This window comes from Geothrix limicola (genome assembly GCF_030268085.1).
In the GTDB taxonomy this organism is placed as follows: domain Bacteria; phylum Acidobacteriota; class Holophagae; order Holophagales; family Holophagaceae; genus Geothrix; species Geothrix limicola.
Genome location: NZ_BSDE01000001.1, coordinates 969,893 through 1,194,240, shown reverse-complemented (window position 1 = coordinate 1,194,240; position 224,348 = coordinate 969,893). Strand labels below are relative to the sequence as shown.

The window sequence follows — 224,348 nt, the reverse complement described above, 5'->3', positions numbered from 1 at the left end:
CGTCACCAACCGGCCCGGCAGCGCCCTGGAGCCCGTGCTGGTGGAGCTGGAAAAGGCCGGAGCCCGGGGCGTGAAGATCCGGTTCCTGCTGTCATCCAAGATGCTGGATCAGGACCCCGCCTCGGTGGCGCGCATCAAGCGAATCCCCGGCACCGAAGTTCGAAGCTTCGATCTGGCGGGCGTCTCCAAGGGCATCCTCCACGCCAAGTATTTCGTGGTGGACGGGAAGGAGGCCTACGTCGGCAGCCAGAACTTCGATTGGCGGGCCCTTGAACACATCCACGAACTGGGTGTGCGCACGACCGAACCGGTCATCACCTCGCGGCTTGAACGGCTCTTCGCCATCGACTGGGCCTTCGCCGAAGGGCGCAAGCTGCCGGACCTGCCCGCGCAGCCGCCCATGTCCGCCCGGTCGCAGGTGGAGCTGGTGGCGAGCCCGCCCTTCCTCACGCCCAAAGACATCCGCCCCGCCATCGAGGCCCTGGTGGATCTGCTGGACCAGGCCAAGCAGAGCGTACGCGTGCAGCTGCTGACCTATTCGCCCGTGGCGGGCCAGGACCGCTTCTGGCCCAGGCTGGACAACGCCCTGCGTGCCGCCGCCGTGCGGGGCGTGAAGGTGCGGCTGATGGTCTCGGACTGGACCCTGGGCAGCCGAGCGCTGCCCCACCTGAAATCCCTCACCCTGATCCCGAACCTCGAAGTGAAGGTGGTCTCCATCCCCGAGGCGAAGGAGGGCCACATCCCCTTCTCGCGCACGGTCCACAGCAAGTACCTGGTGGTGGACGGCACCCACCTGTCCGTGGGCACGAGCAACTGGGAGGAGAGCTACTTCGACGACTCCCGCAACGTCGAACTCCTGTTCAGGGATTCGCCCCTGGCCGCCCAGGCCACGGGCATCTTCGACCGCCTCTGGGGCAGCCGCTACGCGTTCGCGCTGGATCCGGCGAAAACCTACGAGAAACGGAAGGTCGACTAGACAGCCGCGTAGGTGTTGTAGAGATTGTCGCGTTCCAGGGCCTCGAAACCGGCGTCCTGGATGAGGCGCATCAGCTCGCCCTGCTGCAGCCCCTGGGGGCTCTTGGCGCCGGCGAGGTGGGCGATCTCTTCGGCGATGACCGTGCCGTCCAGATCGTCGGCGCCGTAGCTGAGGCCCGCCTGGGCGAGGCCCGGAGAGATCATCACCCAGTAGGCCTTGATGTGCGGGATGTTGTCGAGCAGCAGCCGGGCCACGGCGATCTCGCGCAGATCCTGGGTGCCCGTGGTCTCGTGGATCACGTGAGTGGCGCTCAGCTCGTTGTCCTCGTTCTGGTAGGCCAGCGGGATGAAGGCGAGGAAGCCCGTATAGCCCGCCGCCAGGGAGCGGTCCTGCAGGTCGCGCAGGCGCAGCAGGTGGTCCACCCGGTGCTTCGGTTCTTCGATGTGGCCGTAGAGCATCGTGCAGTTGGTGGGCAGGCCCTTGCGGTGGCAGAGTTCGGCCGTGTCGAGCCAGACCTGGGCGTCCTTCTTGCCGATGCAGATCTTTTCGCGGAGCTCCTCGTCAAAGATCTCGGCGCCGCCGCCGGGGCAGCTCTCCAGGCCCGCGGCCATGCAGCGGTCCAGGAAGGCATCCGTCGACAGGCCCGAGATCCGCGCGTAGTAGTCCATCTCGATCATGGTGAAGACCTTGAGGTGGATGGACGGGAAGCGCGCCTTGATCTTGGTGAACAGATCCTCGAAGTAGTCGATCTTCAGCTTGGGGTTGTGGCCCGAGGTCATGTGCAGCTCGCGGACGCCCGCGTTCTCGGGCTTCTCCAGCTCGGCGATGATCTGCTCGGCGGAGAGCGCGTAGGCCCGGGGATCGCCGGGCTTGGCCTGGAAGGCGCAGAACTGGCAGTGGGTGTAGCAGACATTGGTGTAGGAGAGGCGGCGGCTCACCACGTAGTAGGCCGCCCGGCCGTGCTTCGAAAGCCGCACATGGTGGGCCATGGCGCCCACGCCTGTGAGATCGGGCGTCTCGTAGAGCAGCAGACCGTCTTCGAAGCTCAGGCGTTCTCCGCGCAGCACCTTCTCTGCCAGGGGCAGCAGGCGGGGGTCGCGGATCCTCGATTGCAGTGACAACATCGATACCTCGGCCCTCCAGTGTAACGCCGCCGCCGAGGGGCTCCGAGGCGCGATTCGGAGGAGGCCGCTCAGGAGACGGGCAGGGCCGCCGGAACCTGATCCGGAGCCTCGATGGCCCCCTCTGACTCGTTGGGCGGGCCGGGCAGGCGGATCTGAAACACGGTGCCCTTGCCGACCTGGGTGGTGAAATCAATGGATCCCCCGGCCGCCACCAGCAGGGATCTCACCGAGGCGAGGCCGAGACCGGTCCCCGTGCCCGAGGACTTGGTGGTGAAGAAGGGCTGGAAGATCTGGCCCAGCAGGTGTTCCGGGATACCGGTGCCCGTGTCCTCGATTTCGAGCAGGGGCCCCGACGCCTCGGCGCCCTTCGGGGCCCGGGCGCGGAGGCGGATGGTGCCTCCCGCGGGCATGGCGTCGCGGGCATTGCCCACCAGATTCACGAGAATCTGCTCCAGCATGCCCCGGGTTCCGAGGAAGGGCATGGGCCCGTCGACGGGATCCATGCGGAGGGTCTGGTTCTTCCGCACCAGCACCTGGAGCAGCGGGAGGATGGCCTTGAGCTCCACCCCCAGGTCCATGGCGCGGGGCGGCTCGGAATCCTGGCGGCCCAGGGTCATGAGTCGACTGCTGAGGGCGCCGGCGCGCTGCGTGGCCTCCTGGACGCGCAGGATGTCCGCCCGGTTGGGCACCTTGCCTTCGTCCAGATCCATGATCACGAGCTCGGCGCGGTTCTGGATCGCGCCCAGCAGGTTGTTCATGTCGTGGGCGAGGCCAGCTCCCAGGGTGGCCATCGAGTTCATGCGCTCGATCCGCAGCAGGATGCTCTGGGCGTCTTCGAGGGCCTGGGTGCGCTCCGCCACCCGGGATTCGAGCTGCTGGGAGAGCACGGAAAAATCGCGGAGCGCGAGGTACTGCCGGATCAGCAGCAGGACGACGAGGCCGAGGGCCAGCCAGACGAGGATGATGCGGTGGCCGGTGCCGGGATCCGTCGCCAGCAGCCAGACGCCCAGCCCCGTGGCGCCCAGGACGGGAACGTAGGGCAGCAGGTGGAGGGCGCGCGTCGGTTCATCGGGAAGGGCCGTGGGCCCGACGGGACGCCGGGACAGGGCCGCTCCCAGGTAGGCCAGCGGAATGGCGTAGACCAGGGGCCCGGCGGGGAAGTGGAAGACCGGGTTGCCGGAAAGCACGTCCAGCAGCCATTTGAAATTGTGCAGGCCCGCCAGCAGGAAAGCCGCCGCCAGCCAGCCCAGGGGTCCCCGCAGGCGGATGGTCCTGGTGACGCCGAAGAAGACCGTCAATCCCAGTAGGAGGTCATAGACCAGGAAGGTGGCCAGCCAGATGAGGCGTTCGAGGAGGGGGAAGTGCGGGTTGAGGAAGAACGGCCCCAGCACGAGGCCCCAGAGGATGAAGAAGGTGGCGAGGGCGAAGAGGAGTCCGTCCAGTCCGTGGCGGATGCGGTCGGAGCCCGTGGCCGGTGCCAGGCGCCAGCTGAGCAGCGGCCCGGCGAGAAGCAGCGAGCCGAGCACCTGCAGGACGATGGAGCCGTTCAGGAGGATATTCGACAGCGAATGTCCAAGAAATACGGGAATCCGCGCCGCCTGGATCAGGATGTTGATGAACAGCGACAGCGAGAGGATCCTCCACCCCAGGGTCTCGGATCCACCGCGCCTGGCGCGCCGGAGGGAAGCCGCCATCGCCAGGCAGGAGAGCGTCAGGAGACCCACGAGGAGGACGAGGTTCCGGGTAGTCCCGGCAAGTCCGTACTGGGCGCCCAGGCCCATGGCGCACGCGAGGCCGACCGCGGCCGCCAGGGCCACGCGCGGATGTTCGAGGATGGAGCCTCTCGTCTGCCCTGGGTTCATGAGAGGTCTCGCATGGCCGTCACGGGGCTAATGGGAGGATGGGTTGGAAGCCAGGCCCCGGTGGATGCGGTCCACCAGGTTGGGGCCTTCGAAGATCAGGGCGCTGTAGATCTGGGCCAGGGCCGCGCCGTCCTCCAGCGCGCCTTGCACGTCCTGGGCGGAACCCAGCCCCCCGCAGGCGACCAGGGGCAGGCGGCCGCGAAGCGCGGTGAGGATGCGCTGGCGCACCTGGCGGGCCTTGGCCTTGAGCGGCGCGCCGCTGAGACCGCCCGCGCCCTTGGATTCGACCAGGGCGCGCAGGGGCTCGTCCACGACGCTGCGGTCGAGGGTGGTGTTGGTGGCGATGAGGCCGGAGATGCCCGCGGCCACGGCCACGTCCACGATGGCGTCGAGATCCTCCTCCGCCAGATCCGGCGCGAGCTTCAGCAGGAGAGGCTGGCGCTCCAGGCCCATCTCTTTTCGGAGCTCCAGCATGCCCGCCAGCAGGGGCTTCAGGGCCTCGGGAGCCTGGAGGTTGCGCAGTCCCGGCGTGTTGGGGCTGCTCACGTTCAGGGCGATGTAGTCCACCTCGGGTGCGATGAGGCGGTAGGCCGCGCGGTAGTCATCCAGGGCCTGGGCCTCGGGGGTCTCCTTGTTCTTGCCCAGGTTGCCGCCCACGACGAGGCCGGTGGGACGATGACGCAGTCGGGCCGCCACGACTTCGGCGCCTTCGCTGTTGAAGCCCATGCGGTTGAGGATCAGGCCCGCTTCGGGAAACCGGAAGAGGCGCGGTTTGGGATTGCCGGGTTGGGGCCGGGGCGTGACGGTGCCGATCTCCACGTGGCCGAAGCCCAGGTATTTCCACACCGGCAGCAGGGTGGCGCCCTTGTCCAGGCCCGCGGCGAGGCCCAGCGGGCTGGGGAAGTCCAGGCCCAACGCACTCCGGCGCAGCGCGGACGGATGCTCGGGCTCAGGCCACCTGGGCCAAGCGCAGGCGCGCGCACCCAGCCAGAAGGCCAGGTTGTGGGCGGTTTCGGGATCGAGGCGGAAGAGGAGCGGGCGAAGGGCGCCGTAGAGATCCATCACTTCACCACGACCGTGGCCAGGGCCGTGACCTCAGGGAAATCGTCGCGACGCACCTGCACGTGGTAGGTGCCGGGCGTATCAGGCGCCGTGTAGAGGCCCGCGGCGGTGATGGTGCCGCCTCCGGTTTCCATCACGCGCCAGGCCACGGGTTGCCGGAGGTAGCGCACGCCTTCCAGGTAGTTGATCTCGGCCTGGAAGGCCTGGGTGGCGCCCCTGCCCAGCTTGACGGCCACGGGGCGGAGGCTCAGGACGGGCACGAAGGGCTCGGGTTTGGCGGGGGCGGTGATCATATCCTTGCACCCCAGGATCAGAAGCAGAGAAGACGCGAACAGCAGGCGGATCGGCATCACGGTTTCAAAGCCCCGTCATCTCGATCACCCGGTCCATCACGAGAGGCGGCTCCGTCTTGGCCTGCACCTCCTCGCGGCTCACGCCCGGGGCCACTTCCACCAGGCGCAGGCCTTCGCGGCCCGGCACGACGTCGATCACGGCCAGATCCGTGATGATGCGGTGCACGCATCGTTGGCCCGTGAGAGGCAGGTCGCACTTGCGCAGGATCTTGAACTCGCCGTTCTTGTTGGTGTGCTCCATGACCACCACCACGCGCTTCGCGGCGGCGACGAGGTCCATGGCGCCGCCCATGCCCTTGACCATCTTGCCGGGGATCATCCAGTTCGCGAGGTTGCCCTCCATGTCCACCTGCATGGCGCCGAGGATGGAGAGATCGATCTTGCCGCCGCGGATCATGCCGAAGCTGTCGGCGCTGCTGAAGAAGCTGGCGCCGGGGGCGGTGGTGACGGTCTGCTTGCCGGCATTGATGAGGTCGGCGTCGACCTCCTCGGCCGTGGGGAAGGGGCCGATGCCCAGCAGGCCATTCTCGCTCTGCAGGATGACTTCCATCCCCGCGGGGATCTCGTTGGCGATGAGGGTCGGGATGCCGATACCCAGGTTCACGTAGTAGCCGTCGCGCAGTTCCTGCGCGGCACGGCGGACGAGTTGATCACGGGACAGCGCCATTCGGACCTCGTGTGGGGCCTTCAGGATAGCGCAGGCGGAGCCTTCGGTTCAGAACACCCGGAAAGCCTGGAACACGCCGAAGCTCCAGCCCCAGCGGGCGGGGGCCCCGGACGCGGAAGAAAGGGGAAACTCCTGGCGCAGGGAGGCGAGCGAGGCGCCGAATCGTCCCGTGGGGGTGCGCCACTGGGCCTCGGCCTGGAGGCACCAGAAGGCTGGGCCCAGAGGTGAATCCTGAGCGGCGGTGCCGCGCACGGCCTTGAATCGCCCGCGGCCCTCGAGGAAGAGGGGCAGCCCCAGCTCCACCGTGCGGGTGAGCACCTCGCGCCCGAAGGCCGGTCCAAGGGCGTCGCCGCGGCTCGAGAAGCCCGCGAGGCAGGCGGGCTGGAGGAAGGTCTTGGGCCCCGTTTGAGCCGCGCCGCCCGCGTATTCCAATCCGAGGTCCCAGCCCTCCCAGACCAGATGCAAGCCACCCAGGTCGCGGGCAGGGGCCAGGGTGATGGAGCGGTCCTCCGGCGCAGCGCTTCGGCTGATGTACACGGAGGCTCCGCGGGCCTGCAGCCATCGCGCCAGCGGGGGAATGCGCACCCGCAGTTCGGCCAGGGATTCCGTGCGCGCATTGGTCTCGGGAGCCGCGTGGCCCAGGGCGTCCTGGCCTCCGCGCATCGACACCACGCCGACGTTGGCCTGCACCAGGGCCCCAAACGCTGCACGCAGGAGGCCGCCCCACAGGACGGGGTGCTGGAGACCGAGCCCCTGGGACTCGGCCTCCAGCCTCGAGGGTCGATCGGAGATCCATTCGGGGATCGGCGGGTTGCGCTCCAGCCGGCCCGCGAAGGCTACGGCCTGCCAGCGTCCCAGAGGAAGCTCGGCTTCCGGGGTCGAGAGAGAGATCCGAGGGAAGGCTCGTGCCGAGTCCCCCATCAGGTCCCCGCCGTTGAGGCCCGCGCCCCAGGCGAAGGGCGCCTGCTCCAGGGCCGCGCGCCAGCCCGATTCGGTCTGGTAGGCGAGGGCGGCCCGCTGCAGGATCCCCGTGGTCCGCCCCTGATCGCGCAGGGCCAGGAAGGTCGTGGAGAAGGACCAGCCCTCGCGGACATAGCGGCCCTGTAGGCCCAGGCCCCAACCCCGCGTGCCATGGCCCAGCCCCTCGGCGTTCATCAACGGCGCGTAGGGGCCCTCGGCACCGGCGCCGCCCCATCCAACTTCGAAGGAAGGCATGGAGGAGGGGCCGAGTGGCGTCTGCCCCAGTGTCCAATCAAGGCGGGCCTGGCGCAGGGTCGTGGCCCCGTCCTGCAGCATGGGCGCCTGGGCAAAGGCCGAAGCGCCCAGCAGGAAGAAAAGTAATGGAAACCGCGAAAGGCGCGAATGAGCGCGAAACAAGACTGGTCTCGATCCGGCTGCGATCGAGGTCTCTCGTCTCTCCTTCATTTCGCGCGCCCGAAGGGCGTTTCGCGTCTTTCGCGGTTCCATCACGGTTCGATGACCTGGATCGACTGGATCCTGGCGCCGAGTTCGATCTCATCGAGGACCCTGAGAGCTTGGTCGGGGTTCTCCACCTCGCCCATGCGCGTGTACTTGCCCGTGAGGTGGGGCGAGGCGTTGGTGAGGATGAAGAACTGAGAACCGCCCGTATCCTTGCCGGCCAGGGCCATGCCCACGCTGCCGGGCCCGTACCAGGTCAGCGAATTCTCGCAGCGCACGGTGTAGCCGGGTCCGCCATCCATGGTGTCGCAGGGCGATCCCATCTGCACCGTGAAGTCCGGCACCACGCGGGGCACCAGGCGCCCGTTGAAGTAGCCCTTGCGCGCCAGCAGCACCAGGTTGGCCACGTTCATGGGGGCCACGGTGGGATCGAGGCGTAGCGTCACGGCGCGCGCACCGCTGAAGGTGATGCGAAGGCGGATGGGACGGCCGCGCTCGGCGAGACGGGTGGCTTCCTTCAGGATGGCCCGATCGATGGCCGTGGGTTTCGGCGCGCCGGGCCAGGGTGTCGCGGGGTCCAGCTTCTGCAGGGCCAGGTAGGCCTCGTAGCGGCAGGTCCAATCCGGGTGCTGGAGCCAGGGACGCAGCTGGGCCTTTTGTTCGTCGGGCGTCATCTTCCAACGTGCGTAGCTCTGGATGAGGGTCTGCTGGGATTCGAACTGGGTGTCCTTCCAGGTGCGTTGCGTGAGCGCGTCGAGATCCGTTGGCGGGGCGGGCAGATCCTCGATGGCCGCGGCGCGGGCAAGGGCATCGGAACCGGAAAGCAGGCGTGACCTCAGCTCGTCCGCCTGTTTGGGAGCCTGCTGCCGCAGCGCGGGAAGCAGGTTGCCAAGCATCATGGGGCTCGTGGCGCCGAAGAACGGTTGCTGCTGAAGCGCGGCCTGGAGGGCGGGCAGCGGCGCCTGGAATTTCGCCAGGGCCTGGAATCCGTACCACTGGGCGAGGGGCTGAGAAGCGCTGGACCAGGGATCACTGCCGATCTGAAAGGCTTCCGCAGGCGCCGAGGTGGGCACGCCTTCCGCCAGCCGGGACAGGACGCCCGCGCGGGCCTGATCGAGGGTGGCTGAGGTGGGCGGGCGGAGGCCCAGGCGGGGCCAGGCTTCCGAGTCCGGCGAGAGTGTGCGGAAGGCTCCGAGGGCCAGGTCCCGCCGTTGGGCCCAGGGGCTCCGGTTCCAGGCGTCCATCATGGCCAGCAGGCTTCCGGGCGTCGCTTCCACCGGCGACAGCAGCTCTTTCTCCTTCCCCGCCATCACGAGGCGCAGCCGCGCGGCCTGGGCACGGACGGGATCGACTTTGCCGGCCTTCTGTCGCGCCTCGAGAAAGGCTTGCAGGGCAGGGGAGATCTCGCCGCCATTCAAGCGCGCGGTGGCGAGGGCGGCTTCGAGGTGCAGATGTCTGGGCCAGGTGGCCGCATCCTCTGGCCTAAGCCCATCGAGCGCCATGAGGGCCTTGGGGCTTTTCATGCGATTCAGGAAGAACAGCGCCGTGAAGCGTTCCTGGGGCGTACGGGCTTCCTTGGCCTTGGCCTCCCAGATCTCCGCCGTCGGCTTCTCCAGCTCCGCGGGCAGCAGGACCGGTGCGCCCGGCGCGCCGATGCGCCGGAGGGTCAGGTCCAGACGGGCCCGGTCGCGCTCGGAGAGGGCCTGTTTTTGGGCTTCGGTGAAGGTCGGCGGCTGCCGCGACCATTCGGCCTGGATGGCTTCGCGGACCGTGAAATGAACCGCCTGGGCGGACAGGGGCAGGGTCAGAAGGCAGAGCAGGCGGCGCATGGAACCTCCGGAAGGTCCATGCTAGCGGCTCGTGTCCGTGTTGAAACGGCGCTTCGGGCACAATGACCTTTGGAGGTGGTGGAGTGAGTGAGGTCAAGCCGAGGTGCGCCCCGTGATGATTCCTGAAGGTGCACTTTGGATCCGCATGCCTCGCTTCATCGGGGATGGCCTCATGATCCATCAAGCGGTGGCGCCCCTTCTGGAGAAGGGGAAGCCCCTGGTGGCCTGGGGCCCGCCCCAGTTGATGGATCTGTTCGAGGGCAGCAACGCCGTGACGGCCACGGTACCGGACGGTGCCAAGCCCGGGGCTTTTGAGATGGCGGGCTTGCTTCGAAGGCATCGGGCCGGGGGGCTCATCAATCTGCCTCGCAGCACGCGGGGGCTGCTGGCGGGTGCCCTGGCGCGCACGCCCATCCGGGTGGGGTGGAGCGAGAGCGGGGGGCGTTTTCTGGCGACGCATTCGGTCCCTTTCAAGGGGCGGGAGGATCACCAGATCGAGCGATACAAGGATGCGGTCGGCCTCGCCTTCCCCAACCTCGACTACGGGAACGCCAGGCCCTTCGTACCGCGGGAAGAGGCCATGGCTGAGGCTTTCCGGCTGCGTCAGGGCCTCGGATTGGAGGGAGCCTACGTCGGCATTGGTCTGAGCTCCGCCGCGGCCGTGAAGCGCCTGGGGACCCATATCTGGTTGGAGGTCATGGCCTGGCTGAGGGCCGAGGGGATTCCGCACGTGCTGCTGGGAGGGAACGCCGCCGAGGATATGGCGCAGGCCGAAGCGATCCGCGCCGTTTTCCCCGACACCCCTGACCTCTGCGGGAAGACGAGTCTGGCCGTGTCCTCGGCCCTCGTCTCCCAGGCGGCTGTGCTGGTGGGCAACGATTCAGGCCTGTCCCACCTCGCCGCGGCGAGCCACACCTCGTTGATCGTCGTGTTCGGCCCCACGCGCCCCAGCCTCACGGCGCCCAGGGGTCCCCGGGTCCAGATCCTTCAACACGAGCCTCTGGATTGCCTGGGCTGCCTTCGCCTGGGATGCCCGGTTCCCGGGCATCCGTGCATGGAGTCCATCGACCCCGCGCTGCTCATCAAGGCCCTGGAGGCCTTTCTGCCCAAGGCGGCGAACACCTAGGGTGCACTCAACTACTGGTTGAGCGCGCCGCGCATCCAGGTCACGGTTTGCGCGAGCCCTTCCCGGAGGGACAGACGGGCCTCCCAGCCGAACCGATCCTTGGCCCTGGAGGTGTCCAGCTGACGCCGGGGCTGTCCATCGGGATAGGCGGGATTGAACCGCAGCTCGCCCGTGTATCCGACCAGATCCTGGATCAATGTTGCCAGATCCCGGATCGTGATCTCTTCGCCGGTGCCGAGGTTGACCGGGTCCACGCCTTCGTATTTCTCCATGCCGTCGCAGATGCCGCGGGCCGCGTCTTCGACGTGGAGGAATTCCCGACTGGGGCTGCCCGTGCCCCAGAGTTCGACGGAGGGCAGGCTCTGGGCCTTGGCTTCGAGGAATTTCCGGATAAGCGCCGGGATCACGTGGTTGGTCTCAAGGTCCAGGTGATCGCCCGGGCCGTAGAGGTTCACGGGGATGAGGAAGATGCCCCGAGTGCCGTATTCCTGTTTGTAGGCCTGCATCTGGACGAGCAGGGCCTTCTTCGCCACCCCGTAGGGCGCGTTGGTCTCTTCGGGGTAGCCGTTCCAGAGGTCGTCCTCGTGGAAGGGAACGGGGCAGAACTTGGGATAGGCGCAGACCGTTCCCAGGACGGCGAGTTTTTCGATCTGCTCCAGCCGGCAAGCCTCGATGAGGTGGATGCCCATGACGGCGTTGGCGAAAAAGAAGGAGCCCGGATGGGCGCGATTGGCGCCGATGCCGCCCACCCGCGCGGCGAGGTGGATCACCCCGTTGGGTCGCTGCTCCCGGATGAATCGTTGCGCGGCGCTCGGATCCATCAGGTCCACCTCGGAGCTGCGGGTCGCGAGCACGTGCGCCCCGCGGCGCTCGAGTTCGGTCACGACCTGCCTGCCCAGGAACCCGTGTCCGCCGGTGACCCAGATGCGCTTGTCCGCGAGAGAAAAGGAGATGGGATGCATGGTGTTCATGTCCGTTCAAAAATGGCGTACCCGTGGCGAATGCCCCAGTCTTCTTCCACGAGCCTATAGCTCGGGTCCCCGCTCAGTCGGCGGTGGTTCATGAAATTCTTGTGGGCATTGACATCGTCGAGAAGAATCCAGCGGGCCCCGTAGACAAGGTCCAGTTCCGGTTCCCCCGTGAATTCGGAGCCGTCGATCAGCACGACATCAAAATGATCCACCCCTGTTTCCGCCAGGATGTGCCGGATGCCGTCCGGAAGGGGCGAGGCGCCCATGTACGTCCGATCAGCCTCCAGCCAGGAGAGCACCTGCTCGAGGGGGTACTCGTTCAATTTCGTCGGGTGGGTTCGGTAGAAGTCGGACACCTGTTCGGCCGTCGGCAGTTCAGAGGCGGGCACGGAGGAGGCGTTGTAGACGAAGACCTGGGGATTGCCGGCGTAGTGCGCCTTCAAGGCCGCGAAGCGCGTCTTGGAGATCTCCATGCAATGCAGGTGCGGTCGACTCGGATTGCGCGCGATGCCCAGGGCGAAAGCCTCCGTGCTGCCGCGTCCCGAAGACGATCCGATTTCCAGGATGTGTCGGGCTTCGACCTTGGAAGCGAGATCGAGGATGGCCGTGTAGAAGGCATCGTCCTTGATTTCGGGCGGGATGATGGCCTCGATGGAGGACGAACCCTTGGTCTTGGAAGACCAGCGCCGGAATAGCTTTCTGAGCATAGGCGTGTCCTCAGCGGTAGCCGCCCCGGGGTGCATCCTCATGGCCGGCGTGTTTGAGCACCAGCTCCTTTTCCGCCAGGCGCAGGTCGGAATCCACCATCATCTTGGCCAGCTCGGTGATGGAGGTTTTCGGCTGCCAGCCCATGAGGCGCGAGGCTTTGCTCGGGTCGCCCTCGAGATGATCCACCTCGGCGGGGCGGAAGTAGCGGGGATCGATCTCCACGTGCTTCTCCCAGTCCAGGTCCAGTTGCTCGAACACCAGCTTGAGAAAGTCGCGGATGGAGATGCTCGTGCCCGTGGCGATGACGTAGTCATCCGGCTGGTCCTGCTGGAGCATCAGCCACATGGCTTCGACGTAGTCCCCGGCAAAGCCCCAATCCCGCTTGGCATCCAGGTTTCCGAGGTAGACCTTGTCCTGCAGCCCCATCTTGATGCGGGTGGCGGCGCGGGTGATCTTGCGCGTCACGAAGGTCTCGCCCCGGCGGGGACTCTCATGATTGAAGAGGATGCCATTGGTGGCAAAGAGCCCGTAGCTTTCGCGGTGGTTCACGACCTGATAGTGGGCGTAGGCCTTGGCGCAGGCATAGGGGCTGCGGGGCTCGAAGCGGGTCAGCTCATGTTGGCGCGGCTTGGCCGAGCCGAACATTTCGGAACTGCCGGCCTGGTAGAGCCTGATCTGGCGGTCGTTGTGCTTCTGGTGGCCCCGCACGGCCTCAAGCAGCCGGATGACGCCCATGCCCACGACATCCACCGTGTACTCGGGCTGATCGAAGCTCACGCGGACATGGCTCTGGGCGCCGAGGTTGTAGATCTCCGTCGGGCGGACTTCCTCAAGCATGTTTCTGAGGGCACCGGAGTCGGTCAGGTCGCCGTAATGAAGGTGGAGGCAGCCCTTCTGATGGGGGTCGACATAGATGTGATCGATGCGTTCTGTGTTGAAATTGGAGGCACGGCGAACCACTCCGTGCACGTCGTAGCCTTTGCTGAGCAGGAATTCTGCCAGATAGCTACCGTCCTGGCCCGTGATGCCAGTGATCAGTGCGACCTGCTGTGACAAGAAGCCTCCTCGGGGATTCCTGTCAGGATATCATCAATTAAGAACCTTCCTGTTGCCTGGTACGGGTGGCTTGTTGCGGGCCGGGATGCTCCTTCTCTGCGACAACCCTCTCCTGAATTCACGGGATGCCTCCGTGCCACGTGGGGACCATGCCTAGACTGAAACGCCTGATTTTCAACTTCATTTCCATGGACCCGGCACGAGTCGGGGGCGCGGCCCGTCTGGCTCAGTGTTTGGCCGAGCATGTGCCGGAAGGCGCCGATCCTTCACTTCGCACGCTGGTGGCCACCGCCCATGACACCTGGGAACAGCACTTCCCTTTGAAAGGCGATTTCGAAACCTTGGACGCCTCCGGTTGCAGCAAGTGGGGCGCCGGGTGGGCCATCGAACAGGCCTTTGAGGTGCCGAGTGCCCGGCGAACATTCCTGGTACAGGCCGCTCGCCCCTTTCAGAAAGCCTTCAGGTTTCCGGCCTCGTGGCGTGAAGGCACCATCGTTCACGTGCCCACCCAGGTGATCCATCCGCGGCCGCCGAAACACTGGAACTTGCCCTACGTGATGAATCTGGCTGATATCCAGCACGAGCACTTTCCGGAATTTTTCTCGCCGCAGGAACTGGCCAAACGACGCCGCCGGTTTCTCGAATCCGCTCATGCCGCCGCGGCCGTTTGCGTGGCCGACGAGTGGACTCGGCGGGATATTTTGGCGCACCTTCCGATCTCTCCCGACAAGGTGCACGCCATCCCGCTGGCGCCCACCTGGGACCTTGGCCAGGCCCCCAGCCCCGTGATGGCATCCGAGTGCGCCAGAGGTCTTGGCCTGCCGGAACGGTTCGCCTTCTATCCCGCCCAAACCTGGGCGCACAAGAACCATGCGCGGCTCTTCGAGGCGCTCGCTCACCTGAAATCGAAGGGCGTGATCCTTCCCCTGGCGTGCTGTGGCCATCAGAACGAACACCACGCGGAGCTCTTGAAGCGGGCGGCTGAGCTGGGCCTGGGGGATCAGATCCATTGGCTTGGGCTTCGCACGGAAGCCGAAGTGCGCGCGCTCTACGTGGCCTCCACGCTGGTGGTGGTGCCGACCTTGTTCGAGGGGGGTCCCGGCATCCCCGTGCTGGAGGCCATGGCCTTCCAGAAACCCCTGGCTGCGGCCAGCATCTGCGGCATTCCGGAAGCGGTGGGGGACACCGGGCTCCTGTTCGATCCTTTGGATCCGGCCGATATGGCGACGGCACTCCAGAAGCTCTGGCAGGATGGGGCTTTCGCCGCGGAACTGGCCGCCCGAGCCTACCTGAGAATCTCGCAACGCACCTGGGCGAAAACATCTGAGGCCTATCGCGCACTTTATGAAGACGTGCTCGACCGGGTTTCCGGACATCGATAGGAATGATGATGCCCTTTCTTCTGCTTATGCCCTCCTACAACCAGGCGCATTTCATCAAGGAGGCGGTGGACTCGGTCCTGGCCCAGGATGATCCCGACTGGGAACTGTGGATCCTCGACAACAGTTCCGATACCACACCGCAAGTCATGGCGGAGTACACGGATCCACGCATTCACTTCATTCATGAACCCAAGCGGATGGATCCGGGAACCTGTCTGAACGAGATGCTTCGGATGGCCGTGGGGGAACACTTCAGCTACATCCATACGGACAACCGGTTGCTGCCCAACTATGTTTCGGCTTTCCGGGAGGCCCTCAACCGGCACCCAATGGCCCTGGCCTACTGCGATCAGTTCGGCATCGACGATCAGGGCGGGGGCCGCAAGTACCGCAAGCGTCCACCGGTCTTTTCCCTGCCCCGGCTTTTTTCGTGGGATTCCCTCGGTGCGCCCTTCGCCGCCACGACCAAACTGGCCGGAGCGGTGGGAGGGTTCAGCGCGGATGACCTGGCCGACGACGTCTACTTCGCCCTGAAGGCTGACGGTCTGGGCCCCCGCATTCACGTGGCCAAGGCCCTGGTGGAGTACCGATGCCACGGCGGTTCCCGGGCGGAATCCCTGGGGATGCAGGCCGTCGCCCAGGCCATTTACAGCAGTGTGGTCAAGGTCTACCGGGCCAGGAACCCCCAGCTGCCGGATCCTTTCGAAGGCACGCTTCCGGGTATTCATCGGCATGTGAAACGCGCCTTTGCCCAGGCTCGCATGCTCGCCTCGACCCTCTTGGCATCCACCGCCGCAGATGCGCCCATCTGGATCGATGGCACCGGCCCCGCATCGTTCTGGCTGGCGCTCGCCTGCGAGTCCCTCGGGCGCCGTCCGCGGGGATTCCGGGCCAAGCGGCCGGGCATGCTCCTGGGTCTCCCGGTTCGAGAGCTTTCGGAACCCCTTGAATCCCACGAAAGATCCCTTCGACCCCGTTCCGAAGCCGGGGACGCGTCCAGTCTCAGCCAGGATTGGACACAGTCCCTGCGCTGGGTCCTGCGCGGGCTCCCGCCGACGGACCAGGCCCTCAAGCGCTACCCGGCCACGATCATGTGCAGCCTGTTGGCCCCCTTCCACCGGCAGCATCCCGGCGGCCCGGTCGCCGTCGTAGGGCAGGGGCCGCTGGCGGCCTACCTGGCCTACGGCATCGAAACCATCGCGACCTTGCCGGTCGCGGGCCTTCTGAATGGCCCTGGGATTCTGGGCCTTCCGGGGCTGGCTGAGGCTGATGCGACGTCCTGGGTTGTTCCGGGAAACGAATCCGCAGCCAGTGGTATCACCTGGCGGACAAAAAACCCTCTTTAGAATGGGCCGTCCCACACGCTTGGAGCAGGCATGTCAAAACGCATTTTGGTCACCGGCGGCGCAGGTTTCCTGGGCTCACATCTCTGTGAGCGACTGTTGTCCAAGGGGCACGAAGTCATGTGCCTGGATAACTTCTTCACCGGGTCGAAGGAAAATGTCCTGCCTCTGATGAAGAGCCCCTACTTCGAGGTCATCCGTCACGACGTCATGGTGCCGATCCACCTGGAGGCTGACGAGGTCTACAACCTGGCCTGCCCCGCCTCGCCGGTGCACTATCAGAAGGATCCGGTCGAGACCATCAAGACCTGCGTGCATGGCTCCATCAACATGCTCGGATTGGCCAGGCGCACGGGCGCCCGGATCCTGCAGACGTCCACCTCGGAGGTCTACGGGGATCCCAAAATCCAGCCCCAGACCGAAGACTACTGGGGCAATGTGAATCCCCTGGGCATCCGCAGCTGCTACGACGAAGGCAAGCGCTGCGCGGAGAGTCTGTTCTTCAGCTACCACCGCCAGTACGCCACGGACATCCGGGTCATCCGGATCTTCAACACCTACGGCCCGCGCATGCATCCCAACGATGGCCGGGTGGTGAGCAATTTCATCGTCCAGGCGCTCCGGGGCGAGGACGTCACCATCTACGGCGAGGGGCAGCAGACCCGTTCCTTCTGCTACGTCGATGACCTCATCACCGGCATGATCGCCTTCATGGAGCAGAACGTGACGACGGGTCCCGTGAACATCGGCAACCCGGGCGAATTCACCATGCTCGAACTGGCGGAGGCCGTGATCCGCCTTTCGGGAAGCAAGTCGAAGCTGATCTTCCAGCCCCTTCCTCCGGATGATCCCAAGCAGCGCTGCCCCGACATCTCCAAGGCCAAGGCCCTGCTGGGATGGGAACCCAAGGTCAGCCTCGAAGACGGCCTGAAGGAGACCATCGCCTACTTCCGGAAGCGCCTCGCATGAGTGGCCTGCCCATCCACTTCTTCACCATCGTGCTCAACGGCGAGCCCTTCATCCGCTACCACCTCGACCTGTTCAAGAGTCTTCCCTTTGCCTGGCACTGGCATGTGGTGGAAGGGGTGGCGGAACTCAAGCACGACACGGCCTGGAGTGTGGCCGCCGGGGGCCGCATCGAAGCGTCCTTCCATGACCAGGGACGCAGCAACGACGGCACCAGCGCTTACCTGGATGAGATTGCCGCGGCCTATCCTGACCGTGTGACGGTCTACCGCCGGCCATTGGGAACCTTCTGGGACGGCAAGCTGGCCATGGTCCGGGCGCCCCTCGCGAACATCCGAGAAGAATGCCTCCTCTGGCAGGTGGACGCCGATGAACTCTGGACCGCCGAGCAGGTCGTCCGGTGCCGGGAGCTTTTCCAGGCACATCCTGAAAAACGGGCCGCCTACTACTGGTGCCATTTTTTCGTGGGGCCTGATCACGTGCTGACCACCCGGGACGCCTACGGGAACAACAGCTCCTTCGAGTGGCTCCGCACCTGGCGGTTCAAGCCGGGGGACCGCTGGGAATCCCACGAACCCCCCGGGCTGTTCCACCGCTTCGAAAGGTGGCGCCAGTGGCCGCGCATCCTTCAGGGAAAGCGGTTGCGACCTCCGTTCAGCGCGAGCGATGCGACGGTCTTCTCCCACCGGGAAACGGAAGCAGCCGGCCTCGTCTTCCAGCATCTGGCCTACGTCATCGAAGCCCAGTTGAGGTTCAAGGAGATCTACTACGGGTACCAGGGCGCTCCGGAACGGTGGCGGACCATGCTGGCCCAGGACCAGTTCCCCATCGCCCTCAAAGACTATTTCCCCTGGGTGAAGGACGGCGCTCAGGTGGGCCTTGCCTCCACACGGGGGCTCTACCCGATCCTCAAAACCGGCGACTGATCGCCAACACGGCATTGGTTCCGTGGAGGGTCGACCCCGGTTCGAAATGATGGTTGCGTTCCCGCTGGACGGCGAAGCTCCCGCCAACCCTCCAGCCCTGGCCAAAGCCGCAGGTTCCTTGAAGCTCGAGGTGCTGGAAGCGCCCATCCGCGGGTTCTTCACCGGGGTGGGCCAGACGCCAGGCGGCGATGTCGTCCTTGAAGGCGCGGAGGCCGTCCGTGAAGATGAGCCGTCCGGACCATTGGTCCTGATGCCATCCGTAGGAGAGCGTCTGGCTGATGATGTTCCCTCCAAACGCATCGCCCATGGGGTCTCCGCCATTGGAGTGCCCCGCGAGGAAGAACCAGTGCGAATAGGTCTGGTAACCCGTGCCGGGCCGCTCTCCCGTCCGGTTATCGAGATACTCGAGCCCAAGGTCGGCGTGCTCCCAGGTGAACTGCAGGCCCACCGCTTCATTCGGCCACTGCAGGTTGGGTGAGGCTTCCCGCCGGTCGCGGGCCCAGACCGTGCGGGGTGAGGTGGTCGCGTCTGTCTTCACGTCGCGCCAGATCGCCTCGAGGGGATGATGGATGAAATCCCGCCACTGCCAGTCCACGTTTTCGGCCCCGCGGCTGATGTAGGCGAAGGCGCCCTTCGCGTGGGTCCATTCCGCCAACCAGGTGGGGCGAAACCGGATCTCGACGTTGGCGATGCCATTGCTCTGACCGGTGGTGGCGCGGCCACTGGGATGGGCCGGGTCGCCCGCGGCCTCGGTGATGGCAATGTTTTGAGCCCCCAGGAAGGCGCCCAGGTAGGTTCGGAACCGGTACCCCCTGGTGAGGTCATGGCCATCGGCGGCGATGCCACCCCATTGGGAGGAGATCGCGAAATTCATGTCCACGCTGGAACCGAACTGGGCCTTGAGGCGATAGCCCCCCTGGAAGGCCTGCTGGACAATGCCCCCCTGAGCTCGGGCTGAGGCCAGGAGTTGCTCACGGTCCGCGGCCCAATCCGGCACACGCTGATCGGCGCCCAGCTTGCCAAGGAAAGCCTCGAAGCCCCAGCGGCCCAAGGGCACGCTGAACAAGGACAGGTCCGCCATGGGCGTTTCAAGCACGGCCCTCGGGAAGGGTTGGGCCGACGTGCCATAGAGGTAACCCCCCGTGATGCCATAGCCCCATTGGAACGGCATGCGTTCGAAGGAGACCTTCCATCCGCCTTCGGTGCGATAGGCCAGCCGACCCGTGTGCAGGCGAAGGCGATCCACCTGGTCTCCGCCTCCGTGGATGGCCAGGAAGGTTCCCTCCACCGTCCACCGTTCGTTGGACCAGCCGAGGCGCCACGCGAGCCCCGTGCCTCGCAGCGCGGTGCCGAGCCCACTGCCATCGAGCAGGGGGGTGCGGGCGGCGCCGCCCGGCGTGATGCTGACGGCGGCCGCCTCGAAGATGCCTTGAGCCGGGCTTGGTGCAGGCGTGTCGATCCCGCCTTCGCCCCAGTGGTTGAAGGTCTGGCGCAGCCGGTTTGCTTCGTCCTGAAGCAGGGGGGCCTGCGCCGCGAGGGGGCCGCCGAGGAGCGCGCAGCAGAGCAGGCGGCCCGGAATACCGCGTCGAATCATCTGAGGCATCGAAATCATCCAAAACCCTAAGCCTAACAGCGGGACGGAGCGGGCGATGCCTCTCAGCCCGGGGCGGACACCTCCCCGTGACGAAGCCGCCCGTCAACGGCACAATGGGGGGATGCTCTTCGATTCCCCCTCCACCTTTGGCCGAGCTTTCCGCATCGTCACCTTCGGCGAAAGCCATGGGGCGGCTGTGGGTGTGGTGATGGATGGGGTGAAACCCGGGCTGCCCTTCGATCTGGAGGCGATCCAGCGTGAGATGGATCGCCGCCGGCCGGGCCAGTCGAACCTGGTGACGCCGCGTAGCGAGGCGGACTCGGTGAAGGTGCTGAGCGGCGTCTTCGAGGGCAAGACGACGGGGCATCCCATCGCCATGGTGGTCTTCAACGAGAACCAGAAGAGCGGCGACTACAAGGCCATTTCCGAATTGTTCCGGCCCGGTCATGCGGATCTCACCTATGACCGCAAATACGGCATCCGCGATCCGCGTGGGGGCGGCCGCAGCAGTGGTCGCGAGACCCTGGCCCGAGTGGCCGCGGGCGCCTGGGCGAAGCAGCAGCTGGCGGCCCTGGGTGTATCGGTTCGCGGCTTCAACCGCGAGATCGCCGGGATTCCGGGCACGGCGGTGGATTGGGCCTTCGTGGAAAAGAACCCCCTTCGCGTGGCGGATCCTTCGACCTTCGAGAGCCAGAAGGCCGCGGTGGAAGCCGCGCGCGCCGAAGGCGACAGCGTGGGCGGCGTGTGCGAGGTGTGGATCGAGGGGCTGCCCATCGGCCTGGGCGATCCGGCCTTCGGCAAGCTGGACGGGCTGCTGGCCCTGGCCTGCATGTCCATCGGCGCCGTGAAGGGCGTGGAGCTGGGTTCGGGTTTCGAAAGCGCCCGCCGGCGCGGCAGCGAGAACAATGATCCCCTGGGTCCCGAGGGGCCCGAGAAGAACGACGCGGGCGGCACGCTCGGCGGCATCAGCACCGGCGCGCCCGTGGTGGTGCGGATGGCGGTGAAGCCCACCAGCTCCATCACCAAGACGCAGCGGACCATCGACCGGGCGGGTCAGGCGGCGGACATCGCCACGCACGGCCGCCACGATCCCTGCATCGCGCCGCGCATCGTGCCCGTGGCCGAGGCCATGTGTGCCCTCGTCGTCTACGATGCCTGGCTCACCCAACAGGAGCTTCGCGAAGGCGGTCTGCCGCGGCAGATCGAGTGGGATTGGGACGCCATCGAGGCCCTGATGCCGCACCCTGAGGGTCAGCAATTGTGATGGTGGCCACTTTCGTCATGGCATGACGAAGCGGTGACTGAGCTGAACAGCGATCTAAAGATCATTGGATCCGATATGGAACCTGTCCTCATCAGCTTTCACGCCCCCGTCCACGACCTGGACCTCGTGGCGCAGCACGTTGTCCGTGATGGGCTTCCGGCCCATCTGCGGGAATGGCAGCGTCAAGCGGGCGCCCGTGAACTGGTCTACCTCGCCACCTGCCAGCGCGTGCTGTGGATGGTCTGGGGGGGCGAAGCCGATGCCATCGATCCCGGACCGGGTGTCTGCCGCTACGAAGGCGAGGAAGCCTGGGCGCACCTGCTGGCGATGTCCGCGGGGCTGGAATCCGCCAACCTGGGCGACCGCGAAATTCCGGGCCAGCTGAAGGATGCCCTCGTGCAGGCCCGCCAGGTGGGCGTGGCTTCGGACGAGGCCCAGACGGCCATCGAGGATGTGATCCGCGAAGGCCAGCGGCTGCGGGCCCGGCTGGGGCTGGCGGACGGCAATGTCAGCGTCGCCACCGTGGCGCTCAAGCACCTGTCCGAGGGGTTGCCAAAGGGAGCTTCCGTGGCTCTCGTAGGCGTCGGTCCCATGACCCAGTACCTGGCAGAGCGCCTGCCCGAGCGGGGTTTCAAGGTCTCCATCGCGAATCGCACCCGTAGCAAGGCCCACGACCTGGCGGATCCCCTGGGGCTCACCATCGTCGACCTGGCCCAACTGCAGCACGATCCCGCGGGCTTCGACGCCATCGTCACCGCCACGGCCGCGCCCGAGCCGATCTTCACGCTGGATGCCTGGCAGTCGCTCAAGCGCCCCATCCTGCGCATCCTCGACCTGGCCCTGCCGCCGGATTCCGAACCAGGCCTGGAGCAGCTGCCCTGGGTGCACCGCATCGATCTGAACGCCTTCCTGGCCCAGACGACGACAGCGCGCGCCCAGCGGGCCGAGGCCGCTCTCAAGGCCGAACCTTTCCTCATCGGCGCCGCGGGCCGCCTACGGCACCGGGCCATGGCGCGGGCCCGCAAGCGGCACCTGGCCTCGGCTCAGGAGCGGTTGGATGCGGCCTGGGGCGCCTTGGAAGAAGAGGCCAAGACCTTGGAGGATTCCATGTCATGCCTGGACGACGCCCAGCGGGAAGCCCTCAAAGAGATCCTGTCCCGAGGCCGGACCCTGGCCTTCCGGGCCCTGATCCAGACCCAACCCAAGCCCAACGCAGACGGAGAGGCGGTCAACCCATGAGAACGGAGCAGGAGCGAAGTTCCACTTTGGCGAAGCCGAAGCCCGTAGGGTGCGGCACAGGAGGTGCCGCATGAGCAGGAAGCACGTCACGGTCGCGACCCGGGGATCCGCACTGGCCGTGGGCCAGGCCGAGCCCATGGTGAGGTTTCTCGAATCCAGGGGCTACGAGGTGTCCTGGCGCAAGTTCTCCACCTCGGGTGATCAGTGGCTGCAGGGCCCCCTCGACAAGCAGGTGGGCGGCGGCTTCTTCACGAAGGAGCTGGAGGACGCCATGGCCGCGGGCGCCGCGGACCTGCTCATCCACAGCCTCAAGGACGTGTCGCTGGAGCGCCCCGCGGGCATCGTGTCGGCATGCATCCCGCACCGCGAGGACCCCGCGGACTGGCTGGTGATGCGCGAAGACGCTCCCGAGGACCTGGTCATCGGCACCAGCGCCGTGCGGCGCGAGCGGGTGCTCAGCCAGCTCTTCCCCAAGGCGCGCTTCACCTGGATCCGCGGCAACGTGCAGACGCGCCTGCAGCGCGTGCGGGATGGGGTCCTGCGGGATGAGCCGATCCACGCCACCATGCTGGCCGCGGCGGGCCTGAAGCGGCTGGGCCTCGACCTCTCGGGGCTGAAGGTCCGGGCCCTCACGCCCGAGGAGCTGCCTTCGGCTCCGGGGCAGGGGGCGCTGCTGGCCGAGGCCCGGGCCGACCGCCCCGATCTCATCGACGTGCTCTCCGAGATCCACGATCCCATGACCGCCCGCTGCGTGCGGTTGGAGCGGCAGGTGCTGGCCGGCATCGGCGGAGGCTGCCAGCAGCCCCTGGGCGCCCTGGCGACGCCCCAGGCCGATGGCACTCTCCTGCTGCAGGCGGCCTATGCGCCCGATGGCGAGCTGCGCCGGGCCGAGGCCCGTGGCACCGACGACCAGGCTCTGCTGGCGGCCATCCTGAAGGGCATCGGCCTGTCATGACGCCCTCGGTCATCCATCCCCGCCTGGCCCTCGCCCGGCCCGCGCACCACCCGCTCGCGGACATCGTGCGCAAGGCGGGCTGGCGGCCCGTGCCCTATTCCTTCACCTCGCTGAAGGTGACGGGCGCCGCGCCACCCCTGCTGCTGCAGCGGGTGCAGGCCCTGCTCATCCTCAGCCCTTCGGGAGCCAAGGTGGCGGCTCCGGCGCTGCTGCCCGGGATGACGGTGCTCGTGCAGGGGGCGGGAACCGCCGACGCGTTGGGTCGCGAGGATCTGGACCTCCACCTGCCTTCCGAGGCCCGGGCCGAGGCCCTGTGGGATCTGCTTCAGGCGCGCTTTCCTGGCGGCGGGGACTTCGTGCTGGTGCGGGGCGAGCGCAGCCGCGAATTTCTGGAGGTCGCGGCCCGCGGTTCCTCCTGGCGCATCCACCCCTGGGTCACCCATCGCGAGGCGGCTCGGGATCCGTTCCCGCCCCTGCCCAAGGTGGAGGGTGTCCTGGCCCTGAGCCCCATGCAGGCCGAGATCCTCGCGCCGCTGACGGGCGGCCTGCTGCGCTTCGCCTGGGGCGAGGCCACCGCCGAAGCCTTCGCCCGGGCCGGCGCGCCCGCCGAGGCCCACTGCGAACCCAAACCCAGCCTGCTGTGGGCCATGCTCGCCCAGCACCTGGCATCCGAAGACCCGTCGAAGGAGGAGTCCCCATGCTGAACCGCTCCCGCCGCCTCCGCACCAGCGCCGCCATGCGCAACCTGGTGGCCGAGACCGACCTCAGGCCCCGGCACCTCATTCAGCCCCACTTCGTGATGCCCCAGGCGGGCAGCACCGAGATCTCCAGCATGCCGGGCATCGTGAACGCTGGCGTGGAAGAGACGCTGCGGCAGGTGGAGAAGGACCTGAAGAAGGGGCTTTCCAGCGTGCTGCTCTTCGGCGTGCCCGATGACGCATCCAAGACGCCGGATGCCCGCTACGCCTGCGATCACAACGGCGTGGTGCCCGTGGCGGTGAAGGCGCTGAAGAAGGCCTTCGGATCCGACCTGATCGTCATGACGGATGTGTGTCTATGCGGCTGCACGAGCCATGGCCACTGCGGGATCGTGGACGAGGAGGGCGTGGTTCGCAATGACGAGTCCGTTGCGATCCTGGCGGAAATGGCGCTGCGCCACGCCGAAGCTGGCGCCGATGTGGCCTCTCCCAGCGACATGATGGACGGCCGGGCGGGCGCCATCCGCGCCAAGCTCGACGAGCACGGCTTCACGCAGACGAGCATCCTCTGCTACGCCATCAAGCACTCCGGCGCCTACTACGGCCCCTTCCGCGAGGCCGCCCACAGCAGCCCCAAGTTCGGCGACCGCAAGACCTATCAGATGGATCCTCGCAACGCCCGGGAAGGATTGCGCGATGCCCTGCTCGACATCGAGGAGGGTGCCGACATGCTCATGGTCAAGCCGGCCCTGCCGAACCTCGACCTCATCTGGCGCCTGCGCGAACGCACCCTGGCGCCCATCTGTGCCTACCACGTGTCCAGCGAGTTCAGCAGCGTGAAGGCCGCCGACCGTCTGGGCTGGGTGAATGGCGACCAGCTGATGTACGAGCACCTCATCGCCATCCGCCGCGCCGGCGCCGACATGATCGTCACCTACGCCGGCCGCGAGGCCGTGGAAAAAGGGTGGATCTCCTAAGTCGAAGGATGACCGTCAACCGCAGAGGTTCTTCATTTAAGAGGCATTCATGAGCAACGACACCCTGTTCCAGGAAGCACTCACCCATTTCCCCGGTGGCGTCTCCAGCCCCGTGCGCGCGTTCCGCGCCGTGGGCGGCACGCCCAAGTTCTTCAAGAAGGCCAGCGGCGCCTGGTTTGAGGATGAGGACGGGCAGCGCTTCCTCGACCTCTGCATGTCCTGGGGCCCGCTGATCCTGGGCCACGCCCAGCCCGAGATCCTCGCCGCCGTGAACGAGGCCATGCACGAGGGGCTCACCTTCGGCGCGCCCAGCCGCCGCGAGCTCAGCCTCGCCCGCAAGATCAAGGAGATGGTGCCCTTCATCGAGAAGATGCGCTTCGTCTCTTCGGGCACGGAGGCCGTCATGTCGGCCCTGCGCGCGGCACGCGGCTTCACGGGCCGCGAGCGCATCCTGAAGTTCGAGGGCTGCTACCACGGCCACAGCGACGGCCTGCTGGTGAAGGCCGGATCGGGTCTCGCCACCTTCGGCGCCCCCACCAGCGCCGGCGTGCCCAAGGGCATCGCCGAGCTGACCTCCGTCGTCACGCTCGATGACATGGAGACCCTGGAGCGCACCTTCGCTGAAGTAGGCGGCGAGCTGGCCGCGGCCATCATCGAGCCCATCCCCGCCAACAACGGCCTGCTGCTTCAGCGTCCCGAGTTCCTCAAGCGGTTGCGGGAACTCTGCACGAAGCACGGCGTGGTCCTCATCTTCGACGAAGTCATCAGCGGCTTCCGCGTGGCCCCCGGCGGCGCGGCGGAGCGCCTCGGCATCACGCCGGACATGGGCACCTACGGCAAGATCATCGGAGGCGGCATGCCCGTGGGCCTCTACGGCGGCCGCAAGGACATCATGGGCGTCGTGGCGCCGGACGGCCCGGTCTACCAGGCTGGCACCCTGTCGGGCAATCCCGTGGCCATGGCCGCGGGCCTCGCCACCATGGAGAAGCTGACGCCCGCCTTCTACGCCGGCCTGGAAGCCAATGCGGCGAAGTGGGCCGAGGCCTTCGAGGCCATCCCCGGCCTCCACTGCCCGCGCTACGGTAGCCTGCTATGGCCCCTCTTCCAGGATGGCGTGCGCCGCAGCGACGCGGTGAAGGGCGAGGCCATCAGCGTCTTTAACCGCCTCCACAAGGCCCTGCTGGGCCAGGGCGTCTACCTGCCGCCCAGCGGCTACGAAGTGGCCTTCCTCAGCGCCGCCCACGGCGAGGCCGAGCTGGCCCACTTCAAGCAGGCCGTGGCCGCGGTGGCCAAGGATTTCGCCTGACTTTCCTGGACGGGAGCGCATGCTAGCTCCCGTCCACCATCGTTCTCTGTGATGACAAATTCCTGGTGATGTGATGACCCAGCCCCTCCTCCGCGTTCTCAACGGCGAAACCCTCGACAAGCCCCCGGTCTGGTTCATGCGCCAGGCGGGGCGCTTCCTGCCGGAATACCGCGAGGTGCGGGCCAAGGTCACCTTCGAGCAGTTGCTGAATGATTCGGATCTGGCGGCGGAAGTGACCCTGCAGCCCATCCGTCGCTTCTCGCAGATCGATGGCGCCATCATCTTCAGCGATATCCTCGTCATCCTCGACGCGCTGGGCTGCGAAGTCACCATCCCCGAAGGCGGGCCGCGCATCGGCAAGACGCTCGATCAGATCGACATCAACCGTCCGCTGGATGAGAAGGTCTTCGAGCCCGTCTGCAACGCCATCCGCAAGGTGAAGGCAGCCCTGCCGCCCAAGGTGACCATGCTGGGCTTCGCGGGCGCGCCCTGGACGCTGCTGGCCTACGGCATCGAAGGGAAGGGCAGCAAGAGCTGGGCGAAGGCCAAGGCCTTCATCCACCAGAACCCCGTGCTCGCCCAGAAGTGGATGGACAAGCTGGCGGATGCCGCCGCCCGCCTGCTGAACCTGCACATCGAGGCCGGCGCCCAGGGCGTGCAGCTCTTCGACACCTGGGCCGGCGAGCTGGATGCCGACGATTACGCGACCTTCGCGCTGCCCGCCGTCGAGCGCACCCTGTCCCAGGTGACCGCGGCCCCGAGCCTCTTCTTTGCCCGCACGGGCTACCTGCCGGATTCCCTGAACAACCTGCCCTGCAAGGGGCTGGCGGTGCCCTGGCAGGTGCCGATTTCCGAGGCCCGGCGGCGCTTCCCGAAGATGGTGCTGCAGGGCAACCTGGATCCCGTCGCGCTGCTGGCCGGCAAGGAAACCGCCACGCGGAAGGCCCGGGCCATCGTGGATGCCATGAAGGGCCACCCCCACATCTTCAACCTCGGCCACGGGCTCACCCCCGAGACCGATCCCGCCGTGGTTGGGGCCGTGCTTGACGAGGTGAAGGCATGAACCAGCTCGCCGATCTGATCCGCCGCTATGATCGCCCCGGCCCGCGCTACACGGGCTACCCCATGCCGCCGGCCTGGTCGGATGATTTCCCCGAGCCCGAAGTCCTCGCGGCCCTGGATCGCGCCAACGCCCGGCCTGACGAGGCGCTCTCGCTCTACCTGCACATCCCCTTCTGCCCGCGCCGTTGCGCCTACTGCGGCTGCAACGTGGTGGTGAGCCCCCAGTACGATCCCGTCGAAGCCTACCTGGCGGCGGTGACGAAGGAGCTCGACCTCGTCTGCTCCCATCTGAAGGATCGTCGCAAGGCCCTGCAGCTGCACTGGGGCGGCGGTACGCCCACCTACCTGAACGCGGCGGACCTCAAGCGCACCTTCCAGCTCTTCAAGGACCGCTTCGAATTCCTGCCGGGCGCCGAAATCGCCATCGAGGTGGATCCCACCTTCCTTGAGCCCGATCAGCTGCCCGCGCTGCGCGCCATGGGCTTCAACCGCGTATCGTTCGGCGTGCAGGATCTGGACGAGAACGTGCAGGCCCTCATCACCCGCGGCCAGACCTGGGACCACACCCTCACGGCCATGCGCCAGTGCCGGGACCTGGGCTTCGAAGGCGTGAACCTGGACCTGGTCTACGGCCTGCCGGGCCAGACCATGGACACCTTCAAGCGCACGCTGGAATCCACGCTGGAGCTGTCGCCGGACCGCATGGCCATCTACGGCTTCGCCTACCTGCCGAGCATCATGCCCTTCCAGCGCAGCATCCCGGCCGAAACGCTGCCCACGCCGGAACTGCGCCTGGATCTGCTGCTGATGGCCTCGGACATCCTGGAGAAGGCGGGCTACGTCGCCATCGGCATGGACCACTTCGCCCATCCCAACGATCCCATGGCCAAGGCCGTGCAGGAGGGCCGCCTCATCCGCAACTTCATGGGCTATGCCGTGTCGGCGGGTTCGGACCTGCTGGGCTTCGGCCCCAGCGCCATCTCCAACGTGGCGGGCGTCTATTCCCAGAACGAGAAGATCCTCGCCAAGTGGGAGCGCGACATCACGGACGGCCATCTGGCGGTCCACAAGGGCCATCGTCTGTCCGAAGACGACGAGCTGCGCCGCTGGGTGATCCACCACCTCATGGGGCATTTCGAGCTGCGCTGGGAGGATCTGAATTCCCGCTTCGGCGTGGACGGCCCCGTGCTCTTCGCCGACGCCGTGACCCAGCTGCAGGAGGAAGTTCCGCAGGGCACCGTCGACGTCCGTCCCGAGGGCATCTTCATCACCCAGCTGGGTCGGCGCTTCGTACGCAACCTCGTGCAGCCCTTTGACGCCTACCTCGCCAAGCTCAGCGCCAAGACGCCTTTCTCGCGCACAGTCTGAGCCCTGGCGCGGCCTCTGGAGCCGCTCCCACCTTTCATCCGGGCACGTTGCAGGGGAGCTTCCGCTTCGCTGCAACGTGCCTGAGTTCTATCTCTTATATTGCAAATGCCAATGAATCGATTTGTTGCATAGCTGACCTATCGACCTACATTGGGGATGTGGAGACCCGCCCGCTGGGGCTTGGCTACGTGGCCCCTTCCCGAAGCGCGTCACCCCTCCGGTGGTCTTCGCGAACCTGCCCGGCGCGCCGGGCCATGTCGCGGAGGGTTCCATGTCACGCGCCCTGTTTCTCCTTCTTCCAGCCCTGGTGATTCCAGCGCAGGCGGCCGTTCCAGGCGCTGTAGAGGTGCGCCCGGGGATCTTCGTCCTGCGCGGGGTTCCCACCGAAGAGACCTGCGTGGCCATCGGCCGCCAGCACATCACCCACGTGATCGATCTGCGTCGGGATGGCGAGCCGAATCTGGACAGCGAGTGGGAATCCCACCGCCTGCAGGAGCTGAAGGTCCAATATCTCCGCTACGCCATCGGAGTTCGGCCGCTGGCTTCGGACTTCGATTTCCTCCGGGGTTTCATCCGTGACCTGCCAACCGGATCCAAGGTCCTGCTCCATTGCGGCGATGGCAACCGCGCCTCTGCGGTGGCCTGCGTGTGGCTGGTGATGGACAAGGCCATGCCCATCGAAGAGGCCTTGCGGCTCACGAAGGATTCGGGCCTGCAGCTGTCTGAGACCGAGCAGGCCGTTCGCCGCTACGTGGCCAAGAAGACCTAGGCTCAGTCCTTGGTCTCGCTGTACATCGCCTCGATCTGAGCCGCGTACATCTGGTTCACGACCCGGCGCTTCACCTTGAGTGAGGGCGTCAGCTGGCCGCCCTCCAGGGTCATCTCCTGGTCCAGGAGCACCATCTTCTTGATGCGCTCGTAGTTCGACAGCTGCTCGTTGGCGCGCTCCACACGGCTGCCGACCTTGGCGTAGATCAGCGGGTTCTGGATGAGATCGGCGTGGTTGCGGAAGGTGATCTTCTTGTAGCCCGCCCAGCGCGCCAGGCTGTCGAAGTTGGGGACGATGAGGGCCGTGATGTAGTTGCGCTGATCGCCGATGAGCACGGCCTGGGAGATGTACTTGTCCTCCTTCAGCAGGTTCTCGATGGGCTGGGGGGCGATCTTCTTACCGCCGCTCGTGACGATGAGTTCCTTCTTCCGGTCCGTGATGTAGAGGCGGCCCTGGTCGTCCAGGTGGCCGATGTCGCCGGTGTGGAAGTAGCCGTCGGCGTCGATGGCCTCCTGGGTGGCCTGCTCGTTGTTCCAGTAGCCCACCATGATGTTCGGGCCCTGGCAGAGGATCTCGCCGTCCGGGGCAATCTTCACGAAGGGGCGGCCGTTCCACTCCTTGTAGAGAGGGCGTCCCACGCAGCCGGGCACCACCTCCCCGAAGCGGTTCACGGTGATGATCGGGCTGGTTTCCGTCAGGCCGTAACCTTCGAGGATGGGGATGCCGAGGATCCAGAAGAACTCCATGATCTTGCCGCTGAGCGGGGCGCCGCCGCTGACGGCCACCTTCAGCCGCCCGCCGGTGCGCTGGCGGATCTTCTCGAAGACGACCTTGCGGGCGGCACGGTACCAGGCGCCCTTCCAGGAAGGCGGCTCCTGGCCCTTCAGAAGGTAGGGCACCGCCTGGCGACCCGCCTGCATGGCCCAGTGGAAGATCAGGCGCTTGATGAAGGGACCTGACGAGACGGTGTCGTAGATCTTGGCGTAGATCTTTTCGTAGATGCGGGGCACGGAGGCCATGACGGTCGGGCGGACCTCCAGGAGGTCGGCCGCCACGGTGTTCACGCTTTCGGCGTAGTAGATGGAGGCGCCGATGTGGAACCAGAGGAACTGGCCGGCCATGCGCTCAAAGATGTGCGTGAGGGGCAGGAAGCTGAGGGCCCGCTCCTGTTCGATGAAATCCACGGTGGATTCCGCGGCGAGCACGTTGGTCACCAGGTTGCCGTGGGTGAGCATGGCGCCCTTGGGATCCGCCGTGGTGCCCGACGTGTAGATGAGGGTGAGGATGTCCGAGGGTTTCCGCTGCTCGCCCCAGGCGCGCACCTCGGGGCGGCGAGCCTCCATGGCCTGACCCTCCTCCTGGAGGGTGTTCCAGTGGATGAGGCTGCGCCCGGTGCCTTCGGGAAGCTCGCCGTCCATGAGCACGGCCGCTTCCAGGCTGGGCAGGAGGTCCCAGTGCGTGAGCACCTTGTCGAGCTGACCCCGGTCGGAGCACACGACCCAGCGGGCCTGGCTGTCCTTGAGGATGAAGGCGGCCTGCGGGGCGTTCAGGGTGCAGTAGATGGTGACGTCGGGCAGGCCCTGGATGGCGCAGGCGAAATCGAGGATGGCCCATTCGGGTCGGTTCTCGGACATGATCGCGACGCGGTCGCCGACCTTGAGCCCCCGGGCGGCCATGGCCAGGGCCAGGCGCTCCACCTGGGCCACCATCTCCGCGTGGGAGATTGGCACGTAGACCCCATTGCGCCTCGCTGCCAGGGCGTCGGGAAGGTTGCGTTCCGCCGCCGCATAGAAAAGCTGGGCAATGGTTTCGATGGGCTGCGCCACAATGACTCCGGACACTCGGGGATGTGACGGTATGGTAGCAGGGAAGGGCGCAGGGCCGCTGGGTGAGGGGATTCAGGCCTTCCACCTCGAGCAGCGCGCGCGGGGTGTTTCACCCCACACGGCCCGTGCGCAAACGGGGGATCTTGGGAAACTCCTGGATCATGCGGTGCGTTCTCGATGGGACTCCTGGGAGGTCAGTCCCCGCACCCTGCGGGGCTTTGCACTGGAACTCGGCGATCGCGGACTGGATCCCGCCAGCCAGGCACGCGTGCTCTCCACGGTGCGCGGCTTCTTCAAGTGGATGTGGGAAACCCGGCGCATCGACAGGAATCCGGCCTCGGGTCTGCGGAACCCCAAACAGCCCAAGCGCCTGCCGGCCTTCCTGACCGAGGGCGAGAGCCAGGCCCTGCTGCAGCTTCCGCCCGCGGTGGACTTCCCCTCGTCGCGGCTGGCCTGCCTGCTGGAGCTGCTCTACGCTTCGGGGCTGCGCGTCTCCGAATTGACGGGCCTGGACCTTCAGGACCTGCTCACCGATCAGCGGACCCTGCGGGTGCTGGGCAAGGGGCGGAAGGAACGCCTGGTGCCCTACCACGCCCAGGCGGCGGAGGTTCTCGAAGCCTACCTCGCCTTCCGTTCGGCCTTCCTGGCGGCCAAGGAGCTGCCGCCCAACGCGGCGCTCTTCCTCAATCAACGGGGGGGCCGCCTCACGCCCACCAGCGTGCGGGCCCTGCTGCGGTCGGCCCTGGAGGCGGCGGCGGTCCGCTCGCGGGTGAGCCCCCACGCGCTGCGGCACAGCTTCGCCACCCACCTGTTGAACCGCGGCATGGACCTGCGCGCCATCCAGGAACTGCTGGGTCACGCCAGCCTCAGCACGACGCAGCGCTACACTCACCTGGGGCTGGAGGAACTGGCCCGCACCTACGAAAAGGCCCACCCGCGCGCCAAGGGTTGAGCCCTGATCTTCCGGAGCATCCATGGAATCGGTCATCCCCCTCCCGGCCATGCCAAGCCTTTCCGTGCAGGGCACCTCGGCGGTCTTTCCCGTGCGGCGGATCTACTGTGTGGGGCGCAACTATGCGGATCACGCCCGGGAGATGGGCGCCGATCCCCACCGGGAGCCGCCATTCTTCTTCGGGAAACCCCATGACACGGTGGTTCCCGGCGGCGGCGAGGTGGCCTATCCACCCGCCACGTCGAACCTTCACCACGAGGTGGAACTGGTGGTGGCCCTCTCGAAGGGAGGGCGGGACATCCCCGCTTCCGAGGCGCAGGCCTGCATCTTCGGATACGCCGTGGGCATCGATCTGACCCGCCGCGATCTCCAGGCGGCGTCGAAGGAGAAGGGTCAGCCCTGGGACACGGCCAAGGGTTTCGACCAGTCCGCCCCGGTCGCGGCGCTGTCGCCGGCGGCCAAGGTCGGGCACCCCGAATCCGGGGCCATCTGGCTCACGGTGAACGGCGTGGAGAAGCAGCGCGGCGACCTCTCCCAGATGATCTGGAGCGTGCCCGAGGTGATCGCCCACTTGTCTGGTTTCGTCACACTGGCGCCGGGCGACCTCATCTTCACGGGCACGCCGGCCGGGGTGGGACCCCTGCTGCGGGGTGACCGAGTCCGCTGCGGCATCGAGGGTCTGGAAGCCCTCGAAATCGTGGTGATCTGAGGCGCCTCAGTTCCCGCCGGTCTTCTTGAACTGGGCGATGATGTCGTCGACGCTGTCCTTGCGGCTGTCGGCCTCGAGGCTCGTGTCGAAGATCCGGTCCTGGGTGGCCACCTTCCGGTCCGAAAATCCTTCACCGGCGAGGGCGCCCGTGTGGATGTTGAAGATGACGAGGAGGCGGTTCAGGCCGCCCTGGAACTGCTTGAGGAGGATGACGACCTTCTCGATCTTCTGCCGCGTGATGTCCTGGAACTGAAGGATGTTCAGGATCTCGAAGGCCTCGTCGCTGACCCGCTGCAGCTGGTCCGTGGCGGGCTTCAGATCGATGGGAGCGGCCTGCTCGGCCATCTGGTGGGCGAAGAGGTATTCGATGACCTCCTGGGCCAGGGCGTTCTGGTTCTCGCCGCCGGCGGCGCGGTCGAGAAAGCCCGTGATGGCTGCATGCAGGTCGGCCTGCTTGGCGTTCTGCGCCTCGATCCCCTTGCGGCAGGCCTGCACGGCCTTGGTGGCGTCATCGGAGGCCGCCATCAGGGTGTCAAGGCGGTTCATGACGCTTTGCGTCGCCTCTTCGGTGTCGGAGGTGATGGCGTCCAGCTGGGCCGCAAGCTCGGGCACCTGGGTGCTCTGGTGCTTCACCGAGGCGTCCAGCTGCTGCAGGTTCAGCAGGGTCTGGTTGATGCTTGAGACGAGGGCACCGAGCTCACCCTTGGCTTCGATATCGATCTTCTGGTAGACCCGGCCATTGGCCATATCCTGGGCCGCCGCGGCAAGCCGGTGGATGCTCGCCTGGGAATCCCCCTGGAGCTCGTTCCGGAGGTCGGCGATGAGTTCCTCGAGGCTGACGAGACGCTGGTCGAGGCGGTTGCGCCGGGCCTGGAATTCCGCGATCAGGCTGTCGGGCGTATCGTTCTGGGGCTGGGCTTCGGAAACGTCGGTCATGGGGACTCCAGAGGTGCCCTCAGGGCGCGGGCCTCACCTTTACATGGGTTCCTTCGGCCAGCCCCCAGGCCTGCATGAGTTCCCGCGGGATGGCCACTTGGTTGTCCGTCAGGCCCGTCACGAATTCGACGCGTTCGACCGCCGGGCCCTTGGGCCAGATGATCCGCAGGTTCCGGATGGGCGGATGGTAGGGGCCGAGCTGGCTCCACCGCGTTTCCAGGGACTTGGGCAGCTCCAGATGGTCGCCCTTCTTGAAAAGCCCGGTCTTCAGGAGGCCGACGGTCACCTGGATGTCGGGTTCGAGCACTTCGAGGCGGCCGGCGTCCTTGAGGATGGCCGCGGCCTGGAGGACCGCCACATCGTGCTGCCCCGAGGCGGCCATGACGTCCTTGAAGTCCCGGAACCCGTCAAAAAAGGGCAGGATGCGCCGTTCCTCCACGAAAAGCTTGAGGCCCTCCAGGAGCTGAGGCGCCGGAAGGGTGGGCCAGGGCACGGAGGTCAGGCTGGGGAAGATCTGGTTGAGGCGCTTCCGGCTGTCCTGCAGCCGCGCCGAATCCATGAGCAGGTCCGGCACGGTGCGGCGGATCGAGGCGGGCGTTTGCACCTGGGTGGTGAGGAATTCGAAACGGCCCGTGGTCCATTCCAGGATCTCGAAGGCCGCGACTTCACCCTTGGCGGACAAGGTCTCCGCATGGATCACTTCGCCGCTCGACAGGTAGAGCACGCCGCTGACCTTGCCGGAGCTCACCTGGAGCATGCCGGTCTTGCGGTTCACGTGCAGCAGCTGGACCACGTCCGTGAGGGAGATGCTCTCCAGGGTGCCTTGCAGGTTGCTCATGCCTGGCCCTCGGGGGAGAGGAGCTCATCGAGCAGGACCTTGATCCGCTCCCGGTTCACGGGCTTGACGAGGAAGATGTCCGCGCCGCACCGGAGCCCCTGCTGCCAGGACCGTTCGCCGTCAAAGCCGGTGAGGAGTACCACCTTGATGTCGCGGCATTCGGGATCGTCCTTGAGGGAATGGCAGAGGGCCGTTCCGCTCTCTCCGGGCATGAGCACGTCGAGGAACATCAGGTCCACCTGCTCCTGGGCCAGGGCCCGGCGGGCGAAGCTGGCATCGGCCGCCTCGAGCACCCGGTGGCCCTCCAGTTCGATGAAAGCCTTCAGGACCTGGCGCACGCCAGGATCGTCATCCACCACCAGGATGGTGCTCATGGCCGCGCCTCGCCCATGGCGGTGAGCATCTCCTCGACCGCGCGCTCGAGGCCCACGAGCACGGCCCTTCCGATGAGGCTGTGGCCGATGTTCAGCTCTTCGATTTCGGGGATGGCGGCCACGGGGCCCACATTCTGCAGGTTCAGGCCGTGTCCGGCGAGCACGCGCATGCCCAGGCGGCTGGCCAGGCGCGACGCGTCGCGCAGGCGGCCCAGCTCCGTGGTGGCGTCGGAATCCATGGGCAGGTCGCTGTAGAGCCCGGTGTTCAGTTCGACCGCGTCGGCCTCCAGCTTGGCGGCCATCTTCACCTGGTCGAGCACGGGATCCACAAAGAGGCTCACGTGCACGCCCACGCCGCGCAGCTCGCGGATCACGGGCTTCAGCATGCCCTGGAGGAAGATCACGTCGAGGCCGCCCTGGGTGGTGAGTTCCTCTCGGCTTTCGGGCACCAGGGTCACCCAGAAGGGTTTCACGGGGATCACGGCTTCCAGCGCTTCGGGCGTCGCGGCGCATTCCACGTTCAAGGGCACGGCGAGGACTTCCTTCAGCACCCGCAGATCCCGCTCCTGGATGTGCCGGCGGTCGCCCCGGATGTGAACGGTAATCCCATGGGCGCCGGCGCTCTGGGCCAGCAGGGCCGCGGCCACCGGTTCCGGTTCGTGTCCTCCGCGGGCTTGCCGCAGGGTGGCCACATGGTCGACGTTCACACCAAGCCTGAGGTTCAAAGCGGGCTCCAAAAATTGACCTAAGCTTAACCCCTAGCAAGATCTATGTCGGCAGGAAGGTTCTGGGCCGACAAAAGTCGAAAAAAGAGTTGAAACATGTAATTGCCGAACCGATGATGGGGCCATGACCGGTCGAGCCGCCCTCCCGTCCCTTTTCCTCGCGCACGGATCGCCCATGCTGGCGCTGGACGGCGGGGCCTGGGGCGAGGCGATTTCGGCTCTGGGCCGGAGCCTTCCACCTGTTCGCGCCATCCTGGTGTGCTCGGCGCACTGGGAGGCGCCGGGGCCGTTCCGGGTCTCCTCGGCGGAGCGCCCGGGCGTGATGCACGATTTCGGTGGTTTTCCCGAAAGCCTCTACGCCTTGGACTATCCGGCCCCGGGATCTCCCGAGCTGGCCGCCGAGGTGGTCACCCTTTTGACGGATGCCGGATGGGAGGCGGTGCTGGATCCGCGGCGCCCCCTCGATCACGGGGCCTGGGTGCCCCTGCGCTACCTGGCGCCGGAGGCCCGGATCCCCGTGGTGCAGTTGTCGTTGCCCGTGCCCCGTTCGCCGGAGCAGCTGCTGGCGGCGGGCCGGGCCCTGGCGCCCCTTCGCGAACGCGGTGTGCTGATCCTCGGCAGCGGCGGCATCGTGCACAACCTGCGGCGCCTGGACTGGGCGGAAGGCTCGGGCCCCCAGCCCTGGGCGGCCGCTTTCGAGGGCTGGATCCGCGAACGTCTGGCGCAGCGGGACGAGGCCGCCCTCGCGGACTGGCGGCAGGCCCCCGGCGCGGCGGAATCCGTGCCGACCTCCGAGCATCTGGATCCGCTGTTCGTGGCCCTGGGCGCCACCGGCGGCCCGCCGAGCCCGCTCTTCGAGAGGTGGCAGCTGGGGAGCCTCAGTCTCACGAGCTACCGCTTTCCTTGAACCTGACTCAGGCGGCCTCAGACCATGGTCTTGCGGAAGCGTCCGGCGGCGAGGATCAGCATGCCGCTTCCTAGCCCGGCCAGGGCCAGCATCTGGGGCCAGAGCACGGAGGGGCCCAGGCCCTTCAGGAAGACGCCACGAATGATCACGAGGTAGTGGCGCAGGGGGTTCAGGAGGGTGAGCCACTGCACCGCCTCGGGCATGTTGGCGATGGGGTAGACGAAGCCCGACAGCATGAAGACCGGCAGCAGGAAGAAGAAGGCCGTCATCATGGCCTGCTGTTGGGTGGAGCTCACGGTGGAGATGAAGAGCCCCGCGCCCAGGGTGCTCATGAGGTACAGCCCCGTGCCCAGGAACAGGAACAGGGGATTGCCGGCCAAAGGGATCTGGAACCAGAACACCGCGAGCAGGGCGATGAGGGCCACGTCCACGAGGCCGATGACGGCGAAGGGAGTGGTCTTGCCCAGGATGAATTCCAGCCGCCCGATGGGCGTGACCATGATCTGTTCCATGGTGCCGATCTCGCGTTCGCGGACGATGGACATGCTGGAGAGGATCACCGTGAGGATGGCCACCAGCATGGCCAGCACGCCTGGCACGAAGAAATTCCGGCTATCCAGGTTGGTGTTGAACCAGGCCCGCGAAACGAGGGCGATGGGTTCGGCTTCCAGGCGCAGGCCCGCCGTGCGCGAGAAGCGCTGTTCCATGATGGCGCGGTTGTAGTCGGCGGAGAGTCGGGAGGCGTAGCTCATGACCACGCTGGCCGTGTTCGAATCCGAACCGTCCAGCAGGAGCTGGGCGCGGGCGCCGCGGCCGCCGGACAGGTCTTCCGCGAAGCCCCGGTTGAGCCGCAGCACCGCCTTGGCCTCTCCCGAATCCAGCACGTCCTGGATCTCCGCTTCGGAACCGATGCGCTTCACGATGTCGAAGCAACCCGAGCCTTCGAATCGGGCCAGCAGGTCGCGGGTGGCGGGGGTGCGATCCAGATCGTAGACGGCCAGGGCCACATGACGCACATCCGTGCTCACCGCGTAGCCGATGACGAGCACCTGCACCAGGGGCATGCCGAAGAGGACGGCCCGCATCCTCGGGTTCCGGAGCACCTGGATGAATTCCTTGACGAGCATCCGGTAGAGGCGTTCAAGCATGGGTACCTCTCAGGCCAGTCGTTTCTTGAAGCTCTGGATGGCGAGCAGCAGCATGAGGGCGCCGAAGGCCACCAACAGCAGGCATTCGGGCCAGAGCTGGGTGAGGCCGGTCCCCTTGAGGTAGAGGCCCCGCAGGAAGGTCACGAAGTAGCGTGCCGGGATGAGGTAGGTCACGACCTGCAGCACCCTGGGCATGTTCCCGATGTCGAACATGAAGCCTGAAAGCAGGAAGGCCGGCAGGAACGTGGCGACGAAGGCGGCCTGGCTGGCCAGGAGCTGCGTCTTGGCCTTGGCGCTGATGAAGATGCCCAGAGACAGGGCGCCCACGAGGTAGATGGCCGAGACGGTGAACAGGAGCAGGAGGCTGCCCCGGATGGGCACGTCGAACAGGAAGCGCCCGGCCAGTACGGACAGCAGCATGTCCACCATGCCGATGACGAAGTAGGGCGCGAGCTTGCCCAGGATCAGCTCGCTGCTGCGGAGGGGCGTGGAGATGAGCTGCTCCATGGTGCCCGTCTCCCATTCGCGGGCCACGGTGAGCGAGGTCAGCAGCGCCGTGATGAGCATCATGATCACGGCGATGAGGCCGGGCACGATGAAGATCCGGGATTCCAGGTCCGTGTTGAACCAGGCCCGCAGCCTCAGTTCCAGGGGTAGGGTGAGGGGATGGCCCGTGAGACGCCGGGCCTTCTCCCCGAGGATCTCCATGGAGTGGGTCCGCACGATGGATTCGGCATAGGAGAGCGCCAGGGTCGTGGTGTTGGCATCGCTGCCATCGGCCACCACCTGCACCTGGGCGGTCCGCCCGGAGCCCACGCGCCTTCCGAAATCGACGGGGATCACCAATGCCATCAGGGTCTGCCGCGCGTTGATGGAGGCCGAAACCTCCTCGTAGTTGCCCGACATCGCCATGACGTTGAAGTACCGCGACCCTTCGAAGCGGCTCACCAGTTCGCGGCTCTGCGGGGTGCGGCTCTGATCCCACACGGCCAGGGGCACCCGGTCCAGATCGAGGGTCAGGGCGTAGCCGAAGATCATCAACAGGATGATGGGCAGCACGATGGCGATGCCGAGGGCCCGGGGATCCCGCAGGACGTGGATGAACTCCTTGCGCGCCACGGCGGCGAGACGGCGGGGATTGAGGGCCCAGGGCGTTCTCATGCGGAGAACTCCTTTTGCGCGCCGTCGGCGCGGTCCCGGGCCTCGATGAGCGAGACGAACACGTCCTCAAGGGAGGGGGTGATGCGCTCGACGGTGCCCACCTCGAATCCGGCTTCCGTGAGCGTCCGGCGCAGGCGGGGCGCGAGGGCTACGGCGTCCTCGGTCATCAGGTGGATGTCGCGACCGAACAGGGCTGCGTCCCGAACCCCCTCCACGGCCGCGGCCAGGCCCATGGCTTCGTGGGAGCGGTCGCAGGTGACGCAGAGCACCTGGTCCGTCATGAGGCGTTCCTTCATCTCGCCCGGGGTGCCCAGGGCCACCAGTTCGCCCCGGTAGATGAGCGCGAGGCGATCACAGTACTCGGCCTCCTCCATGTAGTGGGTGGTGACGAAGACCGTGACGCCCTGACCGGCCATTTCGTAGATGAGATCCCAGAAGGCGCGGCGGCTCAGGGGATCCACGCCCGAGGTGGGCTCGTCGAGGAAGAGCACCTGGGGTTCGTGGAGCAGGGCGCAGCCCAGGGAGAGGCGCTGCTTCCAGCCGCCCGGCAGTTGACCCGTGCGGGTGTGGCGATGCGCCTGCAGGTGGGCCATGTCCAGCACCCAGGCCTTGCGCGCGGCCTTCTTGGCTTTGGGAATCCGGTAGATGCCACTGTAGAAGTCGATGTTCTCTTCCACCGTGAGGTCGTCGTAGAGGCTGAACTTCTGGCTCATGTAGCCGATGCAGCGCTTGATCGCTTCGCGCTGGGTGCGGATGTCGTGCCCCGCCACCGTGCCATGGCCGCCCGAGGGTTCGAGGAGCCCGCACAGCATCCGGATGGTCGTGGATTTGCCGGCGCCGTTGGGGCCCAGGAATCCGAAGATCTCACCGCGGCGCACATCCAGGTTGATGCGGTTGACGGCCACGAAGGCCCCGAAGCGCCGCTCCAGATCCCGCAGGGTGACGGCGAAATCAGACATGTGTCACCGCGGGAATGGCCGAGGTGAAGACATCTTCCAGGCTGGGTTCGATCACCTGCAGACCGTGACAGGGGATGCCCTCGGCCCGCAGCACCGCCTCGATGGAAAGCCGGCCCTGGTCGATATCCGGGACGAGGACGTGGATGCGATCCCCGAAGAGGGCCACGCCGCCCAGATCTGTGGCACGCAGGAGGATGGCCGCCCGCCGGGGTGAATCGCAGCGCACTTCGAGGAGCGCGCCCTGGAGCAGTCCCTTCACGCCATCCACCGTGTCGCAGGCCATGAGCCGCCCCCGGTGGAGCAGGCCGATGCGGTTGCAGCGCTCGGCCTCGTCCAGGTAGGCGGTGGAGACGAAGATGGTCACGCGCTCCTGCTGAAGCTGGTAGAGGATGCGCCAGAAGTCGCGGCGGGACACGGGATCGACGCCATTGGTAGGTTCGTCCAGGAAGAGCACCCGGGGCGTGTGGACGAGGGCGCAGGCGAGGCCGAGCTTCTGCTTCATGCCCCCGGAGAGGTTGCCCGCCAGCCGGCGCTTGAAGGGGGTGAGGTTGCTGAAGGCCAGGAGCCGTTCGATGCGTTCGTTCCGACCCGCCTTCGGAACCTCATAGAGGTCGGCGTAGAAGTCGATGTTCTCGATCACCGTGAGATCGGGATACAGGCCGAAGCGCTGGGACATGTAGCCGATGCGGTCCTTGATGGCCTCGGCCTCGCGAACGGCGTGGAGCCCATCCACCCAGGCCTCGCCGGAACTGGGTTCGAGGATCCCCGTCAGCAGGCGCATGGTCGTGGTCTTGCCCGCGCCGTCCGGCCCGACGAGTCCGAAGATCTCGCCCTCCTCCACGGCCAGGTTCAGCTGGTCGAGGGCGACGAGATCCCCGAATCGGCGCGTGAGCGCCCGGGTCCGGACGGTCTCCATCAGCGGCCGTCCAGGGCGATTTCCGCAACCGCCGGCATGCCGGGCTTGAGTTCCTGGGAAGGATTGGGGATGTCGATCCGGATGCGGTAGACGAGCTTCGTGCGCTCCTTGCGGGTCTGCACGGTCTTGGGGGTGAACTCCGCTTCGGAGGCCACGAAGGCCACGCGCCCTTCGTAGCGCTTGCCCGGGAAGGTATCGGTGCTGATGAAGGCCTTCTGCCCCAGCTTCACGCGGCCCAGATCCGGTTCTTCGATGAAGGCGCGCAGCCAGACTTGGCCGAGATCCGCCAACGTCACGACGGCGGTGCCCGGCGCGACATACTCCATGGGTTCGATGTTCTTGGAGAGGATCACGCCATCGCTGGGGGCGGTCAGGGTGGCGAAACCCAGTTGGGTCTGGGCCAGAGCCAGGGCCTGCTGGGCCTGCTCGAAGCGGGCGCGGGCCTGGTCGATGTCTTCTTTCCTGGGGCCTTTTTTTACGAGGGTGTACTGCTGGTCCGCCTGCCGCACCTTGCCGCGGGCGGATTCCAGGGCGGCGCGGCTGGCCTCGTAGTCGCGCACCGAGAGAATGCCCTTCTGGTAGAGGTCGCGGAGGCGCGCTTCGTCGGGTTCGAGACGACGGAGATCCGCGCTGGCCTGCTCCAGGGCGGCCTTGGACGCTTCGATCTCCTCCTGCCGCGATCCGGCGAGCATCGCATCGAGGGCGGCCTTGGCCGTGGCCGAGTCGGCTGCGCGCATGGCCGCCTGCTGCTCGAGATCCTTGGCGTCGAGGCGTGCCAGTAGCTGTCCGGCCTTGACCGACTGGCCTTCGTCCACGGGGCGCTCAAGCACCTTGCCGGGCACGCGGAAGCTCACCTCGACCTGGATCACTTCGATGTTGCCGGAGAGCCGGAGCCGGTTCCCGGGCTGGGTCCGGCAGGCGGTGGCCAGCAGCAGGGCGCCAGCCAGGAGGGGAAGGGGCCAGGCCCGGATGCAGGCGGAAACTCGGTGAGAAGGCTGGGAAGCGGGGTGGGGGCGCATCGGCATCCTCATCAGGCGGTGGGATCGGGCAGGGGCGGCAGCGGGGAGGCGGGGTGCAGGGCCACGCCGCGCCAATAGAGGTCGAACCAGCTGCGCATGCCGGTGAGCAGGACCTCCTGGGGTGGCAGGTTCGTGAAGTGCGGCAGGACGGCAGGTAGCACATCGAGGATTTCCAGCTGCATCTTCACGAGGAAGAAGGTGGTCAGCAGGGGGGGGAGGTCCGGACGCAGGTCCCCGCGGGCCATGCCCTGTTCGATGATCCGGCTCACGTGGACGACGATGGGCCGGACCCGTTTTTCGATGAGGTGGGTGAGCCCTTCGGCGCCTCGTACGATCTCGCCGCGGATCATGGCGCGGATGCCCGGATCGTCCTTCAGGTGACGGTGGTAGATGAGCAGGACCTCCCACAGGCGCAGGGCCGTGGGACGGACGTCTGCCGGATCCGCCAGGCGCTCCACATCGTGGAGGACGGCGGGGAAGCGGCGGTCCAGCAGGGCCTTGAAGAGGGTCTCCTTGCTGTCGAAGTGGTAGTAGATCAGGGCCGGATCGCAGCCCGCCTGGCGGGCGATGGCCCGGAGACTGGCGGCGCGCAGACCCTCCTCGGCGAACACGGCCTGGGCCGCGTCCAGGATCTGATCGGGGTCGACCTTGGTGGGTTTGGGACCGCGGGATTTGATGGGTGGGGTGGTCATGGAGATCCAATTCAACAAGTGTTGAATAATGTGATCCGATCCGCCTTCGCGCAAGACCCTATTTCATTGAGCGTGGAAATTTCGTCGGCACAGCAAAAAGCCCCCGGATGCGGGGGCTTTTCGGGAAGACAGCGGAGATTACTCGCCGGAGATGGGAACCACCGTGGTGTCTTCGATGGTGAGGATTTCGGCTTCTTCGAAGGCGATGCGGTTTTCCTCGACCTCGGCCACCGCCACCTGGCCCCAGAAGGAGGCGAGCTTGGGGGCGTCCTGGGCCTGACCGTGCTTGTTCACGGGCACGACCACCTCGACCTTGGGGAAGGCGCCGCGCTGAAGCTGCTCGCAGCGCTTGCCGGCGACGACGACGAAGCGGTACTTGTTGGCGATTTCTTCCGGGACTCGAACAATGGTGCGCTGGGTCATGGGGCACTCCGAACCTGGAAGCATAGCATCTGAAAGCGCTTCCGGCAATGCTCCCGGCGAGGGTTGGGGGTAGGATTGGATCCTCGTGGAGGGAGCATGGAACGGGGCAAGCTCTGGCGCACCGCCTTCGGCAACAATGTGCGGATGCTGGACCTTAACAGCGCGGGGCTGACGCCGGACATGGCCACTCAGCGAGCGGCCGACGGGGTGTCCTCGGCGGCCTGGATCCTGGGTCATCTGGTGACGGTCCGGTATCGCCTCAGACGCATGATGGGTGGCGGCGTGCTTGAAGACCATCCCGTGTGGGAGCAGCACTATGCGCGTGGAGGGGCGGGAGAATCCGCCCACCTGGACTGGGAAGCCCTCCGGGAATGCTTCCGGGTCTCGGACCAGGCCCTCAAGGAGACCTTCCTCCAGTTCGAGGAATGGGATCGCCCCACGATGAACCCGGCCCTGGGGGCAGAGCAGCCCCTGGAGCAGGTGCTGGCCTTCCTCTACATGCATGAGTGCTACCACCTGGGCCAGATCGGAATCATCCGCAAACTGCACGGACTGCCGGGAGCCATCTGATGCGTATCATCCTCGGCATCACCGGCGGTATCGCCGCCTACAAATCCGCTGAATTGGCCCGGATGCTGGCGAATCAAGGCCACCAGGTGCGGTGCATCCTGACGGAGGCCGGGGCGCGGTTCATCACGCCGCTCACCCTGACCAGCCTCACGGGCGAGCCCTGCTATGGCGCCAATCCGGATCAGGGGGAATGGCGCGCCAACCCCGGCATCGAGCACATCGAGCTGGCCCGCTGGGCGGACCTGGTGACGGTGGTGCCCGCCACGGCCAACATCATCGGCAAGGCGGCCAACGGCCTGGCCTCGGACCTGCTCAGCACGGTGCTGCTGGCTACCCGGGCGCCCGTGTTGTGGGCACCGGCCATGAACACGGGCATGTGGGAGCACCCGGCCGTGCAGGCCAACCTTGACCGGCTCCGGTCCTTCGGCCATGCGGTGGTCGACCCCGGCCAAGGCATCCTGGCCTGCGGAGAGGAAGGCGCGGGCAAGCTGGCTGACATCAACATCATCGCCGAGGCCATCCAGGTTCACGGCACGCCGAAACAGCCCAGCCTCAACGGGCGGCGGGTGCTCATCACCTCGGGCCCCACCCGGGAGGACCTGGACCCGGTCCGCACCCTCACCAACCGGAGCACGGGGGCCATGGGTATCGAGCTGGCCCGGGCCTTCCGCGACGTGGGAGCCAGGGTCCACCTGGTGCTGGGCGGGGATCTGGCGGCGCCCTGGGGCGTGGACACGACCCGCGTCCGCAGCGCCCAGCAGATGCTGGAAGCCTGCGAGGCCCGTTGGGCCGAGGCCGATGGACTGGTGGCCGCGGCGGCCGTCGCCGATCAGCGCCCCGAGACCTCGTCGCCCGAAAAGGTGAAGAAGGGCGAGGGTATCGAAACCCTGAACCTCGTGCGGACGCCGGACATCCTGGCTCGGCTTTCCTCGGCGCGTCGCCCCGGTCAGTGGGTGATCGGCTTCGCCGCCGAAAGCGAGAAGCACCTGGAGCACGCCAGCGCCAAATTGCAGAAGAAGCAGCTGGACGCGGTGCTGGTCAACGATGTGCAGGACGGCAAGGCCTTCGGGGCCCAGGCCAATACGCTGACCCCGGTCACGGCCGAAGGACCTCAGGCGCCCCTCGGGCCCTTGGCGAAGGATCAGTTGGCTCGGGCCGTGGTGCAGTGGTGGGCCCAGCGTTTGGAGGCCAGGTCGATCTAGATCCGGTGGGCTACAGCGCCGGGGCCATCCAGGGGAGCACCTCGCTGGGGCGCCCCGGCACGTTGCCCAGGCGCACGGCCACGATCACGATCCAGCCCTGGGGGCGCTGGAGCGATTTCAGATCCAGCAGGAGCGTTCCACCGGGGCCGGGCAGGTCCGGGCGCCGGCGCTCCAGCACGACCTCACCGTGGCTGAAGACCTCTTCCGGCGTGGGCTTGACGAGGCCCAGGGGAAGGTAGAGCACCCGCACGATCTCCACGCCCACCAGGGCCTCATCCTTCGTATCCAGGCGGGGCAGGACCAGGCGGATCGAGCGGAGGCCTTCCAGGCGCGCCTCCACGGGTTGGGCCGCCGCGCGGGGGCGAGGAATGGGATCGCCCTTCCGTCCGCAACCGATTGTGAGGAGGCCAAGGATGATGGCAAGCAGTGGGTTTGCTAGGCTGAAGGAACGCATCGTCCTCCATCATGCCCGATTCCGAGATTCCAGCCCTGCGAAGGAAGCCCCATGTCCGTGACCAAGATCCTGATGGCGAATTGCGGGGACGATGACCCCTCTGCGATCGAGCAGGGCGAGGGAGCAGGAGCGAAGCGATCGGGGTCAGGTCCCCGCGCAGGCCAGCGATGCACGACCAGCAAGCGAGGATGAGCCCATGCCCGTGACCAAGATCCTGATTGCAAACCGCGGGGAAATTGCGATCCGCGTGATCCGCACCTGCCGCGAGATGGGCATTCCCACCGTGGCTGTCTATTCCGAAGCCGATCGCGGCGCCCTGCACGTGCGCATGGCCGACGAGGCCTACTGCATCGGCCCCGCCGCGGCCCGGGAAAGCTACCTGGTGCTGGAGAAGATCCTCGACGTCTGCAAGCGCAGCGGCGCCGACGCGGTGCATCCGGGCTATGGATTCCTCTCGGAGAACGCCGAGGCCGCGCGCGCCTTCCAGGCTGCGGGCATCACCTTCATCGGGCCGCGCCCCGAGTGCATCGTGAGCATGGGGTCGAAGACCGCCGCCCGCGAGGTCGCCATCGCCGCGGGCTGCCCCGTGGTGCCGGGCATCCAGGAGACCATGGCCGACGAGGCGCTGCTGGAAGCCTCCCTCAAGATCGGTTTCCCGGTGATGCTCAAGGCCGCCATGGGCGGAGGCGGCAAGGGCATGCGCCTGGTGCACAAGCCCGAGGAGTTCACCTCCTCGCTCGCGCGGGCGCGCGGCGAGGCACTGTCATCTTTCGGCGACGACAGCGTGTACGTGGAAAAGGCCATCGTCCAGCCGCGTCACATCGAGATCCAGATCTTTTCGGATACGCATGGCAACCACGTCTACCTGCATGAGCGGGAATGCTCCGTGCAGCGGCGCCACCAGAAGGTCATCGAGGAGGCTCCGAGCCCCCATGTGACGCCGGAGATGCGCAAGGCCATGGGCGAGGCGGCGCTGAAGGTGGCCCGGGCGGTGAACTACGTCGGCGCCGGCACCGTGGAATTCCTGGCGGATGCGGACCGCAACTTCTACTTCCTGGAGATGAACACACGCCTTCAGGTGGAGCATCCCGTCACCGAATGGATCACGGGGCTCGACCTCGTGAAGTGGCAGATCCTCGTCGCCCGTGGCGAGAAACTGCCCATGACCCAGGAGGAGATCCCCCTCAACGGCTGGGCCATGGAATGCCGCGTCTACGCCGAGGATCCGGACAAGAACTTCATGCCGAGCCCCGGGAAGATCACCTTCCTCCGCACGCCCAGCGGGCGCAATGTCCGAGACGACAGCGGCGTCTACGAAGGCGCCGACGTGCCCATGTTCTACGATCCGATGATCAGCAAGCTGAGCACCTGGGGGCCCACGCGCCTGGAGGCCATCGAACGCATGCGCGCGGCCCTGGGCGAGTACCGCATCGGCGGCATCCGGCACAACATCGCCTTCCACGAGGCCCTGATGGAACACGGACCCTTCCGGGAAGGGGCTCTCCACACGGGCATGCTGGACAAGCCCTTCTGGAAGCGGAAGGAGCAGGGGCCCGATCTGAAGTTCGCCGTGGCCGCGGCCCTGCTGCACGAACTGGAAAACGAGCAACGCCGCGCCACCCAGCCCGCCGCCGCCGTCGATGGAAAGCCCGATGCCTGGAAGCATTGGGGCCGGTTCAACCGTCTTTAGCCGAGGAATTCATAGATGAAACGCACCCTTCTGCTCGGCAAGGAATCCCATGATGTGGAACTGCTCCATCAGGACGGCGTGACCACGCTGATCTGGGAGGGACAGAGCCAGCCCGTCGACATCCTCGAACTCGAACCCGGCTGCTATTCCATCCTGCTGGATGGCCGCTCGGTGGAGGTCCGCCTGGACGCCGCCAAGTCGCCAGATCCCGAAACCCACGCCTACCGGGCCATGCTCTATGACGGCGCCTACGAGTTCGCCCTGGTGGATCCACGCCGCGCCCTGCTTTCAGCATCCGGTGGCGCTGGAGCGGGGGGCGGTATCCTCGCCTCGCCCATGCCCGGCAAGATCGTGAAGCTGCTCGTGAAGGCCGGCGATGCCGTGCAGGAAGGCCAGACCCTCCTCGTCATGGAGGCGATGAAGATGCAGAATGAGCTCAAGACCAACACGACTGGAACCGTGGCGACCGTGCACGTCCAGGAGGGCGCCACCGTGGAGACGGGAGCGGCGCTGATCACGGTGGTGGCGCCCGAGGTCTGAAAGAGAGGTCTCGCGTATCGCCCCAGGCGATACCGAGAGGATGCAGAACGAGCTCAAGACCAACACCACCGGAACCGTCGGGATCGTGCATGTCCAGGAGGGCGCCACCGTAGAGACCGGGGCGGCGCTGATCACGGTGGTGGCGCCCGAGGCTTGACGGGAGGGGGCTCTGACTGGATACGTCCCGGATTCAGGGTGGTTGAAATCCCCGGGCCCCTGTCTGAATTGACTGTCTCGACGGTCGAAAAAACACCGGTAATTGCAAGGTGGTTCAACGGAATTATACGGGTCAGTGATTTTTAAAATCCGTGTTTCCAATTGATCATGTCGGCCCCTTCTGGATAGCGTGGAGCAGAGGTTCCACCTCGACACGGAGGTCTTCATGAAGAAAAGAACCCTGATGTTCCTGCTCGCAGGAACGGCTCTGACGCTGTCCGCCCAGCAGGGGACGGCCTGGGTCACCGCCCAGGTGGGCCAGACCATCTTCGAGTCCAAGACCAACCTGAAGGATCAGATGCACTACGGTCTTGGCGTCGGCCACTGGTACACCGACCGCTGGGGCCTCGACCTGCGCGCCCTGCGCAGCGACCTCGAGCTGGACAAGAATCCCTTCAACATCGCCTCGGGGAACGAAACCCACCTGCTGGCGTCGGCCCTCTTCAACTTCCGCCCCGGCGCAGAGAACTGGTACCCCTACGCCGCTGCTGGTCTGGGCGGCACCAACGTGGGCTCTCCCTATTCGGGCAAGTCCGAAAGCACGACCCGCCTCAACTACCACGCCGGTCTCGGCATCATGGGCAAGCCCGCCGAAAGCTTCCTGATGGATTTCGGCGTCAAGGCGGTTCGCGTGGAACTGCCCCAGGCCCGCACCGAATACCTGGCGACCCTCGGCCTGGGCTACACCTGGGGCGGCGGCAAGAAGGCCGCTCCTGCGCCTGCGCCGGCCCCCGAGCCGGCACCCGCACCCGCGCCTGCGCCTGAGCCGGCCCCCGCGCCCGTGGCGCCGCCGCCTCCCCCGCCGCCGCCGGCTCCCGAGCCGGTGAAGGAAGTCGCCAAGCCCGTGCCGCCGCCGCCCGCCAAGATCGTGCTGGACGAGGCCGTGCTGCACTTCGCCAACGGCAAGGCCGATCTGGGCGCCGATGCCACCGCAGCCATCCAGAAGGTGGCAGACAGCCTGAAGGCCTACCCCGGCGAGTACACCCTGGAAGTCAGCGGCCACACGTCTTCCACTGGCAGCAAGGCCGTGAACAAGGCGCTCTCCAAGAAGCGCGCCGATGCGGTCGCCAAGGTGCTGGTGGACGCCGGCATTCCCGCCGCCAAGGTCACCACCGTGGGTGTCGGTCCCGACAAGCCCCTCGCCGATAACAAGACCAAGGAAGGCCAGGCCAAGAACCGCCGCGTCGAGATCGACGTGAAGGTGAAGGAAGGCAAGGCCGAAGTCCGCAAGATCACGACGGAGACCGTCGAATCCACTCCGAACAAGTAACATCCCGCGGGCGGGGGCCTTCGCGGGTCCCCGCCCGCCTGACATGAACGAGGGGGACCGCCCGGACGCTTCGCCTCCTCTGCGTCCCCCTCATGCACCCCCACGTGGTGTCCGGACCAAGTCCGGCCACCACGTCTGATCCGGAGGAAGCCATGTCCCTGAAAGACGAGTTCAAGGCCTTCATCATGAAGGGCAACGTGGTCGACCTGGCGGTGGCCGTGGTCGTCGGCGGCGCCTTCGGCAAGATCGTCACCGCCTTCGTCGATGGCGTCGTCATGCCGATGGTGACCTACGTCCTGCCCGCCAACATCAAGTGGGAGGAGTGGGTGCTCGGCAAGTTCCGGATTGGCGCCGTGCTCGGGGCCACCCTGAACTTCCTGATCATTGCGCTGGTCATTTTCCTCGTGCTGATCAAGTTCCTGGGCCGCTTCATCAAGAAGGAGGCGCCTCCGGCCGAGCCCACCACGAAAGAATGCCCAGCCTGCCTGGAGCAGGTGCCCCTCAAGGCGACCCGCTGCAAGCACTGCACCAGCCAGCTCTGAGAGTTCTCCATCTGACGAGGGGCCCGGGTTTCCGGGCCCTTTCTCTTGTGAGAACACGCCTTCCCATGCTGAACTGGAGGATCAACCCCGGGGCGCTTGGGTGCGCCCCCCGACGCACGAGGGCGCCGATGAGCGAGCAAGCTCCGGTTAAAAAGTACTCCGTTTTCCTGCCGAAGACCGACTTCCCCATGAAGGCGGACCTGCCGCAGCGCGAGCCCAAGCGGCTGGAACGCTGGAAGGCCGAGCATCTCTACCGCCGCATCGAAGCCAAGCGCCAGGCGGACAACGCCGCGGGCAAGGGCAAGGGCCGCGAGGTGCTGCACGACGGCCCGCCCTATGCGAACGGCGCCATCCACATGGGCCACGCGCTCAACAAGATCCTCAAGGACGTCGTCGTGAAGTCCCGCTGGATGGAGGGCTACGAATCGCCCTACGTGCCCGGCTGGGACTGCCACGGCCTCCCCATCGAGCATGCGGTCGAAAAGGACCTCGGGCCCAAGCGTCGGGAGATGAGCCGCGCCGACTTCCTGCAGCGCTGCCGCGCCTACGCGCAGAAGTGGATCGACACGCAGCGCACGGCCTTCCAGCGCCTCGGCGTGCTGGGCGCCTGGGAACAGCCCTACGTGACCATGGATCCCGCCTACGAGGCCGAGACCGTGCGCCACCTGGCCAAGCTCTTTGAAAGCGGCAGCGTCACCCGCAAGCTGAAGGTCGTCCACTGGAGCTACGGCGCGCGCACGGCCCTGGCCGAAGCCGAGGTCGAGTACGCCGACAAGACCAGCCCGGCGATCACGGTGGCCTTCCCCGTGACCGATGCCGAGGCCAAGCGTCTGGAACTGCCCACGCCGCTCTTCGTGCCCATCTGGACCACCACGCCCTGGACCCTGCCCAGCAACAAGGCCGTGGCCATGCACCCGGATCTGGAATACGCGGTGGTCCGTGCTGGCGACAAGCATTACGTCGTGGCCGTGACCCTGCGCGAGGACTTCGCCAAGAAGCTGGGCACGGAGCTGCACACCGTCGAGATCCGCAAGGGCAAGGAGTTCCAGACCCTGGTGGCCCGCCATCCCTGGATCGACCGTGAAAGCCCTGTGCTGCTGGGCGATCACGTGACCGCCGACACGGGCACGGGCCTCGTGCACACGGCGCCCGATCATGGCGTGGACGACTTCAACCTCGCACACCACCTGGGTCTGCTCCAGCTCGTGGGGCCCGACGGCAAGTTCCTGCCCGCTGTCAACGATCCCGAGTTCGAGGGCAAGAACATCTTCGACTGCAATCCCCTCGTGGTGGATCGTCTGCGAAGGGAAGGGCGGCTGCTCCACGAGGAGAGCCTGAACCACAGCTATCCCCACTGCTGGCGCACCAAGACGCCCATCCTCTTCCGCGCTACCGAGCAGTGGTTCATCACCATGGATTCGGAACTGGCGGGCAAGGGCCGCAGCCTGCGCGAGCTGGGCATCGAAGGCGTCGAGCAGACGCAATGGATCCCCGCCCAGGGCCAGAATCGCATCCACGCCATGATCGCGGGCCGTCCCGACTGGTGCATCAGCCGCCAGCGCGCCTGGGGCACGCCCATCACCGTGCTGCGCTGCGAAGCCTGCGGCGAACCCCTGGTGGCCGATTCCATCTTCAAGGCGGCCGCCGCGGCCATCGAGAAGGGTGGCATCGAAGCCTGGGCCGAGCTGCCCGTCGAGGGCCTGGTGCCCGCAGGGGCCCGCTGCAAGTGCGGTTCCACGGCCTTCCAGAAGGAAACGGACATCCTCGACGTGTGGATCGATTCCGGCGTGAGTGCCTCCGTCGTGTGCGAGTCCCATCCAGAACTGAGCCGCAACGACTACAGCCAGTTCATCTACCTGGAAGGTTCGGATCAGCACCGCGGCTGGTTCCACAGTTCGCTGCTCTTCAACCTCGCCGCCACGGGCACCAAGCCCTACAAGCAGGTGGTCACCCACGGCTTCGTGCTGGACGGCAAGGGACAGAAGATGTCCAAGAGCCTGGGCAACGTCATCACGCCCGAAGAGATCCTGAAGACGCTGGGCGCCGACATCCTGCGCTGGTGGGCCGCCTCCTGCGACTACAGCGAGGACATCCGCATCTCCAAGGAGATCCTCGACCGCAGCGCCGACGCCTACCGCAAGATCCGCAATACCCTGCGCTTCCTGCTCGGCGCCCTGGCGGATTTCGATCCCGCGAAGGATGCCGTCGCGGCCGCGGACCTGGCGCCCCTGGACCGCTGGGTGCTCGATGCCTTCGCCCGCACCACCGTTGAAGCTCGAGACGCCTATACGCGCTTCGAATTCCACCGCGCGACCCAGGCCCTCCACGGCTTCTGCCAGCTGGAGCTCTCGGGCCGCTACTTCGAGATCATCAAGGACCGCCTCTACTGCGACGCGCTGGATTCGGCCCGCCGCCGTAGCTGCCGCCACGCCTGCTGGGAACTGGCCAAGGGTCTCTGCACCCTGCTGGCGCCCGTCATGAGCTTCACCGCAGACGAAGCCTGGGAGCAGATTCCGGGTGTCGAAGGCAGCGTCCACGAGCAGCGCTTCCCCGAGCTCAGCGGCGCGGCCGTCGAGCCCAAATGGGAAAAGCTTTGGGAGGTCCGCGAGGCGGTGCAGGCCGCCATGGAGCCGCACCGCGCGGCCAAGACCATCGGCACGAGCCTGGATGCGGCGGTGGAGATCACCCTGGGCAGCCCGAAGGATTGGGAGCTGCTGGATGCCCTCGGCGAGTCACTCGATGATCTGTTCGTCGTCTCCTCCCTGACCCGCAAGGTCGAGGCGAGCGCCGCCACGCCCATGGTTGCTGTCTCCGCCCATCAGGGCGAGAAGTGCCCCCGCTGCTGGAATCACAAGGGTGGCCACGGCAAGGGCGAAGATGCAGCCCTGTGTGTTCGCTGCGCGTCGGTGGTGGGCTAGTGCGCCGCCTGCTCTGGCTGCTGCTTCCCATCGGCGCCCTGGTGGCGGACCTGGGCTCCAAGGCCTGGATCTTGAAAAACCTCGGCGAAAGCGAATCCCTGACGGTCATCAAGGGCTTCTTCTACCTCACGCTGGGATTCAACCGGGGCGCCATTTTCGGCAGCCTCACCTGGATGCCGCCGACGGTGCGCTTCATCGTATTCGCCTTGGCGGGCGTGGCGGCCCTGGTCTACTTCGGCCGCCTCTTCCTGGCCCGGGACACGTCGACCTGGGAGCGCGTGGCCATGGGCCTCATCCTCGGCGGCGCCCTCGGCAATGGCATCGACCGCATCCTGCGCGGCGCCGTGGTGGACTTCCTGGATTTCGTGTTCGGAAGCTGGCACTACTGGACCTTCAACCTGGCGGACAGCTTCATCCTGGTGGGCGCCATCCTCTACGGCCTGCGGATGCTCCTGGTGGCGCGGGCCGAGCCCAAGACCAAGGAGAACTGAGCGTCAGCCACGGATAAACACAGATAAACACGGATGGAACCGCGCTTTCATCTGCGTTCATCCGTGGTTGGTTTTTGCATTACTGGGCTTCGATGGCTTTCAGCAAAGCCGGGTCCTTGGGCAGCTGGTCCACGTCGGCGAGGCGCGGGACGAGGCGTTTCCAGAAGGGTTCGGCGGCGAAGACCTGCTTGAAGAGGGGCAAGGCCTCATTCAGCTTGCCGCTGGAAGCCAGGGCCACGGCCTGCCAGAAGGGCATCTCCCAGATGCCGGGCGCCAGCTTGGCGGCGGCCGCGTAGGCGGCCTTGGCCTCGGGCCACTTGGCGGCAGTGACGAAACCATCGCCCTCGTCCATCAGGCGGTAGGCGCGGCGCAGTTGGATGAGGCGGCCCAGCTCCTTCAGCGGATCGGGGCTGTCCTCCACCCGCAGGTCGAAGAGGCGGTCGTTCCAGGGCTGGCCCGACGGCCTGCCCTTCACGATGAGGATGGCCGCGCTCTGCTGGCCGCGGATGTCGCCACCCTCGGCCTGGGCCGCGCGCAGGGCCGCCAGCAGCCGGTCCGCGAGGTCGCCCTTGGCGCCGCGGAAGGCCTTGGCCATGGCGGGCCAGACGCTGGCCTTGTCCATGAGGTTGGCTTCCACCGTGAATGCTTCTCCCACCTCGTGGCCCGCGGCCTGGATGCATTTCGCGCCCGTGTGCGCGGCGGCATGGCCCTGGGCATCCACCATGGCCACCTGGCGCACCTCACGATCGGGATCCGCCGCGAGCAACGCCTTCAGGGCTTCTGGCGCGGACTTGCCGGCCTTCATGAGGGCCAGGCCCAGGGCGCCGTAACTGGGATCCGTGAAGCTTTGCGTGGCCACCACGCCCACGCCGGGTTCGGCCCAGGGCACGGAGGCGCCCACGGAGAACCAGTGGCTTTGCACGGCCACGCCGAGATCTCCCGTGGCCGCATCCCGAGCCACGATGGAATAGGTGTGGACGGGGCGGCGGGGCACCTCGCCCGCGCCGAGGGAAAGGGCCGACAGAAGGAGAAGGAAGCAGCGGCGCATGGGGGCTCCGGAGTGGGGGGATGACCCCATCCTAGATCGTTCTGCGCCGGGTCCGTCGCGCTGGTACGATGGTGCCCATGAAACGCGCCTTCGCCCCCGCCATCCTGTCGCTCATCTGCCTGGCCGCCCCTGCCCAGGACGCCTATCGGAAATCCGTGGACGACTGGCACGCGGCCCGCGAAGCCCGGCTGGCCGCCGAAGATGGCTGGCTGAGCCTGATCGGGCGGGACTGGCTGAATCCCGGCGAGAACACGCTGGGCACCGCGCCCGGATCCACGGTGCTGCTGCCCGAAGGCGTCGCGCCCGCAAAGGCGGGCCTGTTCATTCTGGAAGGCACCACGGTCCGCTTCCGAACTCTGCCGGGCAGCGGCATCCTCTTGAACGGAAAACCCGCGGTCGAGGCCGTCCTCAAATCCGATGCCGACGAGCATCCGGACCAGCTGCAGGCCGGCCGGGTGCGCTTCTACGTGATCCGCCGCGGCGACCGCTTCGGCATCCGCCTGAAGGATCCGGAAACCCCCGCCCGCAAGGCCTTCCACGGCGTGCCGCGCTATCCGGTGGATCCCGCCTGGCGCATCGAAGCCGACTTCATCCCCTACAACCCGCCCCAGACGCGGCCCATCGGCACGGTGATCGGCACCACCGAATCCATGACGACGCCGGGCCTGCTGCGCTTCAAGGTGGGCGGTCGCGAGGTCACGCTGGAACCCATGATCGAGGATCCCGAGCATCCCGAACTGTTCATCATCTTCAAGGACACCACGAGCACCCACGGCACCTACCCGGCGGGGCGTTTCCTCTACGCCGAGATGCCGAAGAACGGCAAGGTGATCCTGGATTTCAACCGGGCCATCAATCCGCCCTGCGCCTTCTCGATGTTTGCGACCTGCCCGCTGCCGCCCAAGCAGAATCATCTCGCGGTGGATGTGCCCGCGGGTGAGAAGAACCCCGGCCTGCACTGAGGGGCGTGGCGGTTATTCGGCCTGCTTGAAAGCCGCCAGGGCCTTCCAGGCTGCTTCGGAGCTCCAGCGCGCATCCTTGCCGTCGCCGAGGATGGAGGGAATGTCCCACACGGCGCAGCCCGCGCCCGTCTTGGCCAGGTCCTGGAGATGTCCGGGCAGGGCGGAACCGCCCCATTCGTACTGCCAGCCGGGTACGCCCAGCAGCACCTGGGCGGGTCGGTAGCCCTTGCTCTTGGCCCAGTCCACCTGCCAGCTGAACCGGAAGATGGCGGCGCCGCCGGCGCAGGGCTGGCCGCCCTCCGGCGTGAAATCGGAGGCGTTGGCTTCGTAGAGGTCGCCATAGCCCATGGAATGGATGGCGTCCACCTGGCCCTTCCAGTCGCCCCACCAGGCCATGTTGGGGGCGTTGAAGCAGGGGCTGTGGAAGCTGTCGATGGTGAGCAGCTTGCCCTTGGCGTGCACGGCCGCAGAGAGCGCCGCCACGAAGGCGCCGTAGGCTGCGCGGTCCCCATCCAGGTTGCCTTCGCCTTCCAGATCGAGATCGATGCCGTCCAGGCAGAGGCGCAGCATCTCATCCACGAGGGACTTCACGAGTGTGTCGCGGTGCAGCGTGAAGGCCGTGCGGGCTCGCTGCCAGTCCCAGATCTTGCCGTCGTGGTTGTAGACCGTGAGAAGCACCATGACGCCGCGGGTCTGCGCCCACTGGCGGAAGTGGGACACGTCGACGTCGGTGATCCGCTCGCCACGCTCGGCGTAGGCCAGGCGGCCTTCGGAGTTGAGGATCCAGAACTGGAGACCCAGGCGGCTCAGCCACTGATCGGCCGTCACCGGGCCTGCCTTGTGGCGCAGGGCCTTCCGGCTGATCTCCAGGCGATAGGGCGGAATCCATCCCATCACGTCGTGGGCGAGCAGGGATCCGGCGAGGGCGCCGAGGGTGATCAGGCGTTTCATGGGGACTCCAGTCCGCGTTGACCGGCGGGCAGGGATCAGGCTTCCTGGGCAGCCCCGTCGGAATCCTGACCGTCCACGCCGGTTTCCTCGGGATGCGAGCTGCATGTCCGCGTGGGCATTTCGAGCACGAAGGCGCTTCCGCGGGGGGGATTCTCCTCCACCCAGATCCGGCCTTCGTGAGCCTCGGCCACCAACTGGCAGAAGGCGAGCCCGAGGCCCGAACCGAAATGGGCGTCATCGGCGGCGCCGCCCTGCACGCGGATGAATTTCCCGAACACCTGGTCGCGCATGTGCTCGGGGATGCCGTGACCCTGGTCTCGCACCTCCACGCGCACACCGTTTTCCGTGGGTCTGGCTTCGATGCGCGTGCTGCTGCCCGAAGGCGAATACTTCAGCGCGTTGTCGAGGAGGTTCAGCAGGAGACGGCGGAGGAACTCCTGATCGGCCTCCACCTCCAGATCCGCCGCGCAGTCCCAGCTCAGCGAGTGATGGCGGGACTGGGCCTGCGATTCCATCTCCTTGAGCAGAGCGGGAATCCACGTGTTCAGCGAGATGCGGGTCTTGTGGAGATCGAGTCCCACCTGTTCGGCGCGGCCGATGTCAAGGATGTTCTGGATCATCCGCCCCATGGTGTGGGCCGTGTCGCGGAGGCGGCGCACCTGGTTGCGCGAGCTGGAATCCTGGCCGGTCTTGTCGTCCAGCAGTTCCAGGCCCACCTGGATGGCTGAAAGGGGGTTTTTCAGGTCATGGACGATGAATTCGAAGAGCTGTTCCCGCTGCTTCTGCAGGTCGAGCAGGTTGTCGCGCTCGGCCTGGATCTCCGCCTGGAGGCGCTTGAGCCGCATGAGGCTGCGGATGCGCACGATCAGTTCGGGGGACAGGACGGGCTTGCGCAGGAAATCATCGCCTTTGGCGCGCAGGGCCTGGGCGTGGATGTCGGGGCGTTCATCCCCGGTCAGGAAGATGATGGGCAGAAGTTCTCCATTGGGACGCTCGCGGATGCGCCGACAGACCTCCAGTCCATCCATCTCCGGCATCTGGATATCGAGGAGCACCAGTTCCGGCTTGTAGGTGTCGAGTAGCTCCAGGGCCTTTTCGCCGCTCTCGGCGGCTTCCACCTGGTAATACCCCCGTTCCAGCATGGCCCGAAGGCTGCGGCGAGCGAGCGCGTCATCATCCACCACCAGGACCCGGGCCCCGTGGTCCGCACGGCGATAGAAGATGGGCCCTTCATTCATACTTGACCTCAAAAGACTCTTATCGAATCGGATCGAGGTTAACAAAATTTTCTGAGGCAAATGTGAAAAATCAGGCAAAAACGCAAAATTTGCTTCATTCGATGACACAAATAATTGCCTAGTGCCCGGAAAGCCTAGGCTTTCACCACGCCATCCACATAGACCCATTTGCCGTTTTCGCGGGCAAAGTTGCTGGTTTCGATGTGCAGGCTGCGCCGCCCATTGGCCTGGAGACTTGCATGGAAGGTGACGATGCCGGTGTCATCGGTCTTCCCACCCTTTTCCTTGCCGACGATCTTGAGTCCCACGCAGCTGACGGATTTGCAGTACTGCAGCAGTTCGTCGCGGTTCTCCTCGCCGCGCTTGGCTTCGGGCCGCGTGGCGATCAGGTAGTCCACCTTGGCCATGGCGTAGGCGGAAAAGCGCGAACGCATCAACTGCTCGGCAGTCTCGGGTGCGGCGGCCCCGGTGTGGAAGGGACCGCAGCAGCGGTCGTAGGGCTTCTTGGAGGTGCAGGGGCACAGGCGGGACATGAAAACCTCGGAACAACAGGGCCATCAGGATCGCACGGCGATCCTGTGATGTGGCTCAGGGACGCGCGCGGAAGCGCAGCGCGATGTACCAGACCACGGAAGCGACGGCGAGGGTGCTCATCCAGATCCACCAAGGGAACCTCCCCGCGCCCGCCGTCCAGGCTGCGAAGGAAGAGAGCAGGGGCACCAGGGTGCAGACGAGCAGCACCAGGTGGAAGGCGAGCTTTGTGGCGCGCCCCAGGCGACCCGCGGCCCGCGCGAGACGCACGGTGATGAGGGCACAGGCCAGCGAGGGCAGGCCGAGGAAGGCCCAGAGAAGGAAGAGCGGAATGGCGGGACTCGTCCAGCCCTGGCTGAACCAGCGGAAATAGCTCGGGAAGGTGACGGCGAACCAGACCAGGTCGCCCAGCGACAGGCAGACCGTCAGCGCGCTGAGCAGGCGCAGCACGAGGGTGGATGGAGGCTGAGGAACGGTCGAGGCAGGCGCGGGCTCACTCATGGGACCTCGGGGGATGGCCCATGCTATCGACGGTTCTGTCGGAAAGACAGACCTACTGGGCCTTCATGGGGACGTGCAGGCCGATGGCGTCGGCATGTTCCTGGGCGATTTCGTAGCCCGCGTCGGCGTGGCGGAAGACGCCCATGGCGGGATCATTCCAGAGCACGCGGCTGATGCAGCGGCTGGCGCGCTCGGTGCCGTCGGCCACGATCACGACGCCGCTGTGCTGGCTGTAGCCCATGCCCACGCCACCGCCGTGATGGAGGCTCACCCAGGACGCACCGCCGCCGACGGCCGTCATGGCGTTGAGCAGCGGCCAGTCGCTGACGGCGTCCGAGCCGTCCTTCATGGCCTCGGTCTCGCGGTTGGGGCTCGCCACGCTGCCGCTGTCCAGGTGGTCGCGGCCGATGACGATGGGCGCCTTCACGCGGCCGGACTTCACCAGTTCGTTGAACATCAGGCCGGCCTTGTGGCGCTCGCCGGCGCCGATCCAGCAGATGCGCGCGGGCAGGCCCTGGAAGGCGATCTTCTCCTTGGCGGCCTTGAGCCAGCGGATCATGCCCTCGTTCTCGGGGAACAGCTCCATCATGGCGGCGTCGGTGACGGCGATGTCTTCGGGATCGCCCGACAGCGCCGCCCAGCGGAAGGGGCCGATGCCCTTGCAGAAGAGCGGGCGTATGAAGGCGGGCACGAAGCCCGGGAAGGCGAAGGCGTTCTCGCAGCCCGCGCGCTGGGCCTGGGCGCGGATGTTGTTGCCATAGTCGAAGGTCACCGAGCCGCGGCGCTGGAATTCGATCATCGCTTCGACGTGCGTGCGCATGGAGCTGAGCGCCCGCTGCACGTAGGCCTCGGGTTCGGCCTTGCGCATGACGGCGGCCTGATCGAGGGACAGCCCGGCGGGGATGTAGCCGTTGTATTCGTCGTGGGCCGAGGTCTGGTCCGTGACGAGGTCCGGCAGGAGGCCGCGCTTGAGGATTTCGGGCAGGATCTCCGCGGCGTTGCCCAACAGGCCGATGCTGCGGGCCTCGTGGGCGTCCACGTACTGCTGCACGAGGGCGAGGGCCGTGTCGAGGTTGTCGGTCCACTCGTCCAGGTAGCGGGTATCGAGGCGCTTCTGGATGCGGGTCTGGTCCACGTCGATGGCGAGGCAGACGCCGCCGTTCATGGTGACCGCCAGGGGCTGGGCGCCGCCCATGCCGCCGAGGCCGGCGGTCAGCGTCCAGGTGCCGGCCAGCGTGCCCTTGAAGTGCTGGCGCGCGGCTTCGGCGAAGGTTTCGTACGTGCCCTGCACGATGCCCTGGCTGCCGATGTAGATCCAGCTGCCGGCGGTCATCTGGCCGTACATCATCAGGCCCTTCTGATCGAGCTCGCGGAAGACCTCCCAGGTGGCCCACTTGGGCACCAGGTTGGAATTGGCGATGAGCACGCGGGGCGCGTCGGGGTGGGTCTTCACCACTCCCACGGGCTTGCCGCTCTGCACCAGCAGGGTCTCGTCATCGTTCAGATGCTTCAGCTCCTTGACGATGGCGTGGAAGCAGTCCCAGTTGCGGGCCGCCTTGCCCAGGCCGCCGTAGACCACCAGATCCTCGGGCCGCTCGGCCACCTCGGGATCCAGGTTGTTCATGAGCATGCGCAGCGCGGCCTCCTGCACCCAGCCCTTGCAGTGCAGGTGGGTGCCGCGGGGGGCGGTGATGACGGGGGATTCAGAAGCGGTGGACATGGGAGCTCCAACTGAACGCCCTAGTTTCCCACGGACCGGACGAGACGGCGATCAAGAGGCCCGGAGCGCCCGGATGGCCCGCTCCAAATCGGCTCTCATGGCCTCGGGGCTTTGCGCTTTGTGAAGATATCCGTGGCCGGGCAGCACCCGGCTGAAGTCGTAGGCCAGCAGTTTCTCCAGGCTGGCCAGCTGCTGCTCCCAGGAATGCCAGTTGTAGGTGCGGGAGGCGGAAAGGCGCCGCTTCTCCGGGTTCCACCACAGGTGATCCCCCGTGAAGAGGCAGTCCCGGTACAACAGACAGACACTCCCCGCCGTGTGCCCGGGGGTGGGGATCAGCAGCAGGTCCTCATCTAGCGCGATGGGTTCGTCGCCGTCCACCAGGCGTTCGAGGCCCGTGAGGCCGTCCCCCCGGTGCATGACGCGCTCGCAGCCGAAGCGCTGGCGAAAGGCCGCGTGATCGGCCACGTCGTCCTGGTGGCTGAGCACCAGCATGGACACGCCGCCCAGGGCCTCCAGGTTCTTCATGAGCGGTTCCGCCGCCCGTGGGGAATCCATCAGCACGTTGCCCCGGGGGCGGCGGATGAAATAGCTCCAGGCCCCGTAGCTCTTCTCGCTGGTGTAGCCGCTGAAATAGACGTCCTCGGTCAGCGGATGGGGGAAGGCCCGGGCTGCGGCCTGGAGGTGTCCCTTCTCATCGGAGCCGATGGAGCCGACGGGGCAGGCCACCAGGGCCATGGCGGCGCGCAGGCCCCTGGCCTCGTCCATGGGCTGGGTGTGGACGTAGGCGTGGGCGCCCCCGTCGGCGAAGGTGTCAGGCGCGAACTGGTAGCAGGTGCCGCAGTCGATGCAGGTCCGGTCCACGAAGAAGGGGCCGGGAGCATTGTTGGGATAGGCCTCCGTTCGACGCGCCACGGTCCCTCCTGGCTCGGCAGCCTAGCGGTTCACCAGGGCCATCATGGCGGCAGGATAGCGGGTGCCGGCGGCGGCTCCGGGCGGGAAGAGGCCGCCCAGCTCGTCGAGTTCGCCGGGGCACAGCACGTGATCGAGGGCGCCGAGGTTCTCGTCCAGGCGGTCCCGGCGCTTGGTGCCGGGGATGGGCACCACGTCGCCCCCCTGGGCCAGCACCCAGGCGAGGGCCAGCTGGGAAGGTGTGCAGCCGCGCGCGGCGGCCATGTCCTGCAGTTTGGCCACGAGATCCAGGTTCTTCTGGAAGTTCTCACCCTGGAATCGGGGCGAGTTGCGGCGGTAATCGTCGGGTTCGAAATCCTCGAAGCTCCGGATCTGGCCCGTGAGGAAGCCGCGGCCCAGGGGGCTGTAGGGCACGAGCCCCACGCCGAGCTCGCGGCAGGCCTGGAGGAGGCCCTCCTCGGGATCCCGGGTCCACAGCGAGTACTCGGACTGCACGGCGCTGATGGGATGCACGGCGAAGGCCCGGCGAAGGGTGGAGGGACCCACTTCGGAAAGGCCCAGGAACCGCACCTTGCCGGCCTTCACCAGGTCCGCCATGGCGCCCACGGTCTCCTCGATGGGCACCTGGGGATCCACGCGGTGCAGGTAATAGAGGTCGATGGTCTCGACTCCCAGGCGCTTCAGGCTCGCGTCGCAGGAACTCCGGACGTAGTCGGGGCGCCCGCAGATTCTCCGCAGGGTCGGATCGTTCGGATCGCGGACGATGCCGAACTTGGTGGCGATCACCACGCGCTGGCGCACTTCCGCCAGGACCTTGCCCACCAGCACTTCGTTGGCATGGGGGCCGTAGGCGTCGGCGGTATCGAAGAACGTGACGCCCCGGTCCACCGCGTGGAGGAGGGTGGCCGTGGATTCCGCGTCGTCCCGGTGTCCATAGAACTCGGACATGCCCATGCAGCCGAGGCCGATGGCCGATACGGTGAGGCCCTGGGTTCCGAGGTGACGGGTCAGCATGGGGATCTCCTTCGCGTGGGGAGGCTTTAGATGAAAAACACTCGCAGAGAATGCCGAGAAAACCGGAGGACGCGGAGAAAAAAATTCCTCTACATTCTCGGCCTGCTCAGCGTATCTCTGCGAGTGTCTAGAACCTTATTGCTTCGCCAGACCGGCTCAGCGGTGGTCGACGATGTCCTTGGCCTCGAAGCGGACCTTCGCGACGGTGGCGTATTTGTCATCGGCCGCGCGGTAGCCCACGGGGCAGGCGGAGACGGTGGCGTAACCCGTGCCCTTGAGGCCGAGGATCTCGTCGTATTTGGCGGGATCGATGCCTTCGAAGGGGCAGGCGTCGATGCCGAGCAGGGCGGCGGAGGTCAGCAGGTTGCCCATGGCGATGTAGGTCTGGCGGGCGGCCCACTCCTGGATGATGGCGTGGCGGGGGCCGTTCACGAGATCGCCCATCATGAAGCCCTTGTAGCCGGCCAGGCTTTCCACGGAGGCGCCGCGCACCTCGGCGATGCGGGAGATGAAGCGGTCCACATCGCCTTCGGTGACGTCTTCCTTGGCGGCAAAGACCACGAGGTGGCTGCAATCCTCGACCTGGGACTGGTTCCAGGAGGCGGGGCGCAGCTTGGCCTTGAGGGCGGGGTCGGTGACGATGATGAACTTCCAGGGCTGCAGACCGTAGCTGGAGGCGGTGAGGATCAGGGCCTCTTCGAGCACGGCCCAGTCTGCGGCGGAAATCTTCTTCGTGGCGTCGAACTTCTTGGTGGCGTAGCGCCAGTTCAGCTGTTGGAGCAGGCTCTCGCCCGAGATGGTGTTCATGGGTTCCTCTGATGCAGATGGGAGATGGGTTACAGGGCCTGCTCGATGCGGGCCCGCAGCTCGTCGATGGGCAGCGCGCCCACGATGCGGTCGATGGCCTCGCCGTCCTTGAAGATCACGAGGGTCGGCATGCTCAGCACGTCGTACTGCTCGGACAGGGGTGTGAAGTCGTCCACGTTCAGCTTGGCGAAGGCGATCTTGCCGGTGAATTCGGCGGCGAGGGTTTCGGTGATGGGAGCCAGTTCACGGCAGGGAGCGCACCAGGGAGCCCAGAAATCCACGACGGTGACGCCGCGGGCCACGGCCCCGGTGAAGGTCGTATCGGTCAGGTGCTGGATGAGGTCAGACATGCCTTGACTCCTGGTTCGGCCCCCAGAATAACGGATTTGGAGGCATTCTCAGTCATGACAATATCCGCGGCTCAGGAGACTTTGGCCCAGCGCGCCGTGGCGGTGGCGAGGCGGTGGCCCAGCCGCTCCGCGCTCTTGCGGTCGGCGGCGTTGGGTTCGACCTCGGGCGCCACCTGGCCGGCCTGGGCCATGACACCGGAGAAGCTGCCAAGGCGGTTGATGCCTTCCTCGTTGTAGGGCATTTCGGCGTTGCCCACCCAGACCATGCCGTGCTGCATGGCGAAGATCATGAGGGACTGCAGGGTGTTCAGCTTGTCGCCGCTGGGGCTGCCGCTGATGGTGAAGCCGGCCGCCAGCTTGTCCTTCCACTTCTGCTCGAACCAGGCCTTGGAGCTGGCGTCCATGAAGGTCTTGAAGGGGCCACTCACGTTGCCCATGTAGGTGGGGCTGCCGAAGACGATGGCATCCGCGGCCTCCAGATCCGCCCAATGGGCATCGACTTCTTCGACGGAAATGAGGCGGGCCTTGGTGCCGGGCACGGATTCCGCGCCGGCCTTCACCTGCTCGGCCACGACCTTGGTATGGCCAAAGCCGCTGTGGTACACGATGGCGATCTGGGACATGTTCGCTCCTGTGCGGGCGCTTGCATTCGGATGGCCCGTGACCCAAACTTTAGGTGCTTACAATCGAAAAGAAAGTAGGCACTATTTTGGAAGGTAGGCACCCAATGGTTAGTAAGGCATGCACCCTCGCTCCCAACGTCCTCAGCGCCCAGTGCCCCACGCGGCAGGCCCTGGATCTCATCGCAGACAAGTGGACCACGCTGCTGATCTACCTGCTGTCGAAGGGGAAGCAGCGCTACGGCGACCTCCACCGGCAGGTGGGCGGCATCAGCCAGAAGATGCTCACCCAGACCCTGCGCAAGCTGGAGCGCGACGGCCTGGTCACGCGCCACGTCTACCCCGAAGTGCCCCCGCGCACGGAATACGAATTGACCAAGCTGGGCCACACCCTCATCGGCCCCCTGGGCGCGCTCTGCGAGTGGGCGGGCGCGCACCTGGCGGAGCTGGAGCAGGCCCGCAAGCGCTACGACCACCTGCAGAAGAAGCCCAGCCTCAGCGCCTGATGTCGTCCGGGGGGGAGGCTCCGCCTCTGCGAGCCGCGCAGCGGAAGCAGGAGCCTCGCGGGAGCGAGGCGCTAGGCGGAGGCCTGCTCGCTTTGCTCGCGATGTCCCCCCGAGCCCTCGCGCTTCGGCCGGGCAAAGCCCGCCCTCAGCGCCTGATGTTCTCCGAGGGGACCGCCTGCTCGCTCTGCTCGCGATGTCCCCCCGGGCCCCCGCGCTTCGGCCGGGCAAAGCCCGCCCTCAGCGCCTGAGTCGCTCCAGATCCTCGGGGGTGTCCAGATCCGTTCCGCCGCCGGGGAAAGGCAGGGTGGCGGCGCCTTCGCGCAGGAGGATGACCTTGGCTCCCCGGTCGCCTTCCAGCGCAAGTAGGGCCGGGAACAGCCGCCGGGGAAAGAGGGCGGGGATGCCGAGGGTTCCCGCGTAGGCGCAGGCCGCGGGACGTGATGGGTCCTTCTGGAACAGGGCCTGGAGATCGCGCAGCAGCGCCGCATCCACCAGGGGCTGGTCCACCGTGAGCAGCAGGACCGCCTCTACTCCGGCCTCGAGGGCAGTGATACCGATTCGGATGGAGCTGGCCATGCCGGTGGCCGCGTCGGGGTTGGGAAGGCACCGCGCCTCCAAGCCCAGCTGGCCCGAATCCTCAGGATTCGTTACGGCGATCACCGGTGAACATCCCGAGGCCAACGCGACCTTCACGGCGCGCCGCAGCAGGGTTTCCCCTTCGAATTCGAGCTGGGCCTTGGGGCGACCCATGCGGCGGCCCGCGCCGGCGGCGAGGATCACGGCCGCCGTCATATCGCGGAGACAGGCGTGCGGGCAGCCTTGAGAGGACCGCCGATGCGTCCCTGGAAGCAGGCCTGAATTTCAGCCAGCACCGCGAGGGCGATGGTTTCGGGATCCTCAGCGCCGAGGTCCAACCCCACGGGGCTGTGCAGGCGGGGGCCGCAGTCGACGCCCTCCGCGGCCAGGTCCGCCATCATCTTCGCGCTCCGGGCGCGGCTGCCCATGAGGCCGAGATAGCCCGCGTCGGAGCGGCCCAGCAGACGCAGGGCTTCGAGATCCTTCAGGTAGTTGTGGGTCATGAGCACCACGGCGCTCCGGGAATCCAGCACCAGCTCGGGAACCCGCTGGGCGGGGTGGCCCGAAAGCACCTGGTCGGCCTCGGGGAAGCGCTCCGCGCGGGCGAAGGCGGGGCGGTGATCCAGCAGCCCTACCTCCCATCCGAGTTCCTTGGCCAGCCGCAGGAGGGGCCGGCTGTCATCACTGGCCCCCAGGATCCAGAGCGAGACCGGCGGCTGGATGGTCTCCTGCGTTTCATCCGCACGGGGCTTCTCTCCGGGCTCAAGACGACGGCGCGAGAAGCCGCTTTCCAGGGAGGTGGCCAGCCGGAGGGGATGGCGATGTCGGATCACCGCTTCGAGCCAGCCGATCCATTCGGGAGGAGCGCCGGGATCGATGCGTTCCACCAGGATGTCCAGGACGCCTTCACAGCCGCTGCCGCTGCCCCAAACCAGGTCGATCTCGCCGCGAAGGTCGTAGCGCAGCAGGCGCGGCAGACCATCGGCGAGGATTTCGTTGGACCGGGCCAGCACCTCGCCTTCGAGGCAGCCTCCACTGAGGGATCCGCGCAACACCTGGTCGCCGTCCGTGAGTAGGCGCGAACCTGGCCTGCGATAGCTGGATCCTTCGACGCGCAGCAGGGTGGCGAGGGCCAGAGGCCGGTTGCTGTCCCGGATCAAGACCAGGATGTCCTGGAGTTCTTTGTGCATGAGGGGATTATGCCCTCCGGAGCGGCTTGGGGAGCAGGGGCAGGCTGCGCAGCCGCTTTCCCGTGGCGGCGAACACGGCATTGCCCACGGCGGGCGCGAGGGGCGGCAGACCAGGTTCCCCCACGCCGCCCGGAGGCAGGTCGCTCGGAACAATGTGGACTTCGATCTTCGGCATGTTGGGCATCAGCAGCATGGGCTGGTCTAGGAAGCTCGTGGCGGTCACGCGGCCGGCCTTGATGGCGATCTCGCCGTAGAGGGCGGCGCTGAGGCCGAAGGCGATGCCGCTTTCCATCTGGGCTTTCACGTTGCGGGGGTTCAGCACCATGCCGCAGTCCACGGCGCAGACCACGTGGCGCACGTGGATGGGGCCATCCGCCTCCGCTTCCACTTCGGCCACCTGGGCCACGTAGGTGCCGCAGTCGAGGTAGGCGTGGGCGGCGATCCCGCGGCCCCAGCCCTTGGGCAGCTTGCGGGTCCGCCATTCGGATTTCGCCGCGGCCAGCTCCAGCACCGCGCGGTAGCGTGCCGGATCGAAGGTGTCCCGGCCCAATTGGCGCGGGGCTTTCGGGAGGTGGTCGAGGCGGAAGTCCAGCGGATCCTTCCCGGCCGCGTGGGCCAGTTCATCCCAGAAGCACTCGGTGACGAAGGGGTTGAAGCTGGCGGGCACCGCGCGCCAGAACCAGAGGGGCACGGGCGTGTCGCTCTGTCCCCACTCCACCTGCAGGTTCGGGATGTCGTAGGCCAGGTCCGACGCGCCGGAGAGCTCGGCGGCTTCCGGGGGCCAGGGGAAGTGGTTCGAGGCGGCGATGGAACCTCCGACGAACCGGTGGAGCCAGGCCAGCGGCCGGCTCTGGCCATCCAACCCCGCTTCCAGTTCATGCAAGGTGGCGGGGCGGTATCCGTCGTGCTGAAAATCATCGGGCCGCGTCCACTGCACCTTCACGGGCGCGCCCGCGGCCTTGGAACAGGCCACGGCGTCGGCGATAAAATCCGACATGGCACGACGGCCGAAACCTCCGCCCGCCAGCGTCACCTGGATCTCGATCTGCTCGGCCTTCAGGCCCGTGATCGCCTGGACGGAGGGCAGGGCCATGCCCGGCGCCTGGGTGGGAGCCCAAACCTTGCAGCGATCCGCCTTCACGTCGGCCACGGCCACCATGGGCTCCATGGTGGCGTGGGCCAGGAAGGGCGCGTCGTAGGTGGCCTTGATGCGCTTGGCCGCCGCGGGCAGCGCCTGGGCCGGGTCACCCTCCTTCCGCACCACCTTGCCCGCGCTTTTCAGGCGGGCTTCGAACTGTCGGCGGATGGAGGCGCTGTCCACCTGGGCGGCCGGGCCTTCCTCCCATTGCACCTTGAGGGCCTGGCGCCCCTGGAAGGCGGACCAGGTGTCTTCGGCGAAGACCGCCACGCCGCTGGGCACCTGCAGCACCTGCTTCACGCCGGGCACCTTGAGGGCCGTCGAGGCGTCGAAGGATTTCACCTTTCCGCCAAATACCGGGCAGCGCTCGATGCTGGCCACCAGCATGCCCGGCAGGTGGATGTCCGTGGCGAACTGGGCACGCCCGGTGACGATATCGGGCCCGTCCAGACGCGGGATGTTCTTGCCGAGGATCCGGAAATCCTTGGTGGCCTTCAGGGGCGGATCCGCGGGCGGCGTGAGGGCGGCAGCCTTGGCCACCAGGTCGCCGAAGCCCAGGTCGCGGTGACTGGGCGGATGCTGGATGCGGCCCGACCGGGCGAGGCACTCGGCCTTGGGGACGCCCCAGCTGTCGGCGGCGGCTTGCAGGAGCATCTCCCGGGCCTGGGCGCCGACCTTGCGCAGGGCCTGGGTGGTGCTGCGGGTGGTCTGGCTGCCGCCCGTGACGCCGAGATCCCCGAACTTCGGATCCGTGGAGGCCTGCAGGACCTTGACCTTGGACCAGTCGGCTTCGAGTTCTTCGGCGATGGCCATGGCCATGCTGGTGCGGACGCCCTGTCCGATTTCCGCCCGGGTGGCCCAGACCGTGACCGAGCCGTCCCCATCGATGCGGAGCATGCCGTTGGGTTCGAAGGATCCAACGGCAGGAGGGGCCGCCGCAGGGGCGTGCTTGGCGTCCAGGGGCAGGTAGAAGGCCAGGGACAGGCTTCCAACGGTCTTGATGAAATCGCGGCGGGTGGTGCTCATGGGATCACCTCCCTGCGTTGGCCCGCGGCCGCATGGACGGCCTCCCGAATTCTCAGGTAGGTGCCGCAGCGACAGGCGTTCCGGCCCAGCGCGTGGTCGATGTCCGCGTCCGAGGGGTGGGGATTTTTCGCCAGCAGGGCGGCGGCGGTCATGATCTGGCCCGTCTGGCAGTACCCGCATTGGGCCACGTCCAGCTCGACCCAGGCCTTCTGCAGGGGATGGGCGCCGTGGGGATCCAACCCTTCGATGGTGGTGATGTGTCTGCTGCCGACATCGCCCAGGCGCGTCTTGCAGGACCGGACGGGCGCGTCCCCCAGGTGGACCGTGCAGGCGCCGCAGAGTCCCTGCCCGCATCCGAACTTGGTGCCGGTCAAGCCCAGGCGGTCGCGCAGCACCCAGAGCAGGGGCATCTCCGGCGAGGCTTCCACGCGATGGGATTGACCGTTGACCGTCAGGGTGAACGCCGCCATGGGGCACCTCCGGTTGTAGGATCGGCCCACATCCTACGCCGGAAGCCAGACCCGCGGCAGCGGAATGTCAGATGGCCGAAAGATCCACGGGCACTTTGCGGATGCGCTTGCCGGTGGCGGCGAAGACGGCGTTGAGGACGGCGGGGATGGCGAGCGGCACGGGGGGTTCGCCGATGCCCGAGGGCGCTTCGGCGCTTTGCACCACGTGGGTTTCGACCTCGGGCATGTCGCCCAGGCGGAGCAGGGGGAACTCCTGGTAGCCGGTCTGGACCGTGTGGCCCTTCTCCCAGGTGATCTGGGTGAACAGGGCCGAGAGCCCGAAGGCGATGCCGCCTTCCACCTGGGCTTCAAGCCCTGCGGGATTCACGACGAATCCGCAGTCCACGGCGCAGGTGACCTTGTGGATGCGAAGCTGACCCTTTTCCACCGAAACCTCGGCCACCTCGGCGGCATAGGTGCGGCCGTCGTAGGCGTGGCAGGCCAGGCCCAGGCCGCGTCCCGCGGGCAGCTTGCGGCCCCAGCCCGCCTTTTCGGCAGCGACCTGCAGCACCTTCTTCAGGCGGCGGATGTCGGCCTCGTCGCGGCCGAACTTCACGAGACCTTGGTTTCCCAACAGGTCGAGGCGCAGTTGAAGGGGGTCTTTGCCCACGGCGTGGGCCACCTCGTCGAAGAAGCATTCCCGGGCGAAGACGTTGGGCACGATCTCGATGCCGCGCCACCAACCCAGCGGCGTGGGAGCCGCGACTTCGGCGTAGTCCACGCGGATGGCCGGAATGGCGTAGGGGATGTCGAGGGCGCCGTTGGCCTCGGCCAGGACCTGGGAGGGCGTCTTCTGGCCGACCCAGGAATGGAGGATGGAGGGTCCGGCGATGCGGTGGGCCCAGGCCGTGAGGGCGCCGCTGGCATCCAGGCCCGCCCGCAGGCGGTGCAGAGTGGCCGGATGGTGGAGGTCGTGGCGGAAATCATCCTCGCGGTCCCACACCACCTGGATGGGGCCGCCGCCGGCGGCCTTGGCCACCTGGGCGGCCTCGGTGCTGAAGTCGGTGCCGAGGCGCCGGCCGAAGCCACCGCCGATGAGGGCCACGTTCACCTTCACCTGTTCGGGCTTGAGGCCCAGGGCCGCGGCGGCGGTGGCTTGGGCCTTGTTGGGCGATTGGCTGCCGGTCCACATCTCTGCACCCTCGGGCCGGATCTGCACGGTGGCGTTCATGGGCTCGACGGTGGCGTGGGCCTGGTACGGGAAGCTGTACTCCGCTTCGAGCACCTTGGCCGCTGCCACTAGGGCTTTCTCGGCGTCGCCCTGCTTCCGGGCCTCCTCGCCGGGACCCGTGAGGGCCTCGCGCATGAAGGTCTCCAGGTCGGCGGAATTGAAGTCCTGGGCCGAGCCCAGCTCCCAGGTGGTGTCGGCCGCGAGGCGCTCGCGCCCCTTGAGCGCGGCCCAGGTATTCGTTGCGATCACGGCGATCCCCGTGGGCACCTTCACTACGTCGACCACGCCCGGGACCTCCAGGGCCTTGCCGGCATCCCAGGCCATGGGCCGTCCTGTGCAGACCGTGGACCGCAGCACGGCGGCGAAGCGCTGGCCGGGCCGGCGCACGTCGAGGCCGAAGATGGCCTTGCCCGTGACGATGTCGGGACCATCGAAGCGCGGCGTGCGCTTGCCCAGCAGGCGGTAGTCCCTGGGGGATTTCAGGGACGGATCCTTGGGCACGGGCAGCTTGGCGGCGGCTTCGACGAGGGCGCCATAGCCCAGCTTCTGGTTGCCGGGGCCCAGCACGAATCCCTTCTCGGTGCGGCAGGACTTGAGGTCGACGTTCCACCGGGCCGCGGCGGCGGCCTTCAGCATCTCGCGGGCGGTGGCGCCGGCCTTTCTCAGGGTGCCCCAGGTGCTGCTCACGCTCGTGCTGCCGCCGGTCTGCATGGACTTGAAATCAGGTCCGGGATTGGCGTTGATCACCTCGACCTTCGCCCAGTCGAGATCCATCTCCTCGGCCACAACCAGGGGCAGGGCCGTACGCACGCCCTGGCCCATCTCCGTCTTGGGCACGGTGATGCGCACGGTGCCGTCGGGCCGGACGGCGAGGAAGGCGTTGGGCGCGAATTCGGGCGCGGCGGCCGCGCCGGGCCGGGTCTTGGCGTCCAGGCGCAGGCCGAGCACGAGCCCCGCCCCCGCGACGCCGGCGATCTTGAGGAAGTCGCGGCGGTCCGTCATTTCACACCTCCCGCGGCCCGCTTCACGGCTTTCCGCACGCGCGGGTAGGTGCCGCAGCGGCAGACGTGATCGGCGAAGGCCTCGTCGATGTCGCCGTCGCTGGGATGGGCCTTGCGCTTGAGCAGGGCGGCGGCGCTCATGATCATGCCGGGCTGGCAGTAGCCGCACTGGGCCACGTCCTCGGTTATCCAGGCCTTCTGCACGGGATGGGAGCCATCCTTGGAGAGGCCCTCGATGGTGACGATGCTGTGCCCGGCGGCCTCCTTCAGGCTGGTCTGGCAGGATTTCTGGGCCTTGCCATCCACGTGGACGGTGCAGGATCCGCAGACCCCCTGTCCGCATCCGAACTTGGTGCCCGTGAGGCCGAGGGTGTCCCGGAGAATCCACAGGAGGGGGGTGTCGGCCTCGGCATCCACGGTGCGGGTGCGGCCGTTCACGGTGAGCTGGTACGAAGGCATGGCAGCTCCATAACATCGTGAGGTGAGGGTTACACCCTACGCCCCTGGGGGGCCAGGCGCAACGGTGGGCCGGGTTCCGGCCCTGGCATCCCTCTCGCCCCTCTCCCCTGCTGTGTCGGGAGTTTGTCGTGCTGCGACGGATGGTGCTTTCCCTTGGATTGACGGTGGGCCTGGGTCTTGGGGCCCAGGCGGCCGATCGCCCGGCGCCCCCGCCGACGGCGGCGGAGAAGGAATTGCAGGCTCCCTTGACGCTGGAGGACGGAAAACCGACGCAGGGCCAGGCCGTGAGTGCCCCGCCCTCGGGCCTGCGGGCCTTCGGCTCGCTGGTGCTGGTGCTCGGCCTTGCCGGCCTCAGCCTCTGGGCCCTGAAGAAGTATGGTCGCGGACGCCTGCCCGGCAGTGGCGGCGGCAAGCTGCGGGTCGAAGAAACCCTGGCCCTGGGGGACCGTCGCTTTGTTTCCATTCTGGACGTGGAAGGCGAGCGCTTCCTCATCGCCATGACCCCTCAGGGCATCAACCTCGTATCGCGCCTGGATCCCACGGAGCGGGGCGAAACCGGAACCTTCGACGAAGCCTTGAATCGCCAAGTGGACCTGGGGCGTCCGGTGCCCGTGAGGGAGATGGAGGCCATGCTCAAGCAGGGCGGGGGTGCCCAGTGAACCGGCCCGGCTGCCGCTCGTTTAGCCGCTGGATTCCCATGGTTCTGCTGCTGCTGGCGGGCCTGAGCCTCTGCGCCCAGCAGGCGGCGCCGCTGCCTTCGGTGACCGTGGATTTCGGCAAGACGCCCTCGGGCCCGGCGCTCAGTTCCAGCCTGCAGGCCATGCTGCTGCTGACGGTGCTGACCCTGGCGCCCACCATCCTCATGACGGCCACCAGCTTCACCCGCATCACGGTGGTGCTTCATTTTCTGCGGCAGGGCCTGGGCCAGCAGCAGACGCCTTCGAACCAGGTGCTCATCAGCCTGTCGCTGGTGCTCACCTTCTTCATCATGGCCCCCACCGCGCGGGAGATTAACAGCACGGTGATCCAGCCCCTGCAGCGCAACGAGCTGACCACCGAACAGGCGCTGGACCGCACGTCGGCCCCGCTGAAGGTGTTCATGCTGCGCTACACGCGGAAGAAGGACCTGTCGCTCTTCCTGGGCATCGCCAAGGCTCCGGCCCCGAAAACCAAGGCCGATGTGCCCATGGAATGCCTGCTGCCGGCCTTCCTCATCAGCGAGCTGAAGACCGCCTTCGAGATCGGCTTCATGATCTTCCTGCCCTTCCTCATCGTCGACATGGTGGTGGCCAGCATCCTGCTCAGCATGGGCATGATGATGCTGCCACCCGTGACCATTTCGCTGCCTTTCAAGGTGCTGCTGTTCGTGCTCGTCGACGGCTGGTACCTCATCGTCGGGTCGCTCGTGAAGGGATACACGGGATGAACGAACTGCTGATCGCTCAAATCGGAAAAGACGCCCTCAGGACCGCGTTGATGGTGGCCGGGCCGGCCCTCGTCGTCTCGCTGGTGGTGGGCATCATGATCTCGGTGTTCCAGGTGGTGACGAGCCTCCAGGATCAGACCATCGCCTTCGTGCCCAAGGTCATCGCCGTGATGCTGGTGGTCGCCATCAGCTTCCCCTGGATGATGCAGGTGATGTCCCAATTCACCACGCGCATGTTCACCGAATTCAATGCCGTCGTGCGCCAGATGACCTGAGCCCGCCGTGACGCCGACTCTGTCGAACCCCGGGATCTGGGCCTTCACGGGCGCCAAGGCGGCCCTCTGGGTGCTGCTGCTGACGCGCATCACGGGGCTGCTGGCGACGTTGCCGATCCTCGGTTCCGAGCAGATGCCCATGCAACTGCGCGCGGCCCTGGCCGCCCTGCTGGCGACGGTGCTTCTGCCCGTGATCCATCTGCCGGCCTCGATGCCCACGGGTCTGGTGGACCTGGTGGGGCTGATGGCCTCTGAGCTGGCCATCGGACTTCTCCTGGGCACGGTGGTGGCCTGGATCCTCGAAGCGGTGGCCTTCGCGGGCTCCATCATGGATACCCAGATGGGCTTTTCCTTTGTCCAGATCCTCGATCCGGCCACCTCGCAGAGCACTTCCATTTCAGGCTCGCTGATGATGCAGATGGCGACCCTGATGGTCTTCGTCACGGGCCTCCACCACCAGATGATCCTGGCGCTGGTGGACAGCTACCGCGTGGCGCCCATGGGGCAGGGGATCCCCTTCCAGGCCGTGGGTTTCGTCGTCCTCATCGGACAGCTTCTGGCCAAAGGCTTCCAGCTCGCCTTCCCGGTGGTGGCCGTGCTGTTCATGCTGGACCTGACCCTCGGTATCTCCGGCAAGTTCATGCCCCAGCTCCAGCTCCTGCAGCTGAGCTTTCCGCTGAAGATCGCCTTCGGCACGATCATCCTCGGCTTCGTGCTGCGGGAGCTCGGCCCCTGGCTGACACCCCTGCTGGAGGCCGCCCCGCGGCTCAGCCTGAAGCTGCTCGGAGGCTAGGGTGGCCCAGGATCCCGGCAAGACCGAGAAAGCCACCCCCAAACGGCGCCAAAAGGCGCGCGAGGAGGGATCGGTCCCCCGCAGCTCCGACTTCGACGGGGCCGTCCTGCTCTGGGGGAACTTCTTCCTCTTCCTGTCCCTGGGTGGGGCCACGCTGGCCCTGATGACCAAGCAGGTGGCCCATTTCCTCCAGCTGGCCCAGCCGGGCGCGCTGGAGGAGGCGGGTCGCGTCACCCTGCTCACGGATGTGCTCACGATCCTCGGACGGCTGCTGCTGCCCTTCCTGGCCCTCAACCTGCTGGTGGCGCTGGCCTCGGGCTTTGCGCAGCGGGGGTTCAGCTTCAGCGCCAAGCCGCTGCAGCCCAAGTTCGACCGGCTGAACCCGGCCCAGGGGTTTCGCCGCATCTTCTCGGCCCGGGCCTTCGTGGAGCTGATCAAGAGCCTGGCCAAATTCGGGCTTCTCGCCTGGGTCGCCTACCTGGTGCTGACGCCCCGGCTGCCGCTGCTTCTGGCCACGCTGAAGCTCCCGCTGGGCCAGTCCCTGGACATCTTCCAGAGCGCCGTGTTCGCCCTCTACCGGAACGTGATGCTGGCCATGCTGGTGATCGCCGTGTCGGATTTCGCCTGGCAGCGCTTTTCCTGGGAGAAGAGCATCCGCATGACCAAGCAGGAGGTGAAGGACGAAGTGAAGGACGCGGACGGAAGCCCGGAAATCAAGCAGAAGCAGAAGGCCATCATGATGGCCGCGGCCCGCCGCCGCATGCTGGCCGAGGTGCCGAAGGCGACGGTGGTGGTGACGAACCCCACCCACGTGGCGGTGGCCTTGAAATACGACGAGAAGACCGCGGCGCCCGTCTGCGTGGCCAAGGGGCTGGACCACCTGGCGCTCAAGATCCGCGAGAAGGCCAAGGAATCCGGCGTGCCCATCCTGGAGCGCCCCGAACTGGCCCGCGCCCTCTACCGCACCGTGGAGGTGGAGAAGCCCATTCCCCGCGACCTCTACCAGGCCGTGGCCCAGGTGCTCGCCTTCGTCTACCGCCTGAGGGGGGCCGCATGAATCCCGGGCTCCTGCTCCCAAAAATATCTGCCGAAAGGGTATTGTTAGGCCAGCCCGAGGAACGCCCTTGACCCGCCCCATCGTCCCGCCCCACCTCCCAGCTCCCAGCCTGCTGCTGGTCGATGACGATCCCATGCCCCGGGAGACCCTCTCGACCCTGTTGTCGGCCGAGGGATTCCAGGTGGTGACGGCCTCCACGGGCGAAGAAGCTGAACGCAAGCTCAAGGCTGAACAGCCGCCCTTCGACCTGGTCATCACGGATCTGGTCATGCCCGGAAAGACGGGCATGGACGTGCTGAAGTGCGCCTTGAATCGGAATCCCAGTTGCACGGTGCTCGTGCTCACGGGCTTCGGCAGCGTGCGGGAAGCCACCGAGGCCATGGAACTGGGCGCCTTCGATTTCGTCACGAAGCCGATGCAGATCGATCAGTTCCGCAACACGCTGCGGCGGCTCATGGAGCGCCGCACCCTCACCCACGAGCGGGACGAACTGAGAGAGAAGGTGAAGGCCCTGTCCGAACGGGCCGAACGCCTGGAGACCACTCTCGGCCGGATGGAGATCCTCGCCAATTCGATGGCGCCGACCAATGTTCCCAGCAGCAATGATGCACTGGCGGATCTGGAACGGCTGGCGGCCCTCAAGGGCAAGGGCCTGCTCTCGGATGAGGAGTTCGCCCAGGGGAAGAAGAACCTGCTGGCCCGGTGGCTTTCATGAACCTGGTGCGGCACTGCGCGGCCTGGTCCTGGCTGCTGGTGGTGCCCTTGGCGGCCCAGTCCGGAACGGCGCCGCAGCCCGCCCGGGCCGCGAGCGGGCGGATGACCGACGCTCAGGCCGCGGAGCTGGCCAAGGGGGCTCTCGGCGCGGGTGATCCGGCCTCCATCCGGGCTGCGCTCACCCGGCTGCGGGGACACACCTTCAAGAACAGCCGGGTTCCCGAGCGGGAGCTGGTGCTCTACGCCCAGGGCATCCTCGAGGCGCGTCTCGGCAACCTGTCCGCGGCCACCGTGGCCTTGAAGAAACTCGAAAAGCAGTGGCCCAAATCCCCCTTCATGGGCGAGGCGCAGGTCATCCTCGCGGAAGACGCCGTGGCCAACCGGCGCTACAAGGAAGCGGAAGGGCGCCTGCATCAGGCCCTGGCCTCGGACATCCCCTCCGAACAGAAGCGCAAGCCGCAGGAGTTGCTGATCTGGACGCTGGCGGAACAGGAACGCCACCAGGAGGCGCTGCCCATCGTGCAGTCCCTGCGTCCGCTCGAAGGCAATGAGCGGCCCAGCGAGCGGGGCTTGGCCGCCATAGTCGAGGTGCTCTCCACCGCGGGTGAGAAGGAACAGGCCCAGGGCAGCCTGAAGGATTTCCAGAATCTCTTTCCCAACAGCGCCCTGATGCCCAGGGTCGATCTGGCCTGGGCCCGCCTGCTGGGCCGCTCGGGCAACGCGGCCGAGGCGGCGCAGATCTTCCGCAAACTCATCCAGGATCATCCGGAATCCAGTCAGGCCGACGATGCCCGGCTGGCCCTGGCGAACCTGCTGACAGACGGTAGCCTGCCGGACACCAAGGGGCTTCCCAGCGCGGAATCGCTGCTGGCCGAGGTCCGCAGAGGCGGAAAGGGCCTGCCCAAAGGCACGGCCCAGATCGTGGAGCTGCGTCTGTTCGTCGAGAAGACGCTGTGGGAGGAGGCCCTCAACCTCGTGGACCGCATGGACAACACCCTGCGCGAAGGGCAGCCCGAAGTGAAGAAGCTCTGGACCCAGGCCTGGCGATCCTGGGTGGGGCAGCGCCTGGAGAAGGGGTTTCCCGGCGAACTGCTCACGCGCCTGAAAGCCGGCACCTTCGGGGCGCTGGATGCCAAGCTGCGCACGGGCGTCGTCGAACTCCTCGCCGAACGCGGCCTGCTGGACCTGCTGCCCCGCCTGTTGCCGGAGGCCCCCGCCGCCGAACGCGCCGGCCTGCGCAAGGCCGCCCTGGCCAAGGTGCAGCCCGAGGCCCAGCCGCAGGCCCTGCTTCGGATGCTGCCCGCGAAAGGGGACACCGCTGACGAGGCCCTGCAGCGGGCGCGGGCCGAGGCCGCCCAGGAACACTGGGCGCCGCTGCGGGCCGCGCTGCCCCGCGCGAAGGCCGGGCCCGAACGCATCCAGGCCGTGCTGCGCCTCCTTCAGCGTCCCATCCAGCCTCCGGACACCACGGCCAAGCGGCTCGCCGAGGCCGAAGGCTTTCTTTCGCGCGCCCCGGAAAAGGGCGAGGTTCGCGAACCTCTGATGATCCTCGTGGCGGACCTCCGGCTGCAGCTGGGCGACGCCAAGGGCGCCCTGGCGATGTATCCCGCGAAGGCGGCGGCGTCGGAGCAGCGGGGCTGGGTGGCCCTCATGCGGGCCCAGGCCCTGATGAAGCTGGGGCAGCGGGAGCAGGCCAAGGCGCTCATCAAGGATGCCCGCGACGAGCAAGGCTTCAAGGGACAGCGGGACGCCCTCGCCAAGAGCCTGGGCGCCTACTGAGCGATCAGACGTGGTGGCCGGGCTTGGCCGGACACCGCGTGGGAGCACGCAGAGGGCAAAGCGTCCCGGGTGGTGTCCCTCGTTCATGTCAGTCCGGGTATCCTGGGGCATCCCCCGGAGATCCTGATGCGCCACCTGATCGCCGTCTTTCTGTTCGCTGCCGCGCTCGGCCTCTGCGCCGCGCCCAAGCCGAAGGTGAAACTGACCACCTCCATGGGCGTGATCGTGATGGAGCTGGAGCCCGACGCCGCGCCGAAGACCGTGGAGAACTTCCTGAAGTACGTGAGGAAGGGCCAGTACAAGGGCACCATCTTCCACCGCGTCATCAACGGCTTCATGATCCAGGGCGGCGGCTACGTGGAGTATCTCGGAAAGAAGCGGACCGACAATTCGATCCTCAACGAGGCCGACCGCGCCACGGCCGCCGGCCTCAAGAACAAGCGCGGCACGGTGGCCATGGCGCGCACGCCGGATCCCCACAGCGCCGCCGCGGAGTTCTTCATCAACGTCGTGGATAATCCGGCCCTGGACTTCAAGGCCAAGACCAACGACAAGACCTGGGGCTACTGCGTGTTCGGAAAGGTCATCCAGGGCATGGACGTGGTCGACCGCATCAAGGCCGTGAAGACGAGCAACAAGCGCAGCGACTTCCTGAACCTGCCGGTGAAGCCCGTGGTCATCAAGGACGCCGTCGAAATCAAATGATCCCGAAGGCTTCGGGCGGCGCGCCGAGCTTGCGCAGGCTGCGCTCCAGACGGGCGCGGTAGCGCGTCCGGAGATCCGCACTCCGCGACTCGCTCGGAGGCTCGAAGCGGGCCCGGTCCCAGTCCAGGAACAGCGCACCGCCGTCGGGCGGCAGCATCACGTTGGTGGCATTGAGGTCCGGCGACCACAGGCCCCAGTCGCAAAGCGAACCGATGGCGCGACCAATAGCTTCAGCCCGGGGGATGCTGAGGTCCCAGCGCCGGGGCCAGGCTTCACCTTCCGCCATGCGGGTGATGAGCACGCCCTCGACGCCGAGGCCGCTGGGCCGCCAGGCGTAGCCGAGCGGTTCCACCGTGGGGAATCCGGCTTCCCACAAGCCGCGGTGCACGGCGTGCTCGGCAGCGAAGCGGAGGTGCGAGCGGTAGGTCTTTTCATTGAGATGGCGTAATAAACCGCCCCGCCGGTAGGGCCTCAGCACCAGGTCGCCCACGCGGAAGATGCCTCCGCGTCCGAACACGCCCGAGAGCGCAACGGGATCACCCGACGGGACGATGCCTCCGGGCGTGCAGACGCGCCAACCGCCGCCGAGTCCAGGCAGGTCGAGGTTCAGGCGGCAACCGAGCGGATGCAGCGGCACACCGGGCTCGAAGGGCCAAGCAGGTGGCAGGGGAGGAACGATGTAGGGGGAATGGATCATGGTGTGGGTTGTAGCTTGACGCTTCTTTGCGAAGAAGGCAAAGGAAGGGTGGTGGAACGAACCCGCGATGGTTTGTCAACCCGGAGATGATCCGCACACCTGCCACCAAAAATGGGCACGGACCCAAGTGGCTTGTGCTGAAAGGAATTTCTCGGATTCGACCTCCGGCTTCCCACAGAGGATGTGGAAATCGCCCCTCGATCGGGTTGTTCAGAAGGTTTTTTTTACCGCTTTCTGCAGGGCGGAGTCGGTTCCTTTCCGCACCGGGTCTTTCGCGAATCACTATGCTGAAGAAGTGAGCGCCCGAACGTCCCATCCCTCCATTCCCGCCGAGGCCCTGGCCCGCCAGGCTCGGCTCGGCGCCGCGCTCCATGCGATGGAAACGGTCGGGCCCAGTCTTGAACCGGCCTGTCTGCAAGTGCTTCGATCCGGGATCGCCACGGGCGCTTTACCGGATCAAGAAATCTGGATCCAGACCCTCCAGCGGGAAGACCTAGTGGAAGAGGCCGCCGAGCTGCTTCGCGCTTCGCGGCGAGGGGCGGAAGATCTGGCGCTGATCCAATCGCTGGGCTCCAGGTTGGTGCCGCTGGCGGCCAAGGCCCAGCAGCGGCGCACGGCGCTCTGGCAGCTCGATACCCGCCGCACGCGCGTTCGCCTGGAATACGCGAAAGAAAACAGTGTCGTGGGCTTTGATGACGGAGACCTGCACGCCCTCTTCATCCAGGCATTCCGATTGGAAGGCCTGCCATTGGCGCTGGATCTCGGCAAGCGGCCCCGTCCCCTCCTGAGCATGGGGTGTCCCCTTCCTGCGGGTGTCGGCGGCCAGGCGGAATACATGGACGCGGCGCTGAAGCAGGAGCCGGCGGAGGATCCGGCGCAGGTGATGGCGCGCCTGAACCGTCGCCTGCCGGATGGGTTGAGGATCCATGCGTGGAATGTGCTCCCAGGATTCGCTTCCGAGATCGGCGACCTGGCCTTGCGCTCGCTGTGGCGCTGGGAGGTGCCGGCAGATCAGCGCGCCGCGGCCGAAGCGAAAACCGCCGCCTTCCTCGCGGCCGAAAGCTGGCCCTGGGACCGGGGAACCGCCAAGGCTGATGCGTCCCTCGACCTTCGCAGCCTCATCACCTCGATGCATTGGGAAAGCGACGCGCTCTGCTTCGCCACGCGCATGGGCGCCTTCCAGGCGATCAACCCGCTCAAGATGCTGGGCGCCCTGCTGGGCCTCGATCCCGCCAGCCTCACGGGCCTGGTGCGCCAGTCTGTGGAACTCAAGCCGGATGCCCGGATGGGCCAGGCCGAACGCTTCGAACCCAAGCTGAAGAACATGTACGAGGACGCCGTGCTGCTGGGTGGCGGGTCGAACATCGTGCTCGTGGATGACGATGACGACGAGCCGATCCGGCTAGGCTGAGGCGTCCTTGCTGATGGACAGCAGTAGGCCCAGGCAGATGAGGCTGGCGATGAGGCTGTTGGGACCGAAGGAGATGAAGGGCAGGGGGATGCCCTTGTTCGGCGCCAGCGAGAGCACCACGCTCATGTTCATCATGGCCTGCACCACCAGCAGCAGCACGAAGCCCATGGCGCACAGCTTCAGGTAGCCGTCGCCCACGCGGCGCGCGATGCGGTAGCCGCGCCAGAGGATGGCGACGAAGAGCACGAGGATGGCGATGGTGCCGATCATGCCGGATTCCTCGGCGATCACCGCGTAGATGAAATCCGTGTGGGCTTCGGGCAGGTAGAACAGCTTCTGCTTGCCACCGCCGAGGCCGACGCCCATGAAGCCGCCGTTGCCGACGGCCACGAGGCTCTGGATGGCCTGGTGCCCCTTGCCGAGCGGATCCGCCTCGGGATTGAGGAAGCTGGTGACGCGGGCCAGGCGGTAGGGCGACAGCACGACGAAGGCCGTGCCGAGGGCGCCGAGAATGGGAATCGCCACGGCGAAGATCCACTTCGGCGCGCCGCCGAGGAACACCACCATGAGGGCCACGAAGACGATGAGGAAGGTGGTGCCGAAATCGGGTTCGCGCAGGATCAGCGCCAGGGGCACGAGCAGGATGCCGGCGAGGCCCAGCAGCTTCGGCAGGGCGTCGCGGCGATTCGTCCAGGCCTCGCGGTGGCGGATCATCCATGCGGCGGAGAGCAGCACGGAGAGCGGCTTGAACAGCTCCGAAGGCTGGATGCTCATGGGACCGAGCCGGAGCCAGCGGTGGGCACCGTTCACCTTGGGCCCGATGACCAGCACGGCAAGCAGCAGTCCGATGAGGATGAAGTAGGCCGCCATGAGGGGGCGCTGGTGATCCTGCAGGATGGCCAGGTCCACCTGGGACAGGGCCAGCATGAAGGCAATGCCGATGGCGCCGCCCATGAGCTGGCGGGTCAGGAAGGCGGTGGCGGCTGCGTGGTTCTGCGAGGCCTTGATGGCCGAGGCCGAGTAGATCCAGACCATGCCGATCGCCACCAGGGCCAGCGCGAAGAGCACCAGCCAGCGATCCACGGGACGGCGGACGTCGGCGGCCACGCTAGGTCAGCGAGAGGTCGCGGCGGGCCGCGGCATCGAGTTCGGTGAGGGCCTGCTCGACCCAGGAGGATTCGCGGGCTTCCACCATGAGGCGCAGCTTGGGCTCAGTGCCGGACCAGCGCACCACCTGGCGCACGCCGTCGCCCCAGCGGGCTTCGATGGCGGCCATCGCCGACACGAGATCGACGCAGGCATCCACGGCCTTGCGGTCACGGGCCATCACATTGACGAGCTTCTGCGGCCAGGGCCGGAAGGTCCAGGCCCAGCGCTGATCCGCGGGGCGGTGCAGCAGCGCGCGCAGGATGGAGAGCGCCGCCGCGAGCCCGTCACCGCTGGGGCCCACGCGCTTCTGGATGAGGTGGCCGGAGGCCTCGGCCGCCAGATCCCAACCCCGCTTGGCCATTTCCCGAAGCAGGTACTTGTCGCCGACGGGGGTGCGCACGAAGGGGATGCCGAGCTGGCCCAGGGCCTGGGGCAGGCCGCCGTTGGTCATGAGGGTGCCCACGACGCCGGGAGGGGCATCCTGGCAGGCGACGCGGTCCTGGGACAGGAGCCACACCATCTGATCGCCGTCCACCACCTCACCCCGGCTGTCCACGAGCAGGCAGCGGTCGCCATCGCCGTCGAAGGCGATGCCCATCTGGGCGCCGCGGGCCACCACCATGGCCGACAGGGATTCGAGATGGGTGGAGCCGACACCGACATTGATCTTCGGACCGTCGGCGGGCACGCCGATCCAGTGGATGTCACCGCCGCGGAAGAGCTCCAGCGCCGCTTCGGCGGTGGCGCCGTGGGCGCAGTCGATCACGAGGTGGAAATCCGGAGGCAGGGTGATGCCCTCGAGGTGATCCAAGTAGGGGCGCAGGTCAAGCGAGGCGGATGGGGCTGAAATGGTGGTGGGCTCGCTGAGCTGATCGAAGGCACGCTCGATGGCTTCTTCCTGATCCTCTTCCAGCTTCTCGCCCAGCTCGTTGAAGCCCTTGAGGCCGTTATCCTCCGGCGGATTGTGGCTGGCCGAGATCATGAGACCCCAGGTCTTCACGCCTTCCGTGCTGAGCTTGGCCACGTTCCAGGCGACGGCGGGCGTGGGGGCCATGCCGAGCACCAGCACCTTCAGGCCCAGGCCCACGCCCAGGATGAAGGCCTCGGACATGGGGCCCGAACTGGATCGGGGATCCCATCCCACCACGAGCTGCTTCACCCCGGCCTCCCGGGCCACCTGGGCCCAGGCGGCGCCCCAGCGGGACACCTCTTCCAGGGTGAGGGGGGAGCGCAAGGCCACGCCCCGAATGCCGTCAGTTCCGAAGTAGCGAAGACTCATGGGAACAGATTATCCGATGGCGTGCGTTCTGAAGACCCGATAGCCCCACGAAAGCGCTTCGGCATGGGCCGCGGCGCTGAGGCCGTCGCGCTGGGCAGGCGGCAGGCCGGGCGTGCCGGCCCGGGCGGCGAGGAAGCGCTTTCGCGAAATGCCGATGCACACGCGTTCCGCCGGCCAGTCCAGGGCCTTCGGAAGCCCGGGCAGGCTTCCCCAGAGGGCCAGGTCTTCCAGGAACGTCGTGCCGAACCCGAAGCCCGGATCCAGCAGCACCCGCGCGGCGTCGATGGCCGCCTTGAGCAGCCGATCCCTGACGGCGCGCATCTCCTCGAGGGCAGCCTTCGCATCCCTTGGCGCCGGATCCTCGTAGGGCGGCATGTGGAAGCCAGGGCCTTCGCGGCGGCTGCGCATGGCGATGAGGCCACAGGTGGAGGCCTGGGCCAGGTCGAGCATTCGTGGATCCGAAAATCCCGTCACGTCGTTGAGCACCGCGACCCCGGCTCCCAGGCCCACCTTGGCGACCTCGGCATGGCGCGTGTCCAGGCTGAGGGGCGTGTCGGGGAAGGCCTTTCGAAGGCCTTGGATGACCGGTTTGAGACGCCGCCATTCCTCCGCAGCATCCACGGGTGCGGCGCCCGGGCGCGTGCTTTCCGCACCCAGGTCCAGCATCCGCGCGCCCGCCTGGATCAGGGCCTGAGCCTGGCCGAGGGCCGCCCGCGGATCCATGAACCGCCCGCCGTCGCTGAAGGAATCGGGGGTGAGATTGAGGATGCCGATAAAAAGGGGACCACCCTTCAAGAGTGGTCCCCAGTCGAAGGCGGCTTTGTTCACGCGGGCTTGAGCGCCGGGTTGAGGCCAGGGTCGGAATCCTGAGGCAGGCCTTCCACCGTGGCTGGGGCCGACGGCGTGGGGCCGGACTTGGGCGGGGGCAGGGTGCCGCCCTTCATCAGGATCTCGATGTCGCTGCCGTCCAGGCTCTCCCGCACGAGCAGGGCTTCGGCGATGGCCACCAGCTGGTCGCGGTGGGTCTCGATGGCGGCCTTGGCCTTGCGGTAGTTCCGCATGACGAACTCGTGCACTTCCGCGTCGATCATGCGGGCCGTGTCTTCGGAGATCTCGCGCTGCTGGGTGAAATCGCGGCCGAGGAAGATCTCGTGCTGACCGCCGCCGAAGTTCAGCGGGCCCAGCTTGTCGCTCATGCCATATTCCATGACCATCGATTTGGCCATGTCCGTCGCCTGCTGGATGTCGTTGGAGGCGCCGGTGCTGAGCTGGTTGAAGAAGATCTCTTCGGCGATGCGGCCGCCCATGGCAATGGCGATGCGGCTTTCCATGTATTCGCGGGTGGTGTTGTAGCGGTCCTTCACCGGCAGCTGCCAGGTGACGCCCAGGGCGCGGCCGCGGGGGATGATCGTCACCTTGTGGAGGGGATCGCTCTGGGGCACCACGGCGGCGACGACCGTGTGGCCGGCCTCGTGGTAGGCGGTGATGCGCTTGTCCTCTTCGGTCATGACGAGGCTGCGCCGCTCGGCGCCCATGTAGACCTTGTCCTTGGCGTTCTCGAAGTCGGTCATCTCGACCCACTTCTTGTTGCCGCGGGCGGCGGTGAGGGCGGCCTCGTTGCAGAGGTTGGCCAGGTCGGCGCCGGCAAATCCCGGCGTGCCGCGGGCCAGGACTTCCAGATCCACGTCGGGGCTGAGGGGGATCTTGTCCGTGGTGTGGACCTTGAGGATCTCGAAGCGGCCCTTGACGTCGGGGCGATCCACGACGACGCGGCGGTCGAAGCGGCCGGGGCGGAGCAGGGCGGGATCGAGCACGTCGGGGCGGTTGGTGGCGGCGATGAGGATGACGCCCTCGTTGCCTTCGAAGCCGTCCATTTCGACGAGCAGCTGGTTCAGGGTCTGTTCGCGCTCGTCGTGACCGCCGCCGAGGCCGGCACCGCGATGACGGCCCACGGCGTCGATTTCATCGATGAAGACGATGCAGGGGGCGCTCTTCTTGGCCTGTTCGAAGAGGTCGCGCACGCGGCTCGCGCCGACGCCCACGAACATCTCGACGAAGTCCGAACCGGAGATGGAGAAGAACTGCACCTTGGCCTCGCCCGCGATGGCGCGCGCCAGCAGCGTCTTGCCGGTCCCCGGAGGGCCCATCAGCAGCACACCCTTGGGGATCTTGCCGCCCAGCTTGAGGAACTTGGCGGGGTCCTTGAGGAACTCGACGATCTCCTTCAGCTCTTCCTTGGCCTCGTCGCACCCGGCCACATCGGCGAAGGTGATGCGCTTGGCGCTGCTGGAGAGGCCCTTGGCGCGGGCCTTCCCGAAGCTCAGCGCCTTGTTGCCGCCCATCTGGGCCTGGCGCATGAAGACGAACCAGAGCACGACGAAGACCAGCAGCGGCGCCCAGAACATCAGCACGTAGGCGAAGTTGTTCTCGCTGGGCTTGGCGGCCTTGAACTCCTCGATCTGGCCCTCGGTCTTCCAGCTGAGGATGACCTTGCCCAGATCCTGCATGGGCGGCGCCACCGTGCGGAACTTCTCGATGACCTCGCCGGTCTTGGCGTTCTTCTCGGGCTGTTTGTACGTGCCTTCAATATCAAAGCCGGAAAGGGTCACGGACTTGTACTTGCCCGCGACACCCTCGGTGTAGAAGGTCGAGAAGGGAACTTCGATCTGGCGGTTGCTCACTGGGATCTGGCGGAAGGCCAGGACCAGGAGGGCGATGATGGCCAACCAGACCAGAACGCTCTTCATCATTGAATTCAAAGGGTGACTCCTTGGGGCCGGGGCCCAGGTGGCCTCCCAGTTTACTAGGTCCGTGAACCGGGAGGGCTCAGTCTTAGATGCAGATACCCTCGATTTGGTTCAGGGTTTAGCTGGAAATTCCCCCAGGACGATGGTTTACGGCCGCGCGCCAGACGCGTCGCGAGCCAGGGTGCGAGGCCCCTCAGCAGGGCGGATTCCCGCGGCCAGTCGAGGCGCCGGAAGGCCGTCTCCAGGGTCCAGCGCAGGTCCCGTTCGTCCCAATCCTCCCGCCTGAGGACGATGGAATCCTCCGTTAGGAACCAGCGGGTGCCCTCCCAGCCGGCGATGAGGGTTCGGGCCAACTGCTCGGCCTCCTCGGCCTGGAGATGGGTCTCGAACAGGTGGCGGTCCAGATCCGGCGCCTCCCTTCGCAACCCTTCCAGGAGTGCCCTCCAGCGGTTGCGCGCCGTGAACGGCTCGGCGTTGCTGGCGTCCTCCCGCCAGGGGACTTTCCGCGAGGTGAGGTAGGTTCGCAAGGCTTCACGGCGCGTCTCCGCCAAGGGCGACCAGCGCAGGGTCTGGCGCGGCGCGAGAGGATGCAGGCAGCCCAGGCCCCCGCCGCGGGCCAGGCGGATGAAGACTGTCTCCGTGTGGTCGTCGAGGGTATGGCCCGTGGCCACGACGGCGGCCCCGCATTGCTCGGCCTCCTGGCGCAGCCAATCCCAGCGCAGTTCCCGCGCGGCCATCTCGAGGCCGATACCGCGGGTCTCTGCGTGAGCCTTCACGCCCAGGCTCGCTTCGGCGAGATCCAGGTCGAGGGCCCGGCAGAGCTGGCGCACGAAATCGGCGTCCTGGGACGACTCCTCCCGAAGCCCATGGTCCGCGTGGGCCACGGACAGTTCCAGGCCGAGGCTCTTCCGCAGGGTCCACAGCAGCAGCAGCAGCGCCACCGAATCCCCGCCGCCCGAACAGGCAACCAGTACGCGCCCACTCACCCCATCGCCGCGGCGCTGGATCTGGGCCAACAAGTCGGATTCGAAGCGATTCACCCTCCCAGGCTAATCGAGCCGAAGCGCGCTGAACATGGTGGCCACACTGGAATCCCCACTTGACCTCCGGCTGAGCGTTCCTCCAGGCTGGACCCGTTCATCCACTGGCACGCACTGCGGGCTTGGTTCGGAGGCGCGGTGATTCCAGGCAGGGGTGGATGGTGCATGCGGGGCGTTCTAGCGGGACTGGGCCTGATGCTCCATGTGAGCCTGATGGCGCAGAACGCGAAATGGACAGACTTTGTCTCGGTCTGGCGCAACGCGAGTCATGCCCAGGCCACGCTGCTGATGCCCAAAAGCAGACTGAAACCGGGGTTCGAACGATCTGACGAAGCGTTGATTTTCCTCTCGGCCGGGGGCGATCTAAGTGTGCGGGCGCTCGAAGGCGGGGCCCTGGAAGGACTCCAGGTCGATCAAGGCTGGAACGACGACTCCCACTGGATCCTTCTGGGCCAGGACGGAACGATCCTGGATCAGGGCTCGGGACTTCCTACTGGCGAGTACCTCCGGGACCGCCTTCGGTCCTTGGGATTCGATCTCACATGGGAGGCGTTGGATGCATTCCTCCGACTCCACCCCGATCACGGTGCGGCCCTCCAACGACGCCTCTCCATCGCCACCCGTCTGGCTCAGGCGCGATTCAGGAACCTCCGGGATCAGGGCAGGGTCGAGGGCGCGAAGGGTTCCATTCAGTCCGGTTTCCCCATCTTTGAACCCGCGAAAAAAATTGATGCGGCCCTTCCTGACGATTGGTGCGCCGAGGTGGAGGATACGCTGCGGCGCCTCAATGGCCTGCCGGATGCCTGGCGCCTGAGTGACCGCATGTCGTTTCAATTCTGGCTCGATGTCTTTGGCAAGGCCGCGTCCACGGGGCTTCGAGCAGAGGTGGCCAAGTTCAGTGAATCCGTTCTGAATGCCTGGGGAAGCCACCCTCACTCGGGCTCGGATTGGTCGCAGACCTGGCAGGAAGAGGGCATGGGACTTGGCCCCCTGTGGATCTCCTGCGAAACGGCCAGCCGGGCCACTGGCGCCCTGCCGGAACTCCCCTTGTTGACGCCTTCGCCAGGCCGGTTTTGGCCGCATTCCGAACTCCTCATGGGGCTCCCCTGGACCCGCCCCGATGCGGAGTCCGCTCAAAGCGTGCTTTCCTGTCTGGACCGGCTTCCCGGCGTTGAGGGCGCACCGTCCCTGTGGCGGGATTCCTGGTCGGAATGGCTCGAATCCAGAAGTTATGTGGCCTTCCTCAAGGCGGTAACCCTGGGGCATCTGGGGCGATGGCAGGAGGCCACCTCGGCCATGCAGGAGTGCCGCAGCCTCTCCGGCAAGGGGTGGGTGGAAAAGGGATCCGGGTTGATAAACGTTTATTCGTCGTCCCTATCCCCCTCATCCAAAGACTCGAAAAACGACACTGCGCCGACCCAGCCTTCCGAAGCCTTCCTTGAGGTGCTGCGGCTTCCGTCCCTGGAGGCGCCTCCGAAGCCCCAGCCCCCTCCATCACTCAGGTTCATCGTCTGGGATCATCCTGAGTGGGAAGCAAGCTGGGAAGGGTTGCGGGCTTCCGCGGCGCTCGCGCCCTGGAGCGCCGAGGAATTGGTTTGGGCAAAGCCGAGGGCGTCCGATACGGCGCGGATGATCGATGCGGGGTTTCCGGCTTCGGGGTGGGCCGTGTTCCAAGGGGATGGGACCATCGTCGCCCGCGGGAACGCGGCACCGGAACCCACGCAGTTGGCGATGCAACTCCGCAACGTGGCGCCTTCCCGGATCCACCTGTTCGATGATTTCTTGGCCAAACATCCTCAGCACCTGGATGCGCGGAGAGACCGCTACGACCTGATCAAGGCCCGGATGCCCCAAACGGCCCTCGAGGTGCGCCTGAGGGAGGACGCGGCCCATACGATGATGCCGCTGGATTTCGGGCCCGAGGCGCCGTGGATTTCGGATCTCGAGGCCTGGCGCACCGAAGCGCGCAAACTGCTTCCCGGCATCGAGGCCATCCTGAATCGCTGGCCGGAGCATGCAGGCCTCTGGAAGGCCTGGATCGCCTGGTCGACTTTCCTTCCGAAACCCCCATCCGTGATGGATTTCGCGGCGGGGCTTCCAGTCTTCGGGCCCCAACAGGCCTGGATCTCCCGTCTGCCGGCCCCGGTCCACCGCGCCGTGGCCGCCGAATGCCGGAAAGCGCGGCGCTGGGGGCCGATGAACGACTGGTTCGAAGGGGCCTGGGGCCCCATGTTGCGGCGCGTTCGAAGCATCGATCCCCCGACCATCGGTGAACGGGAAACGGCCATCTACGAGGGCTATCGCGAAGCCCTGACGGCGCTCAAACGCACCTCCGACCGAGCCGAGGCGGATCGCGTCTGGGCCGCCCTCAGGACTCAGTCCAAGGCAGACTCGCAGCCCTGAATAGAACCCTAGGACAACCGCGCGAGAAGATCCATCAGGGCCCTGGGCACGGGCTTGGCGCACCAGAGGGCCTCGGCCCAGTCGCACATGAGCTGGGAGCCCCAGTGCATGGCGCGGCCCTCGACGCCGCGCCGGAAGGCGGGGTGCGCGATGCGCGTGACGGGCTGCGAGGCGTCCTTGGAGAACTGGCTGCCGAAGGCGTCGAAGGCGGCCATACGTCGCTCCCAGACGGTGCTCACGTCCACCAGCAGATCGGGCACGCCGGGGTTCTCGCCGCCCACCCAGGCCAGGGCCTCGGGTCGCCAGGGATTTCCCTCGCAGGGATAGTTCCTGAGGCCCGCGTAGTAGGCCGCCTCGATGCAGAGCCGGTGGGCGCGGCGGTGATCGGGATGGCGGTCATCCGGCGCGGGAAGGATCATCACCTTGGGACGCAACCGGCGGATCTCGATCATCAGGCACAGGCGCTGGTCCTCGGCCTCGGTGAAGCGTCCGTCCGGGAGGCTCAGCTGGTGGCGCGGAACACCGAGGATCCGAGCGGCTTCCAGGGCTTCGCCGCGGCGCGTGTCGGCGGTGCCGCGGGTACCCAGTTCGCCTTCGGTGAGATCAAGGATGGCGGCCTTCAGGCCCCGGTCCGAAGCCAGGGCCAGGAGGCCGCCCACATGGACCTCCACATCATCGGGATGGGCGCCCACGGCGAGAAGGTCGAGGCCCTGGGGTTCGGATGCGGGGCTCCCGGATGCCAGTCTCATGGTTCCTCCACCAGGATCACGGAGCGCGTGCCGTCCATGCGTTCCAGGATCGCGTCGAGCAGGTCGCCCTGCCTCAGCCAGGGCAGGCCCGGAATCACCCGCTCCTGCGGCTTGCCGAAGGGGAAGAGGATCTGGCGCAGGTGTTCCGGATCACCGCCGAAGAGTTCTCGTGCGGCGTCGCGGTGGAGGCGCCGGTCCAGCTTCTCCAGCCGTTCCCGGCTGCGCCTCTGCTCGTGCCGGAAGCGCTCCTGCAGGGAGGGCGGCCAGGAGGCATCGGGTTCGACGGTCTGGAAACGCGTCGTGGGAAGGGGGCCCGACCAGGCCGCCAGCCCGCCCCAGGCCCCCAGTCGCAGGGGGTCGAGCTGATCCGAGGCCACGCGGAATCCGCGGGGCACCACGTACACGCTCGGGCGCGGAATGATCTTCGGGGCGACGAGGCCGACGCGCTCCCAAAGGGGCTCGCAGAGCCGCCAGTAGGCGCGTTCGGAGGGGCCTAGCACCACCGCGGAGACGGGCAGCAGCAGCGATTGCATCAGGGGGCGGAGGGCGGCCCCGGGACTGAGCCAGTGCCCGGCTGGCAGGGGCGCGCCATGATCGAGGCGTTGCCTGCGTCCGCTGTGGGGATCCAGGGAGAACCAGGCGGCCTGCACGCTGGGATCCAGCGGAACGGGCGCGCCGGCGGCCCTGAGCGCCTCGGCTTGCTGAATGAGGGGGACTTCGAGATCGAGGCCGCGCCAGCGTTCCAGCTCGGCCTGGATGGGCTGGCGCACCGCTGGATCCGTGGGCGAGAAGGGCCGGAGCCCGCGTTCCCAGAGGGGTCGCCCGAGGGCGAGGACGTGGCCCCGCAGCGTGGGCGATTCCGGTTCGGGCAGTGGCCCCCAGAGTGTCGCAGCCTCGGCCTGGTGTTCGGACGTCCAGGGCAGCCAGCCCGTGGACGTGTTGGGGCGGGCCTCGAAGCGGAAGCGGTGGCGGACCAGCCGTTCGCCGGCCCATCCCACCACGGTGGCCACCTCGGCGCGGTCGTGGTCCTCGTCCGCCATCCAGTAGACGGCCTCGGCGCCCGTGCGGCGAGCTTCGGCCAGGGCGGCCAGGGCTTTGGCGACGGAGAGTGCAGGGCTCCATCCGGCGCCGATCTGCTGGCCGGTGGCGATCACAGGCGTCTGGCTCATGCCTGCCCCCCAAGGGCGAGTCCGGGCATCCAGGGATGTCGTGTCGTACACATGGGCCCCAGCCTACCCGATATGCGATGCTCGTCGAGATGCTCAACGTCGAACCCTGGATCCCGCCGGCCTCGCCCGACCTCGCCATCCTCGCCATGGCGGCCGCAGACGAGGCGGGAATCGATTCCCTGCGGGCCTGGCCCGAGGTGCGCAAGGGGGGCATCGGGTTCGGAACGCTCCCGCCCTTCCTCTGCTGGCGCGGGCTGAAAGATGGGGCCTGCCACCTCGTCCTGCTTCAGGCGCGGGAAGTGGGTGCGCTGGTGCCCGGGGCGCGGATGGCGCCGCTTCCAGGAGATTGGTTCGAGGGGCTCGATCTGGAAGCCCTGGCACGGCCCCTGGCGCGGCATCCGGACTTTCCCGGAGGCGCCTCGGTGCACGTGGTCCACCTGCCCGGTGGAGAGTCGTTTCGGGTGCGCACTTTCGGGTGCGCTGCGCCCGATCTCGTGGCCGAGGTGCTGAAACGCACCAGCCATATCCAAGTCTGGAATCTGGCCGATTAGGAACTTGCGGGAGTGCCATGCTGAGCCTCGACCTGTCCACCCTGAAGGAAGCCGCCATGGCCGTGGCGTTGGGCCTGATGATGGGCCTCGAACGGGAACGGAGTGGCTTCGAGCGGCGCCAGGAAGGTGGCGCGGAACCCCAGCTGCGCCGGGCGACGGACGGCCTTCCGGCCACCCATGGCAGCCTGGGGGCCCGCACCTTCGCTTTGCTTACCCTGCTCGGCTGGATCTCGGTGAAGGTGGGCGGCGCCAACGTGGCCATGCCCATCGCCGTGATGGCTTTCGCGACGGTGATGATCGGCCTGTACTACTTCGAAACGAGCAACTCGGATCGCGGGCTCACGACGGAGATCGCCGCGCTTTCGGCACCGCTGCTGGGCATGCTGCTCACCCAGGACGCGTTGCTGGCCGTGGCGGTGGCGGTCATCGTTACCCTGCTGCTGCTGTCGAAGCCCTGGATCCGCGCGTGGATCCCCAAGCTGCACCGCGAGGATCTGATCGCCTCGATCCAGCTGCTCATCGTCTTCGCCATCCTGCTGCCCATGCTGCCCATCCGGGCCCTGGACCCCTGGGGCGTCCTGTCACCGCGCAAGGTGGGGTGGATGGTGGCCCTCATCGCCTCCGTCGACTTCATGGGCTACGCGCTCAGCCGCGTGCTGGGCTCGCGCCGGGGCGCGCTGATGACGGGCCTGGTGGGCGGGCTCGTGAGCTCCACGATCGTGACCGTCACCATGGCGCGCCTCGCCCGCGAGGATGACTCCCTGCGCGACGAGGGGCAGGTGGCCGTCCTGCTGGCCTGTGCGGTCATGGGCCTGCGGGTGGGTGTGCTCGCGGCGGTGGTCGGTGGGGCGACCCTGGCCCGGCCGCTGCTCCTGCCCCTGGGCGCCATGGTGCTGGTGCTGCTGGGCACCAGCGGCTGGATCTACCGGGCGAGTGCCCGGCAGGCCCACGGGGAGGAGCTGCCCGTCCGCAACCCCTTCCACCTCAAGCGGGCCGCGGCCTGGGGCCTGGCCCTGGCGACGGTCATCCTGGTATCCGCCGCGGCCCGGGCCTGGTTCGGGGACCGTGGCCTGATGCTCACGGCGGGCCTCTCGGGCCTGGCGGATGTGGATCCCATCACCCTGGCCGTAAGCAGTCAGGTCCACAGCATGAACCTGCCGGCGGCGACAGCGGCGCTGGCCATCGTGCTCGCCATCGGTGCGAACACGTGCGCCAAAACCGCATTCGCGTGGGTTTCGGGGGGGCGGGCCTTCGGTCGTCGGCTCGCAGGGGCGCTGGGGGCCTCCCTGGCGGCGGCCCTGCTCGTGGCCTGGATCCAGCGCTAGGGGCTACTTGCCGCGGTTGCTCATGCGGGTGTGGGCCACGCCGCTCTTGCCCTGGGGCTTGGTGGAGGCGCGCACGACGGGCTTGGGACCGGCGTTCGCCTTGGGTTTGGAGGCGGAGGCGCTGGAGACGGGCTTGTCCGCGGCCTGAACGGATTTGAGTAGGTCGGTGGGGACGAGGGGCTTGGTCATAGGAACTCCAGGCCACCAGTCTACTCGCAGGTCCTAACATCCAAGCCTTCTCTGGGCCTGGGACCCGCCGAAGGCCTTCGATGCACGGAGGTCCCGGAACGCGCTCGGGGGCGGTGCGATGTGACCGCGTTCATGCGTGGGGCCGGAAGCCGAGGCTATGCTGGATGGGGCCGGAGAACCGGCGGATCTTTCCTGGGATGGTGGGCCATGGGCGCAAAGGATTGGGAAGGGCTGGCGGGGAATGCGCGGCGGGCCTTTGGCGCATGGGAACCTTCGTCCAGGCTGGCCCGCAGGCAACTCCTGGAGGCCTGGCTGGAACAGGTGGTCCTGGTTCGCGAAGAACTCGCGCACACCATCACGCGGGAGACGGGGAAACCCATCACCCTGGCCCGGACAGAAGTCGGACGCGCCGAGACGACGCTGAAGGTGACCCTCGAAGCCGTGGCCGCCTTCGGCGAGGAGACCGTTCCCTACGACCTCATGCCCGGCGCAGAAGGATGCCGCGCGGTGCTCCGCCGCTTTCCTCTCGGTCCCGTGCTGGCGATCACGCCCTTCAATTTCCCGGTGAATCTGGCCATGCACAAGCTGGCCCCGGCGCTCGGCTCGGGTTGCAGCGTCGTGTGGAAACCCTGCCCCCAGGCGCCCCAGACCTCGCGACTGCTCTGGGAAAGCTTCGAAGCGGCGCGGATCCTCATGACCGCCCCGGTGCACCTGCTCCAGCTGGCGGGCTCCGATCCTGTGGCTGCCGAGGCCCTGGCCAAGGATCCGCGCATCGCCGTCGTGAGCTTCACCGGCTCCGAGCGGGTGGGCCGACACCTGGAACAGGTGCTGGCGGGGAAGCGGCTGCTGCTCGAACTCGGCGGCAACGGGGCTGTGGTGGTGGATGAGGGCGTGGATGCGGTGGCGGTGGCGCGGCAACTCGCGGCGGCGGCCGTGGCCGGAGCCGGGCAGAACTGCTCCAAAGCCCAACGGATCTATGTGCATCGGCAGTTCTGGAACACCTTCGTCCCGGCTTTCGTCGAGGCGGTGAAGGATCTGCCCGTGGGGGACCCGACGAACCCGGCCACGGTGGTGGGTCCGCTCATCGACCAGGCGACCGCCTGCCGTGTGGACGAGGAGCTGGATCGTGCCGTGGCGGCCGGAGCCACCGTGCTCCTGAGGGGAAAGCGCGAGGGCGCCCTGCTTCCGCCCGCCATCCTCACGGGCCTGTCCGAGGAGGATCCGTTCCAGTGCGAAGAAGCCTTCTCGCCGGTGACCGTGCTGACCACCGTGGACAGCTTCGAGGAAGGCCTGGCGCGGGCCTCCGCCACGCGCTTCGGCCTGCGGGCCAGCGCCTACAGCCGGGACCAGCGGAACCTGCGTCTGGCCGCTTCCAGGCTGAGGGCCGGGGGCGTGCTCCTGAACCTGCCGCCGACCTTCCGCCTCGATGCGGCGCCCTTCGGCGGCGTGCGCGCCAGCGGCAATGGATTCGAGGGACCCCGCTGGGCCATGGAGGGCTTCACCGAAAGCCGCCTCATCGTCGAAGGTCCCGCCCTCTAAGCCCCGCACTGCAAGCACCGCCTGCCAGAATCGTTGCTGGAGTCCCCTTCATGATGATGTCCATGCCCTTCCAATCCGGTGACCTGGTGGTGGTGGTGCTCCAGGCGCCGCGGGAGCGGATCTGGGGCCGCATCCTCGGTCTGGACGCCTCCGGCATCGCGGTCCGCGGCCTCGACCTGACGCCCTGGGAGGAGGTGCTCACCCTCGTCCGCACGGGCGAGGCCGATCAGGTGGCCCTGGGCACCCGTTTTCTGCCCATGCATCGCGTGGAAGCGATGTACCTGGACGAAGCCAGTTCGGGCGCGCCGAGCCTAGCCGAGACCTTCCATGACCGCACCGGTCAGGATCCTCGAGCCTTCCTCGCCGATCCGATCCGCTGACGTCCCCATCCCGATCCCGGAGGAATCCATGACTCACGCCAATCACGCCCGCTGGATGGAGCGCTTCCGCGCCCGCGCCAAGGAACTGCAGCGCCACATCGTGCTGCCCGAGGGCCGCGAGGATCGCACGCTGCAGGCGGCCCAGTTGCTGCTGGACCAGGGCCTCTGCCGCCTCACGCTGCTGGGTGATCCCGCGGACATGGCCAAGCGGGGTGCAGCCCTGGGCCTGTCGCTGAAGGGCGCCGAGATGGTGGATCCCGCCACGAGTCCCCTGCTGCAGGAACTGGCCGGCGATTTCTTCGAGCGGCGCAAGGCCAAGGGCATCACGGAGGCCCAGGCCCTGGAGGCCGTGCACAACCCTCTCTGGTTCGGCGCCATGATGGTGCAGTCCGGCCACTGCGACGGCATGGTGGCGGGCGCCCTCAACACCACCGCCGAGACCGTGCGCGCCTGCCTCCAGGCCATCGGCGCGGCCAAGGGCATCAAGACGGTATCGAGCTTCTTCATGATGATTCATCCCGAGGCCTCCTTCGGCGAGCAGGGCGCGGTGATCTTCGCGGACTGCGCCGTGGTGCCCGATCCCACGCCCGAGCAGCTCGCCGACATCGCCATCGCCGCCGCGGAGAACGCGCGCAGCGTCATGGGCGTGGAGCCACGCGTGGCCCTGCTCAGCTTCTCGACGCGCGGATCCGCCGAGCATCCCTGCGTGGACAAGGTCCGGGCCGCGCTTGCCATCATCAAGGAGAAGGCGCCGAATCTGGCCGTGGACGGGGAACTGCAGGCCGACGCCGCCCTGCTGCTCTCCGTGGGCCAGCGCAAGGCGCCCGGTTCCGCCGTGGCTGGCCAGGCCAACGTGCTGGTCTTCCCGGATCTCGACGCGGGCAACATCTCGTACAAGATCGCCGAGCGCATGGGTGGTTGCGCGGCCATCGGGCCCTTCCTCCAGGGCCTGGCCAAACCCGCCAACGACCTCAGCCGCGGTTGCAGCGCCCAGGACATCGCCGATACCGTGGTGCTGACGGCTCTCCAGTGAAACGACTCGCGCTCTTCATCTCCGGCACCGGCGGCAACGCCCTGAACCTGCTCAGGGCCTGCCGCGAGGGCCGGGTTCCGGGGCTTCCCGTGTTGGGCTTGGCCTCCACGTCGAAGGCCGGTGGCATCCAGCGGCTCGAAGCCGAAGGCCTGCCCACGGCCGTCGTCGTCCGGAAGGATTTCGATTCCGACGAGGCCTTTTCCGAAGCCTGCTACCAGGCCGCCGAGGCGGCCGGGGTCGAGGTGATCTGCCTCTGCGGATGGCTGAAGAAGCTGACGGTGCCCCGGCGCTGGGAAGGGCGCATCCTCAACATCCATCCCGGTCTGCTGCCTCGCTGGGGCGGACCGGGCATGTACGGGATGCACGTGCACCGGGCCGTGCTGGCGGCGGGCGAACCCGAATCCGGGGCCACCGTTCATCTGGTGGACGGCGAGTACGATCACGGACGCATCCTCGAGCAGATGCGTGTGCCCGTAATCGCGGGCGACACGGCCGAAGACCTGCAGAAGCGGGTCTACGCCGCTGAAATGGAGCTGTTTCCGAGGGCCCTGGCGGCATACCTTACACTTTTGGGATGATCCCACTCCTCACCGCCGACGACATGCGGGCCGCGGAGCGCCAGGCCATCGAGGGCTGGGGCATCTCGTCCCTGCTGCTTCAGGAGCATGCGGCCCTCGGGGCCCTCGCCTTGATTCCCGCCGGTGAGCCGATCCACGTACTGGCCGGGCCGGGCAACAACGGCGGTGACGCCCTGGGCCTGGCCCGGCTCGCGCGGCTGCAGGGGCGCCAGGTCTCGGTCTGGTCCCCCCTGGCGCAGACCGAGTGGCGCGGAGACGCGGCCACCCAGGCGCGGCTGTGGCAGGGCCTGGGTGGCGACATCTCGACGACGTCGAATCCCGCCGAGCTCATGCGCACCTGGCGGGGCTGGGTGGTGGACGGGCTCTTCGGCCTCGGCACCACGCGACCACTCGAGGGGCCCGTCCTGGCCTGGGCCAAGGCCCTGAACGCATCGGGCCTGCCCGTGCTCGCGCTGGACCTGCCCTCGGGACTGGATCCCAGCATGGCCGAACTGCCCGGCGAGGTGGTGCGCGCCACCCGCACGGCCTGCTTCGGCGCCCTCAAGGTCTGCCACGGCCTGCTGCCCGCCCGCGAATGCTGCGGCGAGATCACGGTGATTCCCATTCCCCTGGACCGGGCGCCGCAGGCCCGGATGCACCTGCTGGAACGCCCGGTACTGCCTCCCCGCGCCTGGAACGCCCACAAGGGCAGCTTCGGGCACGTGGCCATCCGCGCGGGCAGCGTGGGCATGAGCGGCGCCGCCGTGCTGGCGGCCCTGGGCGCCCTGCGCGTGGGGGCGGGTTTGGTGACGGTGCTGACGGATGCGGAGGTGCGCGCCGAGGTGGCCGCCCAGGTGCCCGAAGCCATGGTGCAGCCCTGGCGGGGATCCCTGCCCAAGGAGGCGGATGTCCTGTTGGTGGGCCCCGGCGGCGTCGCCCAGGTGCCCGAATGGGAAGGCCCCATGGTGCTGGATGCATCGGCCCTGAAAGAAGGTGAAGGCAAGCGCTGGATGGAGCGGCCCGGCACGGCCATCACGCCCCACCCCGGCGAGTTCGCGCGGCTCTTCCGGCTCTCCCGTCCGCTCCTGATGGATGAGCGTCTGGCGCAGGCGCGGCAGGTGGCGGCGGGTCGGCCCGGCGTGCTGATTCTCAAGGGGGCCCAGAGCGTCATCGCCGGCGGCGCCCAGGAGGATCTCTGGATCAATCCCACGGGGCACCCCGGCATGGCCACCGGGGGCAGTGGCGACCTGCTGGCGGGCATGGTGGCGGGTTTCCGCGCCCAGGGCCTGCCCATGCGCGAAGCCGCCGCGGCGGCTGCCTGGTTCCACGGCGCCGCCGGGGATCGGCTTCCGGGTGCGGGACTGCTGCCGCGCGACCTGGCGAACCTGCTGCCCGAGCTGCTGCGCGACCCGAGTCTGGAGTCGGCGCGTGCCTGAGCTGTTTCTCGCAGACGACGCCGCCACCGAGGCCCTGGGCGAAACCCTGGCCCGGCTCACGCCACCGGGAGGTACCTGGCTGCTGCGGGGGGAACTCGGCGCCGGGAAGACCACCTGGACCCGCGGTTTCCTGCGGGGGCTGGGCGGCGACCCCGACGAGGTGGCCTCGCCCACCTACGCCGTGCTGCACCGCTACGAATCGCCCGCAGGCCGGCTCTTCCACCTGGATCTCTACCGGCCGGGCCCGGAAGGGGCCTGGAGCCTCGGGCTGGAGGAGACCCTCGAGGCCGCAGACCGCCTGGTGGTCGAGTGGGCCGGCGGGGAAGGGCCCTGGCCCACGGATTGGGTGGCGCGTCTGGAGATCAGCCCGCAGGGCGATGGGCGCCTGGCGAAATGGACAATGCCTGACGAGTCCGCCACGCGATGATGGCGCGATGAGCCCCCTTCTCGCGCTTTCCCTCCTCACCTGCTGTCTGGCCGCCTTGGCCTGCTGGGCCGGGTTCCGGCGCGGGGCCGCAGACCCCGCGCCCTTCGAGGCGCTCCGGCGCCATGCGGAGGATCTGGCTTCGCGGGACCGGAGCGAAGCCCAGCAGGCCCTGGTGGTCCAGCTCCGGCCGCTGATGGCCGAACTCGGCAACCTGAAGACGGCCCAGGCCGAGAAGCTGGCCGAAGGGTTCCGGCTGCTCGCCGCGGCCACCCAGGATTCGCTGAGGGCTTCGCGGGAGGAGCAGGCCGCGCAGTTGCACCAGGTGCAGCAGCAGGTGGAGCGGCGCCTGGAAGCTATCCAGGCCTCGAATGAGGTCCGGCTCGAGCAGATGCGGCGCACGGTGGACGAGAAGCTGCACGAGGCTCTGGAGAAGCGGCTGGGCGAAAGTTTCAACCTGGTGGCCCAGCGCCTCGAGCAGGTACAGAAGGGATTGGGCGAGATGCAGTCCCTGGCCCAGGACGTGGGCGGGCTCAAGCGGGCCCTCACCAACGTGAAGACCCGCGGTGTGCTCGGCGAGGCCCAGCTCGGCGCCCTGCTGGAGCAGTTCCTATCCGCGGGGCAGTACGCGGCCAACGTGCGGATCCGGCCCCGCGCCGCCGAGATGGTGGAGTTCGCGGTGAAGCTGCCGGGGGTCGAGGAGGGCGGCAGTGTCTGGCTGCCCATCGACGCGAAGTTCCCGCTGGAGGACTACCAGCGGCTCATGGAGGCCTACGAACTCGGGGATCTCGGAGCGGTCGAGGCCGCCGGCAAGGCCCTGGAGGTGCGCCTGCTCTCCCAGGCCCGGGATATCCGCGACAAGTACATCGCCCCGCCCCACAGCACGGATTTCGCGCTGCTCTTCCTGCCCTTCGAAGGGCTCTATGCCGAGGCCCTGCGGCGACCGGGCCTGCTGGAGCGGATCCAGCGGGAATGCAAGGTCACCTTCGTGGGGCCCACCACCCTGACGGCCTTCCTCAACAGCCTGCAGGTGGGGTTCAAGACCCTCGCCATTTCGCGGCAGAGCGGCGAGGTCTGGAAACTGCTGGGCCAGGTGAAGACCGAATTCGGCAAATTCGGGGAATCGCTGGCCTCGGTCCAGAAAAAGCTGGACGAGGCCAGTTCCAAACTGGGGGACGTCTCCAAGCGGAAGGAACTCATGGAGAAGCGTCTGGCCGGGGTGGAGGCGCTTCCGGAAGAAGGGGGTCTGGCGGCCCTGCCAAACCCGTACCGAAGCGAATAATTCACTTCACAATTCGAAAGAATGCCTTAGGATTCGGCCCAACCCCGGGGGTCAGATGCTGAAGGGACGTGAACGGCATGGAATCGGCGAGGTGATCGCCGTCGACCGGAACTACGTCCCCATGCAGGAAGTCAGCCGCCGCCGCGCCCTGTGCGCCGTCGTCGCAGGACGGGCCCATGTCCTGAATCCGGCCACCTTCGAACGCCACGGCAACCTGGAGGGGCGGCTCGAGCTGATCATCTTCCCCCACGTGCAGGCCTGCAGCGATTCCAAGTTGTTGCTGGGCCGCCTGGAGCGCCGGGTGCTGCGCCGCGATCGCTTCGTCTGCCAGTACGAGGGCTGCCAGCGGAAGGCCACGACGGTCGATCACGTCGTGCCGCTCTGCCAGGGCGGCTCCACCACCTGGCAGAACCTCGTGGGCTGCTGCCTGTCCTGCAACCAGGTCAAGGGGGGCCGCACGCCCGAGCAGGCGGGCATGGTGCTGAAGCGCCAGCCCAAGGGGCCGAGGGCCCACCTCTTCGAGCGCTTCGAGGAACTGCTGAAGCGGGCCAGCGCGGCCTGACATGAACGAGGGGGGACCGCCCGGACGCTTCGCGTCCTCTGCGTCCCCCCTCGTGCACCCCCACGCGGTGGCCGGGCCAAGCCCGTCCACCGCGTCTGCTTCGCTCACGTTCACCCAAGGAGGGCGAGGGTCTTGAGGTGCAGTTCGGCCCACTCGCGGCCGGTATCGCTGCGGTGGGTGATGCCGCCCCCGGTCCAGTAGGTGAGGCGCTCGCCCTCGATCTGGGCGGTGCGGATGGGCAGGGCCAGGTCCAGATCGCCATTCGGAGCGATCCAGCCCACGGCGCCGCAGTAGAAGCCGCGGGGGGCCGCCTCGGCCTGGGCCAGGTGACGACAGACCGCGTGCTTGGGCGCGCCGGTGACGCTTCCCCCGGGCAGCACGGCGCGCAGCAGGTCCGCCAGGACGAGCCCAGGACGGGCCCTGGCTTCCACGGTGCTGACCAGGTGCTGCACGGTGGGGTAGGGTTCGACGGCCATGGGGCGGACCACGCGCACGGAACCGGCCGTGGCCACGCGGCCCAGATCGTTGCGCACCAGGTCGAGGATCATGGTGTGTTCGGCGCGCTCCTTGGGATCGGCGGCCAGGGCCGCGGCGGCGGCCTCGTCCCGCTCCGGATCGCCGGTCAGGGGGACGCTGCCCTTGATGGGCTGGGACCAGAGGCGGTCCCCGCGTCGGGCCAGCAGGCGTTCCATGCTGAGGCTCAGCAGGCGGAGGTCGCCCAGGTCCAGCAGGGCTCCGAAGGGGGGACGGGCGCGGTGGAAGGCCGACAAGGCGAAGGTCACGGGATCACCGGTGAGGCGCCCCTCGAAAGGCACACACAGGTTGGCCACGTAGAAGCCGCCCTCCAGGATGCGAGTCCGGATGCATTCCACGGCTTCGTGATGCTGGGCTTCCTCCCACCGGGCCTCCAGGTCGGCCGAGGCGCGGCCGAGGGCGCAGGCGGGGGAGAGCCGCGCCTCCCATGCTGCGGCCTCGGGAGGAGCCTTCGTCCATGACCAGAGCTCGGCTTTCCCGTCCTGCACGTGGAGGGCTTCGCGCACCTCCATCCAGTGCTGGCCCAGGCAGCCGGGCTCGAGGGGCTTCCTGGGCAGGTCCGCCTCGTCGCAGGCCAGTTCGAAGGAAGCGGCGCCCACCCAGGGGAAGGGGCTCGCCTGGACGGCGGCCTCCAGGGCCGCCCAGGGGGATTGGGGCAGGGGAGTGCTCTCTCGCGTCGTCACCCAGGCCTGACCGTCCCAGGTAGATCGCAGGGTCGGCCCCGGGAGCGCCAGGAGGCCTTCCCCGGTATCTCCGGTGTGCAGCCAGGCAGCCCCTTCCCGCAGCAGGCCCTGCGCGCAGGCGGGCCAGGGGCCTGGAAGTTGGAAGGGAAGGCGGTGGCTGGGGGCGAGATCCATGAAGGTTCCGTGTCTGCGGGCCCCGGGAGCACCGCAAGGAACCATGATCCCATCGGAAACCGGAACTTATCCCATTGACTAGTGATGAAAAAGTGGGCACTAACGGATTGTAATTCTGTGACAAATAATGAACAAAAAATGCTCTTTTCTTTTTTGCGGAATCCACCTAGTCTCGTTGGCCAGGAGGAACTCCCATGCCTTCAGTGGATATCAGCTCACAGACCGGTAAGGATTTCGCGGGAGACGCTTTAATCGTTCCGGTTTTCTCGGGGCGCGAACGCCATCGTCTGCCGCTTGCCATCAGCAAAGTCGCTCGCCAGGTGATGGATGAAGAGGATTTCAAGGCGGACTATCTTGAAGTTGTGCCGCTCCACCACCCCAATGGCGTCAAGGAAAGCCGCTGGATGGTGCTGGTCGGACTCGGGGACGAAGAGAAGGTCACCCTCAACAAGATCCGCAAGGCCGTGGGCACGGCTGGCCGCTTCTGCCTGAAGAAGAAGTGGAAGAAGATCGGCATCCTGTCGCCTTCCACCTCCACGCTGGATCACGATGCGGTTCAGGTGTCCGTGGCCGAGGGCGCCCTGCTCGCCAATTACGATTTCGTCACTTTCAAAGGCGGAAAACCCGAAGCGAAGCAGTTCTCGTCCATCGAGATCTTCACCAATGGCGATGACACCCGGAAGGCGCGGCGCAAGCTGCCCGCGGTCGAGGCCGGCGTGGCCGCCTGCCACCGCGTCCGCGATTTCTCCAACACCCCTGCGGGAGATCTTTATCCCGAAGTCTTCGCCGAGGCGGCCGTCAAGCTCGCCAAGCAGCACAAGCTCCACTGCGAGGTCTTGGACGTGCCCGCGCTCGAGAAGGGCGGATTCCGCTCGGTGCTGGCGGTCGGCCAGGGCAGCGTCCGGCCTCCGCGGGTCGTGAAGCTGGAATATAAGCCGAAGGAGAAGCCGAAGAAGCACGTGGTGCTCGTCGGGAAGGGCGTCTGCTTCGATTCCGGCGGCCTCTCCCTCAAGGACGCCTCGAGCATGGAAACGATGAAGGACGACATGACCGGCGCGGCCATCGTGCTGGCCACCCTCGTCGCCTGCGCCCAGCTGGAGATCCCGGTGCAGGTGACGGGCCTGATGGGTCTGGTGGAGAACATGCCCTCCGGTTCCAGCTACAAGCCGGGCGATGTGCTCCGCAGCCGCAGCGGCAAGACCATCGAGGTGCTCAACACGGATGCCGAAGGCCGTCTGGTGCTGGCGGACCTGCTCCACCTCGCCAGCGAGATGGGCGCCGACCACGTCGTGGACCTGGCCACCCTGACGGGAGCCGCCCTCGTCGCCATGGGTGATGGCGTGTCCGCGGTGATGGGCACGGATCAAAAGCTGGTGGAACGTCTTATGGATGCCGGCGGGTCCGTCGGGGAGTATCTCTGGCAGCTGCCCCTGGTCGAGGAATACACGGACCTGCTGAAAAGCCCCCTCGCCGATCTGAAGAACATCACGGGCATCCGCTGGGGAGGTACCATCACCGCAGGGCTCTTCCTCCGCGAGTTCGTAGGGCAGTCTTCCTGGGCCCATATCGACCTCTCGGGGAGCTGGTCGGGCAAGGAACGGGATTACCGGACCCATGGGGGCAGTGGCGAAGGCCCCCGCTTCCTCCTCGAGTGGCTCATGGATTGATGGACCAGCGGGTCTGGACCTGGGGGGGCCTCGGCCCCCCTTTTTTTCAAATGGATGGAGATGTCCCTCTTGACCGCGGAGCAAAGATGGGGATTTATTGAGGACTGCCTTCACGTCACCCAAGCCCCTCACCCCGGAGTTCCCATGGAATCGATGGAGACCCTCACCAAGGCCGACCTGTCCAGACACTTGATGGAGCGGCTCGAACTGGGGAAGAAAGATGCTGACCTCCTGGTGAACACGTTCCTGGAGAGCATCATCGAATCCCTCAAGACCGGCGAAGGCGTGGAACTGCGCGGCTTCGGCAGCTTCCGCCTGCGCGACCGCCGGGCCCGCCAGGGACGGAACCCCCGCAGCGGCGAGAGCATCCAGGTCCCGCCCAAGCGGGTGGTCTACTTCAAGCTGGGCAAAGAGCTGCGCAGCAAGCTCATCGACGACTGAACCCTTCGGCATCGACAGGAGTCCCCATGCGCCTTCACAAGCTGTTCCTTTCCCTGTTGGCGGTGCTGGCCGTCGCTTCCCCCGTGTTTGCGCAGAAGAAGCTCTCCAAGGAGGAGAAGGCCAAGCTGCCGCGAATCGCCATCCTGGAGTTCAAGGCCGCGCCCGACGCTTGGCACGGCTGGCACCACGGTGGATGGGGCAACCAGATGAGCACCATCTCCAACCAGCTGCGCGACCTCTTCACCACGGAGATCGTGGAGAAGGGCAAGAACAAGATCCGTGTCATCGAGCGCGAGCGCCTCAACGAGATCCGCGATGAGCTGCAGTTCCAGCAGAGCGGCGAAGTGGATACCGCCACGGTGCAGAAGATCGGCAAGCTGCTGGGCGTGAAGTATGTGATGACCGGCAAGGTCACCCGCTTCGCTTACAAGGAAGGCGGCTTCAGCTCGGGCTGGGGCGTGGGCGCCTTGGTGGGCAAGGTGACGGGCAGTGGTATGGCCGGCGCCGTCGCAGGCAGCGTCAACGTCAAGAAGGCCTCCTTCACCGGCCGCCTGGACATCCGCCTCATCTCCGTGGAGACCGGCGAGATCCTCGGGGCCTGGAAGGATGAGGACAAGGTGGACGACACCAGCGTGAAGGTGGCGGGCACCGGCGCTGAAGTGCAGTACGACGAGGAGCTCGTCAACAAGGTGTTCGAGCCCGTCGTGCAGCGCATCACGCCCAAGCTGCTCCGGGCCACCGTCTCCGCCAACGAAGACGACGAATAGGCCTAGGTCTTACCGCATCGATTGGGGCCCTTCGGGGCCCTTTTCCATGTCGGTGGTCTTGGGAAACCAGGTGTCCACCGCGTTTCCGATGGCGCCCGTGTAGGCGGCGCCCAGGACATCCGAACAATGCAGGTGCCAGGTGGGCACCTCGATCATCCGGCCCTCACGGAAGTGCGCCGCCACGATCCGCTGCACGGCCGGGGGTGCCAGGCGATCCTGAGTGGCGAGGAAGCAGAGGCTGGGCGTGGCCAGCCGAAGGTCACCGATGCGGCGGACGAGGTCGGTTTCCTCGGGCGCATACCCGCCCATGCGTCCTGCGGCGAAGGCGGCCATGGCGCCGATGGGGGGCGCGAGCACGTGCCACCAGCGGTCCTCGGGGCCGCGCACGAGCCGCTCTGCGAAGCTGCGGCTGCTGGCGGGGGCGCCCTCCCAGATGATGCCCGCCAGGGGGCCCTTGCCTTCGCGCTCCAGATCCGCCAGGGCCAGCAGGCCCACGGACGCGCCGAGGCTGCGGCCGAGCAGGAGGATGCGGCGGCGCGAAAGACCCGAGGCTTCGAGGTGGTGCACCACCCGGATGACGTCGCGGGATTCCACGACCCCGAAGGTCACGGGTGGCACGGGGCCACCGTGGCGCATGGCGTCGTCGCGGCGCCGGTAGGTGAAGATGGCCGCATCCAGCCGGGGGAACCACTTGAGGGCGGGGCTGGTGCCCCAGCGGTCGTCGCCGAAGCCGTGCAGGAGCAGCACGACGCCGGGCGAAGGGGTGGGCCGGGCGAGGCGCCAGAGCTGGAGCCCCTCCACCTCCTCGCTGGACCAGGTGCCCCCGGGATCGCCGTCCTGGCCCTTCGCCAGCTCCCGGTAGGTGCCCTCGACGCGCGCCAGGGGTTGGGCCCGGTAGAAGGGTGGATCCACCAGCTCGCGGGCCACGGAGCGGGTCTTCCAGCCGACGAATCCGACCAGGCCCACCAGGGGTGCCAGGCCGAGGCCGATCCAGGCCGCGCGCCTCACCAGTAGCCCGTGGTGATGAGCAGGTCGGCGGAGGGAAGTGGCATTCGGCACTGGCAGCTCAGACGCTGACCGGTCGTCGCGGCATTTCTCGCAAGCACGGTGAGCTCTCGGCTGGTGGGAGGGGCCAATACGTCAGCGCCCTGCAGCACCGTGACTACGCATTTCCCACAGGCGCCGCGGCCCGAGCAGGCCGATGCCACGGGCAGGCCCTCTGCGAGGCAGGCGGACATGAGGGTCCCGCGCCCGCGGAGCGCGTGGTCCCGCTGGCGGGTCCGGGCCACCACGGCCATGGCTACTTGAGGAGGGTCGCGGTCACGCCCGGAATGCCCTCGGCCGTGGGCAGCGGATCGGGCTTGCCGTAGAGCACCGAATCGAGCTTCTGGACGAGCGTGACCTGGTAGATGCCCTTGTCGCCGGACAGGTCCAGTTCGCCGGTATCCGGGCTGAAGATCTCCCGCTGGCTCGTGAGGACGAAGCGGTGCTTGCCGGGCGTGAGGCCCTTCAGCTGCAGGCTGGTGGCGCCTTTGGGCAGCTGCTGGATGGGAAGGCGGGTGCCGTCGAGACTGAATTCCACCGGGCCGCTCACGGTGCGCGTGAAGCGGAAGACCACCGATCCCGCGGGAATGGGGTGGCTGGGCGTCAGGGGCACCTTCTTGCAGCCCATGAAGGTCGCGGCGCCCAACAGCACCATGGCGGGAATTGCGGGGTGGAACTTCATGAACCCTCCGAACCTTCCATCATATGCGATGAATGGCGCAGAGGTCTCAGCCACGCTGAATCAGGACGACCGCCTGGGCGGCAAGGCCCTCGCCGCGCCCGGTGAAGCCCAGCTTCTCCGTGGTGGTGGCCTTCACGTTCAGCGATTCGGAAGGGACGCCCAGGATCGGAGCCACGCGGTCCCGCATCCGCTGGCGATGGGGGCCGATTTTGGGGCGCTCCCCGATCAGGCACACATCCGCATTCACCACCTGCCAGCCCCGCTCCGCCAGATCGCCCATGACCCGCTGCAGCAGCTGGGCCGAGTCCGCACCCTTGAAGGCCGGATCGGTGTCGGGAAAGTGCTGGCCGATGTCGCCGAGCCCCGCGGCGCCCAGGAGGGCGTCCATGAGGGCGTGCAGCATGACGTCGGCATCGCTGTGTCCGACGAGGCCGCGGTCGTGGGGGATCTCGCAGCCCATGAGCAGGAGGGGCCGGTGTTCCTCGGGGCTCGTGAACCGATGGACGTCGAAGCCTTGTCCAACGCGGATCCCCGTCATGCGCCCTCCGAACCCAGCACCCGGTGATTCCCGGTGGATTCATCGCAGACCTTGAAGGTGCCCGTGATGGGGTGTTCGGGCAGGGTGATGATGACCTCCGTGCCCGAGCCTTCCTCGCTGATGAATTCCAGGGTGCCGCCGTGCTCCTCGACGATCTTCTTCACGGTGGCCATGCCCAGCCCCGTCCCCTTCTTCTTCCCATAGCTGAAGAAGGGCTCGAAGATCCGCTTGATGACTTTGCGCGGAATGCCGCGGCCCCGGTCCCGGACCCGGATCTGGACGCCCCCGGTCACCTGGGACCAGGAGATGAGCACCTCCCCACTCATGTCCGTGGTGGCATCGAGGGCGTTGGCCATGATGTTTTCCATGACGCGCGTAAAACGTCCCGGGTCGAGTTTCACCAGGCAGGGATGGCCTTCGGCCCGGAGCTGGACGCCCAGTTCTGCGGCGCGCGGAACCATTGGCTCGAGGATGGCATCGAGGAAGGATTTCAAATCCACGGTTTCGCGGTTGGGCTCGCGCACCTTTGCGAAATCGAGGACGTCCTGGCTCAGGTGGGTGAGGCGGTCCACGCATTCCAGGATCTTCTTGCAGTGATGCCGGATCTTGTGGTCCTCGGTGGAAAGTTCCAGCAGGTCCGCGTGGCCGCGGAGGACGAAGAGGCCGTTCTTGAAGTCGTGGACGATGGAGCTGGCCACCTGACCGACGGTGGCAAGCACGTGGCTGCGCAGGTTCTCTTCGGAGAGCCGGGTGCGCTCGATGGCGATGGCGCAGAGGGCGACGATGGCCTCGAAGGTTTCACGGTCGGGGGGCTCGGTGATGGGGCGTCGGCTGTCGAGGTAGACCACGCCCAGCCGCCGGCCCTGCAGCAGCAGCGGAAGGCAGAGGATTGTCTTCAGTTCGAGGCGCTGGATGGACAGGTGGTTCATGAGATGGTGTTCGTCGGCGACGTTGAGGATCCAGATGGGATCCCCTGTTTCGAAGACCTTGTGGACGCTGGAAAGGGACACCTGGATGCTGCCTTCGAGTTCCTTGCCCAGGTTGCGCTGCACGCGCGTCATGAGCTCGCCGTCCTCCAGCAGCATGAGGAAGCCGCGGTCGGTGCCCGAGATGGAGAGCAGCTTGTCGAGGGACTGCTCAAGCAGGTCTTCGAGGTCGACTTCCTCGGCCAGCAGCTGGGCGGTTTCGAGGATGGCCTGCAGGTGCAGCTCCGAACTGCTCTGGTCCTGGCTTACGAGGGTGAGCGTGTAGGCGCCGTCCGCCAGGCGCAGGGGCGTGCCGGCCTCCCAGGCCACCCGTCCGAGCTGCTGATCCTTGTAGAAGCTGCCGTGGGTGGTCTGCAGGTCCTCGGCCCACCAGATGTCGTCGCGGAGCTCCAGCCGCAGGTGGGTGCGGCTGATCATGCTGTCGGACAGCACCACGTCGCAGAGGCTCTGCCGTCCCAGGGTGACCGAACGCGTGAGCGGTACGCTGCGCTCGAACCCGTGTCGGTCTCGGATCAGGAGCTGGTAGCGCTGGGCCACGACATCTCCCGGGCGTGGAGGGGTGGAAGGCGGGGTTGAACTGCGTGAGACCAAGATTATCCGGCCATCGGCTGGACACAAGTGGAAGTCCCGTGAGGGAATAGGAGTCATGCATCGACACCCTGATCTCGATCCCAGTGATGGCGCGGAGGACCCGGTCGAATACTCCCTGCGGCCGCAGAGGCTCGTGGAATATATCGGCCAGGAGAAGGTGAAGGCGCGGTTAGATATCGCCCTGCAGGCCGCCACCCGTCGCGGCGAGGTCATGGATCATGTGCTGCTCTTCGGCCCTCCGGGCCTGGGCAAGACGACTCTGGCCCACGTGCTGGCCAACGAAATGGGCGCCCCCTGCAAGGTGATCCAGGCCCCGGCCCTGGAGAAGAAGGGCGATCTGGCGGCCATCCTGACCAACCTGGAGGCGGGTGAATTCCTCTTCATCGACGAGATCCACCGCCTGTCGGCGCCCATTGAAGAACTGCTCTACGCGGCCATGGAGGACCGGAAGCTGGACATCCTCATCGGCCAGGGGCCCAGCGCCCAGACGCTGAAGGTGGACCTGCGGCCCTTCACCCTGGTGGGTGCCACGACGCGGGCCGGCCTGATCTCGAAACCGCTGCACGACCGCTTCGGCATGGTGCATCGCCTGGAGTTCTACACCCGTGCCGAACTGGCCATCATCGCGAACCGCTCGGCGGACCTGCTCGGCATCCACCTCGCCAAGGAAGGTTCGGAAGCCATCGCGCGGCGCAGCCGCGGGACCCCGCGCATCTGCAACCGCCTGCTGCGCCGCTGCCGCGATTACGCGGAGGTGAAGGGCGACGGCACCATCACCGAGGCCTCTGCGGAAGCCTGCCTGAAGCTGCACGAGGTGGATGACCTGGGGCTGGACGCGCTGGATCGCGAGTACCTGCAGGCCATCTGCCACAAGCACCGCGGCGGGCCCGTGGGTCTGCGCACCTTGGCCGCGGCGCTGGGCGAGGACGAGGGGGCGCTGGAAGATCTCGTCGAGCCCTACCTGATGCAGGTGGGCTTCCTCGATCGCACGCCCCAGGGCCGCAAGGCCACCGATGCTGCCTACGCCTACCTGGGTGTGAAGTCGGACCCAGGACCGCTGTTCCGCTAGGGGCCGGTCTCAGCGCTTGAGGTCGACCTTCTTGGGATCGATGTCGAGGTGCTTGGGCGAAGGCAGGGAACCGCCCTTGGCCACGCTGCTGGCCTCCTGGGTGGCGGCGGCCTGGTCCTTGCGGACGCAGACGCCCTGCAGGGTTCCGCCTTCGTCGACCACGAGTGAACCGACTTCCACATCGCCTTCGACGTAGCCGGTGCCATGGATCTCCAGGCAGTCGGTGATCTTCATGATGCCTTCGGCCCGGCCGGTGACGACCAGGTGCTTGGCGAAGATGTTTCCCTTCACCAGGCCGCCGGGCGCGATGGAGACCTCGCCCGTAGAGTGGATGGTGCCCTCGACCACGCCTTCGACGCGGAAGCTATGCGAATTCGTGTGGACTTCGCCCTTGAACACCACGTCCTTCCCAAGCAGCGAATGGATGGCCGGGGCGGATTCAGGCTTGGTTTTGGCGCTGCGGAAGACGGCCATGGGTCACTCCTAGAGTCAGGCCTTGAGTCAGGATTGCCTGCCGAGGGCGCTAAGCCACTGGCGCTGGAGCCGGAGGTAGGGCTGGGGATTCACGGGCTTCCCGTTCCGGCGGACCTCGTAGTGGAGGTGGACACCCGTGGCGTTTCCTGAGCGTCCCATGCTCCCCAGAATATCCCCCCGCGACACCTTCTGCCCGACTTTCACGTCCAGGCGGTTCAAGTGGCCGTAGAGGGTTTCCTGATCTTCGGTGTGGCGCACGCGCACACCCCAGCCGTAGCGGTCCATCCAACCCGCTTCCACCACTTCACCGTCGGCGGTGGCCTGGATGGGCGTGTCCAGCACGTTGCTGATGTCGAGTCCCGAGTGGTATCCGAGCAGGCCATCCCCGGTCTCGTTGGAGCGGGAGAAGGGGCTCACCCGCACGCCGAAGCCCGAGCTGAGGTAGCCGGCGGTGGGCGGGATGGATGGCGTGTGGCTCCAGGCCCGGATCACGGGTTCCATGCGCGCACGCACCACGGCGGCCTGCTTAGCGGTGTAGTCCAGATCCTGGTGGAGGCGCGACAGGCGCTCCTGGGTGCCCGGAGGCAGCGGCGTGCCCGAGGGAAGGGGCGTGAGGCTCGACTGATCCGGCGGCGTGGGCAGGGGATTGCCCGTCTGGGCCTTCGGGTCCAGCAGCTTCAGGAGTTCCGTGTGCTGCTTGCGCAGGGTGGCGACTTCCGTCTCCAGGGCCTGGGCCTGATCGAGGGAGGTGCGCAGTTGCTCCTGCTGTTCCTGTGTTTCCTTCTGGAGGCGACCGAAGCTCATGATCTTCTTCGTCGCCCACATGCCGTAGCCCGAGCCGATCATCGCGAGGGCCCAGAAGCCCACGACGCCCCCCAGCACCCAGAGCATCAGCCTCCGGGTGAGCGACCAGCGGAAGGTGCGGTGGCTGAAGACGACCATCACCGTGAGCCATCGCCCAGAATCGGGGCGGCTGGATCGCAAAGCGCGGCGGCGTTCGGGCAGTGGGGTGGACATGGCCTTCCAGCATACCTGGGAGTGCCCATGTAAGCGAGTCGCCCTATTACGACTTACGGACTAGAGGGGCGCCAGCAGCGACTTCGACAGCCAGTATTCCAGGGCGTGGCCCGCGAAAAAAACGAGGCCGATTAGGCTGTTCAAGGTGAAGAAAGCCTGGTCGATCCGCGACAGATTTCCGCCCCGGACCAGCCACTGCTCCCGGGCGAGCATGGCCGCGACCGCCGCCCATCCCGCCCAGGCCCAGAGGTGGCCGCCCATCAGGTGGTTGAACATCCCCCAGCAGATGAGCGCGAGGACGTGCAGGCTGCGGGAGAGCAGCAAGGCACCGTGGGTGCCGAGCTTCGAGGGGATGGAGTGCAGCCCCATGGCGCGGTCGAAGGCCTCGTCCTGAAGGGCGTAGAGGATATCGAAGCCCGCCGTCCAGGCCAGCACGCCGCCCGAGAGCCAGAGGGCCGGCGCCTCGATGCGGCCCGCCACGGCGATCCAGGCGCCGAGGGGCGCGCCGGAAAGGGAGAGGCCCAGCACCACGTGAGCCCAGGCCGTGAAGCGCTTGCAGAGCGAATAACCGAGGATGATGACGAGCGCCAGGGGCGACAGGGCCCAGGTGAGAGGCCCCAGAGCTCCGGCGGCCAGGCCGAACAGGACGATGCCCGCGCCCATGAGCGCCACGGCGCCCGCCTGGGACACGCGGCCCGCCGGCAGGGCGCGGGAGGCCGTGCGGGGATTCTCCGCATCCACATCCACATCCACCAGCCGGTTGAAGGTCATGGCCGCCGTGCGGGCCCCCACCATGGCCGCCAGGATCCACAAGGCCGTGCGCAGCGGCGGAAGCCCCTGGGCCGCGCCCAGGGCGCCAAGCAGGGCGAAGGGCAGTGCGAACACCGTGTGTTCGAACTTGATCATGTCCAGGAGTTCTTTGAAGTGACGGAACGCATGTCCATCCGCAGGGCTCGATCCCTCAGCCTCCTGCGAAGGTGGAATCTCGGGCATGGGAGTGGGATTCGGGTCGGGTGCGGCTTCGCTCATCACGGTTCATGATCGGACGAAACGATCCGTTTGTCTCTGTGGTGAGGCAGGGCGGGCTTGGAGCTCGTTCTGCCTGCGACCCAAGGAACTTGCCGGACGTTACCTGGCCGTAGCGGCTAGAACCCTCGTTTCCGCTCCTGAGGCCCTCTGCCAGACGGTGATCGCATCAAAGGGGCACTCCTTCACGCAGATCATGCATCCGGTGCAGAGGTCCACGATCCCCGAGGGGTAGGCTTCCTCGGGCGGCATGTGGATGGCCTCGTGGGGGCAAAGATCCGCGCAGATGCCACAGCCGGTGCAATCACCCTCTTGGAGGGTCCATACCCAGGTCATGGATCACTCCTTGGCGCGTGGCTGTTTCATCTTCACCATGGCCGACTTGACCGCCCAGGCGCAAAGCAGGAGGAGGATGGGGAAGCAAATGAAGAAGGTGGCTTGGGCGACCTCGAGGCCGATGGGATCCGCGTTGGAACGCAAGTGGGTCTTGAGGTAGGTCCAGAAGGGGCTGGCGTGGCGGGCCAGATACTCGTCGCTGGCGGCCTCGGCCACGAAGGTGAATCCCACCATGTTTATGGCATTGGCGGCGAGGCTGAGTCGCAGCGCCCAGTTGAAGCTGGATGTACCCGCCTCATGGCCGCCCTTGAACAGGCGCAGAATCAAGGCCGCCGCGAAGAGCAGGCTGGCGACGGGGTAGAAGGGGACGGCCATCTTGATGTCGGCCATGATGTCCGGGTTGAGGACGACGTAGCCCACGAGGAACATTCCAACCAGCAACACATCGGCCAGGATCACCGTGAACAGGTTCCAGAGTTCCCGGGACACGCGAAGGTTCAGGTGCCGGTTGAGTTCGCGGTAGTAGCCTTGGGCGAGCAATAACCCGGAAACCATGATCCCCATCAGGATCGAAGCGTTCAGCAGGTTCTGGAGAATCCATACCTCCAGGCCCTTGGCGATTTCATGTTCATTCATGATTCATCCTTTGCGGAAGTCGGCCGTTCTCACAGGGGGTCTACGCTCACGGGATGTGGAGCAAAAGAAAGGAATGACGCCTTTCATCCGTTGAATCAGGCGGGGGCCATGGACTGCCCCGTCGGCGGTTTGCAAAAACGGCGCGACAGCGATTGCCGCGCCGTTCCCCCCAACCTTCCAGTGGAAGCTAGAAGCCCCAGGTGACCTGGAAGAAGTAACGCTTGTCCTTGAACTTGGTGGTGCCAGCGGCAGCGATGGTGCCGCCGAGGTAGGACTGCTTTTCGGTGTATTCAAAGTTCCAGCGGGCGCCGCTCTTTTCGCTCTGGTAGAGCATGCCGTTCAGGCCGAGCATGGCCTGGGTGGTTTCGTTGTTGGCCAGGTCCTTGTTGGGATCGAGGTTGTCCATGCGGACATACATGCCGAAGCTGTCGGTGAAGTTGTAATCCACGAGGCCGTAGTAGCCCTTGTTCTTGGTCTTGGTGCCACCGAGGTTCATGGTTTCTTCGCCCATGAAGTAGGCACCCACGATGCGGAAATTATCGCGGATGAAGCGGGCCAGGATTCCGTCCTTCTTGAACTTGTTGTCATAGGAGAGGGCGGTGCTGAAATCGTTCTGAGTGGCGTAGTTGGAGAACTGGCCATCGTAATGGTAGAGGCCCACGGCAGAGTGGTGGCTGTCGAGGCTGTAGAGGAAGGAACCGTACCAATCCTTGTGGTTGTCGGCGTCGATGGAATTGGTGATGGATGTGCTGGACCCATCCACCACACCGAAGGCGGCTTCGAAGTGCTTGCCCACCAGGGTGGCGTCCATGCCCTGCTGGCGGCTGAAGGGGCGGAAGGTGTTCGTGCTGCCGGCCAGCTGATCGTTCAGCACGGTGGCGCGCTGTTCGGCGCTGCGGGCTCCCACGCCGAAGACATGCAGGATGCCGGGGAGGATTTCACCCGCGCGCACGGCGAGGAATACGTCCTGGCTGATGGGCTGGTTGTACTGGATGAAGGCTTCCGCGAGCTTCTTGCGGCCGGCGTCGCTCTGCACGATGTTGGCGCCGGAGGTATTGCCCGTGTTCTCGTTGAGGTAGAGCTCGGTGAAGTAGGAGAAGCGTTCGGACAGGGCGCCACCGGTGTAAAGGGAGAAGCTGTGCTGCTCGAAGTTGGTGGCGGGCTTCTGGGTGTTGGCCAGGCCCGTTCGCTTGGTGTCGAGGGAGTCGCCGTAGGCGCGGCCCTTCCAGACCAAGCTGACGTAGTTGTCGAGCTTCTGATCCTTGGGGTCTACCTTCAGGGCCTCCATCCGGTGGCCGTTCTTGAGGAACTCCATGCCCATGGAGGTGAGCTGCCAGGTGGGAGTGGCGTGGCAGGCGTTGCAGCTGGCGCCGGTTGTGCGGCTCCAGGCGGGAACAGCCAACAGCTGGACCGAGCTTAGGAACAGCGGGGCTAGGAAACGAAGCAACTTCACTGGAAACCTCCTGCGCGGGGGCGCATGAAATAGAGTCAGATTGACCCCATGGACCCAACCTAATGGGCTCCCCTGACCGCAGGCTGACGCCAACCTGATCGTTCGATCAGGTAACAGGGAATGTGATTTGTGCCACAGTGCCCGTGCCCTCTTCGCTCTCGATATGAAAGTGCGCACCATGGAGTCGGGCGATGCCCTGAACGATGGCGAGCCCTAGGCCCGCGCCACCGCCCTGGCGGTTGCGGGAGGCATCCTGCCTCACAAAGCGGCGGCCCAGCTGGTTCAGCACGTTGGCGGGGATGCCCTCCCCATGGTCAGACACGGCGAGGATGGCGGCATCACCCTCTTGCAGAGCCGATAGACGGACCACCGAACCTCCAGGGGCATGACGGATGGCGTTTGCCAGAAGGTTGTGCAGCGCGCGTTTGAGGAGGGTGGCATCGCCCATGAGGGTCAGGCCTGGTGTGGAGGTCCATTCGATGGCGACGCCCCTTTCTTCCGCTAGAGATTCATAGGGTGCCACCGCGGCCCGAATCAAGGTCTCGGCCTGAAGCAGCATCGGGGTGATGCTGTTCGATGGATCCTCGAAGCGAGCCAGGACCAGCATCTGTTCGATAACGGCCCCCATGTGGCCCAGGGTGTCCATCATGGCGGCGAGCTGATCCATCAGCGGTTCGGGCAGATCCCGGCTGGAGAGGAGGCTTTCGCACTCCAGGCGCATGGCATGCACGGGCGTGCGCATCTCGTGGGCAAGGTCGCTGTTCAATTCGGACAGCCGCGTGAATCCTGACTCCAGCCTGTCAAGGGCCCGGTTCACGGTCTCCACGAGGGGATCGAGCTCTCTGGGGAAGGGGGAGGGATCGATCCTGGATTTCAGGGTTTCCGGCCCGATGCCTCCCGTCTTCGAACGGAGCCGTTCTAGGGGGGAGAGCCCCAGGCTGATGAGCGTGAATCCAAGCGCCGCTGACACGAAGGGGATGATGGCCAGCAGGGCCCACAACGATTTTCGAAAAACCTTCAGGACTCGCTCTTCCGGATGCATGTCCCTGGCGAGCTGGATCCATCCGCCTTGATAGCGGAACGTGACGATTTTGAGGCGCACGGGTTCCTTCAGCGGGCTTTCCCACCAGGACCAGTTCTCCATGGGGACGGGGGCTTTCCTGGGCAGGAGATGGGCCCATTCGGGACTTTCAAGAACCACCTTGCCCGCGGGCGTCGTGAGGCGCAGAAACACGTTGTCCCCAAGGTCGAGCAACTCCTTATCGGGTTCCATCTTGTCTTCTTCGAGCCGGTGCAAGGTCAGGCGCGCGGATTCAAGCAGGTCCCGATTCACCTGGGCGTAGACCGCATGTGTCATGGAGGTATGCAGGTAGAGCCCCGCGCCCCCCACCACAGCGGACATGCCCAAGGCAAACACCACGGCCAAATGGAGAATCATCGAGCGGCGAAGGGTCTCAAGCATGGGCAGGCTCGACCAGGTAGCCCACGCCTCGGCGGGTCTGGATGATTTTCTGCGGATAGGGATCGTCCACCTTCTTCCTCAGCCTTCGCACGGCCGCATCCACCAGGTTGGGATCCCCCTGGTAGGAGAGGTCCCACAGTTCCTCGGCGATGCGGGTGCGGGTCACGATGTGGCCTGCGTTCCGGACCAGGAGTTCGAGCAGCGCGTATTCCTGGGAGCTGAGGTCGAGGCGATCTGCGCCCCGATAGACCTTGCGTTGGAAGGGATTCACCGTGAGGTCGCCGATGACCCAGGTCTTGGCCCCCGTGGTCGATCCCCGCGACAGCAGGTTGTTGATCCGCAGCAACAGCTCGGAAAAGGCGAAGGGCTTGACCAGGTAATCGCCGCCACCCAGCTCCAGCCCGCGCACCTTGTCGGGAAGCGTATCTCGGGCTGTGAGGAACATCACCGGTGTCTCGATGCCCGCCGTGCGCAGTTCCCAGAGCAGGGAGAATCCATCCATCCCCGGCAGCATCACATCCAGGATCAAGCAGTCGAAGCTGGCGGATTTCCCCAGTTCCAGACCCTTCAAACCATCCAAGGCCACCTCTACGGAAAAGCCCTGCTCCCGGAGGCTCCGCTCCAGGCTTGCCGCGGCTCGCGGATCATCCTCGACCAATAGGACCTTCATCTCGAATGAACCTCCCCGCCAATGCCAAGGATAGGGGGAGTCCAACCTCACCGGGAAGTTTCAGATTCCGTTCAGATCCGCCTCAGCATCAGGAGGGTGCGGTCGTCCTGGTAGGGGGCCCCCTGGGTGAAGCGATCCAGCTCGCCGAGGATGGCTGCATCCAAGGCCAGGAGCGGTTCGTGCTGCTTGGCCACGAGCAGGGATTGGAGGGCCTCGGCGCCGAATTCCTCATTGCCGGGATCGGTGGCTTCGGTGATGCCATCGGTGTAGACCACGAGCAGATCCCTGGGCGCCAATTGGAGGGTGGCTTCCGCATAGGGGTGGCCGGGCAGCATGGCGATGGGAAGGCCCTGGGCATCGAGGGTCTCTACTGGACGGCCCGGACGCAGGAGGAGGGCCGGGTTGTGGCCGGCATTGGTGTAGGTGAGTGCGCCGGTTCGGGGATCCAGCAGAGCCAGGAAGGCCGTGACGAAGCGCCGCCCGTCCGTGTGTCGCGCGAGCATCCGGGAGAGCTGGAAGGCCATGTCGGCGGTGGACAAATCGCGCTCGGTCCAGGCCTCCAGCGTGGCCTGCATGGAGGCCATCAGCAGGCCCGGGCCCAGGCCCTTCCCGCTCACGTCCGCCAGACAGAAGAGCCAGCGCCCGTCGCTGCGGGGCCACCACCCGAAGAGGTCGCCCGAGACCTGGCGGCTGGGCAGGTTGTTGCCCTGGATCTCGTAGCCTGCGATCTCAGGCGGGAATCCGGGCAGGAGGCCCTGCTGGATGTGACGGGCCAGATCCAGCTCCTGGTCCAGCTTCTTGCGGGCCATGGCTTCTTCCCGCATGCGGGCCTGTTCCAGTTTGGCGGTGGCGAGGTGGGCGAAGGTGTTGGCGAGGCGCAGATCCTCCTCGTCGAAGGGGAGGCGCGGTGCCCGGGAATCGAGATAAAGCAGGCCCTTCACGACACCCTGGTGCTCGAGGGGCGTGACCAGGGCCGAAGTGATCCCGCTGAGCACGAGGGATGGGGAGGCCAGGCCCTGGCCATCCTGGCTATCGCCCAGGTCGTTGAAGAGGACGGATTCCTTCCGCTCCAGCGCCGCGTCCACGAGGCTCCGTGCCAGGAGGATCGGCTGGTTGCCTTCGGGCCCCCGCGAGGCGACGGTGTGCAGGCCCGATTGGCTGTCGAGGATCAGCACGGCGGCCCGCCAGGGTTTGAGCAGGGTCCACAGCCGGTCCAGAAGGTTGGAGAGCAGTTCTTCGGGAGGCGTGTCCTGGAGCAGTTCCAGGGTGAGGGACTGGATCTCCTGGATCACTTCCCGGAGGCGCAGGGTCTGGGGTGCTTCGCTTCGCCGCTCGGGAAGGGCCCTGATGCGCTCCAGGGGCAGGACGAGGGAGCCGGCGGAGGAAGACTGGTCGCTCTCGGCGCCGATATGCACCCGGGGGCCGCGAGAGGGGGAACCCAGCCGCAGGAGCACCTGGCCGAGCAGGATCTCGTCCCCATCCTGCAGGGGATGGGCGGTGGTGATCCGCTCTCCGTTCAGCGAGGTGCCGTTCAGGGAGCCCAGGTCCTCGAGGTAGGCCACGCCGTCCTTCCAGCTGATGCGCGCGTGATGACGGCTGAGGCTGACGTCGGGGATGGCCACGTCGTTCTGCGAGGACCGCCCCAGCGTCCACGACCTTCCCTCGCCTTCCAACTGGAAGGGCGGCCTGCCGGGGACGTGCAGCACCAGGTTCGTCACGGGACCTCGGCCACAAGGACGGGGACGGGAATGGGGTAGAGGTTGGGAAGAGCAAGGTACACCACCTTGCCTATCTCCGGTTGGCCTATGATGACCTCGATCCCCGGGGAACCATGTGTCGACAGGCAGGCTGCCTTTCAGGTGCGATCGCGAGGCTCGCCCCGAGGGGCGAGGGTTCCGGGACTAGGGGCTAAGGCCATGGAGGACGGGCGGGACTTCCCATCGGCTTCAGAGTTGTCCCAGGCGGACACCCTGGCCGGGGATGGTTCGGCCTTCGCCTTCAGCGCGCACGCAAGCCACCCGGACTTCCCCATCAAGGACTGGGACCGTTACGAGCCCCTGGGGTTTCTCGGACAGGGTGGCATGGGGCTGGTGTTCCTCGCCCGGGATCGGCGCCTGGGGCGCGAGGTGGCCATCAAGTTCGTGCGCATCGAGGGCGAGCGCCATCTCCAGCGTTTCCTGCTGGAGGCCAGGGCCCAGGCCCGCGTGGATCACGAGCATGTGTGCAAGGTCTTCGAAGTGGGCGAGGTGGGGGGCCGGGTCTTCATCACCATGCAGCACATCCCCGGCCGCTCGCTGGATGCGCTCGCCGCGGAGTTGTCGCTGGAGCAGAAGGTGATCGTGGTGCGCGACGCAGCGAGAGGCGTCCACGAGGCCCATCGGGTGGGCATCATCCACCGGGATCTGAAGCCCTCGAACATCATGGTGGAGCGGGCGGAGGACGGAGCCCTGCGCACCTTCGTCATGGATTTCGGACTGGCCCACGAATGGAACCAGGACGTCACCGAGACCGGATCCGTGCTGGGCACGCCGGCCTTCATGTCCCCGGAGCAGGCGCGGGGCGAGGTGTCCCGCCTGGACCGCCGCACCGACGTCTACAGCCTGGGGGCCACCCTCTACCAGGTGAGCACGGGCCACTCGCCGGTCTCCGGCTCCAACGCGCTGGAGATCCTCAGCGCCGTCACGTCGGACGAGGTCCCATCCATGCGGACCTTCAGGATGGACATTCCCAAGGATCTGGAGGCCATCACCCTCAAGTGCCTGGAGAAGGATCGCTCCCGGCGCTACGACTCCGCCAAGGTCCTGGCCGACGACCTGGACCGGTTCCTCGCCGGTGAGCCCGTGCTTGCGCGTCCCACGGGGCTTTGGTACCGGCTCCAGCGCAAGCTGCAGAAGCACAAGCAGCTCGCGGGTGCTGGCGCCGCTGCCCTGCTGGTGGTGTCCGTGTCTCTGGGCATGGCCCTGAAAACGAGGCGGGACGCCGGTCGCCGCGAAAGGCTGGCCCAGGAGTTCACGGAGTCCATGGCCCGCATCGAGTCCATGGCGCGCTACTCGGCCCTGGCGCCCCTGCATGACATCCGTCCCGATCTGAAGGCCGTGCGGGATCACATGGCCCGGCTGCAGGAGGACATGCGGCAGGCCGGGCCCATCGCCAACGGGCCTGGACACTACGCGCTGGGGCGCGGCTACTGGACACTCGAGGATGACGAGAAGGCCCGCGAACACCTGCAGATGGCCTGGGATGCCGGCTACCGCGCGCCTCGCGTGGCCTATGCCCTGGCGGTGGTGCTGGGCCAGCAGTACCGCGAAAAACTGCTGGAGGCCGAGCGCATTCCTTCGGCCGACCAGCGCAGCGCGCGGATGCAGAGCATCGACGCGACCCTGCGCGCGCCGGCCCTGACCTTCCTGCATCAGGCGAAGGGCGCCGATGTGCCTTCACCGGAGTACCTGGAGGCCCTGATGGCCTTCTGTGAGGGGCGCCTGGACGAGGCCCTGGAGCGCCTTCGCGCGCTGGGGGAGGAACTGCCCTGGTTCTACGAGGCGCCGCTCCTCCGCGGATCGTTGTTCCAGGCCCGGGCCTGGAAGCGCTGGAACCAGGGAGAACGAGAGGCGGCCCTGGCGGATTTCGACGCGGGTCGCGAGATCCTCGCCGCGGCGGCCACCAGCGGGCGCAGCGCGCCTGCGATCTACGCGGCCATGGCGGAGCTGGAACTCAATGCCCTGATCATGGAGAAGTACGGCCAGGGCCACGTGGAACCGGCCTTCGAAAGGGGCATGACGGCGGCCAAACTGGCGCTGAGGGCCCAGCCGGACCACGTGCCTTCGCTCATCCTGGAATCCGGCCTGCTCCGGCACTATTCCGATTTCAAATCGAACCGCAGCGAGGATGCCGAAGATCTTGGCCAGCAGGCGGTGATGACGGCCTGGAAGGCGCTGGAGGCTGAATCTACTCGCGCCGACGCCTGGGTCGCCCTGGGGATGGCCTACTACCAGTGGGGAAACGCGCGCCAGGACCAGAACCGCGATCCCACCGACCAGTTGGCCAAGGGGCTCAAAGCCTTCGAATCTCTTTCCACCGAAAAGCGCGACTACGCCGTGGAAAACCACATCGGCCTCATCCACCAGACCTGGTCCGATTTCGAGGGGCAGAACGGGCGAGACCCCGCCGCGCATCTGAACGGCGCCATCGCCGCCTACGAGCAGGCCACGCGGATGGAACCGCACCTGCTGCCCGCCTGGATCAACCTGGGCACCTGCCTCCAGCAGCGGGCCGCGCTTCCCGGGGGGGCCCATCCCGAGGAGGACCTGAAGACGGCTCTCGAAGTACTGGGCCAGGCCCAGTCCCTCAATCCCAAGCACTTCGTCCCCTATTACGTGAAGGCCCGGGTCTGGTACGAGTTGGCCCTGCGCAAGCGCCAGCGGGGCGAGGATCCGGGGCCGGAGCTGCGGCAATCCCTGGACGCCAGCCGCCAGGGTCTGGAGATCAACCGGGCCGTGCCCCATCTGCATAACGTCGTCGGGCTGGCCCAGCTCCTGTTGGCCCAATCCGCCTGGGACGCCGGGCGGGAACCCTCTCCCTTCCTGGTCCAGGCGCAGGCGGCCTACCGGCAGGCCGTGGCGGTGGCCCCCAACCAGGTGCACGGCCACCTCAACCTGGGGGATCTGCTGATCTGGAAGGCCCGTTGGGAAACCGGAGCCAAGGCCCTTCAAAGCCTTCGGGAAGCCGAGGCCGCCCTGCAGAAGGCGCTGGCGATCGCTCCGGGGAACAAGACCGTCCAGGCAAACCTGGGACGGGCCTGCGCCGTCCGGCTGGAGCTTTGCCTGCGGGACGGCGCCGAACCGGCCTCGCACCTTCAGCGCGGCGAGGCGCTGCTGGCCAAGGCGCTCGCAGTGGATGCCCAGGACCGGGACGCGCTCCAGTACCTCGGTGAATTGCGCGTGGCGGCGGCCCAGTGGAAGGCCGCCCACCTGCGGGCCCAGCCCCGTGATTTCCGCTCAGCGGCCCAGCCCCTGGAGCAGGCACTCAAGGTGGCGCCCGAAGCCACGGATCTCGAACTGCTGCTGGCCCGCTGCTACCTGGCCGAGGCCCGATGGGAACGCCTCTCGGCGCCGGGGGAACGCCTTTCGGCGGCGGGGGCGGAACGCCTCTCGACGCGGGGGGAGCGCGCCTCGGCACAGGACGAGCGTCCCAGTGAACGCTCCAGCCGGGCTCGCGCCCAGGCGCTGCTGGCCCACCTCGGGACCCTTCGGCCCCGGTGGGGCGAGGCGATGGCGGTGCAGGGGGCCCTGCAACTGGAGGAGGCCGAAGGGCTCCCCACGGGAGCACGAAGCGCGATGGCCGCCGAGGCGCACCGTGTTTTTGCGGAGGCGTTCGGCCTGAACGGACACCTGCTGGCGGAATGGAAGGCTCAGGATGAGCGCGCCCAGAAATTGGCGAAAACCCCGCTCTGAATGGCCCGGTTCAGCCCGTGACTTTGATGGATCCCGAACTGCCTGCGCCCAGGGCGGTGGAGGGGGCGAAGCAGATGACCTGGATGGTGCCGTTGCCGCCTGCCTTCATGGCCGAGGGCGTGAGGGCGATGGTGTAGTTCCCCGGGGCCTGGGCTTTGTAGACCGGCGCGTCGGAGGCGTTGCTGCCCACGGTGCAGGTCGAGGTTCCGAAGAGCTCGCGGTTGTCCACGTGGACGGTGAGGGGGGCGTCTGGCTCACCCTGCACGAAGATGACCTCGTCCTTGTTCTTGAAGAGTTCCAGACTGCCCGGCGCGCATCCCCCGGCATGCACCTTGACCTGTTTGGTGGACATTTCGACCTCCATGATGGTTGGGTGATTAGGTGCCAGGTGCATCCAGTCCGATGGCCTGGCCTGTGGGAATTAGCGCCAAGCCTAGACCCTTCTCAGAAAAAAACGAATCAATTTGTCGCGACCTCGGTCTCTCCGGGGAACACGGCCCAGAGGGTCCCCGACCAGTCGGCCTGCGTGGGGCGCTGTGCGATCACGCCCGTGAGCGGGCCCTCGCACTGGATCTCGACACGGCCGCCGGGGCGGTCCTCCAGCTTCAAGGCGCGTGTTTTCGTCTTGAGGGTGGCGGCCCAGGAGTCGGGGTAGGCCTTCCCGTTCCGCCTTTCGATGCGGAGCGTGTAGAGGCCTCCCGATTTCAGGACGATGAGCGTCATGTGGAAGGTACCGGCGGAACCATCCTTTGGCACCAGGTTACCCGTCAGCTTCAGGGCTCCGGAAAGGCCTCCCTTCGCCGGGGCGGTGCTGAGATCGGTCAGGGCGAACCGGTAGCTCGTGGCCCCGATCTTCAACTCCCCGCCGCCTTTGGCCTGGAGTTCGAGGGTTTGGGCCTGGAGGCTGAGGCTGGCGACGAGGCAGATCAGGGGACGCAGGAAGTTCATGCTGACTCCGGAGGTGGCGGATCCTATTCTGAAGGCTCGACTCAATGAGGTGAACCATGACGCACGTGCGCTTCCAGACCGACAAGGGCGACATCAACCTGGAACTCTTCCCGAAGGAGGCTCCGGGCACCGTGGCGAACTTCGTGAAGCTCATCGAGGCCGGCTTCTACGACGGCCTGGCCTTCCACCGCGTCATCCCCGACTTCGTCATCCAGGGCGGCTGCCCCAACACCAAGCCCGGCGCCTCGGGCATGCCCGGCACCGGCGGCCCCGGCTGGAAGATCAAGTGCGAGACCGCCGGCAACCCCCACCAGCACAAGCTGGGTGCCCTCTCCATGGCCCACGCCGGCAAGGACACGGGCGGCAGCCAGTTCTTCGTGGTGAACGGCGACCGCCGCAACGTCGCGCATCTCGACGGCGTGCACACGGTCTTCGGTCAGTGCGTGGCGGATGCCGATATCAAGGTCGTGCAGGCCATCAAGGCCAATGACCGGATCATCAAGGCGACGGTGGTCGAAGCCTAGGCTTTCGCCTTTTCGCTCGCAGAATCGGGCGGCGAAGCCGCCCGATTCTGCGTTATGAAAGGCCTTGGGAGGGATCGATGAAGGAACGTTGCGGCTGGTGCGGGGAGGATCCCCTCTACGTCGCCTATCACGACGAGGAGTGGGGCGTCCCCCAGCACGACGACCGCCGCCTCTTCGAGAAGCTGATTCTGGAGGGCGCCCAGGCCGGGCTCAGCTGGATCACCATCCTCCGCAAGCGCGAGGCTTACCGGGAAGCCTATTTGGGCTTCGATCCGGCGAAGGTCGCCGCGATGACGGATGCCGATCTGGAGGCTGTCCTGCAGAACCCGGGCATCGTGCGGAACCGGCTGAAGGTCTTCTCGGCCCGCGAGAACGCCCGGGCCTTCCTGGCGGTGCAGGGGGAGTTCGGCAGCTTCGACCGTTTCGTCTGGTCCTTCGTGGGCGGGTCGCCGAAGGTGAACCACCCCCGGGCCCTGGCGGATGTGCCGGCCGTGACGCCGGAGGCCGAGGCCCTGAGCAAGGCCCTCAAGAAGCGCGGCTTCAAGTTCGTGGGGCCCACCATCATGTACGCCTACATGCAGTCCATGGGCCTGGTGGACGACCATCTGGCCACCTGCTGGAAACGGGCTGTGAAGGCTTGAGGTCCAGCCTGTAGACTGGAGGATCCGGAGTCCCCGTGTCCAAGCCCTTCTACGTCACCACCCCCATCTACTACGTCAACGACAGGCCCCACATCGGCCACACCTACACGACGGTGCTGGCGGACGTGATCGCCCGCTTCCACCGCATGCGCGGCGAGCAGGTGTTCTTCCTCACGGGCACGGACGAGCACGGCCAGAAGGTGGAAAAGGCCGCCGCGGCCCGGGGCATCACGCCCAAGCAGCTTGCGGACGAGGTGGTGGCCAACTACACCGAGCTCTGGAAGCAGATGGGCATGACCCACTTCCGCTTTATCCGCACGACGGACCAGGATCATCGCGACCAGGTGCAGCGCCTCTTCAAGCGCCTGCTGGATAAGGGCGACATCTACAAGGCCACCTACAAGGGACTGTATTCGGTCAGCGACGAAGCCTACGTCACCGAGACCCAGGCCAAGGAGCTGCAGGCCCAGGGCCTCGCGCACCAGCTGGTGGAGCTGGAGGAGGAAACCTACTTCTTCCGCCTCAGCGCCTACCAGGACCGTCTGCTCAAGTACTACGAAGAGCATCCCGAGTTCGTGCAGCCGGATTTCCGCTTCAACGAGGTGAAGCGCTTCGTGGAAGGCGGGCTGCAGGATCTCTCCATCAGCCGCACGAGCATCAGCTGGGGCATCCCCGTGCCCGGCGACGAGAAGCACGTCATCTACGTCTGGTTCGACGCGCTCCTGAACTACCTCACGGGCTGCCCAGCCAGCAGCTGGCCGCCCGACCTCCAGCTGGTGGGCAAGGACATCCTCCGCTTCCATGCCGTCTATTGGCCCGCCTTCCTCATGGCCGCGGGCCTCTTCCAGCCCACCACCATCCTGGCCCACGGCTGGTGGCTCATGGGTGACGACAAGATGTCCAAGAGCAAGGGCAACGTCGTGCGCCCGGATACGCTGCTGCGCTTCGGCAACGACGCCCTGCGCTTCTACTTCATGCGCGACATGCAGGTCGGCCACGACCGCGGTTTCAGCTTCGAGGGATTCATGGACCGACTCAACGCCGACCTGGCCAACGGCCTGGGCAACCTGGCCTCTCGCACCCTCAGCATGATCCAGCGCTACCGCGGCGGCGTGGTGCCCATGCCCGCGGCGATGGACGACCTCGATCAGGAGATGGCGAAGGGCCTGCTGGCGGTGTTCCCCGAGTACCTGGAGAAGGCCCGGGCCAATGATTTCCACGCGGCGCTCGACGTGCTGTGGACCTACCTGCGCGCGCTGGACGGCTACATCGTGAAAGCCGAGCCCTGGAAGCTGGCCAAGGATCCCGTCAACGATCCCAAGCTCGACGCCGTGCTGGCGAACCTCTACCGTGCCCTGCGCGCCACGGCCCTGCTGGTGGCGCCGGTGATGCCCGAGCTGGCCCAGACCCTGTGGGAAAGCCTCGGCCACACCACGAAGGTGGCCGAAACGACCTTCCACGGCTTCGCGCTGGATGGCCCCGCCATCGGCCCCATCGGCGACCCCAAGCCCCTGTTCCAGCGCATCGACAAGGAGAAGGAATTGAGCGACCTCTTGCCCCCGGAAACCCCGGCCGAAACCAAGCTCAGCCTGGATGTACCCGAGATCCGCGAGGTCGTGGATGCGGACACCTTCTTCAAGGTGGACCTGCGCGTGGGCAAGATCCTCGAGGCCGAGCGCGTGCCTAAGAGCGACAAGCTCATCAAGATGAAGGTGGACATCGGTCTGGAGCAGCGCACCATCGTCGGCGGCATCGGCAAGGCCTACGAGCCCGCCGACCTGCTGCAGAAGCTGGTGGTGGTGGTGGCGAACCTGGCGCCCCGCAAGCTCATGGGCATCGAAAGCCACGGCATGCTGTTGGCCGCTAGCGACAACGCCAGCAAGCCCTACCTGGTGGCCCCGCCCAGCGACGCCCAGCCCGGCTTCCTCGTGAAGTAATTTCCGACCGGTGATGAACGGTGATTGGTAAGCTCGCTGGTCATCACGGTTCATCACCGGTTTCACTTTGAGGTTGGCTTGGCCGTTCCCGTGCTTGGTTTCGAAGCCGAGATCCTTTCGGACGCCCCTTTCGACGTCGTGGCGGCCCGCCTGCGGGAGCCCCGCTCCTTGAAGTGCCTGCGTCCCTTTGGGCCTTGGATGTTGGCGGAAGCGGAAGACCAACTGGTGCTGACCTGGACGCGCCGGCGCCTGGGATCGCAGGAACACGGGGAACTCTACCTCGCGAATCATGAGCGCGGCGTCCACCTCCGCCTGAAGGCCCGGCATCGGGGCTGGATGGCCTTCTGCAGCTTCGGCCTCCTGCGCTGGCATTCCGACCGGCTGCTGGACCGCCTCGTGGAGGAATTGTGAACGCGACCCGCAGCCAGAAGCCGGTGCTCTGGATGAAATCAAGCTGCACCACCTGCCGCAACGCCAAGGCGAAGCTGGCCGAGTTGGGCATCGAAGTGGAGGTTCGCGACTACTTCAAGAAGCCGCTGGAGGCCGCTGAGCTGGCGCGACTGCTGCCTGAAGATCCTGCACCCATGCTCGGCACCAAGAGTCCGAAGTACAAGGAGCTGGGTCTCAAGGATCGGAAGCTCTCCAAGGCCGAGGCCATCGCCTTGATGCTGCAGGACAACAACCTGCTCAAGCGGCCCATTCTCGTGCACTCAAAAGGCGTCATCATAGGATTCCAACCCGAGATCTATGCCACCCTGGTTCCCTGAAGGAGGATCCATGCGGTTTTACAGTTGGAACGTGAACGGCTTCCGCTCAGTCATGAAGAAGGGCTTCATGGACTGGCTGGAAGAGACCGAGCCGGACGTGCTTTCTCTCCAAGAGATCCGCTGCGAATGGGAAGAGGTGGATCTCGGCGTGCGACGCCAGCTGGAAAGCGCCTACGACATCTGCTGGTTTCCTGCCACGAGCAAGAAGGGCTACGCGGGTTCGGCGACCCTCAGCAAGAAGGAACTGGGCTTCAGCCACACCAAGGGGCTGGGCATCGACGGCTACGACGCCGAAGGGCGCATGATCGTCTCGAAGAAGGACAAGCTCGTGTTCATCGCGGGCTATTTCCCGAACGCCTCCCAGGGGCTGGTGCGGCTCCCCTTCAAGCGCCAGTTCGCCAAGGATCTCGCCGCCATCGTGGCCAAGCACCACAAGGCCGGCCACCAGGTGATTCTCACGGGCGACATGAACGTGGCTCCCGAGGAGATCGACCTTGCCCGGCCCAAGGACAACACGAAGAACCCCGGCTTCACCCCCGAGGAGCGCGAGGACTTCAAGCTCTACCTGGGTGCGGGCTTGGCGGACGTGCTGCGGGAGCGGAACCCGACTACGCCAGGGCTCTACACCTGGTGGACGGCCCGCGGCGGCGCACGGGAGCGGAACGTGGGCTGGAGGATCGACCTCTTTCTCACCAGCCGCACGCTCCTGGATCAGGTGAAGGAAACCGCCATCCACGCGGACGTGCTGGGCTCCGACCACTGCCCCATCAGCCTCGAGTTGAAGTAAGGTTCGGCGCACGAAAAAGGGCCCCGGTCGGGGCCCTTTTTCATTTCAGAGCAGTGGCCTACTTGATCCTCTTGAGGGAAGGATCCTTCAACATTTCCTTGGCCGTCGCCGCGTCCTTGCCGTTGGGATCGAGCTCGAGGTACTTCTCGAGGTGGGTCTTGGTGCCCTTCAGGTTGTTCTCGCCGAACTCGACCATGGCCATCATGTAGTGGGCCTTCGCGTAGTTGGGCGCGATTTCCAGCACCTTCAGCCACTGGGCCTTGGCGGCCTTGGCGTTGCCGGCATTGAATGCTTCCACTCCCTTGTTGTAGATCACATCGGGGTTGGGCCCCTGGATCGCTTCCAGCATGGCGGTGTATTTCTGCTCGGCGGCCTGGTCGGACTTGGCCTTGCTCGTTTCGATGAGGGCGGCGATGACTCGCTCATCCTTGGGATTCCGCTCCAGGGCTTTCAGAAGGTAGGGTTCGGCCTCCTCCTTCTTGTAGCCGGCCTGGGCCATGCAGATGCCCAGCACCCGCTCGATCTTGAGAAGCTCGGGAGCCAGTTCGGTCTTGGCCTTTTCATCCTTCAGCTTTACTTGGGCCTCGGTCAACGTCTTGTAGGCCGTTTCGAGGAAAGGGAGGGCTTCACCGAACTTGCCTTCGTTGTAGAGGGGGATGGCCTGGTTGAAGGCGCTACGGCCTTCATTGTTCAAGGCATCACCCGGGTCCTCAGGAGCCGCCTGAGGGCCGGTCTTGGGAGCCTCGGCGGGGGTCAGCAGGGTGATGTTCTTGATGATCACATCCCCGAGGGGGATCTTCAGGGTCTCCGTCTGGGTGACGTACCCTTCGGCGCTGACGGTCATGATCATCTCGGCGGGATCGAGGCCCACCTGGAGGAAGCTGCCGTTCTTGTCGGGAATCAGGTCCTTGGCCCAATTCCGGTCGGTCCGCTTCAAGTTCACCTTGGAGCCCGGGATGGGCTTGCCGGCCTTGTCGAGCACCTTGCCCGAGATCCGGCCCGTCTGCTCGGCCTGGACGGTCAGGCAGATCGCGGGGAGCGTGAGAGCAAAAATGAGGCGTCGCATGGTCTTCCTCCAAACCCATCCATCGTTCCACAGGGCGGCCCTGACGCCGAGTGCTTTTCGTCAAAAGGAGCCAGGTTCACGTCCGAACCTGAAGGAAGCCGCTGGATTTTGGGCCGGATGCAGGAAAATTCGGGCTGTGGTAGGCTTCCCCGCAGACAACTCCTGAAAGTGTTTGAGGTAGCCCATGAATCCAGCGGTGCCGGAAGCATCCTTGACGGCCCTGATGCACCTCCTGACGGAACAGGCCCTGATGTCGATGGGCGTGCCTCACCCGATGATGAAGGAAGTTCCTCCGGCAAACCCAACGGTGGCGCGCTTCTATATCGACCTGCTCAGTGTGCTCAAAGACAAGACCGAAGGGGCGCGGACCGACGCGGAAACCGCTCAGCTTGACGAAATCCTGTACCAGTTGCGAATGCGTGCCATGGATCTGAAGCCCGCCGCGGAATCGCCCGGGACCTCGAAATGAAGGGCGCGAGGAGGTTGAGCATGGGGTTCTTTGGGACTCTCCGGATGGCGGGCCTGCTGGCTGCGAGCCTCCTGGTGTCCGCGGTCGAACCGGCCCCGGCTCCGCCCCAGGGCCCGTCACCTGCGGCTTCGTCCATCACGGCGCCGCTCCCGGCCGTCGCGCTCAGCCACCGGGCTGAGCACCTCTTCAAGGCCCTCTCCAAGGGGGACGCGGAAGGCGTCCGCGCCGCCCAACTGGAAGTGGAGGCGTTGCGCCGCACCTACTCCACGCTTGACGTCGCGCCGCTGGTCGAAGCCATGGCGCTCTGGGCCCGCGAGCAGGGCATGGCTGGCCGACCCTCCCTGGGCCTCGATGGGCTCCAGGCCGTGGAGCGATGGGCTCCGGATCATCCGACGCTGCTCGGCGCGCGGATCACCCTCATGCGGCGGCAGGGCGTCAAGGGCTGGTTGTGGAGTTTCCCCGACCTGCTGAGGCTCACGCGCCAGCGCATCGATCGCCCGGAGTATCGCTGGCTATGGCTGGTCCAGCACCTGGGCATGATCCGGCTTACGGCCACCCTGCTGCTTTGGGGCTGGGCTCTCACCATGGGACTCCGGTATCGGAATGTCCTGCGCCATCTCTGGGAAGAGCCCCTGGAGCACAAGGGCGTCTCGCCCCTGGCCGCTGCGGCCCTGGGCGCCCTGATGCTCGCGGGACCGGTGATCCTGGGGCTGGATCCCATGGTCGCTGCCATCCTCTGGCTCTTCCTGCTGGCCCCCTTCCTGCACGCGGCCGAAGTGCGGGTGACGGCCTTCGTCCTGCTGCTTCAGCTCGTGCATCCGGCCCTTGCAGCCTTCGAGCCCTGGGCGGCCCGGGAGCCCCAGCCGAGCCTGCTGTTGCTTCAGCTGCAGCCCCAGGTCCAGCCGGTGCAGCCAGCCGCCCTGCACCTGCTGCCGCCCTCGGACCAGGCTTTCCTCACGGGGTGGAACCAGCTTCAGAACCAGGACTGGAAAGCCGCGGAATCGACCTTCCAGGAGCTGGTGGGCCGGATCCCGGAGCAGACCGCGGTGCTCAACAATCTGGCCGTGGCCAAGTTCCAGCAGGGGGACGTGGCCGGCGCGGAGAAGACCTTTGATGCGGCGCTCGCGGCCGGAACCAAGATGGAAGTGCTCCTCAACCAGAGCATCCTCGCCTTCAACCGCCTCGACACCGTGCTCGGCGCCTCCAAGCGGGACGATGCCCAGGCGGCCGGCCCGGAAGCCTACACGCTCCTGATCGCCTTGAACGACGCTCAGAAGGACGCCCGCACCTATCCGATCCCCCTCCCGGACACGCCGGAGCGCGTGCAGGCCCTGGTGGAAGCCACGGGAGGAAGCAAGGGGTCTGACATCCGTTTCACGGACCGGGCCTTCCTCGTGGCCCTTCTACTTCCAGTCCTGGGGCTGCTCGCCTTCCTCGCGCGGGTGCGGGCCAGCGTCCGCATGGCCTATCCCACCCAGTGCATCCGCTGCGGCGAGCCCTTCCACACCACCGACAGCCCGGATGTGGAGGTGTGCCAGAAGTGTCACCACCTGTTCGTGCTGCGCGACGGCCTCCACGCGGAGAACCGCCGGAAGAAGCTGGACGAGGTGGCCGACCACCAGCAGAACACCCGCTGGATTCACAAGACCCTCATCGTGCTGCTTCCCGGCTGCGACCTGGCCTTCCTGGGGGACACGCGCGAAGGCCTGATCGAATTCCTGCCTTTCTGCCTGGCCGTGGGGATGATCCTCGCCACGGGCCGGTCGGTGCGGTATCCCGGCGAGATCCTGGCGGATCCCACCTCCACCTGGCTGGCGGTGGGGGCCGCGCTGGTGGGCCTCTTCTACCTCCGTTCCTGGCTGAAGCTGATTCTGAGGAGGGCCTGAGATGGCACTGGAAGGATCCCTCCGGGACTTCGACCTCTTCTCCCTGTTCAACATGATCAAGATCCAGGGGAAGAACGGCACCCTGGTGCTCTCCCAGGGGCAGGAGTTCGTCAAAGTCTTTTTCGAGAACGGCGAGATCGTCGGCTGCGATTCCAATCAGGTCCGCATGGAGGACCGCCTCGGCACCATGCTCGTGCGGCTCGGGCGCCTCACGGGCGATGAGCTTCTGGCCATGGTCCAGGTCCAGCGACAGACCCTCAAGCGCATGGGCACCTTGCTGTTGGAAAGCGGCAAGGTCAATCCTTCGGACCTGCAGGACGCCCTCTTCAACCAGGCCACGTCCATCCTCCACCGCACCTTCCGCTGGGTGGAGGGGGACTACCGCTTCGATTCCATGCTGCCGCCGGATCTGGATCGCGATCACTTCGTGCCGATCCCGGTGGACACGGTGCTGATGGAAGCGGCCCGCATCCAGGACGAGTGGCCCGAAGTCGAGCGACGCCTCCCCGGCATGGACACGCCCCTCGGGAAATCGCCGAGGGCCCAGGCCCTGCATCTGGACATCGACCGGGATGTGTCCTCCCTGCTGGACGGCAAGGGCGGCCAGATGCAGCACGGCAGTTCCGGGCTCACCCACGAGCAGGAGATGGTCCTCTCCTATTTCGACCATGCCCAGTGCATCAAGGATATCGTCCAGGTCAGCCGCTACGAGGAACTGGATACCTGCAAGGCCATCGCCGACCTCCTGGAAGCCGGGCTGCTGGAACCCATCACCGGCGAGGCGCCCAAGGTGGTGCGTCCCTGGGTCCTGGACGGACACCCGGACCTGACGCCGCAGGAATGGGAATCCAACCGCTTCCTGTGGCCCATGGTGGCCGTGGGATTCCTCGTGCCCCTGGCCCTCTACGTGCCGCATCATCGCGGGTCCATGAACATGGGGCTGGCCAGCCTCCAGCCCGTGGATGTGCTCGTGGTCCCCGAAGGACCGACCCGGCTCCGCCAGGCCTGGGCGCTTCGCATGGCCTCCCCAGGCGATGGGGGGGTCGCCCTTGCCAAGCATCTTGGACGGCCGCTGGATGGCGCGAACCCCGTGCCCGACCTCGCGAAGCTGCCCGATCCGATGGCCCCGCCGATTCCGGCCCCGGAACCGGCTCCGGTCCGCAAGAATAGGTAAGGCGGTATTTCAAAATCAACCCAGCCGTCCCCTCGGGGCGGCGCGTTCAAGCACCGCTCTGGGACCCACGCAGACACGTGTGGACCGAGAGCGGTCCGAAGGATGTCCGATGTTCGTGCACCAGCGCCAGGGTTCCCTGGAGGTGATCTGCGGTCCCATGTTCTCCGGGAAGTCGGAGGAACTCATCCGGCGCATCAAGCGGGCCATCATCGCCAAGCAGAAGGTGCAGGTGTTCAAGCCGGCGCTGGATGACCGCTACGACGTTTCCGCCGTTGCCAGCCACAGCCAGCGCAAGCATGAAGCCATCGCGGTGAAGGATACGACGGAGCTGCTGCGGCACCTGGACCCTGATACCCAGGTGGTGGCCCTGGACGAAGCCCAGTTCCTGGATGAAAGCCTGATCCCGATCATCGAGGACCTGGCCAACCGCGGTGTTCGCGTCATCGCCGGCGGCCTCGACCAGGATTCCAACGGCGAACCCTTCGGCATCATGCCCATCCTGCTGGCGAAGGCCGATTACGTGACCAAGCTGCAGGCCATCTGCATGGTGTGCGGAGCCCTGGCCAGTCGCACGCAGCGCATGGTGCACACGGGGGGCCAGGTGCTCGTGGGTGCGGCCGAGGCCTACGAGGCCCGCTGCCGCCACTGCCACGAGGTGCCTCACCCCACGGGGGACCGGCTGCTGGAGGACCTCACCCAGGGTTCCTGATTTTGCACATCGTCAAGTCGATCCCTGGCATGACAGGGATGTGAACGGTGAAGGCCCATGCGCCCCTGGCCTGGTTTTGACGCAGCGGTAGACTGGCCGCGACGCGCTGCTGCAGCGTCGATTCCTTTCTTCCGCCCGAGGCTTCAGGGCACAACAGGAGGTTCCCATGGCTGGCGCCTACGCCACCTTCACCCACATCACAGACTACATGGGCTTCGAAGGGCTGCTCACCGAGGAAGAACGGATGATCCGCGAGACCGCGCGGAAATTCGTTAACGCCGAGGTGCTGCCCATCATCGAGAAGCACGCCCAGGATCAGACCTTTCCCAAGCACCTCATCCCCAAGATGGGCGAACTGGGTTTCTACGGCCCCTCGCTGCCCGAAGAATACGGCTGCATGGGCGTCTCCAACGTCGCCTACGGCCTGCTGATGTACGAACTCGAGCGTGGCGATTCGGGCCTGCGCTCCTTCGCGTCGGTGCAGGGCAGCCTCGTGATGTGGCCCATCTACGCCTACGGTAGCGAAGCGCAGAAGAAGCACTGGCTGCCCAAGCTGGCCACGGGCGAGAAGATCGGCTGCTTCGGCCTCACGGAGCCGGATTTCGGATCCAACCCTGGTGGCATGCTCACCAAGGCCGTGCGAGAGCCCGGCGGCAAGTGGCGCATCAACGGCACCAAGATGTGGATCACCAATGGCACCGTGGCCGACGTGGCCGTGGTGTGGGCCCAGACCGAGGACGGCATCCGCGGCTTCCTCGTGGAGAAGGGCACGCCCGGCTTCAGCGCCCCCGAGATGAAGGGCAAGTGGAGCCTGCGGGCCTCCACCACCTCCGAGCTGGTGCTCGAAGATGTGATCGTGGATGAGACGGCCAGCCTGCTGCCCAACGTGAAGGGCCTGAAGGGCCCCCTCGGCTGCCTCACCCAGGCCCGCTACGGCATCGCCTGGGGTGCGCTGGGCGCGGCCGACGCCTGCTACCAGTGCGCGCTCGACTACGCGAAGAGCCGCATCCAGTTCGACAAGCCCATCGCCAGTTTCCAGCTCCAGCAGGAGAAGCTGGCCTGGATGGTCACTGAACTCACGAAGGGCCAGCTGCTCGTGCACCAGCTCGGCCGCCTGAAGGACGCCAAGACCTTCACGCCCGCCCAGGTCTCCATGGCCAAGATGAACAACGTGAACGTGGCCCTCGAAATCTGCCGCAAGGCCCGCACCATCCTCGGCGCCAACGGCATCCTCGACGAGTACCCCGTCATGCGTCACATGGCGAACCTCGAGAGCGTCTACACCTACGAGGGCACCCACGATATGCACACCCTCGTCATCGGACAGGAAGTGACTGGAATTCCCGCGTACCGATAAGGATCCGTTCCGACGTGAAAAGCGGGCCGCAGGGCCCGCTTTTCACGTGAGGAAAGAGAAGAACATCAATGCCGCTTCTCCGTACGCACCACCAGCACGTCGCAGGGGGCCAGCCTAACCACGCGCGCGGCGGTGCTGCCGAAGAGCAGGCGTTCCAGGGTGGAATGCCCCACCTGGGCCACCACCAGCAGGGTCTTGGGGTCGGCTTCGGAAACGAGTTCTTCCGCGGGGCCGCCCCATTTCACGATGACCGAGGCGCCGGGATAGGGCTTGACCCAGGCCTCCAGCTGCTCGCGGGCATGGTCTTCCATGTTGTGCAGCCAGGCGGGATCGGGCAGGGCGATCTGGGCTTCCGGCAGCATGGGCGCGGGGGGCTGCAGCACGTGCATGGCCACCAGCGGCACACCGCAGCGGGCCGCCCAGCTGCCGGCCCGCTCCAGGGCCTGCTTCGAGGCTTCGGAAAAATCCACTCCCGCCAACACGCGCGTGATCATGACGACCTCCGGTCGGACACCCCAAAGATAAGTCCATGGTCATGAATCGACCTTCGATTTTTTAAGGTCCCGCTTGAAATACGAGTTGTAACACCTAAAATGATTCCAGGAGGCGCCATGATCACCCTTCGCCCTGCTGAATCCCGCGGTCATGCCGATTTCGGCTGGCTGGACACCCACCACACTTTTTCCTTCGGGGATTATTTCGAACCCGAGCACGAGCGGTTCCACACCCTTCGCGTACTGAACGAGGATCGCGTGAAGCCCGGCAAGGGCTTCGGAACCCACGGCCACCGCGACATGGAGATCCTGACCTGGGTGCTGTCGGGCGCCCTGGAGCATCGCGACAGCCTGGGCACCCATGGCGTCATCCGGCCCGGCGAGGCCCAGGTGATGAGCGCGGGCACCGGCATCCGCCACAGCGAGTTCAACGCCTCGGACGCGGAGCCGGTCCATTTCCTCCAGATCTGGATCCTGCCCGAGCGGGTGGGCCTGGCGCCCCGCTACGATCAGGTGGCCTTCCCGGATGAGGCCCTGCGAAACCAGCTCCACCTCATCGCCAGCCCCGACGGGGCAGAGGGCTCCGTGAAGGTCTTCCAGGATGTTCGCGTCTTCGCGGCCCGGCTGGATGCGGGGCGTGAGGTGCTGGCCGACGTCCCCCCGGGTCGCGCCGGGTTCCTGCAGGTGGCCGCAGGCGTGGTGACCGTGAATGGCCTGGTCATGAAAGCCGGGGATGGCGCCCGCATCGAGCAGGAACGGTCCATCCTGGTGTCCGCCGATTCTCCCTCTGAAATCCTCTTCTTCGATCTTGCCTGAGGAAACCCCATGCGCATCAAGCCCGTCCTTTCCCTCGTCTTCGGCCTGCCGACCCAGGACGGCAACCGCGTGCCCCTCACTCGCCTGGTGCCTGGCCAGGGGCAGCGCGGCGACGTCGCCTTCCGGGCCATGGATCCCTTCCTGCTCATGGACCATTTCGGCCCCATGACGCTGCCTCCGGGCACGGATGCCGGCTTTCCGCCCCATCCCCACCGCGGCTTCCAGACGCTCACCTACCTCATCCAGGGCGCCTTCAAGCACCGCGACAGCACCGGCGGGTCGGGCCTGCTGCGGCCCGGCGGGGCGCAGCTGATGAATGCGGGCTTGGGCATCGTCCACGAGGAGATGCCGGTGCCCGAACACCTTGAGACCGGCGGCGCCATCGAAGGGGTCCAGCTCTGGATCAACCTGCCGAAGGCGGACAAGGGCTCGGCGCCGGGCTACACGGATCTGCAGCCCGAATCCATGCCCTGGAAGGCGGTTCCCGGTGGTCGCATTCGCGTGCTGGCGGGCACCTGGGCCGGGGTGACGGGCCCCGCCCGCACGCCCGCGAAGATCGCCTACGCCCATCTGGAACTGGTGGCCGGGACGCGCTTTGAGCAAGCCGTCCCTCCTGGCTGGACGGCGGTCGTGGTGCCGCTGCACGGCTCGGTGCTCATTGAAGGTACCGAGGTCGCTGCCGATACGGTCGCCCTGCTGGGAGATGGGGATGGCGTGGCCTTCGAATGTCTCAGTCCGGCCAGCCTGATGCTCCTGTCGGGAGAACCCCTCGGCGAGCCCATAGCCCACTACGGGCCCTTCGTCATGAACACCCGCGAGGAGATCGAGCAGACCCTGCTGGACTATCAGCAGGGGCGCCTGGGCCACCTGGCCTGAACTTCAGATCCGGTCCCGCGGGCCGAAGAAGGGGTATATCCGGACGGTTCGAATGGCCCAGCCAACCCCTTCTTCTCCCGTGGACGCCGCTGCCGCCGAGGGCGGTTCGGCCCAGCTCACCCAGGATCTCGTGGTCCTGGAGCGGGTGATCGACCGTTCGGCGGCGGGCGCGGCCCGCACGTCGGTGCGGGTGCAGTCCCTGGCTCGGGAGATTGATCAGATCCTCACGAGCACCCGGGCCATCCAGGAGACCCTGGAAGGCCTGGGAGGCAACATCTCCCAGGCCGCCTCGGCTGCGGAGGAAGGTGCCGAATCCACGCGCCGCATGGCGGACCTGACCCAGAAGGGCCGGCAGGAGAGCGACCAGGCCGTGTCCACGGTCCGGCAGCTGCAGCAGCAGACCCAGATCACCTCGGAACGGCTCGAATCCCTCATGGGCCACATCCTTCAGGTCAACGAGGTCTCCCTGGTGATCGGCGAGATCGCGGACCGGACCGGGATGCTCAGCCTCAATGCGGCCATCGAGGCGGCCCACGCCGGTGCCGCCGGCCGCGGATTCGCCGTGGTGGCCGAGGAAGTGCGCAAGCTCGCGGACCGAACCTCCAAGCAGACCCAGGAAATCGCGGATCTGCTGGAGGCCATTCGGAAGGATCTGGATCCGGCCCGCGAAGCCATGGACCGCAGTCTGGGCCTGGCCTCGGAGACCCGCACCCAGGTGGAGGCCGTGGAGCAGCGGTTCTCGGGCATCGCCGACCTGGCCGAATCCACGGCGGGCCACGTATCCAGCATCGCCCAGACGGCCACGGACGAACACGCGGCGGCCCGCACCCTGGTGGAAGCCTCCGGGCGCCTCCTCGAATCCACGGGCAGCCTCAAATCCGGGGCGGAGGCTGTGGCTCAGGACGCCTTCAGCCTCTCCTTCCTGTCCGAGGAGGGTCATCGGCACCTGGCGGCCTATGACACGGGCACGCTCTTCCACCGGGCCCTGCGTCTGGCGCGGGAACTCGCCGGCACCAGCGCGGGCATCCTGGAGGCGCCGGTCGCGGAGGGCCGGATCCGCAAGGAAGATCTATTGGCCCTCGACTACCGTGAGATCTACGGCTCGGAGATCCAGGGACTGTCGAATTTTTTCAACGTCCTGCGGGTGCCGCACGAGGGGTTCACGCCGCCCAAATTCCGCACGGCCTACGATGCCTTCGTGGAGAAGCCGCTGCAGGCGGCCTTTGACCGCGTGCTGGAGGCGGAGCCGCGCCTGACCTTTGCCCTGATCCTCGACCTCAACAGCTACGCGCCGTCGCACAACAAGTGCTTCTCCAAGGACTGGACTGGCCAACCCGACAAGGACCTGGCCGGGAACCGCGTGAAGCGCTTCTTCACGGACAACCGGGTACTGGTGCGCGGCGCGCGCCACGGTCTTGGGGCGGCCGCCGAGGCTCTTCCGGACCGCGTGGGCCGGATGGAATTCCAGCGGGTCGCCGATCTCAGCGAGCAGGCCACGAGCCCCGAGGATTTCCTTGTGCAGACCTACGCCCGGGATACCGGCGCCATCATCACCGTCATCACTGTCCCGCTGCACGTGTTCGGCCAGCGCTACGGCGTGAGCCTGCTGGGCTGGTCCAGCGAAGACTGAAACGGACCTTTCCCCCTAATAAAGAACAGCACGTCACGAAACTTGAGCCCTTCATTCGCGCCCATTCGCGTCATTCGCGGTTTCATCCTTTTTAGATAAATTTCGGTCGGCCTAGATGGGCTTCGCCTCGAGCTTGCGTGCGAGCGTGAAGCGCCCCAGGGCCAGCTTGGACACGGAACGGGCCAGGGCCTCGCGGCTGCAGGCCAGCGCCTCGCTCCAGGCCTCGAGGGGCAGTTCACCGCCCTCGGGGTGGGCCTCGACCCAGGTCTGCCACAGATCGCCAAGGGCTGCGGCGTCAGGTTCCTGGCGGTCGCGCCAGCTGCGCTCCTGGGGGCGCCTGGGCTCGTAGAAGGCGGTGCCGCGCAGCTTGTCGGGCAGGAAGGTCTGGGCGCGGTCGTAGTCGTCGTGGGAATAGTGGTAGCCCACGCCGCGCCCGGCCTTGCGGGCCGTGGCCGTGTGGGCGTCGCGGATGGATTCGGGGATGGGCGCGTCATCGGCGGCCAGGGCCGCGTCCACGGCCATCACCGTGGCGTTGCTCTTGGCGGCGTTGGCCACGTAGATGACGGCCTGGGCGAGCGGGATGCGGGCCTCGGGCCAGCCGATCTGCTCCACGGCGCGGCTGGCGGCTTCGGCGAGGATGAAGGCCTGAGGATCGGCGTTGCCCACGTCCTCGGCGGCGCAGACCATCAGGCGTCGCGCGATGAAGCGCGGATCCTCACCGCCGCGGATCATGCGGCTCAGGTAGTAGAGCGCCGCATCGGCATCGGAGCCCCGCAGACTCTTCTGAAAGGCGCTGGCCAGGTCGTAGTGGCCATCAGCGCGGTCGAACATCATGCGGCCGCCCAGGGCGCCCTGGAGCGATTCCAGATCCGGATCCGGCATCTCCATCCAGGTTTCCAGCCCCGACAGTGCCGACCTCAGATCGCCGCCGGCCCAGTTCGCGAGCCACTCGAAGACCTCGGCGGGCTCGGGCTCGCCGTCCCGTTCCTTGGCCCAGGCTCGCCGCAGCACCTGCAGGATGTGGACGGGCTCCAGGGCCTTGAGGGCGATGAGCTGGCAGCGGCTGCGCAGCGCCGGGTTGAGGTAGAAGGCCGGATTCTCGGTGGTGGCGCCGATGAGGATGGCCTCGCCACGTTCGAGGAAGGGCAGCAGGATGTCCTGCTGGGCCCGGTTGAAGCGATGGATCTCGTCGAGGAACACGACGGGCGGGACGTGCCGGAACAGGGGCATCTCGCGGCTGTCGGCCAGGAACTTCTTCAGCTCCGCCGCGCTGCCGCTGACGCCCGAGAATTCCATGAACCCGTGGCCCGTGGCTTCGGCGAGGATGCGCGCCAGCGTCGTCTTGCCCGTGCCCGGGGGGCCCCACATCACCATGGAGGGCAGGCGCCCGCCCGCCGTGAGCCGCGTCAGCGCGCCCTTGGGCCCCAGCAGGTGCGCCTGTCCGACCACCTCGTCGAGGGTGGTGGGGCGGAGGCGTTCGGGAAGGGGAACGTGGGACATGGTGACCCTCAGACTATCAGCCCGGCTGTGCTAGGCTCCCCGCATGAGCATGCAGCACGAGCGGAGTGCCACTTTGGCGAAGCCGAAGCCCGCAGGGCACGGCACAGGAGGTGCCGTGTGAACGTCCTTCCTGCCTACGAACGAGACCCCTTGGCGACCTCCCTGGAGACCCGCATCCTGCGCTGCGGCGACGAGAAGGGCCGTCCCTTCGTGATCCTGGAGGACACCGTCTTCTACCCCGAGGGCGGGGGCCAGCCCTGCGACCTGGGCACGGTGAACGGCGTCGAGGTGGTGGATGTCCAGAAGCGTGACGGGGAGATCCGGCACTACTTGAAAGGCGCGCTTTCGGAGGGCCCGGCTTCACTCCGGCTCGACTGGGCCCGGCGCTTCGACCACATGCAGCAGCACACGGGCCAGCACCTGCTCACGGCCGTGGCCCAGGACCGCTTCGGTTGGGCGACCACGGCCTTCCACCTCGGCGCCCAGGTCTGCGACATCGAGGTGGATGCGCCGTCGATCTCGCCTGCCGAGATGGCACGGCTGGAAGAGGCCGTGGCGGTGGAAATCCGCGCCCAGCGAGAGATCTCGGCCCGATGGGTCACGACGGAAGCCTATGGTCAGGAGGCCGTGCGTTCCCGCGGGCTGCCCGAGGGGCATGTGGGCGACATTCGGCTCGTGCGCATCGAGGGCGTAGACCTGAACACCTGCGGCGGCACGCACCTGCGCCACACGGGCGAGATCGAATCCCTCAAGCTGCTCGGAACCGAGGGCATCCGCGGCGGCACGCGGCTCTTCTACGTGGCGGGCGGCCGCGTGCGGCGTCGCCTCGGGGCCCACGAACAGCGCAACGCCGCCCTTCGTGCCGCCCTCGGCGCGCCGGATGAGGACTTGGTGTCCGCGCTCCAGATCAAGCTGGATCAGCTCCTGGCGCTGGACCGCCGCACCCGCAAGCTGGAGGAGGAACTGGCCGAGTACCAGGCCGCGGCCCTGGGTGCGCGTCCGGGCGCCCTGGTGGAGGCGCACCTGGAGGGCCGGGACATGGCCTTCCTGCAGAAGCTGGCCCGCGGTGTGCTGACGGTGGATCCCGCCAAGGCCGTGTTCCTCACGGCGGAGGCGAACGGGCAGGGCATCTTCCTGCTGAGCGCGGGCGAGGCGTCGAGCCTCGATGTTGCCGCGCTCGGGAAGGCCGTGGCGGAGGTCCTGGGCGCCAAGGGCGGCGGTTCCGGCAAGAGCTTCCAGGGCAAGGCTCCCAGCCTGGCGGCCCGCGCCGAGGCCCTGACCCACCTCCAGGCTCGCGAAGGCTGAGTGATGTTCCGGTCCTGGTCGCCCTGGATCACGGGACCGCTCCGGTTCCTGATCGGGGCCGCCGGGCTCTATGCGGTGCTCTGCGCGGTGGCCTTCCTGGCCCAGCGGCGCCTGATGTACTTCCCCGAGCGGGAGGGCGAGACCGAGGCCATCCACCGGGCCCTGGGCCACGGGCTCGTGCCCTGGTCCGACGCGCGGGGCCGGCTGCTCGGATGGCGGCGGGTGGTGCGGCGGCAGGCGCCCCGCATGCTTGTGTTGCACGGCAACGCGGGCGATGCGCTGGGCCGGGAAGGCTACCTGGCGGTGCTCGAGGCCGCGGGTTTCGAAGTCGTCCTGCTGGAATATCCGGGTTACGGACCGCGGGAGGGCGAGCGGTCGGAAGCCTCGCTGGTGGCCGACGCGCGGGCGGCCCTGCGGCGTTTGCGGGAGGAATCGAAGACCCCGGTGTTCCTGCTGGGCGAGAGTCTGGGTTCCGGCGTGGCGGTGCAGGTGGCCGCCGCCGAACGCGGCGCCGTGGCCGGCCTGTTGCTGACCGTGCCTTTCGCCCGCATGACCGAGGTCGCGGCGCAGCACTATCCGTACCTGCCCATGGGTCTGCTCCTGAAGGATCGCTGGGACAGCCTGGGGGCTGTGCGTGGCTATCCGGGCCCGGTCGCCATGATCGTGGCGGGGCGGGACGAGGTGGTGGGTGCCGAGCAGGGGCGCCGCCTCGCCAAGGGCTGTCCGGGAGCCGTGCGGGTCTGGGAGATCCCGGACGCCAACCACAACGGCCTGCCGCTGCTTCCGGGGCGGCCGCCCTGGTCCGAGGCCCTGGCCTTTCTCCGCAGTCACGTGCAGACGCAAGGTCTGGGCTCGGCTCAGGCCTTGCGTGGGGGTCAAAGGGGGGACGTAGAGCGAGCCTCGGCGAGCGGGCGGTCCCCCCTTTCCTGACAGATGGGACAATGAGGCCATGGATCTCATCTACCTCGACCACAACGCCACCACCGCCCTCGATCCCGAGGCCTTCGAAGCCATGCGGCCCTGGTTCACCGAGCGTTTCGGCAATGCCAGCGCGGCCTATGCGTTGGGGCACCTGTCGGATGGCGCCGTGGTGGCGGCGCGGGAGCAGGTGGCGGCCCTCGTGGGCTGCACGCCCGCGGAGATCGTCTTCACCTCGGGGGGCACCGAAAGCCTGAACCACGCCTTCCGCGGCGTCTGGGAGGCCTTTCCGGCGAAGCGTCACCTCGTCACGACCGCCGTCGAGCATCCCGCCGTCCGGGCCCTGGTGCTGTGGTGGAAGGCCCAGGGCGGCGCGGTCACCGACGTGGGCGTGGATGCGGAGGGCCGCCTGGACCTGGCGACCTTCGAGGCGGCGCTGCGCGCGGACACGGCCCTGGTGGCGGTCATGGCGGCCAACAACGAATCCGGCGTGCTGTTTCCCGTGGCCGAAGCGGGCCGCCTCGCCAAGGCCAAGGGCGCGCTCCTCCTCGTGGACGCCACCCAGGCCATGGGCAAGATCCCCGTGGACGCCGCGGCTTGGGGGGCGGACCTGCTGAGCCTCAGCGGCCACAAATTCCATGGGCCGAAGGGCACCGGCGCGCTGATGATCCGCCGCGGCGTGCGCCTCAAGCCCCTGATGCTCGGCGGCTCCCAGGAGCGCGGTCGACGCGGTGGCACTGAGAACGTCCCCGGCATCGTTGGTCTGGGCCGGGCCGCGGAACTCGCGCGAACGCGGCTGCCCGAGATGGCGCGCGTGAGAGGGATGCGGGATGCCTTCGAGGCGCGTTTGTTGGCGGAGATCCCCGAGATCCGCATCCACGGGCCTGCGTCGGAACGCCTGCCCAACACCAGCCTCGTCGGTTTCGCCGGTCTCGAAGGCGAGGCCCTGCAGCTGAAGCTGGCCGAGCAGGGCATCTGCGTGTCCACGGGCAGTGCCTGCAGCACGGGCATGCGTGAACCCAGCCACGTGCTGCGGGCCATGCAGGTGCCCGACGCCTTCGCGCGGGGCACCGTGCGCTTCAGCCTCGGGCGGGGGACTTCGCAGGAGGATCTGGACAAGGTGCTGGGTCTGCTGGAACCCATGGTGGGCGAATTGAGGAAGGGGGCGGGGCTTCAGGCCACTCGCCGCTGATTCCGGTTCGAAGCCCTCCCCTTGAAGGAAGAATGGGCTACCATCACGCCACATCAGAATTCGGGACCCCAAGCCTCTGTCATGCCGATGAGAAGAGGAGAGCCATGGATTTCTTGAAGCGCCTCACTCAGGGCATGGGGATGGGCAAGTCGGAGCCCGAATCGTGCTGGCGGACGCCGGTGGTCCTGGATCGAGGCTGCCTGGGGGATACGGGGCTGGCCCTGGACCGGCGTGGCCGCGGCTCGGCCGTGTGGGAGAACGGCGGCCGCGTCTGGACCATGCCCATCGGACCCCGCAGTTCGCCTTCACTGGTGCGGCTTCCCGTGGGTGAGGGCCGGGCGCCGCGCATCGAACTGAATCTCGGAGGCCGCGGCATCGCCTTGTGGCAGACGGACGCCGCCGGGGAGCGGTGCATCCAGGGAAAGATCCTCGGGGACGGAGAAGGCCAGAGTCACACGGTCTTCCGCACGGAAGGGCAGATCCGCCACCTCCAGGCGGCGGTGGACCGCCGGGGCAACGCCTTGATGGTGTGGCTCCTGGAACTGGAGGGCCGGATCGAAGTGATGGCGGGCGCCTTTGATGCGCGCGGCCAGGCCTGGAACCAGGAACCCATGACGCTCGGGATCCCAACCTTGGCGGACGTGGCGCCGCGCATCGCGGTGAACCACCGGGAGCACGCCATGGTGCTCTGGGAAAGTTCGGATGATGCGTTCGAAGGACTCGTCGCCAGCCACTACTGGCCCTCGGACCGCATCTGGTCGGACCGGCCCGTGCCCGTGGTTTCTCATGCCACCCGCCATCACCAGGTGGCCATGGACGGATCCGGCAACGCCTTGGCGCTCTGGGTGCATGCGCCGTACGGACAGCGGTGGGCGCTCGAAGCCAGCTACTACGACGCGCTGGCCGCGGAGTGGCGCGAGCCCGAGGTCCTCAGCCACGCCCAGTCGTTTTCGATTCCTCGGCTCGTCATGTCGGAAACCGGAGAAGCCCTCGCGGCCTGGTGCCAGGGCGAGGGCCACGGACCTTCCCGCCTGTTTGCCAAGGCCTTCGCCAAGGGCGCCTGGGAATCCGGCCTGGAGGCCTTCGAGCTGGGTCACGGCCCGGTGCGGGACTTCGCCATCGGCCTGGGCCCGGCGGGGCAGGCCGGGTTGCTGGCCGTGCACCACGGCGCCGAGGGGGACTGGGTGTCGGCGCGCCTCCGCCAGCGGGAATGGTCCGCTCCCGTGCCCCTGAGCCCGGCGTCGAGGCAACCCTGCGCCTCGCCCCGCCTCAGCCTCTGCCCTGGGGGCGCTTCCGCCATGTGGATCCAGGGCCAGGGGGCAGAACAGACCCTGCACCTCGCAGAGACCCGCTAGACCGATATGGAGGTTTCGCTGAGGACTTCCGTACGGAGCAGTTCCTTTGCGTAGTGCTCCACGGCGTAGGGAAGCCAGCGATGTCCCGGAAGGTTCCGGCTGAGGTAGCCCATGTGGCCGCCCACGGGTTCCAGGTGGAGGTGCACGGCCTCCGAAGGGCACGCGCGGGCCGCATGCTCCCAGGGGATGAAGGGATCATCCTTGGCCATGAGGATGACCGTGGGCACGGTGATCTTCGAGAGGTGGGGTCGGGCCGAGCACCGGTCGTAGTAATCGTCCGCGTTGGTGAACCCCCCGGCCTTGGTCGTGTAGGCGTCGTCGAATTCGCGCAGGCTCATGAGCGGCCAGGTCCGGTAGATGTCCTGGATAAGGCCATCCTCGACGCGCTCGCGAATGGCCTGGCGGCAGCGATTGATGAAGCGCAGCTCGTAGAGTCGGCTGAGGCCCGCGTGGATGCTGCGGGAGCAGGCGCCCAGGTCCAGCGGCGGATTCACGGCGATGGCGGCATCGGGTTGGGCCGCCGGTTCGGGCAGACCTCCGCCCAGGTTGAGCAGCAGGGCGTTGGCGGAGAGGGAGTAGCCGACGGCCAACTGACGCAGATCCGGATGAAGGGTGCGCGCCGCCGCGAAGGCCGCGCCCAGGTCGTCGCCGGAGCCGCTGTGGTAGGGCCTCCTGGCGAGGCCGCGCCCCGCGCCGCAGCCCCGATGGTTGAGGGTCCAGACATGGTGTCCCAGGCTGCGCGCCAGGGCCACGGTGCGTCGCACGTAGTGGGCCTGGTCATCGCCGCCCAGGCCGTGGAAGACCAGCACCAGCACACCGGTTTCGCCGGGATAGTGCCGACCCGCGAGCTCGTCCCCGTCGGGAAGGGGAAGACGGAACGGCTCTGAAGGATGGGAGGGGGATTCACCCGGCAGGTAGTTGCCGAGAATCGTCTGCAGATGGCCCGTGCGCGCCCACCAGGGCGGACGGCAGGGAAGGGGCGGTGGAGCCAGCTTGCGCATGAACCCAGTGTGACCGCGTAGAGCGCCTAGGCACTCTCAGTCGTTCCGCTTGAACACCAGCTTGTAGCTGAAGGGATTGTCCAGCTTGGGATGGGTGTAGGTCACCTGCAGGGCCAAGGAATTGCCATCCTTCCGCATGGAATAGACGTGCTTCAGGGTGTAGCCATCCCCCGTGAGGGTCTGGATCATCGTGGGCCCGTTCTTCGTGAGCGTGGCCTTGAACACCGTGTCGTCACTGCGCTTCCATTCGGCTTCGGTGCCATCCGTCGGCGTGTCGATGGGCCGCTCCTTGCCCATGGTCACGGAGAAACTGTCGCCCGCCAGGATGTCAAGTTTGCTGAAGCTGCGGCAGGCGCCTTGAAGTTTCTTTTTCCAGAAGAGTTTCAGCGCGAAATTCAGGTCCTTGAGGTGAGCGTCGATCTGGTCGTCGATTTTGTCACTTTGTGAAACATGGAGGCTCCACTCGCCGTCCCAGTCGACTTTCGTTTCCGCAGCGGGCTCGGAGGCTTTCGTCGCCGGCTTGGCCTTCTGCGCGGTGAGGGGAAGCGCCAGAAGGCAGGGCAGGAGAAGCGTTAACGTGCGCATGGGGACTCCGGGCTGGATCGATGCATGGAGCCTAACCCCTGCTGGAGATTTGGGAAAGATCTCCATGTGATCACTGCAACAAAGGCCTGTATTGATGACCTTCCAGGGATGATCGCGTCATACGAGGTGTAAGCTGGGGGCATTCAGCCCAAAGTCAGGGCACTCAAATCAAGGAGTGTGGCCATGAAACGCAAGCAGGAAGCCCTCGATTACCATTCGCAGGGACGGAAGGGCAAGATCGAGGTCATCGCCACCAAGCCTTGTTCCACGGCGCGGGATCTGTCGCTGGCCTACTCTCCGGGCGTGGCCGAACCCTGCCTGGAGATCGAGAAGAATCCTGAACTGGCCTATGAATACACCGCCAAGGGCAACCTCGTCGCGGTGCTCTCCAACGGCACGGCGGTGCTGGGTCTGGGCAACCTCGGCGCCCTGGCGGGCAAGCCGGTGATGGAAGGCAAGGGCGTGCTCTTCAAGCGCTTCGCCGACATCGACGTGTTCGACATCGAAGTCGACGAGACGGACATCGACCGCTTCTGCCAGGTGGCCCGCGCCTTGGAACCCACCTTCGGCGGCATCAACCTCGAAGACATCAAGGCCCCCGAGTGCTTCGAGATCGAAACCCGCCTGAAGAAGGAAATGAACATCCCCGTCTTCCACGACGATCAGCACGGCACCGCCATCATCAGCACGGCCGCCCTGATGAACGCCTGCGAGATCACGGGCAAGAACATGGCCGACATGAAGGTGGTGTTCAGCGGTGCCGGCGCCTCCGCCATCGCCTGCGCGAACATGATGATCCAGGCCGGGGTGAAGCTGGAGAACCTCTGGCTTTGCGACACCAAGGGCCTGGTCTACACGGGCCGCGGCGAAGGCATGAACAAGTACAAGGACAAGTTCGCCAAGCCGAGCGAGTGGCGCACCCTGGCCGACACCATCAAGGGCGCCGACGTCTTCGTGGGCTGCTCCAGCAAGGGCGCACTCACGCCCGAGATGCTGCTCAGCATGGCGAAGAACCCCATCGTGTTCGCGCTGGCCAACCCCGATCCCGAGATCGACTACCCCACCGCCAAGGCCACCCGCGATGACATCATCCTCGCCACGGGCCGCAGCGACTACCCGAACCAGGTGAATAACGTCCTGGGCTTCCCCTTCATCTTCCGCGGCGCCCTGGATGTGCGCGCCTCCGAGATCAACGAGCCCATGAAGATCGCCGCCGCCAAGGCCCTGGCCGCCCTGGCCCGCCAGGAAGTCCCGGAAAGCGTCTCGCGGGCCTATGCGGGCCAGAAGTTCAGCTTCGGCCCCGAGTACATCATTCCCAAGCCCTTCGATCCCCGCGTGCTGCTGTGGGTGGCCCCGGCCGTGGCCCAGGCTGCCATGGACACCGGCGTGGCGAGGAAGCCCATCGCCGACATGAAGGCCTACATCGAGCGCCTGGAAGGCCTCCAGGGCCGCAGCAAGGACGTCATCCGCAACGTGGTGAACCGCGCCAAGGCGGATCCCAAGCGCGTCGTCTTCCCCGAAGGCGATCACCCGCTGATCCTGCAGGCCGTCTCCCGGATGGTGGACGAGGGCATCTGCATCCCGATCCTGCTGGGCGAGCCCGAGAAGGTGAAGGCCGTGGCCGCCGAGCACGGCATCGATCTGGAAGGCATCGAGATCCTGAATCCCGAGACGGTGCCCTGGCGCCAGGAAGCCGTGGATGCCTTCTACGAGCTGCGCAAGCGCCGCGGCATCACCCGCTTCGAGGCCAAGCGCCAGACGCACCGCCGCATCTACTTCGGCGCGCTGATGTGCCGCCTGGGCAAGGCCGATGGCCTCATCGCCGGCCTCACGATGTACTACCCCGACACCATCCGTCCCTGCCTCGAGGTGATCGGCACCCGCAAGGGCGTGAAGAAGGTCTGCGGCGTCTACACCATGGTGCTGAAGAACCGCGTGCTGTTCTTCTCCGACACGACGATGAACATCGAGCCCACGGGCGAGGAGCTGGCCGAGATCGCCATGCTCACCTCGGACCTGGTGAAGGACACCTTCAACATGGAACCCCAGGTGGCGATGCTGTCCTTCTCCAGCTTCGGCAGCGTGGATCACCCGCTCGTCCGCAAGGTCCAGAAGGCCGTCGAGATCGTGAAGGCCACTCGCCCCGAGCTGAAGTGCGACGGCGAAATGCAGGCCGATACGGCGCTGGCCGATGGCGTCCTGGCGGAGAACTACCCCTGGGTGGACCTGCCCGGCGGCCCGAACGTGCTGATCTTCCCCGACCTCACCAGCGGCAACATCGGCTACAAGCTGGTGCAGCGGCTGGCGGGCGCCGAGGTCATCGGCCCCATCACCTGCGGCATGGCGGCCCCCGTGCACGTCCTGCAGCGGCACAGCGATCTCAATGACATCATCCACCTCACGGCGCTCACCGTCGTCGAGGCGCAGCAGCAGAAGTAATCATCATCGTTCCGGAAAGCGGGGGCCGTGGCCCCCGCTTTTTCATGGACGCGGCTTAAGCGGCTGGAGCAGCTGGTGGGCGAGGTCCTCGATGCCGAGGGGCCTGCCGTCCGGGGTTCTTTCGCGCGAGTCCGCATGCGCTTCGCCCTGCCAGACCGGCAGGCCGGTCTTCCGGTCCTCCAATTGGACGATGAGGGTGAGGGGTCGTCCCTTCCCTTCCTTGCCGAAGGAAGGAGCGCCTCCCGTGCCCGAGCCGCCGCGCCCTCCGCCGTGTCCGCCACCGTGGCGTCCTTCGCCGCCGGAGCCTTCCCTGCGGGGGCCCTGGGCGGAACCCTCGGTCGCGCCGGGCATCAGGACGTAGACGGCCACCCAGAGATCCGCCGCATCCGGGGCTGCGCGCTGGTAGCGCCGCGCCTCCAGCTCTCCAAGCACGGCCCTGAGGTGCAGGTCCGGATTGAGGGGACGCAGCCCCTCCCGGATCACGATTCTGTCTGTGCGGGGATCCGGCGCCACCGTGGCGTACGAGGCGCTGCGGAAGGCGGGTTCCACCTCGTAGACGAAGGGAGGCTTGGCGCAGCCCAGGGCCAGCAGGCCCAGGAGCGGAAGGGCGCATCGGGTCGGGATTCGCATGCCAGAAGGATGCTCCGAGGCCGGTCAGTGTTCCTCAGCTTTGGTCCCTCAGCTTTGTTCGAGCTGGGCCATCCAGGTCTGGATTTCGGGATCGGGATCCGGGCAGAGGCGCAGGGCTTCGCGGAGGTCGTTGAGCGCGGCACGGGGCTCGTCGCGCTGCAGATGGATGAAGGCGCGCTCCTTGTGGCTCCGGTGGTTCTCGGGGTCGAGCAGGATGAGGTGGGTGCCCGTCCACAGGGCCTCGTCCCAGTCTTCGGCGTGCATGAAGCGGAGGTGGAGGTTGCGCACGAGGCGGATGAGAATCTCGCGGTGGGTGGCGGGACGGAGCATGTCCCGGTGGAAGGCCACGCGTCCGGAGGTGGCGGAGCGCACCAGCTCGGCGCCGCCCTCCTCGCCGACGGGCCGTCCCTTGTGGAAGGGGTCGAAGCAAAGCAGACCGAAGTCGGTGCGCAGCGCCGTGATGAAATGCCCTGGCAGCCCCACCCCCACAGCATCGAACCCCATGCGGCGGGCCAGATCGATCCACAGGATGGAGAGCGAGATGGGCAACCCCTTCCGGCGGGAGATGACGGCGGGCAGCAGCGCGTTCAGGGGATCGTCGTAGGTGTCCCGGTCCCCTTCGAAGCCCAGGTCGCTGAAGAGCAGCTGGTTCAGGGCGTCGATGGCCTTGTGGGTGTTCCAGGGCAGGGGCATGCGTCCGGCGAGGGCGAAGGCCCACTCGTTCAACTGCATGGACACGCCATCGGGATCCGGATCATCCAGTGCGGGCGCCACCGCATGGACCGCGCCCTCGGCGAGGTGGCGGCATTCAGGGTCCTCGCGGAGGTACTCGAGCAGGGACATCAGCCGCGCCGGCGGTACATGGAGCGGGCCGCCAGGGCCAGCACCACCACGGCGAGGGCGCCCCAGAACCAGCGCTGCCAGGCGTTGGTGGCGGCCTGCACCTTGCTGGCCTCCTCAGCCTTGCGGGCGTTCTCCTCGATGGAAAGCTTGGACTGGACTTCCCGGGCTTCCTTGATGGCCTTCTGCGCCGATTCCCTGGAGGCCTGCAGATCCTTGTTGGCGGATTCCTGATCTTCCTCCACGCCGAGCACCGCCACCTTCTTATGGGGTGCGGCGGGTTTCGGGGTGCTCGCGGGAACCGCCGATCCCTCCTCGTCCGAAGAGGTTTCCGCCTGGCTGTTCTCGATGGATTCCGCCAGGCTCTGGATGTCTTCGCGCAGGGCCTGCAGCACCTGGTTCTGCTGGTGGAGCTGGGCCCCCTGGATCCAGAGGAGCCCCAACTGGAGGGCCAGGAAGGTCGGAATGATCCATCGGAGGGAAGAACGGCGCATCAGGCCTCCCGTCCCAGGATAAACAAAGTTCGGTCATCGCGGTTCTGGGTATCGAATGCCGCCACGTCGTGGAAGACGGCTTCGCAGGCGGCCCGGGGGCTCCCGGTGCCCCAGAGGCGGCGCAGCTGGGCGCATAAACGATCCAGTCCGTAGAGTTCGCCCTCGCGGTTCATGGCTTCGGAGAGGCCGTCGCTGTAGAGCACCATCCAGCCCTTGGGGGGAAGGACGCCTTCGATGACCTGCCAGTCACCGGGTCCCGCGGGGCGCAGGCCCAGGCCCCGGCCGTGGGGCACCACTTCGGAGGATCCGTTCTCGTGCAGCCCTTCGAGCACCAGGGCGCCGGGATGGCCCGCCCGCGCCAGGCGGTAATTCCCCGCCTCGTCCCATTCGAGGAGGATGAGGGTCAGGAAGCCCCGGTGGCCGAGGAGCTGCCGCAGGGTCTGATCCAGTGAGCAGAGGATCTCCTCCAGGCCCTGGTCCTCCCGCTGGGCGGCCTGTTCGAGCAGGGCCGTGGCCTGGGCCATGTAGAGCGCCGCGGCGAGGCCCTTGCCGCAGACATCGCCCACAGCGGCGATCCATTTGCCGCTGGGACGGCGCTTCACGAAGAGCAGGTCGCCGCCGGTTTCCTGGGCCGGTTCCAGGCGCAGGGCCACGTGGAAGCCGGGGATGGGAGGCACCTGGGAGGTGACGAGGCCCTCCTGGATGCGGCGGGCCGTTTCCAGTTCCTGGCTCAGGCGTTCCTGGGCCACGAGCCGCTGGTGCATGAGGGCGGTTTCCAGGACCTGGCCCGAGGCGAGGGCCACCTCCCGCAGGAGTTCGCGGTCCTCACGGCCATAGTTCAGTTCGGCGTACTTGCCGCCGAGCAGCACCACGCTGTGGGGCACGTCCCCGGCGAGGATGAGGAGCATCAGCTGGGCTTCCAGGGCGTCCACGTGGGCGCGCAGGGTACCGCCCTGCTCGCGGATCCAGTCGGCCTCCTCCCCGCCAAGGCCCAGCACCAGCTCGCGGTTTTCGCGGGCGAGGCGCAGCAGACTGGGTGGGATCTTCAGAGGCTGGGGCGGGAAGTGCACCCGGTGATCCTCGCGGTCCGACCCTTCGGCGGCGGGCAGCAGCACCTGGCGGTCCTCGATGGGCAGGATCTCCAGCAGGTGGGGCTGGAAGGCTTCGCCGAGGGCGCGGCGCAGGGAGCGGAGCAGGGATTCCTCGCTGAAGCGCTTGCGGGGTTCCCGCACGGCGCTGAGGGCGATTTCGCGGGTGCTGGAGAAATCACGGCGGAAGCGGCGGCGGATGCCCTTCAGCAGCCGCCGGAGGATCCAGCCCAGTGGCAGGGCGAGGATGCCGATGAGGGCGCCGGTCCAGCCGGACGGGATGGCGGAAAGGTGGGAGAAGGCCCAGGCCAGGCCGCCCAGGTAGGCGACGACCGTGAGGCCCAGGATGGCCATGTAGCTGGCCCAGCGGATGAGCACCTTCTGCACGTCGAACAGTCCGTGGCGGAAGATGGCGTAGGCGAAACTGAGGGGCAGAAGCGGCGCGGGCAGCATGAAGACGAAGATCTGCCGCGTGAAGAGCAGGCTGCGGCCGTACCGGCCCTGGAGGACGACCATGGCCAGCAGGTCGAGGCAGAGGGCCGCCGCCACGATCAACGAGGGCCAGAGCGCCTTCCGGAGCCGTTCCGAGGCCTTGAAGGTGCCCCGGATGAAGAATCCGAGGCCCGTGAGCGCCGCGGCAATGTAGAGCGGGACGGCGACGATCCGGTAGACCTTGATGACCGGTCCCAGCACCCCGTCGGTGGCCACGGTCCCATCGGTCGTCAAGGCGGAGACCTGCAGGATCACGAGGGCCAGGGCGAGCAGGGCGAAGGTTCCGTAGATGATCTGCAGGAACCGCCGGTTCTTGCGCAGGTCCGAAGGGTGGGGGAAGCGCAGGAAGAAGTGGATCCACAGCGGCGGGAGCATGGCGGAAGCCACGCCCACGAGAAGAATGAGGGCCAGGCTCAGGGCCAGGGGCAGGTTGCCCGATTGGAACGTGCTTGAGACCAGCAGGGCGGCCGCAGCCAGGTAGAAGAAGTGCCGCGAGGACTTCCGCTCCGGCGCGGAAAGCACCACCAGCAGGCTGATGAGCCAGGCGATGAGCCCGTTCGCCAGCAGGGCCAGCTGGATGAAATCCAGAGGCTTCACGAGGCGGATGGGGACGAGGATCTGGCGGCCCTGGCGCTTCACCGTGTAGATCAGGATCGCGCCTTCGGGCTTGCTGTTGATGAACCGCTGGGCCTTGGCGGTTCCGTCCAGGCTGCCTTCGAAGGCACGGCCCTGGATCTTCACCAGCTCGTCGCCCTCCAGCAGGCCGCCTTCTTCGGCCACGCCGTCCGGCAGGATTTCGCGGATGACGATCTTGCCCTTCTCAACCTGCCAGGAGCACTGATCGTCGGACCGGCCGTAGACCCAGTGGTTGAGGGCGAAGGACCCGAGGGCCGTGGTCAGGCAGACGAAGCTGATCCAGATCAGCCGCCACCGGATGCGTTTCAGATAGGGATTCATGAGGCCTTTGTGGAAGAATGCCCGCATGGAGCGGAATGCGCGGAACGGCAGGGAATGCTGGCTTCTCGTCGGCGGAAGGCGGCGATTGGGCCGGGCCCTGGCCGAGGATCTGGCCCGGGACCACGATCTGGTGCTGACCAGTTCCGAGCCCTGGGAGGGCGAATCATGGGTAGGCGACTTGTCGAAGACAGGGTGGAGTCGGACGCTTCAGTGGGATGCTGAGAACCCGAACCTGGTTTCCCGAATGATGGCAGATTTGGACACGTTGGAGGGGGAAGGGCGGGTTATTTCCGGCGCCGTGATTCTTGCCGGGACCTTTCCCGAACAGCCCCTGGGAAGCTGGACCCGCGGGACTCTCGAAGCCACCTGGCGCATGAACCTGAGCTTCCCATTCCTGTGCGCCCAGGCCCTCGGGCCGCGGCTGGTGGAAGGCGCCTGCCTGCAGCTTCTCCTGGACACGTCCATCCACAATCCCTGGCTCAAACGACTTCCCTACAGCGCCGCCAAGGCCGGGCTGGCGGCGCTGGTGCCGGGACTCGCCCAGCTGCTCGCGCCGAAGGTGCGGGTGGTGGGGCACGCACTCGGTGCTGTCCTTCCCGATGCGGGCAGCGATCCTAGCTTTCTCGCGGACCGCACGCTCCTCAAGCGCATCGGGGAACCGGCGGATCTGTTCCGCGCCGTGCGCTTCGCGGCCGATAGCTCCTTCCTCACCGGCGAGATCCTCACTCAGGATGGCGGCCGGCGCTGGCTTTGAAGGTCAATCCAGCACCAGCACCTCGAGGCGGGATGGCAGGGCTTTGGAGTGGTAGAGCCGCTGCTCGGCTTTCTGGAAGACCGTGGGCTGGGCGGTGGGAATCTCGCAGAAGGTCTGGGGATTGAGGTCCACCAGGGGAAACCAGGACGACTGCACCTGGACCATGAGGCGATGCCCCTTGCGGAAAGTGTGGAAGACATCCGGCAGCGTGAAGGCCACCTCGGTGGGTTTCCCCGGGACGAAGGGCTCGGGCTTCGAATAACTGTGGCGGAACTTCCCGCGCATGACGTCGCCGCGGACCAGCATCTGGGATCCCGCGGCGTGCCAGCCGCGCGGGGCATCTTCGGGGTCGGGGGCATCGTCGGGGAAGACGTCGATGACCTTCACGATCCAGTCGCTGTCGGTGCCCGTGGTGCTCACCTGGAGTACGGGCCGCAGCGGCCCGGCGAGCGTGAGATCCGCCTCGAGCGGCGCGGTCTCGAAGACGAGCACATCCGGCCGCCGCGCGGCGAAGCGCTGGTCTTCCACCATGTAGGGGGCCGAGTAGTGGAAGCTGATGTCCTGGGTGTAGGGCACGGGCCTCGCGGGATCGCTGGTGAAGGCGTCAAAGACTGGGGCCTGATCGGAGGGCGCTGTCGAGCCGATCCGGCCCCTGGCTTCCAGGTAGAAGGTCTTGGGCTTGGCGGCCCGGGGTGGCCACGCATCGAAGGTGCGCCACTGGTTCCTGCCCGTTTCGAACATTGTGGCCTTGGGCAGGGCCTGACCCGCCTCTCCCTTGAGGTGCTGGTTGAAGAAGCGCAGTTCGACCTCCTCCTCGAACCAGGCGGCGGTCTTCGATCCGAAGGCCACGGGTCCGATACGGCTGCCGTCCCCACTGGCCCACTGGCCGTGGGTCCAGGGCCCCATCACGAGGTGGCTGTCGGTGCCGGGGCTCTGTTGATCGAGCGTGGCGGCGCAGGCCAGGGCGCCGAAGAGATCCTCGCCATCGAACCAGCCGCCGACCGTGAGCACGGCGGGGCGTACCCCGCGCAGGTGGGGGCGCAGGTTCCGCGCCTGCCAGTAGGCGTCGTACGTGGTGTGGCGCAGGTAATCCTCCCAGATGGGTTCCGGTTGTTGCTGGACCTTGGCGGGCAGGCCGGCCACGGGGCCCGCCTCCAGGTACCATCGATAGCCGTCAGCCGTGCCCGGCTGGAGGAAGGCCGGGTGGAGGTCGGCGGAGGGTTCGCGCTGGCTGTGGAAGAAGAGGAAGAACCCGAAATTGGCCGTGAGCTGGAAGGCGCCTCGGTGATAGCTGTCATCGCCTTCCCACAGATCGATCATGGGGGCCTGGGGCGAGACGGCCTTCAGGGCCGGATGCCCGCACAGCATGCCCTGGGCCGCGTAGTGGCCCGGATAGCTGATGCCCCACTGGCCCACCCGGCCGTTGTGGTTGGGAAGGTTCTTCAGCAGCCACTCGATGGTGTCGTAGGTGTCCGTGCCTTCGTCCGTGTCGCGGGGGCCCTTGGCCGGATTGAAGGGCCGGGCGTCCACGAACTGCCCCTCGCTGCGGAAGCGCCCGCGCACATCCTGGTAGACGACGATGTAATCCTCCTTGGCGAACGCGGCCGAGGGGCCCACGCCGCTCCGGAAGGCGTCGGGCCCGTAGGGGCCCACGCTGTAGGGGGTCCGGTTCAGGAGGATCGGGTGGGGATGTCCCGCATCCTTCGGCAGGTAGATCGAGGTGAAGAGTTTCACCCCGTCCCGCATGGGTACGAGGACTTCCTGCTTGGTGTAGCGGGTCTGGACCGGCTCCAGGAGCTCCGGCGCTTCGGCTCCGAGCGCCGCGCACAGGAGCAGAACCACCAGGAACCAGCGACCAGACATGAGCACCCCGGGAAAGGAAAGATGCTCCCACAGGAATCGGAATCCAGGAAAGCGCCATGGGAGAATGGGGCCGAGGGGTTTCGATCGATGAAGTTCAAGGTCAATGAAGTGTTCTACAGCGTGCAGGGGGAAGGACGGAGCCCCGTCCGCGAACGCGTTGCGTGAGCGGGAGGACGCGCCGGTGGCGCGTCCGATTCGGGGGTAGTCTTGGGCGCCCCGCGATCACCCGGAGGGTGGGAGCGGAGGACAATTGAATGGGTCGGGTGCTGAATGAAATTCAAGGTCAATGAGGTTTTCTACAGCGTTCAGGGGGAAGGCGCCCGCATTGGCAGGCCCTGCCTCTTCATCCGCCTCACGGGATGCCCGCTGCGCTGCACCTACTGCGATACGGAATACGCGTTCTACGAGGGCGGCATGCGCGAGGTCGACGACCTGCTGGCCGAGGTTCGCCAGCGCCTCGGACCGCCGCGGAAGGGGCCCAATGCGCCCTTCGTCGAACTCACCGGCGGCGAGCCCCTGGCCCATCCCCAGGCGCCGGACCTGCTGCGGGCCCTGCTGGACCTGGGCTACGAGGTGGCCTTGGAGACGGCGGGCAGCCATGATCTGGCGCCCGTTCCGCGCGAGGTGGTGAAGATCGTGGATCGCAAGACCCCGGGTAGCGGTGAGGTGCAGCGCTGGCTCGAATCGAACCTGGACCACATGGTGCCCGGCCAGGACGAGCTGAAATTCGTGCTCTGCGACCAGGCCGACTATGCGTGGGCCAAGGCCTGGTGCGCCGAAAGAGCCGTGTGGGATCGCCTCGAAGTGCTCTTCAGCCCGGTCTGGGGCCGCCTCGATCCGGCCTGGCTGGCCGAACAGGTGGTCGCCGACGGCCTGCCCGTGCGGGTGCAGGTGCAGTTGCACAAGGTGCTTTGGGGAGCTGAGAAAAAGGGCGTCTGAACCAGGTCTTGGTCCGGGCACAGGATGGGTACGCGCGGTTTACACGGGTTCGCTAGGCTGTGGCGGCGTGACGAACCGGCAACTCCTGACGCGCAAGCCATGCTTTTTCCTTCCGGCTGATCCGCGAAACGTTCATCTGCTCCCCGGCCTCCGGAGGACGCGTTCCCGAGGCATGTGATGGCAGACAGGAGTTCCACGAGCCTGGTCGCGGAGGAGGGCGGGGCCCTGGCCTCGCTGGCCGGAATCCCGCATCAGGACCAGCTTCCCGGAGGAACGTTCCTGCGCATGGCGCGGATCCTCGGCAGCATCCTCCGCTACCACCAGCTCGGTGCGCGGTGTGAATCCCAGAACGGGGGGCACATTCCTCGCGAAGCCCTCCAGGCGCTCCTTTCGGCCTGGGCCAAGGACGTGCTGCCCCTGTTGAATGTGGACGTGCAGCGCGTGGGTTCCATCGAGCCGCTGCGGTCACCGGCTCTGTTCGTCGGAAACCACCTGAGCTACCTGGACATTCCTGTGCTCCTGAGCCAGGTGCCGGTCGTCTTCCTGGGCAAGGCCGAGATCGCGCGGTGGCCCCTCTTCGGGGCGGCCGGGCGCCGGGCGGGCATGGTGTTCGTCAAGCGTGAATCCGATGGGTCACGGCGGCAGGCGGTGCGCGCGATTTCAGACTGCCTGGAGGCTCGGGGCATGAGCCTCGGGCTGTTCCCCTCGGGTACCACCTCGCTGGAGGAAGGGCGGCCTTGGCGGCCCGGCGCCTTCAAGATCGCGAAGGAGGGCGGCTTTCTCGTGCAGCCCTTCCGCCTGGCCTATGACCCACCGCGCCTGGCGGCCTTCGTGGGGAAGGACACCCTGCTGCCCCATCTCTATCGCCTGCTGAAGGCCGGGCCCATCCGGGCGACCCTGGAATTCGGAGAACCCAGGCGGGTGACAGATCCACTGGCCTCGGCGGAGACGTGCTGGCACTGGAGTCGCGCCATCCCTGGGAGGCATGAGGGTCCGCCGGAAGCAGGGTCGGGAGGATTGGGGACGATCCTCCGTTCCTGAGGTGGCAACGGCGCGTTCGGCGCCCATGAAGGCGGATCGAAGGCTAGGGTTCACCAGGGGCAGGCGTCATGGGGATCGTTACGCCCTGGTTACCCTGCGGTCGCCCGGCGGCACCAGGCCCGGCCGAAGATGGCTCCATGCCGCGCGGACATGGCTCGACCCACACAGCTTCCTGGACCCAAGGGCCTTCTCTGGACCCTTCGAGCCTGGTGGACCACCACGAATGCGTCCAAGTGGATCTGACGGTCGAGCAGGTCTCCGAACATTTCCGCCATCATCCCCATGAGTTTGCGGCGGTGGTGGACGGGGTGCGCTACGTCGGACTCATTTCGCGGGGACACCTGGGCACGCTGCTCGGGACGCGGTTCGGATTCACCCTCCACAGCCGCCACCAGATCCGCGAGCACATCCTCCCTGGAAGCCTGTGCGCGAGCCCGTCGAGCCCCCTGCTGGTGCTGCTGGAAAGGACCCTCTCCAGGGTGGGCGAGAGCTTCTACCAGGACGTACCGATGGTGGGCGAGGACGGCCGGTTCCTGGGCATCATCCCGGTTCCCGCCCTGGTCCGGGCCCAGTCTGCGCTCGTCGCGCACCAGTTCAAGCTGGCCGAGTTCCGGCGGAACGAATTGCAGACCAAGAACCAGGCTCTGTTCCGGAGCCTTCATGAGCTGCGGCAGTCGCAGGGGCGCTACCAGACCCTCTTCCAGCACAGCCCCTTGGCCGTAGCCCTGCTCCAACCGGATGGGAGGATCGAAGCCCACAACGCCAAGCTCCAGACCCTGCTCGGGGCCGGCGAGGCTTGGGATGGCGCGGGTTCCAACCTGGCGGACCTGATGCCTCCCCGGCAGCGGGCGGCCTTCCTGGACCTGCTGAGCCTTCACGATTCGGACACCTCCCTTCAGGGGCACCACGCCGCCGAGTTCACGCTTCAACTGCCCGCCCTCGGGGAGCGGTTGTTCAAGTTCCACACGTCGCTGGTCCGCGAAACGGGGCAGATCTGCGCCATCCTCCACGACATCACCGAGCAGCGGGCTCTCGAAGGTCAGATGGCCATCAACGACAAGGCCGCGCTCTTCGAGTCGCTGGTGGGGGGCATCGCCCACGAGCTGAACAACAAGCTCGCGCCCGTGCTCGGGTTTTCCGAACTGCTCATGAACCGGTTGGAGAAGATGGGCGGTCATGACGCGATGCAGAACCACTGCAACGCCATTTCCCAGAGCGCGCAGGAAGCCGTGCGGATCATCCGCCAGCTGCTGCAGCTTTCCCGGCCCGCCACCATGGAGCTCGTTCCGACGGATCTGGGGGCGATCCTCGACGAGGTCGGCTCGATCATGCAGTTCCGGCTGCGGGCCGCGGAAGTGGGGATGCAAATCAGCCTTCCATCAGCATCGGCGCTGATCCTGGCGGACGCGGCACAGATCAAGCAGGTCCTGATCAACCTCCTGATCAACGCCATCGATGCCATGGAACACGCCGCCAGGAAGGTGCTCCAGGTCCGCGTGGAAGCCCAGGGCGAATGGATGGCCGTGTCCATCAGCGACACCGGCCACGGCATTCCCGCCGACAAGCTGTCCCGGATCTTCGATCCCTTCTACACGACGAAGTCCGAAGAGCGGGGCACGGGGCTCGGGCTCAGCGTCTGCCTCGGCATCATTCGCCAGCACCGGGGCGAGATCTCGGTGCACAGCGTTCCGGGTGAAGGCAGCGAGTTCCGCGTGCTGCTCCCCCGGGCCAAGGGCGTGGAAGCGCTGGGTGGCTCAGCGCTTCCCCCGGCGAAGCGGCCGCGGGTCCTGTCACCGGTTCCGACGAGCCTGCCTCCGGAGCGGCGCCTGACCGTGCTGGTGATCGATGACGAGGAGTACATCACCAACCTGGTTCAGGAACTGCTCCGCAGCCGCCTCGGGTGGCGGGTGGAACGGGTGCACGACGGACGGCAGGCGATCCAACGCCTCGAGCACACGCCGTTCGACCTGGTCATCACGGACCTCCGGATGCCCGGGCTGGACGGCTTCGCGGTGCTGGCCTGGATCCGGGATTTCCGGGCCGCGCTCCTGCCCAAGGTGGTGGTGATCACGGGCGACAGCGGCAGCCAGAGCCTGGACCAGGAGCTCCTGGACATCGGGGTTCCCGCCCTCCGCAAGCCTTTCACGCCCGATGAACTGATCGCGCAGTGCCGGAGCATCTTCCCCGTCGCGTAAAGACTCCCAGGAGGCCGCTCCGTAGGGGCTTTGGGATGCCAAGATCCGGAAAAACCCGATTTTCCAGAACTTGATAATCGATCTCAGGGAACCGATTACATGGCAAGTCCCAAAGTTGGAGGCGTCAATGCGAATGTCCTTCCTCGACCGCATTTCCGTCCGCGCGAAACTCCGGCTGCTGGCCGGATGCCTCATGGTGGCGGCCCTGGCCCTTGGTGCCGCGGGCTTCTGGGTGGCCTACCGGCTCACGACCCAGTCCAGCGAACTGGCGGACACCATGATGAGGCTCGCCCAGGCCGGGGACATGGCCCGGGAGGCGCAGAACGACTTCAAGACCCAGGTCCAGGAATGGAAGAACATCCTCATCCGGGGCCACGATCCGGAACAGATGACCAAGTACAAGGCCGCCTTTGATAAGTCGGAAAAGGAGGTCGAGGCTGATCTCGCCAAGCTTCGCTCGGCTCTGAAGGATCTGGATATTTCCACCGGCCCTTTGGAGAAGACCCTGCAGGAACTCCATGCGCTCGGGGCCAAGTATCGGGAAGCCCTGGCCACCTGGAGAGCATCGGATCCGCTGGCCTACCGGGCGGTCGATGGACAGCTGAAGGGCATCGACCGGCCCATGAATGAGGCCATCAAGGGCCTGGCGGATACGACCTTCACGGAATCGAAGCGCATCGAGCTGCGTGAAAAGGCGGAGATGGCGAAGGTGGTGCGGGACGGCGCGATCCTGAAGCTGACCATCCTGATCGTCAGTCTGGTCCTTGGCGTGCTCATCTCGGGCGCCGTCATGGGCCGGATTCATCGGTCCCTGAAGGAGGTGTCCGAAGGGATGGAGCGCATGGTGGACGGCGACTTCACCCAGGGCCTCGTCGTGCATTCCGACGACGAACTGGGGCGCATGGCCAAGGACTTCAACGATATGTTGGCCCGCTTCCAGGGCCTGTTCAGCCAGCTCCGGGAAACCAGCAGCCGCGTGGCCACGGGCTCCACCGAGCTCAGCGCGACGGCGGGCGAGGTGGCGCGGGCCACCAACGAGATCGCGCAGTTCGCGGAGAATCAGCGGCTCGCCTCCGAGCGGACGGCCGCGGCCATGACCGAGTTCGCGGCTTCCATCCAGCAGGTGGCCGGCAACGTGCGCAGCAGCCACGCCCGCACGGAGACCATGGTGAAGGCCGCAGCCGAAGGCGCGCAACAGGGCGAGGCCACCGTGATGGCCATGCAGGACATCCGGGAGGCCACCCAGGAGATGGTCAAGGCCGTCCAGGTGATCCAGGATCTGGCGCGCCAGACCAACCTGTTGGCCCTCAATGCGGCCATCGAATCCGCCAAGGCCGGCGTTCACGGCAAAGGGTTCGCCGTGGTCGCGGAGGAAGTGCGCAAGCTCGCCGAACGCAGCGCCGAGGCCGCCAAGCAGATCGGGGACCTCATCCATCGCACCGAAGACGCCATGGTGACGGGCATCCGTACCGTCGAGGCGACCGACACCACCATCCGGACCATCCAGGAGAACATCTCTGCCGTGGTCGTCGCGGCCCGCGAGATCGGATCCGCCACCGAAGAACAGGAGCGCACCTCGGACGAAGTGGCCCGCCAGGTGGAGGACACCGCCCAATCCACCGAACGCAGCGCCGCGGCCTCCACGGAGCTCGCGCACACGGTGGAAGAGGTGAACAAGACGGCTGAATACCTGTCTCAGATCGCCGAAGAGCTTTCGGCCTCGCTCGCCAGATTCAGGACCAATTAGGAATTCGTAAAGGTCCTGGTAGAAGTTCCAGGCCCGTCACGCCTGTGTTTCCGCCGCGTCAAGGGGCCAGCCGATGGGATGGGCGGAGCCCATCATGCCGCAACGATCCCTTTCTTATCCCAACCTGCTCTCGCGGCGCCTCGGCGCGGCGATCCTCGTCGCCGCGGCGTCTTCATCGGCCTTCGCGGAAGCCGTGCCGGTACCCGAGGCTGCCAAGTTCCTCCAGATCCTGGCCAGCAGCGCCGGCTCCGAAGGCCGCGTCGCCTGCAAGGAGCTCGACATGGTTATGCAGCTGAAGAAGCAGGACATCTCGGTGGACGCCAAGGCCAACCTGGCCTGGTCCTTCACGGCGGACCAGACGCGGTTCTACGCGGGCCAGGGCAAGCTCGTGGTCTGCAACAACCGCAAGCTCTTCGCCGAGGGCGGCGCCATCGCCTTCGAGCGCATCGGCGGGCGCCTGACGGTCTTCGTCCACCAGGCGAACCTGGGGCGCAGCGGCGTCACCCTTCCCGAATCCTTCCTGCGAACGGCCGTGAAGATGTAGGCGGGCCGGGAAGGGCGGCGTCCTTCCCGGCCTACTTCGCGGCCTTCCAGGTCGCGAGTTCCTTCTCGAGGTTGGTGGTGTACTCCTTGGGCGCCTTGCCGCGGGACAGGTCGATGGCCTTCTGGAGTTGGTCGAGGGCCTCGGGCATGCGCTTGGCGTCCTTGTAGATCCGCGCGGCGGTTTCGTGGTTCCAGAAGCTCTCGCCGGCCTTCAGGCTCTTCTCGATCCAGGCGAGGGCCTTCTGGGGTTCGACGCCCTGCTCCTGGCAGTACTTGGCGGCCTGGTACCAGGGTGTCCAGTCCGTATCGGGCGCCTTCTTCAGCGTCTCTTCCAGCTGGGCCCAGTAGATCGCCTTGGTATCGAAGGCCACGGGGAAGCTGACGCGCAGCTTCTCCCAGCCCAGTTCGACGGTGGCGTTCGCGGTGTCCGTCGGCAGCACGCGGTACTCCAGGTATTCGAGGAAGGGCCCGGCCTGGGGCGTGACTTCCCAGCGCAGCAGGTCCTCCTCCTTCTTGTACTCGTAGGCGCCCCACTGCTTGGGCTTCTTGTTGAGGATCAGGGTCCAGGTCTTTTCGCCGGGGACGATGAACAGGCCGTAGGTTCCCGCGGGCACGTCGTGGCCGGCGACCTTCGCGGGGTGGCTGAGGGTGAGGGTGGTGGCGCTGTTTGCGCCCGCGCGCCACACCTCGCCGAAGGGCACCAGGCCGCCCCAGATCTTCCGACCCTTCACGGCGGGACGGGAGAAGGCGAGCTCAATCTTGCTGATGCCGATGTCCTGCGTCAGCGTGCTGGCGGGGCTCACGCGCAGCGGCGTCAGACGCACGGGAGCGGGCTTGTCCTGGGCGACCAGGGAAAGGGTGAGGAAGGCGGGGAGCAGCAGCCTACGCATGAGGGTCTCCGGAGTGAGGGGACTCGAGGGTATCACCGCTCTTCGGCGGCAGGAGAAAGCGTCCGGGTTGGCGGTTGAAGGCCTTGAGGATGCCGAGCCAGAGACGGCGGCGGTCGATGCCGCTGAGATCCCGCGCGCGCAGGGCCGTGGCCAGGGCCAGGGCGAAGGAGACGGCGAAGTTCAGGATGCCGATGAGCCCGATGCCCAGCAGGCCCCAGAGGACATCGCCCCAGGGCAGGGCACCCTGGATCCAAAGGCTGGCACAGGCCAGGGCCAGTGAGGCCGACTGCAGCGTGACGTGGCGCACTTCCAGGGGGATGCCCGCGAAGGCGAAGGCCATGGGCACGAAGATGAGCAGGCCGCCCAGGGCCCCGTAGCCGATGATTCCGGAGATGTGGTGATCCACGAATCGGCCCAGGGATTCGGCCCGGCGCGCGCCCACCAGGGCATGGATCCGATGGCTCTGGGCCAGGGCTTCGGGGAGTCGGCGGTAGGCGCTCCAGTTCGCGGCCCAGCCCGCGGCCAGGCTGGACAGCCACAGCAGCACGCCGGTGGCGGCCGCGAAGATGAGCGTGCTCGCGTGGAGGGGATGATTCGCGTGAAGGCCGTGGAGGGCGGTTTCCAGCCCCAGCGGTCCCCGCCCGCGGAGCCAGAACCATCCGGCGGCGATGACCAGGGCGACGGGGATGGCGGAGAACACGTTTCCGAGGGTGGTGATGACCTGGGTGCGCGTGATGGCTGCCACCAGTTCGATCTCGCGCGCCTGGCCGTCCTGCGATTCCAGGGCGCGGGCCAGGGCGGCGGCGGTCATGGCGGGTTGCTTGGAGGCCAGGCTGAAGCCCAGCAGCTGCATGAGGATGAAACTCGCAGCGTAGTTGAAGGAGAGCGACAGGCCCAGCAGCAGCGGGGCCAGGGGCAGGGCCGAGAGGCCGTACTTGAACAGGGCCGTGCCCGCCGTAAGCACGCCGCCACCCACGGCGGACCAGCCCATGGCGCGCCATTCGCGGCGATCCCGGGCGATGTAGTGCTCACCGGTTTCTCCCGTGTGCTCGACCACCTTCCGCGCCAGGCGCTTCACGCTGGTATTGAGCAGGCTGCGCAGGCCGTGCTGGGCCGCGCTGCCGCGCACCAGTTCGGCGGCGAAGGCCGCGCCATTCCCTTCGCCGGACGCGAAGGACAGCAGGCGGTCGATGCGCTGAAGCTGCGCCTCCAGCAGTTCGAGGCGAAACACGAGGTCGGTGGAGACGCCGCGGGCTTCGAGGTTGGCGTGGGCCCGCGCCAGCACGGCGGCACAGTCCGCGCGGCAGGCTTCCCAGGCGGCCTTCCACTGGTGATCCTGGGGCTGCTCGCCGCGTTTCCGGACCGCCCGCGACAGGTGGAAGAAGGGCGAATCCGCGTCACTCCCCTGGGGATCCAGCGCCAGGAGGTCCCGCGACAGGCCCACGGCGGCGGCGCGATGGGCCAGAAGCAGCGCCGCGTGCACCCAGATCTCCCGCGGCGGAGACAACAGGGCGCTGCACGCCACATGCAGGTCTTCCGGCAGGCGTTCGATCCAGGCCGCATCGGCTCCGTCGAGATCCAGGCGATCCAGCAGGGCGTAGAGATCCCCCTCCTGATCCAGGCGCGGGATGATGCGGTCCACGACCCGCAGGAAACCCTCTCCGAGCAGGGACGTGCGATCAGGCAGGCCCGTCTCGGCCAGCAGCCGGATGGCCGACGTGTGGTTCCACTCTTCGGAAAGGCTGGCGGTGAGTCCGCGTATTTCAAGGGCCTCGTGGAGGCGGCGCAGGCGGCTCGTGCGGCGGGCCTCGCCATCCACCGAATCCTCGGGGGAGGCCTCCAGCAGCCAGCGGAGCAGGGGCTCCAGCTTCGGCGCGTCACCGTTCAACAGCTCGTCCAGCCTGGGGTCGGGCAGGGGCATCGGGGCTCCGGGGGCCTTCAGAGTGCCACAGTCCTGGGGCCTCGGTGAGGCTGGGCTAGGAGGCCGCTCCGAAGCGCCGCGATGTGTTCTGCGCACGCTTCAGGAACTGCTCGACGGCGGCTGGGTCCACGGTGGCGGGCGTGCCGGACCAGCGCTGCGACGGCTTGAGCATGGTGAGCATGTCCTCGGGGCAGCCGACCTGTTCGTACAGGCGCTCCACGCTGCGCGCCAGCTGGGCGGTGGTGCTGTCCACGGCGAGGGCCTCGCGCAGAAGGGCTTCCCGCCAGCGGTCTTGCGACTGCGACCAGCGAGAGCTTCCGGGTCGGGGCGTCTTGCCCACGGCCTCGGCGCAGGCGGCCCAGAGGTGTGCCTCGAAGGTTTTCAGGGCCGAGCCTTCCAGTTCCCGCAGCCGCTGGACGGCCGCACCTGCGCCGGGCGCGGCGGACTGGATTTCGAGTGAGGTGAGGAATCCGAAATCGTAGCCGGTCACCAGGTCGTCCCAGCTCAGGGCGCCGATGTGGCGGAGGAAGGCTTCGATGGGGGAGTTGGCGGGTGTCATGGGTGCCTCAGGCGAGGAGGTGGAGGGCGAGGTGGACGGCCACGCGGGCGCTGGCTTCGGCGCCTTCGAGGGTGGGAGCCAGTTCCATGAGGTCGGCGCCCACCCAGGGCTCGGCCCACTGGCTGGCCGCGTGGATCAGGCGCAGGGCCTCGGCGAAGGTCAGGCCGCCGGGCACGGGCTCGGCGACGGCGGGCACGAGGATGGGATCGAGGGCGTCGAGGTCGAGGCTGACGTAGGCCGGTCCCCGGCCCACGGCCGCGAGGTCCTCGTTCAGCCGCAGGGCCATCAGGGGATCGCGCAGATCCGCGGGCGTCCACATGCGCACGCCTACGACGGACAGGAAGGCCAGCTCCTCGTCATCGAAGCGGGGGGCGCGAAGGCCCGCCTGCATCACGCGCTCGGGATCCACCAGATCCTCTTCGATGGCCTGGCGGAGCCAGGTGCCGTGATGGATGTCCGTGCCCCAGGCGGCGCCGTCGGCGGCGTCAGGGTGGGCATCCACGTGCAGCAGGCCCAGGGGCCCGTGCTGGCGGGCGTGGGCGCGCAGGGCGCCGAGGGTGAGCGAATGGTCGCCGCCGAGCATGAGGGTGCGGCAGCCGGTCATGGCCCAGGCCCCCACGGTGGCTTGCACGGTCTCCAGGGCGTCCCTCAGGGAGAAGGGCAGGGCCGGGATGTTGCCGCCGTCCAGCCAGCCCCGCGCCGCGGGGGCGCCGAACACGGGGCGGCCTTCACGGAGCCGCTCGGGCATGGGGTGGGAACCCAGGCCCATGGAGGCCGCGCGCATGGCCCAGGGGCCCAGACGCGCACCGGGACGGTTGATGACGCCCGCATCGCAGGGCGCGCCGAGCACGACGCCGGTGGCGGGGCGGGGATCGATGCAGAGGGGCAGCCCGAGGAAGGGCGTCAGGCCCGTGCGCAGACCCTGCATGAGGACATCAGCGGACATCAGAACTCCGGGGGGAAAGGGCCACCCTGAAGGCGGCGAGCCAGCCTTCGGCATCACGGAAATCCGAAGGGTGCAGCGGTTCTTCGGCGGTCACTGAGACCATGGTCCGCGTGGCGAGGAGGGTCTGGATGTGGGGCAGCAGGGTCTCGTCGCCGGTCCAGGGATAGTGGGGCGCGGGGCTGGCGACACGGAGCGGCTGGGCCGGGAGACCCAGCTCGAAGGCGAGCCGGAGGCCGCCCTCGTAGAAATCCGCCAGGCGCTCGCCGCGCGTGGTGGTGCCTTCGGGGAACAGCAGCATGTCGCGGCCCTGCTTCAGGGAGACCCGCAAACCCACCAGGGCCGCCGCGCGGCTGAGGGCATCCTCCCGGTCCACGAAGTGGATGCCGGATTTCTGGGCCCAGCGCCCGATGAGGGGATAGCCGGCGACTTCGCCCTTGGCGATGGTGCCCATGGGGCGGAGGCTCATCAGCACGAGGGGATCCACCCAACTCAGGTGGTTCGCCACCCAGAGCGGGAGGTCGGTGCGCGGGCGCCCCTGAACAGCCACGTCCACGCCCAGCGAGGGAAGCAGGCGCCGCGCCCACCGGTGCAATCCGGGTTGCGGCTCCGCTCCGGCGGCCAGGCGTGGCAGGAGGGCGAAGGTGGGCCAGAGGACGCCGGCCCAGCTCATGGGTGCACCGGCTGGGCAGGGGAACCATGAGCAAAATGGACAGCCGGTGCACCCCCATGGGGGCATGGCCCCCTCTGGCGCATGGGCACGGGAGCCGTGCCCATGCTGTCACCCCTTTGGGGGCACTGCCGTGCCCCCAAACCCCCGCCACGTGCGCCGCGGTCGGCGGACGAGGAGGGTTTGGCCGCTCGATGGCGACGCACTACGACACCAGTTTCAGGCGGGTGTAGCGGGCGCGGACGCGTTCGAGATCATCCCGGTTGATGGCCGACCAAAGGCGCGTGTCACCGGGCGCGTAGAAGTCCTGCACCTCCTCCACCACCCGCGCGCCGAGGGCGTTGTGGACGCTGCGGGCATCGGTGTTGCCGGGTTCGACGAGGAAGCGGCACTCCTCGACGTTCTCGTTGAGGAGCTTCGAGACCATGGCCCGGATGAGCAGGTAGTTCACCCGCCCCTTCTGGTACTCGGGGTGCACGGCCAGGGTGGCGCAGTAGACCGTGGTGCCCGCCACGAAGTTCAGCACGTAGCCCACGGGCCGCTCGCCATCGAAGGCGAGGAAGCACCAGTCGCGGTAGAGCTCGGTGCAGAGGCGCAGGTAGTGTGGGCAGAGTTCGCCCGTGCCGTCATCGGACCAGATTTCCGACTCCAGGCGCCGCAGGTGCGCGAAATCCGCGCTGCCGAGCGGGCGGACGGTGTAGCGGGCGCCTTCGGGGTGGGGGGTGAGCGTCTCGATCGTCATGGTCCTGCCTCCCTGGGTTCTGGATCCAGGATCGGCGGGACGGATGACGTCGGCGTGGCGGTGGTGCCAACTCTGCGCGAAAAGGGTGAAACCAAGCGGTGACGGGCATCCGCAGCGCAGGGATACCAAGTGTCGGTCGGCGGTGTGACGGTGTGATGTCCTCGCCGTCACATGTCGACGACTTTCGCTCAGAAGTAGGGCGTTACCAGCTTGAGGAATCCAGCGGCCAGGAGGGCACTGATGGGGATGGTCAAAACCCAGGCCACGAGGATATTTCCGGCCACGCCCCAGCGCACGGCGGAGACGTTCATGCTGGCCCCGACGCCCATGATGGCGCCCGAGATGACGTGGGTGGTGCTCACGGGGATGCCCAGGTGCGCCGTCGTGAAGAGCACGATGGCCGCGGAGGTCTCGGCCGCGAAGCCGTGGATGGGCTTCAGCTTCACGATCTTCGAGCCCATGGTCTTGATGATCTTCCAGCCGCCGGACATGGTGCCGAGGCCCATGGCCGTGGCGCAGGCGAGCTTCACCCAGACGGGCACGTCGACCTTCGCGCCGTGGGCTTCGAGCTTGCCGTAGGTGATGAGGGCCAGGGCGATGATGCCCATGGCCTTCTGCGCGTCATTGGTGCCGTGGGTGAAGGCCATGGCGCCCGCAGATACGAGCTGCAGCTTGCGGAAGGCGACGTTGACTCGGTGTCCTGCCACGCGGCGGCAGATCCAGAGCAGCAGGATGATGATGGCCATGGCGATGAAGAAGCCCACCACCGGAGACACCACGAGGAAGGTGGCCACTTCCTTCAGCTTGGTGGTGTGCAGGGCGCCCAGTCCCGCCTGCGCCACGACGGCGCCGGCGAGGCCGCCCACGAGGGCGTGGCTGGAGCTGGAGGGGATGCCGAACCACCAGGTGATGAGGTTCCAGACGATGGCCGCCAGCAGGGCGGCGACGATCACGGCGGGCACGACGAACTGGCTGTCGGCGATGCCCTTCGCGATGGTGGTGGCCACCTGGGTGCCCAGAAGGGCGCCGCCGAAATTCAGCACGGCGGCCATCAGGATGGCCTTGCGGGCCGAGAGCACACCCGTCGATACCACCGTGGCGATGGCATTGGCCGTGTCATGAAAGCCATTGATGTAGTCGAAGGCCAGGGCCAGCAGGACGATCATTACAAGCGCGAGGACCATGGGCGTCCTCAGGCGTTGCGCATGACGGTCGAACCCACGACCTTGGCGACGAGCTCGATCTTGTCCGTCGCGTCCTCGATCTGCTCGAGGAGTTCCTTCCACTTGATGAGCTCGATGGGATCCTTCGGATCTTCGAAGACCTGGGCCAGGGCCGCGTGGTAGATGGAATCGGCCTTGTTCTCGAGGGTGTGCACGCGCCGGATGCGGTCGCGGATTTCCTTCTGGTTGGACATGTTCCGCAGCGACCGGATGAGGTGGAGGATCTCCCCGGAGCCTTCGACGATGATCGAGCTGATCTCGGTGACGGCGGGCATCACGTGGCCGATCCGGTAGAGGATCAGGCGCTCGCAGACGGCGTGGATCTTGTCCACCACGTCATCGAGGGCATGGGCCAGGGCCATGATGTCTTCGCGCTCGATGGGCGTGACGAAGGTCTGGTTGAGGCGATCCATGATCTCGCGGGTGATGTCGTCGCCGATGTGCTCGAGATCCTTCATCTGCCGGCGCAGCTCGGCGAAGCGGACGGGATCGCCCGTGCGGATTTCGAGATCGAAGAGCTGGGCGGCCTGGTAGGCGTTTCCAGCCGCGGATTCCAGCAGGTCGAAGAAGACCATCTCCCGAGGTTTCAGCCAGCGCATCAAGGCATTCAAGGACATTGCGGTCTCCCACGATCAACCCTTTACTGTACCGGGTCGAGGGCCGTAACTGGAGCGTAAATTCGTCGGCCGAAGCTGGGAGATGGCCATCGGACGGTGTATGGTCGGTGTGCATGGACCAGACAGAACCCCAGCGTGACGACGGATCGGGAATGCCCGTCTTTCTGGGTCGTGCGCTGATCTGTCTGGTTTCGATGCTCTTCCTCGGTTTCGGCCTGGGCATGAGCGTGCATCAGGGGGTATCGCTGTGGTGGGTGGCGGGCCTGCTCGGCACCCTCGCCTTCGTGCTCGTGCTCATGGCCCGGTGGCAGGTGCGGGCCCTGGCGGAGCCCCGGGGCGCTCTGTCCAGCAGCCAGGGGGCCGTGGTGATCCAGGACCTTCCCCGCGCCTGGTCGGCGTTGCAAAGGGAAAATGCCGACCTGAAGGACAAGGCCGTCCGGGAGGACCGCCTGCTGCCCGGCATCATGGCGCGGCTGGAAGAAGGCGTGCTGCTCTTCGACGCCAGCGGAAGGCTGGAGCAGTTCAATCCGGCGGCCCAGCGCCATCTGGGCCTGGGGGCGCCTTTGGGCAAAGGCATGGTGGTGGCCGAGGTGTTCCGCGATCAGGAGGGCCCGGAGGCCGTCCAGAAGGCCTTCGGCGGCACGCCCTGCGAGTGGCGCCTCGCGCGGGCGGGCCGGACCCTGCGCGTGCGAGCCATCCCCTTCGCGCCCCTGGGATCGGTGAGCGGGGTGCTGCTCACGCTGGACGACGTCACGAGCCAGGAGGCCCTGGAGACCACCCGGCAGAAATTCATCTCCAATGTGAGCCATGAGCTGAAGACGCCGGTCACGGCCATCCGCATCGCCGCGGAGAACCTGCAGGAGGAGAACCTGGACGAGGCCTCGCGCGCCAGTGCGCGGTCGATCATGCGCTCCGTGGACCGGCTCACCCTGCTCCTTGGCGACCTGTCCGAGCTGAGCCGCATCGAAAGCGGCGCCCTGCACCTGGCCCCGGTCCGCCTGGATCTGCGCGCGTTTGTTGAATCCCTCGTGAAGGATCTCCAGCCCCGTGCGGAGGCCGCGGGCGTGGATCTGGCGCTGGACGTGCGGGCGCCTGAAGGCGCGTCAATCCTGGCCGACCCGCTCCGGCTTCATCAGGTGCTCGAGAACCTGGTGTCCAACGCCCTCAAGTTCAGCCCTGCCGACAGCCGCGTCGATCTGTCGGTCCAGCTCAGCAGCCAGGGGCAGATCTGGGAAGTGCGGGACCAGGGGCCAGGCATTCCCGAAGCCGAGCAAGGGCGCATCTTCGAACGCTTCTACCGGGCCAAGGCCTCCATGGCCAAACCGGGCACGGGCCTGGGCCTGGCCATCGTGAAGCACCTGTGCCGCCTGATGGGCGGCGAGGTTTCGGTGTCGAGCGTTCCTGGCGAAGGCGCCACCTTCCGCGTGATCCTGCCGCCCCAGGGGGAGTCCCAGGATTCGCCACGTCAATGATCTGGCTGTGGGCTGTCGCTGCCTTTACAAGGAATAAATGAAGCGGAGGTGAGCGGAGAAGCGGAGGGTAGCTGAGAAAAGCAAGATGCCTGCTTTAGTTCTCCGCTCTCCTCAGCACCTCCGTTTTCCTCCGCTTATGGCGTTTCATTTGGCCTTGTTCAGGACCCGGAAGGTCCACCCAAGCGGTATCCGACACCCACTACTGTCTCGATGAATTCGGCGGCCGTCTCGCCGATCTTGGCGCGCACGCGACGCACGTGGGCGTCGATGGTGCGGCTTTCGCCGAGGTATTCGAGGCCCCAGACCTGCTGCAGGATCTTCTCGCGGGTGAGCACGCGGCGCGGGTTGGCCAGGAAGTAGGCCAGCAGTTCGAATTCGCGGCGGGTGAGTTCGACGAGTTGTCCATCCACCCGCGCGGTGTGCATGTCGAGGTCGACGGCGATGGGGCCGAAGGTCAGCTGGGGCGTGCGTTCGCCGCCTTCGAAGGGCGTCGAGCGGCGGAGGATGGCGCGAAGGCGGGCGGCCAGTTCCCGTGCGGAAAAGGGCTTGGAGATGTAGTCGTCGGCGCCGAGTTCGAGACCCAGCACGCGATCGATCTCTTCGCTGCGTGCCGTCACCAGCAGCACGGGCAGGGCGCGTAGCGTCGCGTGGGTGCGGATGGCGCGCAGCACGTCCAGACCATCCATGTCCGGCAGGCTGAGGTCCAGCAGGGCGGCATCCAGCTTGGGGCCGCTGGCGTTGAGGGCCAGCAGGGCATCGCGCCCCGTGCCGACGGGGATGAGGCTGAAGCCCTCCCGCCGCAGGTGCTGTTCCAGGCCGAGCCGGATTTCGGTGTCGTCTTCGAGGAGGAGGATGCGCGGCATGGGGTCCTTTGATGGCTTCATTCTACGGAATCACCCTGAAGGTAGGGGTGTTTCGCGCTCCGACCCTCCAGGATGAAGAGGACTTCCTCGGCGATGTTCGTGGCCTGGTCGGCGATGCGCTCCCAGTTCTTGATGACGAGGATGAGGTGGCTGGCCCGCTCGATGGAGAGCGGGTCGGACATCATCCGGCGGAGCAGTTCCCGATAGATCTGGCCGTAGAGTTCATCGACCGAATCATCGGACTTGATCACGGTGCGGGCCAGTCCCGCGTCGCTGCCGATGAAGGCGTCCACGGCCATCCGCACCATGCCGCGAGTCTCCTGGCCCAGGCGCTCGAGCGAGCCGCTGGAGAGGATGGGTGGATGCACGTAGGTGGCGCGACGGGCGATGTTGCAGCAGTGGTCGCCGATGCGCTCCAGCTCCGGGACGATCTTGAGGCTGGAGGCGATGAGGCGCAGGTCGCCGGCGGCCGGCGAGCGCAGGGCCAGGAGATCGATGCAGAGGCGGTCGAGCTTCAGCTCCCACTCGTCGAGGCCGCGGTCCATGGCCATCACCTGCTCGGCCTTGGTTCGCGAACGTTCGGTCAGGGCCTGGATGGTGAGGTCGATCATCTCCTCGGCCAGACCGGCCATGGAGAGGAGGCCGTCCCGCAGGTCCCGCAGTTCCTGGTCGAATTGGCGCATCAGCCGAACCTCCCCGTGATGTAGTCCTCGGTCATGCGATGTCCGGGATTGGTGAACATCTTTTCCGTGAGCCCGGATTCGATGAGTTTACCCATCCAGAAGAAGGCCGTGTGGTCGCTGACGCGGGCCGCCTGCTGCATGTTGTGCGTGACGATGACGATGGTGAACTCGCGCTTCAATTCGAGGATGAGTTCTTCGACCCGCGCCGTGGCGATGGGGTCGAGGGCCGAACAGGGCTCGTCCATGAGGATCACCTCGGGCCGCACCGCCAGGGCCCGCGCGATGCACAGGCGCTGCTGCTGGCCGCCGGAGAGGCCCTGGGCCGAATCCTTGAGCCGGTCCTTCACCTCGTCCCAGAGGCCTGCGCCCTTGAGGCTGCGTTCCACGGCTTCTTCGAGCACCGTGCGGTCGCCCTGGCCCTGGATGCGCAACCCGTAGGCCACGTTCTCGAAGATGGACTTGGGAAAGGGGTTCGACTTCTGGAAGACCATGCCCGCCCGCTTGCGGAGGGCGATGACATCCGTTTCGGGTGCGTAGACATCGGTGTCACCCAGCAGCACGCGGCCCTGGATGCGGACGTTGTCGATGAGATCGTTCATGCGGTTCAGGCAGCGCAGCAGGGTGCTCTTGCCGCAGCCCGAGGGGCCGATGAAGGCCATGACGGAGTTGCGCGCCACCTGCAGATTGATGTCCGACAGAGCCTGCTTCTCGCCGTAGAAGAGGTTAAGCCGATCCACCCGCAGCATGGTGGGCGCGGACAACACGGAGGGATCCGTGAGGGGCAGGTCCGGCTGCGCGAAGCTCGCAGGGCGGAGCCCCGTGGCGGGAGGCGGCGCCTGCAGGAGCGCGGGCTCCGGCAGGGGGCGGGGGTCTTCGATTTCCATGTCGGTGACTCCGGGGTTCAACATCAGAAGGTGCTCCCTCCCAGGCGCTCGCGCAGCTTGCGGCGGAGGTTCAAGGCGAAGAGGTTCAGGACCACCACCACCAGCAGAAGGAGGAAGGAGGCCATGAAGACCATGGGTTTGGCCGCTTCGGAATTGGGGCTCTGGAACCCCACGTCGTAGATGTGGAAGCCGAGGTGCATGAACTTGCGGTCCAGGTGAAGGAAGGGGAAGGTGCTGTCCAGGGGCATGGCGGGCGCGAGTTTCACCACGCCCGTGAGCATGAGTGGCGCGACTTCGCCGGCGCCGCGGGCGATGGCGAGGATGAGGCCCGTGAGGATGCCCGGCGTGGCGCTGGGAAGCACCACCTTCCAGAGGGTCTGCCACTTGGTGGCGCCCATGGCGAGGCTGGCCTCCCGCTGGGAACGGGGCACGGCGCCGAGCGCCTCCTCCGTGGCCACGACGACCACGGGCACCGTCAGCAGTGCCAGGGTGAGCGAGGCCCAGAGGATGCCGCCGGTTCCGTAGGTGGGCGTGGGCAGGCTGTCAGCGAAGAAGAGCTTGTCGATGGTGCCGCCGAGGCCATAGACGAAGAACCCCAGGCCGAAGACGCCGAAGACGATGGAGGGCACCCCGGCCAGGTTGTTCACGGCCACGCGCACGGCCCGCACCAGCCAGCCCTGGCGCGCGTACTCGCGCAGGTAGAGCGCCGTGATCACGCCCAAGGGCACCACGAGCACGGACATGACCAGCACCATCATCACGGTGCCGAAGATGGCGGGGAAGATGCCGCCTTCGGTGTTGGATTCGCGGGGATCGTCGGCCACGAATTCCCAGAGCCGCGAGAGATAGACGCGGACCTTCCCGAAGGGGCCGAGGGCGTTGGCGGGGACGACGCGGACCACGCTGCCCAGGGGACATTCCTTGATCTGCCCGTCGGCGGTCTGCAGGCTGAGGGTCCAGGCCTTCGCCTCGGCCCGGCTTTGCTCGAGGCTGGTCTGCAACTGGTCGTAGGCGGACTGCAGGTCGGCGGTTTTCGCATCGAGGGCCTGCAACCCTGCGACATCTCCCTTCGCTTCCAGCTTGTGGCGGGACAGGCGCAGCTTCTCGATGCGGCGGTTTAGGTCGCCCACCTGACCCTTTTCGATGGTCTGGATGTGGTGGCGCAATCGCTCGGCTTCAGGCAGGTGCTTCAGCGCTTCTTGAAGGGCCGAGGTCCCCGTGGCCACCGTTTGTCCTTCGTGGCTCAGGGAGGCGACGCGCCCGATGAAGGGGCCGTATTCGAGGCGTTCGATGAGGACCGCCTCCTTCGGATACTCGGGCGTGGACAGCCCGGCGGCGGGGATCCACCTGAAGTCCTGGCCGAAGACATCGCGGTTGCCGACCCGGAACTGCAGCTTTTCCGTCTCCTCGCCGTGGGCGGGCTCGTGGCCCGTGATCTCGCCGAGCACCGGGCCTTCGGACGTCTGCACCTGGGCCAGGGGGCTGGGCCAGAAGTAGCCCATGCCCTTGGCGACGATGTAGCCCACGAGGCAAAGGATCATGGCGAGGCAGAAGGCCAGCAGGGTTCCGGAGAACCACACGAAAATCCCGCCTTGCCGGAAGCGTTCACCCAGGCGGCTCATCAGATGGACTCGTAGCGGCGGCGCAGGCGCTGGCGGACCAGCTCGGCGACGGTGTTGAGGATGAAGGTGAGCACGAAGAGCAGGAAGGCCGCGAGGAACAGCACGCGGTAGAGCGTCCCGTGCAGCGGCGCTTCGGGGATCTCCACGGCGATGTTGGCGCTGAGGGTGCGCATGCCGTTGAAGGGGCTCCAGTCCAGGATGGGCGTGTTGCCCGTGGCCATGAGCACGATCATGGTTTCGCCGATGGCCCGGCCCAGACCCACCATGGTGGCCGAGAAGATGCCGGGGCTGGCGGTGGGCAGCACGATGCGCCAGGCCGTCTGCCAGGGGCTGGCGCCGCAGGCGAGGCTGGCCGAGGTGAGCGATTTCGGCACGCTGGAAAGGGCGTCTTCGCTGATGGTGAAGATGATGGGGATGACGGCGAAACCCATGGCGAAGCCCACCACGAGGCTGTTGCGCTGATCGTAGGTGACACCCATGGCCGTCTGCAGCCAAGTGCGGTAGCTGCCCCCCATGGCCACGCGCTCGATCCAGGGCCCCGCGAAGTTGGTCAGGGCCACGGCCAGCAGCAGCACGGGGACCATCCACAGCACTTCCCGCCCAGTGCCGAAGGCATTGCGGAAGGGCAGGGGCAGGCGGCTCCAGAAGGGCGCGATGAGCAGGGCGAGGAGCAGCACGACGAAGGGATAGATGAAGACCTCGACGGCCATCCGCTCGAGGAGGGGGGCCATCACGAGGCCCGCCAGGAAACCGAGCACGACGGAGGGCAGAGCCGCCATGATTTCGATGGCGGGCTTGATGGTGTGCTTCAGGCGCGGCGTGGCGAACTGGGAGGTGTAGAGGGCGCCGAGCACCGCCAGCGGGAAGGCGAAGAGCATGGCGTAGAGGGTGCCTTTGAGGGTGCCGAAGACGAGGGGCACCAGGCTGAACTTGGGTTCGAAATCATCGGTGCCGCCGGTGCTCTGCCACACGTACTCGGGCTTTTCGTAGCCTTCGTAGTGGGTCTTGCCCCACAGCAGGCCGAAGCTGACTTCCGGGTGCGGCGCGTCGAGGGACCACAGGCGCAGCGCCCCGGTACCCTCGTTCGCGTGGAGGATGAGGTCGCCCCGCGGCGCCAGGGTCGCCACGCCCAGGCCTTCGATCGGCGCGGAGAACATGCGGCGCTCCGTGGTCAGGTGATCCACCACGGCTTCGGAGGGTGTCCAGGCGAGGAAGCGCTTGTCCCGCAGGCTGGCCTGGAATCCGAGCACGGGGCCGCCGAGCCTGGGAAAGGCGTGGAAGGCCTGGAGCGTGAACACCTCGTTCACGCGCACGCGCTGGTAGGCCGCGAGCTTGCCGCGGGCGCCGCCGACGAGAAGGCTGGATTGTCCCAGGGCAAAGCCCAGGGATTGGATGGGCTCGCCGAATTCGGCGGTCGATTGCACCTGACCGGTCTCGGGGTCGAGGTCCAGCAGGCGGCCCTCCTGGGTGCCGACGAAGAGACGCTGGCCGTCCGAACTCCAGGCAGCGGCGCTGGCGTGCAGGGAAGGATCGAGCTGGATGGGTTTCCAGGCGAGCGTCGCCGAAGGTTCGAGGGCAGTCTCGGACCATACGAGCCCTCCGGCCGTGCGAGCCACGACGCGCAGCGAAGATCCGCCGCCCAGGCCGCCGGCTTCCATGAGCCGGAAGTGGAAGATGGCATCAGGCACGGATGACAGCTTCACCCCGCCCTGCCAGTGCGGTTCGAGAACCCAGCGGGCGGGATCGTTCTCCCCGGCGGGCTTGGACCAGGCCAGCTGGGCCAGTGAGAGACGATCATCTCCGCCGATGACGAGGCAGTCGCCGCGGGGACCGGGTGGGGTGGCCAGGCGCCAGGGCAGGGGTGGGCCATCGCTGCTCAGGCTGGGCAGGGTCAGCGAGGTGCCTTCGGGTACCCGCATGGCCTTCAGGCCTTCTTTTCGCGATAGAAGAACGACGGCCTTCCCCGATTCATCCAGCCAGGCGCCGCCGGAACGCGGGGCCTGCAGGGTCCCCATCGAACGGGACTGGGGCGGCACGAAGAGCGGGACGGACTCCTTCATGATGAACAGGAGCATGGCCAGCACGGCACCGATGATCAGAAGGCCCCCGCCCGAAATGAGGAAGGCCATGAACCGGTCCATGCGCTGGGCGCGGGCCTGATTGGAAGGAAGGCTGGGCATGTCGTCTCGTCGGTGAGGGGAGCAGGCTTTTGACCAACAAAGGGGCGTGCCGGGATTCCCCCTGGCACGCCCCTGTCGAATGCGGCTACTTCAGCTTCGCGATCTCTTCGGCTTCCATCTTGGCGGTGAGGGGCAGGAAGCCGTCCTTGACGACGATCTCCTGGCCTTCCTTGCTCAGCACGAACTTGAGGAACTCGCGGGTGAGGGGATCGATGGGCTTCTTGGGATCCTTGTTGATGTAGATGTAGAGGTAGCGGGACAGGGGGTATTTGCCGCTGAGGGCGTTGGCATAGGTGGCCTCGAACACGGCGCCGCCGTTCTTGTTGGCGTCGGAGAGGGGGACGGCCCGGACGCCGGAGGTGGCGTAGCCGATGCCGCTGTAGCCGATGGCCCAACGGTCGGAACCCACGCTCTGCACCACGGAGGAGGAACCGGGCTGCTCCTTCACGGAATCCTTGTAGTCACCCTTGAAGAGCGCGTGCTCCTTGAAGTAGCCGTAGGTGCCGCTGGCGCTGTTGCGGCCATAGAGGCTGATGGGCCGGTTGGCCGCATCACCGGTCAGGCCCAGGTCGCCCCAGGTCTTGACTTCCTTGGCGTAGCCGCCCTTGCGGCCCTTGGAGAAGATGGCGTCCACCTGCTGCATGCTCAGCGACTTGACGGGGTTGTTCTTGTTCACGAACACGGCCAGGGTGTCGATGGCGACGGCCACTTTGGTGGGCTTGTAGCCGAACTTCTTCTCGAACTTGTCGCTCTCCTCGCTCTTCATCTCCCGGCTCATGGGACCGAGCTGGCTGGTGCTTTCGATGAGGGCCGGGGGCGCGGTGGTGGAACCCTTGCCTTCCACCTGGATCTTCACGTTGGGGTATTTCTTGTTGAAGCCCTCGACCCAGTAGGCCATCAGGTTGTTCAGGGTGTCGGAGCCGATGGAGTTCAGGTTTCCGCTGATGCCGGAAACTTTCTTGTAGGTGGAGACCTTGGGGTCCACCTTGACGGTCTGGGCGGAAGCGGACAGCCCCACCAGGGTGGCCAGCAGGGTCTGAGCCAGGGTTCGGATCCTCATGGATGCCTCCTTCATGGCTCTGATCCTGGGGCCGCGGGGTGAACCCCCTTGTGACACGCTGTGACATCGCTGTAACTTCGCCCCGGATCAAGCTTGCCCTGGCGGAAATAAGTGGGTTTAATGCTTGTAGATCCTGCGGGTCGATCGAGGCACCGCCCGTTCCCGGGGATCGCGACCATCCCGATTTTTTCCCTCCGGGTGGCCGAAGTCAGGGCAGGGCCCCCTTCGGTTTCCCCATCTCCCATCCCAGACATCCAACCCCAGGGCCGCCGAGCCTGCCGGGCGTAAGCCGCAGCCAGGATCCCCGGGCCCCATGAGGAGCCTCCTTGAGCCCCAAGAAAACAATGATGATCAATGCCACGGATCCGGAAGAGATCCGGGTGGCCACCCTGGTCGACGGTCTGCTGTTCGACTACGACGTGGAGTTCCTGCACAACGAGAAGATCAAGGGCAACCTCTACAAGGCCAAGGTGGTCCGGGTGGACACCAGTCTACAGGCGGCCTTCGTCCACTTCGGGGGCCAGAAGAACGGCTTCCTCCCCCTGGGCGAACTGCCCCGCGACATGAGCGGCGACGGCCGACGCGGACGCATCCAGGACATCCTCCAGCGCGACCAGGAGATCCTCGTCCAGGCCGTGCGCGAAGAACTCGGCAGCAAGGGCGCCATGATGACCGGGCAGGTGAGCCTGGCGGGCCGCTACCTGGTGATCACGCCGGGCAACCCCGTGAACGGCATCAGCCGCAAGATCGAGGCCACCGAGGAGCGCCGCCACTTCAAGCAGCTCATCGACACCCTCGACATCCCCGAGGACATCGGCGTCATCGTGCGCACCGCCAGCCTGGGCGTGACCAAGGAGGACTTCCAGCGCGATCTGGAATACCTGCTGGACACCTACAAGGAAGTGCTGAACCGCTACAAGCACCGGCACGGCGTGGGCCTCGTGTGGCAGGAGGATGACGTCGTCACCCGTACCCTGCGCGACACCTTCAGCGCCGATGTGGAGGAAGTGCAGATCGACGATCTGGACACCTTCCACGCCGCCCAGTCCTTCTTCAAGCGCACCATGCCCCAGCACCTCGACGTGCTGAAGCACTATTCCGGCAAGAAGCCCCTGTTCTCGCGGCATCAGCTGGAAGAGCAGATCGACCGCGTCTACGGGCGCAAGGTCTCCCTGCCCAGCGGCGGCGCCCTGGTGCTGGATCAGACCGAGGCCCTGGTGGCCATCGACGTGAACAGCGGCAAGACCTCCGGCGACGGCGTGGAGGACATGGCCTTCAAGACCAACATGGAAGCCGCGGAAGAAGTCGCCCGCCAGCTGCGCCTGCGCGACCTCGCGGGTCTGGTCGTCATCGACTTCATCGACATGAAGCGCGAATCCCACATCCGCGCCGTGCAGGACCGCCTGGTGGACTGCCTCAAGGCCGACAAGGCCCGCATGGAGGTGGGGAAGATCAACCGCTTCGGCGTGCTGGTCATGACCCGTCAGCGCATCCGACCCAGCCTGCAGCACGTGAATCATGAGTCCTGCCCCACCTGTGCGGGCACCGGCAAGGTGAAGACCATCGAGGCCATGACGCTGTCCGTGGTGCGCAAGCTGCACGGCATCCTGGCCAAGGGCGGCATCGGCGAGATCCGCGTGAAGCTGGCCCCGGCCATTGCCGCCGCGGTGCTCAACGAGAAGCGCAGCGACCTGGTCCGCATGGAGGAGGAGAGCGACGCGAAGATCCTCATCCAGGCCGACTGGTCCATGAGCTACGGCGAGATGTCCGCCGAGATCGAAAGGGCCGAGGAGGCGCCGGCCGAAAAGCCCGCACCCAAGCCCCACCGCGAAAAGGCCCCGGAAGACGAGACCGTGGTGCTGGGTGGGGACAGCCCCATCTCCTTCGACAAGGCCCTGGGCGTTCACGGCGAAGGTCCCAAGGAGGCCAAGAAGGAAGCCTTCAAATACGATCGCCGCGACCTGCAGCGGGCCGCCCTCGATGAGCGGGAGCGCCTGCGCGCCCTCTTCGAAAGCGCCAAGCCCGAGGATGACGAAATCGAGGAAGGTGGCGAGGAGGCCGGCGACGAGCCCAAGGGCGATGGCGCCAAGCGCAAGCGCCGCCGCCGCCGCCGCAAGGGTGGTTCGGACCGCGGAACCGAGGCCGCGACCCAGGGCGCGCCGTCCGAAGAACGTTCCGCTGAAGGGCGCCATACGGAGCCTCGCCAGGCTGAATCGCGCCATGCTGAGGCGCGTCAGGCTGCGCCCAGGCCCGCGGCGGAAGCCCAGCCCGAGCCGCCCAAGGTCACGGCGGATCTGGTGGCCAGCCTGCTGACGCCCAGCCCCCGTCCCAAGTTTGGACAGTCACCCGCCGCGCCGGCCCCAGTGGCCGAAGAGGCATCCAAGCCCAAGCGCACCCCACGGGCCAAGGTGTCCTCCACCGTGGAGACCGCCGCGGCGCCGGTAGTCGAAGCGCCGAAGGCCGCGCCCGTCCCCGAGCCCGAGGCGCCGGCGAAGAAGAAGGCCGCTCCCAAGGCCAAGGCCGTCAAGGAGGCCAAGGAACCCAAGGCCCCCGCCAAGAAGGCGAAGGCCGAGCCCGTCGCGGAAGAGGCCGCGCCCAAACGCAAGGTGGGCCGACCGAAGAAGGTCAAGGCCGAGTAGTCGGGGATGTCCCTCTACTGGCTGGCACCGCTCGCCTCCCTGGCCACCCTCCTGGGTGGCTGGGGCGTGGTGCGCTTCCTTCAGGGCCGGGCCCAGTTCATGCGCCTGCTTTCGGGCGTCGCGGCGGGCTACCTGCTCTCCGTCACCCTCGTGCGCATCATCCCCGAATGCCTGGAAGCCAAGGGCGGGGAGATCAACGCGCTGTGGGTGCTCGGGGGCTACCTGCTGGTGCACGTGATGGAGCACGGCATCACGCTGCACTTCCACTACGGTGAGGAAACCCATACCGATGGCTCGCCGCTCAGCGGCGTCCTCGCGCTGGTGGGGCTTTCCCTGCACAGCCTGATGGATGGCGTGGCCATCGCCGCGGCCCTGGCCACCCACAGCAACCTCGGTCCCCTGGTGCTGCTGGGCATCCTCTTCCACCGCATCCCCGAAGGCGGCACCATCGCCTCGATCTTCCTCGTGCGCGGCTTCGGCAAGCGCGGAGCGCTGATGGCCGCGGGAACGCTGGCCCTGGCGGCGCTCCTGGGCTCGGCCGGTCAGTCGCTGCTGAACCTTCCCACGGGGCCGGTGCTGGGCCTGACGGCGGGACTGACGCTCTATGTGGCCAGCTCCGACCTGCTGCCCGAAGTCCAGAAAGTCTCGGGCCTTCGCAGCACGATCGCTCTGCTGTCGGGGGTGGGGATCTTCCTCGTCAGCGCGCGGCTGCTGCCGCATCACCACTGAGCTCCGCATGCGCCGGAGCCGGTTCTTGAACCGCAGTTGGATGCTGGGGGCCGTGTCGGCCCTACTCGTGGCGCAGGAACTCCCGCCGGCGCCCGCATTGCAGCCCCTCGACGCTCCGACTCCCGCGGAGCTGCTTCCGCTCCGCCCCTTCCAGATCGAACGAGGGCCGGGGAATTCGCGGGTGCCCTTTGCCTACCGCGGCGAGGGCGTCAAGGAGGATGGTGATCTCTGGGTCCTGGAGCAGGGCGCCATCCAGGCCGAGGGCCTGCTGCTCCTGGCGGATCGCATCGAGTACCGGATCAGCGAAGGCCGGCTCAGCGCCACGGGCCACATCCGTCTCGAGGGGCCGGATCTGCGCCTGCGCTGCGAGCGGCTTCAGATGGATTGGAAGATGCGGTCGGGCGAGGCCTGGGCCCTGCAGATGGACTTGCCGCCCACCTGGACGCTGCGCTCGGCCCACGTGGCCTTCACGACCCTGCGCACCTGGGCCTTTGATGACGTGGAACTGAGCCCCTGTCCCGAGGAGAACCCGGGCTGGAAGGCGAAGGTCTCCACCTTCAAGGTGGACCTCGACGGCTTCGCGACGATGTGGAACGCCCGCATCCAGTTGGGCCTGATTCCGCTGATCTACTACCTTCCCTACGCGGTCTACCCCGCCCGGGCGGAGCGCACTTCGGGCTTGCTGCCGCCCCGGCTCGGCATGTCCAGCGCCTTCGGCACGACGGTGGGGCTTTCCTACTACCAGGTACTCGGCGATTCGGTGGACGCGACCTTCTCGCCGGACTACTTCACCAAGGAAGGCACGCTCTGGGGGGGCGACGTGCGTTGGCACCCCGACCTGACCCACGAGGGAAGCGCCTCGGGGGAGACCATCCAGCAGCGGACGTTGAACGAGCGCCGGTACCGGTACAGCCTGAAGGAGGTCTGGCAGCGGGAGGACGGCTGGCAGCTCACGGCGGACATCAACCAGGCTTCGGACAACCTCGTCGATGCGGATTTCGGGAAAGGCATCGCCAATCTCGGCACCACAAGCTTCGATTCGGCCCTCTACCTCGGCCGCAATTTCACCTTCGGCAGCCTCAGCCTGTCCGCCGCGGAGCAGCGCAGCTTCTTCTTCACGAGCAATCAGGGCGACCCCTTCTACAGCCCGGATTTCCTCGATTCCCTCCGGCGCCAGACCCTGCCCCAGGCGGAGTTCCGCTTTTTCCCGGTGGCCTTGTTCGGGCCGCTCTACCTGGATGGCGGCCTCCGGCTGGGCCGCTTCGCCTACCGCATCGAAAGCGAGAACAACCCGGCGCTGGATCACACCTACGCGTGGAACCGCGAGGATGCCAACACGCGCCTGCACGGGCGCCTGGGGCAGTGGGGCCCCTTCCGGGCGGATTTCGAACTCATGGGAAGGGCCACCCACTACAGTTCCAGCCTCCGCGCCCCGATCTTCGATCCGAATGGCGGCGCGAACGATACGGTGGTGAACCTGAAGGACCCGACGGTCAGCCCCTTCCAGGTGGATGGGAACGCCTCCTCCCGCTACCTCATCTCCAGCCACTTGCGGTTCTCAGGCCCCCAGGTGGGGCGCAGCTTCAAGGAGGTGTCGCTCCTCGGCTACACCGGCGAACTCAAGCACGTGGTGGAGCCCTTCTTCGGGTTCACCGAAACGAGCCGCTATGGCGAGGATGGCATGCTCCCCCGCTTCGATGCGGTGGACGCGTTCCCGGGGGTCAACGAAAGCGCCTCCGGTGAGCGCAGTTTCGAGGTGGGTTTCAAGCAGCACCTTCTGGGCCGCCCCGGCTCAGGCACCGGCTTCGCGGATCTGGCCCGCCTGCAGATCTCCACGCGGTACCACGCCTCGCCCATCATCCTCAGCGACGGCCGCTACAAGCAGGGCTGGTCCTCGGTCGACACGGACCTGGACGTGGAGCCCGATGACCGCTGGCGCATCAACCTGCGCCGTTCTTCGGAGATCGGGGCCGGAGGCTCGGACGACGCGCTCAGCCTGGACGTGAAGGCCAAGGATGGGGGCCACTTCAACCTGGCCTATTTCTCCACGGGTTTGAACCGCTTCCTCCTGCCCCAGAAGGGATTGCAGTTCGGCGGCCTCCATCGCATCTGGGATGACCGGCTGCGGCTGGAATTCACGGCCAACTACGACTTCAGGTCCCGGGGCTTCGCCTCCAGCCAGGTGGCCCTGGCCTTCGTGCAGCCCTGCGTGGCCTACGTGCTGAAGTACACGCACGTGGCCCTGAACACGACGCTGGTGTCCGGGGGCCGGGAGGATCGCGTGGACCTCTCGCTCAACCTGCGCGGACTCGGGGACCTCTTCAGTTTCCGGCACTAAGGGCGCGCGGCGGATACTCGCCTTCATTGGCCACCACCACGCGGTTGCGGCCCAGGCTCTTGGCCTGGTAGAGCGCCTTGTCCACCTGGGCCATCAGGGCGGCGAGGGTGGGCGCGCCGGGGCCGCCCACGCCGAAGCTCATGGTCGGGAAGATGGCCTGGCCTCCGGGCAGGACGACCGGATCCTCGTCGATGCAGCGGCGGAGCTTGTTCGCCACCTCGGCGCCGCCCCGCACGCTGGTTTCCGTCAGCAGCACGGCGAATTCCTCGCCGCCGATGCGGAAGGCGAGGTCGGATTTGCGCAAGGCCGAACGGATCCGGCTGGCCATCAGGCGCAGGACCTCGTCTCCGACCGGATGGCCGAAGCGGTCGTTGATGAGCTTGAAGTGGTCCACGTCGCCGAGCAGCAGCACGAAGGCCCGGCGATGGCGCTCCCACTGGCGCACGGCATGATCCAGGTTCTGGTCGAAGGCGCGGCGGTTGAGGAGTTCGGTCAGCGGATCCGTGAGCACTTCGTTGCGCAGCGCCGCCGCCTCGATTTCCAGCATGCTCCGGCGCTCCCGGAGGTCGTGGATGGCGGATTCGTACTCGGTCTGGATCCGCTTGGCATGCATCCACTCGATGGCGCGCTTGCAGGCGTGGATCAGACGCGGCGCGGGCAGGGGCAGGGGCACCCAGTCGGAGATGCCCGCGAGGAGCAGCTTGCGCTGGGCGGCCTCGTCCTTCACCTGGCCGACGAGGATGGTGTAGGGCAGGGCGCTCTGCTCGCGCAGCTGGGCCAGCATGGCCAGGGCGCCCTCCACGCCGCCGGCGGACAGGCCGAGCAGCAGCACGGGCGCCTTCAGGGCGCGCTGGGCCTCCACGGCGTTGCGCGTGGGGGGTGAATGCACCTCCATGCCGTAGTGCTGAAGCATCTCCCGGGCCCGCTGGGTGAGCCCCGTCTGCAGGCCCACGGCGAGGATGGGCAGGCGCTGGCCCGTCTCGCGGGGGGCGCTGCCGGCCATGACCGGGCCGAGGTGGTTGAGCAGCTGCTGGATGTTGTATTCGGCGGGGATGAACCCGTCCCCGTCGACGTCCTGGAGGGCCCGCAGATCCGGCTCGGACGGGGGGTGCTCGAGGATGAGGAAGATGGGAAGGTTCCGGAACAGCACCCGGGCCTCGCCGCGCAGCAGGCGGCAGAGGCGGTAGCCGTCCATGGGATCGCCCTCGGCATCCACCAGGAGCACCTGGGCCTCCCCCCAGCCGTCCTGGGCCAGGGCCTCCAGGGGATCGCCAGCCTGGAAGATGCGATGGCCCGCCCCCTCGAACGCCATCTTGAGGCGCTCAACGAGGTCGTCATGTCGGGTAATGACCAGCAGGTTCATGGGGAGAGACCGAGTGTCCCCAATGGTAGTTCGAATATCGGCGCTTCAGGGAAAATATCGGCGTGTGATCCGTCGATGAAGGCCGCAGGTCAGTTCGTAGGGGATGGTCCCGAGGGCCTGGGCCAGGCGCTCCACGCTGTGGGGGGCCGAGGGGTCGGCACTGAAGAGGGTCATGGGGACTCCCGGCGCGATGGGCACGTCCAGGGGCAGGGCGATGGTCAGGTAGTCCATGGATACGCGCCCCACCACCGGGAAGGTGCGGCCTTCAAGCCCGGCCACGCCCCGGTTCCCCAGGTCGCGGCGGTAGCCGTCCGCGTAGCCGCAGGCCAGGGTGGCTATCTGCATGGGCTGGGGTGCCACGAAGGTGCGGCCGTAGCCCACGGTCGTGCCGGCGGGCACGTGCTTCACTCGGGCCACTTCGGCCACCAGGGCTAGCGCCGGCTCCAGCCCGAGGGCGCGGCCTTCGGGGAGCGTGGTGAGGCCGAAGAGGGCCAGGCCCGGGCGGACGTGGGTATCCCGGTCCACCAGGTGGCGCAGGCAGGCGTCGCTGTTCCCGTGGTGGCGCTGGGCCGGGTGGATACCCGCGTCCGCCAGCTGGGACAGGCAGGCGTCGAAGACGTGCCGCTGGCGCAGGGCGAAACCCTGGTCGGGATCGTCGGCGGTGGCGAAATGGCCCATCACGCCTTCGATCCAGGGGGCCAGTCGGCGCAGGTCGCCCAGGCAGTCGCCGAGTTCGCTGGGCAGCAGCCCGAAACGGCCCATGCCCGTATCCAGCTTCAGATGCAACCGGACGGGATGGGCGGGGAGGCTCTGGGCGTACTCGGCCAGGTGTTCGGGCCCGACGACGGCGATGGTGAGCCCTTCGGCGCTGGCGGCGGGCAGGGCTTCGGGCCGCAACCCGCCGAGCACGAGGATGGGGCACTCGATGCCACCCTGACGCAGCTCCAGGCCTTCCTCAAGACTGGAGACGGCCAGCCCGTGCGCGCCCGCGCTGGCTAAGGCCCGTCCCACGGGCACGGCGCCGTGGCCATAGGCGTTGGCTTTCACGACACCCCAGACCTCGCGTCCCCCGGAAGCGGCCCGGATGCGGTCCAGGTTCCGCGCGATGCGGCCCAGATCCACTTCCGCCCGGAGGGCCCGGCCCTCGGGATGCCGCTTCAGGGGTTCGAGGTGCTGCTCATTCACCTCGCGGCCTACTCGGCCAGGCCCTTTTCGGCCAGCCAGCGTTCCGCGTCGATGGCGGCCATGCAGCCGCTGCCGGCGGCCGTGATGGCCTGGCGGTAGGTGTGGTCCTGCACGTCTCCGCAGGCGAAGACGCCTTCGATGGCGGTGCGGCTGGAGCCCTTCTCCACCTTCAGGTAGCCCGTCTCGTCCATGGGCAGCTGGCCCGTGAAGAGGCTGGTGTTGGGCCGGTGGCCGATGGCCACGAAGAGGCCTTCCACGGGCAGTTCGGATTCGCTGCCATCCACGGTGTCCTTGAGCTTCAGGGCGCGGATCTTCTCCACCTTCTCGCCCATGGGGGTTTCGATGGTGTTGGTGAGGACGTCCAGCACGACCTTGTTCCAGAGGGGCTGGATCTTTTCGTTCTTGAAGGCGCGCTCCTGCATGGCCTTGGAGGCGCGGAGCTTGTCCCGGCGGTGGATGAGGTGGACTTTGGTGGCGAACTTGGTGAGGAAGGTCGCTTCCTCGATGGCGGTGTCGCCGCCGCCCACCACGGCGATCTCCTTGCCGCGGAAGAAGAAGCCATCGCAGGTGGCGCAGGCGCTGACGCCGCCGCCCGTGCGGGAAAGCTGCTCGTCCTTGTCGATGCCCAGCCACATGGCCGAGGCGCCGGTGGCGATGATGACGGCGTCGGCCGTGTAGTCGCCCTTGTCGGTGGTGAGCTTGAAGGGGCGGCTCTGAAGGTCGGCCTTGAGCACGGTCTCCGGCTTGATGGTGGTGCCGAAGCGCTGCACCTGGGCGCGCATCTCCTCCATGAGCGCGGGCCCCTCGATGCCCGAACGGAATCCTGGGAAGTTCTCCACCTCAGTCGTGATGGTGAGCTGGCCGCCGGGCTGGGCGCCTTCGAAGACGAGGGGCGCCAGGTTGGCCCTGGAAGTGTAGAGCGCGGCGGTGTAGCCGGCGGGGCCGGTTCCAATGATCACGACTTTGTGGTGGCTCACAAGCTTCTCCTGGCAAGGAACGGGCGCGAAGCCCAAGCCTTCAGTCTAGCGCGACTGACCTGTCAGTCCGCGAGGCCCCGTTCCCGCAGGAGGGCCTCCGCGGCCGCCACGTCGCCCGGCACGTCCACCCCGAGGCTGAAGAAGGGCGTGTGGGCCACGCCGATGGAGATGCCCGCGCCCAGGGCGCGGAGCTGCTCCAGCATCTCCAGCTGTTCGAGGGGGTGGGGCGGCAGGCTCGTGAAGGCCTTCAGGGTGGCGGGGCGGTAGGCATACAGCCCCAGGTGGCGCTGGAAATGCGCCAGCTGCTCGGGCTTCATCCAGGATCTGAAATCCGCATCGAAGATGGAGGAATGGCGCAGGTAGGGGATGGGGCTGCGGCTGAAATAGAGGGCCCGTTTCTGGTCGTTCACCACCACCTTGACGGCGTTGGGATTGAAGACCTCGTCCGCATGGGTGAAGGGGCAGGCGGCCGTGGCCATGGGCAGGTCGGGCTGCGCCTTCATGAGCGCCACCACGGCGGCCACGGTCTCGGGGTGCATGGCCGGCTCGTCGCCCTGGATGTTGAGCACGCAGTCGAAGGGGTCGGCGCCGGAGACGAGCAGGGCTTCCAGGGCCGCGGCGGCCCGATCGGTGCCCGAGGGCAGGGCGGGGTCGGTCATTACCGCCTCGCCTCCGAAACCACGGACGGTTCCTGCAATGCGGTCATCATCCGTGGCGACCACCACCCGGTCCACACCCTCCGCCCGGCGAGCGGCCTCGAACACCCATTGGATCATCGGCTTTCCGGCGATCAGGGCGAGGGGCTTGCCGGGAAAGCGGGTGGACTGGAACCGGGAGGGAAGGACGGCGAGGGTTCGCATGGGGCCAGTGTAAGACAGAGCCACTTCGCTCTAGACTCCAGACTCCGGAAGGGCCTGCCGATGCCCTTGGAACGGGAGCTCTGGTTTGGATCAATCCTTCGATGATGTCTGGGCAGAATGCGAGGACCTGTTCGCGCAGGCCCGCCAGACCCTGGTCAAGTTGAAGTCGCCTCAGCCGGCCCACGTCATCCAGGCCTCGGTGAATGCGCTCTTCAGGACGACCCACACCCTCAAGGGGATGGCGGGCATGCTGGGATTCACCAGCTTCAGCCGGGCGGCCCACCGCATGGAGGACATCTTCGACCTCATGCGCCAGGGGCGGTTGCGCTCCACGGATTCGGTGGTGGAGACCCTGGAGGCGGGGGTCCTGGCCCTGGAATCGGGTCTGGCCGGCCTGCGCCGGGGGCGGGAGGAGCCCGAGGACTACCTGCACGCGCTGCGCCGGCAGCTGGGTGAACTCGAAGCCCTGGCTCGCCCGGCCGAAGGCGGAACCCGCGACCTGACCACCATGCTCGATCTGTCGACCGAGCTGTTGAAATCCCTGTCCGAATACGAGCGTACCCGTGTGACGGCGCTGTTGATGAACGGGGTGCCCATCCACGGTGTGACGGTCTGCCTGGATTTCGCCACCTTCGACGAGCGCCTCCGCCTCTTCAACGAAGTGCTCGGCGCCCAGGGCGAGCTGATCTCCACGCTGCCCTGTGACGTTCCGGAGGGGGCCGAAGGCCTGGGTTTCCTGCTCATCGTGGCCTGCGCCACCCTGGATCCGGCCTCCCTCCCCACACTGGAAGGCGAACTGGTGGGCACTGCCCTGCTGGCGGATCCCTCACGGGTGCCGGCGAGCATGCGGAACGAAGTTGCCGTCCAGCCGACAGAAGAACCTCCACCGGAACCGGAGGCTCCAGCCGCGCCACCGCAGGCTCCCCAGGCTCAGGAAGTGGAAATCCTCCGGCTTCCCGCCTCCCGGGTGGAGGAACTGGAGGCCCGGCTCATGGCCGTGGGACAGCTGCGCGATGCGGCCAGCCTGCTGCTGCACCAGCCCCTGGCCGCCGGGGATGACCGACCCGCCGCGATCCTGGGACAGATCGAGGACGGCCTGCTCGAGGTGCAGAAATCCCTGCTGCAGATGCGGATGGTCCGGGTAGAAAGCCTGTTCTCGCGCATCGAACCCATGGTGAAGAGCCTCAGCCGGGACACGGGAAAACCCGTGAGGCTCAGCTTCCAGGGCAGCGACCTGGAGCTGGAGCGCAACCTGCTCGGGAGGCTCAGCGACCCCTTCCTGCATCTGGTTCGGAACGCGGTGGACCACGGCTTCGAATCGCCGTCGGAGCGGCTGGCCCTGGGGAAGAACGAGGCGGGTTCCTTGAGGATTTCGGCCTCCCAGCGCGGCCGGAACCTCCGTTTCGATATCCGCGATGATGGCCGGGGCTTCGATCTGGAACGCATCGAGGCGCGGGGCCTGGAGCTGGGCATGCTGAAGCCCGGGCAGACCTACACGCCCGAGCGGCTGCACCGGCTGACCCTCGAGCCCGGCTTCTCGACCCAGACCCGCGCCTCCCAGCTCTCGGGCCGCGGCGTGGGGATGGACGTGGTGCGGGCCGAGATCGAGGCCCTGGGCGGGGAAATCCACCTGACGAGTGAAGCGCGGCGCGGCAGCCTCATCCGGCTGACCATCCCCCTCAGCCGCGTGGTGCTGAGCTGTCTCCGGGTCCGCTGCGCGGGCCAGACCTTCGGCATCCCGCTGGGCAGCGTGGTCCGCGTCCAGGCCGGCAAGCAGGTGCGCCACGGCGGCGACCAGGTGCAGGTGCTTAGCCAATCCATGCCGCTGGAGTCCTTGCAAGCCTGCCTGGGCCTTCCGGAACCCGATGGCCAGCGCGCCTTCGTGGTGCTGGGCTCCCAGGGTGCCGCCTCGAAGAGCGTCGAGGTGGCCCTCGGCGTCGATGAGATCCAGGGCCGCGGGGAAGTCCTGCTGCGGAGCCTGCCGGAACTGGCCCACGCCTCGGGCATCATGGGCGGCAGCCTCCAGGAGGAGGGCATCCTCTGGGTGCTGGACCCCGAGGCGGTACTGGGATTGGCCATGGATTCCTTGATGCGGCGGGTGGCCCGTGTCTGAACCCGTGACGGAACAAGGGACTTGGCTGCACGTGAAGGCGGCGGGCATGGACCTGCTGCTTTCCACGCAGGACCTCCGCGAGGTGGTGGCCCATTCGCCGGTGGCGCCGCTCCCCGGACGCCCCCGGGGCATCGATGGGGTGGTGATCTACCAGGGCGAATTCCTGCCGGTCCTGGCCTGGAAGGACCTGCCGGGCTGCGAAGGTTCGAAGGCCGGACCGGCGGCGGCGATGGCGGTGCTTCGTCCCCGGCTCGGCATCCCCCTGGACCGTTTGATCGGGACCATGAAGGTGCCCCTGAACACCCTGAAGGAGGCTGACGAGAACGATCCCGCGATCAGTTGGATCGCCGGTGTCTGCGAGGTTGAAGGCCAGTCGTTCCGGGTGCTGGATGGGGATCGTCTCGTCGCGCTGCTGCGCCGTTTCAGGGGGGATCGATGACGCGGAGGTAGGTTCATGCGATGATGGGAGTTTCGTGCCGGAGGCTCCTTGAACCGTCGTCTGTCCGCCCCCGTTGGAATCACCGCCACTGGACAATGCTTTCCTCCCAAGGTGGTCACCAATGATGATCTTTCCAAGATCATGGAGACCAATGATGAATGGATCCGCACCCGCACCGGCATCCGCGAGCGCCGCTGGGTCGAACCCGGCACCGGCGCCTCCCAGCTGGGCGCCCCGGCCCTCCAGATGGCCCTGGACAACCGCGGGATCAAGGCTTCCGAGCTGGACCTGATCCTCGTCACGACGGTCACGCCGGACACGCTGTTCCCCGCCACCGCCTGCCGCATCCAGCACATGGTCGGCGCCACCAATGCCTTCGGATTCGATCTGAACGCCGCCTGTTCGGGCTTCCTCTATGCCCTCACCACGGCTTCCAGCCTGGTGGCCGCCGGCGGCGTGAAGCGCGTGGCCGTGGTCGGCGTGGACATCATGTCCACCATCATCAACCTGGAAGACCGGGCTACCTCGGTGCTCTTCGGCGACGGCGCGGGCGCCGTCATCGTGGAGCGCGTGGAGGAGGGCCTCGGCATCATTGACTTCGAGCACAAGATCGACGGTTCCGGAGGCTGCTTCCTCTACATGCCCGCCGGTGGTTCCCTCAAGCCTGCCACCGCGGAAACCGTGGCCGCCAAGGAGCACTACATCCACCAGGCCGGCAGCGAAGTGTTCAAGAACGCCGTGCGCGAAATGGCCGACAACAGCAAGATGCTGATGGACCGCAACGGATTCACGGGCGACCAGCTCAAGCTCTTCGTGCCCCACCAGGCCAACATCCGCATCATGGATGCCGCGGCGAAGCGGCTGGAACTGGATCCCTCGCGGATGATGGTCAACATCGACAAGTACGCCAACACCACCACCGCCACCATTCCCACGGCCCTGCACCAGGCCTTCGGAGAGAAGCGCATGGCCAAGGGCGACCTGGTGGCCCTGGCGGCCTTCGGCGCCGGCTTCACCTGGGGTGCCACGCTCATGCGCTGGGCCTACTGACGCCTCCATGCGCGTGGTGGCAGGAACCCTGAAGGGGCGTCGGCTCGCGACGCCCCCGCCAGGGGACCTCCGCGTGCGCCCCACGGCGGACCGGGCCCGCGAGGCCCTGTTCTCGATCCTCCAGCGCTGGGCTTCCGGGCCCTTCCTGGACCTCTGCGCCGGGACAGGGGCCGTCGGAGTGGAGGCCCATTCCCGGGGCTATGAGCCGGTGGTCTGCGTGGAATCAGCCGAGCCCGGCTGGACCTGCCTTCAGAAGAACCTCGCCGGACTGCCCGTGAAGGCCCTCCGCAAGGATCTGAGGACGCTGAAGGTCGGCGCCTTCACCGAGCAGGCCGTGATCTTCGTGGATCCTCCCTACGAGCTGGCCTCGGATCTGTGGGCCCGCCAGGCGGGGGCGATGCGCTCCTGGGTGGCCTCCGAGGGAGTCCTGATTTTCGAGACCGACCGGAAGACCAGGCTGGAATTACAGCCCGGATGGATCCTGGCCGAAACACGCGAATATGGTGCAGCCCGATTCCATTTCTGGACCCCTGCCTGAACTCAGGGTGCAAGCCCCCGTGAAACTGAGCCGGGCGGACCGGGAATTGGTGATTACCCGCCTCAGACTGGGGAACGCCTCCGTCTGGGGCCTCGGATTCCTCGTTTCCACGGTCCTGTTCCTGCTGGCGGCCCCCCCGGATTTCCACCTCAGCCTCATGGGGGTGGTGGTGGCCCTGGTGCTGCTGGCGGCCGCCATTGGCATCTCCTTTCTGCAGATCCGCCAATTGGACGTGATCCTGGCGGAACAACCGCTGGGGCCGAACCTCTACCGGCCCCTGACGCGGTTCCCCCAGGCTTTTTCCACCCTGTTTTCCATCCAGGCCTTCGCCCTCAGCGCCGCGGCCTACCTGTGGGCCAAGCTCTACCTGGGCCAGAGCCTGTGGGTGAGCTTCATCACGATGGCCATGTTCATGGTCATCGCCGGCCTCTGCGGGGTGAGCCAGTACTTCCTCGCCAAACAGGGCCTGATGAAGGCGTTCAAGATCCTGGCCGGGCAACCCGGATTCGCCGATTCCATGGCCCGGTTCACGACCAGCCTGAGGGCCAAGTTCGGGTTCGGCGTCCTGGGGATCACCGGCGGCGTGCTGCTGATGTCGATTCTCATCTCGGGACTCACACTGCAGTCCTCCATTCGCACCAAGGTGACCAGCTATGCCAGGAACGAACTGGCGAACCTGGCGGATTCCGTGAACCTGGTGTCGGAAATGAACACGACCCAGGAGGACCTGGATGCCTTTCTCAGCACCCTTAAGCTGGGGGCCGGGGGCGGCGTGTCGCTGCGGCTTCCCGCCTCGCGAGGCGGGGCCATCCTGGGCTCCAAGATCCAGCCCCACGGGGGCGGAGACATCCTCGTCGTGCAGACCCTCCCCGATGGATCCGAACTCCGGGCCGTCATACCCGAGGCGGAGTACGCGGATGCCATCTGGAAGGCCCTGCGGCCCAACCTGGCCATCCTCGTCCTGGCGGGCATCTTCCTGACCTATTTCATCCCGTTGATCCTCCGCGACGTGCAGCAGCCCCTGCTTCTGTTGAGCCGCAACACGGACCAGGTGGGCGAAGGGCGCATCGATCGCCTCGAGCCGGTCTACAGCGATGACGAGGTGGCCTCCCTCGTGCAGGGCTTCGGCCACATGGTCGGCAGCCTCCGGGGCATGGTGGTCCAGATCCGCGCGGCGAGTCGCGATCTGGCCAAGGCTTCGGCCCTGATCCGCGAATCCGGGGACGGCGTCCGCCAGTCGAACCACGGCCAACGCGAACTCATCGAGGCCTTCCATCAGGAGATCAACGAACTGACGGACACCTCCATCGGGATCAGCGCGAGTTCCATGGAGCTCAGCCTGGCCTCCGAAAGCACCAATACGACCATCATCGAGATGGCTGCCAGCGTGCAACAGATCAATCAGAGCATGGACGAGCTGCTGATGGTGGTCGAAGGGATCACCTCGGCCATCCGGGATTTCGATATCGCCATCAAGAACGTCGGCAAGAACGTCGACCACCTGGCGGGTCACGCCGAGCACACCAAGGAATTCGCCGAGAACCTGGAACAGAGCACCTCCGCCATCGACGACAGCGTGAAGATCGCTCAGCGGTACACCAAGAAGGTGATCCACAATGCGGGACGGGGCATGGAGCTGGTGGCCCGCAACCGCGAAAAGATCCAGGTCATCGAGCGCGTGGTGCAGGATTTCCACGGCACCACCCGCACCCTGCTGCAGCTCGGGGCGGACATCGCCAAGATTCTTGACTACATCGGGGACCATGCCCAGCAGACCAACCTGCTGGCCCTGAACGCCGCCATCATCGCGTCCCAGGGGGGGGCCGGCGACGGGCAGTCCAAGGGCTTCTCGGTGGTCGCAGACGAGATCAAGCAGCTTTCGGATCAGACCGCCCGTTCCACGCAGGAGATCCAGCAGATCATCGGCACCCTCCAGGCCGAGATCCGGAAGGCCTACCAGCAGGTGGAACTGGGCCTGGACGCGGTGCGCGACGGCTCGGAATCCGTGGCCCAGAGCCAGGAGGCCCTGCAGGCCATCCTCGAATCCGTGAGCGAGACCGACAGCGTGGTGGAAAGCATCCTCAGCGAGACTATCCAGCAGGCCGGGCAGGCTTCGCTCATCCATGAGGCCAACCGGAACATCCACACCCAGGTGGAAACCATCCGCTCGGTCATCGAAGAGCAGCAGCAGACGAGCAACTACATCCTGTCCCTGGCCATGAACGTGCAGCAGGCCACGGCCGTGGTGCGCGATTCGACCAAGGAACAGAGCATCGGCAGCGACGAGATCGCCAAGGCCACCGAGCAGGTCCGGACCCTCGCCAGCAACCTCCACGAGATCCTGGCCCGGCAAGAGGACCACGTGATCTCCCTCAAGGAGACGATGAACCGGGTGCTGGGGAAGGCCATGGAAAGCGAGCGCGCCATCGAGGCATCGAGCGGCGCGGTGGAGCAGCTTGGCGCCCAGGTCCACATGCTCAACCGCGAGGTCAACCTCTTCAAGTTGTAGGTGGGCTCCTGGTCGGTGGATGGGTCCCTTGCTGATAGGCTGGATCCGACCCAAGGCCTCCATCCATGTACCGTCTTTCCATCAAGACCAAGCTCAGCGGCGTCATCAGCATCCTGGTCCTCTCGTTCATCGCCTTCAACCTGCTGTACTACCCGCGCTGGGTGGAGCAGCAGATCCGAACCCAGGCGGAACTGAGCGCCCGCCAGGTGGCCGAGACGGCCAGCTATGCCCTGAGCCCGGCGGTCAGCTTTGGCAATACCCGTGATATCGCCAAGGTGCTCCAAGGTGTGCAGAACATCCCGGCCTTTCGCTTCAGCGCGGTCTACGGCGCCAAGGGCGAGGCCCTCGACAGCACGCCCACCACGCCCGATTGGGCCATGGGCCAGATCATCAAGGATGGCATCTCGCACACCTACACCCGGCGCGAGGACAACATGCTCGTGGCGGTGGCGCCGGTCTTCTACGAGGAGCCCCAGGCGGACCGGGTGGGTACCTTGATCATCGGCTTCACCACGGAAGGCACCCAGCGTGCCGTGCGGGAAAACATCAAGGCCAGCCTCGCGGTGGGCCTGGTCACGCTGATCCTGGGCATCGGCGTGTCGATCTTCCTGTCGAACCGCTACCTCCGCCCGGTGATCCAGCTGACGGAGGCGGCCCAGAAGGTGGCGCAGGGGAACCTCGAAACCGTGTCCGTGAAGGTCTACACCCGGGATGAGATCCAGGACCTGAGCCAATCCTTCGAGGTGATGACGGACAAGCTGCGGGTGTCGCGGGACGAAATCGAGCGGCAGAACCGCCTGCTGGAATACCGCGTCCAGGAGCGCACCCGGCAGTTGATGGAGACCATCTGGGAGCTGGAGGAGATCCGCGCCAACCTGGAGCAGCTCGTCCAGGACCGGACCCGCGGCCTGGAGCAGAGCCGGACCGAGCTGAAGGCCTGGGCGAGCACCCTCGAAGAGAAGGTCCACGAGAAGACCCAGGAGCTGCGCGAGCTCAACGACAACCTGCTCACCAGCTACCAGAAGCTGAAGGAGGTCGACCGCCTGAAGGATGAGTTCCTCGCCAGCATGAGCCACGAATTGCGGACGCCCCTCAATTCCATCATCGGCTTCTCGGGCATGCTCATGCAGGACCCGCAGGGCCGCCTCAGCTCGGATGCGCGCGAGGATCTGCAGATCATCTACCAGAACGGCCGCTCCCTGCTTGGCCTCATCGATTCGATCCTCGACCTCTCCAAAATCGAGGCGGGCAAGATGGAGCTGGAGCTGGAGGAGGTGGATCCGGTGCAGCTACTGGACGAGGTCAAGGCCATGGCTTCGGGGCTCATCCGGGGCCGCCCCATCGAGCTGCAGTACGTGCGCCCCGAGGGCGGCGTCCGCGTGATGGGGGACAAGGACCGGCTGCGCCAGGTGTTTACGAACCTGGCAGGGAACGCCATCAAGTTCACCGAGTCGGGTCTCGTGAGGATCTCGGCCTTCCAGGATGGCGCCTGGTTCAAGGTGCGCATCGAAGACACGGGCATCGGCATGTCCAGCGAGGAAATGGAACGCCTCTTCAAGCCCTTCCAGCAGGTGGACGGCAGCATCACCCGGCGCTTCGGCGGCACGGGCCTCGGGCTGGCCATCAGCCAGCGTTTCATGGGACTCATGAACGGGCGGATCTGGGCCAGCAGCCGGAAGGGCGAGGGCAGCACGTTCGTGGTGGAAATGCCCCTGGTGGGCGGAGGTGGCGCGTGACCGGTTCCCGGCCCTGCATTCTCTACATCGAGGACAACCCGATGAACTGGCGGCTCGTGCAGCGCCTGTTGTCGCAGGCAGGCTACGAAATGCATTGGGCGGAGGACGGCCTCAAGGGCTGTGAGATGGCCCTGGAGCTGAAGCCGGCCCTGATCCTGCTCGACATCAACCTGCCGGGCCTCTCGGGCTTCGAAGTCGCCACGAAGCTGCGCCAGAACGGCAGCCTGGACGCCACGCTCATCGTGGCCCTGACGGCCAAGACGATGAAGATCGATCGCGAAACGGCCCTGGTCACGGGCTGCGACGGCTTCATCTCCAAACCCATCGACCCCTTCCTGTTCGTGGGCCAGGTGCAGGCTTACCTCGGCGGGCAGCGGGACCGCATCGAGCAGGGACGGGAAGGCGCCGCGCTGCGCCAGTTCAGCCAGCAGGTGGTGGAGCACCTGGAAACCCAGCTGCGGGAGGCCCAGGAGGGCAACCGCAAGCTCACGGAAGTGCAGGCCGAACTCGAAGAGCGGAGCCAGCACCTCTCGCGCCTCCTGTCGCTCAGCAAGGACATCATTCCCGTCCGCGACGAACACGAGATCCAGTCCCGTGTGCTCGGGCAGCTACGGGAAGAACTGCACCTGGACCGGCTCCGGACCTATCGCGTGCACGAAAGCGGAACCTACTTCCAGGGGCTGGCGGCTGCGTCGGAGGGCTTTGCTGAAACCCCGGTGCTGCCGGTTTCCCATCCCATGGTCGCCTGGGCGGAATCACTTCCGGCTGGGACCGTGCTGACGGGAGGCGACCTCCGGCAGTCCACGCCCTGGGAACAGGGCATCGACCTGGGCCTCTGGGCGCCGAAGAACCAGGCCCTGCTGCTGCCGCTCCGCAGCCGCTCGGAGGAGGGCCACCTGTGGGGCCTGCTGGCCGCGGACCGCCCCGACAAGCCCTTCCAGCCCTTCGAAGCCGAGCTGGCGGCCCTGCATGCGGGCATCCTCCAGGTCAGCCTGGAAAACGCCGGCCTCATCGCGCACCTGGCAGAGACCAGCCAGGCCCTGGGCACCAGCTACGAGGGCCTGGAATCGGCCTACGAAGCCTTGAAAGAGGCTCAGCGGGCCCTGGGCACGCAGAACCAGAAGACGGCCCTGGGCGGCCTCTTCATGAACACGGCCCAGCGGCTCCAGGCCCCCGTGCGCACCCTGAAGGAGGAGAGCGTCGCGCTGTCCCAATTCATGGACCGTCCCGACGCGCCCCTGCCCGAAGAGCGGGCGGCCTGTCATCAGTCCATGGATCAGATCCGCCACGCCATCGCCCAGGTGGATGGCCTCGTGCGGGCCCTGCTGCGGCGCGCGGGGCAGGGGGAGGCCAGCACTCCCGAATGGATCCACCTTCACGACCTGCTGAAGCAGGAAATCGAGCTGATGCAGGCCGAGGGCACCCTGCCCGAGCGCCTGGAGGTGGACTTGAACCTCCAGGCGCCGCGGGACCTGCTGTATGGCGTCTATTCAGACTTCGCCGAGGTGCTGGGCCACCTCATCGGTCACGCCCTGGAAGGCGCGCCGGAGCACCTTTCCCTGAGGACCTGGGGGGGGAACAGCCACGTGCGCATCGAACTGGAAGATGACGGGGCGCCCATCGCGGCAGAGCTCCTGGAAACGGCCTTCGAACCCTTCCTGGATCTGCGTCAGGCGCGGAGTGGGTCCGGACGCCAGCCGGGGCGGGGATTGTCGGCCTGCGCCCAGCTCATGAACGCCTATGGCGGAACCGTGCAGATCATCCCGATGGAACGGGGTTCCCAGGTGCGGATCAACCTCCCGATGGAGTGATCAGTCCTTGCGGGTCACGATTTTCTCGATGCGCTTTTCATACTCCGTCCCCAGCACGAGCCGATGCACGAAGATGCCGGGTGTGTGGATGGTGTCGGGATCGAGTTCGCCGACCTCGACGATCTCCTCGACCTCGGCGATGCAGACCTTTCCGCAGGTGGCCGCCATCGGGTTGAAGTTGCGGGCGGTCTTGCGGAAGACCAGGTTGCCCAGCCGGTCGGCCTTCCAGGCCTTGACCAGCGAGAAATCGGCGACGATCCCGGCTTCCAGCACGCACTCCTTGCCGTCGAACATCCGGGTTTCCTTGCCTTCGGCCACCTTCGTGCCCGCGCCGGTGGGTGTGAAGAAGGCGGGGATGCCCGCGCCGCCCGCGCGCATGCGTTCGGCCAGGGTGCCCTGGGGCACCAGCTCGACCTCCAGTTCGCCATGGAGGAACTGCCGCTCGAACTCGGCGTTTTCGCCCACATAGCTGCTGACCATCTTCTGGATCTGGTGGTTCCTGAGCAGGATGCCCAGGCCGAAATCATCCACGCCGGCATTGTTGGAATAGCAGGTCAGGTGCTTCACGCCGGTCTGAGCCAGGGCGGCGATCAGGTGTTCGGGAATGCCACAGAGGCCGAAGCCGCCGACGGCGAGGTGGGCGCCGTCCGGGATATCCTTGACGGCTTCCATGGCTGAGCTGACGCGCTTGTCGATCATGATCGGGAACCTCTGAAGGTGCCAACAGTGTGCCATCTCTGGCATCCTGCTTCAGTTCCTGTTTTGAACCCTGAAGGAAGAAATTCATGAGACGAATCCTGCTGGCCGCCCTGTGCTCCATGGTCCTCGGCGCCCAGACTCTGCCTTCGGACGCGCTTTCCGATGTTCGGGAGATTCACCTCAGGAACGTGAAGAAGCTCACAAGCACCGGGTCCAACGCTGAAGCCTACTGGTCCAACGACGGGAAGAAAATCATCTTTCAGAGCACCCGGGACGGGTATCCATGCGATCAGCTCTACACCATGAACGCCGATGGTTCGGAGCAGAAACGGGTCAGTTCCGGGAAGGGGCGCGTCACCTGCGGATGGTTCCTGCCGGGGGATGACCGCATCATCTTCGCCAGCACCCACGGGGCGGGCCCGGAATGCCCCGTGGCGCCGCCCTTCACGCCGGGCAAGTACCAGTGGCCCGTCTTCCAGGGCTATGACCTCTACATCGCCAAGGCCGATGGCAGCGACGCGAAGCCCTTCCTCGCCTCGCCCGGCTACGACGCCGAGGCCACGACCGCGCCCAACGGCAAGTGGATCGTGTTCACGAGCGAACGCAGTGGTGACGTGGATCTCTGGCGCGCGGATCTCGATGGCGGGCACCTCATCCGCCTCACCGATGGCGTGGGCTACGACGGCGGCGCCGTCTTCAGTCCCGATTCGAAGCTGATCGCCTGGCGCACCAACTATCCCAAGGGCGAGGCTGCCACCGCGAAGTACCGCGATCTGCTCAAGCAGCACCTGGTCGAGCCCATGGAGATGGACATCTGGCTCATGAACGCCGACGGCAGCACCAAGCGGCAGGTGACGAGGCTGCCCGGCGCAGCTTTTGCGCCGACCTTCACGCCCGATGGCAAGGGTCTGGTCTTCGCGAGCAACCATCACGACAACCAGGGCAGGGGCCGCCAGTTCGACCTCTTCCGCGTCAACCTCGACGGCACGGGCCTGGAGCGGATCACTTGGACCGGCCTCTTCAATTCCTTTCCCCACTTCAGCCCGGATGGCAAGAAACTGCTCTGGGTGAGTGGGCGGAACCCCCGGGGTTCCCGTCTTTTTGATGTCTGCGTGGCGGAGTGGCACTGATGAGCATGAAACCAGCGATCTTCCTGGATCGCGACGGCACCCTCAACGAAGAAGTCGACTTCCTGTCCGACCCCGATCAGCTGGTGTTGATCCCGGGTGCGGGCGCCGCCGTGGCGCGCCTGAATGCCAAGGGCATCCCCGTGGTGGTGGTCACCAACCAGAGCGGCATCGGCCGGGGCAAGTACGGATGGCAGGATTTCGCCGCCGTCATGAGCCGCATGGGAACCCTGCTGGCGCTCGAGAATGCCCGCATCGACGCGGTCTACGCCTCGCCGCACCACGAGCATGCCCTGGGCGAGTACGCCGTGGCCGACCACCCGGAACGCAAGCCGAATCCGGGCATGCTGCTGCGGGCGGCAGAAGAGCATGGGCTCGACCTCTCGCGGTCCTGGATGGTGGGCGACAAGGCCCTGGACATCGAGGCGGGACGGCGGGCCGGGTGCAAGGTGGCGCTCGTGCGCACCGGCTACGGGCACAAGGTGGACGGCTCCGCCGCCGACCTGGTGGCCGAAGATCTCCCCGAGGCCGTGGATCGCATCCTCTCCCAGTGGCCATGATCCTCGTCGAAAAGACGGGGCTGGTGGCGGGCTCGCTGATCCAGCGCTACAAGCGGTTCTTGGCGGACGTCCAGCTTCCCGATGGCAGCGTCGTGACCGCCCATACGACGAACACGGGCTCCATGAAGACCTGCTGGGAGCCCGGGGACCGGGTGCTGCTGGAGCCCGCGTCCAATCCCGCGCGCAAGCTGAAATACACCTGGCTGGCGGTGGAGCGACCGGGCGGATGGGTGGGCGTGGAGACGGGCATGCCGAACCGCGTCGTGGCTGAGGCGGCGCGCCGCGACGCGCTGCCGGGCCTGGCCGGCCTGCACGGGGTTCGGACCGAAGTGAGGTATGGCGCGGAGAACAGCCGCATCGACGTGCTGGCCTTGGATGGAGAAGGCCGCCAGGTGTTCATCGAAGTGAAGAACGCCACCCTGAAGGATGGCGATTGGGCCCTGTTTCCCGATGCGGTCACCGAGCGCGGCACCAAGCACCTGCGCGAACTCCAGGCCATGGTGCGGGAAGGCCACCGTGCCGCCATCGCCTTTTTCGTCCACCGGACGGATGTGGATCGCTTCGATGCCGCACGGGAGATCGATCCTTCCTACGCCGCCGAACTGGACCGGGCCGCGGAGGCCGGTGTGGCGGTGCTGCCCCTGGCTGTGCACCTGGTCACAAGGCAGGAGGCTGATGGCCGCTGGATCCTGGGCTGGGGATTACGAGGTCTTCTGCCTTGGAGCCTGCGGAGATAGACTGGTGTTTCACGCCGGAGCATCCATGTCGACCGCCGCATCAGAACTGATGAAAACCCCGCTCAACGCGGCCCATCGGGCCCTCAACGCCAAGATGGTGGACTTTGGCGGCTGGGACATGCCCGTGCAGTATCCGGCCGGGATCATCGCCGAGCACGAGGCCGTTCGCACCAAGGCCGGGCTCTTCGACGTGAGCCACATGGGCGAAATCCGCGTGAAGGGCCCTGGGGCCCTGGCCCTCGTGGAGCACCTGACGCCGAACGCCGTCTCCAAGCTCGTCATCGGCCAGGTCCACTACACCGCCTTCCTCTACGAGAACGGCACCTTCGTGGACGACCTCCTGGTCTACCGCGAAGGCGAGCAGGAATTCCTCCTGGTGGTGAACGCCGGGAACATCGACAAGGATTTCGCCTGGGTGCAGCAGCACGCCGCGGGCTATGACTGCACCGTGGTGAACGAAAGCCCGGTGACGGGCCAGATCGCCCTCCAGGGCCCACTGGCCGTGAGCATCCTGCAGCCCCTGACGGCGACCCCGCTGGATCCCATCGGCTACTACTACTTCACCCACGGCGAGGTCGCGGGCATCAAGTGCATCATCAGCCGCACGGGCTACACGGGCGAGGATGGCTTCGAGCTTTACTGCGCCGCCGGCGATACGGAAAAGCTGTGGAACGCCGTGCTGGCGGCCGGCACGCCCAAGGGCCTGATTCCCGCGGGCCTGGGCTGCCGCAACACCCTGCGTCTGGAATGCAAGATGGCCCTCTACGGCCACGAGATCGACGACAGCATCCACGCGCTGGAAGCCGGCCTCGGCTGGATCGTGAAGCTCGATCACGGCGACTTCATCGGCCGCGAGGCCCTGGTGGCCGCCAAGGCCGCCCCCGCGCCGCGCAAGCTCGTCGGCTTCAAGACGCTCGAGAAGCGTGACATCGCCCGCGACCACATGCCCGTGGTGCAGGACGGGAAGCAGATCGGTTTCGTCACCAGCGCCGCCCCGTCCCCGACCTGCGGCTTCAACCTGGGCCTGGCCTACGTTCCGACGGAACTGGCGAAGGTCGGTGGAACCATCCAGATCGAGATCCGCGGCCGTGCCGTGAATGCCGAGATCATCCCCACGCCCTTCTACAAGCGCGCCAAGTAACCCTTTTCCTGACCGACCCACCCAACCTGGAGGAACCATGTTCCCTGCCGATCTCAAGTACACCAAGGATCACGAATGGCTGAAGCCCGCGGGCGACGGCACGGCCCTGGTGGGCATCACCCACTACGCGCAGGACGCGCTGGGCGACGTGGTCTTCGTGGACCTGCCGGAGGCCGGCGCCACCTTCGCCGAGGGCGAGGAGTTCGGCACAGTGGAATCCGTGAAGACCGTGTCCGAGCTGAACATGCCCGCCGCCGGCGAAATCGTGGAAGTGAACGCGGTCCTGGCCGACCATCCGGAGGCCGTGAACGAGGATCCCTACGGCAAGGGCTGGATGGTGAAGGTCAAGCTCGCCGGTGACCTGTCCGGTCTCCTGGATGCCAAGGCCTATGAGGCCCTGGTCGGCGCGGAAAGCCACTAGGACCATGCCAGTCCAGGTCCTGGCCGCCCTTCTCTGGGGGACAGCGTCGGCTCAAGTGCCGGCACCTGCACCCCAGGCCTATGTGACCACGGTACCAGCCCGAGCTGCTGAATCGGACCCCGTCCGCATTCAGCAGCTCAGGGCGTTGGTGGAAGCCGCGGAAAAGGCCCTGGAAAACGAAGATGAAAGTGAAGCCGAAGCGAGATGCGATGAGGCCGACGTCCTCACCGCCGACTGGTCGCCCGAGCTGCTCAAGCAGCGCGAGGTCCAGGGTCTCCTGCAGCGGCTGAAGGAGGCGCAGGATCAGCTCGCGCCGGAGGAAGAACCCGAGGCTGAGCCCGGCCTCAAGGCCGCCGAGGAGGTCGTTTCCATCAGCGGGAGCGAGCTTCGCGCTGAGCTCGAACTGGTCCGTTCAGCCGAGCAGGGCGCCACCTACGACTACCCCATCGACCTGAACGACAAGGTGCTCACCTGGGTGAGCCTCTTCAGCACGACCAAGCGCGGATTCATGGAGAACGCGCTGGGACGGGCTTCCATGTACATGCCCATGGTCCGGCAGGTCTTCGCCGAAGAGGGCGTGCCTGCGGATCTGGCCTACCTGGCCCTCATCGAATCGGGCTTCCGGAACGAGGCCAAGAGCCGCGCGAAGGCGGTCGGCATGTGGCAGTTCATCCGCTCAACCGGGCGCATCTACGGGCTCAACAGCAATGCCTGGGTCGAGGAAAGACGCGATCCCGTGAAGGCCACGCGGGCCTCGGCGCGCTTCCTCAAGCGCCTCTACGAGATGACCGGCGACTGGTACCTCGCCGCCTCCAGCTACAACGCGGGGCCACTCACGCTGGAGCGGGCCATCCAGAACCTGGGCACCCGCAATTTCTGGGATCTCGCGCGCTCGCGCTGGCTGCGCACCGAGACGAAAAACTACGTGCCCGAACTCTGCGCCGCCATCCTCGTCGGCCGGAACCCGGAGCGCTACGGCCTGCACATCGCGCCGCTCGTGCCGTACGCCTACGAAACGGTGACCGTCTCCAGCATGACCAGCCTCACCATCCTGGCCCGCTGCGCGGGCACGGACCTCGCCACGCTGAAGATCCTGAACCCCGAGCTGCTGCGCGGCTCCACGCCACCGGGCACCTACCAGCTGCGTGTGCCGCCCGGCAAGGCGGTGGACTGCCTGCGCCAGCTGGCCCGCATGCCCGCCGGCAAGCGCCTGGACTTCAAGACCTACACCGTGCGCAAGGGCGACACCCTCGCCAAGGTGGCCAAGCGCTTCAAGGTCACGCCCGAAGACCTGCTGGACGCCAACGACATGACCGCGAAACAGTTCCGGCCCGGCAAGCGCGTGCTGGTGCCGCCCACGGTCTCCGCGGCGGCGGACGACCGCGACCGGACCCCTGGATCGGAACGCGTGAAGGCCCTCGCGGATCAGCCCCTGGCGCCGCTTCCCGCCACGCCGCGGGATTCGGAAACGCCCGTGGAAGCTCCCTCCAAGCCGGAGACGCCGCGAGCGCTTCCACCGGCGACGGAGAAGGCCGCCGAACCGGCTCCGGCCGCAACGGCGCCGGTTCCGCAAGCGGTGCCTCCAGCGGCGCCGCCGAGCGCGGTTTCCGCGCCCAAGGTGGAGCCCGAACCGGCGGTGACGCCCGAGTCTTCGCCCGAATCCTCGATCATCCGTGCCAAGCCCGGCGACACGCTGGCCAAGCTCGCCCGTGCGCATCACGTGGGGCTCGGCGAGTTGATGCGCCTCAATCCCGAGGCCAAGAAAGCCTTGCATCCGGGCGACGAGGTTCGTCTGCCCGGCGCCGGCCCCAAGAAGACCAAACCCGCCGCTGGCGCCCCTGCGCCGAGCATCCACGTGGTCCGCAAGGGGGACACCCTGGCCGCCATCGCCCGCAAATACGGCGTGGATCCCAAGGATCTCAAGGCCTGGAACCGGATGAAGAAGGACCGGGTCAAGGTGGGGCAGAAACTCCGAGTGACCGCCCCGTGATCAGTGCTTGCAGAAGCCCGGAAGAAGTGTGATACTGGGTCTTCCCCAATGGGGCCATAGCTCAGCTGGGAGAGCGCTTGCATGGCATGCAAGAGGTCGTCGGTTCGATCCCGATTGGCTCCACCAAACAGAAGGCCACCGCAAGGTGGCCTTCTTGCTTAAAGCTGCAGAAGGTCTCCGGCCATGCTCGCATCCCTGAACCACGTGGATCTCCGCTTCGGCCCCCAAGAGGTGCTGAAGGATGTCACCTGGGCCATTCAGGAAGGCGAGTGCTGGGGCGTTATCGGCCGCAACGGCGCGGGCAAGAGCACGGTCTTCAAGCTGCTGCTGGGCCAGCTGGAGGCGGACAGCGGCACGGTGGTGCGGCCCACCAAGGAGCGCGGCATCCGCATGGGCCACTATGCCCAGGACCTGGTGCCCGAAACCGAAGGCAGCGTGCTGGAAGAAGCGCTGGCGGCCTTCGGCGACGTGGAACGCCTGCAGCATGAGATGCGCGAGCTGGAACACCGCATGGGCGAGGCGGGCGATGACCTCGACGAGGTGATGGACCGCTACCAGAAGGTCACGGAGGCCTTCGAGCATCTCGATGGTTTCAGCATCCGCGCGCGCGCCGAAAGCATCCTGCAGTCGCTGGGCTTCACCTCGGCGGATTTCGAACGTCCCGTGGAAACGCTCTCAGGCGGCCAGAAGAGCCGCGTCATGCTGGCCAAGGCCATCCTCCAGGGCCAGGACCTGCTGCTGCTGGACGAGCCCACCAACCACCTGGACCTGCCCAGCCTGCGCTGGCTGGAATCGTTCATCCAGGACACGGATGCCACGGTGGCCGTCATCAGCCACGACCGCTACTTCCTGGACAAGATCGCCACCGAGATCCTGGAGCTGGAACTGGGCCGCTCGCGGGTCTACGACGGCAACTACTCCGAGTTCATGGAGAAGAAGGAACAGGAGCTGGAGCTGCTGGAACGGCACTACGAGCAGCAGCAGGCCTACATCAAGAACCAGGAAGAATACATCCGCCGCAACATCGCGGGGCAGAACACCAAGCAGGCCCGCGGCCGCCGCACCCACCTCGCCAAGTTGGACCGCATCCAGAAGCCCCTGCGCGACCGGCGGAAGGTGAAGTTCAGCTTTCCCGAGACCCAGCGCAGCGGCGACGTGGCCCTGGTGCTGGAGAACGCCAGCGTGGGCTGGGACGGCAAGGCGCTCTACGCGCCCCTGGAGCAGCTGCAGATCAAGCGCGGCCAGAAGATGGGCATCGTGGGCCTCAACGGCACGGGCAAGTCCACCCTGCTGAAGGCCATCTCCGAAGAGATCCCCTTCATCACGGGACAGGCGCGTCTGGGCAGCCAGGTGAAGCTGGGCTACTTCGATCAGCACCACCGCAACCTGGACCCGCGCAACACCGTGTTCCAGCAGATCCACGGCGTGAATCCCCAGGCCATGAAGCAGGACGTGCTGGGCTTCCTGGCCAAGTTCCAGTTTCGCGGCGACGAGGTGGACAAGCCCGTCACCGCGCTTTCCGGCGGCGAGCGCGCGCGGCTCAGCATCGCCACGCTCATCCGCCAGGGCGTCAACCTGCTGCTGCTGGACGAACCCACCAACCACATGGACATTCCCAGCATGGAAGCCATGGAGGACACCATCCTGAGCTTCACCGGCGCGGCCATCGTCGTGACCCACGACCGCTACCTGCTGGGCCGCGTGGCGGATTCGCTGCTGCGCGTCCATGAGGGCCGGGCGGAGTTCCGCGAAGGCGGCTACGAGGATCACCAGGCCTGGGTGGATCTGGATCTGGGCGCGGAAGACGAAGCCGGCAGCAAGGAACCCGAACCCCTGCCCAAGAAGGTCGCTTCACCGCAGGCGAAGCCCGCCTCGGCCGCCAAGCCGCCGAGTCCCCCCGCCAAGCCCGCCGCCGTCGACAAGGACAAGCAGCGCGCCATCAAGCGCTTCGAAAAGCAGGTGGCCGAGGCCGAGGCCAAGGTCTCGGACCTCGAAGCGAAGCTGGCGATCCTGCAGAAGGACATGGCCACCATGGACCCCGCGGACTGGCAGGCCTTCAGCACCAAGCTGGACGAGCAGAAGGCCCTGGAAGCCGACCTGGCCTATGCCATGAGCGACTGGGAAGCCGCCCAGGGCGCCCTGGAGGAGGCCCAGCGCTGAGGACGGCCCGCGGTGCTAGCATCAGGAAATCCCTGAGGCATCCATGACTGATTTCCGCGGCGCTCACGTCCTCATCACCGGTGCGGCCAGTGGCCTGGGCCGGCTCATGGCCCTGGACGCCGCTCGCAAGAAGGCGCGCCTGACCCTGATGGATCGCGATGCCAAGGGCCTGGGCGCGGTCTGCGACGAGATCCAGGCCCTGGGCGGCGATGCCGAGGGCTTCGTGGTGGATCTCTCCAGTCGCGAAGCCCTCCAGGCCACCTGCGCCGAAGTGCGGAACACCAAGGGCGAGGTGGACATCCTCATCAACAACGCGGGCATCGTCTCGGGCAAGACCCTGCTGGAATGCAGCGACGAGGCCATCGAGCGCACCTTCCAGGTGAACACGCTCGCACTCTTCTGGACCGTGCGGGCCTTCCTGCCGGGCATGCTCAAGGCGGGGAAGGGTCACATCGTCACCGTGGCCTCGGCGGCGGGGCTGGCGGGCACGTCTCGTCTGGTGGACTACTGTTCATCAAAGTCCGCGGCCGTGGGCTTCGACGAATCCCTGCGCATGGAGCTGAAGCGCCTCGGCAGTCCCGTGCGCACCACGGTAGTGTGTCCCTTCTACATCGACACTGGCATGTTCGAGGGCGTGAAGACCCGCTTCGCCTGGCTGCTGCCCATCCTCAAGCCCGACTACGTCGTCCGCCGCATCATGGGCGCCATCGAAGGCAACCGCGCCCGCCTGATCATGCCCCGCTTCGTGCTGACCGTGCCCGTGGTGCGCATCTTCCCGCCCCTGATCTTCGACGCGGTGCTGGGCTTTTTCGGCGTGAACCGCAGCATGGACGAGTTCGTGGGGCGCCACTAGAAATACTTCAACGTCAGGTCGATCATCCGCCTCACGAAGCCCGTGTAGGGCGGGTACATGAGCTGGATGGCGGAGAAGCGCGTGCGCTGGCGCAGGATACCGCGGGCGTTGGAGAAGGCCTGGAAGCCGTGGACGCCGTGGGCCTTGCCGAAGCCGGAGGTGTTCACGCCGCCCGTGGGCAGGCCCGTGTGCGCGAAGTGCAGCACGGTGTCGTTGATGCAGCCCCCGCCGGCGCTGGTGCGGGCCAGGATGGCCTTCGTCCGCTGGCTGTCCTCGCTGAACACGTAGAGGGCCAGGGGTTTGGGCCGCGCGTTCACGAAGGCCACGGCGGCGTCCATGTCGGGCACCTTCAGGATGGGCAGCAGGGGGCCGAAGATCTCCTCCTGCATGACGGCAGAGGCCGGATCGACGTCGGTGAGCAGGGTGGGGCTGAGGTAGCGGGTTGCGGCGTCCATCTCGCCGCCGAAGGCCACGGTGGCACCGGAGCCCTCCAGCAGGGCCCTGAGGCGCTCGAAGTGGCGGTCGTGGATGAGGCGGGCGAGGTCGGGGCTGGCCTTCCGGGTCGCCGCATCAGGGCCGTAGAACGCGAGGAGGACCTGCTTCAGCTCGGCCACGAGCGCGTCGTGAACCTTCTCGTGGACCAGCACGTAGTCCGGCGCCACGCAGGTCTGGCCGCCATTCAGGCACTTGCCCCAGGCGATCTTGCGGGCGGCCTCCTTCAGGTTCGCGTCCGCGTCCACCAGCACGGGCGACTTGCCGCCCAGTTCCAGCGTGACCGAGGCCAGGTGTTCGGCCGCGGCCTTCATGACGACCTTGCCCACCGCGGGGCTGCCCGTGAAGAAGATGTGATCGAAGGGCAGGGCCAGCAGGGCCTTGGCGGCATCCGCATCCCCTTCGACCAGGGCGACTTCGTCTTCGGGGAAGAGACCCGCCAGCAGCTTGCGCAGGAAAGCCGTGGTGTGGGGCGTGAATTCCGAGGGCTTGATGACGGCGCAGTTTCCCGCGGCGAGGGCCGAGACCAGCGGCCCCAGCGTGAGGTAGATGGGGTAGTTCCAGGGGCTGATGATGAGCACGACGCCGCGGGGCTCGTAGAGGATGGCGCTGGCGCTGCCGAAGAAGCCGATGGGTGTGGGCACCTTCCAGGGCTTCATCCAGCGGGGCAGGTGGCGCAGGGCGTCCTTGATTTCGGAGATGACGGGGTAGAGTTCCGTCAGGTCGACTTCTTCGGGGGCCTTGCGGAAGTCCGCCGCCAGGGCCGCCTGGGCTTCGCTCCGGTGGGCCATGAGAGCCTTCAGGAGGGCCCGCAGCTTCGCCTTGCGCTGATCGGCCGTGGTGGCCGCCACCCGCCCGCGCACGGCCTGCTGGCGGTCGAAGATCGAAGCCACGGGATTGGTGGACATGGGAACTCCTGAGGGGTGTATGGCCCATCCTAGTTCGGATCCGGGGTGGCGCGCCAATGCCGGATCTCGCCTGACCCCGGGTATGGTCGGACCCCTTGCGGGAATCCGCGCCGGGGCCTAGGCCGGATCGGGTCAGGCCACGGTTTCTCCTTGCCGCGGATGGAGGTTGCCGACACCCTGAAATGCTGGAGGAAGCAGCCGCCCACCGCGGTTTCGTCGCTTCTTGGTTCCATGCGAGGAGGTCCGGTGAGCGATGGCGCTCGGCCCATGTCCAGTCGAACGGTTGCAGATAAGGTCCTGGCCTGGGTCAAGGAATACAGAGTCCCACTCCTGTTCGCGCTGCTGCTTGTCGTCCTGGTTCCCGCCCGCGGCCTCTGGGCCCCGGATGAGCCGGATTTCGCCCAGTGCGTCAAGGAGATGCGCCAGCGGGGAAGCTGGGTTCTGCCCTACCTGAACGGCCAGCCGTACAACGAAAAACCCATCCTGTTCTACTGGCTGATGAAACTCAGCGCCGTCGCTGGAGATTGGCTGACGGGCGGGCGGGGCTTCACTCACGGCATCGCGGCCTGGGCGCTCCGCATCCCCTCGGTGGCGGCGGCCGCGCTGTTCGGAATCGGCTTTCGGAGCTGGGCCCGGCGCTTCCAGCAGGCGGACACGATGGATCTGCCCTGCATGATCCTGTTCACCACGCCCATTTGGATCTGGCAGGCCCAGACCATCCAGATCGACATGCTCTTCGCGGCGCTGCTGGCCTGGAGCTGGCTCTCCTGGGTGGGCGGCTACCTGCTGGCCACGGGCCGGCTGGATCCAGTGGACACGACCGAGGCCCGGCGCTGGCTGCTGGGCGCCTATGTGGCGCTCGGGCTCGCGACCCTGGCCAAGGGCCCGCTGGGCCTGGTGCTTTCAGGGCTGGTGGTGGCGGCCTTCCTCACCTGGCAGCGGGATTGGAAGAGCCTGCCGCAGATGCGACCCTGGGCTGGCCTCGGCATCCTCGCCCTGGTGGTGCTGCCCTGGTACCTGATGGCCCGGATTGTCGGCGGGCCCGTCTATTTCCATGAGCTGGTCATCGTGCAGAACTTCTCGCGGGCCACCCACGCCTGGGATCACATTCAGCCCTGGTGGCGCTACTGCGAGTACATCCTCGGCGATTTCTGGCCCTGGGTGCTCTTCCTGCCGGCCCTCGGCCTGCACCTCTACCGGTCCCGCGCCTCGCTCAGCTCGCTTCAGCGCTTCCAGATTCTGGCCTTCGCCGTGCCCTTCCTCTTCCTCTCCTGGTCCCAGAGCAAGCAGGGGAAGTACCTCCTCATGTCGTACCCCTTCCTGGCCCTGCTGACCACGGATCTCCTTCTCGATCGGGATCAGTCGAAGCATCCGCGCCTTCAGAAGCCCTGGATGGGCTGGATCCTCGGCGGAGCGCTGTGGATTCTCGCCGGAGCCCTCGCGGCGCTCGCCTTCACACGGGCAGGCGGGCCGAAGCTGCACACGCAGATCCAGCCTTTCCTGGGGCCCCTGCGGGTCGGGGCCCTCATCTCCATCGCAGGCGCTTGCCTTGTCACCTGGCACGTGCGGCAGCGGGCTTTGCGTCCCCTGATCCGCGAGGCCGCGCTCACACTGGGCGCGCTCTACCTCGTGATGGGCGCTTGGGGCTTCAGGCTGCTGGATGACGCGAAGGAATACCGGCGCTGGACGGCGGCCGTGTCCCCGCAGATCCAGGGTCGTCGGGTCTTCTTCTGGCAGACCATCCGCAGCGGAGCCATGGTCTACACGGACCAGCTCATGCCCGAACTGCGCTCCTATGCGGAGCTCGAAGCCGCGTTGGGTCCCGAGGACCGGCTGGTGTCCACGGACCGGGAATGGAACCGGGATGCCTGGGGCATAGATCCCGAGGCCCGGTCGAGGTTCGAGGTGCTGCTGCGGGTGCAGACGGGCGGCGGTGAACTGCTGCTCATCCGCAAGCGCCCCCCTCAGGGCGGACAGCCTTCCTGAAGGGGGCGCAACGGTTTCAGCGGGCTTGAACGGGGAGCCTAGACCCAGGCCATCTCGGCGGTGAAGTGGCGCAGATACTTGCTCTGCTTGACGATCTTCACGCCGCGGATGCTCTTGGCCTTGGCCTTCACTTCGGCGATGACTTCGGCGGCGAAGTCGAAGTGACTCTGGGTGTACATGCGGCGGGGGAAGGCCAGGCGCACCAGTTCCATGCTGTGGTAGGTCTCGGTGCCGTCGTCCATGCGCTTGCCGAACATGACCGAGCCGATCTCCACGCCGCGGATGCCGCCTTCCAGGTAGAGGGCGTTGCAGAGGGCCCAGGCGGGATACTGCTCCACGGGCATGTTCGGCAGCACGGTCTTGGCGTCGATGTAGACGGCGTGGCCGCCCGTGGGCTTCACGAAGCCGACGCCCGCGGCCTCGAGCTTTTCGCCCAGGTATTCGGCCGTGCGCAGGCGGTAGCGGAGGTAATCCTCCTCCATGCCTTCCTGCAGGCCCACGGCCAGGGCGTCCAGATCGCGCCCGGCCAGGCCTCCGTATGTGGGGAAGCCCTCAGTGAGGATGAGCATGTTGCGGACGGGGTCGAGCCACTCGTCGTTACGCAGCATGATGAAGCCGCCGATGTTGACCATGCCGTCCTTCTTGGCGCTCATGGTGCATCCGTCGGCGTAGCTGAACATCTCCTGGCAGATGGCCTTGATGGACGTGTTCTGGTAGCCGTCTTCGCGGAGCTTGATGAACATGGCGTTCTCCGCGAAGCGGCAGACATCCATGATGAAGGGCTTGCCGTACTTCTTGAGCAGCGCGGCGTAGGCGCGGATGTTGGCCATGGAGACCGGCTGCCCGCCGCCCGTGTTGTTCGTCACCGTGATCATGCCGAAGGGGATGCGGTGACCCTCCTTCTTCAGCACCTCTTCCACACGCTCCAGGTCGATGTTGCCCTTGAAGGGATGGATGAGGCTGGGCTGCAGGCCCTCGGGAATCACGAGGTCCGCGGCCTCGACGCCGTTGAATTCGAGGTTGGCGCGGGTGGTGTCGAAGTGGCAGTTGTTGGGGACGTAGTCGCCCTTCTTGCAGACGGCCGTGAACAGCACCTTCTCGGCGGCCCGGCCCTGGTGGGTGGGGATGAAGTGGGCCATGCCCGTGATGTCCTTGAGCACGGCTTCCAGGCGGAAGAAGCTCTTGGCGCCCGCGTAGCTTTCGTCGCCGATCATGATGGCGCCCCACTGGGCGGAGCTCATGGCCCCCGTGCCCGAATCCGTGAGCCAGTCGAGCAGCACATCTTCGGCCCGCAGCTTGAACACGTTCAGCTTGGCGGCTTCCAGCATCTCCATGCGCTCATGGGCGCTGGTCATGCGGATGGGTTCGACGGACTTGATGCGGAAGGGCTCGATCATCGTGCGAGGCATGGGGTCTCCAGACAGAACCTCCAGGCTACCCAGGGCGGCCTGGAATCGCATCACAAGGGGACTGGCGGCGCAGACCGCTCCAGGCGATCCTGGATGGCTTGGAGCAACGCATGAGTCTTCTGCTGGCCATCGACGTGGGCAATACCAACGTGGTGCTGGGGATCTACGACCTGTCCCAGGGGCCGGATGCCCCGCTGGTCTGTTCCTGGCGCCTGGCCACCAGCCGGGAGCGCACCGTGGACGAATACGGTGTTTCCGCCCTGGCCCTCATGCGCCACCAGGGCATCGAGGCCGGCCAGATCAAGCACGTGGCCATCTCCTGCGTGGTGCCGCCCCTGCATCCCGTGCTCATGAGCCTGGCCAAGACCTTCTTCGGAGTGGATGCCTTCTACGTCGAACCGGGTGTGAAGACCGGCGTGAAGGTGCTCATAGACAACCCGGCCGAGCTCGGCGCTGACCGCCTAGTGAACGCCGTGGCGGGCATCGAAAAGTACGGTGCGCCGCTCATCGTCGTGGATTTCGGCACCGCCACCACCTTCGACGTCATCAACGCCAAGAAGGAGTACCTGGGCGGCCTGATCTGCCCCGGACTCAAGATCAGCGCCGAAGCCCTGTTCCAGCGGGCCAGCCGTCTGCCCAGGGTGGAGATTGCCGAACCCGAGCGGCTGGTGGGGCGCAACACCGTGCAGGCCATGCAGTCCGGCATCTTCTACGGCTACGTGGGCATGGTGGACGGCATCCTGGACCGGCTGCTGGAGGAGTGCCCCGAGGCCAAGGTGGCCGCCACGGGCGGCCTGGGGCGGGTCATCGCGCCCCACACCAAGCACATCAAACACATCGCGCCGGATCTGACCCTGGATGGCCTGCGCACCCTCTGGTTCCGCAACCAGGGCGGGCGGAAATAAGCCCTGGCGACCTTTCATGATCACCACGGAGACACGGAGGTCACGGAGGGAAGAACACGGAGAAGGCGTGGAGAAGGGCTGGTCTCGGCTCCGTGCTCCTCTCCATGATTGCCTCGGTGCGCTCCGTGTCTCCGTGGTGGATCTGTAAATGCACCAAGAACGAATGGACCTCCCCCTGATCCGGCTGGCCACGGTGGATTCCACCCAGGCCTTCCTGCGGCGCCAGGCCCACCTGGGCTTTTGCATCGTGCTGGCTGATCGGCAGACCGAGGGTCGAGGTCGCCAGGGCAACCGCTGGGAAAGCGCCGCCGGGGCCGGCCTGTGGATGTCTGTGGCCCTGCCTTCCCCTTCGGGGGTGGCGCCGGGATTGCTGCTTCAGCGGGCCATGTGCGCCGCGGCGTGCGCGATGGATCCCGGGGGTGGCGTGCTCGGCCTGAAGTGGCCCAATGACCTGGTGGCCTGGAAGGAGGGCCTCCTCGTGAAGGTGGGCGGCATCATCGGCGAGCAGATCGGCGGCCGGCTCCTGCTGGGCCTGGGCGTGAACCTCACGGAAGCGCCGGACCTTCCGGGTCGCGCCATCCCTCCGGCCAGCCTGAAGGAGCTGGGACTGGCGGTTCCCCAATCAACTGATCTGGCGCTTCATATCGCCAAATCGTGGAATGATTTGGCGCTGGAAATTCAACCGCCTTTCCGATGGCCAGAAACGGGAATGGGCCTTCGCTGGGAGGATGGCCAGGGTGTATGCCTGGGCTGGGAACCGGATGGCCGCCTCAAGGTCACGACGGCCGAAGGCATCCGCCGGCTGAGTTCCGGAGACATCAGCTCGCTCCGGTGAATCGGAAGCCGGCCGGGTTCAGGGGCCCGTGCGGGCGAACTCCGCCGCGAACTGACCCGTGGTGCCGGTGGCCTGGATGACGAGATGGGGCGGCGTCACGCCGAAATTGAAGAACCCGAGGCCGGAATAGGCCTGGGCGATCTGCCCCGTGGGGAGGTAGTTGATGGTCACGCGGAAGGCGTTCTTCGTGGCATCCACCGCCGAGAGGGTGCCGGTGAAGGTGCCATGTCCGTCACTGCCCGAGAAGGCGCCCGCGGCCGTCAGGGTCCCTGTGGTGCTGTAGCCCGAGCTGGTGCTCACGGAAAGGTAGGACCCGGCCACATTGCTCATGACCACCGGCGTGCTGTAGAGGGCCTGGGTGTTGTAGGTGAAACTCATCGTGCCGTTGTCGACGAGGCTGCTGTACGTCCCCGTCATCGTGGTGCCACTCGTGCCGGTGCCTGACAGGACGAAGGAGGCCGTCGTCCCGCCCCCCAGGAACACGGATCCCGTCGGCGCGTACATGGTTCCGGACCCCGTGAAGGTGGTGCCGGAGACCGAGAGGTTGCCCACGGCCTGGATGCCGTTCGAGGCGACGTAGCGCATTTCTCCCGAGGCGAGCACGAGGGCCGTGGCGGTCACGGAACCGCCCGAGTAGGACTGGAGGTTGCCCGTCCAGGGGCCTTCGAGATTCAGGGACTGGACCGGGGGATTCGGATTGGAGGTGAAGGAAACGGATGAACCGCTGCCGCCGCCTCCGCAACCGAGGAGGACCACCAGGGGTGTTGATAGAACAAGGCGCTTCATGCTTTTCCCCTTCGATTGGATGCTTCTGGAATCCCCGGGTTACACCACGGCCCGGATCTCGGCTTCGCTGAGGATCCTGGGGCTGTTCTTGGCGAACTGGAGGATGCGGTCCACGCGGTCGGGGCTGGGATCGTAGCCGTTCATCTCGAGCCAGTAGACGACGTTGCTGTGACCCGCCATGGGGCCGATCTCGATCTCCTGGCGGCGTCCCACCAGGGCCGCAGGCACGCCGGAGTAGACCGCATCGGCCAGTTCCACGTCGCCGCGGTGCAGGGCCTTCACGATGGCGGCAGCATGGACGCCCGTGCCGGTGCGGAACGCATCGCGCCCAAGCACCGGATAGTTGGCGGGGATTTCCACGTCACAGAGTTCGGCCACGCGGTCCGCCAGGGCGGGCAGATCGGACAGGTCGCCCTTGGGGAAGCCCATGAGGTGCAGGTTGATCATGAGCTGGTCCATGGCCACGTTGCCGCAGCGCTCGCCGATGCCCAGGATGCTGCCGTGCAGGCGGTCCGCGCCGGCCTCGAAGGCCGCGATGGCATTGGCCACGCCCAGGCCGCGATCGTTGTGGCCATGCCAGTCGATGCGCACGGAGCGGTCCTTCACCACCTCTTCCTTGATGAACCTCACGAGCCGCCGCGTGCCGTCGGGCGTGGCATGGCCGCAGGTGTCGGAGAGGCAGACGGACTGGGCGCCCTCATCCAGGGCCGCGCTGTAGATGGCCTTGAGCACGTCCGGGCGGGCGCGGGTGCTGTCCTCGGTCACCATCATGACGGGCACTTCCTGGCGGCGGCAGAAGGAGATGGCCTTGCGTGCGGTGGCCACCAGGAAGCCCAGGTCCCAGCCTTCCACATCCATGCGGATGGGGCTGGAACCCAGGAAGGCACCGGCTTCCAGGGGCATGCCGGCCCGCTGTTGGATCTCGGCCACCTGGGCCAGGTCGGCCTCCAGGGTGCGCACGGCCACGTTGGGGGAGATGGGCAGGCGGTGGTCGCGGATCTCCACCATGAGGGCCCGCACGGCGGCCAGGGCCTTGGGGCCCGCGCCGGGCATGCCCAGGTCCACGGCATCCACGCCCAGGCGGGCCAGCCGGTGCGTGAGGTCGCGTTTGGCGGCGATGTCGGGATCGCGGACCGAGGGGCTCTGCAGGCCATCCCGCAGGGTTTCGTCGTTGAGAAGGGGAATCCGGGCGTCCCTCGGGGGAAGGCCGTTCCAGTCGTTGATGAGTTCGTCCAGAGTCATGAAGGGTTCAGCCTACGGTGACTTCCACACGCCGGTCCAGCAGCGTTCCCAGAAGCGAGCCTTTCTCAAGGAAGGCCTGCATCTCTGGATCCGCGTCTCCGGTGGCGTCCAGCACGAGGTGAAGCCGCTCCTCGTCGGCCTCCACCGCCAGGTGCCGAACGGCCTGGCGCCGACGCCGGTCCAGGGCGTCGGCCCCGCGGAGGATGGCCGCCAGCTTGCGCACCACCTGCCGGTGCCAGGGGGCCAGGGCGCGGAAGGCCTCGTGCTTGGCGTGGTGCGGCGGCTTGCCGCGGTGGAAACGCACCACCTGGGCCAGCAGATCGACCTCCTCGGGCCAGAAGCCGGGCAGGGCGGCGTTGCGGATCAGATATTCCCCGTGCTTGTGATGCCCCTTTTCGGAGATGGAAAAGCCGATGTCATGGAGGCGCGCGGCGAAGGCCAGCCACTCGCGTTCGGTGTCGCCGAGCTCGAAGTGGGGCTGGAGTGAGACGAACAATTCATCCGCCAAGCGGGCCACATGGCGGCTGTGGCCGGGGTCGGGATCCAGGCGGGCCGCCAGCTGTTCGACCGAGGCCTTGCGCCGGTCCGCCAGCGGCGGAATGGCGGCGCCGCCATGCTTGAGGGCCTCCCAGATCATGCCCTCCCGCAGGCCCACGGGCAGGTGGCGCAGGGGCGGCGTTCCCAGCCATTCCATGAGGGACAGCGCCCAGATGGCGCCCACGTGCAGCACCTCGGCGCGTTTCGGGTCGACCCCGAAGCGGTCCACGCGCTGCTGCGCGTCCGCGCGCCAGAGCTTCAGGGCGAAGTCCCGCAGCTGCTCGGCACTGAAGGCCTGGCCCGCCGCCGCGCCCTTGGCAAGGTCCTCCAGGGTGCCCGAGGTGCCGAGGATCAGCGAGGGTTCGGGGAGTTCGGTGGGCAGGTCCTTTCGGGCCTTCTTCAGGATGCGGCGGATCATCTTCCGCAGGCGCTTGAGGTCGTGGGCCGATGGCGGATTGGCTGTCTGGGCCGCGTCCGCGAGCCTTTGGAGGCCCCAGGGCAGGGAGATGCTGGCGGCTACGCGGCCTCCCTGCACCCAGGTCAACTCCGTGCTGCCGCCTCCGATGTCGATGAGGGTCACGGGCTCGGTGGGGAAGGGGATGGCATGGGAGACGGCCTGATGGATGAGGCGGGCCTCCTCCTCACCGGAGATCACCTGGATGGGGATGCCCAGGGTTTCGGCCTCCATCACGAAGGCCTGGGCGTTGTTCGCGTCCCGCAGGGCGGCGGTGCCGCAGGCCATCAGGGTTTCACACCCGAAGTCGCGGATGGTCTTCGCCATCTGGGCGAGCGCATCGAGACCAGCCCGGAAGGCCTCGGGACCGATCTCCCCGGAGTTCGCCTCGCCCCGGGCCAGGCGCACCATGGCCTTTTCGCGGGCCAGCACGTGCTGCCCGCCCATGGGATCAGCTTCCACTACCACCATGTGGATGGAGTTCGATCCGACATCAATGGCCGCGATGCGCATGGGACGATTGTGGCCACTGAGGCCCGGCTGGCGATAGGAATCTTGATGGGCGCCCGAGGCTAGCCCGCCTGCTCGGATTTCAGGAGCTCCTGGGCCAGCTGGACGAGCTCCACGCGGTTGCGCACCCCGGTCTTCTGGAAGATGCGGTAGTTGTGGTCCTTCACGGTCTTCAGGGAGATGAAGAGCGCGTCGGCGATTTCCTGATTGGTGCGCCCCTGGCAAATGAGCTGGATGACTTCGGATTCACGCTTGGAGATGCCGAACCCATTCAGTGTGGCCTGCGGCGCGGGCCGGGAGGGCAGGGCGGCCGGATCGGCGGCGTCCTGGGCCGGGAGTTTTCGGTCGAAGAGGTGGATCCACAGGACGGTGACGAGGTTGTAGAGGATCTCGAGCCCGACGGTCAGGGGAATGTAGATCGTGCGTGGGATCGTCGGGGAGAACCGGTTCCACCACACGAGCGCCGTCAGGGTGAGGAAGATGAGGGAATAGGCTGCGCCCAGGAGCTTCAGGTTCCGCCAGGAATCCGTGTCTTCCCGTTGATGGGCGCTGAGCAGAAGCCGGAGGCTGAAGACGGCCACTGCAGGGAAGATCAGGGATGCCAGTCCCCGACTGAGGAGGCGGATCCAGGCGTCCAGCCCCGATAGCAGCAGCGCGGCGCTGGCCAGCGCAGTGACGCCCACCATGATCAGAACGCCTTTCTGGATCCGGCGAAGTTGATCCAGGGGATGGGCGGCGTGGATCGCGCGGAGCGTGAAGGACAAGTAGGACGAGCCCCAAAGGATGGCCGCCAGCATGGAGGTCCAGATGATCCCGGCAACCAGGATCCGGCCCAGCAGGGGCGGCAGGCTGCTCAGCAGCAGGGTCTCCACGAACTGAAGCACCAGCCAGACGAGAATCCAAAGGTTGTAATACAGCAGGGGTGAAATGAGGGATTCCGTCACGGGCGAATAATGGTGATGCGAGCGTCGGGATATCCAGGCCAGGGACAAGAACCCCGTGGCCAGTGCGAGAAAAAAGGTCAGGAACGTCGCCGGATGCATGGGGCAGATCATACCCCAAGCCCGCTTCCGGACTCGCCCAACGGACCTTTTTCGTGCAACTAAGGCCATCCGGACTTAAGTCCGGAACGTGAAAATCACGACTTTCGGCGGATGGCTCTTGAACACCGGCATGCCCAGGTTTCCCTTCGTAGGGTGACGCAGAGGTTCATCCAACTTGAGGGCGGGGCTACTTCATGAAACATCGGATGACCACCATGACGCCGGGCTCGCGAAAAGGCCCTTCCTCCCGTGTAGTTGACGCTGCGGATCAAGGTGGCGACGACGAGGGCCTGGTGATTCCGGGTTTGGTTTCCATAAAGCCGCCTCCCAATCCGGCGGACGAATCATCAACCATCTTCTTTCAAGAAAAACACCTTCCTGGCTCGGATCGTGTTGATTCCCGGTTTCAGGCCCCTTCATCCAAGGCTGCCCCTTCGGCTTCTCCGGGGATCCATCTCGAAGGTTCACAAGGTGCGCGCTGGCGGGACTGCGCAAGATCGGTGTGGTTCCACGGGCGTCGGCTCTAAGCCTCGCTGGCGCCGAACCAATCAATCCCGTTGTCAGATTTTTTCAGACATCCCACCCTGGCCGTTGTATCCCAGCGCGCCTTTCATCCAATAAGGAGATCGCATGTTCCTTCCATCAAGATTCCTCCGCCCCATGGGGCTGAAACGATGTGGGCTGGGACTTTCCGTCCTCTTCTGGGGAGTCGCCCCATCCGCACAAGCTGCGGAACGCCCGACGACCGAACGTCCCGCCGTGGAACGTCCAACCGTCGAAAGACCCGCCGTCGAGCGCCCGACGATGGAGCGCCGGGGTGTGGATCGTCCGGTCGTCGAGCGGCCCTCAGCCGATCACCCGGCGATCGATCGTCGAAACCTGGATCGCACGCCTCCGGAACGCCCAGGGAGCCCAAGGCAGGAGACCAGGCCGATTCCAATCCAGCCGGCCCCGAAAACCATCGTCACCCCGCGACCCCTGGAACGTTTCCTGGACGTCCCCACCCAACAAGCCTGGCGCAGACGCGACCTCCTGGAGGAGGTCCAAGCCATGGCCCGACGGGGCTCTGTCGCGGTCCATCCCGTCAGCGACACCATCGACGAGTTCACCGGCGTTTCGGAAATGCCAGCCGGATGGAAGGCCTATGGATTCGGCGTACCTCCGGGGGAAAAGATCCATATCCGCCTCCACCATCCCAACGAAGGCTGGTTCCGCCTGGTCATGCTCAACAGGTGGGGACAGATTGAGAAGGGCATGCTCCAGAACCTCATCCCCACGGGAAACCCCGAGGTGAGCTACACCAATTTCAGCGACAAACCGCGGGCCGTGTACGTCATCGTCGACGATCCCGGCTGGATGTCCTGCCAGGCCACTCCGTTCAGCATCAAGGTCACCCGCAGCTGGGATCCCTCCAAGAAGGGGGTGGGGACCCCCGTTGCCAATGGCATCTGGGCTCAGAAGCAGGAGGCCCCCCAGCCCGAACCGGTTCCCCGGGAGGCGCAGCGAAGCACCGCGATTGAGCCTGCGCCCAAGGGCTGACCCGGCGCCCAAGATGGTCTGAAAAAGTACGAACCAGTTCGTTGACAAATTACGAACTGGTTCGTATGTTCTTTCCAGATCCTCTGGAGGCCCCATGTCCGCCACGCCCATCCGCCCCTCCGATGGCGAGCTCGCCATCCTGCGGGTCCTGTGGTCGCGGGGACCCTCGACCGTGCGGGACGTGCACACCGAACTGTCGAAGGACCGGGATACGGGCTACACCACCGTGTTGAAGCTCATGCAGATCATGGTGGAGAAGGGTCTGGTGGCGAGGGACGAACGCGCGCGTTCCCACACCTACCGGCCGCTCCAGGGGGAAGCCACCACCCAGCAGTGCCTGCTGAAGGAGCTTCTGTACAAGGCCTTCGCGGGCAACCGCCGGGACCTCGTCCTCCAGGCCCTCGAAACCGAGCCCGCCTCGGCCGAGGAACTGGAGGACATCCGCAGAATGCTGAACGAAGCCAAGGGGAGGGCCCGATGAACGGCCTGGTTTCCATCCCCTTGCTCCACGCCATCGGCTGGACTTTGGTCCACAGCCTCTGGCAGGGCGCGTTGGTGGCCCTGCTGGCGGCGATGGCCCTCCGCGTGGCGCGGCACCGCTCGGCGGAACTCCGCTACACGATCGCCTTTGGCACGCTGGTCCTGCTGATCCTCGTTTTCGGGGTGACCTTGGCCTGGGTCCTCGGAGGCAACGATCCGCTCTCCACTGCCGGGGCTTTCACGATCAGTGCCGTGTCCGAAGGCTCCGGCGACGTCCGGTGGATTCCCCAGGTTCAGGCCTGGCTCGGCCCCTGGATCCCCTGGCTGTTTGTCGGCTGGATCTCCGGATTCACCTTCCGGATGATCCAGATGGGCCGCGCCCTGGCTTGGCTGTACGGGCCGGGCCTCGGCACCCTCGAACCTCCGCCGGCCGAGTGGCTGGTCAAGTTCGAAGCGCTCCAACGGCGCATGGGGATCCAGGTTCCCATCCGCCTGGGGCTTTCCGACCAGGTGGATTCCCTCGTGGTGCTGGGATGGCTGAAGCCCGTGGTGCTCGTTCCGGCCGCGGCGCTGATGGCGCTTTCTCCCGAGGGGCTCGAAGCCCTGTTGGCCCACGAACTGGCCCACATCCGCCGCAGTGATTTCCTCGCCAATGTCGTTCAGACCCTGGCGGAAGCCTTGCTGTTCTACCATCCCGCCGTCTGGTGGCTCTCCAGGCGCATCCGCCAGGAGCGCGAGCATTGCTGCGATGACGCGGCGGTGCAGGCCTGCGGCGATCCGATCCTCTATGCCTCCGCCCTCGCCGGGCTGGAGGAACTCCGAATCCCACCGCCATTCCTTCCCGATCTGGCCCCCGCGGCCAGTGGAGGTCGACTCATGCTCCGCATTCAACGTCTGCTACGTCCCCACGTCTCCCATGATTCCTCCGCCCCTCTGGCGGCCATCCTGCCCGCGCTGCTGCTGATGGCGGCCCTGGGTGTGGCCACTCTGTCCGCGACGGCGGGGCCCAAGGCCTCGGCGGCTGCCGGAGAGCCCGTGGAGATGGCCTTCTCCAAAATCCATGTCAAGCATCAGCCCGAGCCGCCCGCCTATCCGCCCGACGCCAAGGCCCAGCGCATCCAGGGCACGGTGGTGGTGGTCCTCACCATCGATACCGAAGGCAAGGTGACTGATGCCAAGGCCGAGTCGGGCCCCGAGGAACTGCGGGCCTGCGCGCTGAACTACGCCAAGTCCTGGGAATTCCAACCAGCGAAGGTCAAGGGCAAGGCCGTCGCCGCCCGTTTCAAGCTCACCATGCCGTTCCGCCTGAGGTAGGTCGATGTACGCGACTGCAGGCGGTGAAAACCACCGCCTGCAGTTGTATGTGAGGCTGAAGCGCAGGCACCGCCGAACCCGCAGGGCGATGCCGTTCCAAGAGTCGTGAGGTCATCCGTGATTGGTTGGAAATATGCCTTTGTCTGGATGCTGGTGCTGGCCGTCGGCTGCGCCAGGCGTCCGGCCGATACCTGGCCCCTTCGCTTGAACGCGGCCATGACGGAGCGCACCGAATCGATGCCGGTCCATGAGCGCGCCGAATATGAATCGGGATTCAAGGATGGCGCCGCCATGGTCCACCTGGCTTTGAAGGCCGGAATGCGGCCTTTCCGCCCCGTGTTGGATGTTCCTGTGCGACCTCCCCGCTGGCGAGGCGCGGTCCCGGAAGGCGTGCAGATCGAGGCCTTCGCGCCGGTTCCCGAAATCGACGCGGCCACTGGGCTCCTGCGCTATCCCGCCAACGCGGTGACCAGCGGTGCCTTCGCGCGCGGCCAGGTGGATGGGTTCAGTTGGGCGCTGGCGGCCATTGGCCAAACCCTGGTTCACCCCGTGGGGGACGTCGTTCTTCCTTCGGAGTGGCAACCTTTCGCGAAAACCCGGGAGGGCCAGGATCTCGACGCGGGCAGGAAAACCGTGCGCGTTTTGTGGGCGCCGGGGCATCTGGCCTGGGCCAGGAAAGAGCGGGGGTTCCCGGGCCTGCGGACTTGGCGGGCCTGGGAGGACGCGGTCGCGCCCGCTTGGATCGGCCTCACCGAACAGGCCCTCTGGGTGGAATCACAGAGCGGGCATGCCGTGGCCCTGGATCTGGAATCCGGCGGCATTCTCAAGGTGCTGCCCGCTGTGCATCACGAGCCGCCGCCGACCGAGCGGACCCTGGAGAGCTACAAGGAGGAGGTGCGCCGCGAATTCAACGATCCTGAATTCCAGCGCGCGCTGACGGGCCTACGAAAGACCGCCGAATCGGGGCAGGTCGACGATCTGCTGGCGGTGGCCGAACGGCTCAGCGGCATGGGCGAGGAGGCCGAGCGGGAAGCCTACACCTGGTACCTGAAGGCCGCAGAAAAGGGGAGCCCCAAGGCCATGCTTCGCGTGGGTGTTCTGCTCTTCCACGGGCAAGCCGTCACCGGGGATAGGGTGGCGTCCCGAGCCTGGCTGGAACGGGCGGCTCAGGCCGGGCAGCCAGAAGCTCCAGACGTTCTGAAGATGCTGTTCCAGGCTTTGGAGTAGATCGACACCCTAGGGATTTCCCCATCGAGGCGCCTGACCTCTGGTAACCGTTGCGTCGGCCCCGGAGCCCGGGCCATGCTCGATCCAACATTCCGAGGTGAACCCATGGCTTTGACGGTGGACGGCATTTTTTCGCTCATGCCCGAACTCTTCCTGCCGGAAAAGGCGCAGGGGCTCACGGTCTCCGTCTACTACCAGGTGACCGGCGAGGGCGGCGGCGACTACACCTGCCTCATCGAGAACGGCGCCTTTTCGCTCAAACGCGAGGGCAAGCCCGATGCCACCTCGGTGGTGGTGATCGGCAGCGAGGATTGGATCGCGCTGAACGAAGGCAAGCTCGATCCCATGCAGGCCTTCATGACCGGCAAGCTCAAGGGCACCGGCGACCTGGGCCTGCTTCAGAAATTCCCCAAGTTCTTCAAGAAGCCCCAGAAGCAGGGCGGTCCCGTGAAGCCGCTGAAAGAGCTCGTGCCTGCGCGCCTGGCGCTGGCGGGTGCGGGGCTCAAGGTGACCGTGGGCGGCGAGAGCTGGGGCGAGGGCGCCGAAGTGGCCGGAGATGAAGCGGCGGTGCGCGGGCTCGTTTGTGGCATTTCGGATCCCGGCCCGGCCCTGCTGGGCGGCCAGATCCGCTTCGGCGGCGACATGGCGCTGCTGCGCAAGGCTTGGAAGACCTGGGCCGCCGAGCCCGAGATCAGCTTTCCCGATACCCCGGGGGGCAAGGCCCTGGCCACGCTGCGCAAGCGCTACAAGGGCGGCGCCAGCGGCACCCTGGAAGTGAAGGTGGACGGTGTGCCCTACCGGCTGGACTTCAGCCCGGAAGGCCTGTCGGTGCGGCCCGGTGAAGTGGAAGGCGGAGCGGCGCTGGGCATTTCCGACGCGGATTTCGCGGCCCTCAACGCCGGCAAGCTCAACCTCGTGGCGGCCCTGCTGGGCGGCGCCATCACGGTGAAGGGCGACATGAGCAAGGTGGCGGCCTACACGGCGCATTTCGATGCGGATGTGAACCCGGCCCAGGGCCTGCTGGAATCCATGCCCGAGCGGTTCAACGCGGAGAAGGCGGGGGACCTCGAAGCGGTCGTGGGCTATCAGATCGACGATATGGGTTACACAGTGTTAATTCGAAACGGCGCCTGCCTGGTCTTCCCGCGTTTGCTGAAACCCTGTGATACGCTCCTGAAAGCGAAAGCTGACGACTTCGTCGGCATGAGCACCGGAACGCTGAACGCCCAGGAGGCCTTCATGACCGGCAAGATCCAGATCGAAGGCGACCCTCTGCTCATGCAGAAGGTGGCGAAGAGTTTCCGGCGCCCCGAGGTCTAGATGGCAAAGTCCGTCACCCG

General features: G+C 66.9%; 209 protein-coding genes and 1 tRNA gene (2 of these 210 running past the window's edge). 108 read left to right on the top strand and 102 right to left on the bottom strand.

What is annotated here, in order from left to right:
• Positions 1–976, top strand: partial view of a phospholipase D-like domain-containing protein gene (locus QSJ34_RS05175; protein ID WP_285571245.1) — the 3' portion only. Its footprint begins 227 nt before the window's first position; 976 of the gene's 1,203 nt are visible here — the last part of the coding sequence; the start codon falls outside the window, past its left edge; its stop codon occupies positions 974–976.
• Here QSJ34_RS05175 and mqnE read toward each other — a convergent pair.
• The 7 genes from mqnE to QSJ34_RS05140 form a co-directional block, all read right to left on the bottom strand.
• Positions 973–2,100 (bottom strand): aminofutalosine synthase MqnE, encoded by a 1,128-nt coding sequence (gene mqnE, locus QSJ34_RS05170; RefSeq protein ID WP_285571242.1) that lies wholly within the window; start codon positions 2,098–2,100, stop codon positions 973–975. The genes QSJ34_RS05175 and mqnE overlap by 4 nt on opposite strands.
• 68 nt (positions 2,101–2,168) lie before the next feature.
• Positions 2,169–3,962 (bottom strand): sensor histidine kinase, encoded by a 1,794-nt coding sequence (locus tag QSJ34_RS05165; protein ID WP_285571238.1) that lies wholly within the window; start codon positions 3,960–3,962, stop codon positions 2,169–2,171.
• A gap of 27 nt (positions 3,963–3,989) precedes the next feature.
• Complete coding sequence (locus QSJ34_RS05160; RefSeq protein WP_285571235.1) at positions 3,990–5,024, bottom strand: quinone-dependent dihydroorotate dehydrogenase; 1,035 nt, start codon at positions 5,022–5,024, stop codon at positions 3,990–3,992.
• A complete protein-coding gene (locus QSJ34_RS05155) occupies positions 5,024–5,317 on the bottom strand; it encodes a hypothetical protein (protein ID WP_285571232.1) in 294 nt (97 codons plus the stop codon). Before QSJ34_RS05155 ends, QSJ34_RS05160 begins: the two co-directional genes overlap by 1 nt.
• A 64-nt stretch (positions 5,318–5,381) precedes the next feature.
• Positions 5,382–6,044: a 3-oxoacid CoA-transferase subunit B gene (locus tag QSJ34_RS05150; RefSeq protein ID WP_285571229.1), complete on the bottom strand. Its 663-nt coding sequence runs from the start codon at positions 6,042–6,044 to the stop codon at positions 5,382–5,384.
• A 48-nt stretch (positions 6,045–6,092) separates the two neighbouring features.
• Positions 6,093–7,421, bottom strand: a complete 1,329-nt coding sequence (locus tag QSJ34_RS05145; RefSeq protein ID WP_285571227.1) for a hypothetical protein — start codon at positions 7,419–7,421, stop codon at positions 6,093–6,095.
• A gap of 89 nt (positions 7,422–7,510) precedes the next feature.
• Positions 7,511–9,292: a peptidylprolyl isomerase gene (locus QSJ34_RS05140; RefSeq protein ID WP_285571226.1), complete on the bottom strand. Its 1,782-nt coding sequence runs from the start codon at positions 9,290–9,292 to the stop codon at positions 7,511–7,513.
• Between the two features lie 172 nt (positions 9,293–9,464).
• Here QSJ34_RS05140 and QSJ34_RS05135 point away from each other — a divergent pair, with 172 nt between their 5' ends.
• Complete coding sequence (locus QSJ34_RS05135) at positions 9,465–10,418, top strand: glycosyltransferase family 9 protein (RefSeq protein WP_285571224.1); 954 nt, start codon at positions 9,465–9,467, stop codon at positions 10,416–10,418.
• Positions 10,419–10,429: 11 nt separating this feature from the next.
• Here the strand turns inward: QSJ34_RS05135 and QSJ34_RS05130 are convergent, their stop codons facing one another.
• From QSJ34_RS05130 to gmd, 3 genes are read right to left on the bottom strand one after another with little or no spacing between them, the layout of a single operon-like run.
• Positions 10,430–11,389 carry a GDP-L-fucose synthase family protein gene (locus QSJ34_RS05130; protein WP_285571222.1) on the bottom strand — a complete coding sequence of 320 codons (960 nt, stop codon included), beginning with the start codon at positions 11,387–11,389 and terminating at the stop codon, positions 10,430–10,432.
• A complete protein-coding gene (locus QSJ34_RS05125; RefSeq protein ID WP_285571219.1) occupies positions 11,386–12,096 on the bottom strand; it encodes a hypothetical protein in 711 nt (236 codons plus the stop codon). The genes QSJ34_RS05130 and QSJ34_RS05125 overlap by 4 nt, the downstream gene beginning before the upstream one ends.
• Before the next feature lie 10 nt (positions 12,097–12,106).
• On the bottom strand, positions 12,107–13,153 hold the full coding sequence (gene gmd / locus QSJ34_RS05120; RefSeq protein ID WP_285571218.1) for a GDP-mannose 4,6-dehydratase: 1,047 nt from the start codon (positions 13,151–13,153) through the stop codon (positions 12,107–12,109).
• A 149-nt stretch (positions 13,154–13,302) separates the two neighbouring features.
• Here gmd and QSJ34_RS05115 point away from each other — a divergent pair, with 149 nt between their 5' ends.
• From QSJ34_RS05115 to QSJ34_RS05100, 4 genes are read left to right on the top strand one after another with little or no spacing between them, the layout of a single operon-like run.
• The gene (locus QSJ34_RS05115; protein WP_285571215.1) at positions 13,303–14,535 is read left to right on the top strand and encodes a glycosyltransferase family 4 protein; all 1,233 of its coding nucleotides are present in this window, start codon (positions 13,303–13,305) and stop codon (positions 14,533–14,535) included.
• Between the two features lie 8 nt (positions 14,536–14,543).
• Positions 14,544–15,881, top strand: coding sequence for a glycosyltransferase family 2 protein (locus QSJ34_RS05110; protein ID WP_285571213.1), 1,338 nt, complete (start codon positions 14,544–14,546; stop codon positions 15,879–15,881).
• Positions 15,882–15,911: 30 nt separating this feature from the next.
• Positions 15,912–16,847, top strand: coding sequence for a UDP-glucuronic acid decarboxylase family protein (locus QSJ34_RS05105; RefSeq protein ID WP_285571211.1), 936 nt, complete (start codon positions 15,912–15,914; stop codon positions 16,845–16,847).
• Positions 16,844–17,770 carry a hypothetical protein gene (locus QSJ34_RS05100; protein ID WP_285571209.1) on the top strand — a complete coding sequence of 309 codons (927 nt, stop codon included), beginning with the start codon at positions 16,844–16,846 and terminating at the stop codon, positions 17,768–17,770. The genes QSJ34_RS05105 and QSJ34_RS05100 overlap by 4 nt, the downstream gene beginning before the upstream one ends.
• Here QSJ34_RS05100 and QSJ34_RS05095 read toward each other — a convergent pair.
• Positions 17,754–19,364: a hypothetical protein gene (locus tag QSJ34_RS05095; protein WP_285571207.1), complete on the bottom strand. Its 1,611-nt coding sequence runs from the start codon at positions 19,362–19,364 to the stop codon at positions 17,754–17,756. The two genes, QSJ34_RS05100 and QSJ34_RS05095, sit on opposite strands and share 17 nt — an antisense overlap.
• Positions 19,365–19,485: 121 nt before the next feature.
• On the opposite strand from QSJ34_RS05095, the gene aroC reads away from it, so the two are divergent.
• The 9 genes from aroC (at position 19,486) to QSJ34_RS05050 (ending at position 29,002) form a co-directional block, all read left to right on the top strand.
• Positions 19,486–20,628, top strand: a complete 1,143-nt coding sequence (gene aroC / locus QSJ34_RS05090) for a chorismate synthase (protein ID WP_285571205.1) — start codon at positions 19,486–19,488, stop codon at positions 20,626–20,628.
• Between the two features lie 75 nt (positions 20,629–20,703).
• Positions 20,704–21,867, top strand: a complete 1,164-nt coding sequence (locus tag QSJ34_RS05085; protein ID WP_285571203.1) for an NAD(P)-binding domain-containing protein — start codon at positions 20,704–20,706, stop codon at positions 21,865–21,867.
• A gap of 70 nt (positions 21,868–21,937) precedes the next feature.
• Positions 21,938–22,822, top strand: coding sequence for a hydroxymethylbilane synthase (hemC, locus tag QSJ34_RS05080; RefSeq protein WP_285571202.1), 885 nt, complete (start codon positions 21,938–21,940; stop codon positions 22,820–22,822).
• Positions 22,819–23,526, top strand: a complete 708-nt coding sequence (locus tag QSJ34_RS05075; RefSeq protein WP_285571201.1) for a uroporphyrinogen-III synthase — start codon at positions 22,819–22,821, stop codon at positions 23,524–23,526. Before hemC ends, QSJ34_RS05075 begins: the two co-directional genes overlap by 4 nt.
• Positions 23,520–24,497, top strand: coding sequence for a porphobilinogen synthase (gene hemB / locus QSJ34_RS05070; RefSeq protein WP_285571198.1), 978 nt, complete (start codon positions 23,520–23,522; stop codon positions 24,495–24,497). The genes QSJ34_RS05075 and hemB overlap by 7 nt, the downstream gene beginning before the upstream one ends.
• 49 nt (positions 24,498–24,546) lie before the next feature.
• Positions 24,547–25,803 (top strand): glutamate-1-semialdehyde 2,1-aminomutase, encoded by a 1,257-nt coding sequence (hemL, locus tag QSJ34_RS05065; RefSeq protein WP_285571196.1) that lies wholly within the window; start codon positions 24,547–24,549, stop codon positions 25,801–25,803.
• Positions 25,804–25,876: 73 nt separating this feature from the next.
• Complete coding sequence (hemE, locus tag QSJ34_RS05060) at positions 25,877–26,866, top strand: uroporphyrinogen decarboxylase (RefSeq protein WP_285571193.1); 990 nt, start codon at positions 25,877–25,879, stop codon at positions 26,864–26,866.
• Entirely contained in the window at positions 26,863–28,233 is a 1,371-nt protein-coding gene (gene hemN, locus QSJ34_RS05055; RefSeq protein ID WP_285571190.1) for an oxygen-independent coproporphyrinogen III oxidase, read from the top strand. The genes hemE and hemN overlap by 4 nt, the downstream gene beginning before the upstream one ends.
• A gap of 271 nt (positions 28,234–28,504) precedes the next feature.
• Positions 28,505–29,002, top strand: a complete 498-nt coding sequence (locus QSJ34_RS05050; protein WP_285571187.1) for a protein-tyrosine phosphatase family protein — start codon at positions 28,505–28,507, stop codon at positions 29,000–29,002.
• Between the two features lie 2 nt (positions 29,003–29,004).
• Here QSJ34_RS05050 and QSJ34_RS05045 read toward each other — a convergent pair whose 3' ends face one another.
• Positions 29,005–30,828 carry an AMP-dependent synthetase/ligase gene (locus QSJ34_RS05045; protein WP_285571185.1) on the bottom strand — a complete coding sequence of 608 codons (1,824 nt, stop codon included), beginning with the start codon at positions 30,826–30,828 and terminating at the stop codon, positions 29,005–29,007.
• On the opposite strand from QSJ34_RS05045, the gene QSJ34_RS05040 reads away from it, so the two are divergent.
• Together QSJ34_RS05040 and QSJ34_RS05035 are read left to right on the top strand one after the other, a co-directional pair.
• Positions 30,806–31,780 (top strand): tyrosine-type recombinase/integrase, encoded by a 975-nt coding sequence (locus QSJ34_RS05040; protein ID WP_309568723.1) that lies wholly within the window; start codon positions 30,806–30,808, stop codon positions 31,778–31,780. The two genes, QSJ34_RS05045 and QSJ34_RS05040, sit on opposite strands and share 23 nt — an antisense overlap.
• Before the next feature lie 22 nt (positions 31,781–31,802).
• The gene (locus QSJ34_RS05035; protein WP_285571181.1) at positions 31,803–32,489 is read left to right on the top strand and encodes a fumarylacetoacetate hydrolase family protein; all 687 of its coding nucleotides are present in this window, start codon (positions 31,803–31,805) and stop codon (positions 32,487–32,489) included.
• 6 nt (positions 32,490–32,495) lie between these two features.
• Here QSJ34_RS05035 and QSJ34_RS05030 read toward each other — a convergent pair whose 3' ends face one another.
• The 4 genes from QSJ34_RS05030 to QSJ34_RS05015 are packed head-to-tail and all read right to left on the bottom strand — an operon-like array spanning position 32,496 to position 35,362.
• The gene (locus QSJ34_RS05030; protein WP_285571178.1) at positions 32,496–33,425 is read right to left on the bottom strand and encodes a methyl-accepting chemotaxis protein; all 930 of its coding nucleotides are present in this window, start codon (positions 33,423–33,425) and stop codon (positions 32,496–32,498) included.
• A gap of 19 nt (positions 33,426–33,444) precedes the next feature.
• Positions 33,445–34,263, bottom strand: a complete 819-nt coding sequence (locus tag QSJ34_RS05025) for a DUF4388 domain-containing protein (protein WP_285571174.1) — start codon at positions 34,261–34,263, stop codon at positions 33,445–33,447.
• Positions 34,260–34,637: a response regulator gene (locus QSJ34_RS05020; RefSeq protein WP_285571171.1), complete on the bottom strand. Its 378-nt coding sequence runs from the start codon at positions 34,635–34,637 to the stop codon at positions 34,260–34,262. Before QSJ34_RS05020 ends, QSJ34_RS05025 begins: the two co-directional genes overlap by 4 nt.
• Positions 34,634–35,362 carry a pyridoxine 5'-phosphate synthase gene (locus QSJ34_RS05015; RefSeq protein ID WP_285571168.1) on the bottom strand — a complete coding sequence of 243 codons (729 nt, stop codon included), beginning with the start codon at positions 35,360–35,362 and terminating at the stop codon, positions 34,634–34,636. Before QSJ34_RS05015 ends, QSJ34_RS05020 begins: the two co-directional genes overlap by 4 nt.
• A gap of 124 nt (positions 35,363–35,486) precedes the next feature.
• On the opposite strand from QSJ34_RS05015, the gene QSJ34_RS05010 reads away from it, so the two are divergent.
• A complete protein-coding gene (locus QSJ34_RS05010) occupies positions 35,487–36,269 on the top strand; it encodes a DODA-type extradiol aromatic ring-opening family dioxygenase (RefSeq protein ID WP_285571164.1) in 783 nt (260 codons plus the stop codon).
• 17 nt (positions 36,270–36,286) lie between these two features.
• Here the strand turns inward: QSJ34_RS05010 and QSJ34_RS05005 are convergent, their stop codons facing one another.
• The 7 genes from QSJ34_RS05005 to QSJ34_RS04975 form a co-directional block, all read right to left on the bottom strand.
• Positions 36,287–37,417 (bottom strand): ABC transporter permease, encoded by a 1,131-nt coding sequence (locus tag QSJ34_RS05005; protein WP_285571161.1) that lies wholly within the window; start codon positions 37,415–37,417, stop codon positions 36,287–36,289.
• Between the two features lie 9 nt (positions 37,418–37,426).
• Positions 37,427–38,578 (bottom strand): ABC transporter permease, encoded by a 1,152-nt coding sequence (locus QSJ34_RS05000; RefSeq protein WP_285571158.1) that lies wholly within the window; start codon positions 38,576–38,578, stop codon positions 37,427–37,429.
• Positions 38,575–39,537, bottom strand: coding sequence for an ABC transporter ATP-binding protein (locus tag QSJ34_RS04995; RefSeq protein WP_285571155.1), 963 nt, complete (start codon positions 39,535–39,537; stop codon positions 38,575–38,577). The genes QSJ34_RS05000 and QSJ34_RS04995 overlap by 4 nt, the downstream gene beginning before the upstream one ends.
• Complete coding sequence (locus QSJ34_RS04990; RefSeq protein ID WP_285571152.1) at positions 39,530–40,453, bottom strand: ABC transporter ATP-binding protein; 924 nt, start codon at positions 40,451–40,453, stop codon at positions 39,530–39,532. Before QSJ34_RS04990 ends, QSJ34_RS04995 begins: the two co-directional genes overlap by 8 nt.
• Positions 40,453–41,472 carry an HlyD family secretion protein gene (locus QSJ34_RS04985; protein ID WP_285571149.1) on the bottom strand — a complete coding sequence of 340 codons (1,020 nt, stop codon included), beginning with the start codon at positions 41,470–41,472 and terminating at the stop codon, positions 40,453–40,455. The genes QSJ34_RS04990 and QSJ34_RS04985 overlap by 1 nt, the downstream gene beginning before the upstream one ends.
• A gap of 11 nt (positions 41,473–41,483) precedes the next feature.
• Positions 41,484–42,164, bottom strand: a complete 681-nt coding sequence (locus QSJ34_RS04980) for a TetR/AcrR family transcriptional regulator (protein WP_285571147.1) — start codon at positions 42,162–42,164, stop codon at positions 41,484–41,486.
• Positions 42,165–42,302: 138 nt separating this feature from the next.
• The gene (locus QSJ34_RS04975) at positions 42,303–42,587 is read right to left on the bottom strand and encodes a DNA-directed RNA polymerase subunit omega (protein WP_285571145.1); all 285 of its coding nucleotides are present in this window, start codon (positions 42,585–42,587) and stop codon (positions 42,303–42,305) included.
• 96 nt (positions 42,588–42,683) lie between these two features.
• On the opposite strand from QSJ34_RS04975, the gene QSJ34_RS04970 reads away from it, so the two are divergent.
• Positions 42,684–43,157 (top strand): DinB family protein, encoded by a 474-nt coding sequence (locus QSJ34_RS04970; protein WP_285571142.1) that lies wholly within the window; start codon positions 42,684–42,686, stop codon positions 43,155–43,157.
• Positions 43,157–44,359 carry a bifunctional phosphopantothenoylcysteine decarboxylase/phosphopantothenate--cysteine ligase CoaBC gene (gene coaBC / locus QSJ34_RS04965; protein ID WP_285571139.1) on the top strand — a complete coding sequence of 401 codons (1,203 nt, stop codon included), beginning with the start codon at positions 43,157–43,159 and terminating at the stop codon, positions 44,357–44,359. The genes QSJ34_RS04970 and coaBC overlap by 1 nt, the downstream gene beginning before the upstream one ends.
• A 10-nt stretch (positions 44,360–44,369) precedes the next feature.
• Here the strand turns inward: coaBC and QSJ34_RS04960 are convergent, their stop codons facing one another.
• Positions 44,370–44,813: a hypothetical protein gene (locus tag QSJ34_RS04960; RefSeq protein ID WP_285571136.1), complete on the bottom strand. Its 444-nt coding sequence runs from the start codon at positions 44,811–44,813 to the stop codon at positions 44,370–44,372.
• 196 nt (positions 44,814–45,009) lie between these two features.
• Between QSJ34_RS04960 and QSJ34_RS04955 the strand changes: the two genes are divergently transcribed.
• From QSJ34_RS04955 to lspA, 7 genes are all read left to right on the top strand, one after another.
• Entirely contained in the window at positions 45,010–46,503 is a 1,494-nt protein-coding gene (locus QSJ34_RS04955; protein WP_285571133.1) for an acetyl-CoA carboxylase biotin carboxylase subunit, read from the top strand.
• Positions 46,504–46,518: 15 nt separating this feature from the next.
• On the top strand, positions 46,519–47,043 hold the full coding sequence (locus tag QSJ34_RS04950; protein ID WP_285571130.1) for an acyl-CoA carboxylase biotin carboxyl carrier protein subunit: 525 nt from the start codon (positions 46,519–46,521) through the stop codon (positions 47,041–47,043).
• A gap of 40 nt (positions 47,044–47,083) precedes the next feature.
• A complete protein-coding gene (locus QSJ34_RS04945; protein ID WP_285571127.1) occupies positions 47,084–47,200 on the top strand; it encodes a biotin/lipoyl-containing protein in 117 nt (38 codons plus the stop codon).
• Between the two features lie 225 nt (positions 47,201–47,425).
• Positions 47,426–48,529: an OmpA family protein gene (locus QSJ34_RS04940; protein ID WP_285571123.1), complete on the top strand. Its 1,104-nt coding sequence runs from the start codon at positions 47,426–47,428 to the stop codon at positions 48,527–48,529.
• Positions 48,530–48,681: 152 nt separating this feature from the next.
• Positions 48,682–49,071, top strand: a complete 390-nt coding sequence (gene mscL / locus QSJ34_RS04935; protein WP_285571121.1) for a large conductance mechanosensitive channel protein MscL — start codon at positions 48,682–48,684, stop codon at positions 49,069–49,071.
• Positions 49,072–49,199: 128 nt separating this feature from the next.
• Complete coding sequence (ileS, locus tag QSJ34_RS04930; RefSeq protein ID WP_285571117.1) at positions 49,200–51,989, top strand: isoleucine--tRNA ligase; 2,790 nt, start codon at positions 49,200–49,202, stop codon at positions 51,987–51,989.
• Complete coding sequence (lspA, locus tag QSJ34_RS04925) at positions 51,989–52,480, top strand: signal peptidase II (RefSeq protein WP_285571114.1); 492 nt, start codon at positions 51,989–51,991, stop codon at positions 52,478–52,480. Before ileS ends, lspA begins: the two co-directional genes overlap by 1 nt.
• Before the next feature lie 79 nt (positions 52,481–52,559).
• Here lspA and QSJ34_RS04920 read toward each other — a convergent pair whose 3' ends face one another.
• Entirely contained in the window at positions 52,560–53,528 is a 969-nt protein-coding gene (locus tag QSJ34_RS04920) for a DUF1028 domain-containing protein (protein WP_285571112.1), read from the bottom strand.
• A gap of 77 nt (positions 53,529–53,605) precedes the next feature.
• Between QSJ34_RS04920 and QSJ34_RS04915 the strand changes: the two genes are divergently transcribed.
• Complete coding sequence (locus QSJ34_RS04915; protein ID WP_285571110.1) at positions 53,606–54,490, top strand: DUF1684 domain-containing protein; 885 nt, start codon at positions 53,606–53,608, stop codon at positions 54,488–54,490.
• 12 nt (positions 54,491–54,502) lie between these two features.
• Here QSJ34_RS04915 and QSJ34_RS04910 read toward each other — a convergent pair whose 3' ends face one another.
• The 10 genes from QSJ34_RS04910 to QSJ34_RS04865 form a co-directional block, all read right to left on the bottom strand.
• Entirely contained in the window at positions 54,503–55,441 is a 939-nt protein-coding gene (locus tag QSJ34_RS04910; protein WP_285571105.1) for a glycosyl hydrolase family 18 protein, read from the bottom strand.
• 35 nt (positions 55,442–55,476) lie between these two features.
• Entirely contained in the window at positions 55,477–56,679 is a 1,203-nt protein-coding gene (locus tag QSJ34_RS04905; protein ID WP_285571103.1) for a hybrid sensor histidine kinase/response regulator, read from the bottom strand.
• Positions 56,680–56,813: 134 nt separating this feature from the next.
• On the bottom strand, positions 56,814–57,212 hold the full coding sequence (locus tag QSJ34_RS04900; RefSeq protein WP_285571100.1) for a YchJ family protein: 399 nt from the start codon (positions 57,210–57,212) through the stop codon (positions 56,814–56,816).
• Between the two features lie 55 nt (positions 57,213–57,267).
• A complete protein-coding gene (locus QSJ34_RS04895; RefSeq protein WP_285571097.1) occupies positions 57,268–57,711 on the bottom strand; it encodes a hypothetical protein in 444 nt (147 codons plus the stop codon).
• Between the two features lie 52 nt (positions 57,712–57,763).
• Positions 57,764–59,431: a urocanate hydratase gene (hutU, locus tag QSJ34_RS04890; protein WP_285571094.1), complete on the bottom strand. Its 1,668-nt coding sequence runs from the start codon at positions 59,429–59,431 to the stop codon at positions 57,764–57,766.
• A gap of 51 nt (positions 59,432–59,482) precedes the next feature.
• Positions 59,483–60,343, bottom strand: a complete 861-nt coding sequence (locus QSJ34_RS04885) for an MBL fold metallo-hydrolase (RefSeq protein ID WP_285571091.1) — start codon at positions 60,341–60,343, stop codon at positions 59,483–59,485.
• Positions 60,344–60,364: 21 nt separating this feature from the next.
• Positions 60,365–61,354, bottom strand: a complete 990-nt coding sequence (locus QSJ34_RS04880; RefSeq protein ID WP_285571088.1) for an aldo/keto reductase — start codon at positions 61,352–61,354, stop codon at positions 60,365–60,367.
• 156 nt (positions 61,355–61,510) lie between these two features.
• The gene (locus QSJ34_RS04875) at positions 61,511–62,161 is read right to left on the bottom strand and encodes an NAD(P)H-dependent oxidoreductase (protein WP_285571086.1); all 651 of its coding nucleotides are present in this window, start codon (positions 62,159–62,161) and stop codon (positions 61,511–61,513) included.
• 29 nt (positions 62,162–62,190) lie between these two features.
• On the bottom strand, positions 62,191–62,511 hold the full coding sequence (gene trxA / locus QSJ34_RS04870; protein ID WP_285571083.1) for a thioredoxin: 321 nt from the start codon (positions 62,509–62,511) through the stop codon (positions 62,191–62,193).
• A gap of 71 nt (positions 62,512–62,582) precedes the next feature.
• The gene (locus QSJ34_RS04865) at positions 62,583–63,134 is read right to left on the bottom strand and encodes a flavodoxin family protein (RefSeq protein WP_285571080.1); all 552 of its coding nucleotides are present in this window, start codon (positions 63,132–63,134) and stop codon (positions 62,583–62,585) included.
• Positions 63,135–63,238: 104 nt separating this feature from the next.
• Here QSJ34_RS04865 and QSJ34_RS04860 point away from each other — a divergent pair, with 104 nt between their 5' ends.
• A complete protein-coding gene (locus QSJ34_RS04860) occupies positions 63,239–63,637 on the top strand; it encodes a winged helix-turn-helix transcriptional regulator (RefSeq protein WP_285571077.1) in 399 nt (132 codons plus the stop codon).
• Positions 63,638–63,874: 237 nt separating this feature from the next.
• On the opposite strand, the gene QSJ34_RS04855 is transcribed toward QSJ34_RS04860, so the two are convergent.
• The 6 genes from QSJ34_RS04855 to QSJ34_RS04830 form a co-directional block, all read right to left on the bottom strand.
• On the bottom strand, positions 63,875–64,417 hold the full coding sequence (locus QSJ34_RS04855; protein WP_285571072.1) for a nucleotidyltransferase family protein: 543 nt from the start codon (positions 64,415–64,417) through the stop codon (positions 63,875–63,877).
• An 8-nt stretch (positions 64,418–64,425) separates the two neighbouring features.
• Positions 64,426–65,403 (bottom strand): XdhC family protein, encoded by a 978-nt coding sequence (locus tag QSJ34_RS04850; RefSeq protein ID WP_285571069.1) that lies wholly within the window; start codon positions 65,401–65,403, stop codon positions 64,426–64,428.
• A gap of 7 nt (positions 65,404–65,410) precedes the next feature.
• Positions 65,411–67,567: a xanthine dehydrogenase family protein molybdopterin-binding subunit gene (locus tag QSJ34_RS04845; protein WP_285571066.1), complete on the bottom strand. Its 2,157-nt coding sequence runs from the start codon at positions 67,565–67,567 to the stop codon at positions 65,411–65,413.
• Positions 67,564–68,037: a (2Fe-2S)-binding protein gene (locus QSJ34_RS04840; protein ID WP_285571063.1), complete on the bottom strand. Its 474-nt coding sequence runs from the start codon at positions 68,035–68,037 to the stop codon at positions 67,564–67,566. The genes QSJ34_RS04845 and QSJ34_RS04840 overlap by 4 nt, the downstream gene beginning before the upstream one ends.
• A gap of 67 nt (positions 68,038–68,104) precedes the next feature.
• Positions 68,105–70,249, bottom strand: coding sequence for a xanthine dehydrogenase family protein molybdopterin-binding subunit (locus QSJ34_RS04835; protein WP_285571060.1), 2,145 nt, complete (start codon positions 70,247–70,249; stop codon positions 68,105–68,107).
• Positions 70,246–70,707, bottom strand: a complete 462-nt coding sequence (locus QSJ34_RS04830; protein ID WP_285571057.1) for a (2Fe-2S)-binding protein — start codon at positions 70,705–70,707, stop codon at positions 70,246–70,248. The genes QSJ34_RS04835 and QSJ34_RS04830 overlap by 4 nt, the downstream gene beginning before the upstream one ends.
• Before the next feature lie 128 nt (positions 70,708–70,835).
• On the opposite strand from QSJ34_RS04830, the gene QSJ34_RS04825 reads away from it, so the two are divergent.
• The 8 genes from QSJ34_RS04825 (at position 70,836) to QSJ34_RS04790 (ending at position 77,456) form a co-directional block, all read left to right on the top strand.
• Entirely contained in the window at positions 70,836–71,366 is a 531-nt protein-coding gene (locus QSJ34_RS04825; RefSeq protein WP_285571055.1) for a flagellar biosynthetic protein FliO, read from the top strand.
• A gap of 38 nt (positions 71,367–71,404) precedes the next feature.
• Entirely contained in the window at positions 71,405–72,133 is a 729-nt protein-coding gene (fliP, locus tag QSJ34_RS04820; protein WP_285571054.1) for a flagellar type III secretion system pore protein FliP, read from the top strand.
• Positions 72,130–72,408, top strand: coding sequence for a flagellar biosynthesis protein FliQ (gene fliQ, locus QSJ34_RS04815; protein WP_285571051.1), 279 nt, complete (start codon positions 72,130–72,132; stop codon positions 72,406–72,408). Before fliP ends, fliQ begins: the two co-directional genes overlap by 4 nt.
• 7 nt (positions 72,409–72,415) lie before the next feature.
• Positions 72,416–73,201 carry a flagellar biosynthetic protein FliR gene (locus tag QSJ34_RS04810; protein ID WP_285571048.1) on the top strand — a complete coding sequence of 262 codons (786 nt, stop codon included), beginning with the start codon at positions 72,416–72,418 and terminating at the stop codon, positions 73,199–73,201.
• Position 73,202: 1 nt separating this feature from the next.
• A complete protein-coding gene (flhB, locus tag QSJ34_RS04805; RefSeq protein ID WP_285571044.1) occupies positions 73,203–74,258 on the top strand; it encodes a flagellar biosynthesis protein FlhB in 1,056 nt (351 codons plus the stop codon).
• A gap of 67 nt (positions 74,259–74,325) precedes the next feature.
• Positions 74,326–74,973: a response regulator gene (locus tag QSJ34_RS04800; RefSeq protein WP_285571043.1), complete on the top strand. Its 648-nt coding sequence runs from the start codon at positions 74,326–74,328 to the stop codon at positions 74,971–74,973.
• The gene (locus QSJ34_RS04795; protein WP_285571041.1) at positions 74,970–76,751 is read left to right on the top strand and encodes a tetratricopeptide repeat protein; all 1,782 of its coding nucleotides are present in this window, start codon (positions 74,970–74,972) and stop codon (positions 76,749–76,751) included. The genes QSJ34_RS04800 and QSJ34_RS04795 overlap by 4 nt, the downstream gene beginning before the upstream one ends.
• Positions 76,752–76,877: 126 nt before the next feature.
• On the top strand, positions 76,878–77,456 hold the full coding sequence (locus QSJ34_RS04790; protein WP_285571038.1) for a peptidylprolyl isomerase: 579 nt from the start codon (positions 76,878–76,880) through the stop codon (positions 77,454–77,456).
• On the opposite strand, the gene QSJ34_RS04785 is transcribed toward QSJ34_RS04790, so the two are convergent.
• The gene (locus tag QSJ34_RS04785) at positions 77,449–78,093 is read right to left on the bottom strand and encodes a lipopolysaccharide kinase InaA family protein (RefSeq protein ID WP_285571036.1); all 645 of its coding nucleotides are present in this window, start codon (positions 78,091–78,093) and stop codon (positions 77,449–77,451) included. The two genes, QSJ34_RS04790 and QSJ34_RS04785, sit on opposite strands and share 8 nt — an antisense overlap.
• A gap of 355 nt (positions 78,094–78,448) precedes the next feature.
• Here QSJ34_RS04785 and QSJ34_RS04780 point away from each other — a divergent pair, with 355 nt between their 5' ends.
• On the top strand, positions 78,449–79,564 hold the full coding sequence (locus QSJ34_RS04780) for a TIGR03936 family radical SAM-associated protein (protein WP_285571033.1): 1,116 nt from the start codon (positions 78,449–78,451) through the stop codon (positions 79,562–79,564).
• Here the strand turns inward: QSJ34_RS04780 and ftsW are convergent.
• Genes ftsW through tilS form a run of 5 tightly spaced genes read right to left on the bottom strand, consistent with a single transcriptional unit; the run spans position 79,556 to position 85,779 of the window.
• Entirely contained in the window at positions 79,556–80,671 is a 1,116-nt protein-coding gene (gene ftsW / locus QSJ34_RS04775; protein ID WP_285571030.1) for a putative lipid II flippase FtsW, read from the bottom strand. The two genes, QSJ34_RS04780 and ftsW, sit on opposite strands and share 9 nt — an antisense overlap.
• Before the next feature lies 1 nt (position 80,672).
• Positions 80,673–81,992 carry a phosphohexomutase domain-containing protein gene (locus tag QSJ34_RS04770; RefSeq protein ID WP_285571028.1) on the bottom strand — a complete coding sequence of 440 codons (1,320 nt, stop codon included), beginning with the start codon at positions 81,990–81,992 and terminating at the stop codon, positions 80,673–80,675.
• Between the two features lie 9 nt (positions 81,993–82,001).
• Entirely contained in the window at positions 82,002–82,820 is an 819-nt protein-coding gene (folP, locus tag QSJ34_RS04765; protein ID WP_285571026.1) for a dihydropteroate synthase, read from the bottom strand.
• Positions 82,817–84,739 (bottom strand): ATP-dependent zinc metalloprotease FtsH, encoded by a 1,923-nt coding sequence (ftsH, locus tag QSJ34_RS04760; RefSeq protein ID WP_285571024.1) that lies wholly within the window; start codon positions 84,737–84,739, stop codon positions 82,817–82,819. Before ftsH ends, folP begins: the two co-directional genes overlap by 4 nt.
• Positions 84,740–84,795: 56 nt before the next feature.
• Complete coding sequence (gene tilS / locus QSJ34_RS04755) at positions 84,796–85,779, bottom strand: tRNA lysidine(34) synthetase TilS (RefSeq protein WP_285571021.1); 984 nt, start codon at positions 85,777–85,779, stop codon at positions 84,796–84,798.
• Between the two features lie 165 nt (positions 85,780–85,944).
• Between tilS and QSJ34_RS04750 the strand changes: the two genes are divergently transcribed.
• A complete protein-coding gene (locus QSJ34_RS04750) occupies positions 85,945–88,182 on the top strand; it encodes a hypothetical protein (RefSeq protein WP_285571018.1) in 2,238 nt (745 codons plus the stop codon).
• Positions 88,183–88,190: 8 nt separating this feature from the next.
• Here QSJ34_RS04750 and bshB1 read toward each other — a convergent pair whose 3' ends face one another.
• Both bshB1 and bshC read right to left on the bottom strand, forming a co-directional pair.
• On the bottom strand, positions 88,191–88,931 hold the full coding sequence (bshB1, locus tag QSJ34_RS04745) for a bacillithiol biosynthesis deacetylase BshB1 (protein WP_285571017.1): 741 nt from the start codon (positions 88,929–88,931) through the stop codon (positions 88,191–88,193).
• Positions 88,928–90,100: a bacillithiol biosynthesis protein BshC gene (gene bshC, locus QSJ34_RS04740; RefSeq protein WP_285571015.1), complete on the bottom strand. Its 1,173-nt coding sequence runs from the start codon at positions 90,098–90,100 to the stop codon at positions 88,928–88,930. Before bshC ends, bshB1 begins: the two co-directional genes overlap by 4 nt.
• A 77-nt stretch (positions 90,101–90,177) precedes the next feature.
• Between bshC and QSJ34_RS04735 the strand changes: the two genes are divergently transcribed.
• Complete coding sequence (locus tag QSJ34_RS04735) at positions 90,178–90,651, top strand: hypothetical protein (RefSeq protein ID WP_285571012.1); 474 nt, start codon at positions 90,178–90,180, stop codon at positions 90,649–90,651.
• 17 nt (positions 90,652–90,668) lie between these two features.
• The gene (locus tag QSJ34_RS04730) at positions 90,669–91,976 is read left to right on the top strand and encodes an MgtC/SapB family protein (protein ID WP_285571009.1); all 1,308 of its coding nucleotides are present in this window, start codon (positions 90,669–90,671) and stop codon (positions 91,974–91,976) included.
• A 3-nt stretch (positions 91,977–91,979) separates the two neighbouring features.
• On the opposite strand, the gene QSJ34_RS04725 is transcribed toward QSJ34_RS04730, so the two are convergent.
• Positions 91,980–92,165, bottom strand: a complete 186-nt coding sequence (locus QSJ34_RS04725; RefSeq protein ID WP_285571006.1) for a hypothetical protein — start codon at positions 92,163–92,165, stop codon at positions 91,980–91,982.
• 207 nt (positions 92,166–92,372) lie between these two features.
• Between QSJ34_RS04725 and QSJ34_RS04720 the strand changes: the two genes are divergently transcribed.
• Genes QSJ34_RS04720 through QSJ34_RS04685 form a run of 8 tightly spaced genes read left to right on the top strand, consistent with a single transcriptional unit; the run spans position 92,373 to position 99,378 of the window.
• A complete protein-coding gene (locus QSJ34_RS04720) occupies positions 92,373–93,704 on the top strand; it encodes an aldehyde dehydrogenase family protein (RefSeq protein WP_285571003.1) in 1,332 nt (443 codons plus the stop codon).
• A 50-nt stretch (positions 93,705–93,754) separates the two neighbouring features.
• Entirely contained in the window at positions 93,755–94,084 is a 330-nt protein-coding gene (locus QSJ34_RS04715) for a hypothetical protein (protein ID WP_285571000.1), read from the top strand.
• A 28-nt stretch (positions 94,085–94,112) separates the two neighbouring features.
• On the top strand, positions 94,113–95,117 hold the full coding sequence (gene pta, locus QSJ34_RS04710) for a phosphate acetyltransferase (RefSeq protein WP_285570997.1): 1,005 nt from the start codon (positions 94,113–94,115) through the stop codon (positions 95,115–95,117).
• Entirely contained in the window at positions 95,114–95,695 is a 582-nt protein-coding gene (gene purN, locus QSJ34_RS04705; protein WP_285570994.1) for a phosphoribosylglycinamide formyltransferase, read from the top strand. The genes pta and purN overlap by 4 nt, the downstream gene beginning before the upstream one ends.
• A complete protein-coding gene (locus QSJ34_RS04700; RefSeq protein WP_285570991.1) occupies positions 95,692–97,110 on the top strand; it encodes an NAD(P)H-hydrate dehydratase in 1,419 nt (472 codons plus the stop codon). The genes purN and QSJ34_RS04700 overlap by 4 nt, the downstream gene beginning before the upstream one ends.
• A complete protein-coding gene (gene tsaE / locus QSJ34_RS04695) occupies positions 97,103–97,537 on the top strand; it encodes a tRNA (adenosine(37)-N6)-threonylcarbamoyltransferase complex ATPase subunit type 1 TsaE (protein ID WP_285570988.1) in 435 nt (144 codons plus the stop codon). Before QSJ34_RS04700 ends, tsaE begins: the two co-directional genes overlap by 8 nt.
• A 7-nt stretch (positions 97,538–97,544) precedes the next feature.
• On the top strand, positions 97,545–98,816 hold the full coding sequence (locus QSJ34_RS04690) for a DNA recombination protein RmuC (RefSeq protein ID WP_285570985.1): 1,272 nt from the start codon (positions 97,545–97,547) through the stop codon (positions 98,814–98,816).
• A 55-nt stretch (positions 98,817–98,871) separates the two neighbouring features.
• Entirely contained in the window at positions 98,872–99,378 is a 507-nt protein-coding gene (locus tag QSJ34_RS04685) for an HNH endonuclease (RefSeq protein WP_285570982.1), read from the top strand.
• Positions 99,379–99,488: 110 nt separating this feature from the next.
• Here the strand turns inward: QSJ34_RS04685 and QSJ34_RS04680 are convergent, their stop codons facing one another.
• The gene (locus QSJ34_RS04680) at positions 99,489–100,769 is read right to left on the bottom strand and encodes a chorismate-binding protein (protein WP_285570980.1); all 1,281 of its coding nucleotides are present in this window, start codon (positions 100,767–100,769) and stop codon (positions 99,489–99,491) included.
• 194 nt (positions 100,770–100,963) lie between these two features.
• Here QSJ34_RS04680 and QSJ34_RS04675 point away from each other — a divergent pair, with 194 nt between their 5' ends.
• From QSJ34_RS04675 to QSJ34_RS04665, 3 genes are all read left to right on the top strand, one after another.
• Positions 100,964–102,436 carry a leucyl aminopeptidase gene (locus tag QSJ34_RS04675; RefSeq protein WP_285570977.1) on the top strand — a complete coding sequence of 491 codons (1,473 nt, stop codon included), beginning with the start codon at positions 100,964–100,966 and terminating at the stop codon, positions 102,434–102,436.
• 144 nt (positions 102,437–102,580) lie between these two features.
• Entirely contained in the window at positions 102,581–102,877 is a 297-nt protein-coding gene (locus tag QSJ34_RS04670) for an HU family DNA-binding protein (protein ID WP_338001170.1), read from the top strand.
• Positions 102,878–102,903: 26 nt separating this feature from the next.
• The gene (locus QSJ34_RS04665; protein ID WP_285570975.1) at positions 102,904–103,644 is read left to right on the top strand and encodes a CsgG/HfaB family protein; all 741 of its coding nucleotides are present in this window, start codon (positions 102,904–102,906) and stop codon (positions 103,642–103,644) included.
• 9 nt (positions 103,645–103,653) lie between these two features.
• On the opposite strand, the gene QSJ34_RS04660 is transcribed toward QSJ34_RS04665, so the two are convergent.
• Genes QSJ34_RS04660 through QSJ34_RS04640 form a run of 5 tightly spaced genes read right to left on the bottom strand, consistent with a single transcriptional unit; the run spans position 103,654 to position 107,431 of the window.
• Positions 103,654–104,652 carry an alpha/beta hydrolase family protein gene (locus tag QSJ34_RS04660; protein ID WP_285570973.1) on the bottom strand — a complete coding sequence of 333 codons (999 nt, stop codon included), beginning with the start codon at positions 104,650–104,652 and terminating at the stop codon, positions 103,654–103,656.
• Positions 104,649–104,942: a 2Fe-2S iron-sulfur cluster-binding protein gene (locus tag QSJ34_RS04655; protein ID WP_285570972.1), complete on the bottom strand. Its 294-nt coding sequence runs from the start codon at positions 104,940–104,942 to the stop codon at positions 104,649–104,651. The genes QSJ34_RS04660 and QSJ34_RS04655 overlap by 4 nt, the downstream gene beginning before the upstream one ends.
• A 2-nt stretch (positions 104,943–104,944) precedes the next feature.
• Positions 104,945–105,370 carry a hypothetical protein gene (locus tag QSJ34_RS04650; protein WP_285570970.1) on the bottom strand — a complete coding sequence of 142 codons (426 nt, stop codon included), beginning with the start codon at positions 105,368–105,370 and terminating at the stop codon, positions 104,945–104,947.
• 46 nt (positions 105,371–105,416) lie between these two features.
• The gene (gene ispF, locus QSJ34_RS04645) at positions 105,417–105,908 is read right to left on the bottom strand and encodes a 2-C-methyl-D-erythritol 2,4-cyclodiphosphate synthase (RefSeq protein WP_285570968.1); all 492 of its coding nucleotides are present in this window, start codon (positions 105,906–105,908) and stop codon (positions 105,417–105,419) included.
• Positions 105,905–107,431 (bottom strand): ATP-binding protein, encoded by a 1,527-nt coding sequence (locus tag QSJ34_RS04640; protein ID WP_285570965.1) that lies wholly within the window; start codon positions 107,429–107,431, stop codon positions 105,905–105,907. Before QSJ34_RS04640 ends, ispF begins: the two co-directional genes overlap by 4 nt.
• Positions 107,432–107,540: 109 nt before the next feature.
• Between QSJ34_RS04640 and ruvB the strand changes: the two genes are divergently transcribed.
• A complete protein-coding gene (ruvB, locus tag QSJ34_RS04635; protein ID WP_285570962.1) occupies positions 107,541–108,554 on the top strand; it encodes a Holliday junction branch migration DNA helicase RuvB in 1,014 nt (337 codons plus the stop codon).
• 9 nt (positions 108,555–108,563) lie between these two features.
• Here ruvB and QSJ34_RS04630 read toward each other — a convergent pair whose 3' ends face one another.
• The 9 genes from QSJ34_RS04630 to QSJ34_RS04590 form a co-directional block, all read right to left on the bottom strand.
• On the bottom strand, positions 108,564–109,028 hold the full coding sequence (locus QSJ34_RS04630; RefSeq protein WP_285570959.1) for a bactofilin family protein: 465 nt from the start codon (positions 109,026–109,028) through the stop codon (positions 108,564–108,566).
• A 27-nt stretch (positions 109,029–109,055) separates the two neighbouring features.
• Positions 109,056–110,045, bottom strand: a complete 990-nt coding sequence (locus QSJ34_RS04625; protein WP_285570956.1) for a M23 family metallopeptidase — start codon at positions 110,043–110,045, stop codon at positions 109,056–109,058.
• Positions 110,046–110,105: 60 nt separating this feature from the next.
• Positions 110,106–111,074 carry a UbiA-like polyprenyltransferase gene (locus tag QSJ34_RS04620; protein ID WP_285570954.1) on the bottom strand — a complete coding sequence of 323 codons (969 nt, stop codon included), beginning with the start codon at positions 111,072–111,074 and terminating at the stop codon, positions 110,106–110,108.
• Positions 111,075–111,173: 99 nt separating this feature from the next.
• Positions 111,174–111,407, bottom strand: coding sequence for an ATP-binding protein (locus QSJ34_RS04615; protein ID WP_285570951.1), 234 nt, complete (start codon positions 111,405–111,407; stop codon positions 111,174–111,176).
• Positions 111,408–111,410: 3 nt separating this feature from the next.
• On the bottom strand, positions 111,411–112,043 hold the full coding sequence (locus QSJ34_RS04610; RefSeq protein WP_285570947.1) for a hypothetical protein: 633 nt from the start codon (positions 112,041–112,043) through the stop codon (positions 111,411–111,413).
• 187 nt (positions 112,044–112,230) lie between these two features.
• On the bottom strand, positions 112,231–113,496 hold the full coding sequence (locus QSJ34_RS04605) for a hypothetical protein (protein ID WP_285570945.1): 1,266 nt from the start codon (positions 113,494–113,496) through the stop codon (positions 112,231–112,233).
• Between the two features lie 106 nt (positions 113,497–113,602).
• Positions 113,603–114,898, bottom strand: a complete 1,296-nt coding sequence (locus QSJ34_RS04600; RefSeq protein ID WP_285570942.1) for an ATP-binding protein — start codon at positions 114,896–114,898, stop codon at positions 113,603–113,605.
• Positions 114,899–114,950: 52 nt separating this feature from the next.
• On the bottom strand, positions 114,951–115,628 hold the full coding sequence (locus QSJ34_RS04595) for a response regulator (RefSeq protein WP_285570939.1): 678 nt from the start codon (positions 115,626–115,628) through the stop codon (positions 114,951–114,953).
• A gap of 71 nt (positions 115,629–115,699) precedes the next feature.
• Positions 115,700–117,346, bottom strand: a complete 1,647-nt coding sequence (locus QSJ34_RS04590; RefSeq protein WP_285570935.1) for a SpoIIE family protein phosphatase — start codon at positions 117,344–117,346, stop codon at positions 115,700–115,702.
• A gap of 234 nt (positions 117,347–117,580) precedes the next feature.
• On the opposite strand from QSJ34_RS04590, the gene QSJ34_RS04585 reads away from it, so the two are divergent.
• Positions 117,581–121,078 (top strand): protein kinase domain-containing protein, encoded by a 3,498-nt coding sequence (locus QSJ34_RS04585; protein WP_285570932.1) that lies wholly within the window; start codon positions 117,581–117,583, stop codon positions 121,076–121,078.
• 10 nt (positions 121,079–121,088) lie between these two features.
• Here the strand turns inward: QSJ34_RS04585 and QSJ34_RS04580 are convergent, their stop codons facing one another.
• Together QSJ34_RS04580 and QSJ34_RS04575 are read right to left on the bottom strand one after the other, a co-directional pair.
• Complete coding sequence (locus QSJ34_RS04580; RefSeq protein WP_285570931.1) at positions 121,089–121,430, bottom strand: hypothetical protein; 342 nt, start codon at positions 121,428–121,430, stop codon at positions 121,089–121,091.
• Between the two features lie 107 nt (positions 121,431–121,537).
• Complete coding sequence (locus QSJ34_RS04575) at positions 121,538–122,026, bottom strand: hypothetical protein (RefSeq protein ID WP_285570929.1); 489 nt, start codon at positions 122,024–122,026, stop codon at positions 121,538–121,540.
• A 56-nt stretch (positions 122,027–122,082) separates the two neighbouring features.
• On the opposite strand from QSJ34_RS04575, the gene QSJ34_RS04570 reads away from it, so the two are divergent.
• The 6 genes from QSJ34_RS04570 to QSJ34_RS04545 all read left to right on the top strand — a co-directional run bounded on the left by QSJ34_RS04570 (position 122,083) and on the right by QSJ34_RS04545 (position 126,682).
• The gene (locus tag QSJ34_RS04570) at positions 122,083–122,550 is read left to right on the top strand and encodes a peptidylprolyl isomerase (RefSeq protein WP_285570926.1); all 468 of its coding nucleotides are present in this window, start codon (positions 122,083–122,085) and stop codon (positions 122,548–122,550) included.
• Between the two features lie 77 nt (positions 122,551–122,627).
• Entirely contained in the window at positions 122,628–123,191 is a 564-nt protein-coding gene (locus tag QSJ34_RS04565; protein ID WP_285570924.1) for a DNA-3-methyladenine glycosylase I, read from the top strand.
• 35 nt (positions 123,192–123,226) lie between these two features.
• Positions 123,227–125,128, top strand: a complete 1,902-nt coding sequence (gene metG / locus QSJ34_RS04560; protein ID WP_285570921.1) for a methionine--tRNA ligase — start codon at positions 123,227–123,229, stop codon at positions 125,126–125,128.
• Between the two features lie 78 nt (positions 125,129–125,206).
• A complete protein-coding gene (locus tag QSJ34_RS04555) occupies positions 125,207–125,539 on the top strand; it encodes a hypothetical protein (protein WP_285570918.1) in 333 nt (110 codons plus the stop codon).
• The gene (locus tag QSJ34_RS04550; protein ID WP_285570915.1) at positions 125,536–125,895 is read left to right on the top strand and encodes an arsenate reductase family protein; all 360 of its coding nucleotides are present in this window, start codon (positions 125,536–125,538) and stop codon (positions 125,893–125,895) included. The genes QSJ34_RS04555 and QSJ34_RS04550 overlap by 4 nt, the downstream gene beginning before the upstream one ends.
• A gap of 10 nt (positions 125,896–125,905) precedes the next feature.
• Entirely contained in the window at positions 125,906–126,682 is a 777-nt protein-coding gene (locus tag QSJ34_RS04545; RefSeq protein ID WP_285570913.1) for an exodeoxyribonuclease III, read from the top strand.
• A gap of 58 nt (positions 126,683–126,740) precedes the next feature.
• On the opposite strand, the gene QSJ34_RS04540 is transcribed toward QSJ34_RS04545, so the two are convergent.
• Complete coding sequence (locus tag QSJ34_RS04540; RefSeq protein WP_285570910.1) at positions 126,741–127,748, bottom strand: carboxypeptidase regulatory-like domain-containing protein; 1,008 nt, start codon at positions 127,746–127,748, stop codon at positions 126,741–126,743.
• 184 nt (positions 127,749–127,932) lie between these two features.
• Here QSJ34_RS04540 and QSJ34_RS04535 point away from each other — a divergent pair, with 184 nt between their 5' ends.
• From QSJ34_RS04535 to QSJ34_RS04515, 5 genes are all read left to right on the top strand, one after another.
• Positions 127,933–128,217, top strand: coding sequence for a DUF1844 domain-containing protein (locus QSJ34_RS04535; RefSeq protein WP_285570907.1), 285 nt, complete (start codon positions 127,933–127,935; stop codon positions 128,215–128,217).
• Between the two features lie 20 nt (positions 128,218–128,237).
• Positions 128,238–130,103 carry a tetratricopeptide repeat protein gene (locus tag QSJ34_RS04530; protein WP_285570904.1) on the top strand — a complete coding sequence of 622 codons (1,866 nt, stop codon included), beginning with the start codon at positions 128,238–128,240 and terminating at the stop codon, positions 130,101–130,103.
• Between the two features lies 1 nt (position 130,104).
• A complete protein-coding gene (locus QSJ34_RS04525; protein WP_285570902.1) occupies positions 130,105–131,277 on the top strand; it encodes a DUF4388 domain-containing protein in 1,173 nt (390 codons plus the stop codon).
• A gap of 109 nt (positions 131,278–131,386) precedes the next feature.
• A complete protein-coding gene (locus tag QSJ34_RS04520; protein WP_285570899.1) occupies positions 131,387–131,986 on the top strand; it encodes a thymidine kinase in 600 nt (199 codons plus the stop codon).
• 166 nt (positions 131,987–132,152) lie between these two features.
• Positions 132,153–133,343, top strand: a complete 1,191-nt coding sequence (locus QSJ34_RS04515) for an acyl-CoA dehydrogenase family protein (RefSeq protein ID WP_285570897.1) — start codon at positions 132,153–132,155, stop codon at positions 133,341–133,343.
• A 65-nt stretch (positions 133,344–133,408) separates the two neighbouring features.
• Here the strand turns inward: QSJ34_RS04515 and QSJ34_RS04510 are convergent, their stop codons facing one another.
• Positions 133,409–133,837, bottom strand: coding sequence for a universal stress protein (locus tag QSJ34_RS04510; RefSeq protein ID WP_285570895.1), 429 nt, complete (start codon positions 133,835–133,837; stop codon positions 133,409–133,411).
• Positions 133,838–133,954: 117 nt separating this feature from the next.
• Here QSJ34_RS04510 and QSJ34_RS04505 point away from each other — a divergent pair, with 117 nt between their 5' ends.
• From QSJ34_RS04505 to QSJ34_RS04495, 3 genes are read left to right on the top strand one after another with little or no spacing between them, the layout of a single operon-like run.
• Positions 133,955–134,653, top strand: coding sequence for a pirin family protein (locus QSJ34_RS04505; RefSeq protein ID WP_285570893.1), 699 nt, complete (start codon positions 133,955–133,957; stop codon positions 134,651–134,653).
• A 9-nt stretch (positions 134,654–134,662) separates the two neighbouring features.
• Positions 134,663–135,529, top strand: a complete 867-nt coding sequence (locus tag QSJ34_RS04500) for a pirin family protein (protein WP_285570889.1) — start codon at positions 134,663–134,665, stop codon at positions 135,527–135,529.
• 52 nt (positions 135,530–135,581) lie between these two features.
• Positions 135,582–137,159, top strand: a complete 1,578-nt coding sequence (locus QSJ34_RS04495) for a methyl-accepting chemotaxis protein (RefSeq protein ID WP_285570887.1) — start codon at positions 135,582–135,584, stop codon at positions 137,157–137,159.
• A 111-nt stretch (positions 137,160–137,270) separates the two neighbouring features.
• Here QSJ34_RS04495 and QSJ34_RS04490 read toward each other — a convergent pair whose 3' ends face one another.
• On the bottom strand, positions 137,271–138,659 hold the full coding sequence (locus tag QSJ34_RS04490; RefSeq protein ID WP_285570885.1) for a replication-associated recombination protein A: 1,389 nt from the start codon (positions 138,657–138,659) through the stop codon (positions 137,271–137,273).
• 117 nt (positions 138,660–138,776) lie between these two features.
• On the opposite strand from QSJ34_RS04490, the gene QSJ34_RS04485 reads away from it, so the two are divergent.
• The 4 genes from QSJ34_RS04485 (at position 138,777) to QSJ34_RS04470 (ending at position 143,429) form a co-directional block, all read left to right on the top strand.
• A complete protein-coding gene (locus QSJ34_RS04485) occupies positions 138,777–139,964 on the top strand; it encodes an alanyl-tRNA editing protein (protein ID WP_285570883.1) in 1,188 nt (395 codons plus the stop codon).
• 3 nt (positions 139,965–139,967) lie between these two features.
• A complete protein-coding gene (locus tag QSJ34_RS04480) occupies positions 139,968–140,894 on the top strand; it encodes an alpha/beta hydrolase (RefSeq protein WP_285570880.1) in 927 nt (308 codons plus the stop codon).
• A 19-nt stretch (positions 140,895–140,913) separates the two neighbouring features.
• Positions 140,914–142,074, top strand: a complete 1,161-nt coding sequence (locus QSJ34_RS04475) for a cysteine desulfurase family protein (RefSeq protein ID WP_285570878.1) — start codon at positions 140,914–140,916, stop codon at positions 142,072–142,074.
• 104 nt (positions 142,075–142,178) lie between these two features.
• The gene (locus QSJ34_RS04470) at positions 142,179–143,429 is read left to right on the top strand and encodes a hypothetical protein (RefSeq protein WP_285570874.1); all 1,251 of its coding nucleotides are present in this window, start codon (positions 142,179–142,181) and stop codon (positions 143,427–143,429) included.
• On the opposite strand, the gene QSJ34_RS04465 is transcribed toward QSJ34_RS04470, so the two are convergent.
• Complete coding sequence (locus QSJ34_RS04465) at positions 143,426–144,430, bottom strand: YheT family hydrolase (RefSeq protein ID WP_285570871.1); 1,005 nt, start codon at positions 144,428–144,430, stop codon at positions 143,426–143,428. The genes QSJ34_RS04470 and QSJ34_RS04465 overlap by 4 nt on opposite strands.
• Positions 144,431–144,466: 36 nt before the next feature.
• Positions 144,467–145,015: a hypothetical protein gene (locus QSJ34_RS04460; RefSeq protein ID WP_285570869.1), complete on the bottom strand. Its 549-nt coding sequence runs from the start codon at positions 145,013–145,015 to the stop codon at positions 144,467–144,469.
• A gap of 183 nt (positions 145,016–145,198) precedes the next feature.
• On the opposite strand from QSJ34_RS04460, the gene QSJ34_RS04455 reads away from it, so the two are divergent.
• Positions 145,199–147,454: an NADP-dependent malic enzyme gene (locus QSJ34_RS04455; protein ID WP_285570866.1), complete on the top strand. Its 2,256-nt coding sequence runs from the start codon at positions 145,199–145,201 to the stop codon at positions 147,452–147,454.
• Positions 147,455–147,496: 42 nt separating this feature from the next.
• On the opposite strand, the gene QSJ34_RS04450 is transcribed toward QSJ34_RS04455, so the two are convergent.
• Genes QSJ34_RS04450 through QSJ34_RS04435 form a run of 4 tightly spaced genes read right to left on the bottom strand, consistent with a single transcriptional unit; the run spans position 147,497 to position 151,955 of the window.
• Positions 147,497–148,084 carry a DUF4136 domain-containing protein gene (locus QSJ34_RS04450; RefSeq protein ID WP_285570863.1) on the bottom strand — a complete coding sequence of 196 codons (588 nt, stop codon included), beginning with the start codon at positions 148,082–148,084 and terminating at the stop codon, positions 147,497–147,499.
• 48 nt (positions 148,085–148,132) lie between these two features.
• Positions 148,133–148,927: a SirB1 family protein gene (locus QSJ34_RS04445; protein ID WP_285570860.1), complete on the bottom strand. Its 795-nt coding sequence runs from the start codon at positions 148,925–148,927 to the stop codon at positions 148,133–148,135.
• Positions 148,927–149,418: a hypothetical protein gene (locus tag QSJ34_RS04440; RefSeq protein ID WP_285570857.1), complete on the bottom strand. Its 492-nt coding sequence runs from the start codon at positions 149,416–149,418 to the stop codon at positions 148,927–148,929. The genes QSJ34_RS04445 and QSJ34_RS04440 overlap by 1 nt, the downstream gene beginning before the upstream one ends.
• Positions 149,418–151,955, bottom strand: a complete 2,538-nt coding sequence (locus QSJ34_RS04435) for a SpoIIE family protein phosphatase (RefSeq protein ID WP_285570854.1) — start codon at positions 151,953–151,955, stop codon at positions 149,418–149,420. Before QSJ34_RS04435 ends, QSJ34_RS04440 begins: the two co-directional genes overlap by 1 nt.
• Here QSJ34_RS04435 and QSJ34_RS04430 point away from each other — a divergent pair.
• Positions 151,954–152,709, top strand: a complete 756-nt coding sequence (locus tag QSJ34_RS04430) for an SDR family oxidoreductase (protein ID WP_309568722.1) — start codon at positions 151,954–151,956, stop codon at positions 152,707–152,709. The genes QSJ34_RS04435 and QSJ34_RS04430 overlap by 2 nt on opposite strands.
• Positions 152,710–152,712: 3 nt before the next feature.
• Here the strand turns inward: QSJ34_RS04430 and QSJ34_RS04425 are convergent, their stop codons facing one another.
• Positions 152,713–154,572: a CocE/NonD family hydrolase gene (locus QSJ34_RS04425; RefSeq protein ID WP_285570851.1), complete on the bottom strand. Its 1,860-nt coding sequence runs from the start codon at positions 154,570–154,572 to the stop codon at positions 152,713–152,715.
• Between the two features lie 270 nt (positions 154,573–154,842).
• On the opposite strand from QSJ34_RS04425, the gene QSJ34_RS04420 reads away from it, so the two are divergent.
• The 5 genes from QSJ34_RS04420 to QSJ34_RS04400 all read left to right on the top strand — a co-directional run bounded on the left by QSJ34_RS04420 (position 154,843) and on the right by QSJ34_RS04400 (position 161,038).
• Positions 154,843–155,511, top strand: a complete 669-nt coding sequence (locus QSJ34_RS04420; RefSeq protein WP_285570848.1) for a radical SAM protein — start codon at positions 154,843–154,845, stop codon at positions 155,509–155,511.
• 177 nt (positions 155,512–155,688) lie between these two features.
• Positions 155,689–156,552, top strand: coding sequence for a lysophospholipid acyltransferase family protein (locus QSJ34_RS04415; protein WP_285570845.1), 864 nt, complete (start codon positions 155,689–155,691; stop codon positions 156,550–156,552).
• A 209-nt stretch (positions 156,553–156,761) separates the two neighbouring features.
• Positions 156,762–158,747 carry an ATP-binding protein gene (locus tag QSJ34_RS04410; protein ID WP_285570842.1) on the top strand — a complete coding sequence of 662 codons (1,986 nt, stop codon included), beginning with the start codon at positions 156,762–156,764 and terminating at the stop codon, positions 158,745–158,747.
• 127 nt (positions 158,748–158,874) lie between these two features.
• Positions 158,875–160,494 (top strand): methyl-accepting chemotaxis protein, encoded by a 1,620-nt coding sequence (locus QSJ34_RS04405; RefSeq protein ID WP_285570839.1) that lies wholly within the window; start codon positions 158,875–158,877, stop codon positions 160,492–160,494.
• A 94-nt stretch (positions 160,495–160,588) separates the two neighbouring features.
• Positions 160,589–161,038, top strand: a complete 450-nt coding sequence (locus QSJ34_RS04400) for a hypothetical protein (RefSeq protein ID WP_285570836.1) — start codon at positions 160,589–160,591, stop codon at positions 161,036–161,038.
• A 31-nt stretch (positions 161,039–161,069) separates the two neighbouring features.
• On the opposite strand, the gene QSJ34_RS04395 is transcribed toward QSJ34_RS04400, so the two are convergent.
• The 8 genes from QSJ34_RS04395 to QSJ34_RS04360 form a co-directional block, all read right to left on the bottom strand.
• Entirely contained in the window at positions 161,070–161,927 is an 858-nt protein-coding gene (locus QSJ34_RS04395) for a DUF2911 domain-containing protein (RefSeq protein ID WP_285570834.1), read from the bottom strand.
• On the bottom strand, positions 161,920–163,848 hold the full coding sequence (locus QSJ34_RS04390) for a hypothetical protein (protein WP_285570831.1): 1,929 nt from the start codon (positions 163,846–163,848) through the stop codon (positions 161,920–161,922). The genes QSJ34_RS04395 and QSJ34_RS04390 overlap by 8 nt, the downstream gene beginning before the upstream one ends.
• Before the next feature lie 55 nt (positions 163,849–163,903).
• Entirely contained in the window at positions 163,904–164,407 is a 504-nt protein-coding gene (locus QSJ34_RS04385; protein ID WP_285570828.1) for a hypothetical protein, read from the bottom strand.
• Between the two features lie 7 nt (positions 164,408–164,414).
• Complete coding sequence (locus QSJ34_RS04380; protein WP_285570826.1) at positions 164,415–165,353, bottom strand: arginase family protein; 939 nt, start codon at positions 165,351–165,353, stop codon at positions 164,415–164,417.
• Positions 165,343–166,023, bottom strand: coding sequence for a lysophospholipid acyltransferase family protein (locus tag QSJ34_RS04375; protein ID WP_285570824.1), 681 nt, complete (start codon positions 166,021–166,023; stop codon positions 165,343–165,345). The genes QSJ34_RS04380 and QSJ34_RS04375 overlap by 11 nt, the downstream gene beginning before the upstream one ends.
• Positions 166,024–166,225: 202 nt before the next feature.
• Positions 166,226–166,762, bottom strand: a complete 537-nt coding sequence (locus QSJ34_RS04370; protein ID WP_285570821.1) for a GNAT family N-acetyltransferase — start codon at positions 166,760–166,762, stop codon at positions 166,226–166,228.
• A 188-nt stretch (positions 166,763–166,950) separates the two neighbouring features.
• Entirely contained in the window at positions 166,951–167,946 is a 996-nt protein-coding gene (locus QSJ34_RS04365) for an inorganic phosphate transporter (protein ID WP_285570819.1), read from the bottom strand.
• Between the two features lie 8 nt (positions 167,947–167,954).
• On the bottom strand, positions 167,955–168,602 hold the full coding sequence (locus QSJ34_RS04360; RefSeq protein ID WP_285570816.1) for a DUF47 domain-containing protein: 648 nt from the start codon (positions 168,600–168,602) through the stop codon (positions 167,955–167,957).
• A 152-nt stretch (positions 168,603–168,754) separates the two neighbouring features.
• Between QSJ34_RS04360 and QSJ34_RS04355 the strand changes: the two genes are divergently transcribed.
• Positions 168,755–170,074 carry a sensor histidine kinase gene (locus QSJ34_RS04355; RefSeq protein ID WP_285570813.1) on the top strand — a complete coding sequence of 440 codons (1,320 nt, stop codon included), beginning with the start codon at positions 168,755–168,757 and terminating at the stop codon, positions 170,072–170,074.
• A 158-nt stretch (positions 170,075–170,232) separates the two neighbouring features.
• Here the strand turns inward: QSJ34_RS04355 and QSJ34_RS04350 are convergent, their stop codons facing one another.
• The 6 genes from QSJ34_RS04350 to QSJ34_RS04325 form a co-directional block, all read right to left on the bottom strand.
• Entirely contained in the window at positions 170,233–170,937 is a 705-nt protein-coding gene (locus QSJ34_RS04350) for a response regulator transcription factor (protein ID WP_285570812.1), read from the bottom strand.
• A 17-nt stretch (positions 170,938–170,954) separates the two neighbouring features.
• The gene (phoU, locus tag QSJ34_RS04345; RefSeq protein ID WP_285570809.1) at positions 170,955–171,620 is read right to left on the bottom strand and encodes a phosphate signaling complex protein PhoU; all 666 of its coding nucleotides are present in this window, start codon (positions 171,618–171,620) and stop codon (positions 170,955–170,957) included.
• The gene (pstB, locus tag QSJ34_RS04340; protein ID WP_285571581.1) at positions 171,620–172,366 is read right to left on the bottom strand and encodes a phosphate ABC transporter ATP-binding protein PstB; all 747 of its coding nucleotides are present in this window, start codon (positions 172,364–172,366) and stop codon (positions 171,620–171,622) included. Before pstB ends, phoU begins: the two co-directional genes overlap by 1 nt.
• Positions 172,367–172,527: 161 nt before the next feature.
• Positions 172,528–174,126 (bottom strand): phosphate ABC transporter permease PstA, encoded by a 1,599-nt coding sequence (pstA, locus tag QSJ34_RS04335; protein ID WP_285570806.1) that lies wholly within the window; start codon positions 174,124–174,126, stop codon positions 172,528–172,530.
• Entirely contained in the window at positions 174,126–176,306 is a 2,181-nt protein-coding gene (locus QSJ34_RS04330) for an ABC transporter permease subunit (protein ID WP_285570804.1), read from the bottom strand. Before QSJ34_RS04330 ends, pstA begins: the two co-directional genes overlap by 1 nt.
• 85 nt (positions 176,307–176,391) lie before the next feature.
• The gene (locus tag QSJ34_RS04325) at positions 176,392–177,366 is read right to left on the bottom strand and encodes a PstS family phosphate ABC transporter substrate-binding protein (RefSeq protein ID WP_285570801.1); all 975 of its coding nucleotides are present in this window, start codon (positions 177,364–177,366) and stop codon (positions 176,392–176,394) included.
• Between the two features lie 326 nt (positions 177,367–177,692).
• On the opposite strand from QSJ34_RS04325, the gene QSJ34_RS04320 reads away from it, so the two are divergent.
• The 3 genes from QSJ34_RS04320 to QSJ34_RS04310 are packed head-to-tail and all read left to right on the top strand — an operon-like array spanning position 177,693 to position 183,072.
• Entirely contained in the window at positions 177,693–180,005 is a 2,313-nt protein-coding gene (locus QSJ34_RS04320) for an Rne/Rng family ribonuclease (RefSeq protein WP_285570799.1), read from the top strand.
• Positions 180,006–180,011: 6 nt separating this feature from the next.
• Entirely contained in the window at positions 180,012–180,734 is a 723-nt protein-coding gene (locus QSJ34_RS04315) for a ZIP family metal transporter (protein WP_285570797.1), read from the top strand.
• Positions 180,735–180,759: 25 nt separating this feature from the next.
• The gene (locus QSJ34_RS04310; protein WP_285570793.1) at positions 180,760–183,072 is read left to right on the top strand and encodes an LPS-assembly protein LptD; all 2,313 of its coding nucleotides are present in this window, start codon (positions 180,760–180,762) and stop codon (positions 183,070–183,072) included.
• Here the strand turns inward: QSJ34_RS04310 and QSJ34_RS04305 are convergent.
• From QSJ34_RS04305 to kdsB, 4 genes are all read right to left on the bottom strand, one after another.
• The gene (locus QSJ34_RS04305; RefSeq protein WP_285570790.1) at positions 183,056–184,435 is read right to left on the bottom strand and encodes a diguanylate cyclase; all 1,380 of its coding nucleotides are present in this window, start codon (positions 184,433–184,435) and stop codon (positions 183,056–183,058) included. The two genes, QSJ34_RS04310 and QSJ34_RS04305, sit on opposite strands and share 17 nt — an antisense overlap.
• A gap of 45 nt (positions 184,436–184,480) precedes the next feature.
• Positions 184,481–185,620, bottom strand: a complete 1,140-nt coding sequence (alr, locus tag QSJ34_RS04300; protein ID WP_285570789.1) for an alanine racemase — start codon at positions 185,618–185,620, stop codon at positions 184,481–184,483.
• Positions 185,621–185,628: 8 nt separating this feature from the next.
• On the bottom strand, positions 185,629–186,597 hold the full coding sequence (trxB, locus tag QSJ34_RS04295) for a thioredoxin-disulfide reductase (protein WP_285570783.1): 969 nt from the start codon (positions 186,595–186,597) through the stop codon (positions 185,629–185,631).
• A gap of 62 nt (positions 186,598–186,659) precedes the next feature.
• On the bottom strand, positions 186,660–187,457 hold the full coding sequence (gene kdsB / locus QSJ34_RS04290; protein ID WP_285570779.1) for a 3-deoxy-manno-octulosonate cytidylyltransferase: 798 nt from the start codon (positions 187,455–187,457) through the stop codon (positions 186,660–186,662).
• A gap of 85 nt (positions 187,458–187,542) precedes the next feature.
• On the opposite strand from kdsB, the gene QSJ34_RS04285 reads away from it, so the two are divergent.
• The 7 genes from QSJ34_RS04285 (at position 187,543) to QSJ34_RS04255 (ending at position 197,653) form a co-directional block, all read left to right on the top strand.
• Positions 187,543–189,570 carry a chemotaxis protein CheA gene (locus QSJ34_RS04285; protein WP_285570776.1) on the top strand — a complete coding sequence of 676 codons (2,028 nt, stop codon included), beginning with the start codon at positions 187,543–187,545 and terminating at the stop codon, positions 189,568–189,570.
• Entirely contained in the window at positions 189,563–190,009 is a 447-nt protein-coding gene (locus QSJ34_RS04280) for a chemotaxis protein CheW (protein WP_285570773.1), read from the top strand. Before QSJ34_RS04285 ends, QSJ34_RS04280 begins: the two co-directional genes overlap by 8 nt.
• A 48-nt stretch (positions 190,010–190,057) precedes the next feature.
• Complete coding sequence (locus QSJ34_RS04275; protein WP_285570768.1) at positions 190,058–191,059, top strand: beta-ketoacyl-ACP synthase III; 1,002 nt, start codon at positions 190,058–190,060, stop codon at positions 191,057–191,059.
• A 7-nt stretch (positions 191,060–191,066) separates the two neighbouring features.
• Positions 191,067–191,597 (top strand): RsmD family RNA methyltransferase, encoded by a 531-nt coding sequence (locus tag QSJ34_RS04270; RefSeq protein WP_285570765.1) that lies wholly within the window; start codon positions 191,067–191,069, stop codon positions 191,595–191,597.
• A gap of 19 nt (positions 191,598–191,616) precedes the next feature.
• Positions 191,617–194,106, top strand: a complete 2,490-nt coding sequence (locus QSJ34_RS04265; RefSeq protein WP_285570763.1) for a methyl-accepting chemotaxis protein — start codon at positions 191,617–191,619, stop codon at positions 194,104–194,106.
• 65 nt (positions 194,107–194,171) lie between these two features.
• Positions 194,172–195,842 carry a sensor histidine kinase gene (locus QSJ34_RS04260; RefSeq protein WP_285570759.1) on the top strand — a complete coding sequence of 557 codons (1,671 nt, stop codon included), beginning with the start codon at positions 194,172–194,174 and terminating at the stop codon, positions 195,840–195,842.
• Positions 195,839–197,653 (top strand): response regulator, encoded by a 1,815-nt coding sequence (locus tag QSJ34_RS04255; RefSeq protein WP_285570756.1) that lies wholly within the window; start codon positions 195,839–195,841, stop codon positions 197,651–197,653. Before QSJ34_RS04260 ends, QSJ34_RS04255 begins: the two co-directional genes overlap by 4 nt.
• Here the strand turns inward: QSJ34_RS04255 and QSJ34_RS04250 are convergent, their stop codons facing one another.
• On the bottom strand, positions 197,654–198,352 hold the full coding sequence (locus QSJ34_RS04250) for a CoA transferase subunit A (protein WP_285570752.1): 699 nt from the start codon (positions 198,350–198,352) through the stop codon (positions 197,654–197,656).
• 86 nt (positions 198,353–198,438) lie between these two features.
• On the opposite strand from QSJ34_RS04250, the gene QSJ34_RS04245 reads away from it, so the two are divergent.
• The 9 genes from QSJ34_RS04245 to QSJ34_RS04205 all read left to right on the top strand — a co-directional run bounded on the left by QSJ34_RS04245 (position 198,439) and on the right by QSJ34_RS04205 (position 207,341).
• The gene (locus tag QSJ34_RS04245) at positions 198,439–199,482 is read left to right on the top strand and encodes a TolB family protein (RefSeq protein WP_285570749.1); all 1,044 of its coding nucleotides are present in this window, start codon (positions 198,439–198,441) and stop codon (positions 199,480–199,482) included.
• Positions 199,482–200,039, top strand: coding sequence for a D-glycero-alpha-D-manno-heptose-1,7-bisphosphate 7-phosphatase (locus QSJ34_RS04240; protein WP_285570746.1), 558 nt, complete (start codon positions 199,482–199,484; stop codon positions 200,037–200,039). Before QSJ34_RS04245 ends, QSJ34_RS04240 begins: the two co-directional genes overlap by 1 nt.
• Positions 200,036–200,776 carry a DNA/RNA nuclease SfsA gene (gene sfsA / locus QSJ34_RS04235; protein ID WP_285570744.1) on the top strand — a complete coding sequence of 247 codons (741 nt, stop codon included), beginning with the start codon at positions 200,036–200,038 and terminating at the stop codon, positions 200,774–200,776. The genes QSJ34_RS04240 and sfsA overlap by 4 nt, the downstream gene beginning before the upstream one ends.
• Before the next feature lie 25 nt (positions 200,777–200,801).
• Positions 200,802–201,917 (top strand): glycine cleavage system aminomethyltransferase GcvT, encoded by a 1,116-nt coding sequence (gene gcvT / locus QSJ34_RS04230; RefSeq protein ID WP_285570741.1) that lies wholly within the window; start codon positions 200,802–200,804, stop codon positions 201,915–201,917.
• Between the two features lie 37 nt (positions 201,918–201,954).
• Positions 201,955–202,338 carry a glycine cleavage system protein GcvH gene (gcvH, locus tag QSJ34_RS04225; RefSeq protein WP_285570739.1) on the top strand — a complete coding sequence of 128 codons (384 nt, stop codon included), beginning with the start codon at positions 201,955–201,957 and terminating at the stop codon, positions 202,336–202,338.
• A 4-nt stretch (positions 202,339–202,342) separates the two neighbouring features.
• A complete protein-coding gene (locus QSJ34_RS04220) occupies positions 202,343–204,328 on the top strand; it encodes a LysM peptidoglycan-binding domain-containing protein (RefSeq protein ID WP_285570737.1) in 1,986 nt (661 codons plus the stop codon).
• A gap of 50 nt (positions 204,329–204,378) precedes the next feature.
• Positions 204,379–204,454: transfer RNA gene (locus tag QSJ34_RS04215), tRNA-Ala, on the top strand.
• A 57-nt stretch (positions 204,455–204,511) separates the two neighbouring features.
• Positions 204,512–206,488: an ABC-F family ATP-binding cassette domain-containing protein gene (locus QSJ34_RS04210; protein WP_285570734.1), complete on the top strand. Its 1,977-nt coding sequence runs from the start codon at positions 204,512–204,514 to the stop codon at positions 206,486–206,488.
• A 43-nt stretch (positions 206,489–206,531) separates the two neighbouring features.
• Positions 206,532–207,341 (top strand): SDR family oxidoreductase, encoded by an 810-nt coding sequence (locus tag QSJ34_RS04205; protein ID WP_285570732.1) that lies wholly within the window; start codon positions 206,532–206,534, stop codon positions 207,339–207,341.
• On the opposite strand, the gene QSJ34_RS04200 is transcribed toward QSJ34_RS04205, so the two are convergent.
• Complete coding sequence (locus tag QSJ34_RS04200) at positions 207,338–208,741, bottom strand: aldehyde dehydrogenase family protein (protein WP_285570729.1); 1,404 nt, start codon at positions 208,739–208,741, stop codon at positions 207,338–207,340. The genes QSJ34_RS04205 and QSJ34_RS04200 overlap by 4 nt on opposite strands.
• Positions 208,742–208,987: 246 nt before the next feature.
• Between QSJ34_RS04200 and QSJ34_RS04195 the strand changes: the two genes are divergently transcribed.
• Positions 208,988–210,727, top strand: a complete 1,740-nt coding sequence (locus tag QSJ34_RS04195; RefSeq protein ID WP_285570727.1) for an ArnT family glycosyltransferase — start codon at positions 208,988–208,990, stop codon at positions 210,725–210,727.
• 38 nt (positions 210,728–210,765) lie between these two features.
• Here QSJ34_RS04195 and QSJ34_RS04190 read toward each other — a convergent pair whose 3' ends face one another.
• Complete coding sequence (locus QSJ34_RS04190) at positions 210,766–212,136, bottom strand: tryptophanase (RefSeq protein WP_285570725.1); 1,371 nt, start codon at positions 212,134–212,136, stop codon at positions 210,766–210,768.
• 110 nt (positions 212,137–212,246) lie between these two features.
• Between QSJ34_RS04190 and QSJ34_RS04185 the strand changes: the two genes are divergently transcribed.
• Both QSJ34_RS04185 and QSJ34_RS04180 read left to right on the top strand, forming a co-directional pair.
• Entirely contained in the window at positions 212,247–213,041 is a 795-nt protein-coding gene (locus tag QSJ34_RS04185; RefSeq protein ID WP_285570724.1) for a type III pantothenate kinase, read from the top strand.
• 148 nt (positions 213,042–213,189) lie between these two features.
• Positions 213,190–213,876: a biotin--[acetyl-CoA-carboxylase] ligase gene (locus QSJ34_RS04180; RefSeq protein WP_285570722.1), complete on the top strand. Its 687-nt coding sequence runs from the start codon at positions 213,190–213,192 to the stop codon at positions 213,874–213,876.
• Between the two features lie 18 nt (positions 213,877–213,894).
• On the opposite strand, the gene QSJ34_RS04175 is transcribed toward QSJ34_RS04180, so the two are convergent.
• The 4 genes from QSJ34_RS04175 to QSJ34_RS04160 are packed head-to-tail and all read right to left on the bottom strand — an operon-like array spanning position 213,895 to position 218,349.
• The gene (locus QSJ34_RS04175) at positions 213,895–214,662 is read right to left on the bottom strand and encodes a hypothetical protein (protein WP_285570721.1); all 768 of its coding nucleotides are present in this window, start codon (positions 214,660–214,662) and stop codon (positions 213,895–213,897) included.
• A 39-nt stretch (positions 214,663–214,701) separates the two neighbouring features.
• A complete protein-coding gene (locus tag QSJ34_RS04170; RefSeq protein ID WP_285570719.1) occupies positions 214,702–215,904 on the bottom strand; it encodes a LeuA family protein in 1,203 nt (400 codons plus the stop codon).
• Positions 215,905–215,911: 7 nt separating this feature from the next.
• Entirely contained in the window at positions 215,912–217,408 is a 1,497-nt protein-coding gene (locus tag QSJ34_RS04165) for a Ppx/GppA phosphatase family protein (protein WP_285570716.1), read from the bottom strand.
• A gap of 59 nt (positions 217,409–217,467) precedes the next feature.
• A complete protein-coding gene (locus QSJ34_RS04160) occupies positions 217,468–218,349 on the bottom strand; it encodes a helix-turn-helix transcriptional regulator (protein ID WP_285570713.1) in 882 nt (293 codons plus the stop codon).
• Positions 218,350–219,498: 1,149 nt separating this feature from the next.
• Here QSJ34_RS04160 and QSJ34_RS04155 point away from each other — a divergent pair.
• From QSJ34_RS04155 to QSJ34_RS04130, 6 genes are all read left to right on the top strand, one after another.
• Entirely contained in the window at positions 219,499–219,987 is a 489-nt protein-coding gene (locus tag QSJ34_RS04155; protein WP_285570711.1) for a hypothetical protein, read from the top strand.
• 94 nt (positions 219,988–220,081) lie between these two features.
• Positions 220,082–220,468: a BlaI/MecI/CopY family transcriptional regulator gene (locus QSJ34_RS04150; RefSeq protein ID WP_285570708.1), complete on the top strand. Its 387-nt coding sequence runs from the start codon at positions 220,082–220,084 to the stop codon at positions 220,466–220,468.
• Entirely contained in the window at positions 220,465–221,781 is a 1,317-nt protein-coding gene (locus tag QSJ34_RS04145; RefSeq protein ID WP_285570705.1) for a M56 family metallopeptidase, read from the top strand. Before QSJ34_RS04150 ends, QSJ34_RS04145 begins: the two co-directional genes overlap by 4 nt.
• Positions 221,782–221,898: 117 nt before the next feature.
• Positions 221,899–223,008, top strand: coding sequence for a tetratricopeptide repeat protein (locus QSJ34_RS04140; protein WP_285570702.1), 1,110 nt, complete (start codon positions 221,899–221,901; stop codon positions 223,006–223,008).
• 105 nt (positions 223,009–223,113) lie between these two features.
• The gene (locus QSJ34_RS04135) at positions 223,114–224,328 is read left to right on the top strand and encodes an SCP2 sterol-binding domain-containing protein (RefSeq protein ID WP_285570699.1); all 1,215 of its coding nucleotides are present in this window, start codon (positions 223,114–223,116) and stop codon (positions 224,326–224,328) included.
• Positions 224,329–224,348 carry the 5' portion of a hypothetical protein gene (locus tag QSJ34_RS04130; RefSeq protein WP_285570696.1) on the top strand. The gene runs 190 nt beyond the window's last position, so only the first 20 of its 210 coding nucleotides appear in the window; its start codon is at positions 224,329–224,331; the stop codon falls past the right edge of the window. It begins immediately after the preceding gene.

Excerpts from the sequence above, each read along its gene's own strand:
- QSJ34_RS04505 (WP_285570893.1), top strand. The coding sequence starts at position 133,955 with ATGATCACCCTTCGCCCTGCTGAATCCCGCGGTCATGCCGATTTCGGC.
- QSJ34_RS04970 (WP_285571142.1), top strand. The coding sequence starts at position 42,684 with ATGGAACGGGGCAAGCTCTGGCGCACCGCCTTCGGCAACAATGTGCGG.
- QSJ34_RS04155 (WP_285570711.1), top strand. The coding sequence starts at position 219,499 with ATGGCCCGACGGGGCTCTGTCGCGGTCCATCCCGTCAGCGACACCATC.
- QSJ34_RS04190 (WP_285570725.1), bottom strand. The coding sequence starts at position 212,136 with ATGCCTCGCACGATGATCGAGCCCTTCCGCATCAAGTCCGTCGAACCC.
- QSJ34_RS04250 (WP_285570752.1), bottom strand. The coding sequence starts at position 198,352 with ATGATCGACAAGCGCGTCAGCTCAGCCATGGAAGCCGTCAAGGATATC.
- QSJ34_RS04955 (WP_285571133.1), top strand. The coding sequence starts at position 45,010 with ATGCCCGTGACCAAGATCCTGATTGCAAACCGCGGGGAAATTGCGATC.
- ruvB (WP_285570962.1), top strand. The coding sequence starts at position 107,541 with ATGCATCGACACCCTGATCTCGATCCCAGTGATGGCGCGGAGGACCCG.
- QSJ34_RS04330 (WP_285570804.1), bottom strand. The coding sequence starts at position 176,306 with ATGCCCAGCCTTCCTTCCAATCAGGCCCGCGCCCAGCGCATGGACCGG.
- QSJ34_RS04680 (WP_285570980.1), bottom strand. The coding sequence starts at position 100,769 with ATGGATCTCGCCCCCAGCCACCGCCTTCCCTTCCAACTTCCAGGCCCC.
- QSJ34_RS04150 (WP_285570708.1), top strand. The coding sequence starts at position 220,082 with ATGTCCGCCACGCCCATCCGCCCCTCCGATGGCGAGCTCGCCATCCTG.
- ftsH (WP_285571024.1), bottom strand. The coding sequence starts at position 84,739 with ATGAAGAGCGTTCTGGTCTGGTTGGCCATCATCGCCCTCCTGGTCCTG.
- QSJ34_RS04545 (WP_285570913.1), top strand. The coding sequence starts at position 125,906 with ATGCGGTTTTACAGTTGGAACGTGAACGGCTTCCGCTCAGTCATGAAG.
- QSJ34_RS05110 (WP_285571213.1), top strand. The coding sequence starts at position 14,544 with ATGCCCTTTCTTCTGCTTATGCCCTCCTACAACCAGGCGCATTTCATC.
- QSJ34_RS04835 (WP_285571060.1), bottom strand. The coding sequence starts at position 70,249 with ATGACGGACCGCCGCGACTTCCTCAAGATCGCCGGCGTCGCGGGGGCG.
- QSJ34_RS04400 (WP_285570836.1), top strand. The coding sequence starts at position 160,589 with ATGCCGCAACGATCCCTTTCTTATCCCAACCTGCTCTCGCGGCGCCTC.
- QSJ34_RS04455 (WP_285570866.1), top strand. The coding sequence starts at position 145,199 with ATGAAACGCAAGCAGGAAGCCCTCGATTACCATTCGCAGGGACGGAAG.
- QSJ34_RS04385 (WP_285570828.1), bottom strand. The coding sequence starts at position 164,407 with ATGACACCCGCCAACTCCCCCATCGAAGCCTTCCTCCGCCACATCGGC.
- QSJ34_RS04900 (WP_285571100.1), bottom strand. The coding sequence starts at position 57,212 with ATGTCCCGCCTGTGCCCCTGCACCTCCAAGAAGCCCTACGACCGCTGC.
- QSJ34_RS05040 (WP_309568723.1), top strand. The coding sequence starts at position 30,806 with ATGGTTTCGATGGGCTGCGCCACAATGACTCCGGACACTCGGGGATGT.
- QSJ34_RS04565 (WP_285570924.1), top strand. The coding sequence starts at position 122,628 with ATGAAGGAACGTTGCGGCTGGTGCGGGGAGGATCCCCTCTACGTCGCC.
- QSJ34_RS04580 (WP_285570931.1), bottom strand. The coding sequence starts at position 121,430 with ATGTCCACCAAACAGGTCAAGGTGCATGCCGGGGGATGCGCGCCGGGC.
- QSJ34_RS04365 (WP_285570819.1), bottom strand. The coding sequence starts at position 167,946 with ATGGTCCTCGCGCTTGTAATGATCGTCCTGCTGGCCCTGGCCTTCGAC.
- QSJ34_RS05155 (WP_285571232.1), bottom strand. The coding sequence starts at position 5,317 with ATGATCACCGCCCCCGCCAAACCCGAGCCCTTCGTGCCCGTCCTGAGC.
- QSJ34_RS04975 (WP_285571145.1), bottom strand. The coding sequence starts at position 42,587 with ATGACCCAGCGCACCATTGTTCGAGTCCCGGAAGAAATCGCCAACAAG.
- QSJ34_RS04520 (WP_285570899.1), top strand. The coding sequence starts at position 131,387 with ATGTTCGTGCACCAGCGCCAGGGTTCCCTGGAGGTGATCTGCGGTCCC.
- hemC (WP_285571202.1), top strand. The coding sequence starts at position 21,938 with ATGAGCAGGAAGCACGTCACGGTCGCGACCCGGGGATCCGCACTGGCC.
- QSJ34_RS04940 (WP_285571123.1), top strand. The coding sequence starts at position 47,426 with ATGAAGAAAAGAACCCTGATGTTCCTGCTCGCAGGAACGGCTCTGACG.
- QSJ34_RS04920 (WP_285571112.1), bottom strand. The coding sequence starts at position 53,528 with ATGCGCCGCTGCTTCCTTCTCCTTCTGTCGGCCCTTTCCCTCGGCGCG.
- QSJ34_RS05010 (WP_285571164.1), top strand. The coding sequence starts at position 35,487 with ATGACCGGTCGAGCCGCCCTCCCGTCCCTTTTCCTCGCGCACGGATCG.
- QSJ34_RS04905 (WP_285571103.1), bottom strand. The coding sequence starts at position 56,679 with ATGAATGAAGGGCCCATCTTCTATCGCCGTGCGGACCACGGGGCCCGG.
- QSJ34_RS04135 (WP_285570699.1), top strand. The coding sequence starts at position 223,114 with ATGGCTTTGACGGTGGACGGCATTTTTTCGCTCATGCCCGAACTCTTC.
- QSJ34_RS04200 (WP_285570729.1), bottom strand. The coding sequence starts at position 208,741 with ATGTCCACCAATCCCGTGGCTTCGATCTTCGACCGCCAGCAGGCCGTG.
- trxA (WP_285571083.1), bottom strand. The coding sequence starts at position 62,511 with ATGTCTGACCTCATCCAGCACCTGACCGATACGACCTTCACCGGGGCC.
- QSJ34_RS04845 (WP_285571066.1), bottom strand. The coding sequence starts at position 67,567 with ATGAGCACCACCCGCCGCGATTTCATCAAGACCGTTGGAAGCCTGTCC.
- QSJ34_RS04210 (WP_285570734.1), top strand. The coding sequence starts at position 204,512 with ATGCTCGCATCCCTGAACCACGTGGATCTCCGCTTCGGCCCCCAAGAG.
- QSJ34_RS04470 (WP_285570874.1), top strand. The coding sequence starts at position 142,179 with ATGGATTTCTTGAAGCGCCTCACTCAGGGCATGGGGATGGGCAAGTCG.
- QSJ34_RS04360 (WP_285570816.1), bottom strand. The coding sequence starts at position 168,602 with ATGTCCTTGAATGCCTTGATGCGCTGGCTGAAACCTCGGGAGATGGTC.
- QSJ34_RS04875 (WP_285571086.1), bottom strand. The coding sequence starts at position 62,161 with ATGAACACCATCTCGGGCGAGAGCCTGCTCCAACAGCTGAACTGGCGC.
- QSJ34_RS04615 (WP_285570951.1), bottom strand. The coding sequence starts at position 111,407 with ATGACCTGGGTATGGACCCTCCAAGAGGGTGATTGCACCGGCTGTGGC.
- QSJ34_RS04480 (WP_285570880.1), top strand. The coding sequence starts at position 139,968 with ATGTTCCGGTCCTGGTCGCCCTGGATCACGGGACCGCTCCGGTTCCTG.
- QSJ34_RS04980 (WP_285571147.1), bottom strand. The coding sequence starts at position 42,164 with ATGACCACCCCACCCATCAAATCCCGCGGTCCCAAACCCACCAAGGTC.
- QSJ34_RS04270 (WP_285570765.1), top strand. The coding sequence starts at position 191,067 with ATGCGCGTGGTGGCAGGAACCCTGAAGGGGCGTCGGCTCGCGACGCCC.
- QSJ34_RS04515 (WP_285570897.1), top strand. The coding sequence starts at position 132,153 with ATGGCTGGCGCCTACGCCACCTTCACCCACATCACAGACTACATGGGC.
- QSJ34_RS04725 (WP_285571006.1), bottom strand. The coding sequence starts at position 92,165 with ATGACCAAGCCCCTCGTCCCCACCGACCTACTCAAATCCGTTCAGGCC.
- QSJ34_RS04795 (WP_285571041.1), top strand. The coding sequence starts at position 74,970 with ATGAACCTGGTGCGGCACTGCGCGGCCTGGTCCTGGCTGCTGGTGGTG.
- hutU (WP_285571094.1), bottom strand. The coding sequence starts at position 59,431 with ATGTCCACCGCTTCTGAATCCCCCGTCATCACCGCCCCCCGCGGCACC.
- QSJ34_RS05135 (WP_285571224.1), top strand. The coding sequence starts at position 9,465 with ATGATCCATCAAGCGGTGGCGCCCCTTCTGGAGAAGGGGAAGCCCCTG.
- QSJ34_RS04910 (WP_285571105.1), bottom strand. The coding sequence starts at position 55,441 with ATGAAACGCCTGATCACCCTCGGCGCCCTCGCCGGATCCCTGCTCGCC.
- pstA (WP_285570806.1), bottom strand. The coding sequence starts at position 174,126 with ATGAGCCGCCTGGGTGAACGCTTCCGGCAAGGCGGGATTTTCGTGTGG.
- QSJ34_RS04445 (WP_285570860.1), bottom strand. The coding sequence starts at position 148,927 with ATGTCCCTGCTCGAGTACCTCCGCGAGGACCCTGAATGCCGCCACCTC.
- QSJ34_RS04995 (WP_285571155.1), bottom strand. The coding sequence starts at position 39,537 with ATGTCTGATTTCGCCGTCACCCTGCGGGATCTGGAGCGGCGCTTCGGG.
- ileS (WP_285571117.1), top strand. The coding sequence starts at position 49,200 with ATGAGCGAGCAAGCTCCGGTTAAAAAGTACTCCGTTTTCCTGCCGAAG.
- QSJ34_RS04315 (WP_285570797.1), top strand. The coding sequence starts at position 180,012 with ATGTCCCTCTACTGGCTGGCACCGCTCGCCTCCCTGGCCACCCTCCTG.
- QSJ34_RS05075 (WP_285571201.1), top strand. The coding sequence starts at position 22,819 with ATGACGCCCTCGGTCATCCATCCCCGCCTGGCCCTCGCCCGGCCCGCG.
- QSJ34_RS04145 (WP_285570705.1), top strand. The coding sequence starts at position 220,465 with ATGAACGGCCTGGTTTCCATCCCCTTGCTCCACGCCATCGGCTGGACT.
- QSJ34_RS05125 (WP_285571219.1), bottom strand. The coding sequence starts at position 12,096 with ATGCTCAGAAAGCTATTCCGGCGCTGGTCTTCCAAGACCAAGGGTTCG.
- QSJ34_RS04540 (WP_285570910.1), bottom strand. The coding sequence starts at position 127,748 with ATGCGACGCCTCATTTTTGCTCTCACGCTCCCCGCGATCTGCCTGACC.
- QSJ34_RS05025 (WP_285571174.1), bottom strand. The coding sequence starts at position 34,263 with ATGAGCAACCTGCAAGGCACCCTGGAGAGCATCTCCCTCACGGACGTG.
- QSJ34_RS04830 (WP_285571057.1), bottom strand. The coding sequence starts at position 70,707 with ATGCCTTCGTACCAGCTCACCGTGAACGGCCGCACCCGCACCGTGGAT.
- QSJ34_RS05095 (WP_285571207.1), bottom strand. The coding sequence starts at position 19,364 with ATGATTCGACGCGGTATTCCGGGCCGCCTGCTCTGCTGCGCGCTCCTC.
- QSJ34_RS04305 (WP_285570790.1), bottom strand. The coding sequence starts at position 184,435 with ATGAACCTGCTGGTCATTACCCGACATGACGACCTCGTTGAGCGCCTC.
- QSJ34_RS04495 (WP_285570887.1), top strand. The coding sequence starts at position 135,582 with ATGGCCCAGCCAACCCCTTCTTCTCCCGTGGACGCCGCTGCCGCCGAG.
- pstB (WP_285571581.1), bottom strand. The coding sequence starts at position 172,366 with ATGCTGCGGGTGGATCGGCTTAACCTCTTCTACGGCGAGAAGCAGGCT.
- QSJ34_RS04435 (WP_285570854.1), bottom strand. The coding sequence starts at position 151,955 with ATGAATCCCTATCTGAAACGCATCCGGTGGCGGCTGATCTGGATCAGC.
- QSJ34_RS04325 (WP_285570801.1), bottom strand. The coding sequence starts at position 177,366 with ATGAGGATCCGAACCCTGGCTCAGACCCTGCTGGCCACCCTGGTGGGG.
- QSJ34_RS04525 (WP_285570902.1), top strand. The coding sequence starts at position 130,105 with ATGGCACTGGAAGGATCCCTCCGGGACTTCGACCTCTTCTCCCTGTTC.
- QSJ34_RS04865 (WP_285571080.1), bottom strand. The coding sequence starts at position 63,134 with ATGTCCCAGATCGCCATCGTGTACCACAGCGGCTTTGGCCATACCAAG.
- QSJ34_RS04220 (WP_285570737.1), top strand. The coding sequence starts at position 202,343 with ATGCCAGTCCAGGTCCTGGCCGCCCTTCTCTGGGGGACAGCGTCGGCT.
- QSJ34_RS04375 (WP_285570824.1), bottom strand. The coding sequence starts at position 166,023 with ATGAGCTGGGCCGGCGTCCTCTGGCCCACCTTCGCCCTCCTGCCACGC.
- QSJ34_RS04860 (WP_285571077.1), top strand. The coding sequence starts at position 63,239 with ATGGTTAGTAAGGCATGCACCCTCGCTCCCAACGTCCTCAGCGCCCAG.
- QSJ34_RS04945 (WP_285571127.1), top strand. The coding sequence starts at position 47,084 with ATGCAGAACGAGCTCAAGACCAACACCACCGGAACCGTCGGGATCGTG.
- QSJ34_RS05160 (WP_285571235.1), bottom strand. The coding sequence starts at position 5,024 with ATGGATCTCTACGGCGCCCTTCGCCCGCTCCTCTTCCGCCTCGATCCC.
- QSJ34_RS04370 (WP_285570821.1), bottom strand. The coding sequence starts at position 166,762 with ATGACGATCGAGACGCTCACCCCCCACCCCGAAGGCGCCCGCTACACC.
- ispF (WP_285570968.1), bottom strand. The coding sequence starts at position 105,908 with ATGACGGGGATCCGCGTTGGACAAGGCTTCGACGTCCATCGGTTCACG.
- QSJ34_RS04465 (WP_285570871.1), bottom strand. The coding sequence starts at position 144,430 with ATGCGCAAGCTGGCTCCACCGCCCCTTCCCTGCCGTCCGCCCTGGTGG.
- QSJ34_RS04630 (WP_285570959.1), bottom strand. The coding sequence starts at position 109,028 with ATGGCCGTCTTCCGCAGCGCCAAAACCAAGCCTGAATCCGCCCCGGCC.
- QSJ34_RS04880 (WP_285571088.1), bottom strand. The coding sequence starts at position 61,354 with ATGCTGACCCGTCACCTCGGAACCCAGGGCCTCACCGTATCGGCCATC.
- phoU (WP_285570809.1), bottom strand. The coding sequence starts at position 171,620 with ATGCGCCAATTCGACCAGGAACTGCGGGACCTGCGGGACGGCCTCCTC.
- QSJ34_RS05105 (WP_285571211.1), top strand. The coding sequence starts at position 15,912 with ATGTCAAAACGCATTTTGGTCACCGGCGGCGCAGGTTTCCTGGGCTCA.
- QSJ34_RS04475 (WP_285570878.1), top strand. The coding sequence starts at position 140,914 with ATGGATCTCATCTACCTCGACCACAACGCCACCACCGCCCTCGATCCC.
- QSJ34_RS04770 (WP_285571028.1), bottom strand. The coding sequence starts at position 81,992 with ATGAGTCTTCGCTACTTCGGAACTGACGGCATTCGGGGCGTGGCCTTG.
- gcvH (WP_285570739.1), top strand. The coding sequence starts at position 201,955 with ATGTTCCCTGCCGATCTCAAGTACACCAAGGATCACGAATGGCTGAAG.
- QSJ34_RS05030 (WP_285571178.1), bottom strand. The coding sequence starts at position 33,425 with ATGACCGACGTTTCCGAAGCCCAGCCCCAGAACGATACGCCCGACAGC.
- QSJ34_RS04390 (WP_285570831.1), bottom strand. The coding sequence starts at position 163,848 with ATGCCCCTGCCCGACCCCAGGCTGGACGAGCTGTTGAACGGTGACGCG.
- mqnE (WP_285571242.1), bottom strand. The coding sequence starts at position 2,100 with ATGTTGTCACTGCAATCGAGGATCCGCGACCCCCGCCTGCTGCCCCTG.
- hemE (WP_285571193.1), top strand. The coding sequence starts at position 25,877 with ATGACCCAGCCCCTCCTCCGCGTTCTCAACGGCGAAACCCTCGACAAG.
- QSJ34_RS05140 (WP_285571226.1), bottom strand. The coding sequence starts at position 9,292 with ATGCGCCGCCTGCTCTGCCTTCTGACCCTGCCCCTGTCCGCCCAGGCG.
- QSJ34_RS04175 (WP_285570721.1), bottom strand. The coding sequence starts at position 214,662 with ATGAAGCGCCTTGTTCTATCAACACCCCTGGTGGTCCTCCTCGGTTGC.
- QSJ34_RS04535 (WP_285570907.1), top strand. The coding sequence starts at position 127,933 with ATGAATCCAGCGGTGCCGGAAGCATCCTTGACGGCCCTGATGCACCTC.
- QSJ34_RS05005 (WP_285571161.1), bottom strand. The coding sequence starts at position 37,417 with ATGCTTGAACGCCTCTACCGGATGCTCGTCAAGGAATTCATCCAGGTG.
- QSJ34_RS04460 (WP_285570869.1), bottom strand. The coding sequence starts at position 145,015 with ATGCGCACGTTAACGCTTCTCCTGCCCTGCCTTCTGGCGCTTCCCCTC.
- QSJ34_RS04450 (WP_285570863.1), bottom strand. The coding sequence starts at position 148,084 with ATGCGAATCCCGACCCGATGCGCCCTTCCGCTCCTGGGCCTGCTGGCC.
- QSJ34_RS04700 (WP_285570991.1), top strand. The coding sequence starts at position 95,692 with ATGATCCCACTCCTCACCGCCGACGACATGCGGGCCGCGGAGCGCCAG.
- kdsB (WP_285570779.1), bottom strand. The coding sequence starts at position 187,457 with ATGCGAACCCTCGCCGTCCTTCCCTCCCGGTTCCAGTCCACCCGCTTT.
- QSJ34_RS04415 (WP_285570845.1), top strand. The coding sequence starts at position 155,689 with ATGGCAGACAGGAGTTCCACGAGCCTGGTCGCGGAGGAGGGCGGGGCC.
- QSJ34_RS04730 (WP_285571009.1), top strand. The coding sequence starts at position 90,669 with ATGCTGAGCCTCGACCTGTCCACCCTGAAGGAAGCCGCCATGGCCGTG.
- bshB1 (WP_285571017.1), bottom strand. The coding sequence starts at position 88,931 with ATGAGACTGGCATCCGGGAGCCCCGCATCCGAACCCCAGGGCCTCGAC.
- QSJ34_RS04440 (WP_285570857.1), bottom strand. The coding sequence starts at position 149,418 with ATGCGCCGTTCTTCCCTCCGATGGATCATTCCGACCTTCCTGGCCCTC.
- QSJ34_RS04685 (WP_285570982.1), top strand. The coding sequence starts at position 98,872 with ATGCTGAAGGGACGTGAACGGCATGGAATCGGCGAGGTGATCGCCGTC.
- QSJ34_RS04620 (WP_285570954.1), bottom strand. The coding sequence starts at position 111,074 with ATGAGCGAAGCCGCACCCGACCCGAATCCCACTCCCATGCCCGAGATT.
- QSJ34_RS05050 (WP_285571187.1), top strand. The coding sequence starts at position 28,505 with ATGTCACGCGCCCTGTTTCTCCTTCTTCCAGCCCTGGTGATTCCAGCG.
- QSJ34_RS04260 (WP_285570759.1), top strand. The coding sequence starts at position 194,172 with ATGTACCGTCTTTCCATCAAGACCAAGCTCAGCGGCGTCATCAGCATC.
- QSJ34_RS04690 (WP_285570985.1), top strand. The coding sequence starts at position 97,545 with ATGAGCCCCCTTCTCGCGCTTTCCCTCCTCACCTGCTGTCTGGCCGCC.
- QSJ34_RS04430 (WP_309568722.1), top strand. The coding sequence starts at position 151,954 with ATGAGGCCTTTGTGGAAGAATGCCCGCATGGAGCGGAATGCGCGGAAC.
- QSJ34_RS04595 (WP_285570939.1), bottom strand. The coding sequence starts at position 115,628 with ATGAAGGTCCTATTGGTCGAGGATGATCCGCGAGCCGCGGCAAGCCTG.
- QSJ34_RS05115 (WP_285571215.1), top strand. The coding sequence starts at position 13,303 with ATGCCTAGACTGAAACGCCTGATTTTCAACTTCATTTCCATGGACCCG.
- QSJ34_RS05165 (WP_285571238.1), bottom strand. The coding sequence starts at position 3,962 with ATGAACCCAGGGCAGACGAGAGGCTCCATCCTCGAACATCCGCGCGTG.
- QSJ34_RS05020 (WP_285571171.1), bottom strand. The coding sequence starts at position 34,637 with ATGAGCACCATCCTGGTGGTGGATGACGATCCTGGCGTGCGCCAGGTC.
- QSJ34_RS04420 (WP_285570848.1), top strand. The coding sequence starts at position 154,843 with ATGAAATTCAAGGTCAATGAGGTTTTCTACAGCGTTCAGGGGGAAGGC.
- mscL (WP_285571121.1), top strand. The coding sequence starts at position 48,682 with ATGTCCCTGAAAGACGAGTTCAAGGCCTTCATCATGAAGGGCAACGTG.
- coaBC (WP_285571139.1), top strand. The coding sequence starts at position 43,157 with ATGCGTATCATCCTCGGCATCACCGGCGGTATCGCCGCCTACAAATCC.
- QSJ34_RS04985 (WP_285571149.1), bottom strand. The coding sequence starts at position 41,472 with ATGCGCCCCCACCCCGCTTCCCAGCCTTCTCACCGAGTTTCCGCCTGC.
- QSJ34_RS05130 (WP_285571222.1), bottom strand. The coding sequence starts at position 11,389 with ATGAACACCATGCATCCCATCTCCTTTTCTCTCGCGGACAAGCGCATC.
- hemB (WP_285571198.1), top strand. The coding sequence starts at position 23,520 with ATGCTGAACCGCTCCCGCCGCCTCCGCACCAGCGCCGCCATGCGCAAC.
- QSJ34_RS04610 (WP_285570947.1), bottom strand. The coding sequence starts at position 112,043 with ATGAATGAACATGAAATCGCCAAGGGCCTGGAGGTATGGATTCTCCAG.
- QSJ34_RS04380 (WP_285570826.1), bottom strand. The coding sequence starts at position 165,353 with ATGTCCGCTGATGTCCTCATGCAGGGTCTGCGCACGGGCCTGACGCCC.
- QSJ34_RS04575 (WP_285570929.1), bottom strand. The coding sequence starts at position 122,026 with ATGAACTTCCTGCGTCCCCTGATCTGCCTCGTCGCCAGCCTCAGCCTC.
- QSJ34_RS04425 (WP_285570851.1), bottom strand. The coding sequence starts at position 154,572 with ATGTCTGGTCGCTGGTTCCTGGTGGTTCTGCTCCTGTGCGCGGCGCTC.
- QSJ34_RS04670 (WP_338001170.1), top strand. The coding sequence starts at position 102,581 with ATGGAATCGATGGAGACCCTCACCAAGGCCGACCTGTCCAGACACTTG.
- QSJ34_RS04715 (WP_285571000.1), top strand. The coding sequence starts at position 93,755 with ATGATGATGTCCATGCCCTTCCAATCCGGTGACCTGGTGGTGGTGGTG.
- QSJ34_RS04750 (WP_285571018.1), top strand. The coding sequence starts at position 85,945 with ATGCGGGGCGTTCTAGCGGGACTGGGCCTGATGCTCCATGTGAGCCTG.
- QSJ34_RS04205 (WP_285570732.1), top strand. The coding sequence starts at position 206,532 with ATGACTGATTTCCGCGGCGCTCACGTCCTCATCACCGGTGCGGCCAGT.
- QSJ34_RS04245 (WP_285570749.1), top strand. The coding sequence starts at position 198,439 with ATGAGACGAATCCTGCTGGCCGCCCTGTGCTCCATGGTCCTCGGCGCC.
- QSJ34_RS04895 (WP_285571097.1), bottom strand. The coding sequence starts at position 57,711 with ATGAGTGAGCCCGCGCCTGCCTCGACCGTTCCTCAGCCTCCATCCACC.
- QSJ34_RS05150 (WP_285571229.1), bottom strand. The coding sequence starts at position 6,044 with ATGGCGCTGTCCCGTGATCAACTCGTCCGCCGTGCCGCGCAGGAACTG.
- QSJ34_RS04180 (WP_285570722.1), top strand. The coding sequence starts at position 213,190 with ATGCACCAAGAACGAATGGACCTCCCCCTGATCCGGCTGGCCACGGTG.
- pta (WP_285570997.1), top strand. The coding sequence starts at position 94,113 with ATGACTCACGCCAATCACGCCCGCTGGATGGAGCGCTTCCGCGCCCGC.
- QSJ34_RS04650 (WP_285570970.1), bottom strand. The coding sequence starts at position 105,370 with ATGAAGTTCCACCCCGCAATTCCCGCCATGGTGCTGTTGGGCGCCGCG.
- QSJ34_RS04790 (WP_285571038.1), top strand. The coding sequence starts at position 76,878 with ATGCGCCACCTGATCGCCGTCTTTCTGTTCGCTGCCGCGCTCGGCCTC.
- QSJ34_RS04350 (WP_285570812.1), bottom strand. The coding sequence starts at position 170,937 with ATGCCGCGCATCCTCCTCCTCGAAGACGACACCGAAATCCGGCTCGGC.
- QSJ34_RS04500 (WP_285570889.1), top strand. The coding sequence starts at position 134,663 with ATGCGCATCAAGCCCGTCCTTTCCCTCGTCTTCGGCCTGCCGACCCAG.
- QSJ34_RS04665 (WP_285570975.1), top strand. The coding sequence starts at position 102,904 with ATGCGCCTTCACAAGCTGTTCCTTTCCCTGTTGGCGGTGCTGGCCGTC.
- QSJ34_RS04735 (WP_285571012.1), top strand. The coding sequence starts at position 90,178 with ATGCTCGTCGAGATGCTCAACGTCGAACCCTGGATCCCGCCGGCCTCG.
- fliP (WP_285571054.1), top strand. The coding sequence starts at position 71,405 with ATGGTTCTGCTGCTGCTGGCGGGCCTGAGCCTCTGCGCCCAGCAGGCG.
- QSJ34_RS04655 (WP_285570972.1), bottom strand. The coding sequence starts at position 104,942 with ATGGCCGTGGTGGCCCGGACCCGCCAGCGGGACCACGCGCTCCGCGGG.
- QSJ34_RS04720 (WP_285571003.1), top strand. The coding sequence starts at position 92,373 with ATGGGCGCAAAGGATTGGGAAGGGCTGGCGGGGAATGCGCGGCGGGCC.
- QSJ34_RS04240 (WP_285570746.1), top strand. The coding sequence starts at position 199,482 with ATGAGCATGAAACCAGCGATCTTCCTGGATCGCGACGGCACCCTCAAC.
- QSJ34_RS04600 (WP_285570942.1), bottom strand. The coding sequence starts at position 114,898 with ATGTCCGCTGTGGTGGGGGGCGCGGGGCTCTACCTGCATACCTCCATG.
- QSJ34_RS04840 (WP_285571063.1), bottom strand. The coding sequence starts at position 68,037 with ATGGCGGCGTTCACCCTGACGGTCAACGGTCAATCCCATCGCGTGGAA.
- fliQ (WP_285571051.1), top strand. The coding sequence starts at position 72,130 with ATGAACGAACTGCTGATCGCTCAAATCGGAAAAGACGCCCTCAGGACC.
- QSJ34_RS04675 (WP_285570977.1), top strand. The coding sequence starts at position 100,964 with ATGCCTTCAGTGGATATCAGCTCACAGACCGGTAAGGATTTCGCGGGA.
- QSJ34_RS04355 (WP_285570813.1), top strand. The coding sequence starts at position 168,755 with ATGCCCGTCTTTCTGGGTCGTGCGCTGATCTGTCTGGTTTCGATGCTC.
- QSJ34_RS04960 (WP_285571136.1), bottom strand. The coding sequence starts at position 44,813 with ATGCGTTCCTTCAGCCTAGCAAACCCACTGCTTGCCATCATCCTTGGC.
- QSJ34_RS04950 (WP_285571130.1), top strand. The coding sequence starts at position 46,519 with ATGAAACGCACCCTTCTGCTCGGCAAGGAATCCCATGATGTGGAACTG.
- hemL (WP_285571196.1), top strand. The coding sequence starts at position 24,547 with ATGAGCAACGACACCCTGTTCCAGGAAGCACTCACCCATTTCCCCGGT.
- QSJ34_RS04170 (WP_285570719.1), bottom strand. The coding sequence starts at position 215,904 with ATGACTCTGGACGAACTCATCAACGACTGGAACGGCCTTCCCCCGAGG.
- QSJ34_RS04510 (WP_285570895.1), bottom strand. The coding sequence starts at position 133,837 with ATGATCACGCGCGTGTTGGCGGGAGTGGATTTTTCCGAAGCCTCGAAG.
- aroC (WP_285571205.1), top strand. The coding sequence starts at position 19,486 with ATGCTCTTCGATTCCCCCTCCACCTTTGGCCGAGCTTTCCGCATCGTC.
- QSJ34_RS04570 (WP_285570926.1), top strand. The coding sequence starts at position 122,083 with ATGACGCACGTGCGCTTCCAGACCGACAAGGGCGACATCAACCTGGAA.
- QSJ34_RS04990 (WP_285571152.1), bottom strand. The coding sequence starts at position 40,453 with ATGGAGACCGTCCGGACCCGGGCGCTCACGCGCCGATTCGGGGATCTC.
- QSJ34_RS05000 (WP_285571158.1), bottom strand. The coding sequence starts at position 38,578 with ATGAGAACGCCCTGGGCCCTCAATCCCCGCCGTCTCGCCGCCGTGGCG.
- QSJ34_RS04625 (WP_285570956.1), bottom strand. The coding sequence starts at position 110,045 with ATGTCCACCCCACTGCCCGAACGCCGCCGCGCTTTGCGATCCAGCCGC.
- QSJ34_RS05035 (WP_285571181.1), top strand. The coding sequence starts at position 31,803 with ATGGAATCGGTCATCCCCCTCCCGGCCATGCCAAGCCTTTCCGTGCAG.
- QSJ34_RS04850 (WP_285571069.1), bottom strand. The coding sequence starts at position 65,403 with ATGCACAAAGAACTCCAGGACATCCTGGTCTTGATCCGGGACAGCAAC.
- hemN (WP_285571190.1), top strand. The coding sequence starts at position 26,863 with ATGAACCAGCTCGCCGATCTGATCCGCCGCTATGATCGCCCCGGCCCG.
- QSJ34_RS04915 (WP_285571110.1), top strand. The coding sequence starts at position 53,606 with ATGAAACGCGCCTTCGCCCCCGCCATCCTGTCGCTCATCTGCCTGGCC.
- sfsA (WP_285570744.1), top strand. The coding sequence starts at position 200,036 with ATGATCCTCGTCGAAAAGACGGGGCTGGTGGCGGGCTCGCTGATCCAG.
- QSJ34_RS04490 (WP_285570885.1), bottom strand. The coding sequence starts at position 138,659 with ATGTCCCACGTTCCCCTTCCCGAACGCCTCCGCCCCACCACCCTCGAC.
- QSJ34_RS05085 (WP_285571203.1), top strand. The coding sequence starts at position 20,704 with ATGGAACCTGTCCTCATCAGCTTTCACGCCCCCGTCCACGACCTGGAC.
- bshC (WP_285571015.1), bottom strand. The coding sequence starts at position 90,100 with ATGAGCCAGACGCCTGTGATCGCCACCGGCCAGCAGATCGGCGCCGGA.
- QSJ34_RS04185 (WP_285570724.1), top strand. The coding sequence starts at position 212,247 with ATGAGTCTTCTGCTGGCCATCGACGTGGGCAATACCAACGTGGTGCTG.
- QSJ34_RS04530 (WP_285570904.1), top strand. The coding sequence starts at position 128,238 with ATGGGGTTCTTTGGGACTCTCCGGATGGCGGGCCTGCTGGCTGCGAGC.
- QSJ34_RS04395 (WP_285570834.1), bottom strand. The coding sequence starts at position 161,927 with ATGCGTAGGCTGCTGCTCCCCGCCTTCCTCACCCTTTCCCTGGTCGCC.
- QSJ34_RS04405 (WP_285570839.1), top strand. The coding sequence starts at position 158,875 with ATGCGAATGTCCTTCCTCGACCGCATTTCCGTCCGCGCGAAACTCCGG.
- QSJ34_RS04165 (WP_285570716.1), bottom strand. The coding sequence starts at position 217,408 with ATGCGCATCGCGGCCATTGATGTCGGATCGAACTCCATCCACATGGTG.
- gcvT (WP_285570741.1), top strand. The coding sequence starts at position 200,802 with ATGTCGACCGCCGCATCAGAACTGATGAAAACCCCGCTCAACGCGGCC.
- QSJ34_RS05100 (WP_285571209.1), top strand. The coding sequence starts at position 16,844 with ATGAGTGGCCTGCCCATCCACTTCTTCACCATCGTGCTCAACGGCGAG.